General features: G+C 68.5%; 188 protein-coding genes, 2 tRNA genes and 1 riboswitch (2 of these 191 only partly in view). Of the genes, 72 read left to right on the forward strand and 118 right to left on the reverse strand.

Annotation, left to right across the window (positions count from 1 at the left end):
• The 4 genes from GDJ08_RS07865 to GDJ08_RS07880 all read right to left on the reverse strand — a co-directional run.
• Window positions 1-3313 carry the 5' portion of a hybrid sensor histidine kinase/response regulator gene (locus tag GDJ08_RS07865; RefSeq protein WP_017357381.1) on the reverse strand. The gene continues 227 nt to the left of window position 1, outside the view, so only the first 3313 of its 3540 coding nucleotides appear in the window; its start codon is at window positions 3311-3313; its stop codon lies off the left edge, out of view.
• A gap of 101 nt (window positions 3314-3414) precedes the next feature.
• Window positions 3415-6837, reverse strand: coding sequence for a two-component regulator propeller domain-containing protein (locus GDJ08_RS07870; RefSeq protein WP_165699776.1), 3423 nt, complete (start codon window positions 6835-6837; stop codon window positions 3415-3417).
• Window positions 6837-10202 (reverse strand): hybrid sensor histidine kinase/response regulator, encoded by a 3366-nt coding sequence (locus GDJ08_RS07875; RefSeq protein ID WP_165699777.1) that lies wholly within the window; start codon window positions 10200-10202, stop codon window positions 6837-6839. Before GDJ08_RS07875 ends, GDJ08_RS07870 begins: the two co-directional genes overlap by 1 nt.
• Before the next feature lie 266 nt (window positions 10203-10468).
• Window positions 10469-14014 carry a sensor histidine kinase gene (locus GDJ08_RS07880; RefSeq protein ID WP_206147330.1) on the reverse strand — a complete coding sequence of 1182 codons (3546 nt, stop codon included), beginning with the start codon at window positions 14012-14014 and terminating at the stop codon, window positions 10469-10471.
• A gap of 185 nt (window positions 14015-14199) precedes the next feature.
• Between GDJ08_RS07880 and GDJ08_RS07885 the strand changes: the two genes are divergently transcribed.
• From GDJ08_RS07885 to GDJ08_RS07895, 3 genes are read left to right on the forward strand one after another with little or no spacing between them, the layout of a single operon-like run.
• Window positions 14200-14883: a YceI family protein gene (locus tag GDJ08_RS07885; RefSeq protein WP_153164649.1), complete on the forward strand. Its 684-nt coding sequence runs from the start codon at window positions 14200-14202 to the stop codon at window positions 14881-14883.
• Window positions 14880-15452, forward strand: coding sequence for a cytochrome b (locus GDJ08_RS07890; RefSeq protein WP_136003081.1), 573 nt, complete (start codon window positions 14880-14882; stop codon window positions 15450-15452). Before GDJ08_RS07885 ends, GDJ08_RS07890 begins: the two co-directional genes overlap by 4 nt.
• A gap of 2 nt (window positions 15453-15454) precedes the next feature.
• On the forward strand, window positions 15455-16021 hold the full coding sequence (locus GDJ08_RS07895; protein ID WP_136003080.1) for a YceI family protein: 567 nt from the start codon (window positions 15455-15457) through the stop codon (window positions 16019-16021).
• A gap of 85 nt (window positions 16022-16106) precedes the next feature.
• On the opposite strand, the gene GDJ08_RS07900 is transcribed toward GDJ08_RS07895, so the two are convergent.
• Window positions 16107-16325: a glutaredoxin family protein gene (locus GDJ08_RS07900; protein ID WP_229296476.1), complete on the reverse strand. Its 219-nt coding sequence runs from the start codon at window positions 16323-16325 to the stop codon at window positions 16107-16109.
• A 97-nt stretch (window positions 16326-16422) separates the two neighbouring features.
• On the opposite strand from GDJ08_RS07900, the gene GDJ08_RS07905 reads away from it, so the two are divergent.
• Both GDJ08_RS07905 and GDJ08_RS07910 read left to right on the forward strand, forming a co-directional pair.
• Window positions 16423-17805: an L-serine ammonia-lyase gene (locus GDJ08_RS07905; RefSeq protein ID WP_136003078.1), complete on the forward strand. Its 1383-nt coding sequence runs from the start codon at window positions 16423-16425 to the stop codon at window positions 17803-17805.
• Window positions 17806-17904: 99 nt separating this feature from the next.
• Window positions 17905-18909: an alpha/beta fold hydrolase gene (locus GDJ08_RS07910; protein WP_136003077.1), complete on the forward strand. Its 1005-nt coding sequence runs from the start codon at window positions 17905-17907 to the stop codon at window positions 18907-18909.
• 43 nt (window positions 18910-18952) lie between these two features.
• On the opposite strand, the gene GDJ08_RS07915 is transcribed toward GDJ08_RS07910, so the two are convergent.
• The 3 genes from GDJ08_RS07915 to metX are packed head-to-tail and all read right to left on the reverse strand — an operon-like array spanning window position 18953 to window position 22289.
• Window positions 18953-20020 carry a homoserine dehydrogenase family protein gene (locus GDJ08_RS07915; protein WP_153164650.1) on the reverse strand — a complete coding sequence of 356 codons (1068 nt, stop codon included), beginning with the start codon at window positions 20018-20020 and terminating at the stop codon, window positions 18953-18955.
• On the reverse strand, window positions 20017-21261 hold the full coding sequence (locus GDJ08_RS07920) for an O-succinylhomoserine (thiol)-lyase (RefSeq protein ID WP_136003075.1): 1245 nt from the start codon (window positions 21259-21261) through the stop codon (window positions 20017-20019). The genes GDJ08_RS07915 and GDJ08_RS07920 overlap by 4 nt, the downstream gene beginning before the upstream one ends.
• The gene (metX, locus tag GDJ08_RS07925; RefSeq protein ID WP_136003074.1) at window positions 21258-22289 is read right to left on the reverse strand and encodes a homoserine O-succinyltransferase MetX; all 1032 of its coding nucleotides are present in this window, start codon (window positions 22287-22289) and stop codon (window positions 21258-21260) included. The genes GDJ08_RS07920 and metX overlap by 4 nt, the downstream gene beginning before the upstream one ends.
• Window positions 22290-22367: 78 nt before the next feature.
• A riboswitch (SAM riboswitch) is annotated at window positions 22368-22487 on the reverse strand.
• 145 nt (window positions 22488-22632) lie between these two features.
• Between metX and GDJ08_RS07930 the strand changes: the two genes are divergently transcribed.
• The 4 genes from GDJ08_RS07930 to GDJ08_RS07945 all read left to right on the forward strand — a co-directional run bounded on the left by GDJ08_RS07930 (window position 22633) and on the right by GDJ08_RS07945 (window position 28085).
• Entirely contained in the window at window positions 22633-23508 is an 876-nt protein-coding gene (locus GDJ08_RS07930; RefSeq protein ID WP_153164651.1) for a M23 family metallopeptidase, read from the forward strand.
• Between the two features lie 75 nt (window positions 23509-23583).
• Complete coding sequence (locus GDJ08_RS07935) at window positions 23584-25188, forward strand: peptide chain release factor 3 (protein ID WP_136003072.1); 1605 nt, start codon at window positions 23584-23586, stop codon at window positions 25186-25188.
• A 94-nt stretch (window positions 25189-25282) separates the two neighbouring features.
• On the forward strand, window positions 25283-25915 hold the full coding sequence (gene trhA, locus GDJ08_RS07940; RefSeq protein WP_051008554.1) for a PAQR family membrane homeostasis protein TrhA: 633 nt from the start codon (window positions 25283-25285) through the stop codon (window positions 25913-25915).
• A gap of 190 nt (window positions 25916-26105) precedes the next feature.
• Window positions 26106-28085: an AsmA family protein gene (locus GDJ08_RS07945; RefSeq protein WP_153164652.1), complete on the forward strand. Its 1980-nt coding sequence runs from the start codon at window positions 26106-26108 to the stop codon at window positions 28083-28085.
• Window positions 28086-28141: 56 nt separating this feature from the next.
• On the opposite strand, the gene GDJ08_RS07950 is transcribed toward GDJ08_RS07945, so the two are convergent.
• From GDJ08_RS07950 to mtgA, 3 genes are read right to left on the reverse strand one after another with little or no spacing between them, the layout of a single operon-like run.
• Window positions 28142-28573, reverse strand: coding sequence for a CBS domain-containing protein (locus GDJ08_RS07950; protein WP_153164653.1), 432 nt, complete (start codon window positions 28571-28573; stop codon window positions 28142-28144).
• On the reverse strand, window positions 28533-29552 hold the full coding sequence (locus tag GDJ08_RS07955; protein WP_017354616.1) for a glycosyltransferase family 2 protein: 1020 nt from the start codon (window positions 29550-29552) through the stop codon (window positions 28533-28535). Before GDJ08_RS07955 ends, GDJ08_RS07950 begins: the two co-directional genes overlap by 41 nt.
• Window positions 29553-29590: 38 nt before the next feature.
• A complete protein-coding gene (gene mtgA / locus GDJ08_RS07960; RefSeq protein WP_153164654.1) occupies window positions 29591-30343 on the reverse strand; it encodes a monofunctional biosynthetic peptidoglycan transglycosylase in 753 nt (250 codons plus the stop codon).
• A gap of 79 nt (window positions 30344-30422) precedes the next feature.
• Between mtgA and hslO the strand changes: the two genes are divergently transcribed.
• From hslO to GDJ08_RS07975, 3 genes are all read left to right on the forward strand, one after another.
• Window positions 30423-31319 carry an Hsp33 family molecular chaperone HslO gene (gene hslO, locus GDJ08_RS07965; protein ID WP_153164655.1) on the forward strand — a complete coding sequence of 299 codons (897 nt, stop codon included), beginning with the start codon at window positions 30423-30425 and terminating at the stop codon, window positions 31317-31319.
• A 152-nt stretch (window positions 31320-31471) separates the two neighbouring features.
• Window positions 31472-32296 carry an XOO1806 family protein gene (locus GDJ08_RS07970; protein WP_206147332.1) on the forward strand — a complete coding sequence of 275 codons (825 nt, stop codon included), beginning with the start codon at window positions 31472-31474 and terminating at the stop codon, window positions 32294-32296.
• Between the two features lie 439 nt (window positions 32297-32735).
• Entirely contained in the window at window positions 32736-35495 is a 2760-nt protein-coding gene (locus tag GDJ08_RS07975; protein WP_017354612.1) for a TonB-dependent receptor, read from the forward strand.
• A gap of 134 nt (window positions 35496-35629) precedes the next feature.
• Here GDJ08_RS07975 and GDJ08_RS07980 read toward each other — a convergent pair whose 3' ends face one another.
• Complete coding sequence (locus GDJ08_RS07980; protein ID WP_017354611.1) at window positions 35630-36229, reverse strand: TetR/AcrR family transcriptional regulator; 600 nt, start codon at window positions 36227-36229, stop codon at window positions 35630-35632.
• Window positions 36230-36368: 139 nt separating this feature from the next.
• On the opposite strand from GDJ08_RS07980, the gene GDJ08_RS07985 reads away from it, so the two are divergent.
• The 3 genes from GDJ08_RS07985 to GDJ08_RS07995 all read left to right on the forward strand — a co-directional run bounded on the left by GDJ08_RS07985 (window position 36369) and on the right by GDJ08_RS07995 (window position 40360).
• Window positions 36369-37289 carry an alpha/beta fold hydrolase gene (locus GDJ08_RS07985; RefSeq protein ID WP_017354610.1) on the forward strand — a complete coding sequence of 307 codons (921 nt, stop codon included), beginning with the start codon at window positions 36369-36371 and terminating at the stop codon, window positions 37287-37289.
• Entirely contained in the window at window positions 37286-39763 is a 2478-nt protein-coding gene (locus GDJ08_RS07990; RefSeq protein WP_017354609.1) for an acyl-CoA dehydrogenase, read from the forward strand. The genes GDJ08_RS07985 and GDJ08_RS07990 overlap by 4 nt, the downstream gene beginning before the upstream one ends.
• A gap of 87 nt (window positions 39764-39850) precedes the next feature.
• A complete protein-coding gene (locus tag GDJ08_RS07995) occupies window positions 39851-40360 on the forward strand; it encodes a hotdog fold domain-containing protein (protein WP_136003068.1) in 510 nt (169 codons plus the stop codon).
• Between the two features lie 209 nt (window positions 40361-40569).
• Here GDJ08_RS07995 and GDJ08_RS08000 read toward each other — a convergent pair whose 3' ends face one another.
• Complete coding sequence (locus tag GDJ08_RS08000) at window positions 40570-40926, reverse strand: DUF1304 domain-containing protein (protein WP_017354607.1); 357 nt, start codon at window positions 40924-40926, stop codon at window positions 40570-40572.
• Between the two features lie 29 nt (window positions 40927-40955).
• Window positions 40956-42290 carry an NTP/NDP exchange transporter gene (locus tag GDJ08_RS08005; RefSeq protein WP_136003066.1) on the reverse strand — a complete coding sequence of 445 codons (1335 nt, stop codon included), beginning with the start codon at window positions 42288-42290 and terminating at the stop codon, window positions 40956-40958.
• Window positions 42291-42369: 79 nt separating this feature from the next.
• Between GDJ08_RS08005 and GDJ08_RS08010 the strand changes: the two genes are divergently transcribed.
• A complete protein-coding gene (locus GDJ08_RS08010) occupies window positions 42370-44100 on the forward strand; it encodes a GMC family oxidoreductase (protein ID WP_229296477.1) in 1731 nt (576 codons plus the stop codon).
• Window positions 44101-44253: 153 nt separating this feature from the next.
• On the forward strand, window positions 44254-45648 hold the full coding sequence (locus tag GDJ08_RS08015; RefSeq protein WP_153164657.1) for a serine hydrolase domain-containing protein: 1395 nt from the start codon (window positions 44254-44256) through the stop codon (window positions 45646-45648).
• A 143-nt stretch (window positions 45649-45791) separates the two neighbouring features.
• Here the strand turns inward: GDJ08_RS08015 and GDJ08_RS08020 are convergent, their stop codons facing one another.
• Entirely contained in the window at window positions 45792-46316 is a 525-nt protein-coding gene (locus GDJ08_RS08020) for a histone (protein WP_153164658.1), read from the reverse strand.
• A gap of 90 nt (window positions 46317-46406) precedes the next feature.
• Between GDJ08_RS08020 and GDJ08_RS20010 the strand changes: the two genes are divergently transcribed.
• On the forward strand, window positions 46407-46778 hold the full coding sequence (locus GDJ08_RS20010; protein ID WP_154081099.1) for a hypothetical protein: 372 nt from the start codon (window positions 46407-46409) through the stop codon (window positions 46776-46778).
• Between the two features lie 464 nt (window positions 46779-47242).
• Here the strand turns inward: GDJ08_RS20010 and gcvH are convergent, their stop codons facing one another.
• The 8 genes from gcvH to nudE form a co-directional block, all read right to left on the reverse strand.
• The gene (gcvH, locus tag GDJ08_RS08025; RefSeq protein ID WP_017354602.1) at window positions 47243-47638 is read right to left on the reverse strand and encodes a glycine cleavage system protein GcvH; all 396 of its coding nucleotides are present in this window, start codon (window positions 47636-47638) and stop codon (window positions 47243-47245) included.
• 96 nt (window positions 47639-47734) lie between these two features.
• Window positions 47735-48847: a glycine cleavage system aminomethyltransferase GcvT gene (gcvT, locus tag GDJ08_RS08030; protein ID WP_153164659.1), complete on the reverse strand. Its 1113-nt coding sequence runs from the start codon at window positions 48845-48847 to the stop codon at window positions 47735-47737.
• Between the two features lie 94 nt (window positions 48848-48941).
• Window positions 48942-49373, reverse strand: coding sequence for an NfeD family protein (locus GDJ08_RS08035; RefSeq protein ID WP_017354600.1), 432 nt, complete (start codon window positions 49371-49373; stop codon window positions 48942-48944).
• 1 nt (window position 49374) lies between these two features.
• Complete coding sequence (locus tag GDJ08_RS08040) at window positions 49375-50337, reverse strand: SPFH domain-containing protein (protein WP_017354599.1); 963 nt, start codon at window positions 50335-50337, stop codon at window positions 49375-49377.
• Between the two features lie 60 nt (window positions 50338-50397).
• Entirely contained in the window at window positions 50398-50721 is a 324-nt protein-coding gene (locus GDJ08_RS08045) for a YnfA family protein (RefSeq protein WP_017354598.1), read from the reverse strand.
• Window positions 50718-51530: a nucleoside triphosphate pyrophosphohydrolase gene (gene mazG / locus GDJ08_RS08050; protein WP_017354597.1), complete on the reverse strand. Its 813-nt coding sequence runs from the start codon at window positions 51528-51530 to the stop codon at window positions 50718-50720. Before mazG ends, GDJ08_RS08045 begins: the two co-directional genes overlap by 4 nt.
• A gap of 19 nt (window positions 51531-51549) precedes the next feature.
• Window positions 51550-52353: a 3'(2'),5'-bisphosphate nucleotidase CysQ gene (gene cysQ / locus GDJ08_RS08055; RefSeq protein WP_017354596.1), complete on the reverse strand. Its 804-nt coding sequence runs from the start codon at window positions 52351-52353 to the stop codon at window positions 51550-51552.
• Window positions 52350-52898 carry an ADP compounds hydrolase NudE gene (gene nudE / locus GDJ08_RS08060; RefSeq protein WP_017354595.1) on the reverse strand — a complete coding sequence of 183 codons (549 nt, stop codon included), beginning with the start codon at window positions 52896-52898 and terminating at the stop codon, window positions 52350-52352. Before nudE ends, cysQ begins: the two co-directional genes overlap by 4 nt.
• A 56-nt stretch (window positions 52899-52954) precedes the next feature.
• Between nudE and bioA the strand changes: the two genes are divergently transcribed.
• On the forward strand, window positions 52955-54346 hold the full coding sequence (gene bioA / locus GDJ08_RS08065) for an adenosylmethionine--8-amino-7-oxononanoate transaminase (protein ID WP_017354594.1): 1392 nt from the start codon (window positions 52955-52957) through the stop codon (window positions 54344-54346).
• Window positions 54337-55071, forward strand: a complete 735-nt coding sequence (locus tag GDJ08_RS08070; RefSeq protein WP_153164660.1) for a 16S rRNA (uracil(1498)-N(3))-methyltransferase — start codon at window positions 54337-54339, stop codon at window positions 55069-55071. Before bioA ends, GDJ08_RS08070 begins: the two co-directional genes overlap by 10 nt.
• 33 nt (window positions 55072-55104) lie before the next feature.
• Here the strand turns inward: GDJ08_RS08070 and GDJ08_RS08075 are convergent, their stop codons facing one another.
• The 7 genes from GDJ08_RS08075 to pilG form a co-directional block, all read right to left on the reverse strand.
• The gene (locus GDJ08_RS08075) at window positions 55105-55575 is read right to left on the reverse strand and encodes a chemotaxis protein CheW (protein ID WP_017354592.1); all 471 of its coding nucleotides are present in this window, start codon (window positions 55573-55575) and stop codon (window positions 55105-55107) included.
• A 34-nt stretch (window positions 55576-55609) separates the two neighbouring features.
• The gene (locus GDJ08_RS08080; protein ID WP_153164661.1) at window positions 55610-56920 is read right to left on the reverse strand and encodes a chemotaxis protein CheB; all 1311 of its coding nucleotides are present in this window, start codon (window positions 56918-56920) and stop codon (window positions 55610-55612) included.
• Window positions 56907-63653, reverse strand: a complete 6747-nt coding sequence (locus GDJ08_RS08085; protein ID WP_153164662.1) for an Hpt domain-containing protein — start codon at window positions 63651-63653, stop codon at window positions 56907-56909. The genes GDJ08_RS08080 and GDJ08_RS08085 overlap by 14 nt, the downstream gene beginning before the upstream one ends.
• Before the next feature lie 94 nt (window positions 63654-63747).
• On the reverse strand, window positions 63748-65784 hold the full coding sequence (locus tag GDJ08_RS08090; RefSeq protein WP_017356961.1) for a methyl-accepting chemotaxis protein: 2037 nt from the start codon (window positions 65782-65784) through the stop codon (window positions 63748-63750).
• A gap of 43 nt (window positions 65785-65827) precedes the next feature.
• Window positions 65828-66358, reverse strand: coding sequence for a chemotaxis protein CheW (locus GDJ08_RS08095; RefSeq protein WP_017356960.1), 531 nt, complete (start codon window positions 66356-66358; stop codon window positions 65828-65830).
• A complete protein-coding gene (locus GDJ08_RS08100) occupies window positions 66358-66720 on the reverse strand; it encodes a response regulator (protein ID WP_017356959.1) in 363 nt (120 codons plus the stop codon). Before GDJ08_RS08100 ends, GDJ08_RS08095 begins: the two co-directional genes overlap by 1 nt.
• A gap of 18 nt (window positions 66721-66738) precedes the next feature.
• A complete protein-coding gene (pilG, locus tag GDJ08_RS08105) occupies window positions 66739-67140 on the reverse strand; it encodes a twitching motility response regulator PilG (RefSeq protein ID WP_017356958.1) in 402 nt (133 codons plus the stop codon).
• Between the two features lie 258 nt (window positions 67141-67398).
• Here pilG and gshB point away from each other — a divergent pair, with 258 nt between their 5' ends.
• Both gshB and GDJ08_RS08115 read left to right on the forward strand, forming a co-directional pair.
• On the forward strand, window positions 67399-68349 hold the full coding sequence (gene gshB / locus GDJ08_RS08110) for a glutathione synthase (RefSeq protein ID WP_017356957.1): 951 nt from the start codon (window positions 67399-67401) through the stop codon (window positions 68347-68349).
• Window positions 68346-69233 carry an energy transducer TonB family protein gene (locus tag GDJ08_RS08115; protein WP_153164663.1) on the forward strand — a complete coding sequence of 296 codons (888 nt, stop codon included), beginning with the start codon at window positions 68346-68348 and terminating at the stop codon, window positions 69231-69233. The genes gshB and GDJ08_RS08115 overlap by 4 nt, the downstream gene beginning before the upstream one ends.
• A 35-nt stretch (window positions 69234-69268) precedes the next feature.
• On the opposite strand, the gene tsaB is transcribed toward GDJ08_RS08115, so the two are convergent.
• The 8 genes from tsaB to GDJ08_RS08155 all read right to left on the reverse strand — a co-directional run bounded on the left by tsaB (window position 69269) and on the right by GDJ08_RS08155 (window position 81159).
• Window positions 69269-69973, reverse strand: a complete 705-nt coding sequence (gene tsaB, locus GDJ08_RS08120) for a tRNA (adenosine(37)-N6)-threonylcarbamoyltransferase complex dimerization subunit type 1 TsaB (RefSeq protein WP_136003058.1) — start codon at window positions 69971-69973, stop codon at window positions 69269-69271.
• Window positions 69974-69978: 5 nt separating this feature from the next.
• Window positions 69979-72036 carry a DNA repair helicase YoaA gene (gene yoaA, locus GDJ08_RS08125; protein WP_229296478.1) on the reverse strand — a complete coding sequence of 686 codons (2058 nt, stop codon included), beginning with the start codon at window positions 72034-72036 and terminating at the stop codon, window positions 69979-69981.
• A gap of 208 nt (window positions 72037-72244) precedes the next feature.
• Complete coding sequence (locus GDJ08_RS08130) at window positions 72245-72766, reverse strand: hypothetical protein (RefSeq protein WP_017356294.1); 522 nt, start codon at window positions 72764-72766, stop codon at window positions 72245-72247.
• A 17-nt stretch (window positions 72767-72783) separates the two neighbouring features.
• Window positions 72784-75234, reverse strand: coding sequence for a penicillin-binding protein 1B (gene mrcB / locus GDJ08_RS08135; protein WP_153164664.1), 2451 nt, complete (start codon window positions 75232-75234; stop codon window positions 72784-72786).
• A gap of 84 nt (window positions 75235-75318) precedes the next feature.
• Window positions 75319-76266 (reverse strand): glycosyltransferase family 2 protein, encoded by a 948-nt coding sequence (locus GDJ08_RS08140; RefSeq protein ID WP_165699778.1) that lies wholly within the window; start codon window positions 76264-76266, stop codon window positions 75319-75321.
• 5 nt (window positions 76267-76271) lie between these two features.
• Complete coding sequence (locus GDJ08_RS08145) at window positions 76272-77261, reverse strand: glycosyltransferase family 2 protein (RefSeq protein WP_153164666.1); 990 nt, start codon at window positions 77259-77261, stop codon at window positions 76272-76274.
• A gap of 161 nt (window positions 77262-77422) precedes the next feature.
• Window positions 77423-78976, reverse strand: coding sequence for a hypothetical protein (locus GDJ08_RS08150; RefSeq protein ID WP_153164667.1), 1554 nt, complete (start codon window positions 78974-78976; stop codon window positions 77423-77425).
• Window positions 78977-79005: 29 nt separating this feature from the next.
• Window positions 79006-81159, reverse strand: a complete 2154-nt coding sequence (locus GDJ08_RS08155; RefSeq protein WP_017357209.1) for a RelA/SpoT family protein — start codon at window positions 81157-81159, stop codon at window positions 79006-79008.
• Between the two features lie 117 nt (window positions 81160-81276).
• On the opposite strand from GDJ08_RS08155, the gene GDJ08_RS08160 reads away from it, so the two are divergent.
• Window positions 81277-81813: a hypothetical protein gene (locus tag GDJ08_RS08160; protein ID WP_017357210.1), complete on the forward strand. Its 537-nt coding sequence runs from the start codon at window positions 81277-81279 to the stop codon at window positions 81811-81813.
• A 39-nt stretch (window positions 81814-81852) separates the two neighbouring features.
• Here the strand turns inward: GDJ08_RS08160 and hrpA are convergent, their stop codons facing one another.
• Entirely contained in the window at window positions 81853-85959 is a 4107-nt protein-coding gene (hrpA, locus tag GDJ08_RS08165) for an ATP-dependent RNA helicase HrpA (RefSeq protein WP_153164668.1), read from the reverse strand.
• A 90-nt stretch (window positions 85960-86049) separates the two neighbouring features.
• On the opposite strand from hrpA, the gene GDJ08_RS08170 reads away from it, so the two are divergent.
• The 6 genes from GDJ08_RS08170 to GDJ08_RS08195 all read left to right on the forward strand — a co-directional run bounded on the left by GDJ08_RS08170 (window position 86050) and on the right by GDJ08_RS08195 (window position 92439).
• Window positions 86050-86601: a Dps family protein gene (locus GDJ08_RS08170; RefSeq protein ID WP_017356669.1), complete on the forward strand. Its 552-nt coding sequence runs from the start codon at window positions 86050-86052 to the stop codon at window positions 86599-86601.
• Window positions 86602-86735: 134 nt separating this feature from the next.
• On the forward strand, window positions 86736-88541 hold the full coding sequence (gene recQ, locus GDJ08_RS08175) for a DNA helicase RecQ (protein ID WP_136003051.1): 1806 nt from the start codon (window positions 86736-86738) through the stop codon (window positions 88539-88541).
• 94 nt (window positions 88542-88635) lie between these two features.
• Window positions 88636-89025, forward strand: coding sequence for a CopL family metal-binding regulatory protein (locus tag GDJ08_RS08180; RefSeq protein ID WP_165699779.1), 390 nt, complete (start codon window positions 88636-88638; stop codon window positions 89023-89025).
• Between the two features lie 104 nt (window positions 89026-89129).
• Window positions 89130-90908 carry a copper resistance system multicopper oxidase gene (locus tag GDJ08_RS08185; protein WP_136003049.1) on the forward strand — a complete coding sequence of 593 codons (1779 nt, stop codon included), beginning with the start codon at window positions 89130-89132 and terminating at the stop codon, window positions 90906-90908.
• Entirely contained in the window at window positions 90905-91840 is a 936-nt protein-coding gene (locus tag GDJ08_RS08190; protein WP_153164670.1) for a copper resistance protein B, read from the forward strand. Before GDJ08_RS08185 ends, GDJ08_RS08190 begins: the two co-directional genes overlap by 4 nt.
• A gap of 86 nt (window positions 91841-91926) precedes the next feature.
• Entirely contained in the window at window positions 91927-92439 is a 513-nt protein-coding gene (locus GDJ08_RS08195) for a GNAT family N-acetyltransferase (RefSeq protein ID WP_153164671.1), read from the forward strand.
• Between the two features lie 21 nt (window positions 92440-92460).
• Here the strand turns inward: GDJ08_RS08195 and GDJ08_RS08200 are convergent, their stop codons facing one another.
• Entirely contained in the window at window positions 92461-92754 is a 294-nt protein-coding gene (locus GDJ08_RS08200; RefSeq protein WP_153164672.1) for a TFIIB-type zinc ribbon-containing protein, read from the reverse strand.
• A 152-nt stretch (window positions 92755-92906) separates the two neighbouring features.
• Between GDJ08_RS08200 and GDJ08_RS08205 the strand changes: the two genes are divergently transcribed.
• The 3 genes from GDJ08_RS08205 to GDJ08_RS08215 all read left to right on the forward strand — a co-directional run bounded on the left by GDJ08_RS08205 (window position 92907) and on the right by GDJ08_RS08215 (window position 94894).
• Window positions 92907-93677: a CPBP family intramembrane glutamic endopeptidase gene (locus GDJ08_RS08205; protein WP_017356997.1), complete on the forward strand. Its 771-nt coding sequence runs from the start codon at window positions 92907-92909 to the stop codon at window positions 93675-93677.
• A 56-nt stretch (window positions 93678-93733) separates the two neighbouring features.
• Entirely contained in the window at window positions 93734-94135 is a 402-nt protein-coding gene (locus GDJ08_RS08210) for a response regulator (RefSeq protein ID WP_017356998.1), read from the forward strand.
• A 90-nt stretch (window positions 94136-94225) separates the two neighbouring features.
• Window positions 94226-94894: a DUF3011 domain-containing protein gene (locus tag GDJ08_RS08215; protein WP_017356999.1), complete on the forward strand. Its 669-nt coding sequence runs from the start codon at window positions 94226-94228 to the stop codon at window positions 94892-94894.
• Between the two features lie 12 nt (window positions 94895-94906).
• On the opposite strand, the gene GDJ08_RS08220 is transcribed toward GDJ08_RS08215, so the two are convergent.
• Window positions 94907-95572 carry an MliC family protein gene (locus GDJ08_RS08220; protein WP_153164673.1) on the reverse strand — a complete coding sequence of 222 codons (666 nt, stop codon included), beginning with the start codon at window positions 95570-95572 and terminating at the stop codon, window positions 94907-94909.
• 256 nt (window positions 95573-95828) lie between these two features.
• On the opposite strand from GDJ08_RS08220, the gene GDJ08_RS08225 reads away from it, so the two are divergent.
• Window positions 95829-96152 (forward strand): hypothetical protein, encoded by a 324-nt coding sequence (locus GDJ08_RS08225; RefSeq protein ID WP_136003043.1) that lies wholly within the window; start codon window positions 95829-95831, stop codon window positions 96150-96152.
• Window positions 96153-96268: 116 nt separating this feature from the next.
• The gene (locus GDJ08_RS08230; RefSeq protein ID WP_153164674.1) at window positions 96269-96424 is read left to right on the forward strand and encodes a hypothetical protein; all 156 of its coding nucleotides are present in this window, start codon (window positions 96269-96271) and stop codon (window positions 96422-96424) included.
• Between the two features lie 82 nt (window positions 96425-96506).
• On the opposite strand, the gene GDJ08_RS08235 is transcribed toward GDJ08_RS08230, so the two are convergent.
• On the reverse strand, window positions 96507-96755 hold the full coding sequence (locus GDJ08_RS08235; protein ID WP_017357003.1) for a hypothetical protein: 249 nt from the start codon (window positions 96753-96755) through the stop codon (window positions 96507-96509).
• 68 nt (window positions 96756-96823) lie between these two features.
• Entirely contained in the window at window positions 96824-97294 is a 471-nt protein-coding gene (locus tag GDJ08_RS08240; RefSeq protein WP_165699780.1) for a PA2169 family four-helix-bundle protein, read from the reverse strand.
• A gap of 160 nt (window positions 97295-97454) precedes the next feature.
• Between GDJ08_RS08240 and GDJ08_RS08245 the strand changes: the two genes are divergently transcribed.
• A complete protein-coding gene (locus tag GDJ08_RS08245) occupies window positions 97455-98933 on the forward strand; it encodes a S41 family peptidase (RefSeq protein WP_153164676.1) in 1479 nt (492 codons plus the stop codon).
• Window positions 98934-99006: 73 nt separating this feature from the next.
• Here the strand turns inward: GDJ08_RS08245 and GDJ08_RS08250 are convergent, their stop codons facing one another.
• From GDJ08_RS08250 to aspS, 20 genes are all read right to left on the reverse strand, one after another.
• Window positions 99007-99651, reverse strand: coding sequence for a DUF922 domain-containing Zn-dependent protease (locus GDJ08_RS08250; RefSeq protein WP_153164677.1), 645 nt, complete (start codon window positions 99649-99651; stop codon window positions 99007-99009).
• Window positions 99652-99762: 111 nt separating this feature from the next.
• A tRNA-Lys gene (locus tag GDJ08_RS08255) sits at window positions 99763-99838 on the reverse strand.
• A gap of 75 nt (window positions 99839-99913) precedes the next feature.
• Window positions 99914-100579 carry a 7-cyano-7-deazaguanine synthase QueC gene (gene queC / locus GDJ08_RS08260; protein WP_017357007.1) on the reverse strand — a complete coding sequence of 222 codons (666 nt, stop codon included), beginning with the start codon at window positions 100577-100579 and terminating at the stop codon, window positions 99914-99916.
• A 91-nt stretch (window positions 100580-100670) separates the two neighbouring features.
• Window positions 100671-101369, reverse strand: coding sequence for a 7-carboxy-7-deazaguanine synthase QueE (queE, locus tag GDJ08_RS08265; protein ID WP_136003038.1), 699 nt, complete (start codon window positions 101367-101369; stop codon window positions 100671-100673).
• 121 nt (window positions 101370-101490) lie between these two features.
• On the reverse strand, window positions 101491-102294 hold the full coding sequence (gene ybgF / locus GDJ08_RS08270; protein WP_136003037.1) for a tol-pal system protein YbgF: 804 nt from the start codon (window positions 102292-102294) through the stop codon (window positions 101491-101493).
• 3 nt (window positions 102295-102297) lie between these two features.
• Window positions 102298-102816, reverse strand: coding sequence for a peptidoglycan-associated lipoprotein Pal (gene pal, locus GDJ08_RS08275; protein ID WP_017357010.1), 519 nt, complete (start codon window positions 102814-102816; stop codon window positions 102298-102300).
• Window positions 102817-102879: 63 nt separating this feature from the next.
• On the reverse strand, window positions 102880-104199 hold the full coding sequence (tolB, locus tag GDJ08_RS08280; RefSeq protein WP_017357011.1) for a Tol-Pal system beta propeller repeat protein TolB: 1320 nt from the start codon (window positions 104197-104199) through the stop codon (window positions 102880-102882).
• 143 nt (window positions 104200-104342) lie between these two features.
• Entirely contained in the window at window positions 104343-105401 is a 1059-nt protein-coding gene (gene tolA / locus GDJ08_RS08285) for a cell envelope integrity protein TolA (RefSeq protein WP_136003036.1), read from the reverse strand.
• On the reverse strand, window positions 105391-105819 hold the full coding sequence (gene tolR, locus GDJ08_RS08290) for a protein TolR (RefSeq protein WP_153164678.1): 429 nt from the start codon (window positions 105817-105819) through the stop codon (window positions 105391-105393). Before tolR ends, tolA begins: the two co-directional genes overlap by 11 nt.
• Window positions 105820-105843: 24 nt before the next feature.
• On the reverse strand, window positions 105844-106623 hold the full coding sequence (tolQ, locus tag GDJ08_RS08295; protein WP_017354678.1) for a protein TolQ: 780 nt from the start codon (window positions 106621-106623) through the stop codon (window positions 105844-105846).
• A gap of 10 nt (window positions 106624-106633) precedes the next feature.
• The gene (ybgC, locus tag GDJ08_RS08300) at window positions 106634-107065 is read right to left on the reverse strand and encodes a tol-pal system-associated acyl-CoA thioesterase (protein WP_017354677.1); all 432 of its coding nucleotides are present in this window, start codon (window positions 107063-107065) and stop codon (window positions 106634-106636) included.
• On the reverse strand, window positions 107055-108095 hold the full coding sequence (gene ruvB, locus GDJ08_RS08305; protein WP_136003035.1) for a Holliday junction branch migration DNA helicase RuvB: 1041 nt from the start codon (window positions 108093-108095) through the stop codon (window positions 107055-107057). Before ruvB ends, ybgC begins: the two co-directional genes overlap by 11 nt.
• 111 nt (window positions 108096-108206) lie before the next feature.
• Complete coding sequence (locus GDJ08_RS08310) at window positions 108207-110126, reverse strand: potassium transporter Kup (protein ID WP_153164679.1); 1920 nt, start codon at window positions 110124-110126, stop codon at window positions 108207-108209.
• Between the two features lie 52 nt (window positions 110127-110178).
• Window positions 110179-110769 carry a Holliday junction branch migration protein RuvA gene (gene ruvA, locus GDJ08_RS08315; protein WP_017354674.1) on the reverse strand — a complete coding sequence of 197 codons (591 nt, stop codon included), beginning with the start codon at window positions 110767-110769 and terminating at the stop codon, window positions 110179-110181.
• Window positions 110770-110779: 10 nt separating this feature from the next.
• Entirely contained in the window at window positions 110780-111301 is a 522-nt protein-coding gene (ruvC, locus tag GDJ08_RS08320; RefSeq protein ID WP_017354673.1) for a crossover junction endodeoxyribonuclease RuvC, read from the reverse strand.
• Window positions 111302-111430: 129 nt separating this feature from the next.
• Entirely contained in the window at window positions 111431-112162 is a 732-nt protein-coding gene (locus tag GDJ08_RS08325) for a YebC/PmpR family DNA-binding transcriptional regulator (protein ID WP_017354672.1), read from the reverse strand.
• Between the two features lie 94 nt (window positions 112163-112256).
• Window positions 112257-112889, reverse strand: coding sequence for an esterase/lipase family protein (locus GDJ08_RS08330; protein WP_153164680.1), 633 nt, complete (start codon window positions 112887-112889; stop codon window positions 112257-112259).
• Between the two features lie 122 nt (window positions 112890-113011).
• Window positions 113012-113536: a GNAT family N-acetyltransferase gene (locus GDJ08_RS08335; protein WP_153164681.1), complete on the reverse strand. Its 525-nt coding sequence runs from the start codon at window positions 113534-113536 to the stop codon at window positions 113012-113014.
• Window positions 113537-113558: 22 nt separating this feature from the next.
• A complete protein-coding gene (locus tag GDJ08_RS20115) occupies window positions 113559-113903 on the reverse strand; it encodes a DNA primase (protein ID WP_153164682.1) in 345 nt (114 codons plus the stop codon).
• Window positions 113904-114191: 288 nt separating this feature from the next.
• Entirely contained in the window at window positions 114192-115943 is a 1752-nt protein-coding gene (aspS, locus tag GDJ08_RS08345) for an aspartate--tRNA ligase (RefSeq protein WP_136003032.1), read from the reverse strand.
• Window positions 115944-116366: 423 nt separating this feature from the next.
• On the opposite strand from aspS, the gene GDJ08_RS08350 reads away from it, so the two are divergent.
• Window positions 116367-117050, forward strand: a complete 684-nt coding sequence (locus tag GDJ08_RS08350; RefSeq protein ID WP_423669314.1) for a DUF3011 domain-containing protein — start codon at window positions 116367-116369, stop codon at window positions 117048-117050.
• A gap of 25 nt (window positions 117051-117075) precedes the next feature.
• Here the strand turns inward: GDJ08_RS08350 and GDJ08_RS08355 are convergent, their stop codons facing one another.
• Window positions 117076-117702: a hypothetical protein gene (locus GDJ08_RS08355; protein ID WP_017354666.1), complete on the reverse strand. Its 627-nt coding sequence runs from the start codon at window positions 117700-117702 to the stop codon at window positions 117076-117078.
• 124 nt (window positions 117703-117826) lie between these two features.
• Here GDJ08_RS08355 and GDJ08_RS08360 point away from each other — a divergent pair, with 124 nt between their 5' ends.
• Together GDJ08_RS08360 and ggpS are read left to right on the forward strand one after the other, a co-directional pair.
• On the forward strand, window positions 117827-119092 hold the full coding sequence (locus GDJ08_RS08360) for an MFS transporter (protein ID WP_136003030.1): 1266 nt from the start codon (window positions 117827-117829) through the stop codon (window positions 119090-119092).
• Window positions 119093-119154: 62 nt separating this feature from the next.
• Window positions 119155-121386 carry a glucosylglycerol-phosphate synthase gene (gene ggpS / locus GDJ08_RS08365; protein WP_153164861.1) on the forward strand — a complete coding sequence of 744 codons (2232 nt, stop codon included), beginning with the start codon at window positions 119155-119157 and terminating at the stop codon, window positions 121384-121386.
• Between the two features lie 38 nt (window positions 121387-121424).
• On the opposite strand, the gene blaL2 is transcribed toward ggpS, so the two are convergent.
• A complete protein-coding gene (gene blaL2 / locus GDJ08_RS08370) occupies window positions 121425-122327 on the reverse strand; it encodes a L2 family extended-spectrum class A beta-lactamase (RefSeq protein ID WP_153164684.1) in 903 nt (300 codons plus the stop codon).
• 196 nt (window positions 122328-122523) lie between these two features.
• On the opposite strand from blaL2, the gene GDJ08_RS08375 reads away from it, so the two are divergent.
• Entirely contained in the window at window positions 122524-123399 is an 876-nt protein-coding gene (locus GDJ08_RS08375; RefSeq protein WP_136003028.1) for a LysR family transcriptional regulator, read from the forward strand.
• 37 nt (window positions 123400-123436) lie between these two features.
• On the opposite strand, the gene GDJ08_RS08380 is transcribed toward GDJ08_RS08375, so the two are convergent.
• The gene (locus GDJ08_RS08380) at window positions 123437-125293 is read right to left on the reverse strand and encodes an ABC-F family ATP-binding cassette domain-containing protein (RefSeq protein ID WP_136003027.1); all 1857 of its coding nucleotides are present in this window, start codon (window positions 125291-125293) and stop codon (window positions 123437-123439) included.
• Between the two features lie 344 nt (window positions 125294-125637).
• Between GDJ08_RS08380 and GDJ08_RS08385 the strand changes: the two genes are divergently transcribed.
• Together GDJ08_RS08385 and ybaL are read left to right on the forward strand one after the other, a co-directional pair.
• A complete protein-coding gene (locus GDJ08_RS08385; RefSeq protein ID WP_153164685.1) occupies window positions 125638-128028 on the forward strand; it encodes a TonB-dependent receptor plug domain-containing protein in 2391 nt (796 codons plus the stop codon).
• A gap of 243 nt (window positions 128029-128271) precedes the next feature.
• Window positions 128272-129972, forward strand: a complete 1701-nt coding sequence (gene ybaL / locus GDJ08_RS08390; protein WP_136003026.1) for a YbaL family putative K(+) efflux transporter — start codon at window positions 128272-128274, stop codon at window positions 129970-129972.
• 12 nt (window positions 129973-129984) lie between these two features.
• Here ybaL and GDJ08_RS08395 read toward each other — a convergent pair whose 3' ends face one another.
• The 3 genes from GDJ08_RS08395 to clpB form a co-directional block, all read right to left on the reverse strand.
• Window positions 129985-130866, reverse strand: coding sequence for an AraC family transcriptional regulator (locus GDJ08_RS08395; RefSeq protein ID WP_153164686.1), 882 nt, complete (start codon window positions 130864-130866; stop codon window positions 129985-129987).
• Between the two features lie 186 nt (window positions 130867-131052).
• On the reverse strand, window positions 131053-132354 hold the full coding sequence (locus GDJ08_RS08400) for an O-acetylhomoserine aminocarboxypropyltransferase/cysteine synthase family protein (protein WP_153164687.1): 1302 nt from the start codon (window positions 132352-132354) through the stop codon (window positions 131053-131055).
• Between the two features lie 183 nt (window positions 132355-132537).
• Window positions 132538-135123, reverse strand: coding sequence for an ATP-dependent chaperone ClpB (gene clpB / locus GDJ08_RS08405; protein WP_017357573.1), 2586 nt, complete (start codon window positions 135121-135123; stop codon window positions 132538-132540).
• A gap of 184 nt (window positions 135124-135307) precedes the next feature.
• Between clpB and GDJ08_RS08410 the strand changes: the two genes are divergently transcribed.
• The 5 genes from GDJ08_RS08410 to GDJ08_RS08430 all read left to right on the forward strand — a co-directional run bounded on the left by GDJ08_RS08410 (window position 135308) and on the right by GDJ08_RS08430 (window position 141539).
• Window positions 135308-135802 carry a sigma-70 family RNA polymerase sigma factor gene (locus GDJ08_RS08410; RefSeq protein WP_153164688.1) on the forward strand — a complete coding sequence of 165 codons (495 nt, stop codon included), beginning with the start codon at window positions 135308-135310 and terminating at the stop codon, window positions 135800-135802.
• Window positions 135792-136763 (forward strand): FecR domain-containing protein, encoded by a 972-nt coding sequence (locus GDJ08_RS08415; protein ID WP_153164689.1) that lies wholly within the window; start codon window positions 135792-135794, stop codon window positions 136761-136763. Before GDJ08_RS08410 ends, GDJ08_RS08415 begins: the two co-directional genes overlap by 11 nt.
• Before the next feature lie 82 nt (window positions 136764-136845).
• Window positions 136846-139608 (forward strand): TonB-dependent receptor, encoded by a 2763-nt coding sequence (locus tag GDJ08_RS08420; RefSeq protein WP_153164690.1) that lies wholly within the window; start codon window positions 136846-136848, stop codon window positions 139606-139608.
• Window positions 139609-139625: 17 nt separating this feature from the next.
• Window positions 139626-140762: a cytochrome-c peroxidase gene (locus GDJ08_RS08425; RefSeq protein ID WP_229296479.1), complete on the forward strand. Its 1137-nt coding sequence runs from the start codon at window positions 139626-139628 to the stop codon at window positions 140760-140762.
• A 66-nt stretch (window positions 140763-140828) separates the two neighbouring features.
• Window positions 140829-141539: a glutathione S-transferase gene (locus tag GDJ08_RS08430; RefSeq protein ID WP_017356842.1), complete on the forward strand. Its 711-nt coding sequence runs from the start codon at window positions 140829-140831 to the stop codon at window positions 141537-141539.
• Window positions 141540-141553: 14 nt separating this feature from the next.
• Here the strand turns inward: GDJ08_RS08430 and GDJ08_RS08435 are convergent, their stop codons facing one another.
• The 4 genes from GDJ08_RS08435 to GDJ08_RS08450 all read right to left on the reverse strand — a co-directional run bounded on the left by GDJ08_RS08435 (window position 141554) and on the right by GDJ08_RS08450 (window position 146457).
• Entirely contained in the window at window positions 141554-143161 is a 1608-nt protein-coding gene (locus tag GDJ08_RS08435) for a SulP family inorganic anion transporter (RefSeq protein ID WP_153164691.1), read from the reverse strand.
• A gap of 120 nt (window positions 143162-143281) precedes the next feature.
• On the reverse strand, window positions 143282-145003 hold the full coding sequence (locus GDJ08_RS08440) for a thiamine pyrophosphate-dependent enzyme (protein ID WP_153164692.1): 1722 nt from the start codon (window positions 145001-145003) through the stop codon (window positions 143282-143284).
• A 75-nt stretch (window positions 145004-145078) separates the two neighbouring features.
• Complete coding sequence (locus GDJ08_RS08445; RefSeq protein ID WP_153164693.1) at window positions 145079-145939, reverse strand: XAC2610-related protein; 861 nt, start codon at window positions 145937-145939, stop codon at window positions 145079-145081.
• 35 nt (window positions 145940-145974) lie between these two features.
• Window positions 145975-146457: a DUF3574 domain-containing protein gene (locus tag GDJ08_RS08450; protein ID WP_017356846.1), complete on the reverse strand. Its 483-nt coding sequence runs from the start codon at window positions 146455-146457 to the stop codon at window positions 145975-145977.
• Window positions 146458-146697: 240 nt separating this feature from the next.
• On the opposite strand from GDJ08_RS08450, the gene GDJ08_RS08455 reads away from it, so the two are divergent.
• From GDJ08_RS08455 to GDJ08_RS08475, 5 genes are all read left to right on the forward strand, one after another.
• Window positions 146698-149148 carry a TonB-dependent receptor plug domain-containing protein gene (locus GDJ08_RS08455; RefSeq protein ID WP_153164694.1) on the forward strand — a complete coding sequence of 817 codons (2451 nt, stop codon included), beginning with the start codon at window positions 146698-146700 and terminating at the stop codon, window positions 149146-149148.
• Between the two features lie 80 nt (window positions 149149-149228).
• On the forward strand, window positions 149229-149987 hold the full coding sequence (otsB, locus tag GDJ08_RS08460) for a trehalose-phosphatase (protein ID WP_136003017.1): 759 nt from the start codon (window positions 149229-149231) through the stop codon (window positions 149985-149987).
• Between the two features lie 54 nt (window positions 149988-150041).
• Window positions 150042-151832 (forward strand): glycoside hydrolase family 15 protein, encoded by a 1791-nt coding sequence (locus GDJ08_RS08465; RefSeq protein ID WP_153164695.1) that lies wholly within the window; start codon window positions 150042-150044, stop codon window positions 151830-151832.
• Window positions 151829-153196, forward strand: a complete 1368-nt coding sequence (otsA, locus tag GDJ08_RS08470; protein WP_136003015.1) for an alpha,alpha-trehalose-phosphate synthase (UDP-forming) — start codon at window positions 151829-151831, stop codon at window positions 153194-153196. Before GDJ08_RS08465 ends, otsA begins: the two co-directional genes overlap by 4 nt.
• Window positions 153197-153526: 330 nt before the next feature.
• Complete coding sequence (locus tag GDJ08_RS08475) at window positions 153527-154807, forward strand: OmpA family protein (protein ID WP_136003014.1); 1281 nt, start codon at window positions 153527-153529, stop codon at window positions 154805-154807.
• A gap of 16 nt (window positions 154808-154823) precedes the next feature.
• On the opposite strand, the gene GDJ08_RS08480 is transcribed toward GDJ08_RS08475, so the two are convergent.
• Genes GDJ08_RS08480 through rluD form a run of 3 tightly spaced genes read right to left on the reverse strand, consistent with a single transcriptional unit; the run spans window position 154824 to window position 156972 of the window.
• Entirely contained in the window at window positions 154824-155219 is a 396-nt protein-coding gene (locus GDJ08_RS08480; protein WP_153164696.1) for a thiol-disulfide oxidoreductase DCC family protein, read from the reverse strand.
• Window positions 155207-155983: a peptidoglycan editing factor PgeF gene (gene pgeF / locus GDJ08_RS08485; protein ID WP_136003012.1), complete on the reverse strand. Its 777-nt coding sequence runs from the start codon at window positions 155981-155983 to the stop codon at window positions 155207-155209. The genes GDJ08_RS08480 and pgeF overlap by 13 nt, the downstream gene beginning before the upstream one ends.
• Window positions 155983-156972, reverse strand: a complete 990-nt coding sequence (gene rluD / locus GDJ08_RS08490; RefSeq protein ID WP_017356166.1) for a 23S rRNA pseudouridine(1911/1915/1917) synthase RluD — start codon at window positions 156970-156972, stop codon at window positions 155983-155985. The genes pgeF and rluD overlap by 1 nt, the downstream gene beginning before the upstream one ends.
• 113 nt (window positions 156973-157085) lie before the next feature.
• Between rluD and GDJ08_RS08495 the strand changes: the two genes are divergently transcribed.
• Window positions 157086-157970, forward strand: coding sequence for an outer membrane protein assembly factor BamD (locus tag GDJ08_RS08495; protein WP_017356167.1), 885 nt, complete (start codon window positions 157086-157088; stop codon window positions 157968-157970).
• A 186-nt stretch (window positions 157971-158156) separates the two neighbouring features.
• On the opposite strand, the gene GDJ08_RS08500 is transcribed toward GDJ08_RS08495, so the two are convergent.
• From GDJ08_RS08500 to sucC, 3 genes are all read right to left on the reverse strand, one after another.
• Window positions 158157-159791 carry an NAD+ synthase gene (locus tag GDJ08_RS08500; RefSeq protein ID WP_136003011.1) on the reverse strand — a complete coding sequence of 545 codons (1635 nt, stop codon included), beginning with the start codon at window positions 159789-159791 and terminating at the stop codon, window positions 158157-158159.
• A 177-nt stretch (window positions 159792-159968) separates the two neighbouring features.
• Complete coding sequence (gene sucD, locus GDJ08_RS08505) at window positions 159969-160844, reverse strand: succinate--CoA ligase subunit alpha (protein ID WP_017356169.1); 876 nt, start codon at window positions 160842-160844, stop codon at window positions 159969-159971.
• 21 nt (window positions 160845-160865) lie between these two features.
• On the reverse strand, window positions 160866-162035 hold the full coding sequence (gene sucC / locus GDJ08_RS08510) for an ADP-forming succinate--CoA ligase subunit beta (RefSeq protein WP_017356170.1): 1170 nt from the start codon (window positions 162033-162035) through the stop codon (window positions 160866-160868).
• 317 nt (window positions 162036-162352) lie between these two features.
• On the opposite strand from sucC, the gene GDJ08_RS08515 reads away from it, so the two are divergent.
• Both GDJ08_RS08515 and GDJ08_RS08520 read left to right on the forward strand, forming a co-directional pair.
• Window positions 162353-163966 carry a sensor histidine kinase gene (locus GDJ08_RS08515; RefSeq protein ID WP_153164697.1) on the forward strand — a complete coding sequence of 538 codons (1614 nt, stop codon included), beginning with the start codon at window positions 162353-162355 and terminating at the stop codon, window positions 163964-163966.
• Window positions 163967-164044: 78 nt separating this feature from the next.
• Window positions 164045-165433, forward strand: a complete 1389-nt coding sequence (locus GDJ08_RS08520) for a sigma-54-dependent transcriptional regulator (RefSeq protein ID WP_017356172.1) — start codon at window positions 164045-164047, stop codon at window positions 165431-165433.
• A 24-nt stretch (window positions 165434-165457) separates the two neighbouring features.
• On the opposite strand, the gene pilB is transcribed toward GDJ08_RS08520, so the two are convergent.
• Together pilB and GDJ08_RS08530 are read right to left on the reverse strand one after the other, a co-directional pair.
• Window positions 165458-167185 (reverse strand): type IV-A pilus assembly ATPase PilB, encoded by a 1728-nt coding sequence (gene pilB / locus GDJ08_RS08525; protein ID WP_017356173.1) that lies wholly within the window; start codon window positions 167183-167185, stop codon window positions 165458-165460.
• Between the two features lie 176 nt (window positions 167186-167361).
• Entirely contained in the window at window positions 167362-167775 is a 414-nt protein-coding gene (locus GDJ08_RS08530) for a pilin (RefSeq protein ID WP_017356174.1), read from the reverse strand.
• 361 nt (window positions 167776-168136) lie between these two features.
• Here GDJ08_RS08530 and GDJ08_RS08535 point away from each other — a divergent pair, with 361 nt between their 5' ends.
• Genes GDJ08_RS08535 through coaE form a run of 3 tightly spaced genes read left to right on the forward strand, consistent with a single transcriptional unit; the run spans window position 168137 to window position 170895 of the window.
• Window positions 168137-169396, forward strand: a complete 1260-nt coding sequence (locus GDJ08_RS08535; protein ID WP_136003187.1) for a type II secretion system F family protein — start codon at window positions 168137-168139, stop codon at window positions 169394-169396.
• 7 nt (window positions 169397-169403) lie between these two features.
• Window positions 169404-170267 (forward strand): prepilin peptidase, encoded by an 864-nt coding sequence (locus GDJ08_RS08540; RefSeq protein ID WP_017356176.1) that lies wholly within the window; start codon window positions 169404-169406, stop codon window positions 170265-170267.
• A 10-nt stretch (window positions 170268-170277) separates the two neighbouring features.
• Window positions 170278-170895, forward strand: a complete 618-nt coding sequence (gene coaE / locus GDJ08_RS08545) for a dephospho-CoA kinase (protein ID WP_153164698.1) — start codon at window positions 170278-170280, stop codon at window positions 170893-170895.
• Between the two features lie 27 nt (window positions 170896-170922).
• On the opposite strand, the gene GDJ08_RS08550 is transcribed toward coaE, so the two are convergent.
• The 7 genes from GDJ08_RS08550 to GDJ08_RS08580 form a co-directional block, all read right to left on the reverse strand.
• Window positions 170923-172254 (reverse strand): sensor histidine kinase, encoded by a 1332-nt coding sequence (locus GDJ08_RS08550; protein ID WP_017356178.1) that lies wholly within the window; start codon window positions 172252-172254, stop codon window positions 170923-170925.
• Between the two features lie 4 nt (window positions 172255-172258).
• Complete coding sequence (locus tag GDJ08_RS08555; protein WP_017356179.1) at window positions 172259-172936, reverse strand: response regulator transcription factor; 678 nt, start codon at window positions 172934-172936, stop codon at window positions 172259-172261.
• 8 nt (window positions 172937-172944) lie between these two features.
• Window positions 172945-173418 (reverse strand): hypothetical protein, encoded by a 474-nt coding sequence (locus GDJ08_RS08560; RefSeq protein ID WP_229296480.1) that lies wholly within the window; start codon window positions 173416-173418, stop codon window positions 172945-172947.
• A 229-nt stretch (window positions 173419-173647) separates the two neighbouring features.
• Window positions 173648-174541, reverse strand: a complete 894-nt coding sequence (gene rimK, locus GDJ08_RS08565) for a 30S ribosomal protein S6--L-glutamate ligase (RefSeq protein ID WP_017356181.1) — start codon at window positions 174539-174541, stop codon at window positions 173648-173650.
• Between the two features lie 70 nt (window positions 174542-174611).
• A complete protein-coding gene (locus GDJ08_RS08570; RefSeq protein WP_017356182.1) occupies window positions 174612-175064 on the reverse strand; it encodes a hypothetical protein in 453 nt (150 codons plus the stop codon).
• Window positions 175065-175271: 207 nt separating this feature from the next.
• A tRNA-Gly gene (locus GDJ08_RS08575) sits at window positions 175272-175345 on the reverse strand.
• Between the two features lie 116 nt (window positions 175346-175461).
• Window positions 175462-177291, reverse strand: coding sequence for an autotransporter domain-containing esterase (locus GDJ08_RS08580; protein WP_017356183.1), 1830 nt, complete (start codon window positions 177289-177291; stop codon window positions 175462-175464).
• 204 nt (window positions 177292-177495) lie between these two features.
• Here GDJ08_RS08580 and thiS point away from each other — a divergent pair, with 204 nt between their 5' ends.
• The 4 genes from thiS to GDJ08_RS08600 all read left to right on the forward strand — a co-directional run bounded on the left by thiS (window position 177496) and on the right by GDJ08_RS08600 (window position 181164).
• Window positions 177496-177696, forward strand: a complete 201-nt coding sequence (thiS, locus tag GDJ08_RS08585; RefSeq protein WP_017356184.1) for a sulfur carrier protein ThiS — start codon at window positions 177496-177498, stop codon at window positions 177694-177696.
• Between the two features lie 64 nt (window positions 177697-177760).
• On the forward strand, window positions 177761-178555 hold the full coding sequence (locus tag GDJ08_RS08590) for a thiazole synthase (RefSeq protein ID WP_153164699.1): 795 nt from the start codon (window positions 177761-177763) through the stop codon (window positions 178553-178555).
• Complete coding sequence (gene trmB / locus GDJ08_RS08595; RefSeq protein ID WP_153164700.1) at window positions 178555-179289, forward strand: tRNA (guanosine(46)-N7)-methyltransferase TrmB; 735 nt, start codon at window positions 178555-178557, stop codon at window positions 179287-179289. The genes GDJ08_RS08590 and trmB overlap by 1 nt, the downstream gene beginning before the upstream one ends.
• A gap of 27 nt (window positions 179290-179316) precedes the next feature.
• On the forward strand, window positions 179317-181164 hold the full coding sequence (locus tag GDJ08_RS08600) for an SLC13 family permease (protein ID WP_017356187.1): 1848 nt from the start codon (window positions 179317-179319) through the stop codon (window positions 181162-181164).
• On the opposite strand, the gene GDJ08_RS08605 is transcribed toward GDJ08_RS08600, so the two are convergent.
• The gene (locus GDJ08_RS08605) at window positions 181165-181512 is read right to left on the reverse strand and encodes a Rieske (2Fe-2S) protein (RefSeq protein WP_017356188.1); all 348 of its coding nucleotides are present in this window, start codon (window positions 181510-181512) and stop codon (window positions 181165-181167) included. It abuts the gene before it with no gap.
• 177 nt (window positions 181513-181689) lie between these two features.
• On the opposite strand from GDJ08_RS08605, the gene GDJ08_RS08610 reads away from it, so the two are divergent.
• The 4 genes from GDJ08_RS08610 (at window position 181690) to GDJ08_RS08625 (ending at window position 184841) form a co-directional block, all read left to right on the forward strand.
• A complete protein-coding gene (locus GDJ08_RS08610; RefSeq protein ID WP_017356189.1) occupies window positions 181690-181965 on the forward strand; it encodes a hypothetical protein in 276 nt (91 codons plus the stop codon).
• A gap of 125 nt (window positions 181966-182090) precedes the next feature.
• Window positions 182091-182798: a fumarylacetoacetate hydrolase family protein gene (locus GDJ08_RS08615; RefSeq protein WP_153164701.1), complete on the forward strand. Its 708-nt coding sequence runs from the start codon at window positions 182091-182093 to the stop codon at window positions 182796-182798.
• Between the two features lie 55 nt (window positions 182799-182853).
• Window positions 182854-183258 carry a large-conductance mechanosensitive channel protein MscL gene (mscL, locus tag GDJ08_RS08620; protein ID WP_017356191.1) on the forward strand — a complete coding sequence of 135 codons (405 nt, stop codon included), beginning with the start codon at window positions 182854-182856 and terminating at the stop codon, window positions 183256-183258.
• Window positions 183259-183425: 167 nt separating this feature from the next.
• Window positions 183426-184841, forward strand: coding sequence for a M28 family peptidase (locus GDJ08_RS08625; RefSeq protein WP_136003006.1), 1416 nt, complete (start codon window positions 183426-183428; stop codon window positions 184839-184841).
• A 319-nt stretch (window positions 184842-185160) separates the two neighbouring features.
• Here the strand turns inward: GDJ08_RS08625 and GDJ08_RS08630 are convergent, their stop codons facing one another.
• From GDJ08_RS08630 to GDJ08_RS08660, 7 genes are all read right to left on the reverse strand, one after another.
• Window positions 185161-186000: a TrmH family RNA methyltransferase gene (locus tag GDJ08_RS08630; protein WP_136003005.1), complete on the reverse strand. Its 840-nt coding sequence runs from the start codon at window positions 185998-186000 to the stop codon at window positions 185161-185163.
• A complete protein-coding gene (locus GDJ08_RS08635; protein WP_153164702.1) occupies window positions 185993-187510 on the reverse strand; it encodes an alanine/glycine:cation symporter family protein in 1518 nt (505 codons plus the stop codon). Before GDJ08_RS08635 ends, GDJ08_RS08630 begins: the two co-directional genes overlap by 8 nt.
• A gap of 142 nt (window positions 187511-187652) precedes the next feature.
• Window positions 187653-190778, reverse strand: coding sequence for an efflux RND transporter permease subunit (locus tag GDJ08_RS08640; RefSeq protein ID WP_026071006.1), 3126 nt, complete (start codon window positions 190776-190778; stop codon window positions 187653-187655).
• Window positions 190775-191878, reverse strand: a complete 1104-nt coding sequence (locus tag GDJ08_RS08645; RefSeq protein WP_153164703.1) for an efflux RND transporter periplasmic adaptor subunit — start codon at window positions 191876-191878, stop codon at window positions 190775-190777. The genes GDJ08_RS08640 and GDJ08_RS08645 overlap by 4 nt, the downstream gene beginning before the upstream one ends.
• A gap of 220 nt (window positions 191879-192098) precedes the next feature.
• Window positions 192099-194159, reverse strand: a complete 2061-nt coding sequence (locus GDJ08_RS08650) for a TonB-dependent copper receptor (protein WP_153164704.1) — start codon at window positions 194157-194159, stop codon at window positions 192099-192101.
• A 76-nt stretch (window positions 194160-194235) separates the two neighbouring features.
• Window positions 194236-194703: a DUF2946 domain-containing protein gene (locus tag GDJ08_RS08655; protein ID WP_153164705.1), complete on the reverse strand. Its 468-nt coding sequence runs from the start codon at window positions 194701-194703 to the stop codon at window positions 194236-194238.
• 87 nt (window positions 194704-194790) lie between these two features.
• Entirely contained in the window at window positions 194791-195774 is a 984-nt protein-coding gene (locus tag GDJ08_RS08660) for a LysR family transcriptional regulator (protein ID WP_017356573.1), read from the reverse strand.
• 248 nt (window positions 195775-196022) lie between these two features.
• Here GDJ08_RS08660 and cysK point away from each other — a divergent pair, with 248 nt between their 5' ends.
• Together cysK and GDJ08_RS08670 are read left to right on the forward strand one after the other, a co-directional pair.
• Window positions 196023-196982 carry a cysteine synthase A gene (cysK, locus tag GDJ08_RS08665; RefSeq protein WP_136002998.1) on the forward strand — a complete coding sequence of 320 codons (960 nt, stop codon included), beginning with the start codon at window positions 196023-196025 and terminating at the stop codon, window positions 196980-196982.
• A gap of 245 nt (window positions 196983-197227) precedes the next feature.
• Window positions 197228-197851 carry an O-acetyl-ADP-ribose deacetylase gene (locus tag GDJ08_RS08670; protein ID WP_017356575.1) on the forward strand — a complete coding sequence of 208 codons (624 nt, stop codon included), beginning with the start codon at window positions 197228-197230 and terminating at the stop codon, window positions 197849-197851.
• Here GDJ08_RS08670 and GDJ08_RS20320 read toward each other — a convergent pair.
• The 8 genes from GDJ08_RS20320 to gap all read right to left on the reverse strand — a co-directional run bounded on the left by GDJ08_RS20320 (window position 197848) and on the right by gap (window position 209461).
• Complete coding sequence (locus GDJ08_RS20320; protein ID WP_267873505.1) at window positions 197848-199194, reverse strand: M1 family metallopeptidase; 1347 nt, start codon at window positions 199192-199194, stop codon at window positions 197848-197850. The two genes, GDJ08_RS08670 and GDJ08_RS20320, sit on opposite strands and share 4 nt — an antisense overlap.
• 200 nt (window positions 199195-199394) lie before the next feature.
• Window positions 199395-200399 (reverse strand): class I fructose-bisphosphate aldolase, encoded by a 1005-nt coding sequence (locus GDJ08_RS08680; RefSeq protein ID WP_017356577.1) that lies wholly within the window; start codon window positions 200397-200399, stop codon window positions 199395-199397.
• 231 nt (window positions 200400-200630) lie between these two features.
• Entirely contained in the window at window positions 200631-202097 is a 1467-nt protein-coding gene (gene pyk / locus GDJ08_RS08685; RefSeq protein WP_017356578.1) for a pyruvate kinase, read from the reverse strand.
• Window positions 202098-202310: 213 nt separating this feature from the next.
• Window positions 202311-202979 (reverse strand): HAD hydrolase-like protein, encoded by a 669-nt coding sequence (locus GDJ08_RS08690; RefSeq protein ID WP_229296481.1) that lies wholly within the window; start codon window positions 202977-202979, stop codon window positions 202311-202313.
• A gap of 17 nt (window positions 202980-202996) precedes the next feature.
• Window positions 202997-204172 (reverse strand): phosphoglycerate kinase, encoded by a 1176-nt coding sequence (locus GDJ08_RS08695; RefSeq protein WP_017356580.1) that lies wholly within the window; start codon window positions 204170-204172, stop codon window positions 202997-202999.
• Between the two features lie 108 nt (window positions 204173-204280).
• Window positions 204281-205633: a DUF3999 domain-containing protein gene (locus tag GDJ08_RS08700; protein ID WP_153164706.1), complete on the reverse strand. Its 1353-nt coding sequence runs from the start codon at window positions 205631-205633 to the stop codon at window positions 204281-204283.
• Complete coding sequence (locus tag GDJ08_RS08705) at window positions 205630-208290, reverse strand: DUF2339 domain-containing protein (protein ID WP_153164707.1); 2661 nt, start codon at window positions 208288-208290, stop codon at window positions 205630-205632. The genes GDJ08_RS08700 and GDJ08_RS08705 overlap by 4 nt, the downstream gene beginning before the upstream one ends.
• Window positions 208291-208456: 166 nt before the next feature.
• On the reverse strand, window positions 208457-209461 hold the full coding sequence (gene gap / locus GDJ08_RS08710) for a type I glyceraldehyde-3-phosphate dehydrogenase (RefSeq protein WP_017356070.1): 1005 nt from the start codon (window positions 209459-209461) through the stop codon (window positions 208457-208459).
• Between the two features lie 205 nt (window positions 209462-209666).
• Here gap and GDJ08_RS08715 point away from each other — a divergent pair, with 205 nt between their 5' ends.
• Window positions 209667-210296: an OmpW/AlkL family protein gene (locus GDJ08_RS08715; protein WP_017356071.1), complete on the forward strand. Its 630-nt coding sequence runs from the start codon at window positions 209667-209669 to the stop codon at window positions 210294-210296.
• 161 nt (window positions 210297-210457) lie between these two features.
• On the opposite strand, the gene GDJ08_RS08720 is transcribed toward GDJ08_RS08715, so the two are convergent.
• On the reverse strand, window positions 210458-211153 hold the full coding sequence (locus GDJ08_RS08720; RefSeq protein WP_136002996.1) for an aspartate/glutamate racemase family protein: 696 nt from the start codon (window positions 211151-211153) through the stop codon (window positions 210458-210460).
• 97 nt (window positions 211154-211250) lie between these two features.
• On the opposite strand from GDJ08_RS08720, the gene GDJ08_RS08725 reads away from it, so the two are divergent.
• Together GDJ08_RS08725 and GDJ08_RS08730 are read left to right on the forward strand one after the other, a co-directional pair.
• The gene (locus GDJ08_RS08725) at window positions 211251-212075 is read left to right on the forward strand and encodes a S1/P1 nuclease (protein ID WP_017356073.1); all 825 of its coding nucleotides are present in this window, start codon (window positions 211251-211253) and stop codon (window positions 212073-212075) included.
• A 9-nt stretch (window positions 212076-212084) separates the two neighbouring features.
• Complete coding sequence (locus GDJ08_RS08730; protein WP_153164708.1) at window positions 212085-212897, forward strand: MBL fold metallo-hydrolase; 813 nt, start codon at window positions 212085-212087, stop codon at window positions 212895-212897.
• 19 nt (window positions 212898-212916) lie between these two features.
• Here the strand turns inward: GDJ08_RS08730 and GDJ08_RS08735 are convergent, their stop codons facing one another.
• Genes GDJ08_RS08735 through GDJ08_RS08745 form a run of 3 tightly spaced genes read right to left on the reverse strand, consistent with a single transcriptional unit; the run spans window position 212917 to window position 215025 of the window.
• Window positions 212917-213489, reverse strand: a complete 573-nt coding sequence (locus tag GDJ08_RS08735; protein WP_153164709.1) for a hypothetical protein — start codon at window positions 213487-213489, stop codon at window positions 212917-212919.
• Complete coding sequence (locus tag GDJ08_RS08740; protein ID WP_153164710.1) at window positions 213486-214667, reverse strand: TonB family protein; 1182 nt, start codon at window positions 214665-214667, stop codon at window positions 213486-213488. The genes GDJ08_RS08735 and GDJ08_RS08740 overlap by 4 nt, the downstream gene beginning before the upstream one ends.
• Entirely contained in the window at window positions 214660-215025 is a 366-nt protein-coding gene (locus tag GDJ08_RS08745) for a BlaI/MecI/CopY family transcriptional regulator (RefSeq protein WP_136002991.1), read from the reverse strand. Before GDJ08_RS08745 ends, GDJ08_RS08740 begins: the two co-directional genes overlap by 8 nt.
• A 118-nt stretch (window positions 215026-215143) precedes the next feature.
• On the opposite strand from GDJ08_RS08745, the gene GDJ08_RS08750 reads away from it, so the two are divergent.
• Both GDJ08_RS08750 and GDJ08_RS08755 read left to right on the forward strand, forming a co-directional pair.
• Window positions 215144-215701: a flavin reductase family protein gene (locus GDJ08_RS08750; RefSeq protein ID WP_017356321.1), complete on the forward strand. Its 558-nt coding sequence runs from the start codon at window positions 215144-215146 to the stop codon at window positions 215699-215701.
• A 31-nt stretch (window positions 215702-215732) separates the two neighbouring features.
• The gene (locus GDJ08_RS08755) at window positions 215733-217679 is read left to right on the forward strand and encodes an acetyl-CoA hydrolase/transferase C-terminal domain-containing protein (protein ID WP_017356320.1); all 1947 of its coding nucleotides are present in this window, start codon (window positions 215733-215735) and stop codon (window positions 217677-217679) included.
• 114 nt (window positions 217680-217793) lie between these two features.
• Here the strand turns inward: GDJ08_RS08755 and tkt are convergent, their stop codons facing one another.
• The 10 genes from tkt to GDJ08_RS08805 form a co-directional block, all read right to left on the reverse strand.
• A complete protein-coding gene (gene tkt, locus GDJ08_RS08760) occupies window positions 217794-219803 on the reverse strand; it encodes a transketolase (RefSeq protein ID WP_017356319.1) in 2010 nt (669 codons plus the stop codon).
• A gap of 98 nt (window positions 219804-219901) precedes the next feature.
• A complete protein-coding gene (locus GDJ08_RS08765; protein ID WP_037591313.1) occupies window positions 219902-220324 on the reverse strand; it encodes a hypothetical protein in 423 nt (140 codons plus the stop codon).
• A gap of 78 nt (window positions 220325-220402) precedes the next feature.
• Window positions 220403-221731: a dicarboxylate/amino acid:cation symporter gene (locus tag GDJ08_RS08770; protein ID WP_017356317.1), complete on the reverse strand. Its 1329-nt coding sequence runs from the start codon at window positions 221729-221731 to the stop codon at window positions 220403-220405.
• Window positions 221732-221798: 67 nt separating this feature from the next.
• Entirely contained in the window at window positions 221799-223514 is a 1716-nt protein-coding gene (locus GDJ08_RS08775; protein WP_153164711.1) for a BatD family protein, read from the reverse strand.
• On the reverse strand, window positions 223511-225229 hold the full coding sequence (locus GDJ08_RS08780; RefSeq protein ID WP_153164712.1) for a VWA domain-containing protein: 1719 nt from the start codon (window positions 225227-225229) through the stop codon (window positions 223511-223513). The genes GDJ08_RS08775 and GDJ08_RS08780 overlap by 4 nt, the downstream gene beginning before the upstream one ends.
• Window positions 225226-226245, reverse strand: a complete 1020-nt coding sequence (locus GDJ08_RS08785) for a vWA domain-containing protein (RefSeq protein WP_153164713.1) — start codon at window positions 226243-226245, stop codon at window positions 225226-225228. The genes GDJ08_RS08780 and GDJ08_RS08785 overlap by 4 nt, the downstream gene beginning before the upstream one ends.
• Window positions 226242-226700, reverse strand: coding sequence for a DUF4381 family protein (locus GDJ08_RS08790; protein WP_153164714.1), 459 nt, complete (start codon window positions 226698-226700; stop codon window positions 226242-226244). Before GDJ08_RS08790 ends, GDJ08_RS08785 begins: the two co-directional genes overlap by 4 nt.
• Window positions 226697-227680 carry a DUF58 domain-containing protein gene (locus tag GDJ08_RS08795; RefSeq protein ID WP_423668805.1) on the reverse strand — a complete coding sequence of 328 codons (984 nt, stop codon included), beginning with the start codon at window positions 227678-227680 and terminating at the stop codon, window positions 226697-226699. Before GDJ08_RS08795 ends, GDJ08_RS08790 begins: the two co-directional genes overlap by 4 nt.
• Entirely contained in the window at window positions 227631-228662 is a 1032-nt protein-coding gene (locus GDJ08_RS08800) for an AAA family ATPase (RefSeq protein WP_017357631.1), read from the reverse strand. The genes GDJ08_RS08795 and GDJ08_RS08800 overlap by 50 nt, the downstream gene beginning before the upstream one ends.
• Window positions 228663-228800: 138 nt before the next feature.
• Window positions 228801-230686: the 3' portion of a type IV pilus secretin PilQ gene (locus GDJ08_RS08805; RefSeq protein WP_017357630.1), read on the reverse strand. It continues 97 nt past the right edge of the window; only the last 1886 of its 1983 coding nucleotides appear in the window; its start codon lies beyond the right edge, outside the window — the gene reads right to left on this strand; its stop codon occupies window positions 228801-228803.

The raw sequence follows: 230686 nt of genomic DNA on the forward strand, positions 1-230686 counted from the left end.
GCGCCACGTCGAAGGGGGTATCCATCACCTCGCGCAGGGCGGCCAGCGCGTGCGCGGCATGGATCACCTCGTGGCCGCGCGCACCGAGCAAGCCGGTCACCACGTCGGCCACGGTGGTGTCATCCTCCACCAGCAGGATGCGCAACGGCGGCAGCGTGGCCACCGCCGCCGCGCCCGGTGAAGCATCGACGGCGGCGCCGTGCTGCAACGGCAGCGGCAGGGTCACGCTGAAACGGGTACCACTGCCGAGCTGGCTCTCCACGTCCACCTGGCCCTGCATGGCCAGTGCGAGTTCCCGGCAAATCGCCAGCCCCAACCCGCTGCCGCCGTACTGTGCGGCCGTGCGCGCGCCATCGGCCTGCTCGAATCGTTTGAACAGACGCTGCTGCTGTTCGACACTGATGCCCGGCCCGGTGTCGGCCACTTCGATGTACACACCGCGGTCGGGCGCGATCGCGCGCAGATGCAGGCTGACATGGCCGTGGCTGGTGAACTTGACCGCGTTGCCGAGCAGGTTGAGCAGGATCTGGCGCACGCGCATTTCATCGCCCACCGCCCAGGTGCCCGGCGGCAACGCATTGTCCACCATGAAACGCAGTTGCTTCTGTTCGGCCAGTGCGCTCATCAGCGTGCAGACGTCGTGCACCAGCTGGTCCAGCGGGAACGGCTGCGTCTGCAGTTCCAGCCGGCCGGACTCGATCCGCGCCAGATCCAGCGCGTCGTTGACCAGGTGCAGCAGGTGCTCGCCGGCGTGGCGGATCGATTCGGTGTAGCTGCGCTGTTTCGGGTCCAGCGGCGAGGCAAGCAGCAGCTCGCTCATGCCCAGCACACCGGTCATCGGCGTGCGCACCTCGTGCCCGAGGTTGGCCAGGAAGCGGGTCTTTGCCATCGACGCCTGTTCGGCCAGTTCCTGCTTGTGCAGCGCCAGCTGATAGGCATGCCGACGTTGCAGCCGCCGCCGGTACAACCAGGCGAACAGGCTCAACGACAGCAGCACCAGCGAGGTCAACAGCAACAGGCCTGACAGGCTCCGCCACCACGGTGGCAGCACCCGGAACTCGAGCACCTGCACCCGCGACCAGATGTGGTCGGCCGACCGGGCCTGCACTTCCAGCCGGTAACGCCCCGGCGACAGCCGCGAGAACAGACGCTCGCCGGCCGGCCCCACTTCGACCCAGTCCGGGTCGTAGCCGGCCAGGCGGTAACGGTAGGTATTGGAGGACGAATCGGCGAAGGACAGCAGCCGCGCCACGATGCGCAGGTCACGGTCGCCATCGGCGATCTCCAGGGGGTTCAGATGGGTCAGGTCGATCACGCGTTCGCCGCGGCGTACCTCCACCCGTTCGATCACCAGCGGCGCGCGCCGGGTGGAGGGCTTCACCTGCGCCGGGTCGAACACCACCACACCGGCCGGGGTGCCGCCGGCAATCCGGCCGCTGGCCGTCATGGTCAGTGTGCGGCGACGGAATTCCTGGCTGGGCAGACCGTCATGCACGCCATACAGGCGCACGTTCTCGCTGTGCGGATCGGCGCGCACCAGGCCGCGCGCGCTGGCCGCCCACACCACGCCCTGCGCATCGACCACCAGGCCCGAGGCGGACACTTCCGGATAGCCGCGCTCGGCGCCGATCTGCGCGACGGGCACCAGCCGTTCGTCCTGCCAGCGGTACTGGCTCAGGCGGCCCTCTTCGGACAGCCACACCGAGCCATCGGCGGCCCAGGCCATCGCGTACACACCGCCGGTGGGGCCGCCCGGTACCGGTTCGAAACGACGGCGCATCGGGACCCACCGCATCAGCCCCTGGTTGGTGGCCTGCCACAGGTGATCGCCGGGGCCGCAGCGGATATCCTGGGTCATCTGCCCGGGCGCCATGCCCGCATGGCCCAGCGGGATCTGGTTGAGCACGTGGCCATCCAGATCACGCTGCTGCAGGCCGTTGGAGGCCATGACCCAGAGCCGGTTGCCATCGCACAGGATCAGCGCTTCGATCGCGCCCTCCATCGAGGCGTCAACGGCGGCATCGCGCCCCCAGCGGCGCATGCGTCCGTCCTTGGGGTCGTAGCGCGTCAACGCATCCCACGAACCGATCCAGACCTGCCCGCGCGGGTCCTCGACCACCGACTGCAGCCACTGGGTCCCATCCACCCAGGTTTTGTGCTGTTCGATCTGACCGCTCACCGGATCGAATTTATCCAGCGCCCCGTGCGTGCCCACCGTCCACACCCCGCCATCGGCGGCAGCGGCCATGCCAAGAGCATAGGCATTGCGCAACGATGCCGGATCATCCTCCAGGCGCGACAACACCGAGAACTGCCACCAGCGCGGCAACAGATGCCACAGGCCGCCATTGGTGCTGGCCATCCAGATGCCGCCTTCGCGGTCTTCATAGGCGCCCGTCCAGTTCGGCCGCACCTGCCCGCGCGCCACCGCGCTGTACAGCGGCACCTGCTGGAACTGATTGTCAAAGGCGCGACCAAGGCCCGAGCGGGTGTCCAGCCAATACCCGCCCTGTTCGTCGCGCAGCATCATGCCCAGGATCTGGTCACCCGCGGAGACCTTCCAGGGCGCCGGTTCGAACCGGCCGTCCGGACGTCGCACCACGACCCCGGCGTTGGTATTGATCCACAGGCTGCCGTCGGACTCGGGGGTGAGCCCATTGATCATCGCCAGCGGTAACAGAGCGTCGGGCACGCGCTCGAAATCGTGGCCGGTCCAGCGCGCCAGCCCCGCCTTGGTGCCGACCCACAGGGTGCCGTCCGGCGTGGTGGCCAGATTGCCCACCGACGCGGAGGGCAGGCTGCGCGGATTGTGCCGCTCGGGCATGTAGCGGGTGATCGTGCCATCGCGGTCCATGCGATGCAGGCCGCCTTCGAACGTCCCGAACCAGATCGCGCCATCCGGCGTGGACGCCACGCTCCAGATCGTGTTGCTGCCGATCTCGGGATGGTTCTGGCGGTCGTGGAAACGCAGCTCGCGGCGATCGGCCGACATCATCACCAGGCCGGCGTGCTCGGTACCGATCCAGAGCCGGTTGCGCGGATCCACATGCACCGTCCAGATATGGTTGTCGCGCAGCCCATCCTCGGCACGCCAGATGCGGTAGTTGCGCCCGTCGAAGCGGGCCAGGCCGTCGTTGGTGGCGATCCACAGGTAGCCGTAGCGATCCTCGGCCATGCGGTTGACGGTGTTCGACGGCAGGCCGTCGAACACCGTCACCTGGCGGGGCGTCGGCGGTACCGGTTGCGCGGCGGCCACGCCGGCGCAGCCCAGGCCCACGGTGATGAGGAGCAACCACAACAGACGCAACACCAATGGATCTCCCGAGTCTGTCCGTCGATTCGCAGCGCCCGCCACGGGTGGGCATGCATCCGTCCCGGTCCCCGGGCAGCGGCCCACATACTAAACCGCCCGGCTCATGGCGTCGCCTCCGGCCCGGCCTGCAGCACCGTCTCGATCGCCGCAGCGCCGAGTGGCAGCGGTACCACGCCGGCGGCACCGGCCTGCCGCGCCTGCCACGACAGCGCCGCAGTCGGCGCCGGGTCCAGCAGCCAGGCCGGCCCGTCGCCGGGTCGATCGCGCACCAGACCGAGCAGCGCCAGGCCGTCGACCCCCGGCAGTGTGCGCTCCACCAGCAGTGCCTCCACCGGCCCCCGCGACAGTACCGGCAGGGCGGCCAGCGCGTGCGCCGCATGCAGCACGTGCCGGCCGTGCGCGCGCAGACCGGCCATCAACCTGCGGGCAGCGGCGGTGTCCTGCATCACCAGCAGCACCGGCGACCGCCCACCACCATCATCGGCGAGGTCCAGGTTCCGGTGCCGCAGGCCACCGGCCATCGGCAGATGCACCAGCACCCGCCAACCATCGACGGCAGGGGCCACGGTGATATGCCCGCCCATCGCCTCCACCCGCAGGCGTGCCGGCGACAGGGCGGTCTGCAGCGCCCCGCACGTGGGCGACGGCAGGGGCAACGTCGCCGTTGTCGTCCTGCGCCCACCGCGCAGATGCGCGGCCAGTTCCACGCGGACGCCGGCGTGCCCGGGCAACGGGTCGGCGTGCAGCAGCAGTTGCCGCGCATCGGTACCGCTGGACAAGGCCTGCAGGGCCAGCACGACGGCCTCGGCCATGCGCTCCGGATCACCACACCCGACCTGGGTGGGGCCCACCCGCAGGCATGCCGCCAATGCCTGCCCACGCTGGCACAGCGGGAGCACCTGGGTAGTGACCACCCGCTGCAACACCGCCAGTGGCGCAAACACGCGGGGATGCAGGTTCGGCCTTCCCGCCTCCAGCCGGGCGGTATCCAGTGTGCGGTTCACGATTTCCAGCAGTTGCCGTCCTGCCCGGTGGATACGCCGCACCCGGTCCTGCTCGGCAGGGCCAAGCCGGCCATCGAGCAGCAGCTCGCTCATGCCCAGCACGCCGGTCAACGGGGTCCGCAGTTCGTGGCCCAGCGTTGCCAGATAGTCTGCCTTGGCCCGCCCCGCCCGTTCGTCGGCCGCCTGGCGACGCGTCGCAGCCGCCTCGCGGCGCCGCTGCCGACACCGGCGCACGCCGCCGCCGGCCAGTGCCACAACCAGCACGGTGCCGCCGGCAGCCAGGCCGGCGCGGACGTCGGTGCGTTCCAGCGTGGAGGGAGCCATGTCCACCTCCAGTACCTGCACGGCCGACCACGGCCCGCCGTCGCTGCGCGCCTGGTAGAGCACACGATGACGTCCCGATGCCAACGTCGGAAACTCGCGGATGCCGGGCCGTCCGACGCTGATCCACCCGGCGCGCTGCCCTGCCATGCGGATGCGGTACTCGCGGCGGCGCCCGTCGCTGGCCAGCACGCGCACCTGCACCCGCAGATCGCGGTCGCCCGGCTGCAGCCGCACGGGCGAGACCGCCGGCAGCTCTGCCAGCACGCCGTGGCGACGCACCTGTACGCGATCCAGCACCGGTATCGGATCGGCGCGGGGTGCCTGCAGCGCCGCCACCTCCACCAGCACTGCCCCGCCGGCCGTGTCCAGTGGCAGCAGCAGATGGTGGCCGGCGCGCAGTATCCGGCCGCTGCGCATTGCCGCAGCTGGCAGGCCATCGGCCGGCGTGAGCACGCGCGGCGCCGCCCCGTCGTGGCCCAGCCGCAGCAGTCCGCGTGCCGTGGTTGCCCACAGTCCGCCACCGGCATCACGGGCCAATCCACGCACGGGACCTGCATCGGGGTCGAGCGGCCGTCGTGTCTCGGCGATGAGACGGCCGCCCTGCCAGCGGTAGCCGGTCACGGCCGAGCGCCCGGCCACCCACACCCGGCCCTGCGCATCCACATGCAAGGCCGTCACCGCCTCTCCGCCCACGCCCGGCACCGGCTCCAACCGCTGGCGTTCCGCCGCCCAGCGGTACACCCGCGTCGCCGACGCCACCCAGAGTGCGCCGTCGGCCCCGCATTGCATCGCTGCCGCATCCACTGCTGCCGGCAAGCCTGCCGCGCTGCGCGACCAGCGACCGCGCAGGCGTCCCCGTCGATCGCGCTGCTGCAGCCAATCGCCGTCCAGGTGCCAGAGCTCCCCGGTTCCGCAACTGCGAAGCACCCGCTCGGCGCCCTGCGGCTGGACCGGCACCGTCCAGCGACGCACTGCGCGGCTGCGCGGGTCCCAGCGGGTCAACCGGCCCGGCCCCGCCATCCACACCTGGCCGTGGCTGTCTTCAACAACGGCACGCCGGCCTGCCCCGCGTGGAGTCGCATCACGCACCACCCGGCGGGAGCGCGGCGCGGCCGTCGCGTCGATCCAGTGCAGCCCACCGTCGGTGCCTGCCCACCATGCGCCGCCGTCCCGTCCACTGGTCCATGCCGCCGGCAGTGCCGCGTCCTGGCCCGGCGCACCCGCGATGGTGCGGAACGCACGCCAGTCCGGCCGCAGCCGCCAGACCCCCAACTGGGCGGCAAGCAGCCACACGCCGCCATCGCGATCCTCGTGCATGCCCACGATACGGGGGCGTGTCCGTCCGTCCGACGCCGTCAGCGCCACCTCGCGCCGCACGCCGGTCTGCGGATCTTCGCGCCACACGTGCGGGCCCTGCGCAAGCCAGCGCGCGCCATCGCGCGTGACACCGAGCAGGCGCAGGCCCGGCACGGACGCAGACGCGGCGACTGCCTCCGTCGCGGTGCGTCGCTGCACACCGCCGGCGTCGCCGACCCACATGTGCGCACCCGCCGGGGCCAACGCATGGACTGCCCGGTCCGCTGCGCGGGTGGGCAGAAAGGCCTCCCCGCGCCAGCGTGCCAGGCCCCCTGCAGTGCCGATCCACACGGTGCCATCCGCACCGCGCGCAAGGGCACGCACGCGGGGAGACGGCAATCCTGCCCCTGCCGGACCCGGCAGGAAGCGCTGCAGCCGCCCGTCGGCAGTGCGTCGATACAGACCGGCATCGCGCGTGCCGAACCAGAGCGAACCGTCTGGCAGGGGCAGCAGCGTGGTGATCGCACTGGCGGCCAGCGCGCGCGCGCCCTCCACGCGACGCAGGTGGCGGCCGTCTGCGGAAAGATGCAGCAGATGGCCGCTGGCCGTGCCGGCCCACAGCTGGTCCTGCGCATCCAGCGCCACGCTGGTGATGTCGTTGTCGGGCAGCCCCTGTTCAATGCGCCACAGCCGGAAGCGCCGTCCATCGTGGCGCGCCAGTCCATCGGAGGTTGCAAACCAGCGGTAGCCCTGCCGATCCTCCACGATCTGGTAGACACGGTCCGATGGCAGTCCCTGACGCATGGAAACCTGTACCGCATCGGGCGTGTGAGCCCACGCGCCCGGCACGACCAGGTGCCCCCAGAGCAGGACAAGGCACAGCCGCACCAGGCCCTTCATCACCGGTCCACGCACTGCTGCAACGCCTTGGCCAGATGCCTTGCGGTCACAGGCAGCCGCAGGAAGGCGGCGTAGCCACCCGCCTCCGCCAGGCGCGCCGCCTGCGGGGCGCTGCAGGCGCTCAATGCCAGGCGGGGGACGCCGGGCCATTGCGTGGCCAGCCGCAGGCCGACGCTGCCGGCGGCGTCGCCGAGCGCCGGGTCGACCACGATGACGTCCCATGCCGGCGCGGCCCTCGGCCGCTCCGGCGCCCGGCCGTCGACGACCTGCACGTGATGGCCAAGGTGCCGCAGCAAGGCGGCAATCACGTCGGCGACGGCTGGCGCCACCACCAGCAGCCGCAGCGCGCGTGCGTGCCGCTGCGCGGGCTGCCCGACATCGCCGGCGTCGGCAGGCATGCGGACCGGCGGCATGGGCAGTTGCAGGGTGAAGCAGCTCCCCTCCCCGACCACGCTCGCCAGCGTGATGTCGCCCCCCATCGCCTGGGCCAGCTGCCGCGAGATCGCCAGACCCAGGCCGGTCCCCCCGTGGCGCGCCGCCGTGCGCTCCCCGTCGGCCTGCTCGAAGCGCTGGAAGATGCGTCGCTGCTGCACCGGGTCCAGACCCGGACCCGTATCGATCACGCGCAGGCACACACCGTCCGCAGTGCCGGTGTACGCCGCCTCCAGCACCACCTGCCCACGCGCCGTGAACTTCAACGCGTTGCCAAGCAGATTGAGCAGGATCTGACGCAGGCGTGCGGGATCGCCGAGGAAAGCGCGGCGGGCTGCCGGGTCCACCTGCCAGCGCAGCGACACGCCGCGCGCCTGCGCCACCGGTTGCAGCAGGGCCTGCAGATCGTCCAGCAGCGCGGGCAGATCGAACGCCACGCACTGCAGGTGCGGGGTTCCGGCCTCCACCTGCGCGACATCCAGCGCGTCGTCCATCAGCTGCATCAGGTGTTCACCGGCGCGATGCAGGCTGCGCACCTGGTCGCGCTGCGCATCGGTCAGCGGCGCGTGCTGCAGCGCGTCGCTCCAGCCGAGCACCGCACTCATCGGCACCCGCACATCCCGGCCCAACCGCAGCAGCATGTCGGTGCGCGCCCGCGATGCCTGCGCCGCCCGTTGCCGCTGTTCCTCGCCATGCCGCGCGCGCAGCCGCCGCCGAGCATGGCGGCGGTACGCACGTATGCCGAGCACGGTGGCCGCGCCAAGCACCGCGGCGATGGCCAGCCGCCCGCGCATTGCCTGCCCGGCGCCGGGGGCGACGTCCAGCACAAGGGAGGTGTGCGACGCGGCACGCCCGTCATCTGGCAGCGCCTGCACGTCGAGGACATGCCGGCCCGGCGGAAGCCGCGCGAACATGCGCTGGCCGAGGTGACCGGTATCCACGCTGTCGTTGCCCGCGCCACGCAGTGCGAAACGGTAGCGCACGCGCATGGGATCGGCATTGCCGGCCAGGCGCACGGCAACCCGTACGTTGCGGTCACTTGCGCGCAACCGCACGGTGCCGGCCACCGGCAACGGGACCATTGCGTGCCCCCGGTGCACGCTGACCGCGTCGATGTGCAGCCCGCGCCGTCGTGACGGATCGCGCAGACGGGCCGGATCGAACAGCAGCACGCCGCCTTCGCGCACGGCCGCCACCAGCGTGCCATCGGACAGCGTGCGCAGGCGCTGGGGCATGACCTGCTGCACCGGCACGCCGTCGCCCGTGTCGAACAGGCGGATCCGCCCGGTATCCGGATCGGCACGCACCAAGCCCCGCGCGCTGCCGCTCCACGCCCTTCCTGCCCCGTCCACGGCCAGCGCCTGCGCGTCCAGCTGCGGATACCCCTGAGCCGCATCGAAGCGCTGCGTCGGGTGCAGCCGCTGGCCATCCCAGCGGTAGCGCTGCAACGCGCCGGGACCGCTGGTCCACAGATGCCCGTGCGCATCCTCGGCCAACGCCGAGACACGGCCTGATAGACCGCCGGACACACGTGTGAAGCGCTCCTGCGCCGGCAGCCAGCGACGCAGCCCGCCGCGGTCGCCCGCCCACAGGGTGCCATCGCGCGCGCACAGCAGCGGGACCGCCGACGCCGGCGGCATCCAACCCAGCGCCGCCGGCGTGCCTCGCAGCCGCACCACACCGTCCGCATCGCGGCGCTGCACGTGGTCGTTGGCGACGATCCACACCGCGCCATCGCGGCACACCGTTACCGCCAGCGGCCCCGTCCCGGCGTCGACCGGCAATGACCAGCGCCGCCAGTGCCGGTGTGAAGGGGAGTAGCGCAACAGCCGCGAGCCTGTCGCGATCCAGACCCTGCCCTGCGCATCCTCGGCCATGCCCAGCGTGCGTGCCTCGTCCAGCTCACCGGTGAACGGCACCGGGCGCCCCGCCATACCGGTACGCGGGTCGAGGAGCTGCAGGTTGCCGTGGCTGCCGGCCACCCAGATCCGGCCATCCTTCGACGCCGCCAGCGCGCCCGCGTACGGGTCGCGCAGGCCCGCGCCCGACGCCAGCGCGGTGAACTGCTGCCAGCGCGGCGGCAGGCGCCACAGCCGATGGTCGTCGCTGCGCAGCCACACGCCGCCGTTGCGGTCTTCCTGCATCTGCCGAATCACTGGCGCAGGCAGCCCTGGAGGGGATGGCAATGCAACCTGTCGCACCTCGGCGGCCTGCGTCAGCACCAGCCCATCAGCCTGCTGCCACCAGGTCTCGCCGGCGTCCCCCCGCAGCAGCGCGCGGGCGGCGGTCGCGTGGGTGCGCGTGGGCACGGCATCGGGATGGGCAAGATGGAAGGCGGCCCGTGCGGTGGTCACCCAGACTCCGCCGCGCGGATCGGCGGTCAGACCCACCACCGGTGTGGACGGCCATGCCGCGACCGGTGTCAGCTGCGCCGAACGACCATAGGCCAACCCCTTCGCGGTCCCGACCCACATGCCCCCATCCCGATCACGCGCCAGTGCGGTGATCTGCGGCGACGGCAGGCCGCGCGCGCGTACCCAGCCGGCGGCATCGCGCCACACGTAGGCCCCGTCGGAGGCACTGCCCACCCACAGGCCGAGTACGTCACTGGACAGATGATCGATCCGCAGCGGGCGCGCGGCGCCCGGCGCGCGCGGCGCGGGATGGCGGTCAACCCGTTCACGGTCGTCCGACCAGGCCATCAGCTGTCGCGAAGCGGTCAGGCCCCACAGTCGGCCGCGCGGATCGACATGCAACCGTACCCACGCCGTCTCCGACATCCCGCGCGCTGTCGGCTGCAGCCGATAGCGGCGCCCGTCGAAGCGCAGTACTCCCAGCTCGGTGGCCAGCCACACGTCGCCGAGCGCGTCCTCCACCACGTCGCGCACCTCGCGGGCAGGCAAGCCGGTGGTCGCATCCTGCAGTTGCGGCACCGGGCGCATCCCCCCTTGTGCATCTCCCCGCAGGGGCCAGGCCAGCCAGGCCAGCATCAGCAGCAGGCGACATCCGTGGAGGAACGCGGTGGCCTCCGCAGCGCGGGCCGCCACGGCCTAACGGGGAAGAAGGAGTGTCATCGCGTGCACGCTACGGGACCGGGAGCATCGCTACGCGCCTGCAGCCGACGTCAGTTCACGTTCCGAGCAATCAAGGTTCAGATCACTTCCGCCGAATAGGCGCGCGCCATCAATCGATGCAGGACTCAGTGCACAGGTTGCCGCGCCATCCGCGCCTGCGCGATGGCCTCCACCAGCATGTCGCCCGTCACCGGCTTGCGCAGGAAGCCGTCGAATCCCGAGGCCAGTACCTGCTGCTCGGCGTAGGCATCCGATCGGGCGGTCACCGCGATCAGCGGCAGCTCGTAGCCCATCGCGCGCAGCTGCGAAGCGATCGCGATGCCGTCCAGCGCCGGCAGGTCCAGATCCAGCAGCCCGATGTCGAAGCGGCCCGAGGCCACTTCCGACAGCGCCGCCAGCCCATGCAGCACATGCACCACCTCATGCCCGCGCGTGCGCAGCAGGCCGGTGATGACATCGGCGACGGTCGCATCGTCTTCCACCAGCAGGATGCGCAGCGGCGGCAGCGCCGCGCGCGTGTCGTCCGTCGCGTCCCCCACATGGCGGCTGCGCTGCAGTGTCCACGGCAGCGGCAGGTGCACACTGAAACGCGCGCCCTGGCCCGGGCGGCTGTCGATGCCGATCCGCCCGCCCATCGCCACCGCCAGTTCCTGGCAGATCGCCAGCCCCAGCCCGCTGCCGCCGTAGCGCGATGCGGTGCGCGGCCCGTCGGCCTGTTCGAAACGGTGGAACAGGCGCTGCTGCTGTTCCTCGCTGATGCCTGGTCCGGTATCGGAGACCTCGAAGACCACGCCGTGGCCGTCGTCGACCAACTCGATGCCCAGCCCGACGTGGCCCTGCTCGGTGAACTTGATGGCGTTGCCGAGCAGGTTCATCAGGATCTGGCGGATCCGCATTTCATCGCCGCTGACCTGGACGGGCCCGGGCAGATTGAAACTGCGCTCGAAGGCCAGGCCACGGTGGTGGGCCATCGGCTCCATCAAGGCTTCCACCTGCTCAAGCAGCGTCATCAGATCGAACGGGCGGATGTCCAGTTCCAGCCGGCCTGCTTCGATGCGGGCCAGGTCAAGCGCATCATTGACCAGCCGCAGCAGGTGCGTGCCGGCATGCTGGATGGAGGCGGCGTAGCCGCGCTGGATCTCGTCCAGCGGCGTGGAGAGCAGCAGTTCGCTCATGCCCAGCACGCCGGTCATCGGCGTGCGCACTTCGTGCCCGAGCGTGGCCAGGAAGCGGCTCTTGGCCTGCGAGGCCTGTTCGGCCAGCTGCTGCTTGTGCAGCGTCAACTGCCATTGCTGGCGCCGGCGCAGGCGAACCCGGGCCACGTGGGCGATGGCGGCGATGGACAGCACCGTGCCAAGCACGTAACAGACGATGGCCCAGTTGCTGCGCCACCACGGCGGGTTGACCTGCACGGTGAGCGTGCGCGTGGGGGTCCAGTCGCCGTGCGGCGTCGCCGCCTGCACATCGATGGCGTACTGTCCGGCAGGCAGACGCGACAACAGGCGCTCGCCATCGGCGGCCTGCATCACCCAGTTCTGGTCATAACCCGCGACCCGGTAGCGATACCGGTTGCCCTGGGGATTGGCGAAGGACAACAACCGCGCGGAAATGATCAGGTCGCGATCCAGCGGGCCCAGCGTGATCGGCGCATTGATCGGCAGGGTCTGCTGGCCTTCGGCATCGTCGCGACGCACCTGCACGTTGTCGATCACCAGCTGCGACGGCGGCAGCACGATGTCCGGCGCATCCGGATCGAACCCCACCAGACCGGTGGCGGTCACCGCCAGCACCTGGCCCTTGCTATTGCGCACCGGCGGCCGGCCGCTGAACTCCGCATCGGGCAGACCATCACGCTCGCCGTACAGGCGCGCACGCCGCAGGCGCGGATGCCAGGACACCAGGCCGCGCGGGGTGGTCGCCCAGACCTGGCCATCGCGCCCCACCACCACGCCGCCCATCGATACCGGCGGCAGGCCCTGGGCCGCGCCGACCCGTTCGCGCAGGGTCATGCTCAAGCCATCCCACGCATAACGCTCCAGCGCGCCCTTGCGGGCCAGCCACAGGTGGTCCGGGCCGTCCCAGGCAATGTCGTAGATGCTGCCGCGGGAAATGCCCGGCACCTGCTCGAACCGATCATTGCGCCAGCGCAGCAGCCCCATGTCGCCCACCACCCACAGCTGCCCGCGCGGGTCGAATACCATCTGCTCGACCGGGTTCTCGGTGAGCCCGCGGCCCTGGTCGATGCGGATGGTATCGAGCACGCGGCCGTCGGCGGCGCGGCGCTGGATTCCGTAGTTCATGATCGACAGCCACAGCTCCCCATCGGGCGCCTGGCGGATCAGGTCGATACGCTGGCGGACATCCGATCCTCCGCCGATCTTCCACTCGCGCAACGCACCGGTGCGTGGCTGGTACAGGCTCAGGCGCCCGGCCCGGCCGATCCACAGCGCGCCATCGGCGCGCGGCAATACCGACCATGCCGCGCCTACCCCGATCCGGGCGTCGTCGGCGATCTGGCTCAATCGCCCCACCTCGTCCAACCGGTACAGGCCATGCGCGCCGGCGATGTAGAACGCTTCGCCGGCGGCGGCCACGCCGAGCAGGTAGGCGCTGTCCAGCGGCTTGCCGTCCAGCTGGTACCAGCTGGAAAAGCGCTTCCAGTCCGGCGGCAGGTACGCCAGGCCCTGGGTCAGCATGGCCACCCACAGCCCGCCCTCGTGATCCTGCAGCAGGTCCAGCACCCCACTGCGGGCCGTCAGGAAGCCGCTGCCCGCATCACCGGCCAGCAGGCGCAGGGCGCGGTCGTTGCCCCGGTACAGGCCATCGGCCGTGCCCAGCCAGTAGCCACCGTTGCGGTCGTGGATCACGCTGGCCGCGCGCACGTCGGCGCTCAACGTCCACGGCGCGGGGGTGACCACGTCATCGGCGCCGATCCGGAACAGCCCGCCCTCGGTGCCGGCCCAGACCGTGCCATCCGGTTCGCGGGTGAGGCGGAACACGCTCTTGCCGCCCAGCAACGCCGGCGCGATGCGGGTGAAATGATCGCCTTCCCAGCGCGCCACGCCACTGCCGGTGCCCACCCATACCCGTCCCTGCGGGTCGGTCAGCAGCGTATAGATGGTGTTGTCCGGCAGCGTGCGTGGGTCGCCCGGATCGGCCTGGTAGCGGATCAGCCGGCCATCTTCGCCGCGCCGGCAGATGCCGTGCTGGTTGGTGCCGATCCACAACGACCGCGCCGCATAGGCCAGCGACCAGAACTGTCCCTCGCAGCGTGCGTTCACATCGGCGAAGCGTTCGAAGCGGCGGCGCTCCGGCCCCAGCATGCTCAGGCCCACCCCGTTGGTCCCTACCCACACGCGGTCCAGCGGGTCGACCAGCAGGGTCTCCACTTCGTTGCCCGGAATCGAATCGGGATCGGCCGGATCGTGGCGCCAGACACGTAGCCCCACACCGTCCAGGCGTGCAAGTCCGTCATCGGTGGCCGCCCATACGTATCCCTGGCGGTCCTGGGCCAGCGCCAGCACCATGCGCGAGGGCATGCCTTCGGCGGCACCGAAGCGGCGCATGCGCGGTGTTTCTGCCGATGTCCCTGTGGCCCACGACGCGGCCGGCACTGCACACAGCCACAGCACCAACACCACGATGCCAGCCCGCCAGACGCGCGCGCTCATCGCCATTCCGATCTCCGTGTAGGCGCGGATTGTCGCATGGAACACGCTTTCTCCTGCGCCCGGCCCCCGCACGGAACCGGCGCCGGGCGCGTTCACACCGGCACCACGAACTGTTGCAGCCATGAGCCTGCATGGCTGCGCAGACCTGTGCGTATGATCGGCACAGATTCCGATGGAGCCCGGCCATGTCCCTGCGCCTGACCCTTGCCCTGCTGCTGTTCTCCGCCCCCGGCCTGGCGCTTGCCGCCGACAGCTACCGCCTGGACCCGGTCCACACACGGGTGCTGTTTGCGATCGAACACGCCGGCTTCTCGCATGCGCTGGGCACCATCTCCGGCAGCGAGGGCGTACTCGTGTTCGATCCGCGGGACTGGGCCGGGGCAACGCTCAACGTCAGCGTGCCGCTGCAGCGCCTGGACCTGGGCGACGACAAATGGAACAAGGCCACGCTGGCGCGCAGCCTGCTCGATGCCGAGCGCTTTCCCGAGGCCCGCTTCGTGTCCACGCGGGTCGAGCCGATCGACGCCACCCACGCCAACGTCATCGGCCAGCTGACTCTGCACGGGGTCAGCCGCGAAGTCACGCTGGCGGTCACGCTCAACGCACTCAAGCGCCACCCGCTGCCGCCGTTCCGGCGCACCGCCGGTTTCTCGGCCACCGCCACGCTCAGCCGCAGCGCATTCGGCGTGGATGGCTGGCCGTCGATGATCGGCGATGAGGTGCAGCTGCGCATCGAGGCCGAGGCGGTGCGCGACCGCACTGCCGCCGATCCGCAGGACACACCGTCCGTCCAGGATGCGGGAACTCCGCCGACCACACCGCACTCCGATTCCCCATCCCCTCAGCCGGTCCAGGAGACCACGCCATGACCGCCAAGAACACCGCTGCCCGCTGGGGCGGCGTCAGCATGACCCTGCACTGGTTGATCGCCGTGCTGATCCTCGCCCTGGGCATCGTCGGCCTGACGATGGGCGAGTTCCCGAAGACGCCGAAGTACTTCTGGATCTACACGATGCACAAGTCGATCGGCATTACCGTGCTGGCACTGGTGGTGGTCCGCCTGGGCTGGCGACTGTATGCCGGCGCGCCGGGGCCGGTGCCCGGCACACCGACCTGGCAGGAGCGCATCGCCTCGACCACCCATTGGCTGCTGTATGTGCTGATGTTCGCCATCCCGCTGTCGGGCTGGCTGTACGACTCGGCCAGTGGACTGCGCCCGTTCCGCTGGTTCGGCCTGGTCAACGTGCCCAAGCTCAGCGCGCCGGACGCGCAGGTCACCCAGATCTCCCATGCCATCCACGAGTGGGGCTTCTGGCTGCTGATCGCCGTGGTGTTGGCCCATGCCGGCGCCGCGCTTTACCACCATCTTTACCAACGCGATGCCACCCTTGCGCGCATGATGCCGCAGCGCTGGCTCGCCTCCCCCCAGAAGGATTGAGAATGAACATCAAACTCACCACCCCCGCAGCGGTCGCCGCCGCCCTGGCCGGCCTGATGGCCGCCGCCCCGGCCCTTGCCGCCGAGTACGTGCAGGCGCCTGGCTCGGTCCTGGTGTTTGCCACCAAATACGACGGCGAAGTCTTCACCGGCAGCTTCCCGGGCTTCGACACCAGGCTCAGCTTCGATCCGGCCAAGCTGGACGGCTCGCACCTGGAAGTGACCATTCCGCTGGCCGGCGCCAAGAGCGGCAACAGCGACCGCGACTCCACGCTGCAGGGCGCCGACTTCTTCAACGTCGGCAAGTTCGCCCAGGCCAAGTACAGCGCCAGCAGGTTCCGCGCGCTGGGCAACAACCAGTTCGCCGCCGACGGCACGCTGGAACTGCGCGGCGTCAGCAAGCCGGTCACGCTGACCTTCACCTGGACCCCGGGCGCCCAGCCGGTACTCACCGGCAAGGCCACGGTCAAGCGCCTGGACTTCGGCGTGGGCGGCGGCGACTGGGCCGACACCAAGACCATCCCCAACGAAACCGCGATCAGCACCAAGGTCGTCCTGAAAGCAAAGTAACGCGGGCGACCGCGCCGGCCGGTGCCGGCCCCCGCCCCATCGATCGCCTGCAGGGCGCCGGCCACCAGCCGGCGCCCTAGAGGCGTCAGCCCATCCAGGCCCGCAGCGCCGCCACATCGAACGGCCAGTCCAGCTCGCGGCCCTGCGCATCGCGCAGCACCGGCACGCGCAGCCCGTAACGGGCCTCCAGCGCCGCATCGTCGTCGATGAACACACTGTCCAGATCGCCCACCCGGGCCTGCGCCAGCACCGCCAGGGCCTGGTCGCACAAGTGGCAGTCATCACGCTGGTACAAAGTAAACACCGGCCCACCCGCCTTGGAAAATGTTGCGCCGCAATCATGGCTGGCGCCCGCGACAGCATAGAATGGCGCTCCATCCGATACCCGCAGTTTGGCAATCATGGCAGTCAGCACGTTCGATGTGTTCAAGATCGGCATTGGCCCGAGTTCCTCGCATACCGTAGGACCGATGAAGGCTGCCGAGCGTTTCGTGCACCGCTGGCTGCTCGACCCGGGGCATCTGCAGGACGTGGTGCGCATCCGGGCCGACGTCTACGGCTCGCTGGCCCTCACCGGTCGCGGCCACGGCACCGACAAAGCGGTGCTGCTCGGGCTGGAAGGCCAGCGCCCGAACCTGATCGATCCGGACATCATTCCGGAAACGCTGGAGCGCATCCGCACCACCAAGCGCCTGAAGCTGATGGGCCAGCATGAGATCGTGTTCGACGAAAAGCGCGACCTCGGCCTGAACAAGCGCCAGAAGCTGCCCTATCACACCAACGGCATGCGCTTCACCGCGTACGACGCCCAGGAACAGGTCATCGCCACCCGCGACTACTACTCGGTGGGCGGCGGCTTCGTGGTCAATCAGGACGACGCCGCCGACGATCGCATCGTGCCCGATGAAACGCCGCTGCCGTATCCGTTCAAGAGCGGCGACGAGCTGCTGGCGCAGACCGCGCGCAGCGGCCTGAGCATCGCCCAGATGATGTTCGAGAACGAGAAATGCTGGCGTACCGAGGACGAGATCCGCGATCAGCTGCGCGAAATCTGGAATGCCATGCAGAGCTGCGTGGCACGCGGCATCCGCCAGGAAGGCACCCTGCCCGGTGGCCTGCATGTCTCACGCCGTGCTCCGGCGCTGTATCGCGAACTGTCGTCCAAGCCTGAAGCGGCCATGCGCGATCCGCTGACCACGCTGGACTGGGTGAACCTGTACGCGCTGGCGGTCAACGAGGAAAACGCAGCCGGCGGCCGTGTGGTCACCGCCCCGACCAACGGCGCTGCCGGCGTGCTCCCGGCCGTGCTGCACTACTTCGATCGCTTCTGCCCCGGCGCCAATGAACAGCGCGTGTTCGACTTCCTGCTGACCTCCGCCGCGATCGGCATCCTGTACAAGGAAAACGCCTCGATCTCCGGCGCCGAAGTCGGTTGCCAGGGCGAGGTGGGCGTGGCCTGCTCGATGGCCGCCGGCGGCCTGGTTGCCGCACTCGGCGGCAACCCCAGCCAGATCGAGAATGCCGCCGAGATCGGCATGGAGCACAACCTCGGCCTGACCTGCGACCCGATCGGTGGCCTGGTGCAGATCCCCTGCATCGAGCGCAACGCGATGGGCGCGGTCAAGGCGATCAACGCCAGCCGCATGGCCATGCGTGGCGACGGCAAGCACAAGGTATCGCTGGACAAGGTCATCAAGACCATGCGCGACACCGGCCGCGACATGCAGGACAAGTACAAGGAAACCAGCCGCGGCGGCCTGGCGGTCAACGTCATCGAGTGCTGATCCGCGGCCGCCGACCCACGGTCGGCTGCACCGGTCATGGTGTCGCGGCACGTGCGCGGCACCTCCGGTAAAGTCCGGGTTCCCCTTCCGGAGACCGCCATGCGCATCCTGGCCGCCGCCCTGCTCGCCTGCCTCCCGCTGACCACCTTCGCCGCCGAGACCTATGGCCCGCGACTGGAAGGCTTCGACTACCCGTATCCGGTGAAGATCTTTCCGCTCGGATCGCAACGGCAGCCGCTGGAGATGGCGTATCTGGATGTTCCGCCGGCAGGAACCGCGTTCGCCGGTACAGTGGTGCTGCTGCACGGCAAGAACTTCTGCGCGGCAACCTGGAAAGACAGCATCGCCGCGCTCACCGCCGCCGGCTACCGGGTGATCGCACCGGACCAGATCGGCTTCTGCAAATCCAGCAAGCCCGAGCGCTACCAGTATTCGTTCGGACAGCTCGCCGCCAACACCCACGCGCTGCTGGCCCACCTCGGCCTCGACGCGGCCAAGGTGGACCTGGTGGGCCATTCGATGGGCGGCATGCTCGCCGCGCGCTATGCCCTGATGTATCCGCAGCAGTTGCGCCACCTCGCGCTGGTCAATCCAATCGGGTTGGAAGACTGGAAGGCCAAAGGCGTGCCGTGGCGCAGTGTGGATGCGTGGTATGCCAACGAACTCAAGACCAGCGCCGACAGCATCAGGGCGTACCAGCGGGAGGTGTACTACAACGGCCAGTGGAAACCGCAGTACGAACAGTGGGTGCGCATGCAATCGCGCATGTATGACGGTGCGGGGAAGGAAGCGGTGGCCTGGAGCCAGGCACTCACCTCGGACATGGTGTTCAATCAGCCGGTGGTATACGAGCTGCCGCGCATCGCCGTGCCCACCACGCTGTTCATCGGCCAGACCGACCGCACCGCCATCGGCCGGGACCTCGCACCGCCGGCGTTGAAGGCCACGCTGGGCGACTACCCGACGCTGGGCAGGGCCGCCGCCGCTGCGATCCCCGGCGCGACGCTGGTGACGTTCGACGACCTCGGCCATTCGCCACAGGTGCAGGACCCGGAACGGTTCAACGCCGCCCTGTTGAACGCCCTGCAACACCCAGGCAGGTAGGGGCCGGCCGTTGGTCGGCTGGCCACGCCTGGGGTGGCAATGATCAGCGCCGTACGATCGCCAGCACGTCGTCGAGCAGCGCCGCCGCGGTGACGCCAGCGCCCGCACCCGGACCCTGGATCAGCAGCGGCTGCTGCTGATAACGGTCGCTGTGGATCGCCACCCGGTTGTCGGTCTGCGCCCCGCCCGCCAACGGGTGGTCGAGCGGCAGGATGCGCAGCCCCACCGACGCGCCGTCGTGGTCGAAGCCGCCGACGAAGCGCAGGCAGCCACCCTGTGTCTGTGCCTGGTGCCAGTACTGCAGCAGCGGCGCATCAAGCTGCGACAACGCGCCCAGCGCCGCGTCGGCCGGCAACGCGGCCAGCGCGTCCGGCACCAGCGAGGCCACCCGCACCTGCCCGGCGCACAGCGCGATGCCACTGGCCCGGGCCAGGATCAGCAGCTTGCGGCGTACGTCCTCACCGGACAGGTCCACGCGCGGGTCCGGCTCGGTGTACCCGGCGCGGGCGGCCTCGCGCACCCAATCGGAGAACGCGCGTTGGCCATCGTAGTGATGGAACAGCCAGGCCAGCGATCCTGACAGCACGCCTTCCACGCGGTGGATGCGGTCCCCCCCGGCCACCAGCGCGCGCAGGCTGCTCAGCAGCGGCAGGCCCGCGCCTACCGTGGCGCTGTCGCCGTACTGCGCGTCGCTGCCCTGGCGGCTGTCGGCGATGGCCTGCGCCCGCGCGAGCTGCGCGCCCTGGCCGAGCTTGTTGGCGGTTACCACATGCACGCCGCGAGCCAGCCATTGCTCATGCCGGTTGGCCACCTCGTCGCTGGCGGTGGCATCCACCACCACATCGCCGCGCTGCAGGCCGTCGGTGTCCGCCCAGGGCTGCAACGCCGGCGCGGTACGGGCAGCCAGGTTGGCCAGCTGCAGCTCCTGCTCCGGCGCGTGCCCACAGGCGCGCGCCGTCCGCGAATTGGCCAGCCAGGAGAACTGCGGCAGTGCCACGCCGCGTGCCAGCAACGACTGGTAGCGCTGCACGAACGCAGTGCCGACGGTGCCGGTGCCGAGCAGCGCCAGACGTCGCGCCGTGGCCGGGGCCAACGTCAGGACCGCGCTCATGCATCCACCTGTTTGCGGTGTGCCGTCCGGGCCTGCAGGTTGATCACCGCCTGCGCGCGTTCCAGCCCGGCCTGCAGGTCGGCCACGAGGTCCTCGGGCGATTCGATGCCCACCGACAGGCGCAGCAGCCCTTCACTGATCCCTGCATGCGCACGCGCCTCCGGCGTCATCGCGGCGTGGGTCATGGTGGCCGGATGCGCGACCAGGCTTTCGACCCCGCCCAGCGATTCGGCCAGGGTGAAACAGCGCAGGCCGTCGACGAAGGCGCGCACGGCCGCGTGTGGATCATCGCCGGCGCAGGACGCCAGCTCGAAGGACAGCATCGCGCCGAAACCGCTCTGCTGGCGCGCGGCGATCGCGTGCCCCGGATGGTCCGCCAGCCCGGGGTAGTACACCTGGGCAACCGCATCGCTGGCGGCCAGCAGATCGACCACTGCGGCGGTGTTCTCCTGGTGCGCGCGCAGGCGCGCGCCGAGCGTACGCAGCCCGCGAAGGGTCAGGAAGGCATCGAACGGCGAGCCGGTCAGCCCGAGCGCATTGGCCCACCACACCAGTTGCTCATGCACCGCCGGATCGCGCGCAATCACCGCCCCCCCCACCACGTCGCTGTGCCCATTGATGTACTTGGTGGTCGAGTGCAGCACCAGATCGGCGCCGAATGCGATCGGCTGCTGCAGCGCCGGCGACAAAAAGGTGTTGTCCACCACCACCTTGGCGCCGGCCCTGTGCGCGGCGTCGATGACGAAGCGCAGGTCGGTGATGCGCAGCAGCGGGTTGGACGGGGTTTCGATCAGCACCAGCGTCGGCGACTGCGCCAGCGCATCGGCCAGCGAGCGCGGATCCGTGAGGTCGGCGGTGATCAGCCCGAAATGGCCCTTCTTCGCCAGGGCGTTGAACAACCGCCAGCTGCCGCCGTACGCATCATGCGGCACTACCAGCGTATCGCCCGGCTGCAGCAGCGCGTTGAGCACCAGGTTGATCGCTCCCATGCCGGTGGAGGTGATCACGCCCCCTGCGCCGCCTTCGAGTTCGGCCAGTGCCTCACCCAGCAGGTCGCGGGTCGGATTGCCGCTGCGCGTGTAATCGTACTGACGCTTGTTGCCGAAACCGTCGAAGCTGAAATTGGAGGACAACACGATCGGCGGGGTCACCGCGCCGTGGGCGGTATCACGGTCAATGCCGGCGCGTACCGCAGCGGTGACGCGGCTACAGGACGGTTCGGTACCAGCGGACAGACTCATGCGGTTTCTCCCGGGGAACGGATGGCGTTGGCGAGGATCGCGTCGATGCGATCGGTTTCTTTGAGGAAGGCGTCGTGGCCGTAGGGCGAGCGCAGCACGCGCAGGCTGCCGCGCGGGCCCAGCCCTTCGACCAGGCCGACGCAGTCGGCCAGTGGCACCAGCCGGTCCCCTTCGACGGCGACGACCACGGTCGGTACCTGGAGGGCGGTGGGGTCGACGCGGTGCAGGTCGATCGATTCGGACAGGCGCAGGTAGGCGTTTACCGGCGTGCGCGCCACGTACTGTGCGCCGGCCGCATCCAGGTAGTCCTCGGCGGCCACGCGCACGCGGCCATTGACCACCTCCGGTGCGGCATCGAAGCGCTCGCCGAATTCTTCCGGCGTGCGGTAGCTGAGCATGGCGAACTGCCGGGCCAGCGACAGCCCGTGGCTTTCAGCGCACTGCAGCTGCCCCAGGGCGACCGCACGGCGCTGCAGCGCGCGCCACGCCGCGGCGTACGGGTGCGGGCGATGCGCGCCGCTCACCGCGACCAGCCGCTGCAGTCGCTGCCGGTGCCGCACCGCGAACTGCTGTCCGACCAGGGCGCCGTAGGAATAGCCGACGAAACACTGCAGCTGCGCGATGCCGAGCTGGTCGAGCAGCAGCGCCAGCGCATCGGCCTGGTCGGCGGTGTCGATCGGCAGGTCCAGCGCGCCGTCGGCACCGATGAAGTCGAACGCCAGGATGCGCAGCGTGGCCGGGTCCAGGGTGCGGCCCGCCGCCACCAGGCCGTCGGCCCAGCCCTTCTCGGGGAACTCGGCATTGGCAGCCACGTGGCGATGGGCCGAGATGCCACCGGCCAGCACCACCACCGGCGCATCCTCGCGTCCGACCAGTTCGTAGCGCAGACGCACCGGGCGCACGCCCCCGTGGCGCATCGACAGCACCGCGGCGATATCGCCGCGCACGGCGTTGCGGCCGTCGATGACGGGCACGCTGACAGGGGCGAAGGTGTCGGTGGCGAGCGCTGAAGCGGTGGCGAAACGCATGGCGGTATCCCAGGAAGGAAATCGGCCATCGAGCTTTCGCGGAGCTCGCGTTCGAGATGCACGCACAGTGCATGGGTCGAACCATCTTTCGGTGGACGCCACGGTCCCCGCAGGATTTGGCACCTACGCAGGTCGCTTGCGCGCCTGCGGGCTGCCCCGGCTTCAAAGGGCCTGTCCCTCTGCCGGTCTCGATGGTGGAGCCACGATGCCAGCCCCCACAGCGCATGTCAATCCCTTCATCGGGATGAAGCGATATAGTTTTTTCTCATCAGGGCATTGGGCCCCGTCTTTCCTGAACGGACCACATTGCGTAGAGTGCGCGCACCTCAATAGGATCGACACCATGCGACGGATCGTGCTGCTGCTGTTGCTGCCATGCCCCCTGCTGGCCGGGGCCGCGCCGCCGGACTGGCGCTCGGGCTGGGGCATGGTCCAGCCCACCGGGGTGCCGCAGGGCGCAAGCGCCGGCGCGCTGGCCTCGGTGAAGCTGGAAGGCGGCGCCAGCCGCTGGCAGGCCCGGGTCGACAACCACCTCGCCGGCCCGGTGCAGGTGGCGCTGCGCCAGGATGCGGGCGCCGTGGCGCTGCCCGGGCTGCCGATGCAGACCGTCCTGCCCGGCTCGGCCAGCGTGGTGGTGACGCGTCTGCAGTTGCCGCCGGACACCCAGCGGCTGAACCTGCTGCTGGATGCGGTACCGGGCGATCCGGCGGCCCGGCCGATGGACGTGGCCTACCAGCTGCCGTTCGATGCCAAGCGCTTCCAGGTGACCCAGGCGCCCCAGGGGCGTTTCAGCCACACCGACGCGGAGAACCGCGATGCGGTCGATTTCGCCCTTCCCGAGGGCACGCCGGTGCTGGCCGCACGTGCCGGCAAGGTGATGCAGGTGCAGGGCAATTTCCACGACAACGGCCAGGACCCGGCGCGCGACCGGGACCGCGCCAACTTCATCCGGGTGCTGCATGAAGACGGCAGCATGGCGGTCTATGCCCACCTGCAGGCCAATGGGGTGCTGGTCCGAAGCGGCCAGCGGGTGGAGGCCGGCCAGCGCATCGGCGTATCGGGCAACACCGGCTACAGCACGGCCCCGCACCTGCACTTCGTGGTCCAGGCCAATACCGGCATGCAGCTGCGTTCGATTCCGGTGCGCATCGTGGCGCCCCAGGGCGAGCTGCAGTTCGCCCGTGAGGTGGCCCCGGGCGGCGACGGGGCCGCGCCCTGACCCGCCAACCCCGGCGGCCCGGTATAATCGGCGGCTTATCTCTTTGAAAAGCGCCCCGGGCGGGCGCGTCACGCCATGTCCGAAGTCGCTACCGAAGCTGCGCGCCGCCGCACCTTCGCCATCATTTCCCATCCTGACGCCGGCAAGACCACGCTGACCGAAAAGCTCCTGCTGTTCGGCGGTGCGATCCAGATGGCCGGCTCGGTCAAGGGGCGCAAGGCCGCGCGCCATGCCACGTCGGACTGGATGGCGCTGGAAAAGGAGCGCGGCATCTCGGTCACCTCGTCGGTGATGCAGTTCCCCTACGAAGGCAAGATCGTCAACCTGCTCGACACCCCCGGCCACGCCGACTTCGGCGAGGACACCTACCGCGTGCTGACCGCGGTGGACTCGGCGTTGATGGTCATCGACGTGGCCAAGGGCGTGGAAGAGCGCACCATCAAGCTGATGGAAGTGTGCCGCCTGCGCGACACGCCGATCATGACCTTCATCAACAAGCTCGACCGCGAAGGCAAGGAGCCGATCGACCTGCTGGATGAAGTGGAAAGCGTGCTGGGCATCCAGTGCGCGCCGGTCACCTGGCCGATCGGCATGGGCCAGCGCCTCAAGGGCGTGGTCCACCTGATCAGCGGCGAAGTGCACCTCTACGAGCAGGGCCGCAACTTCACCCGCCAGGATTCGACCATCTTCCCGTCGATCGACTCGCCGGGCCTGGCCGAGAAGATCGGCGAACGCATGCTGGCCGACCTGCGCGACGAACTGGAGCTGGTGCAGGGCGCCAGCCATCCGTTCGACGTGGAGGCCTACCTGGCCGGCAAGCAGACTCCGGTGTTCTTCGGCTCGGGCGTGAACAATTTCGGCGTGCAGCCACTGCTGGACTTCTTTGTCGAGCACGCCCCGTCGCCGCAGCCGCGCGCGACCACCGGCCGGGTGATCGCACCGCAGGAAAACAAGCTGACCGGGTTCGTGTTCAAGATCCAGGCCAACATGGACCCGCAGCACCGCGACCGCGTGGCCTTCATGCGGGTGTGTTCGGGCCGATTCGTGGCCGGCATGAAGACCTTCCACGTGCGCAGCGGCAAGGAAATGAAGCTGGCCAATGCGCTGACCTTCATGGCCAGCGATCGCGAGATCGCCGCCGAGGCCTGGCCTGGCGATGTGATCGGCATCCACAACCACGGCACCATTTCGATCGGCGATACGTTCACCGAAGGCGAAGCGGTGAGCTTCACCGGCATTCCGAACTTCGCGCCGGAGCTGTTCCGCCGCGCGCGCCTGCGCGACCCGCTGAAGCTCAAGCAGTTGCAGAAGGGTCTGGCGCAGTTGTCCGAAGAAGGCGCAACCCAGTTCTTCCGTCCGCTGATGAGCAACGACCTGATCCTGGGGGCGGTCGGCGTGCTGCAGTTCGATGTGGCGGCCTATCGTCTCAAGGACGAGTACGGTGTGGAGGCCACGTTCGAGCCGGTCAGCGTGACCACCGCGCGGTGGGTCACCTGCAGCGACGAAAAGAAGCTGGAAGAATTCCGCGAGAAGAACGCCAGCAACCTGGGCATAGATGCCGCCGGCCAGCTGGTATACCTGGCCCCGACCCGGGTCAATCTGCAGCTGGCGCAGGAGCGCGCGCCGGACGTTCGCTTCGCCGCCACGCGCGAAGCGGCGCACAGCGTCTCGGTCGCCTGATCGAACGGCTGAACAGGCGTGCGTGCAAGCGCGCGCCATCGCGGCGATGATAGGGGGGAGCGGGCTCCCCCTCCCCGCGCACCCGATCATCGCCATGACCTCAGTCGTTTCCGTACGTGAAGAAATCGCCAGCGCCCTGACTCACGGGCTCGGCGCGGTCGCCGCACTCGCCGCCAGCGCGGTGCTGATCACGCTGGCCGCCATCTATGGTGACGGCTGGCAACTGGCCAGCGCGATCGTGTTCGGCGTGGCCCTGCTGCTGCTGTACACCGCCTCCACGCTCTACCACGCCATTCAGCACCCGATCGCCAAGGGCCGGCTGAAAGTGTTCGACCACTGCGCGATCTACCTGCTGATCGCCGGCACCTACACCCCGTTCACCCTCATCGGCCTGCGCGGCCCGTGGGGCTGGGGCATGTTCACCGCGATCTGGGCGCTGGCGCTGTTCGGCGTGGTGTTCAAACTGTTCTACACCGGCCGCTTCAAGCTGCTGTCCACGCTGATCTACATCGCGATGGGCTGGATGGTGCTGGTGGCGATCAAGCCGATGTGGGCGTCGCTGGACGCCTGGACACTGGGCTGGCTGCTCGCTGGCGGCCTGTCCTACACGCTGGGCACCTACTTCTACCACCGCGAGTCGATCCCCTATTCGCACGCGATCTGGCACCTGTTCGTCATCGGCGGCAGCGTCTGCCACTTTGTGGCCGTGACTGCGCAGATTCTCTGATCCACGTCGACGGCAACGTCAAGATCAACGTCGGCGGGGCGGGTGGGTTTACGGGACACGCCGTGAATCCGTAAGCCCACTCGCACCACGCCGCTCATCCACACATCAGGTGAGCGCCGTTGCCGTTGCACGACGCCCTGACACCATCCTTACCAATGCTTCGCGTTGCCTGCACGATGAACAGGCAAGGATGGAACGCGTGGATACTGTCGACTCCCCTGCTCCGTCTCCTGCAGCGCGCCGCTGGCGCCGTCCCGGCAAACGCGGGCAGCGCTGGTTGGCGATCCTGCTGTTTCTGTTCGCCGCGCTGCTGATCCTCATCGCGCTGTGGGACTGGAACTGGTTCAAGGGACCGGTCGAGCGGGCGGTGCAGGCCAGGACCGGCCGTGCATTCCACATCAACGGCGACCTCGACGTCGACCTCGGCCGCACTACCGTCATCCGCGGCGACCGCCTCACTTTCGCCAATGCAGCGTGGGCGAAGACCCCTCGGATGGCCACCGCCGATCGTGCCGAGATCGCCATCCGCGTCTGGCCACTTCTGCGCGGCGAGGTGCGCATTCCCGAAGTGCGCCTCACCCGGCCCGACCTGCTGCTGGAAACCGGCCCCGGCAAGGACACGCCCGGCAACTGGGATTTTCTCGGCCCGTCCACCGGCAACCCGCCGCAACTTCAGCGCCTGCTGGTTGACGACGGGCGTCTGCAGTTCATTGATGCGGCCGGCAAAACCGATGTCCTGGTCGCGCTCAACAGCGGCAAACCCCGTCGCCAGGACAGCGCACCGCCCCTGCTGGTCAAGGGCAAGGGGCGCTGGAAGGGCAATCCCTTCTCCCTGGACGGCAACACCGAATCGCCGCTGGAACTGACCCACAGTGACCACCCGTTCCGCATCCACCTGGATGGCCGCGCCGGCGCCACCCATGCCATCGCCAGCGGCACGCTGACCAACCCGTTCGCGCTGCGCACCTTCGATCTGGAGTTGATGCTCAGCGGACAGGACATGGAAGACCTGTATCCGCTGATCGGCCTGGCCATTCCCTCCACACCGCCGTATCGGCTCAAGGGGCGGCTCAAGCGCAACAACGATACCTGGCGCTACGAGAACTTCACCGGCACCGCCGGCGACAGCGACCTCGGCGGTACCGCGCAGATCGATGTCGGCGGCGAGCGGCCGTTCCTGAAAGCCGATCTCGTGTCCAGACGACTGGACTTCGACGATCTGGCCGGCTTCATCGGCGCGCCGCCGAAGACCGGCGCAGGGGAGTCGGCCAACGCCGAACAGAAAGCCGAAGCCGCCGCGCTGGCAGCGCGCGCCAAGGTGCTGCCCGGCACGCCGTACAACCTGACCAAGCTGCGCGCGATGGACGCCGACGTGCGGTGGAAGGCACAGCGCATCAACTCCCCGGTGCTGCCCCTGGATGACATGGATGCGCATCTCAAACTGGATGCGGGCCTGCTCCGCCTGGAGCCGCTGAATTTCGGCGTCGCCGGCGGCGACATCCGCAGCACCATCCGCCTGGATGCGCGCAGGGACACCATCGCCACCCGCCTGCAGGCTACCATCCGCAAGGTCCAGCTCGGCCGCCTGTTCCCCGATGCCAAGCTGGTCGAACAGGCCTCCGGCGGCATCAGCGGCAACGTCGACCTGGCCGGCACCGGCAACTCGGTGGCCGCAATGCTCGGCAGTTCGGATGGCAACGTCGGCGTGGCCATCGGGCGGGGCCATGTCGGCAACCTGATCATGGAGCTGGCCGGGCTGGACGTGGCCGAGTCCTTGAAATTCCTGTTCACCGGAGACAAACAGATCCCCCTGCGCTGCGGGTTCGGCGACTTCAGCGTGGGCAATGGCGTGATGCGCTCGCGTGCGCTGGCGCTGGATACCACCGACACCCTGATGGTCGGCGAAGGCACGGTCGACCTGAAACAGGAGCAGCTGGACCTGCTGCTGCGCCCGCGTCCGAAGGACATCAGCATCCTGGCGCTGCGCTCGCCGCTGCGTATCGGCGGTACCTTCAAGGACCCGTCGTTCCGTCCCGATTTCAAGGCGCTGGGCCTGCGGGGCGCGATCGCCCTGACCCTGGGCAGCATTACCCCGCCCGCCGCCCTGCTGGCGACGATCGAAACCGGCCCGGGCAAGGACAGCGACTGCGGCGGGCACTACGCGAAGTGAGGCCTGCGGGGAGTACCGACCGGCGGTCGGCACCCTCCCTTCCCTACCGGGGGCGGTCAGCCGGCGACGATGTACTGCTGCAGCTGATCCAGCTTCTGCGCCTGCTCGTCGATCACCGACTTGACCAGGTCGCCGATCGAGATCACGCCGAGAACGCCGCTCCCGTCCACCACCGGCAGGTGCCGGATGCGGTAATCGGTGACCAGTTGCAGACAGTGTTCGACCTGCTCGGACGGCGCCACAGTGATCACCTTGGCGGTCATGATCTCGCTGACCGGGGTGGTGTGGGACGAGCGCTCGTGGAGCACGATCTTGCGCGCGTAATCGCGCTCGGACAGGATGCCGACCAGCCGCCGGCCCTCCATCACCAATACCGCACCGATGCCCTTCTCGGCCATCAGCCGGATCGCTTCGATCACCGCCGTGTCCGGGGCAACCGCGAAAACCTCAGGGGACTTGCCTTCCAACAGCTGTCGAACCGTGGTCATGGCCTTGCTCTCCACCGACGGGATGCGCTGCCGAGTCTGCCACGATCGGCGCCTGCCAGGTGTCAACCAGATACAGCGGCCGCTGTTTGGACTCCTCGTACAGCCGCCCCAGGTACTCGCCGATCAGCCCCAGCGCGATCAGCTGCACGCCGCCCAGGAACAGGATCACCGCCATCATCGTCGGCCAGCCGGCCACCCGGTCGCCGTACAGCGCCGCCTTGGTCACCACCACCAGCGCGAACAGGAAGGCGAAGCTCGCCGCCGCCAGCCCCAGGTAAGTGGTCACCCGCAGCGGCGCGGTGGAGAAGCCGGTAATCCCTTCCAGCGCGAAGTTCCACAACCGCCACAGGCCGAACTTGCTGTCGCCCACCAGCCGGGCATGGCGGTGGTAGGGCACCGCCTTGCGACGGAAACCGACCCAGCCGAACAGCCCCTTCATGAACCGGTGGCGCTCGCGCAACTGGCGCAGGGCCTGCAGCGCCCGCGGCGACAGCAGCCGGAAGTCACCGGTGTCGGCCGGGATCGGCGTCTTCGACAACCGTCCGATCACCCGGTAGAACGCCGCGGCGGTGGCGCGCTTGATCCAGCCTTCGCCATCACGCGCCAGCCGGGTGCCATAGATGTTGTCGTACCCCTCCCGCCACAGCGCCACGAAGGCGGGGATCAACTCCGGCGGGTCCTGGCCATCGGCGTCGAGGATCATCACCGCGCCGCTGTCGACAAAGTCCAGTCCCGCGGTCAGCGCCGCCTCCTTGCCGAAGTTGCGCGACAGCCGCAGCACGCCGACCCGGGGGTCCTGCGCGGCCAGCGCTTCCATCACCGCCCAGGTCGCGTCGTGGCTGCCGTCGTCCACATACAGGATGCGCCCATCGATGCCGTCCAGGGTGTCGAGCACGGCGCACAGGCGCGGGTGCAGCAACGGCAGCGCCTGCGCCTCGTCGTGCGCGGCAATGACAACGGTGAGGCGATCGGCAGGCATGGTGACGATTGTACGGGGCCGCCCGTCGGCACGGACCGTCACGGTTCCTCGGCCAGATAGCCCTGCCCGCCCAACTGGCGCGCCTGGCGCTGGATCCAGGCAGCGCGTCGCTGCACATAGGGGCCGGGGCGGGCCGCGTTGTAGCGCCGGGGGGCGGGCAGAACCGCCGCCAGCCGCGCGCTCTCCGCCGGGCTCAACCGGGCGGCGTCCTTGTTCCAGAACTGCCGCGACGCCGCCTGCGCACCGTAGATGCCGTCGCCGAATTCGGCGATGTTGGCGTACACCTCCAGGATCCGCGATTTCGGCCAGAGCGCTTCGATCAGCAGCGTGTACCAGACCTCCAGGCCCTTGCGCACCCAGCTGCGGCCCTGCCACAGGAACAGGTTCTTGGCGACCTGCTGGCTGATCGTGCTTGCCCCCCGCAGCCGCCCGCCGCGGGCGTTGTGATCGCGCGCCTTCTCGATCGCCTGCAGGTCGAAGCCGTTGTGAACGGGGAAGCGCTGGTCTTCGGCGGCCACCAGGGAAATCGGCAGGCTCGGCGCCATCTGGTCCAGGTCGCGCCACTGGTAGTGCAGGCGGTAGTCCCAGTCACGCTGGCTCAACGCCTCGCCATAGCGCCACATCATCACCGTGGACACCGGCGGGTCCAGGAAGCGCAGCAGCACCACCTGCAGGACCGTGATGGCCACGAACAGGACAGGCAGCCAGAGCAGGCGTTTCCAGCGCCAACGCCGCGCGCGCGGTGGATCCAGGCCCGGGTCGGCCTTGTGGTTGCTGCGCTCTGCCCCCATTAGTGGTGCATCCTCTGCTTGCACGGTTGTCGGCGCATTATCCGGCAACTGCCCCTCCTTTCGCGCAGCCTTCGAACCGATGACCCACACCACCGACACCCTGACCCGTTTCCTGCTTCCCGATGCCGGCGTGCGTGGCGTCCACGTCAAGCTCCAGGCGTCCTGGCGGGACATCCTCGCCCCGGCCAGCTATCCGGCCAACGCCACCGAACTGCTCGGCCAGGCCAGCGTCGCCTCGGCCCTGTTCACCGGCCACACCAAGGTCGACGGGCGCCTGTCGATCCAGCTGCGCAGCAGTACCGCAATGCGCACTCTGTTCGCCGAATGCACTGCGGCGGGCACCCTGCGCGGCATCGTGCAGCTGGCCGACGGCGGTGACGACGCCCCGCGCGACCTGACCGCCCTGGGCGATGACGCCCTGCTGGCCATCACCATCGAGAACCCGGGCCTGGACCCGCGCGAACCGCAGCGCTACCAGAGCCTGGTCGGTCTGACCGCGCCCAGCCTGGACGAAGCCTTCGAGGACTATTTCCACCAGTCCGAGCAGCTGCCCACGCGCCTGCTGCTGGCCGCCGATGGCGACCGCGCCGCCGGCCTGCTGCTGCAGAAGCTGCCCGGCGACCAGGGCGACGACGACGGCTGGTCGCGGGCCAGCGCGCTGTTCGAGACCCTGGGCAGACAGGAGCTGCTGGAGGTGGGCCCGGAAGACCTGGTGCATCGCCTGTTCCACGAAGAGGCACCGGAACTGCTGGCGCAGCGCCCCCTGCGCTTTGACTGTTCGTGCTCGCGCGAGCGGGTGCAGGGAATGCTGATCTCGCTGGGCGAGACCGAAGCCCGGGCGGCGGCCGAACCCACGGGCGCGGTGGAGATCCGATGCGAATTCTGTGGACGGGAATATCACTTTCCGTTGACGGAATTGGACATACTGTTCAGCGAGCCGACGGCCACGTCGCCGGCACCTGAACGTCTTCAGTAATCGACGCACGAGTTTTGTTCTGGGGAGAACCAAGACTTGTTAAGAAATCATAAACACCCTAGGATCGGTGTCCCGCCTCGGCGGGAACTTGTGCTCATTGCCGCTGTCTGAGAGTTCCCATGCGTGCCCTTCTGCGTCTACCGCTTGCCCTGATGATCGCCCTGACCGCGATCCCGGGCGCGTATGCGCAGTCCAAGGGCAAGCAGGACAGCACGGTGCTGCCGATCTGGAACAAGGGCAGTGGCAAGGTCGAGGCGCTGCTGTACCTGGAGCCCACCGGTGAGCAAAGTGTCGGCGCCCGCTGGCACTTCGGCCGCAGCTCGCTCGACGCCGCCTTCGGGTTGTCCTCGGGCGATTCGCTGGGCCTGCTGTGCAACAGCAGCCGCGGCACCAGCATCAGCGGCCTGGCCAGCCACTGCATGCTTGCCAGCCTCGGTGACGATGACGACACCTCCCTGTCGCGCCGGGTCACTGGCACGGCAGCCTTCAACCGTCCCGGTGGCCGCCTCGGCATCACCGCCGGCAGCGGCCGCGACACCTTGCCGGCATGGTTGGCAGGGCCGAACAAATCCCCGGCGATGCGCGCCGAACAGAACGACCTGACCGTGTTCGGCCAGAAGAACATCGGCCGCGAGGGGTTTGTGTCCATTGGCGGCACCTATGCCAAAGCGCGCCTGGTGCCGTTGTCCGACATGTCTCCCGCCCTGGTGGACCGCTGGGACAGCAAGAGCCTGACCATCGGTGCAGGCTATGGCAATTTCAGCGGGAACATCATCGGCCGGGTGGTCGATGTCCCCGGCCAGCCCGGCAAATGGGAAGGGCTGGGCGTCGGCCTGACCTGGCGCACGCCGTGGAGCGGCCAGCTGACCGTCGGCGCCGAAAACGTCATCACCCGGGGCAAGAACCCCTTCGCGCCGCGCAACGAGAGCACCGAAGAGGGCACCGTCCCGTACGTACGCTACGAGCAGGATCTCTGATCCCCCCGACAGCGGGCATCGCCCAACAAAAAACGCGCCCACCGGCGCGTTTTTTGTGCCTGCGCGTCCCGAGGGGGGCTGGGCTGCCTCCCTTGCCGACCGGCGATAGCGGCTCGATGGGAGACGTTCGCATTCATGCCATAGCGCGTCTGAACTGAATAGGAACCTTGATACATTCGGTGACAAATTTGTCGTCGAATTTTCATCACACAGCCTTAATGATTGAGGCCGGAATCGCGATCTGTCTCACCAAGCCATTGTTTTACATGTAACTTTTCAAACTTCACGCCGTCCACATCGTTTGTTAACGATGCTTTAATTCTTTGGAATCCGCAGTTACTATCGAGTCAGCCTCGTGGTCTTTGAAGCGCCCTTTCGCTTCGCCACAGGCAGACACCCCAGTGAAGTACCCAAGATTCCCCTTGGAGAGAGAGAGCAAATGAACGTTAAGTCCAACCCGCTGCGTGATGCAGTGGTGGTCGCGCTGATCGCGTCCGCCGCTGTTTCCACCGCGCAGGCGCAGGAAGCCGCCAACCCGACCAACCTGGACCGCATCTCGGTTACCGGTTCGCGCATCAAGAGCACCGACGTCGAGACCTCGCAGCCGGTCCTGAGCCTGAGCCGTGCCGACATCGAAAAGCAGGGCGTCACCTCCGTGGCCGACATCCTGCAGCGCATCTCCGCCAGCGGCGCTGCCCTGAACCGTACGTACAACAACGGCGGCGACGGCAGCTCGGGCATCAGCCTGCGCAACCTCGGCAGCGAGCGCACCCTGGTGCTGGTCAACGGCCGTCGCTGGACCACCGGCATCACCGGCAGCGTCGACCTGAACACCATCCCGACCGCGATGGTCGAGCGTATCGACATCCTGAAGGATGGCGCCTCGACGATCTACGGCTCGGACGCCATCGCCGGCGTGGTCAACATCATCTTGAAGAACAACTTCGATGGTGCCGAAGCCAACGTCTACAAGGGCCAGTACAGCCAGGGCGACGGCGAGCGCGACGCCTATGACTTCACCCTGGGCACCACCACCGACCGCGCATCGCTGATGCTGGGCGCTTCCTACGTCAAGGAAGGCAAGGTCATGGCCGGTGACCGTGCGATCTCCGCCGGTGGCCCGCCGTTCTTCAGCGGCCAGAGCACCACCGGCGTGCCGGGCTCGTACATCCGCAACGGCGACCGCTACGTGATCCTCAACGGCGTGGAAACCCTGTTCGATTCGGACATCCACGGCTACAACACCTCGCCGGACAACTACCTGCTGACCCCGCAGGAACGCACCTCGCTGTTCGCGACCGGCTCGTACAACCTCACCGACAACATCACCTTCAAGACCGAAGCGCTGTACAACGAGCGCAAGTCCGAGCAGCTGCTCGCGGCGATGCCGGTGACCGGCCAGCGCCTCAGCGCCAACAGCATGTACAACCCGTACGGCGTTGACCTGACCAGCGTTGCCCGCCGCTTCAACGAAACCGGCGGCCGTTCGTTCAACCAGAACGTCAAGAACTGGCACTTCTACGGTGGCTTCGAAGGCTTCTTCGAATTCGCCGGCCGCACCTTCGACTGGGATGCCGGTTACCGCTACGACAAGACCGACGAGAACGTGCTGACCTACGGCCTGTTCAACCGTGCCAACCTGGCGAACGCCTACGGCCCGTCGGAAATGCGCGACGGCAAGCCGGTCTGCGTCACCGCACCGGGCGGCGCCGTGATCGCCGACTGCGTGCCGGTCAACCCGCTGGGTCCGGAAGGCTCGATCTCGCAGGACGCGATCAACTACACCGCCTTCACTGCGCACGACTCGTCGGCCCTGGTCTCGAAGGGTTACTACGCCAACATCTCCGGCACCATCGTGCCGCTGCCGGCCGGTGACCTGGCCTTCGCTGCCGGTTACGAATACCGCAAGGAAAGCGGCCAGTTCGATCCGGATGCGTTCATCGCTTCGGGCCTCAGCACCGGCAACGGCGCCAAGCCGACCAAGGGTGGCTACGACCTGGACGAGGTCTACCTGGAACTGTCGATCCCGGTGCTGGCTGACCTGCCGGGCGCCAAGCTGCTCGACTTCAGCGCCGCAACGCGCTACTCGAAGTTCAGCAACTTCGGCAACACCACCAACAACAAGTTTGGCTTCCGCTGGAAGCCGATCGACGACCTGATGCTGCGCGGCAACTACTCCGAAGGCTTCCGCGCACCGAGCATCAACGACCTGTACGCAGGCGATGCCGATTCGTTCGAAACCTTCGTTGATCCCTGCTCCCTGCACAGCGGCCGCCGTTCCGGCGCGATCGCCCAGCGTTGCGCCGACGAAGGCGTGCCGGGCAACTTCGTGCAGCCGGGTGGCGGCAGCGGTGGTCGTCAGGGTCCGGAAGCCTTCACCTGGACCTCCAACGACAACCTGCAGCCGGAAACCTCGACCAGCAAGACGCTGGGCCTGGTGTGGAGCCCGAGCTTCGTGTCCGGCCTGAACGTGACGCTGGACTGGTGGCAGATCGAAGTTGAGAACGCGATCACCCGTCCGGACATCCAGGACATCGTGAACTACTGCTACACCGGTTCGGCACAGCAGCAGGCCGTTTACTGCCCGCTGATCACCCGCGATCCGACCTACGGCACCGCCGTGCAGAACTACGCCATCACCAACGTGCGCATGCCGCTGCTGAACCTGGCCTCGTACAACGTGGAAGGCTGGGACCTGGGCATCGCCTACCGTCTGCCGGAAACCAGCTTCGGCCAGTTCAGCATCAACCTGGATGCGACCTACCTGAGCAAGTGGGAGACCAAGGCGACCGCCGATGCAGTGGCTGATGGCCGTCAGGGCAACTACCTGAACCAGGATCCGTACTGGCGCATCCGTGGCAACCTGTACGTCGACTGGAGCTTCAAGGACTTCGGCGTCAACTACGGCCTGCGTTACAAGTCGGGCATGAAGGAAGAATGCCCCTTCGATCCGGATGAAGATCCCGTTGCGTTCGCCTACTGCTCCGACGGAGCGGCTGGCAACTACATCGGCGCCACCACGTACCACGACATCCAGTTCCGCTACAACACCCCGTGGAACGGCACCATCAACGTGGGCGTGAACAACCTGTGGGACAAGCAGCCGCCGACCTCGTACGTCGTGGCCTACAACATGTTCGACCCGCAGTACGACCTGCCGGGCCGCTACATGTACATGCAGTACAAGCAGAAGTTCTGATCGATCCACTGATCGGTACCTGATGCAGCAACGGCCCCGAAAGGGGCCGTTGTCGTTTGCGCTGCCGGAGACCGTGCGCGCATGAAAAAGGCCGCGTTTCCGCGGCCTTCTGGTGTTCTCGCCCGCAGCGCCGATCAGCCCGGAATCAGCGTCTCGATCACGTGCTCGACGTAGGCCTCGAAATCCTCGCGGGCCTGCTTGGGCTGCTGCAGCTGCAGCGACAGCTGCAGGAAGCCGACGTACGCGGCATAGGCCAGCCGTGCGCGGTGCTGTGCATCGGTGCGGCTGAGGCCGGCCTGCCGGAACGACGCGACCAGGTACTCCAGGCGCCGATGCGACACGCGATCGATCACCGGGCGCACCATCGGGTGATCCAGCGCCTTGAGCAGCTCGCTGTAGATGATGTGCGGCTGCACTTCATGGGCCACCACCTGGAACAGCTGGCGCAGGCGCACACGCGGGTCGGTCACGTCGGCCAGGCTGCCGAACACCTGCTCCTGCTCGAACAGCTCCCAGCGCTCCAGCGCGGCCTGCAGCAGGGCATCGCGCGACGGGAAGTGCCAGTAGAAACTGCCCTTGGTCACCCCCAGCCGACGGGCCAGTGGTTCGACTGCAACGGCGCCGACGCCCTGCTCGGCAATCAGATCCAGTGCGGCCTGGGCCCAGTCTTCGGCACTCAGGCGGCTGTTGCGGCCGGCACGTGGCTCGCCGGCGGAAGCTTCGGGTTCATTCATGAGGTAATTTAACCATACGCTGGGGTTGGTTGCAGTACGTGGTTGCATCGGCAACCGCCCTATCCCAGTCAGGGCAAGGGATCCGCTCACCATACCCCCAAGTATTGACATCGACCAGCACCGGTCCATACTAGCGAGTATGGTCACTCCTTCTTCTACCCTGCCCCGTTTTGACGATGAGCGACTGACCGGCGCGCACGATGCCGTGCTGGCTGCCACCCGCTCATCCCCCGGGCGTCGTGGCACGGTGCTGTTCGCACACGGCTTCGGCCAGACCCGGCATGCCTGGACCGCCGCCGCGCAGACCCTCGCCGGCGCCGGCTACCAGACCCTGGCCTACGATGCCCGCGGCCACGGCGACTCCGACTGGAACCCCGCCGCCCTGGCCTATCACGGCGAACAGTTCGCCGACGACCTGATCGTGCTCGCCGGTGAACAGCCGCAGCCGCCGATCCTCGTCGCCGCGTCGATGGGCGGGCTGTTCGGCCTGCTCGCCGAGTCGCGCTGGCCCGGCTTGTTCTCGGCGATGGTGCTGGTGGACATCACCCCGCGCTGGGATACCGCCGGAGTCGAACGCATCCTGATGTTCATGACCGCGCATCCGGACGGCTTCGCCTCGCTGTCGCAGGCGGCGGACGTGATCTCGGCGTACATGCCGCACCGCCCGCGCAAGTCCGAGGACGCGCTGCGCGCCCTGCTGCGCGAGGATGGCCACGGCCGCTGGCGCTGGCATTGGGATCCGCGCCTGGTCGCCGAACTGGCGCGCGACAGCGAACAGCACCAGGACGCGCTCGCCGAGGCGGCGCGCCAGGTGAAATGCCCGTTGCTGCTGGTCAGCGGCGGGCGCAGCACCCTGGTCACCCCGCAGACGGTGGCCGAATTCCTCGCGCTGGTGCCGCACGCTCGCCACGTGCAGTTGCCGGAGGCCACCCATATGGTCGCCGGCGATGACAACAGCGCCTTTACCGCTACTGTGTTGGACTATCTGGACGTGTTGCCCTCGGCCTCCGCCGTGGCACAGTCCGCCACTACCGAGCACGTCACCGGAGCACGCTCATGAGCATTGTCGTTCCCTTCTTGGCCCTCCTGCTGGCGGGGGCCATCGTCGCCTACCACCGCATGCGGCTGATCACCTGGACGCTCGTCAGCGTCGCGCTGCTGGTCGCCTGCTGGTTCATTCCCTACGTCAACCAGACCGCCACGATCGTGGCTGCCGCCATCGTCGCGGTGATCGCCGTGCCGTTGCTGCTGCCGTTCATCCGCAAGCCGCTGCTGACCGCGCCGATGATGAAGGTGTTCCGCAAGGTGCTGCCGCCGCTGTCGCAGACCGAGCGCATCGCCCTGGAAACCGGCTCGGTCGGTTTTGAAGGCCAGCTGTTCACCGGCGACCCGGACTGGAACATCCTGCTGAACTACCCCAAGCCGCAGCTTACCGCCGAAGAACAGGCCTTCCTGGATGGCCCGGTCGAAGAGCTGTGCAGGATGGTCAACGACTGGGAAATCACCCACGTCTACGCCGACCTGCCGCCGGAACTGTGGAGCTTCATCAAGAAGAACAAGTTCTTCGGCATGATCATTCCAAAGGAATACGGCGGTCTGGGCTTCAGCGCGCTGGCGCACCACAAGGTGATCCAGAAGCTGGCATCGGTGTCGAGCGTGGTGAGTTCCACCGTCGGCGTGCCCAACTCGCTGGGCCCGGGCGAACTGCTCAACCATTACGGCACCCAGGCGCAGAAGGACCAGTACCTGCCGCGCCTGGCCGACGGCCGTGAAGTGCCCTGCTTCGGCCTGACCGGCCCGTTCGCCGGCTCGGACGCCACCTCCATTCCCGATTACGGCATCGTCTGCAAGGGCGAGTGGAACGGCGAGCAGGTGCTCGGCGTCAAGCTCACCTTCGACAAGCGCTACATCACCCTGGCCCCGGTGGCCACGCTGATCGGCCTGGCCTTCCGCATGTACGATCCGGATGGGCTGATCGGCACCACCCGCGACATCGGCATCACGCTGGCACTGCTGCCGCGCGACACCGCCGGTGTCGAAATCGGCCGCCGTCACTTCCCGCTCAACTCGACCTTCCAGAACGGCCCGATCCGCGGCAAGGGCGTGTTCATCCCGCTGACCCAGCTGATCGGCGGTGCCGAGATGGCCGGCAAGGGCTGGAACATGCTCAATGAGTGCCTGGCCGTGGGCCGCTCGATCACCCTGCCGTCCACCGCCAGTGGCGGTGCCAAGGCCGGCGCGGTCGTGACCGGCGCATATGCACGCATCCGCAAGCAGTTCGGCCTGTCGGTCGGCCGCTTCGAAGGCGTGGAAGAAGCCCTGGCACGCATCGGCGGCAAGGCCTACGCGATCAGCGCGCTGTGCCAGGCCACCGCCGCCGCCGTGGACCGCGGCGACGTGCCGTCGGTACCGTCTGCGATCGCCAAGTACCACTGCACCACCATGAGCCGTGAAGTGATCTCGGACATGATGGATGTGATCGGCGGCAAGGGCATCATCCTGGGGCCGCGCAACTTCGCCGGCCGCAGCTGGCAGGCCGCACCGATCGCGATCACGGTCGAAGGCGCCAACATCATGACCCGCAGCCTGCTGATCTTCGGCCAGGGTGCGATCCTCTGCCACCCGTGGGTGCTGAAGGAAATGAAGGCCGCGCAGGATCCGGACACCCGTGCAGGCCTGCAGGAATTCGACCGCAGCCTGTTCGGCCATATCCGCTTCGGCATCTCCAACGCCGTCCGCTCGTTCTGGTTCGGCCTGACCGGCGCCCGGTTCGGTGCCGCCCCGGGCGATGCCTATACCCGCCGCTACTTCCGCAAGCTGGACCGTTACTCGGCCAACCTGGCGCTGATGGCCGACATCTCGATGATGACCCTCGGCGGCAAGCTGAAGTTCAAGGAGTCGCTGTCCGGTCGCCTGGGCGATGTGCTGAGCCACATCTACATGACCAGCGCCATGCTCAAGCGTTACCACGACGAAGGTGCGCCGGCCACCGACCAGCCGCTGCTGGCCTGGGCCTTCCACGACAGCGTGCACAAGATCGAGGAGTCGCTGTCGGCCGCGCTGCGCAACTTCCCGATCCGTCCGATCGGCTGGCTGATGTGGGCGCTGATCTTCCCGTTCGGCCGCCGCGCCGAGGCTCCGGGCGACCGCCTGGGTCACCGCGTCGCCGCGCTGCTCATGGCGCCCAACGAAGCCCGCGACCGCCTGGCCAACGGCGTGTTCCTGACGCCGTGCGACAACAACCCGGGTGGCCGCATCAACAGCTACCTGTCCAAGGCGATCATGGCCGAGCCGGTCGAGCGCAAGTTCATCAAGGCGGTCAAGACCAAGGGCATCGAAGCCCTGGACTTCACCACCCAGCTGGACGAAGCCGTGGCCGAGGGCGTCATCACCCAGGACGAGCGCACCCTGCTGGAAGAACTCCGCGCGCTGACGCTGGAAACCATCACCGTGGACGACTTCGATCCGCACGAGCTGCGCGCGGCCAGCTACTACGACCGCGAGCGCAAGGACGCACGCTCGGAAGCGGCGTGATGCCTGCATCGACGTGAACGGAAACGGCGGACTTCGGTCCGCCGTTTTTCATTGCAGCGGCACCCGGCCGCTTTCCAGGAGACCCCGATGTCCGCTCCACTGCTCACCCTGTACCGTCGCATGCAGCGCTGGCCCGCAGGCCAATGGCTGTTCGCGCGCGCGGTATGTTTCAAGGCGCCCTACTTCGCCAGCATCGCCCCGCGCATCACCGTGCTCGAACCCGGTCGCTGCGAGGGCCACATCGCGCACCGGCGCAGGGTCACCAACCACATCGGCACGGTCCACGCCATCGCACTGTGCAACCTGGCCGAACTCACCGCCGGGCTGATGGTCGACGCCTCGCTGCCACGCGGCATGCGCTGGATTCCGAAGGGCATGGAGGTGCAGTACCTCGCCAAGGCCACGGGCACCCAGCACGCCGTCGCCACACCCGCCCAGCCGATCATCGCGGCCGACAGCGGCTACACCCTGCCCGTCGACGTCCATATCCGCGACACCGCCGGCACACCGGTCTTCAGCGCCCGCATCCAGATGTGGCTCTCACCGCAGGACCGTTCGCGGAACGCTCCAACCACCGGTCACCTCACCGATCGGTAGGTGCCGACCGCTGGTCGGCACGCTCTGTGCCTTTCAACGCCAGAGCCAGAGCCAGAGCTACAGCCACAGCCCTCATCCGCATTCTCCCGGGCGTGGCCGGCGGGAATGGGGGTACGGGACACGCCCGCCAGCCAAGCCGGGGAGAATCCAGATGCGGGCTTTGGCTCTGGCTGTGCCGACCAACGGTCGGCACCTACCGGCGACCTCGCTTACGCCGGCACGAAATGCCAGGCGATCGCGGCCAGGATCGCCGGGACGGCCTGGATGAAGAAGATCCGCTTGTTGACGCTGTAGGCGCCGTAGCAGCCGGCCACGATCACGCAGCCCAGCATGAAGTTGACCAGCATCGGCAGGTGATCGAACAGGCCCCAGAACAGGCCGGCGGCCAGGAAGCCGTTGTACAGCCCCTGGTTGGCCGCCAGCACGCGCGTGGTCTCGGCCTTCTCCGGCGTATTGCGGAACGTCTTCAGGCCCAGCGGACGCGTCCACAGGAACATTTCCAGCACGAGGAAGTACACGTGCAGCAGGGCGACCACCAGGGTCAGGATCAGTGCGGTCCAGTACATGGGCAGGCCTCGAAAAAGATGACCAGAGCTTACTCCGGGCGCTCGGCCGGCAGCTTCTTTTCTTCGCGCAGCAGGCCGAACGCGGCAAAGGTCATCAGCCCGGCCACCACCAGCCCCCCCGCAAACAGCACGTGCGAGCCGAACAGCGACAGCCCCTTGTGCACCCACGCAAAGCCCAGGTCCGCGCCGCGGTACACCACCGTATCGATCGCCGCACCGGCCTTGTAGCGCCACTGGCGGTCCACCCGCGTGTACAGCGTCTCGCGTGCCGGCTTGGCCAGCGAAAACTCGCTCGCCCGCGTCATCACCTGCACCATCGCCACCAGCAGCGGCAGCGGCGAAGCCGCCAGCACCGAGAAGCCCACGATGATCGCAAAGCCCGGGATCAACAATGCCGGCGCGATCCCGTAACGCGACAACAGCCACCGGGTCAGCCCCAACTGCATCAGCAGCGTCAGCGCATTCACCGCCAGGTCCACCCGCGAGAAGAATGCCGTACTGGCCGCAGGGTCGGTGTACAGCCGGCGCACGATCGCGGCCTGCTCGTTGTACAACAGCGTCCCGATGCCCACGCCGAACAGCACCATCAGCGCCAGCCAGCGCAGCAGCGGCTCGCGCGCGATCAGCTTCAGGCCGTCCAGCACGCTTCCGCCCATCGGCGTCTCGCCCGACACCAGCTGCTGATCCCGCTCACGCGCCACCGCCCACAGGCGCAGCCGCCAGATGCAGAACAGACATACACCGAGGAAGCCGGCCGAGACCAGCATCAGGTTGGCGATGCCCACCCGCTGCACCAGCGCCGACGTGATGATCGGGCCAAGAAAGGCCCCGATGGTGCCGGCCGCGCCGATGTAGCCGTAGAACGCACGTGCCTGCGTGTTGGAGAACACATCGGCCATGAAGCTCCAGAACACCGCCACCGCGAACAGGTTGAACACCGTGATCCAGAAGAAGAACGCCATCCCGCGACCGGGCACCCCGCTGTCGAACAGCACATAGAAGCCCAGCAGCGTGGCAATGAAGAACCCGTACACCACCGGCAGGAACACCCGCCGCGGATAGCGGCTCACCAGCGCACCGTACAGCGGCTGCATCACCAGCATGATCAGGAACACGCAGGTGAACAGAAACTGCAGCACGAAGTCCTGCAGCGCAATCCCGTGGCCGGCGAACCATGCGATCAGCCCGGACGGGAACAATGTCTGCAGGTCCGCCGAGGCCGCCATCGCCTCGCGTACCGGGCGCAGCACGTAATAGCCGCTCAGCAGGCAGAAGAAGTACACCGATGCCCAGATCAGCGGCGGCGACTGGCGCAGCGCATCGCGCAGCCCCGATCCCCGCACCGGCGTGGCCACGGCGGTCATCGCACCCGCTCCGCGCTCAGGCGACGTCGAAACGGCAGCATCGTGGGAACTCCGGGCGGCAAAGCGCGCAAGGTAAACGATGCACCGCAACATCGCCAGTAGCCGACCGCCGCACCCGCGCAGCGCTGCCCGGCCCACACCGCCCGACCCGTTCACCGTCCGTCTGCCCTATGCTCCGGGGTACACCATCGGGGAGCTGCTGGCATTGGCACGGGACAGGTACGACTACATCATCGTCGGCGCCGGCTCGGCCGGCTGTGTACTGGCCAACCGGCTCAGTGCCGACCCGCAGTGCCAGGTGCTGCTGCTCGAAGCCGGCCCGGCCGACCGCAACCCCTTCATCCACATGCCGGCCGGCCTGGCGCGGCTGGTCAACAACCGGCGCATCAACTGGAACCTGGACACCGAGCCGGAGCCCGCCCTGGACGGGAGGCGCCTGTGGTGGCCGCGTGGCAAGGTGCTGGGCGGATCCAGCGCGATCAATGCGATGTGCTACATCCGCGGCGTGCCGGCCGACTACGACGGCTGGGCGGCTGCCGGCGCCACCGGCTGGGAATGGGCGCAGGTGCTGCCGTGGTTCCTGCATGGCGAGGCCAACAGCCGCGGCGCCAGCGCACTGCACGGCGATGCCGGACCGCTGTCGGTGTCCGACCTGCGCCACCACAATCCGCTCTCGGCCGTGTTCCTGGCCGCCGCCGTGCAGGCGGGCCATGCGCCCAACGATGACTTCAATGGCGTCCACCAGCTCGGCGTCGGCCTGTATCAGGTCACGCAGCGCGATGGCGCCCGCTGCTCCAGTGCCACCGCCTACCTGCGCCCGGCGCGTGCACGGCGCAACCTCACCGTGCTCACCGGCGCCCAGGCGGTGGCGCTGAGCTTCGTCGGCACCACCGCGACCGGCGTGCACTACCGGCGTGGCCGGGAGCATCGACATGCCACCGCATCGGCCGAAGTGATCCTCAGCGCCGGCGCCATCCATTCGCCCCAACTGCTGATGCTCTCCGGGATCGGTCCCGCCCACGCACTGCGCGGCCACGGCATCACCCCGCGCGTGGACCTGCCCGGGGTGGGTGGCAATCTGCAGGACCACCTGGATATCTGCACGGTCGTGCACACCCATCCCGGGGTGAGTTACGACCGCAGCAACGAGCTGCGCATCGCCATCGACTACTTCCTGCGCGGCCATCGCGGTGCCGGCACCAGCAACCTGGCCGAGGCCGGCGGCTTCGCCCGCTCGGCACTGGCGCCGGACGCACGCGCCGACGTGCAGTTCCATTTCGTGCCGGCCATGCTCGACAACCACGGCCGCCATCGCCTGCCCGGTGATGGCTACACGCTGCATGCGTGCCCGCTGCATCCGCGCAGCCGCGGCAGGCTGTACCTGCGCGATGCCGACGCGCGGTCGCCGCCACGACTGCAGCCCAACTACCTTGGCGATGCGGACGGCCACGACCTGCGGATGATGATCGAGTGCGCCCGGCTGTCCCGGCAGATCCTGGCCCAGCCCGCGTTCGATCCGTGGCGCGGCGCCCCGGTCTTTCCTGCCCGCGACGATCTGGATGATGCGGCCCTGGCCGCGTTCATCCGTGCCAAGGCCGAGACCATCTACCACCCGGTCGGCACCTGTGCGATGGGCCAGCATGCCGATGCCGTGGTCGACCCGATGCTGCGGGTGTACGGCACCCAGCGGCTGCGGGTGGTCGATGCTGCGGTGATGCCCAGCCTGATCAGCGGCAACACCAACGCCCCCACCCTGATGATCGCCGAACGGGCCGCGCAGTGGCTGCGCCAGGACGCGGGATCACGCTGAACAGGGCCCCGCCGCGTCGGCGGCACGGACCGTCGGAGCAGCGCAAAAACCCACGCATTTTCAATGTGATACGTATTCATCTTCGCTTCGTTTGTGCAATGAGGAAAAGCGGCGCTAGAATCCCTTACAGCAGTCGCGCACGGGCCCTACACGATGAATCAGAACAGCAGGCGCCGACCGATCCGTTCGGCGGCAACCGGGTTGCTGGGCATGTTGATGCCCATCGCAGTGTCTTCCACTGCACAGACCCCCAGTGCCTCGCCGTCCGCGTTCCCCGTCAACATCGAGAACAGCGTCCCGGCCAACGTGCCGCACACCCAGCCGGCCGCGTATCGCGCCGCGCCGGCCGCGCGGCAGGTACTGCCGCCCGCACCGGGCTTCAATGTCGCGGCAATCGAATCGATGGCGCAGCAGCTCACCTATGGCGAGCGCGTCCCCGGCATGGCCGTGGCGATCGTCCAGGGCGGCCGCGTGCTCAGCGCGCGGGGCTACGGCGTTACCGACGTCAACAATCCGCAGCAGGTCGACGCGCATACCGTGTTCCGCCTCGCGTCGCTGTCCAAGGCCTTCGCCGGTACGATGGCCGGCCTGCTGGTCAACGACGGCACCCTGCGCTGGGACAGCAAGGTCACCGACTACGTCCCCGGCTTCCGGCTGAACTCGCCGGAAGCAACCGAGCGGCTGACCGTGGCCGACCTGCTCAGCCATCGGGTCGGCCTGCCCTACAACGCATACGACCGCGACGTGGAAGCCAACGCGGAGTACTACACGCTGACCCACAAGTTGGCCTCGACCTCGCTCAAGTGCCAGCCGGGCGAGTGCTACGCCTATCAGAACGTTGCCTTCAGTCTGATCGGCGACGTGGTCTACGCCGCCTCCGGCAGTTTCTACGAACAGTCGGTCGAGCGTCGGTTGTTCAAGCCGCTGGGCATGGATGACGCCAGCCTCGGCCTGGCCGGCATCCAGGCCAGCTCGCGCTGGGCGCGTCCGCATGTGCGCAGCCGCAACGGCTGGGTTGCCCTGACCCCCAAGCCCACCTATTACCGGTTGGCACCGGCGGCCGGCGTCAATGCCAGCGCCAGCGACATGGCGCAGTGGCTGCTGGCCCACACCGGACACCGGCCCGACGTGCTGCCTGCGCCGCTGCTGGCCACCCTGCACTCCACCCTGATCAGCACCCCGGGCGAAATGCGCTCCGGCTGGCGCCGCGAACGCCTGCATTCGGCCGGCTACGCACTGGGCTGGCGCAACTTCGATTACGCCGGCCATGAAGTGGTGTTCCATGCCGGCGCGGTGCAGGGCTACCGTGGGCTGGTTGCGCTGGTGCCGGAACGCGACCTCGGCATTGCCATCATGTGGAACGGTGAAAGCAGCCTGCCCAGCGGCCTGCTGCCGACCGTGCTCGACGCAGCGATGGGCCTGCCCAGCCAGCGTTGGCTGGACGTGGATACCGACTTCGGCAGCGACAACCTGATGGCCGAAGATGCCGCCCCGCAGAACAAGCGCAAGGGCGTTTCGTCCAACCGTGCGGTGGCCTCGCCGCACTGATCGCAGCGACCTCTCATTGGAAAAAGGCGGCCACTTGGCCGCCTTTTTTTCTGTGGGCACCGGCCGGAAACGCACCCATAAAAAAACTCCCTCCCCGCTGGGCTGCCGGGGAAGGAGTTTCAGGTGCGGCTATCGGGAAACGCTTAGATCAGCGGTGCCGGGGTTGCCGGCAGGGCGACCGGGGCAGCCTTCTTCTTGCGGGCTGCCGGCTTGCGCTTTGCAACCTTCTTGACCGCCTTCTTGGCGGTGGCCGTCTTCGCCGTCGCCTTCTTGGCTACCTTCTTGACGGCCTTCTTCGCCGTCTTGCGGGTGGCCTTCTTGGCCGCCGCCTTCTTGGCTACCTTGCGGACAGCCTTCTTCGCGGTCTTCTTGGCAGCCGCCTTCTTGGCGACCTTCCGGACGGCCTTCTTCGCCGTCTTCTTCACTGCTTTCTTCGCGGTCTTCTTGGCAGCCGCCTTCTTCGCTACCTTCTTGACCGCCTTCTTGGCGGCTGTCTTCTTCACTGCCTTGCGGGCGGTCGCCTTCTTGGCGGCCTTCTTCACCGTCTTCTTGGCCGCCGCCTTCTTGGCGACCTTCTTCACGGCTTTACGGGCAGTCGCCTTCTTAGCGACCTTCTTGGCTGCCTTTTTGGCGGCCGGCTTTTTCTTCGCAGCTTTCTTGGTTGCCATGGGATGGCTCCTCGTCAGTGATCTATGGAGTTGAAACGCCCAGGTAAAGCAAACCCGCCGTTGCTGCGTTGCGGGGACCGCCGTCGCGTCATGCGCGTCGTGACGGATACGGGGACACCTACCGGGATCGGCCAGGCAGGTGTCGGATCAGGGGTGCCCTTGCATTTCACCGAAGGAAGCGAAGCCGACTCCACCGTCATCGGATGCAAGGTGGATGTCCTGGTTGTGCTTCGCGACTGGATGTCGATTCTGCTCACTCTCTTGGCAGGCAAGGTCTGCTTGGCGAAACCTAATCACGCTTTTTTTCACTGTCAACAACCCCGGCGAAAAATTTTCACACCGGACACGTCCGACGCGCTGCGCCGAGCACCCGTTGGACACCCCGTACCGACACGTCATGCCCACACCAACGGACACGCCGATGCCCTGTCGGCGGCAAGCCCTGAAACAAAAACAACTTAAAAGAAGCACTTTCGCGAAACACACCCCGGGTGGCGGCATGCGCACAGGCAGGTGTGCGAGCAGCGGCGCGCCTGTCTGACCGGCTGCCAACAAAGGGGCAAAATCCGTCGGAAAAGTTTTCACATCCGGCTGCGCTTTTTACTACCCGATTGACGCAAATGCGCAAACTTTCTACCGCGCAGTGTCGGCGCGATCGCACCTTCGGCAGGTCGCCAGCGGTCGTCCTGCGACCGCATGTCGATGTGCGGCGACGCGCATCGGCATGCTCATGACCCGTCGCGATGGGTTCCCAACCCGACGGCATGAGCCGACGCGGAACGCGCCGGCAGCGCGCGCACACCGCAACATCATCACGCCTCGCTAACGCCGCCGCGCCGGTGCATGCCGTTCGTTTTCCCGTCCACGGGAGAACAGCCAAAAAAAAACGGCCGCACAAGGCGGCCGTTCCTGGGAGCGACGCAGGATCAGTGATCCTCGTTCTCCAGCAGCTCGGCGTAGTCGTCCGGCGCCAGCAGCTCGTTCAACTCGTCGGTGCCGGTCACTTCCACCACGAAGATCCAGCCTTCGCCGTACGCATCTTCGTTGATGGTTTCCGGCTTGTCCGACAGCGCGCTGTTGACCTCGACCACGGTACCGGTGATCGGGCTGTACACGTCCGAGGCGGCCTTCACCGACTCGACGACGGCGGCCTGCTCGCCCGCCTTGACCGTGTCGCCGACGTTGGGCAGCTCGACGTAGACCAGGTCGCCCAGCAGGCCTTGGGCATGGTCGGAAATACCGACGGTGACGCGGCCATTGCCTTCGACGCGCGCCCACTCGTGGGACTTGAGGAATTTGAGGTCGCCGGGGATCTCGCTCATGGAACTGCTCCGAGAAAATTCAGGGGTTCGGGAAACGGGGGTAGTGTAACCAACCGGCGCGGGCCGCTGGGCAACCGCGCGCCGGAAACTGCTGGATCAGGCCTCGACCAGCACGCCGGGCTGGGCCTGACCTTCGCGCACGAACGGGAACTTCACCACGCGCACCGGGACCTGCTTGCCGCGGATGTCCACGTGCACCTGGCCCAGCTCACCGGCCGGCACGCGGGCGAACGCGATGCCCTTGCCCAGCGTCGGGGAGAAGGTGCCGGACAGGATCTCGCCCTGGCCGCTGGCGGTGAGTACCGCCTGGCCGTGGCGCAGCACGCCCTTCTCGTCCATCACCAGGCCGATCAGCTGGCGTGCGTCGCCCGCCGCCTTCTGCGCTTCCAGCACCTCGCGGCCGATGAAGTCGCGGCCTTCGTCCAGCGCCACGGTCCAGGCCAGGGCGGCTTCGTACGGGGTGATCTGCTCGTCCATGTCCTGGCCATACAGGTTCATGCCGGCTTCCAGGCGCAGCGTGTCGCGCGCGCCCAACCCAGCCGGACGTACGCCGGCCTGCGCCAGGGCGTTCCAGAAGGCGACCACGTCGTTCTGCGGAATCAGGATTTCAAACCCGTCCTCACCGGTGTAGCCGGTGCGCGCCACGAACAGCGGCGCACCGCTGGCGGCGGTCGCCTCGATCGCGGCGAAACGGCCGAGCGTGTTCAATGCGGCGCGGTCGCCCTCCGCGGCCAGGCCGATCACGCGCGCGCGTGCGGTGGGGCCCTGCACGGCGATGATCGCCAGGTCGTCGCGCTCGGTCACCTGCACGTCGAAGGCGGCCGCCTGTTCACGGATCCAGGCCAGGTCCTTCTCGCGGGTGGAGGCGTTCACCACCATGCGGAAGAAGTCGTCGGCCAGGTAGTAGACGATCAGGTCGTCGATCACCCCGCCCTGCGGGTTGAGCATGCACGAGTACAGCGCCTTGCCGGTGGCCTTGAGCTTGTCCACCGAGTTGGCCAGCAGGCGGCGCAGGAACGGCTTGACCTGCGCGCCGCGCAGATCGACCACGGTCATGTGGCTGACGTCGAACATGCCCGCGTCGGCACGCACCAGGTGGTGTTCGTCCAGCTGCGAGCCATAGTGGATGGGCATGTCCCAGCCACCGAAATCGACCATCTTGGCGCCGAGTGCGCGGTGGGTGTCGTTGAGAAGCGTCTTCTGGGTCATGACCGGTTCCGGGGGAATGAAGGCAAGAGCGCCATTATCCCAGAACCGTCTTCACAACGCCTGCGGCGGTGCGGAATGCGCCGCCGCAGCCTGCTCAGACCGGTTGCACTTTCAGCGTCATGCCCGCCACCGCCACCACCCGTACCGCGCTCCCGGCCGGCAGGTCCGGGCCATCCACCACCCAGAACGCGTCGTCGACCTTGGCGCGGCCCTTGCCGGCGACGATCGGCTGGTCCAGCAGCACCACCCGCCCCACCAGCTGCTCGGCACGCCGGTTCAACAACGGCGCGTCGCTCTGCCGATCGTGGGAGCGCCCCCAGCGCCGGTAGCACTGGATCGACACCACGCTGAGCAGCACGAACGCGACCACCTGCCACAGCAGCGGAATGTCGGCGAACACGGCCACCAGCACGAACACCGCCGCCGCCCCGATGCCGATCCACAGCATGAACGCCCCCGGGGCCAGCGCTTCGGCCGCAAACAGCACCAATGCCAGCGCGCCCCAGCCTACGACCTCCCAGCGCATGTCAGCCTCCGATCCGCGGCGGCACCGCGCGCGCGGCCTTCTTCTCTTCCTGCTTGGCGAACGCTTCCTTGGCCAGTTCGGCCACACCGGCGATCGATCCGATCACGCCACTGGCCTCCATCGGCATCAGCACCAGCTTCTGGTTCGGCGAGGTCGCCAGTTCCTTGAACGCCTCCACATACTTCTGCGCGATGAAGTAGTTGATCGCCTGCACGTCGCCCTTGGCGATCGCGTCGGACACCATTTCGGTCGCCTTGGCTTCGGCCTCGGCCAGGCGCTCACGCGCCTCCGCATCGCGGAACGCGGCTTCCTTGCGGCCTTCGGCTTCGAGCACGGCCGCCTGCTTCTCGCCTTCGGCACGCAGGATCTCGGACTGGCGCGAGCCTTCGGCTTCCAGAATCTGCGCGCGCTTTTCGCGCTCGGCCTTCATCTGCCGAGCCATCGCGTCGAGCAGGTCGCGCGGGGGCTGGATGTCGCGGATTTCGATGCGGTTGACCTTCACGCCCCACGGGTTGGTGGCATGATCGACCACGCTCAGCAGCTGGGCATTGATCACCTCGCGCTGGCTGAGCGATTCGTCCAGGTCCATCGACCCGATCACGGTGCGGATGTTGGTCTGCACCAGCGCGATCATCGCCACTTCCAGGTTGGCCACTTCATAGGCCGCCTTGGACGCGTCGAGCACCTGGAAGAACACCACGCCGTCCACGCGCACCGCGGCGTTGTCCTTGGTGATCACTTCCTGGCTGGGCACGTCCAGCACCTGCTCCATCATGTTCACCTTGCGACCGACGCCGTAGACGATCGGAATCAGGAAATGCAGGCCGGGGGACATGGTGTGGGTGTAGCGGCCGAAGCGCTCGACCGTCCACTCGTAGCCCTGCGGCACCATGCGCACGGCCTTGAACAGGATGACGACGGCCACGAAGGCAAGCACCAGCGAGAACAGCATGGTCGGAAACATCGGAAACTCCTTTCCCTGTGATGTCCCGATTGTACGGTCAGTTGCGCTGCGACACCCGGTTCAGCTGCCGCGGGGGGCAAACATGATCACCGTCATCCCGGCCAGGCACAGGGCGACGCCAAGCAGATCCCAGCGGCTGGGACGAATGCCGTCCACCAGCCACAGCCACATCAGCGCAGTGCCGATGTAGACGCCTCCGTAGGCGGCGTAGACGCGGCCGCTGGCGACCGGATGCAGGGTCAGCAGCCAGGCGAACAGGGCCAGGCTGGCCGCTGCCGGCAGCAGCAGCCACGCACTGCCGTCCTTGCGCAGCCACAGCCACGGCAGGTAGCAGCCGACGATTTCGGCCACGGCGGTCAGTACGAACAGCAGCAGCGTGTTCACGATGTCGCTTCGTCGCGCTTGGCCTGCTGCCAGAGGCGCTCCTGCGCCTCCAGGTCCAGCGCGTCCATGCGCTGCCCGGCGGCGGCGGCCTGCGCCTCCATCGCGCGGAAGCGGCGCTCGAACTTGTGGTTGGCCTGGCGCAGCGCCGCGCCGACATCGACCTTGGCGTGCCGGGCCAGGTTGGCACAGACGAACAGGAGGTCCCCGAGTTCTTCCTGCAGGCGCGCGTGGTTGGCCTGGACATCACCGCGGGCGAATTCCGCCGCCACCTCGTCCAGTTCCTCGCGCACCTTGTCCAGCACCGGCTGCGGGTCGGGCCAGTCGAAGCCGACCCGGGCCGCGCGGGCCTGCAGCTTCACCGCCCGCTGCCACTCGGGCAGGCCACGCGAAATGCCGGCCAGCGCGGAGGTATCGGTGTGGCCCTTGGCCGCGCGTTCGGCACGCTTGATCGCCTCCCAGTTCAGGTTGACCTGGTCGGCGTCGTCGACCTCCACGTCGGCGAAGATGTGCGGATGACGCCGCTGCATCTTGTCACTGATCGCACGGGCGACGTCGGCGAAGGCGAACGCACCCTGCTCGCTGGCCATCTGTGCGTGGAAGACCACCTGCAGCAGCAGATCGCCCAGTTCGTCCTTGAGGTCGTCCAGGTCACCGCGGTCGATCGCGTCGGCCACTTCGTAGGCCTCCTCGACGGTATACGGGGCAATGCTGGCGAAGTCCTGCTGCAGGTCCCACGGGCACCCCTGCGTGGGATCGCGCAGGCGCGCCATGATCTGCAGCAGGCGGTCCAGTTCGGCACTGGGGGTCATGCGGGGTTCTCCGATGGGGTCAGGCAGGCAACCAGTCGCGCCACGGCAGGCGGGTATCGCCCAGCGCGATGAAGTCGCCGTTCAACAGGGTGTCGCGGCGGTTGTAGCGGAACGGCTTGCCGGTGGCCGCCGACAGCACCGCACCACCGGCGGCGTGCAGCACGCACTGACCTGCGGCGGTGTCCCATTCGGCGGTCGGTCCCAACCGGGGGTAGACGTCGAGCGTGCCCTCGGCGAGCCGGCAGAATTTCAGCGACGAGCCCTGTGCGACCAGCTCGATCCCGCCCATCCGGTCCAGCAGCGCCTGCGTCTGCGGGCTGCGGTGCGAACGGCTGGCGGCGACCTTCAGCGGGGGCACGGCCGGCGTGCGGGTGCGCAGCACCGAGTCGCGCATGCCGTCGCGGCGATACGCCAGCTCACCACGCATCGCATGCCAGACCGTGCCACTGACCGGCGCCAGCACCACGCCGAAGGCCGGCGCCCCCTGGTAGATCAGCGCGATGTTGACGCTGAACTCGTCGTTGCGCTTGACGAACTCGCGGGTGCCGTCGAGCGGATCGACCAGCCAATAGGCACCCCAGTGCTGGCGCACCTCCCACGGCACCTGCGCCGATTCCTCGGACAGGATCGGCAGGTCCGGAGTGAGCTGGCCAAGGCCGCGCTCGATCACCTGGTTGGCGGCCAGGTCGGCCGCGGTGAGCGGGCTGCGATCGGATTTGATCTCCACATCGAACGCAGTGGCATACACCCCCATGATGGCGGCGGCGGCGTCCTGGGCGATGGCGATGACGGTTTCGCGCAGATCCGTCGTGAGTTTGATCATTCCCGACGTCCCAGCCACTCGCGGGCGATGAACAACGCCGCCAGCGAACGGCCTTCGGAGACGTCCTCGCGCAGCATCAGCTGGTCCAGATCGGCCAGCTTCCAGGGCACCACTTCCAGCTCCTCGGGTTCGTCGCCGACCAGGCGTTCGGGATAGAGGTCGCGGGCCACCACCAGCCAGGACTGGTGGCTCATGTAGGTCGGCGCCAGCGTCATCGCGCGCAGCACATCAATGCGGCGGGCACCGTACCCCGCCTCTTCCTTCAGTTCGCGGTCGGCGGCCTGCTCGGGGCTTTCCCCGGCATCGATGCGCCCTTTGACCAGGCCGAGCTCGTAACGGTGCACGCCGGCCGCGTATTCACGCACCAGCAGCACGGTCTCCTCGTCGAGCATCGGCACCACGACCACCGCGCCGTGGCCCCGGCTGACCAGACGCTCGAAACGGCGGCGTTCGCCGTTGGAGAATTCCAGGTCCAGGTGCTGGCGCTGGAAGGGCCCGCTTTCCTCGTCCGTGATCTGGTGGATGATGGGCAGGCGACGGCTCATGCGAACAGGCTCTTGGATAGAATGTGTGCAGGTGAAAACGTGTTCATGAGCCCGAAATGCTAGCAGACCCAGCCCCCCTCACGCTGGCCGACCGGTGGCGGCAACGCGACCTGGCTGTGCTGTGGCACCCGTGCACCCAGATGCGCGAGCACCCCGACACCCTGCCCCTGGTACCGATCGCGCGTGGCGAAGGCCCGTGGCTGATCGACCATGATGGCCGCCGCTACCTGGATGCGGTGAGCAGCTGGTGGACCAATCTGTTCGGTCACGCCGAGCCCCGCATCGGCGCGGCCATCGCGCACCAGGCCACCCAGCTGGAGCAGGTGATGCTGGCCGGCTTCAGCCACGAACCGGCGGTGGCCCTGGCCGAGCGCCTGCTGGCGATCGCACCGCGTCAGCCCGGGCGCGACCCGCTGGCCAAGGTGTTCTACGCCGACAACGGGTCGGCCGGCGTGGAGGTGGCGCTGAAGATGGCGTTCCATTACTTCCGCAACCGCGGCGAGATGCACCGGACCCGCTTCGTGGCGCTGGAGAACGGCTACCACGGCGAGACGCTGGGCGCCCTGTCGGTCGGGGACATTCCGCTGTACCGCCGGGTGTACGCGCCCCTCCTCACCGAAGCGCTGTTCGCACCGTCCCCCGACGCCTATCTGGCCGAGCCCGGTCAAAGTGCCGCCCAGCGCGCCCATGAGGCCGCCGACCGCCTGGCCGACCTGTTCGACCGGCATCCCGGCGAGATCTGCGCGGTGATTCTGGAGCCGCGGCTGCAGTGCGCCGGCGGCATGCGCATGCACGACCCGGTGTATCTGCAGCGGGCGCGGGCGCTGTGCGATGCCAACGGCGCATTCCTGATCGCCGATGAAATCGCTACCGGCTTCGGCCGCACCGGCACGCTGTTCGCCTGCGAACAGGCCGGGGTGATGCCGGACCTGCTGTGCCTGTCCAAGGGCCTTACCGGTGGCTTCCTGCCGCTGGCCGCGGTATTGACCACCCAGGCACTGTACGACGCCTTCCTGGATGACTCGCGCGAGCGTGCCTTCCTGCATTCGCACAGCTATACGGGCAATCCGCTGGCCTGCGCGGCCGCGCTGGCCACGCTGGACATCTTCGCCACTGACGATGTGATCGCGCGCAACCGCAGCACCGCCGAGGTGATGCGGCGACTGGCCGCGCCGTTCGCCGACCATCCCCACATGGCCGACGTGCGCCAGGCCGGCATGGTGGTGGCCTTCGAGCTTGCCCGCAACGGCGACAGACACACCCCCTTCCCTGCCGAGGCGCGGATCGGGCTGCGCGCCTACACCGCCGCGCTGAAGCGCGGGGTGGTGCTGCGCCCACTCGGCAACGTGCTGTATTGGATGCCTCCCTATTGCGTGGAGGACGAACACCTGGACCTGCTGGCCCAGACCACCCTGGCCGCCATCGAGGACGCCACCGCATGCGCGTGACCCGCAGCTTCATCCCGACCGCCCTCGCGATCGGCCAGACCGTGTCGCTGCCCGAGGACGCGGCCAACCACCTGGTGCGCGTGATGCGCCTGCGGGAGGGCGATACCTGCGTGCTGTTCAACGGCGATGGCCACGACTACACCGCACGCCTGGTCGAAGCAGGCAAGCGCGATGCGCAGGTGCGCATCGATGACGCCCACGAGGTGGCCAACGAGTCGCCGTTGCACATCACCCTGCTGCAGGGCATCGCGCGCGGAGAGAAAATGGACCTGATCCTGCAGAAGGCCACCGAGCTGGGCGTGAATGCCATCGTGCCGGTGAACGCCGAACGCACCGAAGTAAAGCTGGATGCGGCGCGCGCGGAAAAGCGCCTGGCCCACTGGGTCAGCGTGGTGGTCTCGGCCTGCGGCCAGTCTGGCCGGGCACGCGTGCCGTCCGTGGCCGCACCGCGATCGCTGCTCGATGCAGCACGCGGCCTGCCCGCCGGGGCGCTCAAGCTGACCCTGGATCCCCTCGGCGAGCATCGCCTGTCCACCCTGCAGGCGGCGGCCGGCGGTGTGGTGATCGCGATCGGGCCCGAGGGCGGCTGGTCGCCGCGCGACCGCCAGGCACTGCAGCAGGCCGGCTTCCAGGGCCTGCAGCTGGGTCCGCGCATCCTGCGCACCGAGACCGCCGGGCTGGCCGCGATTGCGGCCGTGCAGGCGCGTTTGGGCGATCTGGGGTAAGCAGTGCCACGACCCCCGGTCGTGGCCTGCCGGTCACGCCACCGGGTGGGCCTGGTCCAACGCTGCTTCCAGCGCGTCCAGGTCCGGCAGCAGTGCGCTCTGCTCGCCCAGCAGCACACGCATGTGCACGCCCTGCGGCAGGGTCTCCTCGGAGGCGTCGGCCAGCAGGCCGTCGCGCGGGACGGAGATCAACTGCGGGAAACTCTGGGTCAGCAGGGCGAAATAGGGGCGTTGCGCATTGCCTCCCAGGGCCTTCAGCACCACCACCTTGTTGTTGCCATGTACCGGCTCGTCGCCGAGCCCGGACAGGCGCGCGAACGAAAGCAGCGGCACTTCCCAGCCATGCCACGCGATCTGCCCCACCAGCCAGGCGGGCGCATCGGCGATCGTCTCGACCGGCACTTTGGACATCATTTCGGCGACGGTGGCGTTGGGCAGCAGCACGCGCTCATGCCCGGCCTGGATCAGGACGCCGCGGATTTCGTCGTTGTTGGCGTAGCTCATGCGCTCTGGTTCCTGTAATGGGCGGCGGCGTGGTTCACGTGTCCCCGCCCCAACGATCGGCGATGACCTGGGCCAGCTGCTGCGGCTCACCGGCCTCCATGCCCGCAGCGACCACCGCATTGGCGGCGGTCGGGTCGTAGCAGCCCTCACCCACCTGGCCGGCCACCCAGGCACCGGCCACGGCCAGCGCGAGTACGTCATCGACCTGACTGGCATCGGCGCCACTGAGCAGCACCACCGCACTGTGCGCCGGCGGCAGCGCGCCGATCTGGACGCCGTGGGCATCGGCGACGAAGTGCAGGCCGCGGTTGTGGACGGTCACGCCGATGTCGTCGGACAGGATGTACACCTGCCCGGCTTCCACCGGCTGCGCGGCTTCGGCCAGCACCACCGGCAGCGCGGAGACGCGGGCCATCTGTTTGACCAGGTTGCCGTAGCGGCCGCCGTCCAGGCGCATGTGCACCAGTACCGGCGCAGCCAGCGTGGCAGGCAGGCCAGCCAGCAGCCGGCGCAGTGCGTCCGGACCGCCGATGCCTGCCAGCACGAGGACCGCGCCGGGGGCGGCACTGCCCGGGTCCACGTCGGCTTCCAGCGCCACCAGCGACAGGCGTTCGCTGTCGAACGCAGGCGGCGGCACAGCGGCGGCGACGGACGCTGCAGCAGGCGTGCCGTGGTCATCGACCAGCGACCAGCTGCTGTGATCGCCAAAGGAGGCCACCGGCAACGGGGGCGGCGCCACCGGCGGCGCCGCGTTGACGGGCGCCGGCACCGTTTCCGGCGGTGCCTGCAGCCCGGCCAGCGCTTCTTCCAGCGACATCGGCTCGCGGATGCCGGACGGCGCCTGGTAGAGACCGTCGGCCGGCACCTCGGTCGCCGCGTCGAACGCCTCGCGCACGTGGAACGACAGCGGCGCATCGGCATGCAGCTGCGCCGGGGTGGTCGGCAGGCCAGGTTCGGGCTGCAGCAGGTGGTCCTGCTCCGAGCCCGGCGGCAGCACGTCCTGGTGCCCATGCAGCTTGGCCGCCAGGTGACGCGCCCAGCGCTGGGCTTCCCAGCCGTCGCGACGGGCGGCCAGGTCGGCCTCGTCGAAGATCAGGGTCAGCGAGGGCGACGCCAGCACCGGGTCCAGGCGTTCCAGCGCATCCTCGATGGCCGGTTCCAGTGCGATCAGCACCGCGCCCGGATCGGCATCACGCAGCGCCTGTGGCTCCAGGGTATTGGGATCGCCCTCGAACACCAGGCGCGCACCGGCGTGGCCGAGCGCATCGCGCAGGCGGTCGCGCGCCGCACCGTCACGGGCCAGCAGCGCCACCGACAACAGGGGATGGGAGTCACTCGCGGACACGGGCGATCCCCAGCAGGTCGTAAACGTTTCGCATCAGATCCAGTTCCTGGTACGGCTTGCCCAGGTAGCGCTGGACACCGATTTCGAACGCACGCTGGCGGTGCTTGTCGCCGCTGCGCGAGGTGATCATCACGATCGGCACCTGCTGGTAACGCGGATCGGCGCGCATCGCGGTGGCCAGTTCATAGCCATCCATGCGCGGCATCTCGATGTCCAGCAGCATCAGATCGGGCACGCGCTCCTCCAGCCGCTCCAGTGCTTCGACACCGTCGCGGGCGACGGTCACTTCGAAGTTGTGGCGCTCCAGAATGCGGCCGGTGACCTTGCGCATCGTCAGCGAGTCGTCCACCACCATGACCAGCGGCACGTCGCGGTCGCTGACCTGGGTGGTCACCGCGATCGGCTTGTGCGGGTTGGCGAGGAAACGACGCACCAGCGGCGCGACGTCGAGGATGACCACGACGCGGCCATCGCCGGTGATCGTGGCGCCGTAGATACCCGGCACCGATGCGATCTGCAGACCCACCGGTTTGACCACGATTTCGCGGTTGCCGAGCACCTGGTCGATGGCCACGGCGGCCCGCAGGTCGCCGGCGCGCACCAGCAGCAGCGGCACCTGGGCCTGGCCTTCGGCGCGTGCCTGGGCCTGGCCGACCAGCGTGCCCAGGTCGTGCAGGGCGAACTCTTCGCCGCCGTAGTGGTACACACCGGCGCTGGTGGACTCGAAACGCTCGCGGGAGATGCGGCCGATGCCGCTGACCGACGCCACCGGTACCGCGTAGGTGGTGTCACCGATCTGCACGAACACGGCCTGGGTGACCGCCAGCGTCTGCGGCAGGCGCAGCGTGAAGGTGACGCCCTGCCCCCGCACGGAGTGGATGTCCACCGAGCCGCCGAGCTGGCGTACTTCGTTGTGCACCACATCCATGCCCACGCCACGGCCGGCCAGCTGGCTGACCTGGTCGGCGGTGCTGAAGCCGGAGGCGAAGATCATCGCGTCCAATTCGGTGTCGTTGAGGACCGCATCGGCCTCGATCAGGCCGCGCTGTTCGGCACGGCGACGGATCGCGTCACGGTCCAGGCCGGCGCCATCGTCGGCCACTTCCAGCACGATTTCCGAGCCCTCGCGACGCAGGCGGATAGCGATCTCGCCCTCTTCCGGCTTGCCGGCGGCACGGCGCTGCTCCGGCGTTTCAAGACCGTGGGCGACCGAGTTGCGCAGCATGTGTTCCAGCGGCGCGACCATGCGGTCCAGCACGTTGCGGTCCAGTTCGCCGTGGGTGCCTTCCAGCGTGACATGCACCTGCTTGCCGGTGTCCTGGCCGGCCTGGCGCACCACGCGGCGCAGGCGCGGCACCAGCCCGTCGAACGGCACCATGCGCGCGCGCATCAGGCCATCCTGCAGTTCCGAGCTGACGCGCGACTGCTGCTGCAGCAGGACGTCGTACTGGCGCGACAGATCATCCAGCACACCCTGCAGGCCTCCCAGGTCGGCCGCCGATTCGTTCAGCGCGCGGCTGAGCTGCTGCAGGGTGGAGAAGCGGTCCAGTTCCAGCGGATCGAACTTGTGGTCGGCCTGGTCCTGCTCGCGCTGGTAGCGCGCGACAATCTGCGCTTCGGTTTCCAGGTCGAGTCGGCGCAGCTGGTCGCGCAGACGGGCGTTGGTGCGGTCCAGTTCGGACATGGCCCCCCGGAACGCGCCCAGCTGCTGCTCAAGCCGCGAACGGTAGATCGCCACCTCACCGGCATGGTTGACCAGGCGGTCAAGCAGATCGGCGCGCACACGCACCTGTTCCTGCTGCGGACGTGCCAGCGCGTCGTCGTCGCCGACCACTTCCAGCGGCACCGGCGCGGACAGCGGTGCGGCCACCCGTGTGGCGATCGCATCGGCCACGGCCTGGTTGCGGTCCTCCACCACCGGCGCTTCGGCCGGCAGCGCGTCCTCGACCACGACCGCACGGCCCTGGGTCCGCTGCTCGAAGGCGGCGATCAGGTCGTCGGGCATCGCCACCGTGCGGTGGTCACCGGTGCGGGTGAGCATCTGGTGCAGGCGGTCGAAGCCACGCTCCAGCAGATGGACGTCGCTGCGGTCAATGTCGGTGCGGTTGGCCGCCACGGCTTCCAGCAACGATTCGATGCCGTGGCCAAGGTCACCGATCGGATTGATCCCGGCCATACGCGCGCCACCCTTGAGGGTGTGCAGATCGCGCTGCAGCCCGGCCAGCACGTCGCGGTCCTGCGGCGCGGCGCGCAGTTCGCTGATCAGGCCATCGCAGTGGTCGAGCAGATCCTTGCCCTCCTCCACGAAGATGTCGACCAGCTCCTGGTCGAGCACGCTGAAGTCCAGCGCGTCGGCGGCATCCTCGGCACCCTGCCCATCGACCCGCGTGGGCGCTTGCCCGGGGTCGGCGTCGGCGTCGGCGTCGGCGTCGGCGTCGGCGTCAAGGGTCGCGGAGGATGCCGGCGCATCGACCGATGCATCGATCGCGACGGTGGACTGTTCCAGTTCGAAGAACGGCGTGGGCGCGACGCGCGTTGCGGCGCTCTCCTGCGTTCCGGTGTCGTCCAGCGTATCGGCGAACGCATCCGCTTCGGCGCCGTCATCGTTGCTGGCGTCGAGTCCGATCACCCCCACCACGGGCGCCTCATTGCCCTCCGGCGCATCGACCACGGTCAGGCCGTCATCCAGCGCCTGTTGCGTATCCACCGGCTCGCCGAACGACGGCACCGGCGGCAACACGTCGTCCAGGGCATGGGCGTCGGCAATGAGGGCGTCCTCTTCCTCGTCGCTGAACGCCTCACCGTCGAACGCCGGCGGCGCGGCATCGGTGGCGTCGTGGTCTGCCGGCGCGGCGCCGGCGTTGTCGTGGACCACACCAAAGTAGCGCGACAGGTCATCGGCGGCGGTCAGCTCGACCGCGTCCAGACCGTCCGCTGCGGTGTCGTTCGCGGCGGTCTCCAGCACGGCATCCACCGCAACAACCACGTCGGCATCGGCGTCGTCGCCGCTGGCGGTCGCGACGCCGGCCGTACCGGTGGCAAGGGCCGCCGGGAGCGATGTTTCATCGAGGAAGCGGGACAGGTCGTCGCTGCCCGTCAGGTCGTCGCTGCCCGTCAGGTCGCCGATGGACAGCACCGACGCCTCGTCGGCGGCCAGGTCTGCCGCATCCAGGACCACCAGGCCGTCGGCCTCGAGCTCCGCGTCCTGCACATCCACGTCGTCGGACGCATCGGCACGGGCGAAGCCGGCCGCGTCGACGTCCTGTACGGATGCGTCGGCGTCGGGCAGTACGTCCGCGCCCAGTGGATCGGCGGCCGCCCTCTGTCCGGCGTCACTCACCGCGACAGCGTCGATGTCCTCGATGCGCTCGTCAGCATGGGCATCAGCCTCAGACGGTGCATCGATTGCTGTCGCATCGGCATCCGCGCTCTTCACTGCCTCGACCACCGGCTCGGCGTCGATGGCGTCGATGGCGTCGATGACGTCGGCGTCGGCGTCGAGCGCATCGAGCTCCGCCGTCTCCACGTCGATCGCGTCGTCGTCGACCAGCGCCGGCCAGCGCGCTTCGGGCAGCCGATCGGCCAGCGCCTGCAGGCGTGCGGCCAGGTCGTGCTGCACCGGAATGCGCGGGAACTCGGTCTGCAACGCGTTCATGGTCAGCGTGATCGCGGCGGCGGCATCGCGCAGCGCCGCCACACCGTCGGTCTCCGGCGTTTCACCGGCCGCCAGCGAGCGCTTGATGAACGATTCGGCAGCCCCGGTGACGGCCGTGATCTCCGGCACCTCGGTCATCGCGAACGCACCGTTCATGGTGTGCATGGCACGCAGCAGCAGATCGGTCACCGGCGCCGGGGTCACCGCTGCCGAATCCAGCCACGCGTGCAGCGTGGCCAGGTGGGTGTCGACCTCGGCCTCGAGGATTTCGCGCAGCACGCTGTCGATATTGGCCGGCGTACCGGCCTCGACCGGGGCGTCCGCCGGCACCTCGAGCGCGGGCTCGACAGGCGTCTCGGCGGTCGTGTTCTCCGCCACGGGCGCGGCAACGGGGGCCGGGCGCTGCAGCGGCACGTGGAAGGTCTCTTCACCGGCCGCCACGCGGTCGGCAATGGCCTGCATGGCCTGCAGGTCGGCGGTCACGCGGCTGTCGCCGCGCAGCGCGGCATTGAGCTGCGGCAGCACTTCATAGGCCTGGGTGACCATCGCGACGACCGCCGGGGTGGCCGCGCGGCTGCCGTCGAGCACGCGGTTGAGCATGCCTTCGACCTTCCAGCTGAACTCGCCCAGGGTGCGTGCGCCCACCAGACGGCCGCTGCCCTTGAGGGTATGGAAGACGCGACGGATCGGGCGCAGGCGGTCCAGATTGTCGGGCGCGGCACGCCATGCCGGCAGCAGGTTGCCCAGATTCTCCAGTTCTTCGTCGAATTCCTCGATGAAGACGTCGCGGATGTCCTGGTCGATGTTTTCGCCATCGTCCTCGAAACCGGCATCGATGCTGGTATCAAGGGTGTCCGGCGCCAGCGTGGCCGCGACCGGTGTCTCGACGGGCTGGGTGGTGAACTGGGCCGCCGCCGCGTCCAGCTCGGCCAGGAACCGCGCCGATTCGTCATCGAGGTCGATCTTGCCGATCACCGCTTCATGCACGCCGCCGCTGACCGGGGTCAGCGGCACATCGACCGCCAGGGTGTCGTCAGGCAGCGCATCGGCGGGGACAGCGTCCTCGACCGGCGCAGGTGCATCCGCGTCCATGTCGCCGGACGCGGCAACGCCATCGCTGCCGCCGCCGGCGGCGGTGTCCTGCAGGAAGGTCGGCAATGCGTCCACATCGAACGCGTCCGGTTCGGCCAGGTGCGCCGCCTCCTGGACACGCTGGGCATCCTGGACATCCAGCGACAGCACGTCGTCGGCGTTGCGCAGGTCGTCGTCGAAGGTGAACTCGATCGGCTCGTCGCTGATGTCCAGCACGTCATGCTCAGCGGCCACCGGGTCGAAGCCGGCGGCGCTGTGGGCGATCACGATCTCGTCGGCCACGGCATCGACATCATCGGCCCCCGACAGCGCATCGGCGGTGTCGGTATCGGCGGCCTCGGCGGCAACGCTGTCCAGCGTCGGCACGAGGTTCCATGCGGTCGGCGCGGTCGGCGTTTCGGCCTGCACCGGATCGAACGCGGCAGATGCCGGTGAGACCTCATCATGCGGCCGCGCGGTGGACAGCTCCCACTGCGGCGCGTCCGGTGCCACCGGCGCGGTGGAGGCGTTGAACACCAGCGCGACCGGCGCGACCGGCGGGGGTTGCGCGGGTGCCGCGGGCAGCGGATCGAAGGTGAAGTCCGGCAACGGGGGCGGCACGCTGACCGGTTCCTGCGCAGCGAGCGGGGTCGGTTCGATCGCGATCGGCTCGATCGACGGCGCGTCCCACGCGGCCACATCGATGCGCTCGGCGGCGACCGGCAGCGCTTCGGCGCTGGTATCCGCCGGCGCGCTGCCGGCCTCCGGCAACGGCCAGTAACGCAGGGTTTCCAGGCTGCTGCGGGTGATGTCCAGGATCTCGTCGCGACCGGGACGGCGTTCGCGCAGCGCTTCCAGGTAGTACTCCAGGCTGGCCATCGCATCGGCCAGCGTGTCGAGCTGGCGACCGCTGGGAACGCGCTGTTTGCCGATCAGCTCAACGGCAATGTACTGGCGCACGCCCTGCAGGTAGTCGGCCGGCACGGCCAGATCCAGCATGCGCAGCGCGCCGGACACCTCGCCCAGCAGGCGCGGCACTTCCTGCAGCTGCGCGTGGCTCCAGTTGGTTTCGATGAAGGCGACGAAGTGCTCGCGCGCCGCGGCGAAGTTGGCGATCGCCTCATGGGCCAGCACTTCCACCGTGCGGCGGTTTTCCACCGCGCTCGGGTCGTCCTCGCCACTGCCGCCGGCCCCGAGGTGGGCCACCTGGTCGTCCAGCGATGCATCCACGTACAGCAGCGCGCCGGCGATATCCAGCAGCAGCCCTTCGTCGATCTGCTGTTCGCCGTCGACCACGCTGCGCAGCGCATCGCGCTGCTGCACGACCACGCCGCGGGCAACGCCCAGGCCCATCATGCCGAGGGTATCGGCCACCGCACCCAGCTCGTTGACCTGGGTCTGCAGCTGCACCGGCTCGCCGTTGGTGCGCAGGTGCAGATCGAGCGCATCCTTGATGCGCAGCAGTTCTTCCTTGACCGCGTTGCCCACGGTATCGAGCAGCTCGCGGTTGCGGCCGCTCAGGCTGCCGCGCGCGTGGTCCAGTTCGGCTTCGGTGGCGCTGGCGCTGTCCGGCGCGAAGGCGAACAGCACGCTTTCGTTGATGCCCGGCGCAGCGCGCGCAGCCCGGATGTCATTGAGCAGCGGCAGCAGCACGATCGGGATATCCCGGTGGCCGTTCTGCAGGCGCTCCAGATAATCGGGCAGCAGCACGCTGCCGCGCATCAGCGTGGCACAGGCTTCATCGCGGTCGGGCACCTGTCCGGCACCGATGGCGTTGGCCAGCTGTTCCAGCTCCTCGGCCACCATCGCCGGAGCATACAGCTCGACCATCCGCAGGGTGCCCTGCACCTGATGCAGGTAGCCGGCGCAGAAGCGCATGCGGCCGCCGTCAGCGGGGTCTTCCACGAAGTACTCGACCTCGTGCCGGACCTGGCGCAGGGTTTCGTCCAGCTCCGGCTTGACCCAGCCCAGGGCAGCGTGGCTCATCGCATCGCGCAGCGTGCTCATGCCAGGGCTCCGGGCAGGTTCGCGCACAGGATGTGCTGGTGATTGTGGCGATGCATCATCTGCTGATTCCTTCCCTCTCCGCCCTGCCGGTCGTTCACGCCGGCAGCTTGAAGTCGGCAACCGAGCGGCGCAGGTCGGCCGCCAGCTGTGCCAAATGACCGATCGACTCGGCGGTCTGTCCCGCACCCTGCGAGGTCTGGCCGGTAATCTGACGGATCACGCCCATCGTGCGGGTGATGTCCGATGCAGCGGCCGACTGCTGCTGGGCAGCGATCGAGATGTTCTTGATGAGGTTGTTGAGCGCGTTGGACACGCGTTCGATTTCGGTCAGGGCGGTACCGGCGTCTTCGGCCAGGCGCGCACCGGACACCACTTCGGCGGTGGTCTGCTCCATCGAGCTGACCGCTTCGTTGGTATCGGCCTGAATGGCCTGGACGAGGTTTTCGATGCGTCGCGTCGCGCCGGAGGTACGTTCTGCCAGGCGCTGCACTTCGTCGGCCACGACCGCGAAACCACGCCCGGCTTCACCGGCCGAGGCCGCCTGCACGGCCGCGTTCAAGGCCAGGATGTTGGTCTGCTCGGAAATGTCGTTGATCAGTTCCACGATCGAGCCGATTTCCTGCGAGGACTCACCCAGGCGCTTGATGCGCTTGGAGGTTTCCTGGATCTGGTCGCGGATCTGGTCCATGCCCTGGATCGTTTCGCGCACCACGCCGGCACCTTCGGCGGCGATGACCACCGAGCGCTGGGCCACGTCGGCCGATTCGGCCGAGTTGCGCGACACCTGCTCGATGCTCGACGCGATTTCGCCGATGCGGTCCGACGCCGAGGTGATCTGGTTGGCCTGGTGACCGGCCGCTTCGGCCAGCTGCATGGCCGTGGCCTGCGTTTCCTGGGTGGACACGGCGACCTTGGCCGAGGTGTCGTTGATGGTGGTCACCAGGTGGCGCAGTTCGTCCACGGCGTAGTTGATCGCGTCGGCGATCGCGCCGGTCATGTCCTCGGTCACCGAGGCCTTGACCGTCAGGTCGCCTTCACCCAGCGAGCTGATTTCGTCCAGCAGCCGCATGATCGCCTGCTGGTTGCGGCTGTTGAACTCCACCTGGGTCTGGTAGCGCAGTTCCTGTTCACGCGATCGGCTGCGCACGGTGCTGCTGACGAAGCCGACGATGGCGATAAGCGACAGCGCGCCGGAAATCACGCCCAGCCAGAAGTTCGGGAACAACCGCGTATCGCGCACCGAACCGAACGAGGAGAAGGCTTCGAACAGCTTCTTGCTGTCGTCCAGCATCCTGCCGGCGCCGGCGGTCAGGGCGGCGGCCGACGACTGCGCGGCGAACAGCTGGCGCGAGCTGGCCAGGATCGCGTCGGCGTCCTGCTTCATCGTGTCCCACTGCTTCTGCGACTGCTCAAGCGCGGTCAGTGCGGCGGCGTTGCGGACCGGGGTGATGCCCAGTTCCTCGTTGCCGTTGCGCAGCGCGTCGAGCACCTGGGTGAACACCACCGAGTCGCGCGCCAGCGCATCGCCGGCGGCAGCGGCATTGGCGCCACCGGCGCGCATTTCGGTCACACGGCGGGCCATCGAGCCCACCACCACGACCTGCTGCAGGGCGTTGTAGACCTGCGAGGCGGGCGCGCCGCCGGCCGACATCGCGCGGACCACTTCGTTCAGCTGCGCCTGCAGGGCCGGCACGCCGTTGACGAAGTTGTTGGCATTGCCGGCCAGCGCCAGCACCGCCGGTTCACTGGCCACCAGCTGGCCGGCGCTCTTGCCGAGCGGCTCCCAGGTCTGGCTGAGCTGCTCCAGCGGGCCGGCCACGTTGGCCTCGTTGCCGTAGCGCCCCTTGAGGTTGCTCACCGTGCCTTCGATGCGGGTCTTGGTGTCCTTGAACGCAGTGAACGCCTGCGCGTTGCCCGACACCGCCTCACGGCCCTGGTTGGCCAGCTGCTGGGACAACACCTGCAGGTCGGCCGCGCCGGTGCTGGCGCCGGCCAGGCGGCTGCCCTGCCAGGTGGCTACGCCGGTGTTGACGCCGAACACGATCATCGACAGGGCCAGCAGGCCCAGCCAGAAATTGGTTCCCACCGAGCCCAGCTTGCCGGCCTTGGCGGATTCCGAAGCAGTACTCATGGTTCAACCTCGATCTTCAATGCGGTGAGACAGACGGCGACGGTCAGGCCGCAGCCTGCCTGAATTCGGGGGTGCGCGACAGCAGCGACAGCGAGAACACGCCCCAGTCATGACCGTCGCCGTGGAAGGCGCGGTCGACGAAGTGGCCGTACCGGCCTTCGGCGAGATCGCCGGCCGCCACGTCCTGGTCCTGCTCGAAGCTGCGCTGGCCGAACAGCTCATCGATGGTCAGCGCGACGTCGCCACCGGCCTGGCGCATGATCAGCACGCGCTGGCCTTCCTGCTGCACGGTGCGCTCGCCTTCCAGGAAGTACTTCAGGTCGACCACCGGGAACAGATTGCCGCGCAGGTTGCCCACGCCCAGCAGCCACGGCTGCGCGCCGGGCACCGGGGTCACCGGCGGCATCGGCACGATTTCAACCACTTCACGGAAGTCGGACACCAGCCGGCGCCTGCCGACCCGGTAGCCGACACCACGCCACAGATCCTGCGAAAACTGTCGTTCCGGCAGCTGCACGGCATGGGCCAGGCTGCGCCGTTCGTAGGCTTCCAGGATGTCGAAGGGAGAGCGCATCAGACCACCAGTTCGTTGATCCGCGCGATCAGTTCCTCCTCGCGCGGCGGCTTGACGATGTAATCGGCCGCCCCCTGTCGCAGCCCCCATGCCTTGTCGGTTTCCATCGCCTTGGTACTGACGATGACCACCGGGATGTGCCTGGTCGCTGCGTCCCGCGCCATCGCGCGGGTCGCCTGGAAACCACTCATGCCCGGCAGCACGACGTCCATCAGCACCAGCTGCGGCAACTGCTCGCGCACGAGCTGGAGCCCGTCCTCGGCGTTGTCCGCTTCCAGTACTTCATGGCCGGCCTTGCGCAACCACTGCGTGAACACCGCACGGTCGGTCGGTGAATCCTCGATCAGAACGATTCGAGCCATTGTGCCTTTCCCCCCTGGTCAGGCGTTTACGTATGTGCGGATGGCACCCAGCAGTTCTTCACGCGTGAATGGCTTGGTCAGGTACTGCTCCGAGCCGACGATGCGCCCGCGCGCCTTGTCGAACAGGCCGTCCTTGGAGGACAGCATGATCACCGGCGTGGACTTGAACAGCTGGTTGCCCTTGATCAACGCGCAGGTCTGATACCCGTCAAGACGCGGCATCATGATGTCCACGAAGATGATCTGCGGTTGCTGGTCGGCGATCTTGGCCAGCGCCTCGAAACCATCGGTCGCGGTCACCACCTCGCAGCCTTCGCGCTTGAGCAGTGTTTCCGCGGTCCTGCGAATGGTCTTCGAATCATCGATGACCATGACCCTGAGCCCTGCGAGTTCCCCACCCGCAGCCATGTTTTCAGTCATTACCTTTCCCCGAGCGCGCGACGCTTCTGCTGGTCTGGCGCCGCTGCGAAAGCGTATCTATATCCCAATTCCGGCGCAGGCTTCAAGCACCGCGGCTGCCGCCAAGCAGGCCGCGGGTCTCCGCCCCCCGCCGGACCCGGAACTGCGCAAACCCGCGGCCGCCACCGGCGCCGGCGGACACTGCGTTGCAGCCGTACCGGGCAGGCAACCGGGGGCCATTGCCGCTACCATCATCGGCCTGCCCGCCAGGTTGCGACCATGCCGTTGAACGTCATCGTGGTGATGGACCCCATCGCCGACATCAAGATTGCCAAAGACACCACCTTCGCCATGCTGCTGGAAGCCCAGCGACGCGGCCATGCCCTGCACTACGTCGCCCCGGGCGGCCTGGCACTGCGGGACGGCCAGGCGGTCGCCCGGACCGCACCGCTGCAGGTGCGCGACGACGCGCGGGACTGGTTCACCCTGGGCGAATTCAGCCAGACCCCGTTCGGCCCCGGCCAGGTCGTGCTGATGCGCAAGGACCCGCCGGTGGATGCCGAATTCATCTACGACACCCACGTGCTCAGCGTGGCCGGGCAGGCCGGCGCGATGGTCGTGAACGACCCGCAGGGCCTGCGCGACTTCAATGAGAAGCTGGCTGCGCTGCTGTTCCCGCAGTGCTGTCCGCCGACCCTGGTCAGCCGTCGCAGTGCCGACCTGAAAGCCTTCGTGCTCGAACACGGCCAGGCCGTGCTCAAGCCGCTGGATGGCATGGGCGGGCGCTCGATCTTCCGCAGCGGCACCGGCGACCCGAACCTGAACGTGATTCTGGAAACCCTGACCGACGGCGGGCGTACGCTGGCGCTGGCGCAGAAGTTCATTCCCGACATCACCGCCGGCGACAAGCGCATCCTGCTGGTGGACGGCGAACCGGTCGACTACTGCCTGGCGCGCATCCCGCAGGGCGACGAGTTCCGTGGCAATCTCGCCGCCGGCGGCCGCGGCGAAGGCCGCCCGCTGAGCGAGCGCGACCGCTGGATCGCCGCGCAGGTGGGCCCGGAAATGAAGCGCCGTGGCATGCGCTTCGTCGGCCTGGACGTGATCGGCGACTATCTCACCGAGGTCAACGTCACCAGCCCCACCTGCGTACGCGAACTGGATGCGCAGTTCGGCCTCAACATCGCCGGGCTGCTGTTCGATGCGATCGAGGCCGGTCTGCCGCAATGAGTGCCCGCGTCGCTCCGGCCCTCAGCCCGCAGGCGCGCGAGTCGCAGCGGCTGGGCGCGACCCTGACCCTGTCGGTGATCGTGCACGGGCTGCTCATCCTCGGCGTGGGCTTCGCGGTCAGCGACCAGGCCCCGTTGGTGCCGACCCTGGATGTGATCTTCAGCCAGACCCGGACCGCGCTGACGCCCAAACAGGCCGACTTCCTTGCCCAGGCCAGCCAGGTCGGCGGCGGCGACCACGACAAGGCCGAGCGCCCGCGCGACAACCAGGCCGGGATCGTGCCGCAGCCGCAGACCGGCCTGTCGCCGGTGCCGCAGCAGCGCCAGGATGCGGCCAGCCCGCCGCCCCCGCAGGCACGCGTGATCAGCAGCCGCAACAGCCCCGACAGCGTCGCCGACGCGCAGCCGCAACCGCTGCCCGACCGCCCCACGCCGGACGCGCCGGTCACCGCACGCGAACAGCGCGACGCGGAGATGGCGCGGCTGGCGGCCGAAGTGCACCTGCGCTCGGCGCAGTACGCCAAGCGCCCCAACCGGAAGTTCGTGTCGGCGAGCACGCGCGAATACGCCTACGCCAACTACCTGCGGGCCTGGGTCGACCGTGCCGAGCGGGTGGGCAATCTGAACTACCCCGATGAGGCGCGCCAACGCCGGCTCGGCGGCCAGGTGGTGATCACCGTGGGCGTCCGCCGCGACGGCAGCGTGGAAAGCAGCCGCATCCTGCGCAGCAGCAACAGCCCCCTGCTGGATGCCACCGCGCTGCGCGTCATCGCCCTGGCCCAGCCGTTCCCGCCGCTGCCCAGAACCGACGATGGCGTGGACATCCTGCAGGTCACGCGCACCTGGGTGTTCCTGCCCGGCGGCGAGCTGCGCGACGACCGCTGACCCGGCCACTGACGAGGCCGGGCGCCGGTACGCCACTACCCCTGCTTTGCCGCCCGCGCCGCCTGCTGCTCGACCAGGGTCAACGCCACGTTGTCGCGCAGATAGGCCGGCTCCACCCGCTCCGGCGCCACGGCCTCACCGCGCTCGAACGCCGGCACTGCCAGCGCCAGCACGTCCGAGGCGCGCGGCAGGGCCAGCGGATCCACGCCCGCCAGCTGCGGCGCCAGGCGCGTGGCCAGCACGCCATCGGCAGCACCGAACCCGGTGCCCACGCCGAACCAGCGCGTGCCGTCGGGCAGGACCACGGCGTCGGGCGCGCACACCACTTCCTCGCCCTGCAGCCGCCATTGGCCGTCCACGCGCACCTGGCGGGCCACGTACACCTCGCCCATGCGCGCGTCGATGCTGGACAGCACCTGGTCGGCATCGGCCGGCGCACGCAGCGCCAGCGTCTGCAGCGTTGAAATCGGTACCAGCGGGCGGTCCAGCGCCAGGGCGATCCCCTGCGCGATCGCGATCGCCAGGCGTACGCCGGTGAAGGCGCCGGGGCCGCGGCTGAGCGCGATCGCATCCAGCTGCGACCGGGCCACGCCCGCCTCGGCCAGCAGCGCCTCGGCCCACGGCAGGCTCAGCTCGGCATGGCGGCGCGGGGCGATCTCGAAGCGCTCCAGCACCTGCCCATCCACATGCAGGGCGACGGAGCAGGCTTCGGTGGCGGTTTCAAAGGCAAGCAGTTTCATGGCGGTCAGAACAGGGAAGTGGGGAAATCGTCGGCGGCCGGCGCCGCTGCAGCGGCGGGAGCGGCAGCGGCAACGGCAGGCCCGCTGGCTGCGTCGGCGGGCCATTGTGGCGCAAAGAACGCGCGGACATCGTCCAGCGCCCGGGTGCGGCGGAACGGCGGCAGCGAATCCAGGAATATCCGGCCGTAGCCGCGGCTGAGCAGGCGCGGATCGCACAGCACCAGCACGCCGCGGTCGGTCTCGCTGCGGATCAACCGGCCCACGCCCTGCTTGAGCGCGATCACCGCCTGGGGCAGCTGCTCGTCGCGGAACGGGTTGCCGCCGTCGCGGCGGATCGCGTCCAGGCGCGCTTCGAACACCGGATCGTCCGGGGCGGCAAAGGGCAGTTTGTCGATCACCACCACGCTCAGCGCATCGCCGACCACGTCCACGCCTTCGCGGAAACTGGCCGAGCCGAGCAGCACGCCATTGCCCGACTCGCGGAAGCGCTGCAGCAGCGTGGCACGCGGCGCCTCGCCCTGTACGAACAAGGGCCAGGGCGCATCGCGCAGCGCTTCGGCTGCTTCGCGCAGGGCGCGGTGCGAGGCGAACAGCAGGAAAGCACGTCCGTCGGACGCCGCCAGCACCGGGGTCAAGGCGCGGATCAGCGCGGTGCCGAAACCGCGCGCGCCCGGATCGGGCAGATCGGTGGGCAGGTAACACAGCGCCTGGCGCGCCCAGTCGAACGGGCTGGCCTGCAGCAGCGTCACCGGGTCGTCCAGGCCGAGCCGCTGCGCGATGTGATCGAAATGGCCGTCCACGGTCAGCGTGGCCGAGGTGAATACCCAGGCCGCCATCGAGCGCTGCCGATGCTCGCGCAGCGGTCCGGAGACATCCATCGGGGTGCGCTGGCAACGGAAGCCGCGTGGCGTCAGTTCGTACCAGAGCACCTCGGCCGGTGCCGGCACCTGCTCGGGGTCCACGTCGAAATCCGGCAGCGGCGCATCGTCGCCCAGCCACCGCGACAGCCGCGACACCGCCTCCTGCGCACGCGCATGGCAGGCGTCCAGGCCGGCCGACGCCTCGCGCACGCCGGCCAGGCCATCGCGCAGCGTCACCAGCGCGGCCATCGCCGCGTCGAATCCGTCGCGCACCTGCGGCACCGCCAGCGCGCGCCATTGGGTGCCGCGCGGCGGCAGGCCATCCATCGCGATGCGCAGATCGCGCAGCCCCTGCTCCAGTGCGGCGGCAGGCGCCTGCAGCGCGGCCTGCGCGCCGGCCACGCTGCGGCTCTCTGCCAGACAGTCGCGCGCCAGCTCCTGCCAGGGGCGCATGCCGAAACCTTCGCCGAAGAAGTTGGCTGCCAGCTCCGGCAGCTGGTGCGCTTCGTCGATCACGAAGGCCTGCGCGCCCGGCAGAATTTCGCCGAAGCCCTCCTGCTTCAGCGCCAGGTCGGCCAACAGCAGATGGTGGTTGACCACCACCACGTCGGCCGCCTGGGCGCGCTGGCGGGCCTGCACCACGAAGCAGTCGTCCCAGAACGGGCACTCGGTACCGAGACAGTTGTCGACCGTGGAGGTCACCATCGGGTACAGCGGCGAATCTTCCGGCAGCGCGTCCAGTTCGGCCATATCGCCAAAGCGCGTACGCCCCGACCACGCCAGGATGCGCTGGAACTGGGCCACCTGTTCCGGCGAGGAGAAGCGCGGCTCGCCACGCGCCTGCTGCAGGCGGTAGCGGCACAGATAGTTGGCGCGGCCCTTGAGCAGCGCACTGCTGTGACCTACCCCCAGTGCGGCGCGCACACGCGGCAGATCGCGGTGGTAAAGCTGGTCCTGCAGCGCGCGGGTACCGGTGGAGATGATGGTCTTCAGCCCGGACAGCAGGGCCGGCACCAGGTAGGCGTAGGTCTTGCCGGTGCCGGTACCGGCCTCGGCCAGCAGCACGTCGCGCTGGTCGAAGGCTTCGGCGATGGCCGCGGTCAGGCGCAGCTGCGCCGGGCGCGGCACGAAGGCATCAAGTTGGCTGGCAAGCGCACCGCCCTCGCTGAGGGCGTCGCCGCTGGCAGTGGCAAGGCGGGACATCGCCCCATGATAATCCCCGGCCGCCACCGCGCGCCGGATTGCCGTCGTGGAGCGGGGCTCTGCCCTGCTGTTCCCGGTCAGATGCTGCCGGGCAGAACCCGGCACTGCCGGGCAGAGCCCGGCACTACGTGACGTGGGCCGGCACTACGTCACGTGGACCGGCACTACGTCACGTGGGCGGGCACTACGTGACGTGGGCCGGCACTGCTCAATACCGTTTGATGCCCGGGACGGTGCAGCCGTCCAGCTGCGCGTGCGCCGACACCGCGTTTTCCTTTTCGCCGCGGGCCAGGCGGGCCTGTTCGATGGTGGCCCAGTGGCGACGGCACAGCGGCCCGGTCTTCGAGCCGAGGTCCACGGCCTTGCGCGACAGCGCTTCGGCGCGCGCCCAGTCGCCCTGCAGCAGAGCGATTTCGGCCCGCTCCTGCAGCACGGCCGGATCGCCCTCGACAATCAGCAGGGCCTGGTTGAGCGCCTCTGCCGCGCCAGCCAGATCGTTGGCCTGGCGGCGGGCCTGGGCATGCGCGCGCAGGTCGTCGACCTGGGCATCGCGCAGCGGCTGCACCGCCAGTTCAGTGTCGTCATTGCCGGCAGCAGCGTCGACGGCGGCCAGGCGCTGGGCCGGGCTGACCGTGGCAACCACCGGCGGTTTTACCGGCGGCGTGCTGCTGACGCACGCGGCAAGGGACAGGCTGACCGCGACCAGCGCGATCGGACGAAGCGGGAACATCGAAGACATGGCAGGACTCAACGCGCAGGAGGGGTGGCCGCCGGCGCGCTTTGCGCCGGTTCAGGGGCAGCATCCTGCTTGCGTTCCATTCCGAACCAGCTGCGCCAGCCGCCGCCCTGGGTTTCACCGTCCCCCTGCCCGTCACCCTCACCCTCCGGCAGCACGGCCGGGGGCGCACAGGGCGCATAGGCGGGGGCGTAGCCCACGACGAACGGGAAGCGACGGGCTCCCGGACAGGTTTCATCGGTACTGGCGGTGCCGCTGGCTTCCACGTACTGCCAATCCAGTCCCTTGTTGCTGACCCGCAACGGCGAACTCGGCAGGCGGGTGAAGATGCCCGACCAGACCCGCATGGCGCCGCTGGCACCAAACAGGCCGGTCTGCGCGTTCTGATCGTTGCCGATCCACACCACGGCCAGGTGGTCGCCGGTATAGCCGGCATACCAGCTGTCGCGTCCGTCGTTGGACGTGCCGGTCTTGCCGGCGGGCTGCAGGCGGGCCAGGCCGTCGGCGTTCAGGCGCTGGGCGGTGCCGCTGGACACCACCTGCTGCAGACCGATGCTGATCAGGTTGGCGGCGATCGAGTCGCCCTCCTGTGCCGGCGCGGGGGATTTGTCATAGCGTTTGAGCAGCTTGCCCTGCGGATCGAGCACGCCACGCACGGCGTGCAGCGGCTGGATCTCACCGCCGGAGGCCAGGAACTGGTACAGCTGCGCCATCGCATACGGGCTCTGGTCGGTCGCGCCCAGGATCACCGCCGGATTCGCTTCGGCCTTGATACCGGCCAGCACATGGATCAGCTGGGTGAGCCGCTGCGGCTCGACCGCCATGCCGATCCGCACCGTGGCCTGGTTGTAGGAGTGCGCCAGCGCATCGATCATCCGCACCGTGCCGTGGCTGCGGTTGTCGGCGTTGCCAGGCGTCCAGCGCTTGCCGCGGCTGAGCTGCACGGTCACCGGCGAATCATCGACCCAGCTGGCCAGCGAGTAGCGGTCCGGTTGCGCCAGCGCCAGCAGATACACGAACGGCTTGAGCAGCGAACCGACCTGGCGCTGCGCTTCGATCGCACGGTTGAAGCCGGGCTCGGACACGTCGCGGCTGCCGACCACGGCCAGCACGTCGCCGTTGTGCACGTCGGTCAGCACCAGCCCGGCCTGCAGCTCGGGGCGACGCTTGGTTTCCAGCGACTTCAGCGTGCGCGTCACCGCGCCTTCCGCGTACGCCTGCGCGGAGGGCGACATGCCGGTCATCACGCTCAGGCCTGCGCCCTGCAGCGCGGCCTCCGGGTAGTCGTGGCCCAGCTGGCGGCGCACCAGGTCCACGTAGGCCGGGAACCGGTTCGCCGCGATCAGGCCGGGATTCTTCGGCACGCCCAGCGGCGCCTTCAGCGCACGCTGGTACTCGGCATCGTCGATCAGCTGGCTCTCATGCAGCTTGCCCAGCACGAAGTTGCGCCGGTCCAGCGCGCGCTCCGGGTTGCGCCGGGGGTCGTAGTAGGACGGGCCCTTGACCAGACCGATCAGCAGCGCGACGTGCTCGGTGCCGAGCGAGGACAGATCGCGCCCAAACCAGAATTCCGCACCCGAGGACATGCCGTGGATGGCCTGGCTGCCGCGCTGCCCGAGGTACACCTGATTGAGGTACGCCTCCAGGATGGTGCGCTTGTCGTAGCGCGCCTCCATGATCAGCGCGTACAGCACTTCATTGAACTTGCGGGTGACGGTCTGTTCCTTGCCGATCCCGAGCAGACCGCTGCGGGCCAGCTGCTGGGTCAGCGTGGACGCGCCCTGGCGGCTCTGTCCGCCGGAGCGCACCGTCACCCAGATCGCCCGCGCGATGCCGCTCAGGTCGATGCCGTGATGGCGGTTGAAGTCCTTGTCTTCGACCGCCTGCAGGCCGGTCACCAGCAGTTCGGGGGTCTCTTCGATCCGGACCAGGCGCCGTTCTTCCTGCTTCTGCCCGTACAGCGTGGCAATCCGCGCCGGGTCCAGGCGCGCGGCCTTGAGCGCCTTGCGGCTGTCGGCATCGCGCAGCGAGGCAACCTGGCCGCCAGACAGGCTCAGTTCGACGCGGCGGGGCGCCACCGGGCCGTCCACATCGCTGTAGCCGCGGCTGGAAATGATGAAGCGGCCGCCCTCCTGGGCATAGGTGGCCACCGGTTTGCCGGTGCCGTCTTCCCGGTAGGCCGACGCCGCCAGTTCGGTCTTCAGTGTCTGCGCATCCATCGCCACGCCGGGGGCCAGCACCAGCGGGCGCGCGTAGACACGGGTCGGAATCTGCCAGCGCAGTTCACCGAAACGCTGGGTGACCTGTTGGTTCAGGTACACCGTATAGGGGATCAGGAATCCCAGCGCGAGCGCGAACGCGGCCATGCCCCAGGTGATCAGGCGGCGGCGCCACTGCGGCCAGCGGCTTTCGGTGTCGTCGTCGAACTCGTCGAACTCGTCGGAATCGTGGCGTCGGGGCACGGTACATTGCGCAACAGGAGGATCGCGGCAGTCTAACGCAGCGCAGCAGCCGTTGCGGCGCCTGCCTGTGCGGCGTTCAGGCGGCTACGCAGGCGGCATGGGACCGCTGCGCCCGCGCACGCCATCCCAGAGGCCGCGCAACATGAACCGCAGGCGAACCAGGCGGGGCGCGATGACCACCCCGTTGCTGATCAGCTTGAGGACAAGCCGCGGGAGATCCTGGCCCACCCAGACCCGGGAGGTGTGCGGACGCCCGTACAGCAATACCCGGTTGCGCATGATGTAGTACAGGCGGAACGGCTTGTGCACGATGACGCCATCGCGCTTGATCCGGGACGGTCTCAACTGCTCGCCGATGCTGTGCTGCATCTGCGCATCACAGACGCCATACAGCCCCAGGCCCGCCGCCGTCGCCCGGAAACACCAGTCCATGTCGATGTTGTCGATGAACAGCGACTCGTCCATCGGGCCCACGCGATCCAGCGACGCCAGCGGAATCAGCGAACCGGAGGTGATCAGGAAATCGCAGGGCACGTACTGGCCCGGGCCGCCATACAGCTTGTGGTTGATCGGAAAACCAAGACGGATGAACGGCGCAAGATCGCCACTGCGCGAATCGCGGAACTGGGGGCCCACCGCCGCCACCGGTCCCTGCTGCTGCAGCGCCGCCAGCGCCGTGGCGAGGGTCTGGACCATGCCGGCTTCCAGCACGCTGTCCTGGTCCATCAGCATCACGTGCCCCACGCCGATCCGGCGCGCCTGCTCACACGCACGGTTGAGCGCTGCACCGAGACCGACATTGACCGGCGAGGCGATCACACTCACGCCCTCCCCGGCGAGTGTGTGCAGCCGGGCAGCCACATCCGCCGCCGGACTGCCGTTGTCGAACACCACCACGTGCCCGACCTGGTCACGCACGGCTGCGACCACGCGCGCCAGCAGATCCAGATCGGGCGCGTAGGTCACGATCACCGCGCAGATGTCGGCGGCAGCCACGGCCTGCCGGGGGGGCGTGGCCTGGGAAATCGTCATGTCGGTCACTTCACATCCAGAAGATCGATGGCCAGCGAACGCAGGCCATTGGAAAAGCGCGTGTAGCGCCCGCTACGGTACTCGCCCCATACCTGCCGCGCGCGCGCCCAGAACGACCCGGGCAGCGCGGCACGTGCGCGCGCATGCAGCAGCCGCTGCTGCACCATTGTCCGGCGTTCGGCCGACAGCACCAGGCCGTCTTCGATCCGCGCCGACAGGGCTTCCAGCTGTGCAACCCGCTTGGTCAGGTACGCCCGGCGCGCCGCGCCGTCATGCATCACGCGGTCGCGCACGCCACGCCGCCGTGCGCCGACCTGGTTGCCGCCGTGCTGGCGGTAATCGACCAGGGGCGGCTCCAGGCAGTCCAGGCCATCGCCGGCAGCCGCGACCAGCGCCAGCCACTCGTCATGGATCCAGCCCGGCGCGACCGGCAGGGCGACATCGACCAGGCCACGGCGCAGCGCGGCCGTGGCACCGGTCACCACGTTGCGCCCGAGCAGCACCTCGAATGCCTCGCCGCGGTGCTCGCGCGCGATGTCATCGGCACCCACCTCAAGCACCTCGAACAGACGCGCACCGAGCGGCTCGCCCTGCCCGTCGACGAGCCGGGCGTCGCCGTGCAGCATCGTCAGGGCCGGGCGGCGCTCGAACGCCGCCGCAAACTCTGCCACCTTGTCCGGATGCCACACATCGTCCTGATCGCACAGGAACACGATGTCGCCCCGGCAGTGGCGCAGGGCGTACTCGAAGTTGCGCACGTAGCCCTGGTTCGCCGCATGCCGATGCAGGTCGACCTGGATGCCGAGCCCGCGCAGCGTCTCCGCTTCCTGTTGCAGGCACGACCAGGTCGAATCGCTGGAACAGTCGTCGCAAATGACCACCTGGTCAGGACGCCGGCGCTGGGCAGCGATACTGCGCAGCTGCCCGGCCAGGAACGCTTCTCCATTCCAGGTGCAGAGTGCAACGGAGACCTGCAGGCCGCCGGCCGTGGTCACGCCACATCCCGGGCGGCAGTCGCACAGCGCGCCGGCACGCTGCCGCGCGGAGCGCGGCAGGGAGAGCGGAAGAAGACACGGGCATGCGTGGGCATTGCGGGGCTGGGCGGAAATGACAACGGCGGCACTATAGCCGACCCGGGTCGGCGGTGCGCCGCGGCTCAGCCGCCCTGCGCGCTGCGCAGGCGTTCGGCGAAGGCCGGCAGCTCGGGCAGGTCCGGCTGCCAGTGGCGCGCCTGGTCCAGCGCCTGCGCGGCAAAGTCGATATCACCGGCGCCGAGCCGCTCGCTGCCGATCGCCAGCCAGCGCTGGGCGAGGCGTTGCCGGGCCTGCGACAGGCTCGCATCGCTGCGCGCCAGGGTCTGCCAGGCCTCCAGGCATGCGCCTGCGGCGACCACCCGGTTTTCACGCAGACGGTCTTCGAAGCAGGTGCGGCTGGCCGGCAGCAGCCGCCCGGCGGCGGCGCGCACGCGCACATCCTGCGGCGCCAGGGCCTGTGCTTCGCGCAGCGCGTCGTAGGCGCTGCGGCCCGGTGGCGCGAGAAAGTCGCCACGCGCTTCGGCCTCCTCGATGCGCCGCAGCAGCGCCATCAGGCTGCGCTCGCGCTGCGCCCGCGGCGCGGTCGGCGCCTGCAGCGCCCGTTGTGCCTGCCGGGCCTGCTCGATACCCCGGCGCGCGTCGGCCAGTGTGCGCGCCGACGCCCCCAGCGCCTGGGCCGAGGCGAGCGCCTGCCCGGCCGCCTCGAAGCGGAAGTCACCGGCCAGGCGCGCGGCGCGCTGCAGGTGGGCCTCGGCCACGCGCTGCAGTCCCTGGCGCGCGGCGGCGTCGTCCGGCGCCGCCGCCAGCACCGCCTGGAAAGCGGTAACCGCCGTCTCCAGGCGCTCCCGGCGCAGTGCCGCCTGGCCGTCGCGCAGGCGCCGCTCCAGCGCAATGTTCAGCGCTTCCTCGGTAGCGGGCAGGTCCACATGGCCGGCATCGAAGCCACGCGCACGGCGCACGGCCGCCGCCGCGGCAGCCACATCCCCCCGCACGGCGTTCGCCCGCGCCTGCTGCAGCAGATCTGACAGGGCATCTTCGCGTCCTTCCAGGGCCTGCACCTGGGTGGGGACCAGCACCAGCACCTGCTGGTAGAGCGGCAACGCGCTGTCCGGGCCGTCGTCCAGGCGCTGCGCCTGCAACGCGGCGGCCGCGCGCGCCAGCAGGTCCTCCACGCCGGCGCGCGCCACGCGCTGCTGGCGCAGCTGCTGGGCCACCCCATCGACATCGCGCCGCGGCACCTGCAGCGTGCGCGCCAGTGCCAGCGCCGTCTCGGCAGCCTCGATGTCGCCTTGCGCCAGCGCACCGCGGGCCTGCTGCACCGCCGCCTGACCGGTGCGCACCAGTCCGGCACGCGCCTCGGCGCGGTCGCTGTCCATTGCCTGCGCGGCCTCATACCACTCGCGTGCGCCGGTCCCATCGGTGGCGGTCAGCCGGCCGGCGGCCAGCGCGCGGTCGCCCTGCTGCAGGAGATGCTCGATCGGCGGTGCGTCCCAGAACCAGTTGGCCAACGGCCGGCGCAGCAGCACCAGGGCAATGAACAGGACCGCCGCTGCCAGCACCGCCCAGCGCCAGATGCGCCGCGCATGACGTGCCTGCAGCCACCACCAGCGCCCTTCGCGACGGACGCGGCTCAGCACCTCGTGCGCGCGGTTCTGCCTGTCAGCGTCACGGCTCATGCCGCGAGCCTAGCCGGCGTCACGTGAGGTCAGCCTAGACGCCGGGCTTCGCTGACACCCGGCAGGGCATCCAGCTTGCCCAGCAGCGTGGACAACTGACCGTAATCGCTGACCTTCAGCCGCAGCCGCAGGTGCGCACGACCACTGTTGCGCACGTTGTCGCTGTGGATGTCCAGCACATACGCGTCTTCCTGCGCGATCAGATTGGTGATGTCCTTGAGCAGCCAGCGCCGGTCCACGGCCTCGACCACCACGTCCACTTCGTAGCCACCGCCGGCCTGGCCCCACTCCACCGGCAGGATGCGCTGCGGGCTGGCCGCCGACAGGCGCGCCAGTGCGGCGCAGTCGGTGCGGTGGACAGTGACGCCACGGCTGCGGGTGAGGTAGCCGACGATCGGCTCGCCGGCCACCGGCTGGCAGCACCGCGCGAGCTGCACCAGCAGGTTGCCCACGCCCTGCACGGTGAATTTGGACTTGCCCAGGCTGTCGCGGCGCGCGGTCGGGCGCGGCAGTGCCGGTGCCGTCGGCTGGCTGGCGGCACGTTCGGCCTCCAGCAGCGCACGGCTGACCTGGCTGGGGCCGGTATCGCCCAGTGCGACCTGGATATACAGATCGTCCACGCTGTCGGCATGGAATTTTCTGGCCGCCACGCCGAGGTCGGCGTGCTGCAGACCGAGGCGCTTGAGTTCACGGTCGAGCAGATCGCGACCGGCCTGCACATTGCGCGCCCGGTCCAGCTTGTGGAACCAGCCACGGACCTTCTCCCGCGAGCGGTTGCTGGCCAGAAAGCCGTTGGAGGCCAGCAGCCAGTCGCGCCGCGGATCGGCCTCCTTGGAGGTGAGGATCTCGACCCGGTCGCCGCTGCGCAGGCGATAGGTCAGCGGCACGATGCGGCCGTTGACCTTGGCGCCCCGGCAGCGGTGCCCGACCATCGTGTGCACGTGGTAAGCGAAATCCAGCGGCGTGGCGCCCTGCGGCAGGTCCATCACCTCGCCTTTGGGGCTCAGCGCGTACACCCGGTCCTCGGTCAGCTCGGCATCCAGCGCGCCGGCCAGTTCGCCGGCCTGCCCGTCCTGGGAATGCTCCAGCAACTGCCGCATCCAGGTGATCTTGCGATCAAACGCCTTCTCCGCGCCCTTGCTGCCTTCCTTGTAACGCCAGTGCGCGGCCACGCCGAGTTCGGCCTGGGCGTGCATGTCATGGGTGCGGATCTGCACTTCGATGGTGCGCCCTTCCGGGCCGACCACCGCCGTATGCAGCGAGCGGTAATCGTTTGCCTTGGGCCGCGCGATGTAATCGTCGAATTCACTGGGTACCGGTGCCCACAGCGCATGCACCACGCCCAGCGCCGCGTAGCAGGCGGCCACGTCATCGACCATCAACCGCAGCGCACGGATGTCGTACAGCTGCTCGAAGGCCAGCCGCTTTTTCTGCATCTTCCGCCAGATGCTGTAGATGTGCTTCGGGCGGCCACTGACCTCGGCGTGGATGCCCTGAGCGGCCAGTTCGCGCGCGAGCGCCTTCTTGACACTTTCCACATAGCGCTCGCGCGCCACGCGGGTTTCATCCACCTCGCGGGCGATGCGGCGGTAGGTTTCCGGCTCCAGATGGCGGAACGCGAGGTCTTCCAGTTCCCACTTCAACTGCCAGATGCCCAGGCGGTTGGCCAGCGGCGCATGGATGTCGCGGGTGAGCTGGGCCAGCGCACGGCGCTGTTCGTCCGGCAGGCGGTCGGCCGCGCGCATGCGCGCCAGCTGCCGCGACAGCAGGATCGGCACCACGCGCAGGTCCTGGATGATCGACAGCAGCAGCCGGCGCAGGCCCTCGCTGTTGCGACCGGCCTCGCGGCCGGCGTGCAGCGCCCACACCTGGTCGGCCGCGTCCTGGCCCTCCAGCAGGCCCACCACCGCCGGCTTCAGCGTGCCCAAGGGCAGGCCGTCCAGTCCGGCGCGCAGTCCCGGCAGGTCGAACAGCAGCGCGGCCAGCAACGCGCTTTCATCGGCCGACAGCAGCGCCAGCGCGTCCAGCGTGTCAGCCAGCACCGTCCAGCTGCTGCGCATCTGCTGATCGGTATCGGGCGCCTGCCAGCGCGCGCGCAGCGCCTCGCACAGGGCAGGCGGCAGCGACGACGCCGAGGGTCGGTTCAACAAGGCATCCAGGCCGGGGACAGAAGCGCGGTTCACAGCATCGTGCAGACAAGACAGAGGTAGCTACACTAGCGCCGCCCGTGCGAGGGAACAATCAAAACCGCTGCACCGGCCCATTGGCCCTACACTGCGTTCATCCCAAGGAGACCTGCCATGCGCTTTTCCCGTCTGCGGTTGTTGGCCGCTGTGGCCGTCCTGCTCAGCCTGTCGGCACCTGCCTGGGCACAGCGCGTGGTCGAAGGCGACCTGCAGCAGCAGATGACGCCGGAGGAATTCAAGGCGGCCGGCCTGGACAAGCTCAAACCCGCCGAACTGGCCGCACTCAACAACTGGCTGCAGGGCAAGGTCGCCGCCGTTGCCGCCGATGTGCGCGAGCAGGTCCGCGAGCAGGTCAAGGAGCAGGCGCGCGAGGAAGGCCGCCAGGAAGTGATCGTCAAGAACCGCGGCTTCTTCGACTTCGGCAGCAGCGAGCCGATCATCAGCACGCTGGAAGGCGAGTTCCGCGGTTTCGGCAAGGGCCGCCGCTATGTGCTGGCCAATGCACAGGAGTGGGAGCAGACCGACAGTGCCAGCCTGTCCGGCATCCGCGCGCAGTCGCCGCAGGTCACCATCACCCCCGGCGTGATGGGCGCCTGGTACCTGCAGGTGAAGGGCGCCAACACCCGCGCCAAGGTCCGTCGCGTCAAGTAACCGCGACCGCCCCGCGCAACCCGCGGGGCGGTCATTGGCTCAAGGCCTGCGCAGCGCCGCCACGCGCTGGGCCAGCTTCTTGGCTGAAATCCCGCTTTTTGCCCCAAGCTCCTGCGCGAACAGCGACACCCGCAGCTCTTCCAGATCCCAGCGCAGTTCCTGCCACTGCGGACGGTCGCGTTGGCCACGCTGTTCGGCCTCGTGCAGCGCGTCCAGGAACGGGCGCAGTTCCAGCATCCGCGCCTGGTCGCGTGGCGGATCGCGCTTGGCACGTTCGGCACGCAGGATCATCGCGCGCAGGTAGCGCGGCAGCTGTGCGAGCGCATCGGCCGGCGTATCGCGCAGGAAGCCGGGATGGATCAGCGCGGCCAGCTGCTGCTCCATGTCGTCCAGATTGCCGCGTGCCCAGCCCATCAACGGTGCTTCCAGCTGCGGCTTGAGCTCGGCGACGTGGGCCAGGATGTTTTCGGCCAGTTTCAGCCGCGCCATCGCCTCGCCGAACAGGCCTTTGCCCGCCGCATCGCGCCGCTGCGCGAACGCGGCCGGGTCGCGGATGTCACCCAGGCCATCGGCCAGCACCGCGTTCATCGCCGCCTCGACCAGATCCCCGCGCAACCGCTCCTGCGATTCGATCGCGGCATACAACAACCCGGTCTTGGGCGGAACGGGCAACTGCTTGCGCGCCTGCTTGGCCTTGTCGGCCAGCGCGATCTCCAGCAGGCGGCGCACCCCGCGCGGATGCTGCTCCAGTGCTTCGTTGCGATCGGCGAAGATGCGCAGCGCGGCGCTCTCGCCGTCATCCACCAACGCCGGATAGGCCGGCACTCCGGCTTCGCCGGGCACCTGCAGCGGAATCGCCGTGGCCGGGAAATCACGCAGCCCGTCGGCCGCCAGCGCCCGCCCGGCCCGCGCGGCGAAGGCCGCCCCGGCCTTCTCGCCGAAGCGTGCCCGCAGCGCATCCAGATCACGGGAGGTGGCCAGCAGCGTGCCATTGGCGTCGTGCAGGCGCAGGTTCATGCGCAGATGCGATTCCAGCGCGGCATCATCGAAGTCGGTGGCCGCCACCTGCGCCCCGGTGGCCCGCGACAGGAACCGCGCCAGTTCGCCGCGGATATCGTCAGCGGTGGGGTCCGGGTACGCCTCGGCGAACGCACGGCCGAAATCCGGCGCCGGAACGTAGTTGCGACGCATCGCCTTGGGCAGGCTGCGGATCAGCGCCGAGGCCTTGTCGGCGACGAAGCCCGGCGCAAGCCACGACAGCCGCGCCGGATCCAGCGCATTGAGCAGGTGCAGCGGAACATCCAGGCTGACCCCGTCGTCCTCGCTGCCGGGTTCGAAGCGGTAATGCAGCGCCAGCCGCGCGTCGCCCAGCGGCAGGTACGCCGGATAGCGGTCGGCATCGCTGCCCTCGCCGGGCAACAGATCGGCCAGCGTCCACGCCAGCGCGCGCCGCTTGTCCGGCGCCAGTCCCTTCCACCACGTATCCAGGCCGGTAGCCGAATGGATCTCGGCCGGGATCCGGTCCAGGTACCAGCGGGCCTGCCAGCCTTCGTCGGCGACGATGCCGGCACGACGCAGCTTGGCCTCTTCCTCGCGCGCCTGCTCCAGCACCTTGAGGTTGTCGGCGATGACGCTGGCGCGCGTGTTGATCTCGCCGGTCACCAGTCCCTGGCGCACGAAAATGTCGTGCGCCTCGCCCGGCGCGATGCGGCCGTAGTGCACCGGCTTCTTCGGTGCCAGCACCAGCCCGAACAGACTGATCTGCTCGGAGGCCAGCACCTGGCCCTGCGCGCGCGACCAGTGCGGGTCGAAGTGCTTGCGCAGCAGCAGGTGCGGCAGCTCGGCGATCACCCAGTCCGGTTCGATCGCCGCGTTGGTCAGGCCCCAGATTTTCTGGGTATCCAGCAGCGTCGCGGTGAGCAGCCACGGCGGCGGCCGCTTGGCCAGCACCGAGCCGGGGAACGGCAGGAACCGGCGCTGACGCGGGGCAAGGAAGTCGCCCTTGTCGCTGCGGTGGCCGATCTGCGTGGGCAGGCCGGCGATCAGCGCGCGGTGCAGCGTCTGGTAGGCCGCAGCGCGCACCTTCTCACTGAAGCCACCGCGCGCCTCGCGGGCGTCGGCAGGCGCGGCCGATGCCGGTGCCGCCGTGGCTGGGAGCGGCTCGGCCTTGCCCTCGCGGGCCAGGCGTGCGGCACGGTGCTGCTGGCCACGGGTGGCTTTGATCCTGGCATCATCGTCGCGCGTCGGCGCCGGCGCGGACGATCCGGCCAGCAAAGGTTCCAGCGCCGTTGCGGCCGGCTCTTCGGTCCAGCCAAGTTCTTCGCACAGGACGCGCAGCTGGCGATGCAGCTCGCGCCACTCGCGCATGCGCAGGAAGCCAAGGAAATGGCGTTCGCACCAGCCCCGCAGCTTGGATTGGGTCAGGTCCTCATGGGCCTGGCGGTAGCCGTCCCACAGGCGCAGCACGCCGACGAACTCGGAGCGGCCGTCGGCAAACAGCGCGTGCGCGTTGTCGGCGGCGGCGCGCGCTTCGGGCGGGCGCTCGCGCGGTTCCTGGATACCCAGGAACGCGGCGATCACCAGCATCGGCCGCAGGCATCCCTGCGCCTGCGCCGCCACCAGCATGCGCGCCAGCTTGACGTCCACCGGCAGGCGCGCCATCTGTCGCCCGACCGGAGTCAGCCGACGCTCGGCGTCCACCGCGCCCAGTTCACCCAGCTGCTGCCAGCCATCGGCGATCGCGCGCTCGTCCGGCGCTTCGAGGAACGGGAAGTCCTCGATCCGTCCCAGGCCGAGCTGCAGCATCCGCAGGATCACGCCGGCCAGGCTGGAGCGGCGGATTTCAGGGTCGGTGAACTCGGCCCGCGACAGGAACTCCGCTTCCGAGTACAGGCGGTAGCAGATGCCCTCCGACACGCGTCCGCAACGGCCCTTGCGCTGGTTGGCGCTGGCCTGCGACACCGCTTCGATATGCAGGCGGTCCAGCTTCTGCCGCGGGCTGTAACGCTTGACCCGGGCCAGGCCAGGATCGACCACATAGCGGATGCGCGGCACGGTCAGCGAGGTTTCGGCCACGTTGGTGGCCAGCACGATGCGCCGTTTGCTGCCCGGGTTGAACACCTGGTCCTGGTCCTTCACCGACAGCCGCGCGTACAGCGGCAGCACCTCGGTTTCGCGGTACTTGCGCCGTTCCAGGGACTGGTGCGCGTCGCGGATCTCGCGTTCGCCGGGGAAGAACAGCAGGATGTCGCCGCGCGGATCGAGCCGGGTGATCTCATCCACCGCCGCCACCACCGCCTCGTTCAGGGTGCGCTCGCCGTCGCGGCCGCCCTCCTCGTCGCCGCCGCCCTCGCCTTCCAGCGGGCGGTAGCGTACTTCCACCGGGAAGGTGCGTCCCTCGACACTGATCACCGGCGCATCGTCGAAATGCTCGGCGAACCGCGATGTGTCGATCGTCGCCGACGTCACGATCAACTTCAGGTCCGGCCGCTTTTTCAACAGCTGCTTGAGGTAGCCCAGCAGGAAGTCGATGTTGAGGCTGCGCTCGTGGGCTTCGTCGACGATGATCGTGTCGTACTGCGAGAGCCAGCGGTCGCTGCTGATTTCCGCCAGCAGGATGCCGTCGGTCATGAACTTGATGCGGGTGTCGTCGCCAACCCGGTCGGTGAAGCGCACCTGGTACCCCACCGTGGTGCCCAGCTCGGACTGGAGTTCCTGGGCCACACGGGTGGCCACCGCACGTGCGGCGATCCGTCGCGGCTGGGTGCAGCCGATCATCCCCGCCACGCCCCGTCCGGCGGCCAGACACAGCTTCGGCAGCTGGGTGGTCTTGCCCGACCCGGTCTCACCGGCAATCACCACGACCTGGTGGTCGCGGATCAGGGCGGTGATCCGTTCAGCTTCACGCGCAATCGGCAGGGTGTCGTCCAGACTGATCGTCGGCCGGTTCCGCGCGCGTGCCTCACGCCGCTGTACCGACGCCTGCAAGGCCTGCTCGAACGCGGCCGCCACCGCCGCATCGGCCGGTTTGGCGCGACAGCGCGAGAGCATCCCCAGCAAGCGACCGCGGTCGCGGCTCATCGCCCCGTCGATCGCGCGCTGTTGCAGGTGCAGAGAGGAAACGGAGGGTTTGTTGATAGCGGTCATCAATCGGATCGTTTTAAAACTTTGATTACATCTGAAAGGTTAGTCTGATCTATTGTGAAGGCCATCCCATCCACAAGGAGGATATCCCCCATGGCGAAAACCAAGACGCCGGCAAAGAAGACCCAGACCGGTAAGCAGAAGCTGGCAACGGCGGCCCCCTCGGCCCCGAACATCGATATCGGGATCAAGGAAGGCGATCGCAAGAAGATTGCCGATGGGCTGGCGGCCTTCCAGGCGGATGCGTTCACGCTCTACCTGAAGACCCACAATTTCCATTGGAATGTCACCGGGTCGATGTTCAACTCGCTGCACACCATGTTCGAGACCCAGTACACCGAGCAGTGGGCAGCCCTGGACGACGTTGCTGAACGTATCCGTGCACTGGGCTTCAACGCCCCCGGCTCCTACCGCGAGTTCGCGGCCCTGACCTCGATCGCCGAGGAACCGGGCCTGACCGACAGCGCGGACTGGCGTGAAATGGTACGCCAGTTGGTCGCCGCCAACGAGGCCGTGTGCCGCACCGCCCGCAAGGTGCTTGATGTGGCCGCCGACGCCGACGACGCCCCGACCGAGGATCTGATGACCCAGCGCCTGCAGACCCACGAGAAGTACGCCTGGATGCTGCGTTCCTTGCTGCAGTAATCCCGCCGGGGCGTTGCCCCTCCTGTCCCCCCTTGGTCTCAAGGGGGGCTTCGTCCCCGGATGGCGCATCGCCGACGTTCAGATCCAGAGTCGACTGAGCCTCCTCAGGTCGCTCGGCCCTGTAAACTACGTCGATGTCTTCCCGCCCCGCGCACGACCTGCTCAGCCGCATCTTTGGTTACGACGATTTCCGCGGTCCGCAGCAGGCGATCGTCGAACATGTCGCCGCCGGCAATGACGCGCTCGTATTGATGCCCACGGGCGGCGGCAAGTCGCTGTGCTACCAGGTGCCTTCCCTGCTGCGCGACGGCACCGGCATCGTCATCTCACCGCTGATCGCCCTCATGCAGGACCAGGTCGACGCCCTGCGCCAGCTGGGCGTGCGCGCCGAGTACCTCAATTCCACGCTTGACGCGGAAACCGCTGCGCGGGTGGAACGGGAGCTGGTGGCTGGTGAACTGGAGCTGCTGTACGTCGCACCGGAGCGGTTGCTCACCGGCCGCTTCCTGTCCCTGCTGGCGCGCAGCCGGATCGCCCTGTTCGCCATCGACGAGGCCCATTGCGTCTCGCAATGGGGCCATGACTTCCGTCCCGAATACCGCCAGCTGACCGTGCTGCACGAGCGCTGGCCGGACGTGCCGCGCATCGCGCTCACCGCCACCGCCGACCCGCCGACCCAGCGTGAAATCGCCGAGCGGCTGGACCTCACCAACGCCCAGCACTTCGTCAGCTCCTTCGACCGCCCCAACATCCGCTACACGGTCGTCCAGAAGGACAACGCCAAGCGCCAGCTGCTGGACTTCCTCAAGGCGCATCGCGACGCGGCCGGCATCGTCTACTGCATGTCGCGGCGAAAGGTCGAGGAGACCGCCGAGTTCCTGTGCCGCGAGGGTATGAACGCACTGCCTTACCACGCCGGCCTGCCCGCCGAAGTGCGCGCCGCCAACCAGCGCCGCTTCCTGCGCGAGGACGGCATCGTGATGTGCGCCACCATCGCCTTCGGCATGGGCATCGACAAACCCGATGTCCGCTTCGTCGCGCATACCGACCTGCCCAAGTCGATGGAAGGCTACTACCAGGAAACCGGGCGCGCCGGGCGCGACGGTGAACCGGCCGAGGCCTGGCTCTGCTACGGCCTGGGCGATGTGGTGCTGCTCAAGCAGATGATCGAGCAGTCCGAGGCCGGCGAAGAGCGGAAAACACTCGAGCGCGCCAAGCTCGACCACCTGCTCGGCTACTGCGAATCCATGCAGTGCCGCCGCCAGGTTCTGCTGGCCGGCTTCGGCGAAACCTACCCGCAGCCCTGCGGCAACTGCGACAACTGCCTGGTCCCCCCCGATGCCTGGGATGCCAGCGTGGCCGCCCAGAAGGCGCTGAGCTGCGTGTACCGCAGCGGCCAGCGCTTCGGCGTCGGCCACCTGATCGACATCCTGCGCGGTGGTGAGAACGAGAAGATCCGCCAGTTCGGGCATACCGAACTGAGCACCTATGGCATCGGCAAGGATCTGGACGCCCGCACCTGGCGCAGCGTGTTCCGCCAGCTGGTGGCCGCCAGCCTGCTCGAAGTGGACAGCGATGCCTACGGCGGCCTGCGCCTCACCGATGCCAGCCGCGACGTGCTCAAGGGGCGGCGCAAGGTGATGATGCGCCGCGAAAGCCCCGCCGCCGGCCGCGAGCGCGACCGCAGCGGCCAGCGCACCGGCCTGTCCGTGCTGCCGCAGGACCTGGCGCTGTTCAACGCCCTGCGCGGCCTGCGCGCCGAGCTGGCGCGGGAACAGAACGTGCCGGCCTTTGTGATCTTCCACGACAGCACCCTGCGCAACATCGCCGAACAGCGGCCCACCAGCGTCGATGCGCTCGCCCGGGTCGGTGGCATCGGCGGCACCAAGCTGTCGCGTTACGGCGCGCGGCTGGTCGAGATCGTGCGTGAGGAAGGCTGATGGGACCGTACGCGCTGACGGAGTGGGCTCCAGAGTTGAATCCCGCGTTCAGCCACGGATGCGCCGTCGCCGCGTTGGCGGTAAGGTGACGCCCATGACCGCCGGTGGCCTGCTCCTGCGCCTGATCCTGATGCTCAGCCTGTTGCTCAACGGGTTGAACGCCGCCTTGGCCGGGCCGATGGCGCTGGCAATGGCGCACCCGGTGGATGCTGCCGTCACCGCTCCCGCGCCGCCCTGCCACGGCCACGACGCCATGACCGCGCCGCCGCCGTCGGCGGTGCTCGACCACGCCCAGGCACCGCAGCAGGGCGATCCCTGCAAGATCAAGGATTGCCTGCGCACCTGCGCACAGCAACCCAGCCTGGCCGTACAGATCGCCTGGATCGCCACACCGCCCCCGCCCGCGCAGGCACCGCTGCCGCCGATCCGCGCCGGGCTGCCCAGCCTGCCGCTGGACCGCATCACCCGCCCTCCGATCGCCTGATCCCGCGCTCCCCGCGAGCGCCCGACTGACGCGATGCCCCGCGCTGCGTGCGCGGTTGGCGTATCGGCACCTGCGCGTGCCATTGGATCCGATTCGGAGCTGCAATGTCTTTCCCAACCCAACCCGGCCCGGGCACGCTGCCCATGCCGTCGCGCCGCCTGTTCGTCCAGGGGCTGGCCGCCGGAGGCGTCGCCGCCGGCCTGGCCGCCACCGGCCTCAGCCCGCGCGCGTTCGCCGCCGCCGGTCCCGCGCTCGCTGCCGCCCCGCAGGTACTCAGCGGCCAGGCGTTCCAGTTGAGCATCGGCGAGTCGCTCGCCAACTTCACCGGCCGTACCCGCCCGGCAATCACCGTCAACGGCAGCCTGCCGGCGCCCATCCTGCGCTGGCGCGAAGGCGATACCGTCACGGTCCGCGTGGCCAATGCGCTGCAGGGCCACCCCACGTCCATCCATTGGCACGGCATCCTGCTGCCAGCCAACATGGACGGTGTGCCAGGCCTGAGCTTCAACGGCATCGCGCCGGGCGAGGCCTACCAGTACCGGTTCACCCTCAAGCAGTCCGGCACGTACTGGTACCACAGCCATTCGATGTTCCAGGAACAGGCCGGCCTGTACGGCGCACTGATCATCGACCCGCTGCAGCCGGCGCCGTACCGCTACGACCGCGAACACGTGATCATGCTCTCGGACTGGACCGACATGGACCCGGGTGCGCTGTTCCGGCGCATGAAGAAGCTCGCCGAGTACGACAACTACTACAAGCGCACCCTGCCCGACTTCCTGCGCGACGTGCGCCGCGACGGCTGGGCCGCGGCCACCGCCGACCGCGGCATGTGGGGCCGGATGCGGATGACCCCCACCGACATCTCCGACATCAACGCGCATACCTATACCTACCTGCTCAACGGCACCACGCCGGCCGGCAACTGGACCGGGCTGTTCCGCAGTGGCGAGAAGGTGCTGCTGCGTTTCATCAACGGCGGCTCGATGACCTACTTCGATGTGCGCATTCCCGGCCTGAAGATGACCGTGGTCGCCGCCGACGGGCAATACATCCATCCGGTCACCATCGATGAATTCCGCATCGCACCAGCGGAAACCTTCGATGTCATCGTCGAACCCGGCGGCCAGGATGCCTACACCCTGTTCTGCCAGGACATGGGCCGCACCGGTTATGCCGCCGGCACGCTGGCAGTACGCCACGGCCTGCAGGCCCCCATTCCCGCGCGCGACCCACGCCCGCTGCTGACCATGTCCGACATGGGCCACGACATGGGCGGCATGGGCCACGACATGAAGGGCATGGAAGGCGGCTGCGGCGCCAGCATGGGCCACGCCGCGCACGGCGGCAACGACAAGGCGCCGCGCCACGCGCCGAGCGAGACGGGCAATCCGCTGATCGACATGCAGAGCATGGCCACCGAGCCCAAGCTCGACGATCCCGGCATCGGATTGCGCGACAACGGCCGCCAGGTGCTTACCTACGGCGCGATGCGCAGCCTGTTCGACGATCCGGATGGGCGCGATCCCGGCCGCGAGGTCGAGCTGCACCTCACCGGGCACATGGAAAAGTTCAGCTGGTCCTTCGACGGCATTCCCTTCGCCAGCGCGGAACCGCTGCGCCTGAACTACGGCGAGCGCATGCGCATCGTGCTGGTCAACGACACGATGATGCAGCACCCCATCCACCTGCACGGCGTGTGGAGCGACCTGGAAAACGCCGACGGCGACTTCCACCTGCGCAAGCACACCATCGACATGCCTCCCGGCACGCGCCGCACCTACCGCGTGCGCGCGGACGCACTGGGCCGCTGGGCGTACCACTGCCATCTGCTCTACCACATGGAAGCGGGCATGATGCGCGAAGTGAGGATTGAAGAATGAGCACGCTCACCGCTCACGCGCCCCGCCTGCTGACGGCGGCGCTGCTGGCCACCCTGTCAGCGCCCGCCTGGGCGCAGTCGCATGCGCATGCCACCGTGGCGGCGGACACGTCGCCACCCGCCACCGCCGGGACGACCTCCAACCCCGACCATGACGGCATGGACCACACCCGGATGGACCATGCGGCGATGGGTCACGCAGCACCCGCGCCGCGGGAACCGCTGGAGCCGATTCCCGCCGTCACCGAGGCCGATCGCATCGCCGCGTTTCCGCCGATCGACCACGACGCGATGGAACACGCGCCGGAGATCCACAGCATGGTGCTGATCAACCGCCTGGAGCAGTGGGACGGCAAACACGGCAATGGCCAGGCCTGGGAGGCCAGCGGCTGGATCGGCGGCAACATCAACCGCCTCTGGCTGCGCAGTGAAGGCGAACGCAGCGATGGCCGCACCGGATCGTCGGACCTGGAGCTGCTGTACGGCCGCAGCGTGTCGCCGTGGTGGGACGTCCTGGTCGGGGTGAAGCAGGACATCCGTCCTGCCGATTCGCGCACCTGGGCGGCCATCGGCATCCAGGGCCTGGCGCCGTACAAGTTCGAAACCTCCGCCACCGCCTACGTCGGCGAAGGCGGCCAGGTCGCAGCCACGGTCGAAGTGGAATACGAGCTGCTGCTGACCAACCGGTTGATCCTGCAGCCGCTGGTGGAGGCCACGTTCTCGGCCAAGGATGAACCCGAATACGGCACCGGTGCCGGCCTGAACAAGGTCGAGGCCGGCCTGCGCCTGCGCTACGAGTTCAGCCGCCGCTTCGCCCCGTACATCGGCATCAGTCACGAGCGCCTGTTCGGCGACACCGCCGACTATCACGCGGCCGCCGGCGAAGACGCGCGCGACACCCGCTGGGTCGCCGGCGTGCGGGTCTGGTTCTAGGCCAGCATGCATCCCGGGCGCCGCGTGCGCCCGGGGCATGCCCGGGATGCCGTAAGCTGCCGCACCGTTTCCCCATCCGCGCTCCCATGTCCCTGCATATCCGCCGCGCCACCGTGGCCGATGCCGACGCCCTCTCGGCCATCGCCATCGCGACCTACAACGAAACCTTCGGCGATTCGTATCCGCCGGACGATCTTCACGCGTTCCTGCAGGCGCACTACAGCCCGGCACCGCAGCGCCGCGAGCTGGAGGATCCGCACAGCGCGGTGTGGCTGCTGGAAGAGGACGGGCGCGCGGTGGGCTATCTGGCAGCCGGCCCGAACGGATTGCCCCATGCCGATGCGCGCCCGGGCGATATCGAGCTGAAGCGCCTGTATGTGCTGGCACGCCACCAGAGCGGTGGTCATGGCGCGCGCCTGATGGACGCGTTCCTCACCTGGCTGGACCAGCCCGCACGCCGCACCCTGTGGGTGGGCGTGTGGTCGGAAAACCACGGTGCGCAGCGCTTCTATGCGCGCTACGGCTGCGTGCCGGTCGGCCAGTACGACTTCGTGGTCGGCGACAGCCGCGACCTGGAGTTCATACTGCGCCGGCCCTGAGACCGGCGCAGCCGGTCCGGCTCAGAAGTCGAACAGGTCCGACAGGAAGCTCTCCTTCTTCTTCTTGCGATAGCCCTGCTGGTCGCCGTACTGCTGGCCCAGATGACGCGTATCGCGATGCTGCACCGCCGGAGGCGGCGGAGGCGCGGCCGAACGTACCGGTGCCGGCGCGGCGCCGCCCACCGAGCGTTCGATGATCTTGTCCAGTTCGCCACGGTCCAACCAGACGCCACGGCACTGCGGGCAGTAGTCGATCTCGATGCCCTGGCGCTCGGACATCACCAGCGCCTGGGTCTTGCATACGGGGCATTGCATCGTCGCCACTCCATCGATCAAACCCCGACTCTACCCTGCCGTGGCTGAGTCCGGCGCAACGCCGCATGACCAACGGCCCCCCGACCTCTGCCCCATGATTGCGCGTTGCCAGCGCCGCACACTGCGCGCACCACACGCCAAGGAATCCGGCCATGTCCGCCCCCCACCCCGGTCCCCGCTGGCTCAGCGCCAGCCTGATCGTCATCACCCTGCTGGTGTCGATCAACCTGCGTGATCTTGCCGGCTGGGCCGGCGTGCCGATTCCCGGCCTGCCCATTCCCTTCGGCGGCGCCATCGTCGACAACGGACTGGGCGTGCTGCTGGTCCTTGCCGTTGCGGCCTGGCTGCGTCCCGGCCTGCCCCTCCGGCATGCCCTGGGGCTGGGCGGCAGCGGCTGGCAGGGTCCGGCCATCGTGCTGCTGGCCACCTTGCCGTGCTGGCTTGGCCTGTGGTGGCTGGGCGGCATCAGCGCAGAGGCGAGCCTGCTGCCGCTGGTGATGCTCGCACTGCTGTTTCCACTGGCCGAGGAGATCATCTTCCGCGGCTTCGGCTTCCTGTTCGCCCACCGCCATCAGGGCTGGCCCTGGTGGCCAGCGGCTCTGGTACAGGCGGTCATCTTCGGCGCCATCCACTGGTGGTCCTTTGGTGGTGGCGGCGGCATGGCACTACGCGTGTTTGCAATGACGGGCATCGGCGGCGTCGTGTTCGCCGTGCTGTGCCGCCTGGACCGCAACACGCTGTGGAGCGCCGTGGTGCTGCACGTGTCGCTGAACATGGCCTGGAACGTCATGCAGGTAAACGATGCCACCGCCATCGGCTGGCAGGGCAACAGCCTGCGGCTGTCGGCCGCGCTGCTGGCCGTCGCCGGCGTGTATCTGCTGCATCGGCATCGCACCCGCCGGGCCGCCTGCACGACCCGCTAACCTTCGCCGCCCCATACTTGCGCGCCGTTTCCGGCCGACCCCAGGAATTCCGCGTCATGTTGCTGTCCAAGCGCCACGTCATCCCGCGCGTACTGCTGATCGAAGACACCGAAGATACCCGCGAGCTCAGCCGGCTCGCGCTGGAGAGCCAGGCCTGCGAGGTGACGGCGGTGAGCACGGCCGAGGCAGCGCTGGGATTGCTGCGCGCGGGTGAGCGGTTCGACCTGGTGTTTACCGACGTGTGCCTGGGCGAGCTCAACGGAATCGACGCCGCCCACTGCATCCGCACCCATCACCCGGGTCTGCCGGTGCTGGTCACCTCCGGACTCGACCCGGCCGAGGTGACCGGGCGCCTGCGCGAGGGCATCCATTTCCTGCCCAAGCCGTACTCGATGAGCGAGCTGCTCGATGCCATCCGCACCTGTTTCGGTGTCATGGAAACCGGCCGCGCGGCCTGAGCGGCGCAGGCACGCGCCTTCATCCATTTTTCATCCGCGACTGGCATCGTTCGATCCACAGGGCCCGCCCGTGGGCCACGGACACGTGCCATGCAGACCCGTCTTCTCTGGAGTGCCCCCCTGCTGCTGCTCGCCGGCCTCGCCGATGCGCGGGCCGATGATGTCGTCACCTGCGAAAGCCGCGACAACCGGTATCACGCCTGCTCCCTGCCGTACGCCGGCCATGTCAGCCTGGACCGGCAGCTGTCCGGCGCGGACTGCCGCCAAGGCCGCAGCTGGGACTACGACCGCCGCGAGGTGTGGGTGGACGACGGCTGCCGGGCCACCTTCCGCGTGCAGGGAAGCGGCTCGCGCCACGACCGGGACAACGATGACAACCACGACGCCAAGGTGGCCGCCGGCGTGCTGATCGGCGCGGCCATCCTGGGCGCGATGGTCCACAACGCCAACAAGACATCCGACGACCGCTACGACGACACCCGCTACCAGGGCGCCCGGCACACATCGTATGTGCCGTCCTGGATGATCGGGGAGTTCGAGGGCTACAACGCCATGTACGGTACCGATATCCGCATGCGCATCGACGGCGACGGCCGCATGTCCGCGCAGGCGCGCGGCCAGACCCTGTCCGGCTGGGTCAACGGCGGCCGGCTGAATGTCGGCGACAGCGTGTTCGACATCAGCCAGAGCCGCGACGGCTTTGTCACTACGGAGGTGGGCGATCGCCAGAACGAGGTGCGCTACCGACGCGTACGCTGATCCTCGACGCCGTCAGCGGTCCGCCGTGCAGCGCAACGCGGTGCCGTAGAAGTCCAGCGTCGCCTCGCCCTGGTGTTCCCAGAACGCCACGCCTTCGCGGCCGTAGCGGCTGCCGCTGGCGCTTTCGATCGGGAACACGATGGCCTGGTCGGTGCCCAGGGTCACGATCGCCGCTGCCGGGTCGATGTCGTTGTAGAACACGACCTTCAGCGGTTTGTCGGCATCGTCGCAGCGATAGGTGCCGGTTGCGCTCGCGGGGACGCCGCCGCCGCTGACGGTCAACTCCACAAGACGCGTCTGGTAGGCCTCGCGCAGACATTGGCGCGGGTCCACGGCGCGGGTGCACGCATCGCGCCCCTTGATCCAGCCCCGCTGCTCGGCCGCGATATCCACTTCGTCCGGCGCGGTCTGCGCGCGCTTGTACCGTGCAGCCAACTGACGGTCCAGTGCGGCCAGTCCCTCATCGGTACACACCCACTTCTCCGCGTCGGAGGTGGCCCTGGTGCAATCGAACGACGGGGAGGACGTGGCCGTATCCGACGGTGCTGCCGGCAGTGGGACCGGAGCAGTGCGCGCGGCAGGCGCGGGCGTGGCGGACGCAGGGTCGGCCGGTTCGGGACTGCGCGAGCAGCCCGCCACAACCAGCGCCACGGCAACGGAAAGGACGATACGGTTCATGCAACCTCCAGCGGTACGACAACGGACAGGCACGTATTCTGCGCGCACCGGCGCGCAACGGGTATCGCCCGCAGTATCGCCACCTCCGCGTTGAGGGCAGGTGCACGCCGCTGCGCGTACGGCGCGCGGACGGTAGGATGTAGCCCTCTTGCAAGAAGGACCCTGCATGTCGACCGCCAGCACTTCCCCCGCGCCTTCCTCTGCGTCCGCCTCCGCGTCTTCTGCCAGGACACCGCCGCCAAGCCGGCGCGCGCGCGTGGCATGGCTGGTCCTGCTGTTGTCATGGCTGAGTTTCCTGCTGCCGTGGGGCTGGGCCGGGTTGTTGCTGGGGATCGCGCTCGGCCTTTGCGGCGGCGTGCTCGCCATCGCGACGATGTTCAAGGGCGGCGTGCTGCTCGGGCTGTTCCAGCTGCTGCTGTCGCTGCTGGCATCGCCGGTGGTACTGCTTGTCGGCATGGTGTACTTCAGCGGCCTGATCGACGATGAGCAGCTCGACGCGCGCGACCAGCACCACTACGAGCGCCAGCACGAACACGACAGCACTGACACGCTGATTGACGTGATCGACCTGTTCATCTGAATGGTTCCACGCACGGGAACGGGCACTAACCCTACCCTCATGTGCGTGCGACCGCTGCGTAACGGCACCCGGTCCAGTATGGCTCCTGCGACATCACGTCGTATTGGAGTAACACCATGTCCACCATGCAGAACAACGAAAACAACGTCCAGAAGAATGCCGCTGCCCAGACCGACCAGCAGAAGGAGCAGGAGCGCAAGGACGCGTTGGCCAAGCAGCAGAAGCAGCAGCAGGACAACAAAGACAGCACACGTTCGCCGCAGCAGAAGTAACAGCGGCGGCGTTGCATAGATTCGGTGGGGCTGCGCGTCCGCGCAGCCTCACGGGTGTAAGGGGTTGCAACGGCGCGGGGACTCAGCTCGATACATGCAGCGTTTCCCAGCGCAATGGCCGGGCGGCCAGGTTGCCTTCCTGTTCCATCGACAACCACGCGCTGCCGGCGACCGACGCGTTGATCACGTCAAGCACGCCGGGTGCCAGGCGGAGGCCATCGCCAACCGCCACCAGCATCGTGCGACGGTGGAACAGTACGCCGTCTTCCAGCAGACACCCCTCGCCCAGACGCAGGCGCCTGCCCGTCGAATCCTTCAGTACGATCATCATTGACCCACTCCGTGGCGGGCACGCCTTGCGTGCCGCTGGTACTGTTGCATGAGAGGTCCGACGCTTCCTCAGGGATCGCGCGCGCGCATGGTGTCCAGCCGCCCGCGCATGTCGTCGTGGCACAGGCGTGTGTCGCGCAGCATCGCGTCCAGCGTCCCGCACGTGTCCTCACCAAGGTCACCGTGGCGTACCGCCGCTTCCATGACCCGGATCAGCCGGGCCTCGCTGGCTTGGCCTTCGCTCAGATACTGGATGCCGGCATCGCCCAGCACCGTACCCAGCCACCCGAAATACCCGCGCACATGGCCGATGATCGTGCCGTGTCGGACTGGCCGGCCGCCTTCCCTGCGTACCAGTCCACTCACGCGGTCCACTACCCTGGCGCTCGACTCCGCCATGCGCATCAGCAGCGCGCTCAGGTCCGGGTCACTGTCCTGCATGTCCGCTACGCCGCGCGCATACAGGTCGTGCCCGTCACGGGCCACGCCGATGATCTGGTTGAGCGCGCGGACGCGCGGGCCGGTGTTGATGGTCTTCATGGCACCGCTCCGTGGGATCGTCGATCCCGACTTCAGGGGTACGGCCTGATCATGCGCGCGGTTGCGGAACGGGGGTGTGAGGGCGCTGTTGTTTGCTAGCATCGTGCAGGTTCCATGCAGACACCGGCGCAACGGCGCGCCGCACCCGCGGAGATCACGGATGACACCACGCACGCTACGGATGGCGCTCACCGGCGCACTGCTCGGGGTGCTGGCAACGGCACCTGTCCACGCCGCCACCGAGGTGGACCGCGCCGCCTGGCGCGCCGATCTGGCCGCGCTGACGCAGACGCTGCAGGACGACTACGCCCACCTGGCCTGGATGGCGTCGCCGCAGAGCGGTGTGGACCTGCCGGCCCTGGCACGTGCCGCCACCCGCGCACTGGACGAGGCGCACGACGATGCCGAAGCGGAACAGGCACTGCGCACGTTCCTGGCCGGTTTCCATGATGGGCATCTGGCCCTGCTCGACCGCCAATCAACCGATGCACCCGGGCCGATGCCCACCGCGGTGGACCCGCGCGCCCTCGACGCGGCCACCGGCTGCGCGGTGCTGGGCGTGATCGAAGAAGGCCGCCAGGACTACAGCCTGCCGCTGCAGACGCTGCCGGCGTACCACGCCGACGGCGGCAGCGCCGACCCGGCCCTGCGCAGCGGCGTGATCACCCTTGCCCACGGAGGCAGCGTCGGCCTGCTGCGCCTGCACGAGTTCGATGCGCTGCGCTATCCCGGCCTGTGCCATCGGCTGTGGCCGCAGCTGCGCCACGCCGATGGGGTGCGCACGATGCGGGCCACGCTGCAGGAGGCCTGGGTCGCGGAGATCGCCGCCACGCTGCGTCGTTTCCGGCAGCAGGCGGTGGACGCGGTGCTGGTGGACGTCGGCACCAACCCCGGTGGCGACGACAGCGGCGATACCCTCGCCCGCCTGTTCACCGATCAGCCGGTGCGCTCGGCCACGTTGCAGATGAGCGCGTCCGGCACCGGCGTCGACTATCTGCAGGAACAGTTCGAGCGACTCGACGACGCGCTGACCCGCCACCACCCCGATGCCCGCGCCCGCCCGATGCTGACGCAGCAGCGCACGGCGTTTGCGGCCGCGCTGCGTGCCGCACAGTCCCCTGCCTGCGACCTGTCGTGGGTCTGGCAGACCCAACAGGACTGGTCGGCGCAGCGCTGCCGGCGCCTCGTCGCGGCAGGGACGTCTGGCGGCCCGCTGGCCGACCCGGCCGTGGATCGGCTCGACGACTTCCTCATCGCCCACCGCCTGGACTGGGCGCAGGACGTGCGTGCGCACCGCGGTGCCTGGCACGGCCCGGTCTATCTGCTGATCGACGGCAAAACCTCGTCCTCGGCGGAGATGTTCGCGGCCCGCTTGCAGGACAACGGCATCGCGCGTGTTGTCGGCACCCGCAGCGGCGGCTACGGCTGCGGGTTCATGAGCGCGGAGTCACCCGCCGAACTGCCCAACAGCCATCTGCGCGTGCGCATTCCCAACTGTGTGCGGCTGCGTGCCGATGGCAGCGACGAGGTCGCCGGCATCGTGCCGGATCTTGCGGTGGGCGCGCGTGCCGGGGAGTCGGCACGCGCCCGTGCGCAACGGGTGCTCGACGTGATCGATCTCGATCTGGCGCGATACTGACGGGATCGCGTTCACGCCGGCTGATCGCGGTGTGACCGGCGGTCGCGTTGAGCGGGAGCTCATCGCGTGTTCTTCAGATCTGCGCGTCCTGCGTGGCGCCATGCCCGGTCGTCGCGTCGTACTCGACATCGCGCGCCTTGAATTCCTGGATCACGGCCTTGCCGATCTCATCCAGCGTGGCGGTCAGTGCCGCGCAGGTGGGACTGCGCTTGACCGCCGCCGTACGACGTTCGATCTCGGCCGCCGCCAGCGCACCGGTCTCCACGTGGCCATCCTCATGCAGGCGCAGCGCGCGGCTGTACCGCTCCCAATCACTGCGCAGCGCCGGTGACACGCGATCCACATCCACCCAGCGCGGCAACTGCATGGTGGTGCTGCGCTGGACGGTGAATCCGGTCAGCCGGCAGCCACCGCGATCGGTGCTGTAGTTGTAGCGCCACTGCAGGTTCCAGCGCACCTGGCCGTGGTGGCGTTCGCCATCGTCATCCACCGGTCCGAGGGTGCGCAGCGACTCGCGCAGTTGCTCGAGCGTGGTTCCCTGCACGTCGTAGTACTCGATCGTCAGCCCGGCGTCCGGCTCTGCCTGCACGGTTGCGATGCCCAGCGCGGCAAGCAGCAGAGCGCCCCCGGCTGCGCGGCGCCACCCGGCCGCGATCCCGCTGCGTGCAGCAGCTGCTCCGTTGGTTGCCGCCGCCGTGGTGTGCGTTCCCTGCATCATGCGCTGTCCCTGCCTTCAATGAAGCAGAAAGAGTGCGTGAAATGCTGGCGGGCCGCAACGTGGCGCAACGAAAAAAGGCGCCCTCGCAGGCGCCTTCGTTCATCGATGCAGTGGTGGGCCGTGATGGATTCGAACCATCGACCAAAAGATTAAAAGTCTTCTGCTCTACCGACTGAGCTAACGGCCCATTGCATGCCCCGACATCGCTGCCGGGGGTGCGCATTCTAACCTATCTTGGCGCGCAGGCGTACCCGTGTGGCGATCAGGCGTAACGGGTGGGATCGGCCACGCCCGCATCGGCGAAGCCCTGCGCGCGCAGGCGGCAGGCATCGCAGTGGCCACAGGCCGCGCCGCTGTCGTCGGCGTTGTAGCAGGACACGGTCAGGCCGAAGTCCACGCCCAGGCGCACGCCTTCACGCACGATGTCGGCCTTGCTCAGGAACTGCAGCGGGGCGTGGACCTGGATGCCCGCCCCTTCCACGCCGGCCTTGGTGGCCAGGTTGGCCAGAGTCTGGAAGGCCGCGATGAATTCGGGGCGGCAGTCCGGGTAGCCGGAGTAGTCCACGGCGTTGACGCCGCAGAAGATGTCGTTGGCGCCCAGCACTTCGGCCCAGCCCAGGGCGACGGACAGCATGATGGTGTTGCGCGCCGGCACGTAGGTGACGGGGATGCCCTCGCCGCCCGCCTCGGGCACGTCGATATCGTCGGTCAGCGCCGAACCGCCGATGCTGCGCAGGTCGACGTTGACGGTCTTGTGGGCGACGGCGCCGAGCGCCGTGGCCACCGCGGCGGCGGCATCGAGTTCGGAGGTGTGGCGCTGGCCGTAGCGCACGCTCAGCGCATGGACGGCGAAACCCTGCTCACGGGCGATGGCGACGACGGCGGCCGAATCCATGCCGCCGGACAGGAGGACAACTGCATTCTTCATGGGGGTGTTTCCGGTAGGTTGCGGGAAAGCCAGCACGCTGTCCCGCGCCGGAATGAATCAGTAAGAGCGGCCGGGCCCGCCCGGCAGCCGGTCATCGCCCGGGCGCGTCGTCCCAGAGGAGCTTGTGAAGCTGCATCTGGAAGCGCACCGGCAGGCGGTCCTCGACGATCCAGTCGGCCAGTTCGCGCGGGCTCAGCTGGCTCTTGCTCGGCGAGAACAGCACCATGCTGCGCTCGTTGAGCCGGTGCCCGGCGACCATGTCGCGTGCCCACTCGTAGTCCTCGCGGCTGCACAGCACGAACTTGATCTGGTCGCGGCGGGTCAGCAGCGGCAGGTTCTCCAGCCGGTTGCGGGCCATTTCACCCGAGCCGGGGGTCTTGAGGTCAACCACGCGCGAGACGCGCGGGTCCACCGCGCTGACGTCCAGCGCACCGGAGGTTTCCAGCGAGACATCCAGGCCGGCATCGCAGAGCTTTTCAAGCAGCACCAGGCAGCGCTTCTGCGCCAGCGGCTCGCCGCCGGTCACGCAGACGTGGTGGACGCCCTGCGCCACCACCTCGGCCACGATCGCATCGATGTCCCACCAGGTGCCGCCGTGGAATGCGTACGCGGTGTCGCAGTAGGTGCACCTGAGCGGGCAACCGGTCAGCCGGACGAACACGGTCGGCCAGCCGGCGGTATCGGCTTCGCCCTGCAACGAGGTGAAGATCTCGGTGATCTTCAGGCGCGGCAGGGGCGATTGCACGATCTCGCTGGGGAGCGCGGCGGCGGCGGACAGGGATGCGGTCATGAGGTGTTCTGGGACTACGGCTGCGGAAACGACGACGGCCGGGCATGGCCCGGCCCTACAGGTGACGACCGCGCTGGTGGTCGCCCAACAGCCAAGTATACCGGCCTGGGCCGGCGGGGTCTCAGCGGATCTGCTGGCCCAGCCGGATCGACTGGAGGCGGTCCTGCGCGGTGCGCGCGGCATCCGAGCCCGGGTAGGTGCTGACGACCTGCTCCAGGGTGGCCTGGGCGGCGTCGGTTTTGCCTTCGCCATACTGCGACAGGCCGATCTTGAGCATGCCACCGGACGCCTTGTCGTGGGTCGGGTAGCGCGAGACGAGGTCGCGGAACTGCGCCTCGGCCAGCGGGAAATTACGGGTGGCGTAGTAGCTCTCGCCCAGCCAGTACAAGGCATTGGGGGTATACACGCCGTTGGGGTACAGCTCCAGGAAGCTCAGGAAGAGCTGCGCGGAATCGTCGTACTTGCCAGCCTTGAGGGCGTCGAAGGCGACGTTGTAGGCGGTGCGTTCGTCGCCGCTGGCCGACAGGCTGCCAGGATCGCCGTGCACGGAAGGCGGCCGCTCGGAAGCGGCCGTTGCCGGTTTCGGGGGGGCCACGGGGGCCTTGGCAGCAGGCGCGGCAGGCAGGGCCGGCGGAGTGCCGCCTTCCAGCCGGTTCAGCCGCCCGTCCAGATCCAGATACTGGTCCTGGCTGGTCTGCTTGAGCTGGGCGTTCTCGTGCTGCAACTGCTCCACCTGCGACTGCAGCGCCTGCACCTGCGTGCGGAGCTGATTGAGCTGGTTGAGCATGTCCGTGTTGGACTGGTTGTTGAGCACCTGCTGCTCAAGCGACCCCACGCGGTCGGCCAGACTCTGACGTTGCGCGTAGGCCGGTGCGGCAGCCACGAGGGCTGCCGCAACGATCATCGATATGAATCGAAGGCGCATCTATTACTGAGCGGTGTAGACGATTTCGACGCGACGGTTCTGCGACCAGCAGGACTCGTTGGTCTCGGTGCAGACCGGACGCTCTTCACCGTAGGACACGACGGTCAGCTGCGACGCCGAGCCACCGTTGGCCTGCAGCGCCGAGGAGACGCCATTGCCACGACGCTCGCCCAGGGCCTGGTTGTAGGCACGCGAACCGCGCTCGTCGGCGTGGCCCTGCAGGGTGATGCGCGAGGACGGACGGTCACGCAGGTACTTGGCGTGGCAGGCCATGATGGCCTGGAACTCCGGCTTCAGGCTGTCCTGGTCCAGATCGAAGTACACCACGCGCTGGCGCAGGCAGGAATCGGTATCCAGATCGCCCGGACCGTACAGGCCCGAGGTCGACGGACCGGTCGGCTGGGTGGTCGAGGTGCCGGTATCGACCGGAGCTTCCGGCGCTTCCTTCACCTTCTTGGAGCAACCGGCCAGGACGGCCACGGACAACAGGGAGACAAGCAGAACACGGGTGGACTTGTTCATGGCGATACCTTTGAGGCTCCTAAAGCCGGATGAGGGATGAATACGGCGAATCTTAACACTCTGTTAGCGCTTTGTACGGTATGGCGACCACGACGGCTCGCGGACGTCACCGTCGGCCAGAACCAGCCGCTGGCGCACGCGCGCATCGGCCGACACGGCATACAACACACCTCGGCCACCCTCACGGGCGGCATACAACACCATGCTTGCGTTGGGCGCAAAGCTCGGCGATTCGTCCAGCGACCCCGGCGACAGCGTGCTCCAGCGCGCCGAGCCCAGGCTGCTGTCCATCAGCGCGATCTTGTAGGTATTGCCGCTGCCCTGGGCCACCACCAGCTTCTTGCCGTCGTAGGACAGGCTCGGGGTGGCGTTGTAGTTGCCCTGGAAGGTCACGCGCGAGGCGCTGCCGCCGCTGGCCGGGACCTGGTAGATCTGCGGGCGGCCGCCACGGTCGGAGGTGAAGTAGACGCTGCTGCCATCCGGGCTCCAGGTCGGCTCGGTGTCGATGGCGAAGTGGTTGGTCAACTGGGTCAGCTGCTTGCTGCCCAGGTCCATCACGTAGATTTCCGGGTTGCCGCTGCGCGACAGCGACAGGGCCAGGCGACGCCCGTCCGGGGAGAACGAGGGGGCGCTGTTGATGCCGCGGAAGCTGGTGACCAGTTCACGGGCGCCGGTGGCGATGTTCTGGATGTAGATGGCCGAATTGCCGCGCTCGAAGCTGACATAGGCCAGCCGGCTGCCGTCCGGGCTCCAGGTCGGCGAGAGCAGCGGCTCGGCCGAACGCACGATGGTCTGCGGGTTGAAGCCGTCCGAGTCGGCCACCATCAGGGCGTAACGCATGGCATCGCCCTTGCCGCTGGCGGTGACATAGGCGATGCGGGTCCAGAAGGCGCCGCGGACACCGGTGATCTTCTCGTAGATGGCATCGGCCATCTGGTGGGCGACATCGCGCATGGCGGTGCCGCGGGCGGTCATCGCCAGGCCGAGCAGGCGCTCGCCCTTGGGCACGTCATACAGCTCGTACTCGACGCGGTAGGCGCCGGCGCCGGCGTCCATGACGCGGCCGACCACGATGTAGTTCTGCTTCAGCGCGCGCCAGGTGGGGAACTGGATCTCGCTGCCGCGGGTCGGCTTCTCGACGATCTGCGCGTCAGGCAGGGTGCTGAACTGGCCGGAACGGTCCAGGTCGGCGCGGACCACGGCAGCGACATCGGTGGCCGGTGCGGCGGCGGAGCCCTGGTAGGGCATCGGCACCACCGTGATCGGCGTGGCCGAGACACGGCCGCCGATGATGTCGATTTCAAGGCCCTTCTGCTGCGCCAGGGCAGCAAACGGGAGCAACAGGGCCGCGCACGCGACCAGTAAACGAGACATCATCTTCATGGAATGCTCAGTCGGGAAACCACAACGAGGGATAACAGAACCGGGTTGAACGGTTTCGCAATCATGAACCAACCACACGTGAAATCCGAGTGTCGAACCGGGGCGCTCTCACATCGCGTTAACGATACGGGCGCCCCAGGCACTCATTCCGGCCGGAAGTTCAGGGTGAGTTCGCGCGCGAAAACGGTTTCGAAGCCGCGGTAGGGCAACGGCTGGGCGTTCAGCACGGCCGCCTCCAGCGAGCGTTTGGCGCCGTCATCGTACGGGCATGGCGGCACCACGGTCGCCGACATCACCCGGCCACCCGGCAACTGCACGATCGCGATACGGCAGCCCTGCCCCGGCGACACGCTCGGCGGACGGATCCAGGTCTCGGTGACCTTGGCCTGGATGGCGGCGGCGTATTTGGCCCGCAGGTCGTCACTGGTACCACCCGCACCGGCTGCCGGCTGGGCAGCCCCGGTAGCGCCGGCGGTCGAGGCGGCCGCGCTGGCCGCGCGCGCGGCGGTGACCTGGCGCAGCTTCTGCTCGGCCAGCTTGGCTTCCTTCTCGGCCTGCGCACGCTTGGCGCGGATCTCGGCCAGCTTCCTGTCGCGCTCGGCGTCGGCCTTGGCGTCATTGGCCTTCTGCTCCTGCTCGGCCAGCTTCTTCTTCCGGTCGGCCTCTTCCTGCTGCTTTGCCAGCCGCAGCTTCTGCTCGGCCTGCTCCTGCCGCTTGCGCTCGGTCAGGTCGATCTGTTCCTGGCGGCGCTTGGCCTCCTGCTCCTGCCTGGCCTTCTCGGCCGACACCGCCAGGGCGTTGACCGCTTCCTGGTCGATCTTGTCCGGCTGGGCCACGCGCTCCTGGGCCTGTTGCTGCTGCGGGGTCGGCGCGTCCTGCGGACGCGGCTCGGGCAGCGGCTGCGGCGGCGGCACGGTGTCTTCGGGAATGGGCTCGGGCTGGGCAACCGGCTCGGGCAGCGCAGGCAGCGATTCGGAGGCGCGCAGCGCCTGCCGTGCAGCGGAGGCCTCGGCGGCCGACAACTGCAGGCTGGCCTCGATCGCCGGGTCGCCGGCGGCAGCCTCGGTGCTGCGCTGGGGCGACCACAGCCAGGCGGCGATGAACACCAGCGCCAGCAGCAGGTGCACGGCCAACGCCAGCGCGATCGGCAGACCCCACTTTTCCTCGGGCTGGCGCTGCGGTGGCAGGGCTTCAGCGTGCATCGGTCGCCAGACCCACCTTTTCGACATTGGCGCGCCTGATCACGTCCATCGCCGCAACGACCTTTTCATAGGCCACGGCGCGGTCGGCGGCGACGATCACGCGCAGGTTTTTGTCCTGCGCCGACAGGGCGCCGAGGCGCGCCTGCAGTTCGGCCGCCTCCATCACGGCCGGCTCCTTGGCGTCAGGCAGCTTCAGCGTGAGCTGGCCGTCCAGGCGCACCGAGACCACGACCGGGTCCTGCTTGCTCTCCAGGGCCTTGGCCTGGGAGTTGGGCAGGTCCACATCGAAGCTCAGGGTGAGCAGCGGCGCGGTGACCATGAAGATGATGAGCAGCACCAGCATCACGTCGATGTAGGGCACGACGTTGATTTCGGATTTGAGCTTTCGGCGCTTGCGGCGGCCAATGGCAGCGGTCATGGCAGGGTCCTTGGTGCTGGGCGCTTACTCGTCGCCCGCGGTCTGGCGCTGCAGGATCGAGCTGAACTCTTCTGCGAAGGTTTCGAAGCGGACCGACAGGCGCTCCACGCGGGTGGTGAAGCGGTTGTAGGCCCACACTGCCGGGATCGCCACGAACAGGCCGATGGCCGTGGCGAACAGGGCTTCGGAGATGCCCGGCGCGACCGAGGCGATACCGGCCTGCTCGCCACTGTTGATCATGTCGTGCATGGTCACCATGATGCCGAACACCGTACCGACCAGGCCCACGTACGGGGCGGTGGACCCGATGTTGGCGAGCAGCTCCAGGCTGCGCTCCATCTGGTCCACTTCACGGGTGTAGGTGGTCCGCATGGCGCGCTGGGCGCCTTCGAGCTGGGCGCGGCCGTCCAGCCGGCGCTTGTCGCGCAGGCGGGTGAACTCGCGGAAGCCGGCTTCGAAGATGGCCTCCAGACCCCCCACCTTGCGGTTGCGGTCGGTGGCAGCGCTGTACAGCTTGCCCAGGTCAGCACCGGACCAGAAACGGCTTTCGAACTCATCGGCTTCGCGGTTGGCGGCGTTGAACACGCGCGCCTTGCGGAAGATGATCACCCAGCTGATGAACGAGCCGGCCAGCAGCAGCAGCACGATGATCTTCACCGGGATGCTGGCCTTGACCATCAGGTCCAGGTAATTGATGCCACCGCCATGCGCGGCTTGCGCGACGGTCTGCGACGCGGCGCTGGTGACTTCCTGCGGCAGCGCCTCGACCACCGTGGCCTGCAGGGCCAGGAGCATTGCGATCATCCGTTGTTCCTCAGTGTGCGGATTCTGGAAATTCGTGGTGTTTCAGCACCGCATGGAATGCATCGTCCATGCCGCGCGGTTTGAATGTGGTGGCGTCCAGTGCCGCGATCTTCACCTGCGCGGTCAGCAGCGTTTCATCGCCGCGACACACCGCCTGGTGGAACACCAGGCTGGCGCGCTTGCACTGCACCAGCGTGGCGGTCACGGCCAGCGCATCGTCCAGTCGCGCCGGCCTCAGGAAATCCATGCTCATCGAGCGGACCGCGAACACCAGGCCGTGGTCGGTGCGCGTACGCTCCTGCCCAAAGCCCAGTGCCCGCATCCATTCAGTGCGCGCCCTCTCCATGAAGGCGACATAGCGGGCGTGGTAGACCACACCGCCAGCATCGGTATCTTCCCAGTAAATGCGTGTCGGCCAACTGAACCCGGGGCTAACCGACATCAGGCACCTCCGCGAACAGGTCGGCGGGGGGGTTCTTCGGCTTCAGGCCCATGTGCCGGTAAGCCTTGTGCGTGCACATGCGGCCGCGCGCGGTACGGATCAGGAAGCCCTGCTGGATCAGGTAGGGCTCGACCACGTCTTCCAGGGTGCCACGCTCTTCGGACAGGGCCGCTGCCAGCGACTCGATGCCCACCGGACCACCGTCGAAGTAGTCGACCATCGTCCTGAGCAGGCGCCGGTCGAGGTCGTCGAACCCTTCCGGGTCCACTTTCAGCATCTGCATGGCGGCCTGGGCCACGGCCTGGTCGATATGGCCGGCGGCCTTGACCTGGGCGTAGTCGCGCACCCGCCGCAACAGCCGGTTGGCGATGCGCGGGGTGCCGCGCGAACGCCGCGCGATCTCGGCTGCGCCTTCGGCGGTGCAGTCGATGTTGAGGATGGCGGCCGAGCGGCGCACGATCCGGGTCAGTTCCTCAGGCGTGTAGAACTCCAGCCGGTGGACGATGCCGAAGCGGTCGCGCAGCGGCGCGGTCAGCAGGCCGGCCCGCGTGGTGGCCCCGATCAGGGTGAACGGTGGCAGGTCGATCTTGATCGAGCGGGCCGCAGGGCCTTCACCGATCATGATGTCGATCTGGAAATCCTCCATCGCCGGGTACAGCACTTCCTCGACCACGGGCGACAGGCGGTGGATCTCGTCGATGAACAGCACATCGTGCGGCTGCAGGTTGGTCAGCAGCGCCGCCAGATCACCGGCCTTTTCGATCACCGGCCCCGACGTCACCCGCAGCGCCACGCCCAGTTCGTTGGCGATCACGTGGCTCAGGGTGGTCTTGCCCAGCCCGGGCGGGCCGAAGATCAGCACGTGGTCGAGCGCATCGCCACGCCCCTTGGCCGCGTCGATGTAGATCGACAGCTGCTCGCGCACAGGCGCCTGGCCGAGGTAGTCGGCCATGCGCTTGGGGCGGATGCTGGCGTCGGTGGTGTCATCCTCGCGGGTGGCACCGGCACCGATGATGCGGTCGTCAGTCATGGTGCAATTATGCGGCAAAAGGAGCGCGATCCGCGCCCGGGCAATGCCGGCCGCGGGCCGGCTCCTGACCGGGCCGGCACTCCCCGGGGCAGCGGGTTGCGCGCTGCCGCGTCAGATCTCCACCTGGGCGCCCAGTTCGACCAGCCGGTTGCCCGGAATCCGGAAGAACCCGGTCGCGGGCGCGGCGTTGCGATGCATCAGCGCGAACAGCTTGTCGCGCCAGATCGGCATGCCGCGGTTGGCCGTGGCCACGATGGTTTCGCGGCTGGCAAAGAAGGTGGTGTCCATCGGATCGAAGTAGATCCCGCCGTGGTCGCACGAGCGCATCAGCGCCAGCGGCACGTCCGGGGTCTCCATGAAACCGAAGCGCACGTAGATGCGGTAGAACTCGTCACCCACCGACTCGATCTTCAGACGCTGGCCTTCCGGCGCGTACGGCACCGGCAGGGTGACCACGTGCAGGAACACGTTGCGCTCGTGCAGCACCTTGTTGTGCTTGAGGTTGTGCATCAGCGCATGCGGCGCCACCGACGGGTCGGCGGTCAGGAACACGGCCGTGCCCGGCACGCGTACCGGCGGGGCCAGCATCAGCCCGGGCAGGAAGGTGTCGATGCGGATGCCGTCCTTGCGGATCTCATCGCGCAGCAGCTCGCGGCCACGCCGCCAGGTGCGCATCATCGTGAACAGCACGATGCCGAGCACCACCGGGAACCAGGCGCCCTGCAGCAGCTTGGCGCCGTTGGCGATCACAAAGCCGAGGTCGATGACGAAGAACACCGCGCACAGCGGGATGATCCAGTAGCGCGAGGTCGGCCACAGCGCGCGGGCGACCAGCGCCAGCAGCAGCGTATCGATGAGCATCGTGGCCGACACCGAGATGCCGTAGGCCACGGCCAGGTTGGAGGAGCTGCGGAACGCCAGCACCAGGCCGATCACCATCACCGCGATGCCCCAGTTGATGCCCGGGATGTAGATCTGGCCGATGGTGTCGTGCGAGGTATGGGTAATGCGCATGCGCGGGATGTACCCCAGCTGCATGGCCTGGCGCGAGACCGAGAACGCACCGGTGATCACCGACTGCGAGGCGATCACCGCCGCCATCGTGGCCAGGATGATCATCGGGTACAGCGCCCACTCCGGCACGGCCTCGAAGAAGGGGTTTTTCACCGCTTCGGGGTTGTTGAGCACCAGCGCGCCCTGTCCCAGGTAGTTCAGCACCAGGCACGGCAGCACGAAGAAGTACCACGCATGGCGGATCGGCTTGGCGCCGAAGTGCCCCATGTCGGCGTACAGCGCCTCGCCACCGGTCACCGCCAGCACCACCGCGCCGAGGATGAACACCCCATGCCAGCCGTGCTCCATGAAGAAGCGCAGCGCCCACATCGGGTTGAAGGCCTTGAGCACTTCCGGGGAATCGATGATGTTCCAGATGCCGATCGCGGCCAGCGAGATGAACCAGATCGAGGTGATCGGCCCGAACAGTTTGCCGATCCGCGCGGTACCGAAACGCTGCACCCCGAACACGGCAAGCAGCACCACCACGGTGATCGGGACGATGAAGGCATGCAGGCCGGGCGCGGCCACCTCCAGGCCTTCGACCGCACCGAGCACGGAAATGGCCGGGGTGATCACGCCATCGCCGAAGAACAGCGAAGCGCCGAAGATGCCGAGGATGCCCACCACGTAGGCCGAGCGTGAACCGTGGCGCAGGGTGCGCTGGGTCAACGCCATCAGGGCCATGATGCCGCCCTCGCCGTCGTTGTCGGCCCGCATGATGATGGTCACGTACTTGAGCGTGACCACGATATTGAGCGCCCAGAACGCCAGCGACAGCACACCCAGCACGGTGTCATGGTCGCTGTTGAGCCCGTAGTGCGGCGAGAACGCTTCTTTCAGCGTGTACAGCGGGCTGGTGCCGATGTCGCCGAACACCACGCCGATGGCGCCGATCATCAGGGCCAGGCCGCCGGCCGCCGGCGCGTGGCCCTGCGGGGCCTGGCCGTTGCTGTGCTGGGGGGTGGTCGTGGACATGGGGCTCCGGTGCGGACGTCAGGCGTTCAGGATCGGGGAAGCAGGCGGCTGCTCAGCGCAGCGCGGCCTGCAGGGCCTTGCGGATGACCGTGGCGACGTCATCGCCGTCGGCATTGGCGTCGCGCGCCATGCGCGCCGCCTCGGTGGGTTTGTACCCCAGTTGCTGCAGGGCCACGGTGGCTTCGGAGACCGGATCGGTGGCCGGTGCGGCCCCGGCGATCGGCGCCCCGCCCCCGCCGAAGGTGGCGGCGCGGTCGCGCAGCTCGAGCACCATGCGCTCGGCGGTCTTCTTGCCGATGCCCGGGATGCGGGTCAGCGCGGTGATGTCACCGGCCTGCACCATGCGTGCGAACTCGTCCACGCTGACGCCGGAAAGGACCGCCAGCGCGATCCTGGCGCCGATGCCGCTGACCTTCTGCACGTCGCGGAACAGGCGGCGCTCGCCCTCGCGCAGGAATCCGTACAGCGAAACGCTGTCTTCCTTCTGCGCGTAATGGGTGAACAGGGTGACCTCGCGGCCCAGCTCGGGCAGGTCGTAGAAGGTGCTCATCGGGGCTTCCAGCTCATAGCCGACGCCGTTGACATCCACCAGCAGCCACGGCGGCGCCTTGTAGGCCACGATCCCGCGCAGACGACCAATCATGCAGTGTTCCTCATTTCCGGCTCCAGGCCATGCGTGCATTGACGCCCAGCCGCTGCGCCGTCGCCCGTACATGGGCATGGGTGATGGCCACCGCCAACGCATCGGCGGCGTCGGCCTGCAGCTTGGTTTTCAGGTTGAGCATAAGCCCGACCATGTGTTGGACCTGTTGCTTTTCCGCGCCACCGCGGCCGACCACGGCCAGCTTGATCTCGGTGGCGGCGTATTCGCTGACCGGCAGGTCGCGCATGACCACGGCCGAGATCGCCGCGCCGCGTGCCTGGCCGAGCTTCAGCGCCGAGTCCGGGTTGCGGGCCATGAACACCTTCTCGATGGCGACCTCGTCCGGGCGGTATTCCTCCACCAGGGCGGTCAGCCCGACCACCAGCAGCTTCATCCGCTGCGGGAAGTCGTCGGCGCCCAGCAGCACCAGCGGCAGGTGGTGCACATGCACGACCTTGCCGGTGGCGTCCACATCAATGATGCCCACCCCGGTGCGCTGCGAACCGGGGTCGATGCCGAGAATGCGGGTCATGCGACACGCACACGGCCGCCTGCGGCCCGGAACGGACGGCTGCGGCGGCGATAACAGGGAACGGCAGGAGTCATCATGGTCCGCATTGTCCGCTCACCGGTCGCGCAAAGCGACCGGTGAGGCGCACGGTCAGGCGTAGGCGTCCGCGCCGAGATCGGCGTTGGAGAACACGTCCTGCACGTCGTCCAGGTCTTCGAGCATGTCCAGCAGCTTCTTGACCTGCAGGGCGGTGTCGCCCTCGACCTTGATGTCGTTGTCGGCGCGGAAGGTGAGCTCGGCATGGTCCGGGGTGTGCCCGGCCGCCGTCATTGCGTCCTTGACCGCGTGGTAGCTGTCGGCGGCGGTGAGCACGTCGATCGCACCATCTTCGGGATAGACCACGATGTCGTCCGCGCCGGCCTCGATGGCCGCCTCGGTGACGGCCTCTTCATTGGCGCCGGCAGCGAAGTGGAGCACGCCCACGCGCTTGAACATGAAGGACACCGAGCCTTCGGTGCCCATGTTGCCGCCACACTTGCTGAACGCATGGCGGACATCGGCCACGGTACGCACGCGGTTGTCGGTCAGGCAGTCCACGATCACGGCCACGCCACCGGGGGCATAGCCCTCGTAGCGGATCTCCTCGTACTCCACGCCTTCCAGTTCACCGGTGGCCTTCTTGATGGCGCGTTCGATCACGTCCTTGGACATGTTCGAGGCCAGGCCCTTGTCCATCGCCACGCGCAGCCGCGGGTTGTTGTTGGGGTCGCCTCCACCGCCGCGCGCGGCAACGCCGATCTCACGGATGATCTTGGTGAAAATCTTGCCGCGCTTCGCGTCGGACGCGTTTTTGCGGTTCTCGATGGAGGGGCCTCTACCCATGAGTATTTCCGTGCTTGCGTGAGGAACAGGGCGCGGATTCTACCTGATCGCCCGGCGCGACCGTGTTAGTCGCCCCCCGGGGGCCCGCCGGGACTCAGGCCGCGTGGGCGGCGTGGTCGTGGCGGAAGCGGCCATCGCGCAGGAACGCGGCGGTCTGGCGCGCGGCGTCCGGGGAGAACACCAGCCCGCTGTGGCTGGCCGGCACCACGCAATGGTCGGTCAGGCCGGGCAACTGGGTCTCATCCAGTGCCACGGTGCCGTCGGAGGCCTCGCCCATCGCGCCGAGCAGGCTGCCCAGGCCGTGCGGGACCGAGCCGGCGATCAGGCCGACCTGCGCCCTGCCCTCCCAGGCCGGCAGGCCGTCCAGCAGCAGGTCGCTGCTGCGCCCCAGCGCCAGCGACCAGCCGTGATCGGCCAGCGACCGGGCGGTACCGCTGCCGCGCAGCGGCGAGCCCAGGCAGACCACCCGCGAAACCGGCAGATCGGGTTGCCAGCGCAGCGCCTCCAGCGCGACCAGCCCACCCAGGCTGTGCCCGACCAGGGACACCGGACCACTGTCGCGGAGCCGCTCCAGCAGTTGCGGCACGGCCACATCCGGGCCGCCGAACACGCTGGCGTAGCCGAAGGTGTCCACGGTGAACCCCCGGGCGCGCAGGCGCCAGGCCAAGGGGCCAACCCAGGCGCGGGCGTTCCAGATGCCGTGCAGCAGTAAAACGGGGGGAGTCATGCACTCAGCCTGGCCATGCGGCCTTGGAACCTGCGGGAGGAAACGCCCCCATTAGACGAAGGGCGGCCGCAACGGCGGGTGAAGCCGGTGCAGCCGGGGCGTCAGCAGGGAATGGGGAGGGATCAGCGCGCCGGCGTCGGCGGACGCCGCAGGATGAACTCCAGATCACGCACCGTGCCAACCGGGAATTCGTAGGTGCCCACCTTGCTGAAGCCATAGCGGGCGTAGAAGCGCTGGGCGCCGAAGTTCTCCGACCAGACCCCCAGCCACAGCGTGCGCGGTCCGTCGCGTTCGAGCCAGTCCAGCGCCGTTTCCAGCAGCCGGCTGCCCCAGCCGCAGCTCTGCTCGTCCTTGATCAGGTACAGCCGCTTGAGCTCGCCGTCGCCCGGCGCGACCTCCGGGTGCGGCAACCCGCACGGGCCGGCGGCGGCATGCCCCACCGCGACGCCGTCGCGCTCCAGCAGCCACACCGCGTAGTCCGGGTGGGCCAGGATCACGCGCTGGCGTGCAGCCGGATAGGCCTCATCGAGGAAGGCCTGCAGATCCTCGGCCGGGTACAGGGGGCCGAAGGTTTCAACGAAGGTGCGCGTGGCCAGCGCCGACAGGATGTCGGCGTCGGCCTCGGTGGCGCGTCGGATGGCGTACATGACGGGTGCCGGGAGGCAGGCGTTACGCCCGCGCTCCGCCGGTGGCGTCGGCGTCGTCACCTTCCGCGTCGTCCTCTTCCTCTTCCTCTTCGTCTTCGTACTCCTCGTCCTCGTCGCCCTCTTCCTCTTCCTCGTCCTCGAATTCTTCTTCGTCGTCTTCGTCTTCTTCGTAGTCCTCCACGCCGAAGTCCTCGCCATCCCAACGGCCTTCACCGTCGGCGACGAAGGTCAGGGCCATCGCGGCGGGATTGGTCCCCACGCGCACCAGCCAGCCGCCGAAGACGCGGGCGCGTTCGGTGACCAGGGCGGCGTCGGCGCCCTCATTGCCCAGTTTTTCCCACTCCAGCGAAAATGCGAATTCGGTCATTGCCTGGCTCTCCTGGACGATGATGGATGTGGTGCAGCCGGGCAGAGCCCGGCTCTACGGAACGATGATGGATCTGGTGCAGCCGGGCAGAGCCCGGCTCTACGGAACGATGATGGATCTGGTGCAGCCGGGCAGAGCCCGGCTCTACGGAACGATGATGGATCTGGTGCGGCCGGGCAGAGCCCGGCTCTACGGAACGATGATGGATCTGGTGCAGCCGGGCAGAGCCCGGCTCTACGGAACGACGATGGATCTGGTGCAGCCGGGCGCGGCAGCGCCCGGCGCAGGTTACTGCTTTGCCGGGCGGACCTGGACGTGCACTTCGGCCAGCTGCTCGTCCGGGATCGGCGACGGGGCGCCGGTCATCAGGCACTGCGCGCCGGTGGTCTTGGGGAACGGAATCACGTCGCGGATCGATTCGGTACCGGCCATGAGGGCAGCGATACGGTCGATGCCGAAGGCGATGCCACCGTGCGGCGGCGCGCCGAAACGCAGCGCGTCGAGCAGGAAGCCGAACTTGCCCTCGGCCTCTTCGGCACCGATGCCGAGCAGTTCGAACACCGCGCTCTGCATGTCCGAGCGGTGGATACGGATCGAACCGCCGCCGATCTCGTTGCCGTTGAGCACCATGTCGTAGCCGCGCGACACGGCCGTCTTCGCATTGGCACGCAGGTCGGCGATATCGTCCACTGCCGGGGCGGTGAAGGGGTGATGCAGGGCGACGTAGCGCTGGGCTTCGTCGTCGTATTCGAACATCGGGAAGTCGGTGACCCACAGCGGCGCCCAACCGGCCGCGACCAGATCGAAGTCCTTGCCGGCCTTCAGGCGCAGCGCGCCCATGAAGTCGGACACCTTGTTGTAGCCACCTGCACCGAAGAACACGATGTCGCCGTTGCCGGCCCCGACGTGCGCAACCAGGGCGGCGAAGGCCTCCTCGCTGAAGAACTTGGCGATCGGCGAGCTGACCTCGCCGTTCTCGGCGATCTTGATGTAGGCCAGGCCCTTGGCGCCGTACTTGGCGGCATGCGCGGCGTACTCGTCGATCTGCTTGCGCGACAGGCTGGCACCGCCCGGGATGCGCAGCGCGGCGACACGGCCGTCGGCATCGTTGGCCGCGGCGGTGAACACCGGGAACTCACTGGTCTTGACCAGCTCGGCGACGTCCACCAGCTCCAGCGCGATGCGCAGGTCCGGCTTGTCCGAGCCATACCGGCGCATCGCCTCGGCCCAGGTCATGCGCGGGAAGCTGGCATCCAGCTCCACGTCGACCACTTCCTTGAAGATGGCGCGGATCATGGTTTCCACGAAATCCTGCACGTCGCGCTCGCGCACGAAGGCGAATTCCATGTCCAGCTGGGTGAACTCCAGCTGGCGGTCGGCACGCAGGGCCTCATCGCGGAAGCAGCGGGCGATCTGGTAGTAGCGGTCGAAGCCGGCCACCATCAGGATCTGCTTGAACAGCTGCGGGCTCTGCGGCAACGCGTAGAACTCGCCCGGATGCATGCGCGCCGGCACCAGGAAGTCGCGCGCGCCCTCGGGGGTGGCCTTGGTCAGGATCGGGGTTTCGATGTCCTGGAAGCCGGTCGCGTCCAGGTGGCGGCGCAGCGCCTGCACCAGCTTGATGCGGGTGCGCTGCATACGCTGCATTTCCGGGCGGCGCAGGTCCAGGTAGCGGTACTTCAGGCGGGTTTCCTCGCCCGGGTTCTCGTGGGCGTGGAACGGCAGCGGCTCGGCCTTGTTGAGGATGGTGATGGCCGTGGCGATCACCTCCACGTTGCCGGTGCGGAGCTTGTCGTTGACCGCATGGCGGGCACGCACCACACCCTCCACCTGCAGCACGTCCTCATAGCCCAGGCTGGCGGCCACGGCGAACACGGCCGCGTTGTCGACTTCCACCGTCACCTGCACGATGCCCTCATGATCGCGCAGATCGATGAAGCACACGCCGCCCTGATTGCGGGCAACGTCGGTCCAGCCGGCAAGGGTAACGGTTTGGCCAATCAGGGTCTCGTCGACCAGGCCACAGAAGTGGGTACGCATGGGGGTAAAGCTCCGCAGGAGAGTGCCGGCACCAAGCTGCGCCGGAAAGCCCGTTATTCTGCGGCCGTCGGCGCGGCGGGGCAAATCGGGCCTCGCCGGCCCGGCATCACGCGTTGTGAACCGGGGGCCTTCCTATAGTCCGCCCACCAACGACCGCAAGGGGATGTCGCCATGAACCGCCGCCTGACCGTCGCCTGCCTGACCGCCGTGCTCGCCCTGGCCGCCCCCGCGGCGCAGGCCCAGATCAGTTCACGTGCCTACGCCCCGGAGAATCTGTCGCAGCTGTCCTCCTCGGACCGCAGCCGGGTCATCAGCCAGGAGTACGCCGACCAGTCCAATGGCCGGCGCATCCCCGATGACCAGCTGCGGTTCTACCTGGCCCAGGTCAATTCGGGCTGGGGTTTCTCGCGGATCAAACAGGATATCGCCACCTCGCTGCGCGGCAGCGGCAATGGTGGGGGCTGGAACGGTGGCGGCGGCAACAACGGGACCGTGCGCTGCGAAAGCCAGGACAACCGCGAGCGGGTCTGCAATACCGGCTGGCGCAGCGCGCGCCTGTCCCGGCAGATCTCCGGCACGACCTGCGTGGAAGGCCGCAACTGGGGCTCGCGCAACGGCACGGTGTGGGTCAGCGGTGGCTGCCGTGCCGAGTTCGTTGAAGGGCGGGGCAACGGCGGCTGGGGCGGCGGCAATGGCAGCGGCGGCACCATCCGCTGCGAAAGCCAGGACAACCGCGAGCGCACCTGCAACACCGGTTGGCGCAATGCGACCCTTGTCCGGCAGATCTCCGGCTCGGCCTGTGTGGAGGGCCAGACCTGGGGCGCGCGCAACGGCAGCGTATGGGTCAACCGCGGCTGCCGGGGGGAGTTTGCCGAGGCCCGTGGCAACAGCGGCGGCGGCTGGGGCGGCGGCGACAGCAACTACAGCGTGACCTGCAGCAGCAACAACAACCGCCAGCAGACCTGCGCCTGGGATGCCCGCCAGGGACGCCCGGCATTGATCCAGCAATTGTCGGGCACCGCCTGTGTGGAAGGCCGCAGCTGGGGCTACAGCAACGGCAGCCTGTGGGTGAACGGCGGGTGCCGGGCGCGCTTCGGCGTCCGCTGACCGACCCCAGGGGCAGCGGCCTGCGTCAGGGGGCGCTGCCCCACGGTGGGGGCGGCAGCGCCACCGGCCTGGCAAGGTCGAAGGCGACCTGGAAGCGGCGGCCGCCGGGCCGGGTCAGCTCATAGATGAAGCGCTGGTCCGGATCGACCTCCATCGCCCAGGTGTTGTGCACGGAGGGCAGCATGTCGGCCTTTCGGAACATCGCCACCGAGTCGGCATCCACCGGGAATTCCTGACGCTGCGCGGTGCCCGGTGGCTTGCTGTCGCCGCCGTAGAGGCTGATCGCATCGGGGCTGCCGTCTGCATGGCGATGATCGTGCTTGAGACGCAGGCCGTGGGAGGTGCGGGTCAGCACCCACGTCCGCGAATGGTCGTCGCCGACATGGAAGGGAATGCGCAGCTCGTGGGCCGGGTCGTCGCACCCGCGCACATGCATGACCAGCCGCTTGCCTTCGAACGGATCGGGTGCATCGGTACGCGGCTCGTTGGCCACGATGCGGCCTTCAAACGCCTTGCCGCAATGGGCGGCCACCGCTGCCATGAAGGCGTCCGACGGCGCCAGCGAGATGTCGTGGGCGAGTGGATCGCGTTCGCCACTACAGGCGGCAAGCCCCAGTGCGGCGGCCAGGGGCACGAGCTTCAGTACGTTCATGGACCCACCCTAACGGCCACGGCCGGGCAGCGCAAACGCCTCCCGCATCGCGAAGGGCTTCATCCCCGCTGTGTTAAGGTCGTGGCGTGACCGGTTCGCCTTCTTCCCCACGAAGGTCGCACGCGTGTTGCGGCTGACCGCCCTGCTCACGGGAGTAGCGCTGCTCCTGACGGGCAGCGGGCTTCTGGGTACCTTGCTGGCGGTGCGCGGCGGGCAGGCCGGCTTTGGTGCCGGCACCCTGGGTCTGGTGATGTCCGGCTATTTCGCCGGGTTCTTCATCGGCACCTTCTTCGCCCCCTCGCTGATCGGCCGCATCGGACATATCCGTGCGTTCGCCTTCTTCGCCGCGCTCGCCGCAATCGCGGTGCTGCTGCATCCCCTGTGGCTCAACCCCTGGGGCTGGGGCGTGCTGCGCATCGCCACCGGCATCGCCCTGGTCGGCCTGTACACCGTGATCGAAAGCTGGCTCAACGCCGAGCCGGATCCGGCCCAGCGCAGCCGCGCATTCTCGCTGTACATGGTGGTCAATCTGTCCGCGCTTGCGCTGGGCCAACTGCTGCTGATGCTCGGCGACGCCAGCGCAACGGCCATGTTCATGCTCACCGCGATCCTGGTCTGTGCCGCCGTGCTGCCGGTGACCGCGACCCGCCTGCGCCAGCCGGACGTGCCGGTGATGAGCCGGTTGAGCCTGCGGCGTCTGTACGCGATGGCGCCGGTGGCGACCGTGGCGGCAGGCCTGTCGGGTCTGGCGATGGGTGCGTTCTGGGGGCTGTTGCCGGTGTATGCCGGCGAGGTCGGCCTGGAGGACACTGGCGTGGCTCTGTTCATGCTCGTGGCGATCATCGGCGGCGCGGTGCTGCAGTGGCCGCTGGGCCAGCTCAGCAACGGCCACGACCGGCGCAGCGCGCTGGTGGTGCTGAGCCTGATCGCCGCGGGCATCGCGCTGGTGGCGTCGCTGCCGATGATCCAGCTCCAGACCCACCTGCTGTTCGGCCTGTTCTTCTTCTACGGCGGCCTGGCCTTCGCGCTGTATCCGTCCGCCGTGGCGCACATGCTCGACTACCTGCCACGCGAGCACCTGCTTGCGGGCTGCTCCAGCCTGCTGCTGGTCCACGGCGTGGGTGCCGCGTTCGGCCCGGCCCTGGCCGGTGCCGGCATGCAGCGCTTCGGCCCGGCCGCGCTGCCGCTGTATTTCGCGGTGGTGCTGCTGGCACTGGCACTGTTCACCACCGCCCGTCTGCTGCGTTTCCAGCGCCTGCGCACCCATCCGGTCGGCTTCCGCCTGATGCTGCGGACCACACCCGGCGCGCTGGAACTGATGCCCGAAACCGACCAGCAGGCCCCCCAGGACACCCCTTACCCCGCCGACTCCGAAAAGGAAGTGCATTGACTGTATCGACACCCACCGTCCCCACCTCACCCCGTACCCTGCCGGCCACGCCGGCCGCGCAACTGATCCTCGCCACCGATCTGGATGGCACCTTCCTCGCCGGCGATGCCGCCGCGCGCCACCGCCTGTACCGGCTGGTCGACCAGCACCCCGGTATCCGCCTGATCTTCATCACCGGCCGCGGGCTCGAAGCGGTGATGCCCCTGCTCTCCGATCCGGCCATCCCGCGCCCGGATGTCGTGGTCTGCGATGTCGGCGCGACCGTGGTCGACGGGCATACGCTGCAGCCGCTGCAGCCCCTGCAATCGATGATCGACGCGCACTGGCCCGGCGAGCAGGTGGTGGCGGCGGCGATGCGCCCGTTCGCCGCGCTGCAGCGCCAGGATGTACCGCAGGAGCGCCGCTGCTCCTACTTCTGCGATCCAGACACGCTGGCGCCGCTGCGCGGACAGATCCAGGCCGCCGCGCAGGCGCTGGGCTGCGATGTGCTCTATTCGGCCGACCGCTATCTGGACATCCTGCCGCCGGACACGGACAAGGGCCGCACGCTGTCCGCGTTGGCGCGCCTGCTCGAACTGCCGCGCGAGCGCATCCTGGTCGCCGGCGACACGCTCAACGATCTTTCCATGTACACCGCCGGTTTCCGCGGCGTGTGCGTCGGCGATTCGGAGTCGGCCCTGACCGCAGCCACGGCTACGCTCGGCCACACCTTCCACGCCGAGGCGCCCGGCTGCGGCGGCATCCTGGAGGCGATCGAACACTTCGGCCTGCTCGCCAGCGATGACCCGTTCCTGCATCCGCCGGCGCAGGCGCGCGCCGATGGCGCCGAACTGGTGATGGTCTACCACCGCCTGCCGTTCGATGAGGTCATGCAGGACGGCGTGCTCGTCCAGCGCCCGCCTCGCTCGCCCAACGGCATCATTCCGTCGCTGCTGAGCTTCTTCGACGGCGGGCAGAAGGGTTCGTGGGTGGCGTGGGGAATCGACGATCCCAAGCGCGGTCCGTTCCAGACCCACCTGGCGGTGGATGCCGAACGCTATCCGACCCTGACCGCCGCGCGCGTGCCGCTGAGCAAGCAGGAAGTGGACATCTTCTACAAGCGCTTCTCCAAGGAAGCGTTCTGGCCGATGCTGCACGTGTTCTGGGAGCGCGCGCGCTTCCGCGAGGACGACTGGCAGGTATTCCTGCAGGTGAACCGCAAGTTCGCCGAATCCACCGCCGCCGAAGCCGCGCACGGCGCCACGGTCTGGATCCACGACTACAACCTGTGGATGGTGCCGGGCACGCTGCGCGAGCTGCGTCCGGACCTGAAGATCGCCTTCTTCCACCACACCTACTTCCCCTCCGCCGACGTCTTCAACGTGGTGCCCTGGCGGCGCGAAATCATCGGCAGCCTGCTCAGCTGCGACTACATCGGCTTCCACATTCCGCGCCAGGTGGAGAATTTCGTGGACGTGGTGCGCGGGGCGATGCCGGCCGAGCGGCTGGCGTGGGAGAGCTGCGCACCGCGCTTTCTGACCTATGGCTGCGCGGTGGGCCTGGACACCATGACCACGCGGTTGCGCGTGGGTGATCGGGAGATCGCGCTGGGCGCGCATCCGGTCGGCACCGATCTGCGCCGCATCCACGCCGTGCTGGCGCGCGGCGACGTGCGCAACGACATCTTCAAGCTGCGCCGCGAGATCGGCGCGCGCAAGCTGGTGCTGTCGGTGGAACGGCTGGACTACACCAAGGGCACGCTGGCCAAACTGGAGGCATTCGAGCGGCTGCTCGAGCAGCATCCGGACCGCTTGGGCAAGGTCACCCTGCTGATGATCTGCGTGCCGGCCGCGCGCGAGATGACGGTGTACCGGACCCTGCAGAACCAGATCGAGCAGGCAGTGGGGCGCATCAACGGGCGCTTCTCGCGGCTGGACTGGACGCCGGTGCGCTTCTTCGCCCAGGCACTGCCGTTCGAGGAGGTGGTGGCGCACTACGCCGCCGCGCAGGTGATGTGGATCACCCCGCTGCGCGACGGACTCAACCTGGTGGCCAAGGAATTCGTCGCCACCCAGGGCATCGAAGGCAGCAGCGGCGTGCTGGTGCTCAGCGAATTCGCTGGCGCCGCCGCCGAGCTGAAGGGCGCGGTGCTGACCAACCCGCATGATCCGGCCGACCTCACCGCCGGGCTGCTGCAGGCATTGTCGATGCCCGATGATGAAGCCACCGGGCGCATGCGACAGCTGTTCGACAGTGTGGAGTACTACGACGTGGACCGCTGGGGACGCGAGTTCCTGGAGGCGGTGCGCGGCTGATACGGCGATGCAGCCGGGCAAGCGCCCGGCTGCTGACCTCAGGCGCCGCGCATCATGCCTTCGGCCAGCACGGCGACCTGGCGCAGCACGTCATTGCGTCCGGCATCGTCCACCGTGGCGCCCTGCAGATAGCTGGTGAGCACCCACGGGGCGCCACCGGCCATCGGCCACAGCATCGCGATGTCGTTGGTGGTGTCCTTGCCGTTGCTGCCGGTCTTGTCGCCCACCCGCCACGTGCTGCCCAGCCCCGCGCGCAGGCGCTCGTCGCCGGTTTCGTTGTCGATCAGCCAGTCGGCCAGCTGCTGGCGCGACGCGGGCGCCAGCACCTGGCCGAGCAGGAAGCGCTGCAGGCTGGCGGCCATCGCCGCCGGGCTGGTGGTATCGCGCGGGTCGCCCGGCGCAAACCGGTTCATCTCCGGCTCGAGACGGTCGTTGCGGGTCACCGCATCGCCGTGCTCACGCAGGAAGCGCGTGACGGCAGGCGGGCCGCCCACCACCCCCAGCAGCAGGTTCGCGGCAGGGTTGTCGCTGGTGATCATCGTGGCCCGGCACAGATCGCGCACGGTCAGGTCCTTGCCGATGTGCCGCCGGGTGACCGGCGCGTGGTCGATCAGATCCTCCGCGCGCATCGGCACGCGCTTGTCCAGGTCGAGCCGGCCGGCATCGACCTGGCGAAGCACCGCCGCACACAGGACGAACTTGAAGGTACTGCACATCGGGAAGCGCTCGTCCTGGCGGTGGCCGATGCGCCGGCCGGACGCGGTGTCCAGCAGGGTGACCCCGAGCCGGCCACCGCTGGCCGCTTCCAGCGCGGCGAAGTCGGGGGCGGCGGCCAGCGCCGGGGCCGTGGTGCGCGGCGGCGTTTTCGCCAGTGCGGTGGCGGTCAGCGCGGAGGCGGCGGCCACCCCGGTCCAGTGCAGGAACTGTCGTCGAGCAAGCATGCGGATTCTCCTGGTGAGGCGGAGAGTATTGAAGCCGTGGCGGCGCGGCACCAGCGAGCATTTTCAGCGGAAGCCATTCGCCTTTCTTATGCCTCGGCGGATTTCCGGGGCGGATTTCAGGATCTGCCGGCGCACGATCGGCACTTTCGAGGGTAACGGTGCGATGATCCATCGATCTTCCTCACGGCTCGCGCCCATGCTCCGCCCCCAGTTGCCGCTCAATGCGCTGCGCGCTTTCGAGGCCGCCGCCCGGCATCAGAACTTCACCCGCGCCGCCTTGGAACTGTGTGTCAGCCAGGCCGCGCTGAGCCACCAGATCCGCGCACTGGAGAATCGGCTCGGGGTGTCGCTGTTCCATCGGCTGCCGCGTGGCGTGGCGCTCACCGACGAAGGCGCGCGGCTGTACCCGGTGCTCAACGAGGCCTTCGACCGGATCGCGGTGAGCCTGGACCGTTTCGTGGGCGGGCACTTCCGCGAGGTGCTGCGTGTGGGCGTGGTCGGCACCTTCGCCACGGGCTGGCTGCTGCCGCGCCTGGCGGACTTCCATGCCCGCCATCCGCAGATCGACCTGCGTCTGCAGACCCACAACAACCGCATCGACCTGGCCGGCGAAGGGCTGGATCTGGCGATCCGCTTCGGCGAGGGCGACTGGCAGGGGCAGGTCAGTGATGCGGTGCTGGACGCGCCGTTCGCCCCGCTGTGCGCGCCCGCCCTGGCCCGCCTGCTGCACCAGCCGCGCGACCTGGCGAACGTGGCATTGCTGCGGTCCTACCGCACCGACGAATGGCCGCGCTGGCTGCAGGCGGCCGGGGTGGCGGAGCTGGAAGCGCGTGGACCGGTGTTCGATTCGTCGCTGACCCTGGCCAGCGCGGCGGCGGCAGGCAATGGCGTGGCCCTGCTGCCGCTGAAGATGTTCGGGCAGGACCTGGCGCAGGGGCGCCTGATCCAGCCGTTCGCGCCGGTGCTGGACCTGGGCCGCTACTGGCTGACGCGCCTGCGTTCACGCCCCGAGAGCGACGCGGCGCGGCTGTTCCGCCAGTGGCTGCAGGCGCAGGGAGAGGTCACGGGCTGACGGGTGCCGACCGCGGTCGGCACATCGCCCCCGACGATCAACCTTCCAGCAGTTCCATCCAGCTCTGCTCCGCCTTGGCCAGCAGCGCCGCCGTCGCTTCGCGGTCGCGGCCGAGCACGGCCATGCGGGTTGCGTCGGCGTAGTTGGACGGATCGGCCAGCTGGCGGTCCAGCTCGGCCAGCGTGCCCTCCAGCTCGCCCACTTTGGCTTCGGCGGCTGCCAGCTTGTGCGGATTGACCGGCTTGCGCGGCGGCAGCGGCGGGGTCGGCGGCACCGGCTCCGGTGCGGCGGCGGCCATCTTCTGCTTGGTGCCCTGCGCCGCCGGACGCGACCGCAGCCACGCCGCGTAGGCGTCCAGATCGCCGTCGAACGGCTCCACCACCCCATCGGCCACACGCCAGAAGGTGTCGCAGACCAGACCAATCAGGTGGCGGTCGTGCGAGACCATCACGATGGCACCCTCGAAATCGGCCAACGCTTCCGCCAGCGCTTCGCGCATTTCCAGGTCGAGATGGTTGGTCGGTTCGTCGAGCAGCAGCACGTTCGGCTGCTGCCAGGCGATCAGCGCCAGCGCCAGGCGCGCGCGCTCGCCACCGGAGAACCCGTCCACCGGTTCAAAGGCACGGTCGCCGGCGAAGTTCCACTTGCCGAGGAAATCGCGGAAAGCCTGGTTGGGCGCATCCGGGGCCAGATCGCGGAAATGCTCCATCGGCGACTGGCCTTCGTGCAGCGATTCCACTGTGTGCTGGGCGAAGTAGCCGATGCGCAGGTCCGGGTGGGCCGCGCGCTCGCCGGTCAACGGCGCCAGCTCGCCGACCAGGGTCTTGACCAGCGTGGTCTTGCCGGCGCCGTTGGGGCCGAGCAGACCGATGCGCTGGCCCGCCTCCAGGCCGAAACCGACCTCGTGCAGGATCACGGCGTCCGGGCCATAGCCGGCATCGACGTGGTTCAGGCGGATCAGCGAGAACGGCAGCTTGGCCGGCGGGGCGAATTCGATACGGAATTCACGCTCGGCACGCACCGCCTCGGTGCCGGCCAGCTTGGCCAGGCGCTTCATGCGGCTCTGCGCCTGTGCGGCCTTGCTCGCCTGCGCCTTGAAGCGATCGATGAAGCTCTGCAGGTGGGCGCGCTCGGCCTGTTCCTTCTCGTGCGCGATCTGCTGCTGACGCAGCTGTTCGGCGCGCTGGCGCTCGAAATCGGTGTAGCCGCCCGGATACAGCTTGGCGCCACCGCCATGCAGGTGCAGGGTATGGGTGGCGACGTTGTCGAGGAACTCGCGGTCATGCGAGATCAGCAGCAGCGTGCCGGGGTACTTGAGCAGCCACTGTTCCAGCCAGAACACCGCGTCCAGGTCGAGGTGGTTGGTCGGTTCGTCGAGCAGCAGCAGATCGCTGGGCATCATCAGCGCGCGGGCCAGGTTGAGGCGCACGCGCCAGCCACCGGAGAACGACGACACCGCCCGGGAATGCGTCTCGGCCGGGAAGCCCAGGCCATGCAGCAGCTTGCCGGCCCGCGCTTCGGCGTCGTAGGCGCCGATTTCAGCCATCTTCTGGTGCGCGGTGGCCACCGCCTCCCAGTCTTCCCGGGCCGCCGCGTCGGCCTCGGCGCGCAGCACCGCGGCCACCTCGGTGTCGCCTTCGAGCACGAACTGCAGCGCCGGGTCCGGCAGCGAGGGGGTTTCCTGGGCCACCGATGCGATGCGGACCTTGCCAGGCAGATCGACGTCGCCCTTGTCGGCTTCCAGCTCGCCCTTCACGGCAGCAAACAGGCTGGACTTGCCGGCGCCATTGCGGCCGACCACGCCAACGCGGTACCCCGCGTGCAGAGTCAGGTCGACGTTGGACAACAGCAGCCGCTCGCCACGGCGCAAGGCGAAGTTACGAAGGGAAATCATCTTGGGGGTCCATATAACGGAATGGAATGTGCTCGTGAGCACCTTTCCTGCGACGTAATTCTAGCGTTAACGAATACTTGACGCGCCCCGGGATGCGCGGCAGGGCTCGTCTCTCTCTCCCACGACCCTGCCCGCGCGTCCTCGGGACCCCTCCGTCGAAACCCGGGCATCACGTAAATGGTTGCTGCTGCAACGTTTTTTGCGGATTCACCCGGGAATTGACAGGCGATGAATATCCCGTTAATTCCTTTGTTGCGCACCGCAACAACCGCCTTCGCAGACCCGCTCCCCGCAGTCGTGATGTCGCCACGGTGCCGCACCGTCCCTACCGGAGCCACATCCTGATGAACCGCAAGACCAGTACGCTCGCCGCCGCCGTAGCTGTCGCGCTCGGTGTCTCCAGTTTCGCCGTCTCCGCCCAGCAGGCCCCGCCTGCCGCCGCGAACACCCTGGACACCATCATCGTCACCGGTACCCGGGTCGCCGACCGCACCGTGGCCGAGTCGCAGTCGCCGATCGACATCATCACCCCCGAGGCGCTGCAGTCCACCGGTACCACCGAGCTGGCCACCGCGCTCGCGCGCGCCCTGCCCTCGCTGAACTTTCCGCGCCCGGCGCTGACCGACGGCACCAGCGGCATCCGCCCGGCGCAGCTGCGGGGCCTGTCGCCCGACCAGGTGCTGGTGCTGGTCAACGGCAAGCGCCGCCACACCTCGGCGCAGATCAACGTCAACGGCAGCATCGGCCGCGGCTCCTCGGCGGTGGACATCAACGCCATTCCGATCGCCGCGATCGAGCGGGTCGAAGTGCTGCGCGACGGCGCGTCGGCCCAGTACGGCTCCGATGCGATCGCCGGGGTGGTCAACATCGTGCTCAAGGGATCCTCCGCCGGCGGCAGCCTGGTCCTGGATGCCGGCCAGTACTCGGCCGGCGACGGCAACAAGTACCAGCTCTCCGGCGATACCGGCGTTGGCTTCGCCGACGGCCGCGGCAGCGTGCACGTGGCCGGGCAGATCACCCAGCAGGACGAGAGCAACCGTGCCGGCCCGTACCAGGGCACCACGCCCAACACCGGCAACTTCCCCAACATCGGCCAGACCACCTTTGTGGTGGGCGACCCGCAGGTGGATGCCACCGCCGCCTCGGCCAATGCCAGCTTCCAGTTCACCGACCACGTCTCGGCCTATGCCACGGCGATGGCCAGCAACCGCGACATCACCTCGTTCGCGTTCTACCGCTCGCGCAACAACAGCAACCAGGGCCCGCTGCTGGCACAGGTGTACCCGGACGGCTTCGTGCCGCAGATCAATCAGTACTCCAAGGACCGCTCGATCGTGGCCGGCGTCAAGGGCGGCACCGACAGCGGCTGGAACTGGGACGTCAGCTACAACCACGGCTACAACAAGATCGACTTCCACACCCGCAACAGCATCAACTACAGCCTCGGCGTGAACAGCCCGCGTTCGTTCTACGACGGCGCGCTGGAGTACACCCAGGACATCGTCAACGCCGATGTGACCAAGACCCTGGACTGGGGCCTGGCGTATCCGGTGACGCTGTCCTTCGGTGGCGAGTACCGCCGCGAAACGTGGGAGCAGTCGCCGGGCGAACCCAACTCGTACACCGGCAGCGGCGCCCAGGGCTTCGGCGGTTTCACCCCGATCAATGCGGTGGATGCCGACCGCAACAACTACGCGGTGTATGCCGGCCTGGAAGCGGACTTCACCGACAAGTTCTCCGCCGGCGCGACCGGCCGCTATGAGGACTACTCGGACTTCGGCGACAAGTTCTCCGGCAAGCTGTCCGCGCGCTATGCCTTCACCGACAAGGTCGCCCTGCGCGCCACCGCCTCCAGCGGGTTCCGCGCGCCGTCGCTGGCCCAGCAGAGCTACCAGGCGGTGACCAGCACGATCGTCAACGGCGTGTTCGTCGAACGCGGCACCTTCCCCACCACCAGCGCTGCCGCGCAGGCGCTGGGTGCCAGCCCGCTGAAGGCCGAAAGCTCCACCTCCTACAGCCTGGGCCTGGTGCTGCAGCCGGTGGACCGCCTGTACCTGACCGTGGATGCCTACCAGATCGACATCGACGACCGCATCGTGCTGTCCACCAACATCACCACCAACGCCGCCACCAACGCGCTGCTCGGTGGGCTGGGGCTGCCGCAGGTCACCGCGTTCTCGTACTTCACCAACGGCGTGGACACCCGCACCCGTGGTGTGGATGCGGTGTCCAGCTACACCCTTCCCTTCGCCGCCAGCTCGCTGGAGCTGACCGCCGCGTACAGCTACAACGAAACCGAGGTGAAGAAGTTCATCGCCTCGCCGGCGGTGTTCCAGAGCCTGGGCCTGACCCAGTCGCTGATCGGGCGTGACGAGATCGGCCGCATCGAAGACAGCTACCCGCGCGACAAGGCCATCCTCAGCGGCACCTGGCGTTCGGACCACTGGGACCTCAATCTGGCGGCCACCCGCTATGGCAGCTTTACCGTGCGCAACTCGGCCACCGCGCTGCGCGACCAGACCTACGGTGCGTCATGGGTGCTCGATGCCTCGGTGAGCTACAAGCCCAGCGCGAACTGGGCGCTCACCCTGGGCGCGGACAACCTGCTGGACGAGTACCCGGACCGTACCGTGGACCTGCAGAACTCGACCTGGGGCATGCTGCCGTACAGCAACTACTCGCCCTACGGCTTCAACGGCGCGTACGTCTACGGCCGCGTAACGTACAAGTGGTAATCCCCGGCAGTGCCGGCCACTGGCCGGCCACCAGGCGATGACTGCCGCTGCCCCGGTCCGCCGGGGCAGCGTCGTTGTGGATGGGCAACAACAGCGTTCCGCGCATTCATCGCCCACACCGGCCGATGTCCCGGACAACACACGCCCTGACCACGGGAACAGGCACGCGCCGCATGCGTCAGTGTTTGCCGGATCTGGCCGCATCGGTGAAAATCGGGGCATCCCCCCTTTCTGCGAGCCCCGATGCACCATGACACCGACCTGATCAACATCGTCGCCGTTGGCCTCGGGCTCGCCTTCATCTTCGGCGCGCTGGCCAACAAGCTGCGCTTGTCTCCGCTGGTCGGTTATCTGGTTGCTGGCATCTGCGTAGGACCGTTCACCCCCGGCTTCGTCGCCGACCAGGCACTGGCCAACCAGCTCGCCGAGATCGGCGTGATGCTGCTGATGTTCGGCGTGGGCCTGCACTTTTCGCTCAAAGACCTCATGGCGGTCAAAGCGATCGCCATTCCGGGCGCCATCGGCCAGATTCTGGTGGCCACGCTGCTGGGCTGGGGACTGGCGTCGTTGATGGGCTGGCCGGTGATCCACGGCGTGGTGTTCGGCTTCTCGCTGGCCACCGCCAGCACGGTGGTGCTGCTGCGTGCGATGGAAGAGCGCCGCCTGCTGGAAACCCAGCGCGGCAAGATCGCGGTGGGCTGGCTGATCGTGGAGGACCTCGCGTGCGTGCTGGCACTGGTGATGATGCCGGTGTTGGCCGGCGTGTTCGGGCCGGATGCCGCCAACGAAACGCACACCCTCGGCAGCGTGCTGGCCAGCATCGGCTGGACCTTCGTGCAGCTGGGCCTGTTCGTGGCGGTGATGCTCGTGGTCGGCCGCCGGTTGATTCCGTGGATTCTCGAACGCATCGCCGGCACCGGCTCGCGCGAGCTGTTCACGCTGTCGGTGCTGGCCATCGCGCTCGGCGTGGCGTTCGGCTCGGCGATGCTGTTCGGCGTTTCGTTCGCGCTCGGCGCGTTCTTCGCCGGCATGCTGCTCAACGAGTCCGAACTCAGCCACAAGGCCGCCAATGACTCCCTGCCGCTGCGCGACGCCTTTGCGGTGCTGTTCTTCGTCTCGGTCGGCATGCTGTTCAACCCGGCCATCCTGATCGAGCACCCGTGGCAGGTGCTGGCCACCGCGGCCATCATCATGTTCGGCAAGTCCGCAGCTGCCTTCGTGATCGTGCGTGCGTTCGGCCATCCCACCGGCACCGCGTTGACCATCTCGGCCAGCCTGGCGCAGATCGGCGAGTTCGCCTTCATCATCGCCGGCCTCGGCGTCGCCCTGAAGATCCTGCCGCCCACCGGGCAGGCGCTGGTGCTGGCCGGCGCGCTGATCTCGATCATGCTCAACCCGCTGGTATTCGGCCTGCTCGACCGCTGGCTGCTCAAGCACCAGGAGGCGACCCCGACCGCCGTGGAAACCGAACTGCCGCCGGGGCCGTCGCTGGACCTGCACGACCATGCCATCGTGATCGGCTACGGACGGGTGGGCAGCGCGCTGGCGCAGGTGCTGCGCGATCGCGGCGTGCCGGTGATGATCATCGACGACAACAAGGAACACGTGGCCGAGGCGCATGCCGCCGGGCTGCCCGGCATCCGCGGCAGCGCGGCCTCGGACCGGGTGCTGGCCGAAGCCCATCCGGAACGCGCCAAGATCGCGGTGCTGGCCATTCCGCAGCCCCTGGAAGCGGGCGAAACGCTGGCCAAACTGCGGGCGCTCAATCCGGACCTGACCCTGCTGGCGCGGGCGCACAGCGATGCCGAGGTCAAGCATCTGCTGGATCACGGCGCCGACGGCACCGTGATGGCCGAACGCGAGCTGGCCTACTCGCTGGCCGAGATGGTGATGTCCACCCCGCCATACCGCAGCCTGGGCAAGCACAGCATCCCGGTGGTGTAACCGCCCGCAGGGCTAGCGCAGCGGCACGCAGATGTCCGCGCGCAGGATCGCCTCGGGCACGTCTTCCGGGTCGTCCAGGTAGTGGTAGTAGAGGGGCGCGTCGCGCAGCGCGCGCCCGCTGTCGGGCAGCCACTGGCGCAGCAGCGCGTCGGTGGCCGCCTCCAGCCCCGCATAGCTGCCCACGTGGCGCAGCACTGCATGGTCGCCGCCGCCCAGCGTCAGCGCACGCAGCGGCGCGGGCAGCCCTTCCGGCGCGTGCCCGAAGCCCATGCCGCAGTCGAACAGGCAGGCGCGGGCAGGAACGTCGCGATGGTCGTTGAGCGCGACCCCCACCAGCTGTTGCAGCTGCGTGGCCAGCTCCTGCTCCGCCGCCCAGGCGTAGATCGCGCCGAAGGCCTGGTCCAGATCATCGAACGCACCCTGCGTGCGCAGTGCCACCACGTCGAATGGCTCCAGCGTGGTCACCGTGACCTGCAGCGGCACGGCCTCCGCCGCATGGTCGCCGGCGGGCAGCAGCAGCGCGTTCTGCCAACGCTCGCGCAGGGCGGTGTCATCACGCAGCGCGCTCGGCGTGGCGTTCAACGCCTGGCGGCAGGCCCGGGCCAGTGCCTGCGGGCTTTCAAAGCCGACGGCGAGGGCGACGGCCGTCACCCGGCTGTCGGCCTGGCCCAGCAGCTGCAGCGCACGCAGCAACCGCAATCGGGCCACGGTGCGCCCGGGCGTTTCCCCGGTCAGCGCACGGTACAGACGGTGGAAGTGGAACGGAGACTGGCGCGCGATCGCGGCGAGCGCGTCCAGATCGGGAAGTGGCTCACCGGCGCGCAGACACGCCTGCAGATGGGCGATGACGCGGTCGATACCGTGGTGCTGGCGTACCTGGGCGATGCGGCTCATGGCGGGCTCCATGTCGGGGTGGCGCTCAGCATGCGTCGTGTCCTGCCCCTGCGCGTGGCCGATCTTGCGCAATGGGTGGAGGACCGCCAGAGCGTAGCGCCCGCGTGCGGTCGAGACCAGCCACGCAGACGGGCCGGGCAGAACCCCACGGCGACCGGCCCGCACCGGTCGCCGTGGGTACCACCTCTACGCGGTTGCCAACGCCTGCCGCAGGTCGGCCAGCAGGTCGTCGATGTGTTCGATGCCGATGGACAGGCGCACGGTGTCCTCGCTGACCCCGGCCTGGCGCAGTTCGGCCGCGTCCAGCTGGCGGTGCGTGGTCGATGCCGGGTGGGTTGCCAGCGACTTTGCATCGCCCAGGTTCACCAGCCGGGTGAACAGCTGCAGGGCGTCCAGGAAGCGCGCGCCCGCCACGCGGCCGCCGGGCAGGCCAAAGGTCAGCACGCCGGACCCGTGGCCACGCAGGTACTTCCGTACCCGGGCGTGGTCGGGATGATCGGGCAGCGCGGCGTAGTTCACCCAGTCGACCTTGGGGTGGTCGCGCAGGAACTCCGCGACGGCCAGCGCATTGGCATTGATGCGATCCATGCGCAGCGCCAGCGTCTCGATGCCCTGCAGGATCAGGAAGGCGTTGAACGGCGAGAGCGACGCACCGGTGTTGCGCAGTGGCACGACGCGGGCGCGGCCGATGTAGGCGGCCGGACCGAGGGCCTCGGTATAGACCACGCCGTGGTAACTGACATCCGGTTCATTCAGCCGCCGGAAGCGCTGCGCGTGCTCGGCCCACGGGAACCGGCCCGAATCGACGATCGCGCCGCCCAGGCTGGTGCCGTGGCCGCCGAGGTACTTGGTCAGCGAATGCACCACAATGTCCGCGCCGAAATCGAACGAACGCTGCAGGTACGGCGTGGCCACCGTGTTGTCCACGATCAGTGGCACGCCGTGCGCATGGGCCACCGCCGCAATCGCTTCGATGTCGGTGATGTTGCCGCGGGGATTGCCGATGGACTCCACGAACACCGCTTTGGTGCGCTCGTCGATCAGCGCGCCGAACGAGGCCGGATCTTCCGGATCGGCGAAGCGCGTCTGGATGCCGTACTGCGGCAGCGTATGCGCGAACAGGTTGTAGGTGCCGCCATACAGCGTGCTGGACGAGACGATGTTGTCACCGGCCTCGGCAATGGTCTGGATCGCATAAGTGATCGCCGCCTGGCCCGAGGCCAGCGCCAGCGCGCCCACGCCGCCTTCCAGCGCCGCGATGCGCTGTTCCAGCACATCGGTGGTGGGGTTCATGATGCGGGTGTAGATGTTGCCCGGCACCTTCAGGTCGAACAGGTCGGCCCCGTGCTGGGTGTCGTCGAAGGCATACGCCACGGTCTGATAGATCGGCACCGCCACCGCACGGGTGGTCGGGTCGGGCCGGTAGCCGCCGTGCACGGCGATGGTTTCCGCTTTCCATTGCGGGTCGGGACTGCCGTGCTCGCTCATCGTGCCTCCTCCGGTTGAACCCGGACGATACCCGAGCGCCGGCACGCCCAGGCACACGTGCTCATGCCGATCACGCATGCGCTTAGGCGCTGCGGTGATATGCGACACGTGGGCCGCGCACCGCCACACGCGGCACCGGCCCGGTAGCAGACGCCACCGGGCCGGTGCGCGGGGTGTGCCGGCTCAGCCCTTGGTGAAGACCAGCTTGCCCTCGGCGGCATCGACCCGGATCGTGTCGCCCCCCAGGAACTCGCCGGACAGGATCTTCTGCGCCAGCGGATTTTCCAGCTGCGCCTGGATCGCACGCTTGAGCGGACGGGCGCCATACACCGGATCGAAGCCGACGTTGCCCAGCAACTGGAACGCCGCGTCGCTGACCTCGATGCGTAGCCCACGCTCGGCCAGGCGCTTCTCCAGACCGACCATCTGGATCTTGGCGATCTGCTTGATCTGCGCCTTGTCCAGCGGGTGGAACACCACGATGTCATCCAGCCGGTTGATGAACTCCGGACGGAAGTGCGCCTGCACCACGCCCATCACCGCCGCCTTCATCTGCGTGTACGCCTCCGGGCTGTCGTCGCCGCTCATGTCCTGGATCTGGTGCGAGCCGAGGTTGGAGGTCATCACAATGACGGTGTTGCGGAAGTCCACGGTGCGGCCCTGTCCATCGGTCAGGCGACCATCGTCGAGGACCTGCAGCAGGATGTTGAACACATCGGTATGCGCCTTCTCCACCTCATCGAGCAGGATCAGCGAGTACGGACGGCGGCGCACCGCCTCGGTCAGGTAACCGCCCTCCTCATAGCCCACATAGCCCGGGGGCGCACCGATCAGGCGTGCCACGCTGTGCTTCTCCATGAACTCGCTCATGTCGATGCGGATCATCGCGTCGCTGCTGTCGAACAGGAACTCGGCCAGCGCCTTGCACAACTCGGTCTTGCCCACGCCGGTCGGCCCCAGGAACAGGAACGAGCCGCTGGGCCGGTCCGGATCGGACAGGCCCGCGCGCGAACGGCGCACGGCATCGGAGACGACCTTGATCGCCTCTTCCTGGCCCACCACGCGCTCATGCAGCACATCTTCCATGCGCAGCAGCTTGTCGCGCTCGCCTTCGAGCATGCGGTTGACCGGGATGCCGGTCCAGCGCGAGACCACCTCGGCAATCTCTTCGGCGGTGACCCGGTCCTGCACCAGCTTGAACTCGGTGTTCTCCGCTTCCTGCGCGGCCGCCAGCTGCTTCTCCAGCTGCGGCAATTGGCCGTACTGGATCTCGCTCATGCGGCCGAAATCCTGGCGGCGCTGCGCCGATTCCAGCTCCAGCTTGGCCTGCTCGATCTGCTCCTTGATCTTCGTCGCGCCCTGCAACGCAGCCTTCTCCGACTTCCAGATCTCGTTGAGATCGGAGAACTCGCGCTCCAGCGTATCTATGTCGCTCTCCAGATCAGCCAGACGCTGGCGCGATGCCTCGTCCTTTTCCTTCTTGAGCATTTCGCGCTGGATCTTCAGCTGGATCAGCCGACGCTCCAGACGGTCCAGCTCCTCCGGCTTGGAGTCGATCTCCATGCGGATGCGCGAGGCGGCCTCGTCCATCAGGTCGATGGCCTTGTCGGGCAACTGGCGGTCGGCGATGTAGCGGTGCGACAGCGTCGCGGCCGCCACGATCGCCGGGTCGGTGATTTCCACGCCGTGATGCACCGCGTACTTTTCCTTCAGCCCGCGCAGGATCGCAATGGTGTCCTCGACACTGGGTTCGCCAACGAACACCTTCTGGAAACGGCGCTCCAGCGCGGCGTCCTTCTCGATGTACTTGCGGTACTCGTCCAGCGTGGTCGCGCCGACGCAGTGCAGTTCGCCACGTGCCAGCGCCGGCTTGAGCATGTTGCCGGCGTCCATCGCGCCATCGGCCTTGCCCGCGCCGACCATCGTGTGCAGCTCGTCGATGAACAGGATCACCTGCCCTTCGCTCTTGGCCAGGTCGTTGAGCACGCCCTTCAGGCGTTCCTCGAATTCGCCACGGAACTTGGCGCCGGCGATCAGCGCACCCATGTCGAGCGACAGCACGCGCTTGCCGCGCAGGCCCTCGGGCACTTCGTCGTTGATGATGCGCTGGGCCAGTCCTTCGACGATGGCGGTCTTGCCGACACCGGGTTCGCCGATCAGCACCGGGTTGTTCTTGGTGCGGCGCTGCAGGACCTGGATGGTGCGCCGGATCTCTTCATCGCGGCCGATCACCGGGTCCAGCTTGCCGCTCTCGGCACGCGCGGTCAGGTCGATGGTGTACTTCTCCAGCGCCTGGCGCTGGTCTTCGGCGTTCTCCGACTGCACGCTCTCGCCGCCACGGATCTTGTCGATGGCCGCGTCGATGCGGGCCTTGTCGGCGCCGGCTGCGCGCAGCGCCATGCCCAGCGTGCCACCATCATCCACGGCAGCCAGCACGAACCATTCGCTGGCAATGAACGCATCGCCATGCTGCTGGGCCAGCTTGTCGGTGTTGTTGAGCAGCCGGTTGAGGTCATTGCCGATCGACAGGTTGCCTTCCTGCCCGGATACCTTGGGCAGCGCATCCATCGCCTCGTTGAGGCGTTCGCGCAGCACCGGCACGTTGACGCCGGCCTGCGACAGCAACGGGCGCGTGCTGCCGCCCTGCTGGTCCAGCAGTGCCGAGAACACGTGCACCGGTTCGATGATGTTGTGGTCGCGGCCCACGGCCAGCGACTGCGCGTCGGCCAGCGCCTGCTGGAAACGCGAGGTGAGCTTGTCCATCCGCATGGGGAGATCCTCTCTGGTGAAATGGCCAGCGTGGCTGGCAGATGTACCGGATATGCGGTTGTCGCGCAGTGATTCAAGACAATCCGGGGCTGGCAATACAGCCACCATACTGCGATACTTGCGAATCGTTCTCATTCCCATTGGTTCCCGAGCCCTGTCCGGGCCACACCACCGGCGCCCTTCGATGCAGGCACAACGTGAGTTCCTAGGCGTCCTCTACCGGGACCATCGCTGCTGGCTGCAGGGCTGGCTGAGCGGCCGCGTGGGATGCCGCGAGACCGCCGCCGACCTGACCCAGGACACCTTTGCGCGGCTGCTGCAGGATCGCGACCTCGCCGCGCTGCGCGAGCCGCGCGCGTTCCTCACCACGGTAGCGCGCGGCCTGGCCGCCAACTGGTTCCGTCGCCAGTCGCTGGAGCGCGCGTGGCTGGAGCATCTCGCCGCGCTGCCCGAAGCGGTGGTGCCGTCGCTGGAGGACCAGGGGGTGGTCCGCGAGGCCCTGCAGCAGATCGATGCCATGCTCGACGGTCTGCCCGCCGCAGTACGCCAGGTGTTCCTGCTGGCGCAGTTCGACGGGCTGCGCTACGACGCCATCGCGGTACGCACGGGGTTGTCGCTGAGCACAGTGAAGCGGCACATGAAACGCGCCCTCGTCGGCTGCCTCGCGCATGCCCTCTGAGCCTGCCGGCGGCGACGCAGCGATCGCCCCGGAAATCCTCGGCCAGGCGGCGGAGTGGCTGCTGCGCCTGCATGACAACGACAGTGCCGGCGTGCGCCGCGCCTGCGACCAGTGGTGCGCGCAGCATCCCGAGCACGCCCGTGCGTGGCAGCGCGCGCAGCGCCTGCAGGCCCTGCTCGGGCAGGTGCCGGCTGCCGCGGCGCTGCCCGTGCTCGGGCGGCCGCACGGCGCGCGGCGGCGCACCGCGATCAAACACCTCGGCGCGTGGCTCGCGCTGGCGCCGGGCGCGTGGCTGGCCTGGCACCTGCTGCACCCTGCCGCGGACAGCCCCACGCTGCGTACCGCCATCGGCGAACGCCGCCAGGCACGCCTGCCCGATGGCAGCAGGATCGTGCTCGATGCCGGCACCCGTCTCTCGCTGCACCTCGATGCACGCCAGCGCACGCTGGACCTCCACCAGGGCCAGGTCCTGGTGGAGACCACCACGGACACCCACATGCCGCCCCGCCCCTTCGCGGTGCAGACGTCGCAGGGCCGGATCACCGCGCTCGGCACCCGCTTCAACGTGCGCGTGGACACCGGATACACCCATGCTGCCCTCCTGGAAGGCGCACTGGCGATCCAGGCGGGCACCGGCCCCGCCTGGCGGATGGTGGCCGGTGAACAGGCACGGTTCGATGGGCACGGCAACCACCTCCTCGAGGCGCTGGACGACACCGTCACCAGCTGGACGACCGGCATGCGGGTCGCCGATGCGATGCCGCTGGCCGCGCTGCTGGCGCACCTGGGCCGCTACCGCCACGGACGCCTGCGCTGCGACCCGGCGATCGCCACGCTGCCGGTGTCCGGCGCCTTTCCGCTGGACGACACCGAGCGCAGTCTGGCGATGCTGGAGGCGACCTACCCCGTGCGGGTGCGACGCGCACCCGGCGGTTGGTGGGTGCTGATCGAGCCGCGCTGACCGATGGGCCCGACAGGCCGGTGACACTTTTCGCGCGTTCGCGGGGCAAGGACAGGAACCCCGCATTCCAACCGAATCCACCATGACCCGATCCCCGCGTTTTCTCACCACCAGCGCGCTGACCCTCGCCCTGCTCGCCACCCCGTTGTTCGTGGCCGCCGCCCCGGAAGAAACGCAGCTGCAGCCAGCCGCGGTGCCGCTCGGGCGGGCGCTGTCCAGCTTCGCCGGCCAGCACGGCGTGGCGCTGTCCTTCGATCCCGCGCTCGCCGCCGGGCGCAGCGCGCCGCCGGTGGCCGACGGGCTGTCGGTGGAGGCCGGCTTCAGTCAGTTGCTGAGCGGCAGCGGCCTGCGTGCGCGCCGCCGGGCCGATGGCAGCTATACGGTGGAACGCGCCTCCGGCAGAGCGCCCATGCCGGCGTTGCGGGTGGAGGCCAGCGCCGGCTCGACCTACCTGCCCTCGCAGCTTCCCTACGGCCAGGGCACGCGCCTGGACGAACACGCGCTGCAGGCCCAGGTGAAAGGCAACGGTGACATCGCCACCGCGCTGCGCGGCAACCCCGCCGTGCAGTTCAGCGACCGCTCGCGCACCACCCGCAACATGGGCGAGATCCGCCCGGACGATTTCTCCATCAACGGGGCGCCGTACTACCAGAACCTGTTCCTGCTCGACGGTGCCAGCTTCAACAACGATCTCGACCCGGTGGCCACCGCGGTGGGCACGACCGAGAACACCAATCACAACTCCGATGTTCCCAGCGCCGCGCAGGGCATCGCCGTGGACGTGGACCTGCTGGAATCGCTCACGGTCTACGACGCCAACGTGCCGGCGGCCTACGGCGGCTTCACCGGCGGCGTGGTCGATGCGCGCACACGCGTCGCCAGCGACGCGTTCGCCGGCAAAGTGTGGATGCGGATGGCGCGCTCGGCGTGGGACCAGATCATCACCAACCCGGCCCAGGACACCACCTACGAAGAATCGGCAACGCTGGCCTACCAGCCCGCCTACGACAAGTACCGCGTGGGCGCGCGGCTGGAGGGCCGCACGCAGGGCGGGTTGGGCATCATCGGCACCGTGGTGCGCAGCCGCTCGGAGATTCCGCTGCGGGCCTACACGGCCGGCCGCTCAACCACCGGCAACGACGTCAACCAGCGCACCCAGACCCGTGAAAACACCGCCGCCACGATCGCCCTGGACTGGAGCAGCGACACCCTGGACCTGCGCCTGGGGCTGGGCTACGCGCCCACCGATGACCGCTACTTCATCGCCAACACCAAAAACTCCTGGTTCGACCTGAAATCCGGCGGTCCCACTGCCAACCTGAGTGCGGTCTGGCGGCACGGTGCCTGGACACTGTCGCAGCGGCTGAGCTACAGCGACCTGGAGTCGTCGCGGCGCAGCGAGGAGACCACCATGCGCCATTGGCGTCCTTCCCAGGCCTTCGACTGGGGCGTGGCCGCAGTGAGCAGCGAAGGCAGCTGGGGCAGCGTGGACCAGCACGACCGCAAGCTCGGCTACACCCTTTCCGTCGCCCATGACACCGTGACCGTGGGCCGCACCGCGCACGACGTCCAGGGCGGGCTGAGCGTGCAGCGCCGCGACGCCAACTACAAGCGCCTCAACGACCAGTACGTGTACCAGAGCGCGGTGGCCACACGCAGCTGCACGCTCAGCGACGGGCGCGTGGACAGCGTGAGCTGCTCGCTGTCGCCGCTGCTTGATGGCAGCGGCAACGGGCAGTACCTGAGCATGCTGCAGCTCTTCCACGCCGGCGAATTTTCGGTGAGTGGCGAGGAATACGCGGCCTGGCTGCAGGACGATATCCGCATCGGCACCTGGAGCGTGCGGCCGGGCCTGCGCCTGGACCGCGACAACGTGTTCAACCAGACCAACCTGTCGCCGCGTCTGGCGGTGAGCTGGGATGTGTTCGGTGATGAGGACACCCGCATCAACGCCGGCGTGAACCGCTATTACGGCCGCAGCTTCTTCGCCTACCTGCTGCGCGATGGGCGCGAGCGCCTGCGCGAGAGCAAGACCCGGCGCAGCGCCAGCACCGCCTGGGAGGATGTGGTGGGGACCTGGAACGTGGCCACCAACCGCCTGCGCGATCTCGATTCGCCCTATGCCGACGAATGGTCGCTGGGCCTGGACCAGCGCGTGGCCGGGCTGCGCATCAGCGCGAAATATGTCGACCGCCGCAGCCGGCGCGACGTGCTCCGCCGCCGGATCGGTGAGCCGCTGGATGCCACGCTCTACAACCGCAACACCTTCGAATACACCAACGACGGCCGCAGCGATGCCGGCATCGCCACCCTCACCGTCGCCTCGCGGGAACCGTGGACGTTCCTCGGCACGCGCAACAGCTGGCAGCTGGCGGCCGACCACACCGACGTCAAGCGCAACTACAACAGTTACGAAGACACGCTGCTGATGGATGAGCTGGTGCGCTACGAAGGCAAGCTGATGTACCGCCACCAGCTGCCGGCCACCGACTACCTGCGCCCGTGGAGCGCACGGCTGGGCACGCGCACCGAGCTGCCCGCGCTCGGGCTGACCTGGAACAACAGTTTCAGCTACCGCGCCGGCTACCAGGGCATTGCCACCGGACGCCCCGAGACCATCGACGGTGTGTCGGTGCCCAACCTGACGCGGCAGCAGTTCTCCGGCACCTGGACCTGGGACGCGTCAGTCGAGTACCGGCGTGCGCTGCTGCGTGACCAGGAGGCGTATGTGCGGGTGGAGGCGCAGAACGTGCTCAACCGCAGCAACCTGACCAGCGGCGTTGCCGGCACGGCGTACTACGAGCCGGGCCGCAGCTTCTGGCTGGAACTGGGCTGCTCGTTCTGAGCCCGGGCCGGCACCTGTTGCTCGCCACGCTGCTGGGCGCCGCGCTGCTGGGCGCAGTGCTGCTGGGCGGCAGCCGCGCCGCGTCGATCGCGTTGCCGGCGGTGGACCCCGACTGCCGTCGGCAGCTCGCCACCGCCGGCACGCTGCCGGCACCGGCGTGCCTGCGCCAGGCGTATGCCCAGCCGAGCACGCGCTGGCCGGCGCCCCAGGTGGACGCCGGCGTGGCCTGGCAGGAGCTGGGACCGCTGCCCGGCCTGGTGGCGCCGCCGGACAATCCCACCACCCCGGCCAAGGTGGCGCTGGGCCAGCGCCTGTTCAACGACCCGCAGTTGTCGCGCTCGGGGCAGATCGCCTGCGCCAGTTGCCACGAACGCGATCTTGCGTTTGCCGATGGCCGCCGCGTGTCGTTCGGGCACGACCGCCAGGCCGGTCGTCGCAACGCGCCCAGCGTGGCCATGAGCGGCCATCTGCAGCGGCTGTTCTGGGATGGCCGTGCCGCCACGCTTGAAGATCAGGCGCTGCTGCCGATCGCCGATCCGAAGGAAATGGCCTTCAGCGCCGACGCGGCCGCCGCCCGCCTGCGCGGCGATGCCACCTACCGCCGTGCGTTCGCCGCCGTGTTCGGCAATGACCGCATCGAGACCCGCCAGCTCGCCCAGGCCATTGCCGCGTTCGAGCGCAGTCTGGCACCGCCGCCCTCGCGCCTGGACCGGTTCATTTCCGGTCGCCACGACCAGCTCGACGATCTGCAGCTGCAGGGCCTGCACCTGTTCCGCACGCGGGCCCGCTGCATGAACTGCCACAGCGGACCCGCACTGACCGACCACGGGTTCCACAATCTGGGCCTGCACTTCCACGGCGGCAGGCGCCAGGACCTGGGCCGCTACGAGGTCACCGGCGATCCAGCCGACAGCGGCCGCTTCCGCACCCCCTCGCTGCGCGGCGTGGCGCGCACCGCGCCGTACATGCACAACGGGGCGATCGCCCGGCTGGACGCGGTGCTGCTGTTCTACAACGTCGGTGGCGGCAAACCGCGACCGCGCACCGGCAGCGGCGCCCACGGCCCCTTCCCTGCACCCGACCCGCAGCTGCAGCCGCTGCAGCTCACGCGCGATGAACTGCAGGCCATCCAGGCGTTTCTGCAGACGCTGTGACGCGACGATCACACCCGCTTTCGGCCCAGGCGTCGAAGCTGCAGGCGGGTACTGCGGAGTTTCTGCATGCATTACGAACTGTACTACTGGACCGGCATCCAGGGCCGTGGCGAGTTCATCCGGCTGGCGCTGGAAGACGCAGGCGCGGCCTACACCGACATGGCGCGCGTGCATGGGGATGCGGTGATGCAGCCGTTCCTGGATGGCAGGATGGACGGCCTGCAGCCGTTCGCGCCGCCGTTCGTGCGGACCGGCAGACAGGTCGTGGCGCAGGTGAGCGCGATTCTCGACCTGCTTGCGCCCGAACTCGGCCTGGTCCCCGATGCGGCCTCGCGCCGCCAGCAGGCCCTGCAACTGCAGGCGACCATCGCCGACCTGGTGGCTGAAGTACACGACACCCATCACCCGATCGCCGCGTCGCAGTATTACGAAGACCAGATGCGCGAAGCCAAGGCCCGCGCTGCCACGATGCGGGCCGAACGCCTGCCCAGGTTCCTGGGCTACTTCGAGAACGTGCTCAAGCACAACGGCGGGCGGCATCCGCTGCGTGAGCATTCCTACGTGGATCTATCCCTGTTCCAGTTGATGTCCGGCCTGGACTACATGTTCCCGCGCCGCATGCAGGCGCTATGGCCGTCGCTGCCGCTGCTGCGCGCCCTGCAGGAACGGGTGGAGCGGCGCCCGACCATTGCCGCCTACCTCGCCTCCGGGCGCCGCCTGGCGTTCAACACCAATGGCATCTTCCGCCACTACCCCGAACTGGATGGGGAAGACTGACGCGGAACGGCAGGTCACGACCGCGGGTCGTGACGCCCTTGATCCTTCTGCAGCGACAGCAGCGCCAGCAGCCCCGCCAACGCCACATACGCCCCGGCGAACTGCCAGCTGATGATCTTCGGCAGCCCGGCAAGCTGCCACGGCAGGTAAATGCCGCCGCGCGGGTCCACCGAGTGGATCAGGCCGAACAGGGTCAGCGCTGCGGCCACCAGCAGGAACGCCGAGGCGCGCAGCAGTCTGCCGTCGATCATCGCCACCACGGCAGCGATCCACAGCATCGAGGTGATGATGAAACCGTTGCCCAGGGTGAAGATCACCGCCAGTTCGGGCAGGCCATGCCCGTCCAGCGTGGTGGTCATCGCCGCCAGCTGTTCCGGCGCGATCCAGCCCGGGGCCTTGATCGCCAGCAGGTAGGCCACCGACGGCAGGAAACCCAGCACCATCGCCCCGGCGTGTTCGCGCGGCGTGGCCTGGAAGGCCTGGGTGGTGATGTCGATGGCCACGTAGACGATGATCGGCGCCAGCACCGCCAGTGGCAGCCACTGCACCAGCCCGGAGATCACCCCGAGCATGCCGCCGACACCCACGAACAGACCGGTCAGCAGCGTGTAGCCGCTGCGCGCGCCCATGTGCTTGTAGGCCGGCTGGCCGATGTACGGCGTGGTCTGCGCCACACCGCCGCAGAAACCGGCGACCAGCGTGGCCACCGCCTCGACCAGCAGGATGTCGCGGGTACGGTAGTCGTCACCAGCCGCACGCGCGCTCTCGGACACGTTGATGCCGCCCACCACCATCAGCAGGCCAAAGGGCAGCAGCAGCGGCAGGTAGGTCAGCGCGGTGGGCAGGCCATCGATGAAGCCGAGCGTGGGCCACGGCGTTACGATCTGCGGCGCTGTCCACTCGGGCACATGGAAGCCCGGCGCGCCCAGCCCGGCCAGACCCAGGCCGTAGTAGAGAATCGTGCCGAACACGAAGGCAACCAGCACGCCCGGCGCGCGGATCGGCAGGCGGCGCTTGGCGATCAGCACGTACAGCAGCAGGCCGAGGGTGACAAAACCGACGATCGGCGAGCGCAGCGTTTCCAGCAACGGCAGGAAGCCCATCAGCACGATCGCGATGCCGGCGATGGACCCCAGCAGTGACGCGCGCGGCAGCGCGCGGGTGACCGCCTCGCCGAAGAACGACAGGATGACCTTGAGCACGCCCATGATTACCAGCGAGGCCATGCCCAGCTGCCACGTGGCGATCGCCGCGTCGTGCGGCGCCAGGCCCTGCGCCTTGAACGCCAGGAATGCCGGACCGAGCACCAGCAGCGCCATGCCGATGCTGGTCGGCGCATCCAGCCCCAGCGGCATGGCGGTGACGTCATCGCGGCCGGTACGCCTCGCCAGACGCCGCGCCATCCAGGTATACAGCACGTTGCCCACCAGCACGCCGAAGGCGGTCCCCGGGAACATGCGGCCGAACACCACGTCGGCCGGGAACTGGAAGATGCCGACCAGCGCCATCGCGATGAAACCCAGGATCGACAGATTGTCGACCACCAGGCCGAAGAAGCCATTGAGGTCGCCGGCGACGAACCAGCGGGGCGGTCCGGAGCGGACCGGAGCGGAAGCGGGCATGTGGGGGCCTGCAGGTGGGGGGTAGCCGATGGTAGGGCTACACGCCCCCCGTTAACAGGTGCATGGGTGGAACGCCGGTACGCAGTGGTGGGGACGGGCGGCGCCTGCCGCCTGCCGGGATCAGGGTCTGTTGAGGAAGTTGTTTGCCAGCAGGTCACGCACATCGCCCACCCGCCCGCTCAACAGGGCCTTGGCGGCATACAGCGCGGTGCCGGCCACCTGTCCGGCTTCCACCTGCGGCGGCATCACCAGCTCGGTCGGGCTGGTGTGCACGTCCAGCAGTGCTGGGCCCGGGTGTGCCAGCACGTCCTGGACCGCCTGCTCCAGGTCCTCCGAGCGCGTCACGGTGCGGCCGTAGAACCCGATCACCTCGGCCAGCCGGCCGAAATCGGGGTTCTTCAGGTCGGTGTAGTTGTCCAGCAGGCCTTCGACCTTCTGCTCGAGCTCGACGAAATTCAGCGAGCTGTTGTTGTAGACCACGACCTTGATCGGCAGGTTCTCCTGCACCGCGGTGAGCAGGTCACCGAGCAGCATGGCGATGCCGCCATCGCCGGACAGCGAGATCACCTGCCGGCCCGGATAGGCCTTCTGCAGGCCCAGCGCCTGCGGCATCGCGTTGGCCATCGTGCCGTGCAGCAGGCTGGTAAGGGTGCGGCGGCGGCCGTTGACGCGGATGTGGCGCAGGATCCATACCATCGGCGAGCCGCCGTCAGCGGTGAACAACGCATCATCACTGGCGTGCCGGTCGATCAGCGCAGTGAGGTGCTGCGGATGGATCAGCGTGCCCTCGCCGGGTTCCTCTTCCTTGGCCCGCGTGGCCAGCGCCTTGTCGCGATGGCCGATGCACTCGTCCAGGAAGCTGCGGTCACTGCGCTCGGGCAGCAGCGGCAGCAGGGCCTGCAGCGTCGGGCCGATGTCGCCGACCACGCCCACATCGACCGGATGGCGACGCCCCAGATGGCTGCCGTCGCGGTCCACCTGGATCAACGTGGCCTTGTCCGGGTAGTACTGGCCCCAGGCGAAGTCCGCGCCGAGCAGCAGCAGCGTGTCGCAGGCCATCAGCGTGTGGTAGCCCGACTCGATGCCGAAGATACCGGTCATGCCCATGTTGTACGGATTGTCGTACTCCACGAAGTCCTTGGCGCGCGAGGTGTGCGCGATCGGCGCCTTGAGCCGCTCGCCCAGCGCCACCAGCAGGTCGTGCGCGTGCTCGCAGCCGGCCCCCGCATAGATGCCGATCCGCTTGCCCTCGCCGATCAGCGCGGCGATGCGCTGCAGTTCATCGTCCGAGGGGCGCAGCACCGGCTGTGTGTAATGCACCGAGAACGGCGGATCGTGCTTGACCTCGGCTTCGCTGATGTCGGCCGGCAGGATCACCACCGCCACGCCGCGCCGGCTGATCGCCGCCTGGCAGGCCAGCGTGACCACGCGGCGCGCCTGCTGCGGGCTGTACACCTGCTCGCAGAACACGCTGCAACTGGCGTACACGGATTTGAAATCCACTTCCTGCGGAAACTCCATGCCCAGCTCAGGGGTGACCACCTGGCTGGCGATCAGCACCATCGGCGCACGGTTGCGGTTGCTCTCGAAGATGCCGTTGATGAAATGCAGCCCGCCCGGCCCGCAGGACCCGGCGCAGGCAGTGAGCCTGCCGCTGATCAGCGACTCGGCACCGGCCGCGAACGCGGCGACCTCTTCATGGCGCATGTGCACCCAGTCGATGTCGCTGCGATGGATGGCATCGGTGACGTGGTTGAGGGTATCGCCGACGATGCCGTAGCAGTGACGGACACCGGCGGCCTGCAGGGTTTCAACCACGATCTCGGCAACGCGCTTGCTCATGACGGACATCCACTACCGGGGGGAAACCATCAGCCTAGACCCCGGCAGGTGACACTCGTGTGGGCGTGCGCGCACTCACGGCATCGCGTTCACCCATCCCAGCACATCGCCCCGGGTCGGGTTGTGGTAACGCACCTTTACCCAGCCATCGCGTTCGTCCAGCAGTTCCACCCGATCGTCGCGGAGCAGATAGCGCGAGGTGCGTCCCTCGCCCGGCCGGGCATGCAGCGGCAGCCGCGCCGGCACCACCGTGCCGCTGAACGGCGACAGGCGACCGGTGGATGCCGGCGTCACCAGGCCGTCGGCAATCGCCGTCTCCACGACAGCGCCCTGCGCATCGTAGGTGCTCCACACCGCGAACGGGCCGGTGTCTGCGGTCTGCCTGACGAACAGCACCTGCTCGAACGCATCGCTGCCGTGGATGAAGCGCAGCGCACGGTACAGATGCAGACGCGGGCCGTCGTAGCGGTACAGATCCACGTACCACACCGCGCCGCTGCGGCAACTGCTGCTCAACGTACGGTTGGGCGCGTCCACGGTCAGCCCCATCAGGCCGCCGCACTGCGCATCGTCGTGGGGCGTTGGCGCCAGCGCCTGCATCGCCTTCTGCCGCGGATCGTAGCGATACACCGCCACCGCTTCGTTGACCATGCCCACCGAGGCCCGCGCGACCAGCTCCGGCCATCCGTCGAAATCGACGTCCTCGGCCGACAGGCGCGACTGCCCATCCACGTCGGGCGCACCCGGCAGCCGTTGCCGCGTACCCGACGGCGCGAGCGCGACCGTGATATCGCCGCCCTCCTGTACCTCCGCCTGCAGCCACACGCCAGCGGCGACCTCGGCGCGCAGCGTGTCCTGGCCCGCCGCCTGCGCGTGCGCACCCGGTGCTGCCAACGCCAGCAGCAGTGCCAGCGGCCATCCGTCCCAGTGATTCATCGTCGTTCCCCGCAGCGCCACGATGGCGCCCTGGATCAGAACGATACGTCAACCGCCTGCTGCGCCCACAGCACCGACTGGTGACCGGTGGCCTGCTTCCATGCCAGACGGATCGCCTCGATGTCGGCACGGCGCTGCGGGGTGTTCTCGTGCAGGACCACCAGCACTTTGGTGCGCAGGCGGTTGGGCTCGGCTGCGCCACGGAACAGCCACTGGCCGTAGGCATCGAACACGGTCAGGCCATCCGGGAAGCGGGGGGTGACCTGGGTGTCCAGGAAGTCGCGCCACTGCGCCTCGCTGATCGCATCGGTCTGTCTGCGCTCGGAGGCGCCGCTTTCCTCGCCCACGCCGAAGTACAGCTCGCTGCGCACCCACCCGGCTGCGGCATCGGGACGCGCGGCGTCGCCCTGCAGGGTGGCGGTGGCCGGCGGAGGCGCAGCCGGCTGGGCCGCAGGAGCGGCGGTGGCACAGCCGGTGGCCGCCAGGACCAGAGCGAGCAGAAAGGCATGGGACGTCATTGCGAAAACTCCAGAAAACAGGGCGTGCAGGGGAAGAAGCGTGCAGGACATCCGTCTCCCGCGCAGATCACCGTCGGCAATCAGCTGATGCCCGCATGTGATGGGACTTGCATCACACGGGGTCATCACGCCAAGATAATATATCGCTTCATCCGGATGGATTGGTAGTGCCGCCCATCAACCGGCAGCACCCGCGTCCTTCCCGCTTCTCCTCCCCCTCGTCGTCCTGCCGGAGTCCGCATGTCCCGTCCGTCCGCGTCGCGCCTTGGCCTTGCCATCGCGCTCGTCCTCTCCTCCCCCCTGCTTGCCCAGGACGCAACCGCGCAGGACGCGCCCGGCTCCGCCACCACCCTGGACACGGTGATCGTCACCGGCACGCGTGCCGTGGACCGTACCGTGCTGGAGTCCACCTCGCCGGTGGACGTGCTCACCGCCGAGGACATCCGCAAGGCCGGTGTGGTCAACGGTGAACTGGGCAGCGCCCTGCAGGCGCTGCTGCCCTCGTTCAACTTCCCGCGCCAGTCCAACTCCGGGGGCGCCGACCATATCCGCGCCGCCCAGCTGCGCGGCCTGTCCCCGGATCAGGTGCTGGTACTGGTCAACGGCAAGCGCCGCCACAGCAGCGCGCTGGTCAACACCGACAGCAAGATCGGCAAGGGCACCACGCCGGTGGACTTCAATGCCATCCCGGTCAGCGCGATCAAACGCATCGAAGTGCTGCGCGACGGTGCCGGCGCCCTGTATGGCTCGGACGCGGTGGCGGGCGTGATCAATGTGATCCTCGACGACGGGGCCGACGGCGGCGCGATCGAAGCCAGCTTCGGTGCCAATCACACCGACCTCAAGCCGGTCGACCGCACCCTCACCGATGGCCAGACCAGCTACCTCAGCGCCAAGGTCGGCACCGCGCTGGGCGACGACGGCGGTTTCCTGCGCGTGGGCCTGGAGCTGAAGAACCACGAGGGCACCAACCGCGCCGGCTTCGACCAGATCCCGCCGTGGGACCAGAACGCCACCAACCTGGCGCTGCAGGGCAAGCGCAACTACGTGCTGGGCGACGGCCACACCAAGGACCTCAACGCCTGGATCAACACTGAACTGCCGTTCGGGCAGACGTCCAAGCTCTACTTCTTCAGCACGTTCAACCAGCGCGACAGCGAAGGCGCCAACTACTTCCGCTATCCGGACAGCGACGCCAACTGGGCGCAGGTGTATCCCAATGGCTACCGCCCGGTTTCCGAAGGCGAGAACCGCGACGTGCAGGCCGTGGCCGGCGCACGCGGCCAGTGGGGCGAGTGGAACTACGATGCCAGCCTGGACTACGGCAGCAACAGCTTCACCTACCGCCTGCGCAACTCGCTCAACGCCTCGCTCGGCCCGACCAGCCCCACCCGCTTCAAGACCGGCGACTACCGCAACGAACTGACCGTGGCCAATCTCGACCTGGGGCGGGTGTTCGAGCAGGGTGACAGCATCACCCACAGCCTGGGCCTTGGCCTGGAAGCACGCCGCGACCACTACCAGACCCGGCCTGGCGACCCGAGCAGTTATGCGGCCGGCCCCTACACCGATCGCCCGACCGGCTCGCAGGCCGGCGGTGGCCTGACCCCGCAGGATGCCACCACGTTGTCGCGCGATGTGGCCAGCGCCTACGCCAGCCTGTCCAGCCAGGTCGGCGAGCATTTCTCCAGCGATCTGGCCGCACGCTACGAACACAGCGATGATTACGGCGGCGAGCTCACCGGCAAGCTCGGCCTGCGCTACGAATTCACCCCGGCGTTCGCGCTGCGTGGCGCAGTCTCCAACAACTTCCGCGCGCCTTCGTTGGCGCAGATCGGCTATGAATCCACCTCTACCGGCTACAACGCCGCCGGCCAGCTGGTGCAGGGCCGGGTGCTCTCGGTGAACAACCCCATCGCGCGCGGACTGGGCGCCCGCGACCTGAAGCCGGAGAAGTCGCTCAACACCAGCCTGGGCTTCACCAGCCGCATCGGCGATCACTTCGACGTCTCGCTGGATTTCTTCCAGATCGATATCGACGACCGCATCGCGCTGTCCGAGAGCATCACCGGCGATGCGCTGACCGACTACGTGCAGCAGCAGTTCGGCGTGGCCGGCCTGCAGAGCGCCAGCTTCTTCGTCAATGCTGCCGACACCCGTACCCGCGGCGCGGAACTGGTGAGCAACTGGCGACAGTCGCTCGGCACGGGCGAGCTGGTGCTGACCGGGACCTACGCCTATACCAGGACCACGCTGAAGAACGTCCTGGCCACCCCCGCCAGCCTGCGCGCGCTGGATCCGGACTACGTGCTGTTCGGCGTGGAAGAGACCAACACGCTGACCGACGCCACCCCGCGCACCCGCGCGTCACTGGCCGCGAGCTGGTCGAACGACCGCTGGTCGCTGAGCAGCCGGGTCAACCGTTATGGCAGCGTCACCCGCGTGTTCAACTTCGGTGATGGCTACCTTCCACGCCAGACCTACGGTGCCGAGTGGCAGCTGGATGCCGAAGTGGAGTTCAGGATCACGCCGCAGTGGAGCGTGGCGGTGGGCGGGCAGAACCTGACCGACAACTACTCCGATCCCTCCAATGACGACATCCATTACTTCGGCAACCTGCCGTATGACGTGCTGTCGCCGATCGGCAGCAACGGCGCGTACTTCTACGGGCGCGTGCGATATACGTTCTGACGGCGCTGCCGGCCGGCACCACCGTGTGGATGTGATTGCCATTACCTGGCGATCACATCCACGCTGGCATGTTGGCCCGCATGGCCAACGACTTCCCCCACCGTCCGCCGCCGCCACTGCTGGACGATGCCTGTGCGCTGTTCCTGGACGTGGATGGCACCCTCATCGAGTTCGCCGATGACCCCGACGCGGTGCAACTGCTGCCGGACATCCGCGAGGCCATCGGGCGCATCAGCGACCGCCTTGAAGGTGCGGTCGCGCTGATCAGCGGCCGGCCGCTGGATCAACTCGACCGGCTGTTCGCCCCGCTGCACCTGCCGGCGGCAGGCCTGCACGGTCACGAACTGCGCCACGGCGATGGCCGGGTGGACAGCACCGTGCCCGGCACCGATGCCGGCGAATGGCTGCACGCACTCCACCAGCAGGCGATGCGCTTTGCCCACGGCAAGCCCGGTGTTCTGGTCGAGGACAAGGGCCAGAGCCTCGCACTGCACTGGCGCGGTGCACCGCATGCCGCACCCGAGGTGCGTGCCTTTGCCGAGCGGCACATCCGCGGCCACACCGGCTACCGGCTGCAGCCGGGCGACCACGTCGTCGAATTCGTTCCCGAAGGCAGCGACAAGGGCCGCGCCCTGCGCCGGCTGATGCTCGCCCCGCCCTTCCGCGACCGGTTGCCGGTGTTCCTCGGCGACGATCTCACCGACGAGTACGGGTTCGGCGCCGCCAACGATCTGCACGGCTGGAGCGTGCTCGTGGGGGCACGCGAGCCCAGCGCGGCGGTGTTCGCGTTGCCGCATATCCGTGCCGTGCATGCCTGGTTGCGCGAGAACGCGTACTGAGCATCGCCACTGCCCCCGGCCCCCTGCGCCGGCTTGACCCGAGAGTTTCATGACATGAGTAGTGACACCGTCCCCACCCTGGACCTGGGCGTTGTTGGCAATGGCAGCTTCGGCGCGTTGATCGACAAACACGCCCGCGTGGTCTGGAGCTGCCTGCCCACCTTCGATGGCGACCCGACCTTCTGCGCCCTGCTCGAACCGAACCAGCAGACCGGCGGCGACTTCGGCATCGAGCTGGAAGACCTGGTCGGCAGCGAACAGACCTATCTGACCAACACCGCCATCCTGCGCACCGTGCTTCACGACAAGCACGGCGGCGCCCTGGAGATCATCGACTTCGCGCCGCGCTGGCGCCAGAACGACCGCTTCTACCGGCCCGTCAGCCTGATCCGCCAGGTGCGGCCGCTGGCCGGCAATCCCCGCATTGTCGTGCGCGCGCGCCCGCTGGCCGACTGGGGTGCACGCGTACCCGACGCCACCTGGGGCAGCAACCACATCCGCTGGGTCCTGCCCGACCACATCCTGCGGCTCACCACTGATGTACCGGTACGCTTCGTGCGCGACGGCCTGACGTTCACGCTCAACCACCCGGTGCACCTGGTGCTGGGCGTGGACGAGTCGCTGGACCGCTCCCTCAGCGGTTATGTGCAGGAAGCCTTCCAGCGTACCCGCGACTACTGGCGCGAATGGGTGCGCTACCTGTCCATTCCGCTGGAGTGGCAGGACGCGGTGATCCGCAGCGCGATCACACTCAAGCTGTGCCAGTACGAGGACAGTGGCGCGATCATCGCGGCAATGACCACGTCCATTCCGGAGGCGCCGGGCAGCATCCGCAACTGGGACTACCGCTACTGCTGGCTGCGCGACGCCGCGTTCGTGGTGCGCGCGCTCAACCGCCTCGGCGCGACCCGGACGATGGAACAGTTCCTGGGCTACATCTTCAATCTGGCCACGGCTGATGGCAGCCTGCAGCCGCTTTACGGCATCGGCTTCGAGGCAAAGCTGGACGAGGACGAAGTGCCCTCGCTCTCCGGCTACCGCGGCATGGGCCCGGTCCGGCGCGGCAATCTGGCCTGGGTGCAGCGCCAGCACGATGTGTACGGCAGCGTGGTACTGGCCTCCACCCAGCTGTTCTTCGACCGCCGCCTGCAGGACCCGGGCGATGCACACACCTTCGCGCGCCTGGAACCGCTCGGCGAACAGGCCTTCGCGCTGCATGATGTGCCCGATGCCGGGTTGTGGGAGTTCCGCGGGCGCACCGAGGTGCACACCTATACCAGCGCGATGTGCTGGGCCGCGTGCGACCGGCTGTGCAAGATCGCGGTGCGGCTCAAGCTCGATGACCGCGCGGCCTACTGGCGCGACCGCGCCGATACGATCCACGCGCGCATCATGGCCGAGGCGTGGAGCGAGGAACTGGGCCACTTCACCGACACCTACGGCGGCCACCGCCTGGACGCCTCGCTGCTGCTGCTGGCCGACATCGGGTTCATCGAGGCGCACGACGCACGCTTCGTGGCCACCGTCGAAGCGATCGGCCGCGACCTCAAGCACGGTGATGCACTGTACCGCTACGTGGCGCCGGACGACTTCGGCGAGCCGGAAACCAGCTTCACCATCTGCACCTTCTGGTACATCGATGCGCTGGCCGCGATTGGCCGCATGGACGAAGCGCGTGACATGTTCGAGATGCTGCTGTCCCGGCGCAACCACCTCGGCCTGCTGTCCGAGGATCTGGCCTTCGACAGCGGCGAAGCGTGGGGCAACTTCCCGCAGACGTACTCGCATGTCGGCCTGGTGACCGCCGCGATGCGTCTGTCGCGCAGCTGGCAGGAGGCGTCATGAGCAGGCTGGTCGTGGTGTCCAACCGGGTGGCGGTCCCGGGCGAAAACCGCGCTGGCGGCCTGGCCGTGGGCCTGCTGGCCGCACTCAAGGAACGCGGGGGCGTCTGGTTCGGCTGGAGCGGCAAGGCGGTGCGCGATCCCAGCGGCGCGCTGCACGAGCAGGTGGACGGCGACATCCGCTACGTCACGATGGACCTCAACAAGCGCGATGTGGACGGTTACTACAACGGCTTCGCCAACCGCACGCTGTGGCCGCTGCTGCACTTCCGCCTGGACCTGGTCGACTACGACCGCGCCACCCGCGAAACGTACCGCCGGGTCAATGCGCTGTTCGCCGAGAAGCTCGCGCCGCTGCTGCGCGACGACGACATCGTGTGGATCCATGACTACCATCTGATCCCGCTGGCCTCGCTGCTGCGCGAGCGCGGCATCGGGTGCCGCATCGGGTTCTTCCTGCACGTGCCGATGCCCTCGGCCGACCTGCTGCAGGCCATGCCGGACCACCTGCGCCTGTTCTCCAGCCTGTATGCGTACGATCTGGTCGGCTTCCAGACCCAGCGCGACGCCGACCGTTTCCAGTCCTATGTACGTCTGTTCGGCGGCGGGCGCGTGGTGGGCGATGGCGAACTGGAGGCACCGGGGGGGCGGCGCTTCCGCGCGGCGGCGTTCCCGATCGGTATCGATACCGGCCACATCGCGCGCCAGGCCGGGGCCGGCGCCAGCAAGCCGGCCGTGCGCGCCCTGCGCAACAGCCTGGGCGACCGCCAGCTGGCCATTGGCGTGGACCGCCTGGACTACTCCAAGGGCCTGCCCGAACGCTTCCTCGGCTTCGAGCGCTACCTCGAACGCCACCCCGACCAGCGCGGCAGCCTGACCTACCTGCAGATCGCGCCGGTGTCGCGTGGCGACGTCAACGAGTACCGTCAGCTGCGCGGCCAGCTGGAGCAGATCGCCGGACACATCAACGGCGGCCATGCCGCGCCGGACTGGACGCCGCTGCGCTACGTCAACCAGAACTTCACCCATGCCACCCTGACCGGCTTCTACCGGGCGGCCGCCGTGGGCCTGGTCACCCCGCTGCGCGACGGCATGAACCTGGTGGCCAAGGAGTACGTGGCCTCGCAGGACCCGGAGAATCCCGGCGTGCTGGTGCTGTCACTGCTGGCCGGCGCGGCCGATGAGCTGAAGCACGCGCTGCTGGTCAATCCGCACGACCTGGACGGCGTGGCCGATGCCATCGCCACGGCCGCCACCATGCCGCTGCGCAAACGCGTGGAACGGTGGCAGGCCATGATGGACCACCTGCGCACCTACGACATCAATCACTGGCGGCAGACCTACCTGGAGGCGCTGGAAAGCGCCTGACGCGCGGCGACGGCGCTGCGCATCGCCGTCGCTTTCGGCCCGGCTTCTGCCCTGCAGATGTCTCTTTTCGCGCGCGTGAGGTGACGGCGCGTGCGGGTGTCGTCTTTGACACGTGCCGCCGGACAGACCGTGCTGTCCCAAGCCGCCAAAAGCGATAGGCGGCGCGAATGGATCTGCGCAAACGCAACTTTCTGCGGCAGTGGCTTGCGAATTTTCATTCGCCATTGACAGGGACTAACGACATTCAGGCCCCCAGAGCCCCCCGACAAGGCGTGGGCCAGGCACGTGCGACGTGATGCGCACGGTCTTTTCAACTGGGGATTTGAAGACATGTCATCGCTTGACCGCTTGATCGAAGATGCCGCCTCCCGGCTTAATCTGGGCTACCGCGCGCGCAGCGTGGTAACGGTGTTGACCGCGTACATCGCCACCCGCGAAGACGGGTTGGCTGGACTGGGCGACCAGTTCGAGCGCGCCGGGGTGGGCGCGCTGTTCCACAGCTGGTGCCGCGGCGACGAGCAGCCGATCGTCGCCAGCCAGCTCGAGCGCGCCATCGGCCGCGAGGACCTGGCGCGCCTGGCCCGCCGCGCCGGCTTTCCACCCGGCATCTTCGCCGTCATCGTCGCCGAGTTGCTGCCGCCACTGGTGGATCTGCTGACCACCACCAACGGCGCGCCGGTGGCGCTGCGTGCCCGCCGCCTGGACGCGCATGCCGCCGGCGCGGCGGGCCAGGCCGTGCGGGGCGTGGCCGTGCGCAGCATCCTGGCCTGCCTGATCGGCGTGTCACTGATCCTGGCCACCAGCTGGCTGTACCTGGTCACCCGGGCGCCGCCGCAGGACACGTCCGCCACGCGGGTGGCGCCGGTGGCGGACGCGCGGTTGTCACTGGTGGTCGACGGCGACCACGTGCGGGTGGACGGACGGCTGCCGCGTGCCGCCGACCAGCGCCGGGTATGGAACGCGCTGGTACAGCGCTACGGGGAGGACAACGTACGCGGCCAACTGCAGGTGGATGGCGGAACGCGCCCACCGCGCTGGCAGGACCGGCTGATCGCCCACCTGCCCGCCCTGCTCGCCCCCGGCCTGCGGCTCGATCTGGAGGGCGAGCACATCCGCGTGGACAGCCGTGCGCTGACCGTGCAGGACCGGCTGGGTGTCACCCGGGTACTGCGTGATCACTTCGGTGCCTTCGACGTGCGCGGACTATGGACGCCGGGCATCGCCGCCCTGCACGCGCTGCCGCCCGACGCCACGCCCGATGCGGTGGTGGTCGCGCTCAACCAGACCGTGGTGAAGTTCCAGCCCGAGGCGACGGCGCTCACCGGCGACTCCCTGGATACCCTGCACGCCACCGCGGCGGCGCTCCGCCAGCTGCCGGCCGGCACCCGGGTGGAGGTCGGCGTGCATACCGACAGTCACGGCGATGCCGCCGCCAGGCGCGCTCTGAGCCAGCAGCGGGCCGAGTCGCTGGTGCTGGCACTGCACCTGCTGGATGTGCCGATGGGGATGCTGGACGCAATGGGGCACGGTGCCGACGATCCGATCGCCGACAACCGCAGCGAGGCCGGCCGCGCACAGAACCGGCGCGTGGTCTACCGGCTGCTGCGCTGAGCGGCCGGCGCAGCGCTCACGCCAGGAAGCGCCGTGCCTGTTCCGCACTCGGCAGGAAACAGCTGTCGTGGCGGCCGAACCAGCGGTAGCGATTGCGTGCCAGCGCCCGGTAGGCGCGATCACGCAGCCGGCGCGGGACCGCGCGCAGCACCACAGCCAGCCGCCACGGCCCGCCCAGCCCGACCAGCACCCGCACGATGGCATCGGTATCGGTCCAGGCGCGGCCGTCCTCCAGCAGCAGGAACGACAGCGGATCGTCCGGGTCCAGCCCATGCTGCCGCAGCAGGACGCGCCCGTGCGTGCCCTGCATCGCGGCGAAGCGGTAGCGCTCCTGCCGGTCGACTCGCAGCAGGAAGCGCACCCAGCGGCTGCACAGTGCGCAGACGCCGTCGAAGACGATTACCCCCGCCATACCAGCGTGGCCATGCGGCCAGTGCGACGATCGCGGCGATGCGAGAAGTAGTGCTCCGGCGCCGCGATGGTGCACCGGGTACCGCCGCTGATGGCGGCCGCATCCAACCCGGCTGCCTGCAGACGCTGACGGGCCAGCGCGTACAGATCCACCCGCCAATGACCCGGGCGGGTGGCCTGGAAGGCCGTGGCCGCGTCGGCCGTGTGCGCAAGGAAGGCAACCCTGACCTCCTCACCCACCTCGTAGTGCGCCGGACCGGCGGCCGGCCCCAGCCACGCCTGCAGCTGCGACGGCACCGTGCGCATGGCGGCCACCGTGGCTTCAAGCATGCCGTCGGCCAGGCCGCGCCAGCCGGCATGCGCCGCGCCGATCTCGCTGCCGTCGCGCGCGGCGAACACCACCGGCAGGCAATCGGCGGTCAGGATGGCCAGGACCACGCCTGTGGCCGACGTCACCGCCGCATCGGCAGTGGGTTCGGCGTCGATCCCGGCCGCCCTCGGCGGCGCATCGAAACGCAGCACCGTGGTGCCATGCACCTGGCGCAGCCAATGCGGGGCCGAGGGCAGTACCAGGCCGGCCTGGAGCAGGTCGCGGTTGCGCTGCACCTGCGCCGGGTCGTCACCGTCGGCGGCGTACCGGTTGCCCATGTTGAACTGGTCGAACGGCGCCACCGATCCGCCTGCGCCGTAGCGCAGGGTGGTCAGCGCCTGCACGCCCGGCGGCGCGCGCCACTCGGCCGGCAGTACCGGAAGCGAGGCGTCCATCAACGGCGCCCGCGCTCCAGTTCGGCGAAGTGCCTGCTGTCTTCGCGCAGCGCGTGCAGCAGCGCCAGCATGTCCGCCGGCGGCGGCGCGCTGTTGCGGATCGGCTCGCCGGTGACCGGGTGGGTGAACTCCAGCGTTTCGGCGTGGAGTGCCTGGCGCTTGAAGCCGCGCAGCGCGGCGACCAGCTCATCGCTGGCGCCCTTGGGCAGCTTCAGCGCGCCGCCATACAGCTGATCGCCGATGATCGGATGGCGCAGGTGCGCCATGTGCACGCGGATCTGATGGGTGCGGCCGGTTTCCAGGCGGCATTCCAGCGCGGTGTGCGCGCGGAAGCGCTCACGCAGGCGGTAATGGGTGATCGCGTCCTTGCCGTCCTCACGCACGGCCATGCGCACGCGGTCGCGCGGATGGCGGTCGATGGCGGCGGTAGCGGTGCCCCCGGAGACCAGCGCGCCCACCACCACCGCCAGGTACTGGCGATGCACTTCGCGCGCGGACAACTGCGCCACCAGCGCGGTCTGCGCCTCCAGCGTGCGCGCGATGACCATGACGCCACTGGTGTCCTTGTCCAGCCGGTGCACGATGCCTGCGCGCGGCAGGACCGCCAGCGACGGGTCACGGAACAGCAGGGCGTTGACCAGCGTGCCGGTGGGGTTGCCCGCACCGGGGTGGACCACCAGGCCGACCGGCTTGTTGATGACGAACACGTGCTCGTCCTCGTACAGGACCTCCAGCGGGATGTCCTCCGGCTCGGCATGGGTCTGGGTGTCGAGCACGACAAGCAGGCTGGCGACCTCGCCGCCGCGCACCGGGTCGCGCGGGCGGGCCGGCTCGCCGTCCAGCAGCAGATCGCCGGATTTGATCCACTCGGTCAGGCGCGAGCGGGAGTATTCAGGGAAAAGTTCGGCAACCACCGCATCGAAGCGGCGGCCGGCGGCGGTATCGGGCACGATGGCCTGACGGGGGTTTTCAGCTGGGGTATCGGACATGGGAACCACGCGGGGAGACAATTTTGGGGTCCGGGCGACCACTTTCAGTCGCAGGACAGGCCACTAGGCTATCATCGACCCTTCGTATTCCAGCCGCGTCCCGCCCTGACCCCATGATCCGACGCTCCGTTCTGCTGTCCGCGCCCGTCCGCCTCGCCGCCCTGATGCTGGTGCTGCTCTTCGTCGCCACCGGCTGCCATCGCGGTACCAAGGGCAAGAACCCGGATGAAGGGCTGCCGGTCGAGCAGCTCTATGACAAGAGCCACAAACTGATGGAGGGGGGCAACTGGAGCGGTGCCGAGGCCAGTTTCCGCCGTCTGGTGGCCCAGTACCCCTACGGCCCGTACACCGAGCAGGCGATGATCGAATCGGCCTACGCCCAGTACAAGGCCGGCAAGCACGATGACGCGGTGTCCAGCATCGACCGCTTCATCCGTACCTACCCGACCCACCGCAACATCGCCTACCTGTACTACCTCCGCGGCCTGGCCAACGGCAACCGCGACACGGTGTTCCTGCGCCGGGTGTGGTCCCTGGACCCGAGCCGCCGCGACCTGTCCGCCCCGCGCCAGGCCTACGCCGACTTCACCATCGTGACTGAGCGCTACCCCAACAGCCGCTATGCCGCCGACGCCCGCCAGCGCATGATCGTGCTGCGCGACGTGTTCGCCCAGCACGAGCTGGACAACGCCCTGTACTACCTGCGCCGCCAGGCTTGGGTGTCGGCCGCCGGCCGCGCCAACTACCTGCTGGAAACCTACCCGCAGAGCGCCTTCCAGTACGACGCCGTGGCCACCCTGGCCGAGGCGTACACGCACCTGGACAACAAGCCGCTGGCCGACGACGCCCGCCGGGTGCTCGAGCTGAACCAGCCCGACCACCCGTGGCTGCAGGGCAAGTGGCCGAAGTACCCGTGGATGGTGCGCAAGCTGAACCCGTTTGCCGGCGAGAAATCGGCCAGCACCGGTCAGCGCAACGCCACGATCAACCGCAAGTAATCCCTGCGGTGACGAAGAAAAGGGCCCGGTTCGGGCCCTTTTTTTTGGCTCCTCTCCAAGGGAGGGGACACGCCTCTGAGCCTGGGGCCGCAAGGCGTGTGTTTCCTGCCGAGGACCCTCGCCAGCGCCTGGCGTTCGTGTCCTCGCGGTTGGCCGCGGGGCCTGTGCCAGGCGCCGTCGCGGGTGTCAGCCCTTGTAGCCGTTGCTGATCGGGTAGCGGCGTTCGCGGCCGAAGGCGCGCCGCGACACCTTGGGACCGGGCGCGGCCTGGTGGCGCTTCCACTCGCTTGTGCGCACCAGGCGCAGCACGCGGTCCACCACCTCCGGCGCGTAGCCGGCCCCCACGATCTCCTCGCGCGACTGTTCCTGGTCGACGTAGCGGTACAGGATGCCATCGAGCACATCGTAGGCGGGCAGCGAGTCCTGGTCGGTCTGGTTGGCCCGCAGTTCGGCGGATGGCGGCCGGGCAATCACCGCCGGCGGAATCACCGGCGCGCCCCCGACCGTGTTGCGCCACTTGGACAGGCCGAACACCTCGGTCTTGTACAGGTCCTTCAGCGGCGCGTAGCCACCGCACATGTCGCCGTAGATGGTGGCGTAGCCCACCGCGTATTCGCTCTTGTTGCCGGTGGTGAGCAGCAGCCCGCCGAACTTGTTGGACAGCGCCATCAGGATCACGCCGCGGCTGCGCGACTGCAGGTTCTCCTCGGTGACATCGGCCGGCTGGCCCTCGAACATCGGGCCGAGCGCGCGCATCAGGCCCTCGAACACCGGTTCGATCGACACCGCTTCAAGCCTCACCCCCAGCGCGCGGCACTGCTCGGCCGCCAGATCGTTGGACATGTCGGCGGTGTAGCGCGACGGCAGCCGCACTGCGGTGACGTTGGCCGCGCCCAGCGCATCCACGGCCATCGCCAGCACCAGCGCCGAATCGATACCGCCGGACAGGCCCAGCCACACCTTCTTGAAGCCGTTCTTGCGGCAGTAGTCCTGGATGCCCCGGGTGACCGCACGCCAGGCCAGCGCGTCCATGCTCTCGTCGCCATCGTCGATCCACTCGCGCGGCAGGAAGCGACGCGTCTGCGCGTCGTAGTCCACGACCAGCCACTGGTCGGTGAACGCCGCCGCTGCCGGGTGCACCGTGCCATCGCCATCGGCGACCACCGAGGCGCCGTCGAACACCAGCGCATCCTGCCCCCCCACCACATTGAGGTAGGCGATCGCCGCACCGCTTTCACGGGTACGTGCGGCCAGCACGGCATCGCGCTCGGCATGCTTGCCGCGCTCGTACGGCGAGGCGTTGGGCACCACCACCAGTTGCGCGCCCTGGCGCACGGTATCGGCCAGCGGCTCGGCGAACCACAGGTCCTCGCAGATCAGCAGGCCCACCGGCACGCCCTTGATCTCGAACACGCAGCTGCCGCCGTCCGGGTCGACATCGAAGTAGCGGCGCTCGTCGAACACCGCGTAGTTGGGCAGTTCGCGCTTGCGATAGGTGTGCAGGACCTGGCCATCGCGCAGCACGCTGGCCGCGTTGTAGACCACCGCACCGGCGGCCTGCGGCCAGCCAACCACGGCGGTGATGCCCTGGGTGGCCGCAGCGATGCGCTCCAGCGCCTGCTGGCAGTCGTACAGGAAACGCGGCCGCAGCAGCAGGTCCTCCGGCGGATAGCCGCTGATGGCCAGTTCCGGGAACACCACCAGTTCGGCGCCGTACTCGTCGCGCGCCTCGCCGATCATCGTGATGATGGTATCGGTGTTCTGCGCGACGGCACCTACCGGGAAGTCGAACTGGGCCAGGGCAATGCGAAGCGACGTCATGAGATACAGCCTGGTGGTTGCAATGCCCCATTGTAGTGCCGGCCGCTGGCCGGCAGCCATGTGGACACGTGCCACGCCCCAACGCAGAAAGGCCGCCCGGAGGCGGCCTTTCTGTTTGACGCCGCCGACCAGCGGTCGGCGCTTCAGGCATGTCCACCGCGTACGCGGCGGGCGGCCTTACTTCACCAGCTTGGCGATCGCGGCACCCAGGTCGCCCGGCGAACGCACGGTGACGACGCCGGCAGCTTCCATCGCGGCGAACTTGCCTTCCGCAGTGCCCTTGCCGCCCGAGGCGATCGCACCGGCGTGGCCCATGCGCTTGCCGGCCGGAGCCGACGCACCGGCGATGAAACCGACGACCGGCTTCTTCACGTGGTTCTTGATGTACTCGGCACCGGCTTCCTCGGCGTCGCCGCCGATTTCGCCGACCATGATGATGCCTTCGGTCTGCGGGTCTTCGTTGAACAGCTTGAGGCAGTCGACGAAGTTCAGGCCATTGATCGGGTCACCACCGATGCCGATGCAGGTGGACTGGCCCAGGCCGACTTCGGTGGTCTGCTTGACCGCTTCATAGGTCAGGGTGCCCGAACGCGACACGATGCCGATCTTGCCCGGCTTGTGGATGTGGCCCGGCATGATGCCGATCTTGCACTCGCCCGGGGTGATCACGCCGGGGCAGTTCGGCCCGATCAGCACGGTGTCCGGATGCGAACGGGTCAGCACGTTCTTGACGCGCAGCATGTCCAGCACCGGAATGCCTTCGGTGATGCACACGATGACCTTGATGCCGGCAGCGGCCGCTTCCAGGATCGCATCGGCCGCGTACGGCGGCGGCACGTAGATGACCGAAGCATTGGCGCCGGTGCTCTGCACGGCGTCGGCAACGGTGTTGAAGACCGGCAGATCGATGTGGGTGGTGCCGCCCTTGCCGGGGGTCACGCCGCCAACAACCTGGGTGCCGTACTCGATCATCTGAGTGGCGTGGAAGGTGCCCTGCTGGCCGGTGAAGCCCTGCACGATCACCTTGGTGTTCTTATTGATCAAAACAGACATTGTTATTCCTTCGGTGTCGGATCAGGCGGCGTTCTTGACAGCTTCAACGACCTTCTTGGCACCGTCGTTGATGTTGTCGGCCGGGATGATGGCCATGCCGCTGTCACGCAGCAGCTGCTTGCCTTCTTCCACGTTGGTGCCTTCCAGGCGCACCACGACCGGAACCTTGACGCCCACTTCCTTCACAGCGGCGATGATGCCTTCGGCAATCATGTCGCAGCGGACGATGCCGCCGAAGATGTTGACGAAGATGCCTTCGACCTTGTCCGAGGACAGGATCAGCTTGAACGCTTCGATGACGCGCTGCTTGTTCGCACCGCCGCCCACGTCCAGGAAGTTCGCCGGCTCGCCGCCGTTGAGCTTGATGACGTCCATCGTGGCCATGGCCAGACCGGCGCCGTTGACCATGCAGCCGATGTTGCCGTCCATCGTGACGTAGTTGATGTCCAGCTCCGAGGCGATCACTTCGGTCGGATCTTCCTGGGTCTTGTCGCGCATGGCGACCAGCGCCTTCTGACGGAACGCGGCGTTGTCGTCGCTGTCGAACTTGCCGTCCAGCGCGTACAGGTTGCCGTCGTCCAGGATGGCCAGCGGGTTGATTTCAACCAGCGCCAGATCCTTTTCGTTGAACAGGCGGTACAGGTTCACCATGATGTTGGCGAACTGGCCGGCCTGCTTGGCGGTCAGGCCCAGCTTGAAGCCGAAATCACGGCCGTGGTAGCCCTGCACGCCTTCAACAAAGTCGACGTTGAGCGAGTGGATCAGCTCCGGGGTTTCGGCGGCGACCTGCTCGATCTCCACGCCGCCTTCCGACGAGGCGATGTAGGTGATGGTCTTGGTGCCACGGTCAACCAGCACCGACAGGTACAGTTCCTTGACGATCTCGCCGGCGGTGGTCACCAGCACCAGGTTGACCGGCAGCTCGACGCCGGCGGTCTGGTAGGTGGCCATCTTGGTGCCGAGCATCTTGGCCGCAGCGGCCTTCACATCGTCGGTGGTCTTGCAGAACTTGACGCCGCCAGCCTTGCCGCGACCGCCCGCATGGATCTGCGCCTTGACCATCCAGGGGCCCTGGCCCAGGGAATTGGCAGCGTCAACGGCTTCGTCCGGGGTCGCCGCGACCTTGCCGGCCGGAACGGGGATGCCGTACTCGGCAAGCAGTTGTTTTGACTGGTATTCGTGGAAATTCATGCGTCACCGTGGGAATAGGAACGACCGCACGCATCTCCAAGGCCCCCTCACAGGGCGCCGGTCCGGACCGCGGCGGGCCCTCTATTGTGGACGAGCCGGCGCGCAGGCGCAAAGACAGCGCCCTCCGCTCGCTGGCCCGACGGGTTTTTCGACCGATTTTCAGGCAGTTGCGCCACTCCCCAGGCGCCCGGCCGCCGGAACGGGCCGGTGCGGCGCGCAAACCGGGGAGCGCCCTGTCCCGGCGCCGTCCCGGGACACGCCCCCATGCGCGGCCACACCCTCTACACTCCCCGCAATGCCTGAAGGGGAGTTCCGGCGTGTCACCCAGCGCTTCACTGATCGACCGCATCGAATCCATTCCGAGGCGGGAACTGTATTTTTTCGCGTTGTACCGGCTGCTGATCGCCTCGGTGATCATCGCCCTGCTGTTCAGCCCGCTCAGCTCGATGGTGGGCGAAGCCGACCACCCGTACCTGGCGCGGATCGTCGGCACCGCCTATCTGCTGCTGTCCGCCCTGCTGCTGTTCATCGGCCGCAACGAGCGCTGGCTGCGCCCGATCGTGGTCGGCGGCGTGGCGGTGGACATCATCGCCGCGGTCCTGCTCGCGCACGCCCTGCCCGGCGCCAGCGCCGGCATCTCGATGTCGCTGCTGTTCAACATCGCCGCCGCGGCGACCCTGCTGCCGCTGTCGTGGGGGCTGGGCATCGCCGTCACCGCCAGTGCCGCCACCGCCGGGGAATACGTGTGGAAGCTGCTGGAAGGCGGCGATCCGACCCGTACCCTGGCCGAGCTGGCGATGTTCATCACCAGCTATCTCGCCCTGGCCTTCGTCAGCTACCAGGTGGGCAACCGCGCGCGCCGCAACCAGCAGCTGGCCAACCAGCGTGGCGCCGAAGTGGCCAACCTGTTCGAGATCAACGAACTGATCATCCGCCGCATGCGTACCGGCGTGCTGGTGGTGGACGGCGCCAACCGCATCACCCTCGCCAACGAAGCGGCCTCCACGCTGATCGGCGACGCCGACGGCAACAGCGGCAGTGGACGCCTGGAGCTGGCCAGCGCCGCGCCGGAACTGGCGCGGCGCCTGCAGCGCTGGCGCAACGGCTGGACCAACGATGAGCTGCCCATCCAGCTCTCGCCCGACCAGCCGGAAGTGCAGCCCCGCTTCGCCCGGCTGCTCGCGGGCAGCGAGCTGACCCTGGTGTTCCTGGACGACTCCAGCGTGGTCTCGCGCCGTGCCGAATCGCTCACCCTCTCGGCGATGGGCCGCTTCTCGGCCAGCCTGGCCCATGAAATCCGCAATCCGCTGGCGGCCATCAACTACGCCGCCCAGCTTCTGGAGGAATCCACCGCGATCGGCGAGACCGACCGCCGCCTGCTGCAGATCATCCACCAGCAGTGCCAGCGCACCAACGGCATCGTCGAAAGCGTGCTCGGCCTGGCCCGCCGCGAACGCGCCAATCCGGAGAACCTGGATCTGGCTGCGTTCGTGCGGCGCTTCGTGATCGAGTACAAACAGGGCATCACCCTGGAGACGGACAGCGTCGAGCCGATCATCAGCGAGACCTCCGTGCACGCGCTGATGGACCCGCGCCACCTGCACCAGATCCTCACCGTGCTGGTGCACAACGCGCTCAAGTACGGTCGCATCGGCCAGGACCCGGCGCGCGTGCGGCTGCGCGTGGCGCGCCAGGAGCGCGCCGCGGTGATCGATGTGATGGACCGCGGCCCGGGCATTCCCGAGAGCGTGGCCAGCCAACTGTTCCGCCCGTTCTATACGACCTCCGAGCACGGCACCGGCCTGGGCCTGTACATTGCCCGGGAGCTCTGCCGCGCCAACCAGGCCCGGCTCGAGTACGTGTCCGTCCCGGCGGGCGGCGCCTGTTTCCGGTTGATCCTGCCCGGCCCGCACACGATGCTGCACGAATGACCGCGGACCGCCGCACATCCGCCCACCCCGCGTCAAACATTTGTCGCCAATGACCCCCCTCGGCTATCTTCCCTCCTCATGAACGACAACCGCAGCGCCCTCGTCGTCGACGACGAGCGCGACATCCGCGAACTGCTGGTACTGACGCTGGGCCGCATGGGCCTGCGCATCAGCACGGCGGCCAATCTCGCCGAGGCACGGGAGCTGCTGGCCAGCAATCCCTACGATCTGTGCATCACCGATATGCGCCTGCCCGACGGCAACGGCATCGAGCTGGTCACCGAAATCGCCCAGCACTACCCACGCACGCCGGTGGCGATGATCACCGCCTTCGGCAGCATGGACCTGGCCGTGGAGGCGCTCAAGGCCGGCGCCTTCGACTTCGTCAGCAAGCCGGTGGACATCGCCGTGCTGCGCGGGCTGGTCAAGCATGCGCTGGAACTCAACAACAGCGAGCGCGCAGCGCCCGCCACGCTGGCCCCGGAACAGGCTGCGCGCCTGCTCGGCGAGTCGCCTGCGATGGACGGCCTGCGTGCCACCATCGCCAAGGTCGCGCGCAGCCAGGCGCCTGTCTACATCCTCGGCGAATCCGGCGTGGGCAAGGAACTGGTCGCGCGCACCATCCATGACCAGAGCGCGCGCGCGGCCGGCCCGTTCGTGCCGGTCAACTGCGGCGCGATTCCCTCCGAGCTGATGGAGAGCGAGTTCTTCGGCCACAAGAAGGGCAGCTTCAGCGGCGCCCATGCCGACAAGCCCGGCCTGTTCCAGGCCGCACACGGCGGCACCCTGTTCCTGGACGAAGTGGCCGAGCTGCCGCTGCAGATGCAGGTCAAGCTGCTGCGCGCCATCCAGGAAAAGTCGATCCGCCCGGTCGGTGCGGCCACCGAGGTCGCCGTCGACGTGCGCATCCTCTCGGCCACCCACAAGGACCTCGGCGAGCTGGTCGAGGACGGCCGCTTCCGCCACGACCTGTACTACCGCATCAACGTGATCGAACTGCGCGTGCCGCCGCTGCGCGAACGCCGCAGCGACCTGCCGCAGCTGGCTGCCTCGATTCTGGCGCGGCTGGCGCGCACCCATGAACGCCCCACCCCGCTGCTGGCGCCGTCGGCGCTGGACGCGCTGGCGCAGTACCACTTCCCCGGCAACGTGCGCGAACTGGAGAACATCCTCGAGCGTGCCCTGGCGCTGGCCGAAGGTGACAGCATCGGGGCCAGCGACCTGCGCCTGCCCGCCCCGGGCGGCCACCGCGTGGCCGGGGGGTCCGCCGCGACGCACCAGGAAGAAGCGGTGGTTGATCTGCCGGCCGGCAATGGCGCCCTGCCCTCGTACATCGAGCAGATGGAGCGCACCGCGATCCAGCGCGCGCTGGAAGAGAACCGCTGGAACAAGACCCGCACTGCCGCGCAACTGGGCATCACCTTCCGTGCGCTGCGCTACAAGCTCAAGAAGCTGGGCATGGATTGAGGGCCGGGCGCCGCCCGGCGCCCGTCAGTCCTTGGTGACGCGGTTGATCTCGGCCAGGCTGGTCACGCCGGCCGCAGCCTTGACCAGCGCCGACTGGCGCAGGTCGTTGACCCCGGCGCGCTGCGCCGCTTCGGCAATCTGGATGGCGTTGCCACCGGCCAGCACGATCACCGAAATTTCCTCGCTCATCGGCATCACCTGGTAGATGCCGGTACGCCCCTTGTAGCCTTCGGTGCATTCCTCGCAGCCGACCGGCTCGTACAGCCGGATTCCGGCATCGATCTGCTCCTGGGTGAAGCCTTCGGCCAGCAGCGCGTGCGCGGGCAGCTCGATCGGCCGCTTGCAGTTGCCGCACAAACGCCGCGCCAGGCGCTGGGCGATCACCAGGGTCACCGAACTGGTGATGTTGAACGGGGCGATGCCCATGTTCATCAGGCGCGCGATGGTCTGCGGCGCATCGTTGGTATGCAGGGTGGACAGCACCATGTGGCCGGTCTGCGCCGCCTTGATCGCGATCTCGGCCGTTTCCAGGTCGCGGATTTCGCCGACCATGATGATGTCCGGGTCCTGGCGCAGGAACGAGCGCAGCGCGGCAGCAAAGGTCATGCCGCGCTTGTTGTTCTGCTGCACCTGGTTCACGCCCGGCAGGCGGATTTCCACCGGATCTTCAGCGGTGGAGATATTGCGCGTCTCGTCGTTGAGAATGCCCAGCGCCGTGTACAGCGACACCGTCTTGCCCGAGCCGGTCGGACCGGTCACCAGCACCATGCCGTAGGGCTTGTGGATGGCTTCCAGGAACAGCTTCTGCTGGTTCGGCTCGTAGCCGAGCTTGTCGATGCCCAGCTTGGCGGCACTGCCGTCCAGGATACGCAGCACGATCTTCTCGCCGAACAGCGTCGGCAGCGTGCTGACGCGGAAGTCGATCTGCTTGGTCTTGGACAGGTTGAGCTTGATGCGCCCATCCTGCGGCACGCGCTTCTCGGCGATGTCCAGCTGCGACATCACCTTCAGGCGTGCGGCGATGCGCTGGTTGAGCTTGACCGGCGCCTTGGCCACATTCTTGAGCAGGCCGTCGATGCGGAAGCGCACCCGGTAATCGTCTTCGTACGGCTCGAAGTGGATGTCCGAGGCACCCTTGCGGATCGCATCGACCAGCACCTTGTTGACGAACTTCACCACCGGGGTGTCGTCGCCCTTGGCGTCCACGCCGGCATCCGGGCTGCCCCCCTCCTCGTCGCCGCTGGAAACGTCCAGGTCGCTCATGTCGTCGTCGCCGCCGCCGAGCGCCGAGCCCAGGGTGTCATGCTTGGACTGCCACTGCTCCAGAGTGCGCTTGATCTGCTCCTCGTCGACCAGGATCGGCTCCACCACCAGATTGGTGTGGAACTTGATCTCGTCCAGCGAATGGGTCGGGTCGCTGGTCCCCACAAACAGCTTGCCGCCGCGCTTGAACAGCGGCAGCACGCGATGCTTGCGCAGCAGCTCCTCGCTGACCAGGCTGATCGCGTTCTGGCTGCTGTCGAACACCGACACGTCCAGCAGCGGCATGCCGAACTCCAGCGCATTGGCCGCAGCCAGCTGCCCGGCCGAAACCAGCTTGTGCTCGGCGAACCACTGCGGCAGCGGCTGCTTGGCGGCCGCGGCCTTGGCCATCGCGTCGCGCGCGGCCACCTCGTCCAGCGCGCCGTCCTGGACCAGGCGACGTGCGATGCCGGTGATGCCGACGAGATTGGCGGTGATTGCTACCGACATGGCCTGTGCCCTTCATTCAACATGAGCAGAAGATACTGCAAAAACGCGGATATCGAACGACGCATCGCTGAGGTCGGACGGGACATCCGGACGCCTCAGGCCGCGATGTACCGCAGGCCCGGAAACGCAATCGGGAGGCTTTCGCCTCCCGATCTTGGACCAGCATCAGCCAATGATTACTGGCAGGTAGCCGGACGATATTTGGCGGCGATGGTGCCCGAGCAGGTCCAGTCAACCTGGCCATTTGCGGACTTCTGGCCAGTCAGAGTGATGGTGCCGGTCGGGGTGCTGCCACCCAGATCCTGGCCCGTCGCGGTGATCACGCCCTCGGAGTAGGTGACGCCGGAAACGTACTTGGACGCCTGGGATTCGATGGCAACCGTAGCCGGCATGTCGGTCGGGTTCGCGGTGTCAGCAGCAGCAGCTTCCGACACGGTGGTACGGGCCGAAGAAGCAGCCAGCATCACTTCGGACACGCGCGACTTGACCAGGTAATCCTGGTAGGCCGGCAGCGCGATGGCGGCCAGGATGGCAATGATCGCGACGACGATCATCAGTTCGATCAGGGTGAAGCCCTTCTGATTCTTCATGTGTACATCCCCAAGAGGTAGATAGTTGGTAGGGCACTGGGCCGTCGCCGGGCCGGCAAGCCGGTTGAGCGGGGCGGGCGCCCTGTGCGGGTGGATCGAAGCAGGTTGCGTGCCAACGGTGCCAGCAATGCTCCCCAGCATTCCCCGGCGCAATGATGGCAGCAATCTTCAGGATTGGAACCCCCCTCACAGAAATCTGCGACGGACCCGGCAATGTGACGTGCTGCGTCACCTTCTGACAGAAGTGACCGGCCCAACCGGCCCGCCGCCGTCGGCTGTCAAGGGATGCCAACGGCATTCGGAAACGGCTACCATGCGGCGAGATAGCCCGCCTGGGGAAGGTGTGGCTGGGGAGCCCAAAATGTCTGTGAGCCGTAGCGCGATCAAGAAAGAGCCCGTGGCGCGAAGCACCATGGAGCTGCAACCGTTTGTCTGGGAGGGGACCGACAAGCGGGGCATCAAGATGAAGGGCGAGCAGATCGCCAAGAACGCAAACATGCTGCGTGCCGAGCTGCGCCGCCAAGGCATCACGCCCGGGGTGGTGAAGGTCAAGCCAAAGCCACTGTTCGGTGCGGCGGGCAGCCCCGTCACGCCCAAGGACATCGCCTTCTTCAGCCGCCAAATGGCGACGATGATGAAGTCGGGCGTGCCGATCGTGAGCGCGTTGGAGATCATCGCCAGCGGGCACAAGAACCCGCGGATGAAGAAGCTGGTTGACACGATACGCGCTGATATCGAGGGCGGCTCCTCGCTGCACGAGGCGATCAGCAAGCACCCGGTCCAGTTCGACGAGCTGTACCGCAACCTGGTACGCGCCGGTGAAGGCGCCGGTGTGCTGGAAACCGTGCTGGATACGGTTGCTACCTATAAAGAGAACATCGAGACCCTCAAGGGCAAGATCAAGAAGGCCATGTTCTACCCGGCCATGGTTGTTGCCGTGGCGATCATCGTTAGCTCGATCCTGCTGATCTGGGTCGTGCCGATGTTCGAGGACGTGTTCAAGAGCTTTGGCGCGGACCTGCCGGCCTTTACCCAGATGATCGTGATGTGTTCGCGATTCATGGTCTCGTGGTGGTGGCTGCTGGCGTTGATTGCCGGCGGTAGCGCCTTCGGCTTCCTGTTTGCCTACCGGCGCTCCCCGTCCATGCAGCACACAATGGATCGACTGATCCTGAAAGTGCCTGTGATCGGCGAAATCATGAACAACAGCGCGATCGCTCGCTTCTCGCGGACCACGGCGGTCACCTTCAAGGCCGGCGTGCCGCTGGTCGAGGCACTGGGCATCGTGGCCGGCGCCACCGGCAACAAGGTCTACGAAGAGGCCGTGCTGCGCATGCGCGACGACGTCTCGGTGGGCTACCCGGTCAACATGGCGATGAAGCAGGTCAATGTCTTCCCCCACATGGTCATCCAGATGACCGCCATCGGCGAGGAGGCCGGCGCGCTGGATACCATGCTGTTCAAGGTCGCCGAGTACTATGAGCAGGAGGTCAACAACGCCGTGGATGCCCTGAGCAGCCTGCTGGAGCCGATGATCATGGTATTCATTGGTACCATCGTCGGTGGCATGGTGATCGGTATGTACCTGCCCATCTTCAAACTCGGCGCGGTTGTCGGATAAGTGATACATGGCATTTCTTGACCAGCATCCCGGTCTCGGCTTTCCCGCCGCGGCCGGTCTGGGGCTGCTTCTGGGCAGCTTCCTCAATGTAGTGATCCTGCGCCTGCCCAAGCGGCTGGACTGGCAGTGGAAGCGCGACGCCCGCGAAGTGCTGGAAGAGCCGGACATCTACGAACCGCCACCGCCAGGAATCGTGGTGGAGCCGTCGCACTGCCCGCACTGCAAGCACAAGCTGGCCTGGTACGAAAACATTCCGCTGTTCAGCTGGCTGGTCCAGCGCGGCAAGTGCCGCCATTGCCACGCGCCGATCTCGATCCAGTACCCGCTGGTGGAGGCGCTGACCGCGCTGCTGGTGGTTGCCAGCGTCTGGCAGTTCGGCTTCGGCTGGCAGGGCTTCGGCGCGATCGTGCTGACCTGCTTCCTGATCACCCTGTCGGGCATCGACCTGCGCACCCAGCTGCTGCCGGACCAGTTGACCCTGCCGCTGATGTGGCTGGGCCTGATCGCGGCCAGCGACAACCTGTACATGCCGGCCAAGCCGGCCCTGCTCGGCGCGCTGGCCGGCTACCTGTCGCTGTGGTCGGTGTGGTGGCTGTTCAAACAGCTCACCGGCAAGGAAGGCATGGGACACGGCGATTTCAAACTGCTGGCTGCGCTGGGCGCGTGGTGCGGACTCAAGGGCATCCTGCCGATCATCCTGCTGTCGTCGGTGGTCGGGGCGATCATCGGGTCGATCTGGCTGTATTCGCGTGGCCGCGACCGCGCCAGCCCCATTCCGTTCGGGCCGTACCTGGCCATCGCCGGCTGGATCGTGTTCTTCTGGGGCGAGCCGTTGATCAACGGCTACCTGAGCTACGCCGGCCTGCGTTGAGGGCCGGCCGATGAGTCGCTTCGTGGTGGGCCTGACCGGCGGCATTGCCGCCGGCAAGAGCGAGGTCAGCCGCCGCTTCGAGGCGCTGGGTGTGACCGTGGCCGATGCCGACCTGGCCGCCCGCGAGGTGGTCGCCCCCGGCAGCGAATGCCTGGCCCGCATTGCGGCTCATTTCGGTGCGGACATCCTGTTGGCGGACGGTCAGCTCGACCGCGCCGCCCTGCGCGAGCGCATCTTCGCCTCCCCCCCGGCGCGCCAGGCGCTGGAGGCGATCACCCACCCGGCCATCCGCCAGCGGCTGCGCGACATCTGCGCACAGGCGCCCGGTCCCTACGCGATCGCGGCCATCCCGCTGCTGGCCGAAGCCGGCGGCCGCCAGCACTATCCGTGGCTGGACCGCATCCTGGTCGTGGATGTGCCGGCGGCGGTGCAGCACGCGCGGCTGGTGCAGCGCGACGGCATCACCGCCGACCTGGCCGACCGCATGATCGCCGCCCAGGCCAGCCGTGACGCGCGCCTGGCGCTGGCCGACGACGTGGTGACCAATGATGGCCATCCGGACCACCTGCAGTCGCATGTGGAACGGCTGGACCGCCAGTACCGGACATTGGCCGAACGCCACGACTGATGCGGCCGCCCGGCAGCCGCGGTCCCCTCAGGCGTGGGTGGCCGGCGAGAAGGTCAGGGTCGCGATCACGCCACGCTCTTCGCCCGGGCGCACGCTGACCTGCCACCCGTAGAGGTCGCACAGGCGGCTGACGATCGACAGGCCGATGCCCCCGCCCTGCGAATGCCCCGCATGGGTGCCCCGGTAGCCTCGCTGGAACAGGCGCTCGGCATCTTCCCGGCTCAGCCCCGGGCCACTGTCGATGACCTCCACGCTGTTGGCCAGGATGCGCACGCGCACGGCCCCTTCCTGCGAGTACTTCACCGCGTTCCCGATCAGGTTGCCCAGCGCAACCGACAGGGCCGCTTCAGGCGCGTCCACCACCAGCTCGTGGCCGCCTTCGAGGATCAGCTCCAGCGGCTTGCCGCCGAGCTGGGCACGGTGCGCGTCGAGCAGCTGCTCGGCGACACGCGCCACATTGCTGGTGCCCTGCCCGCGCTCGTTGCGCGACAGCAGCAGCAGCGAGCCGATCAGGTCGGTGCACTGCTGTTCGGCACGCTGGATGCGCTGCAGGCGCTGCAGCACCTTGTCGTCCAGCCCGGGACGGGCCAGCAGCAGCTCGGTGGCGCCACGGATCACCGCCAGTGGCGTACGCAGCTCGTGGCTGACGTCGGCGTTGAACTCCCGGTCGCGCTGCACCACTTCGGTCAGACGCGAGGAATAGTCATCCAGGGCCTGCGCCAACTGGCCCACCTCGTCGTCGGGGAAGCGCGGTGCCAATGGCTCCGGCTCGATCGTGCCGCCACGGTAGGACCGCAGCCGGGCGGCCAGGTCCGACACGGGTTTCATGACCTTCGACGCCGACCACCAGCCCAGCACCACCGACAACAGGCTGAACACCAGCACGGAAATCAGCAGCGCCCGTTTGAGCTGCATCTCGCCGCGCTGGGCCTGGGTCATGTCGTAGAGCAGGAAGAACCACTCGCTGTCGGTCTTGCGCACGGCCAGTTTGTAGGCAAACGGCTTGCCCTGGTCGTCGATGCCGGTGATGTTGTGGTTGCCATTGGGCAGCCGCGTCCACTCCGGGCGCTCCTGGCGCACGCGATCGAACTTGTCCTTGGGAAACACGTAGGCCAGCATCTGCTCGACCGGCAGGTCCGGACTGCGGCTGGGATCGGAGTAGAACCGCCGCGCGTACTCGTCGACGTTGCGGTTCATCACGTCCTCGACCAGCTGGTTTTCCACGCGGCTGCGGGCCCAGTTGGTGGCAAACGCGAACAGCGTCGTCAGGCAGAAGCCCAACAACGCGAACGAAACGATGATGCGACTGCGCAGCCGCCGCCGGTACGGTGCGCGGCGGCGGCCCCCCTTGGCGCTCACCCGATCAGGCTTCCGGGGCGGCGATGCGGTAACCGATGCCGTGACGGGTCTGGATCAGCGGCACCTCGAACGGCTTGTCCACCACGGCACGCAGGCCGTGGATGTGCACGCGCAGCGAGTCCGAATCCGGCAGTTCCTCGCCCCACACCCGGGTTTCCAGTTCCTGGCGGGTGACCACGGCCGGCGCCGCTTCCATCAGCGCCTGCAGGATCTTCAGCGCCGTCGGGTTGAGCTGCAGCAGCTTGCCCTGTCGGCGGACTTCCAGCGTATCCAGGTTGTACTCCAGATCACCGGTTTCCAGCACGCGCGTCTGCACGCCCTTGCCGCGACGCGACAGGGCGTTCAGACGGACTTCGACTTCCTGCAGCGCGAACGGCTTGATCAGGTAGTCGTCTGCGCCGGAATCAAACCCGGCCAGCTTGTTGTCCAGCGAATCCCGTGCGGTGAGCATCAGTACCGGGGTCTGCTTGCGCGCTTCATTTCGCAGCTTGCGGCAGACCTCGATGCCGTCCATCCCCGGCAGATTGAGATCCAGCACGATCGCGTCGAACTCATGGACCACCGCCAGGTGCAGGCCGGTCACGCCATCGGCGGCGAAGTCCACGGTATGCCCGCGGTCTTCGAGGTAGTCGCCCAGGTTGGCGGCGATGTCGCTGTTGTCTTCAATTACAAGAATTCGCACTGTGACCTCTAATAAGAATAGTTGCCGACCCGTTGCGTCTTATCCATGCGACCTTGGGCCTGGGCCTTGATGCGCTCGCGCTGGGCAACGGTCATGCATTGGGTGACCGGCATGTTGGAGCCGATCGCCTTTTCACGCTTACATATTAGACGGCTATCTTCGCGCGCTTGTGTCAAAACGGTGTTTACTACCTGCTGATCGTTGAACAGCGCCATCCGCGCGCTCTCCGGCAGCGCCTTCTGCTCGGGGTACTGTTCGACCACGGCGCGCATACGCGTCAAGGCTTCGCGGACCCGGCTGCGCTCGGGCAGGGCCAGTTCGGCGTAGGTCTCGCCGTCGTTCAAGTCGATCTCGATCTTGGTGATCTGTTCAGACAACGGCTTGCCCGGCTCGAACACCTCTTTCTTCGGCGCCGCATGGGCGGTGGCGCCCATGCACATCAGCAGTACGGCCGTTGCCGCGACCCTCGTCATACCTTTCATGCCCAGCCATTCCTTGCTTGGAGTGAGCGCCGACTGTAGCCCCCTCGCCTTCACGCCAGCAAGTGCGCAACGACAGGGCATAAAAAGGCCCAGGCGGAAGCCGCCTGGGCCTGAAGGTGTTTCCCGATTACCGAATCCTGCTGAGGAGGGCAGAGCTGCGGTTCGACAGAGCCTACGCCGGGGTCGATTAAACCCGTGTTAAAAGCGTCACCGAGGCCCGCATTAATGTTCAAGCCTTTGAAGCGGAAGGCTTTTTCATCGACGCAACGTGGTCGATGATGCGTCCGGCCAGGTCGGTCTGGCAGATGGCTTCGATCCCTTCCAGCCCCGGGGTGGAGTTGACCTCCAGCACCAGCGGGCCGCGGCTGGAGCGGATCAGATCCACGCCGGCCACGCTCAGGCCGAGCGCCTTGGCCGAGCGTACGGCCACCTGCTGTTCGGCCCGTGTCGCCTTGGCCGCACGGGCACTGCCGCCCGCATGCAGGTTGGAGCGGAAGTCACCGTCCGGCGCCTGGCGCTGCATCGCGCCCACCACCTGGTCGCCTACCACCAGGCAGCGCAGGTCGGCGCCCTGGGCCTCGCCGATGAACTCCTGCATCAGGAAGTTGGCATACAAGCCGCGCAGCGCCTCGACGATGCCGCGCGACGCGCTGGCCTTCTCGGTCAGGATCACGCCTCGCCCCTGGGTGCCCTCGTTGAGCTTCACCACGTGCGGCGGCGGGCCGAGCATGGACAGCAGGTCCACGGTGTCGTCGGGGTTGTCGCCGAACACCGTCACTGGCATGTCGATGCCCTTGGACGCCAGTATCTGGTGCGCACGCAGTTTGTCACGCGCGCGCAGGATGGCATCGGACGGGTTGGGCGTACGCGCGCCCATCATCTCGAACTGGCGCAGCACGGCGGTGCCATAGCGGGTTACCGACGCACCGATGCGCGGAATCACCGCATCCACGCCGGTGATCGCCCGCCCCTTGTAATGCATGCTGAAACCGTCCGCCGCGATGCGCATGTAGCAGCGCAGCGGATCGAGCACCCGCACGGTATGACCACGGGCACGCGCCGCTTCGACCAGACGGCGGGTCGAGTACAGCTTGCTGTTGCGGGAAAGGATGGCCAGCTTCATGGTGGTGCGCAGGGAGGAAAGCGCGAAGCATAGCGCGCAGGCGATACGGCGCGATGACGGGCGGCCGGCGTCAGCCCTGTACGTCACGCGGCGCGGCCAGACCGGTGTTCGGCCTGCAGACTGCGTCATGCTGCGCGCTGGCCAGCCAGTCGAGGTTGGACCCTGCGGGAATGCGCGCCGCCGGTCCCTCGATCGTGGTGCGCTCCCAGCCGTCCGCACGTCGCCGTGCGGCATAACGCTGGTCCCACTGTCCGTTTTCCTCCCTCCGGTACATCGCGACGGTACCGCGCCCGCAATCGGCCTCGACGCGGTAGGTGTTGTACCGCGGCACGCTTCCTTCCACGCGTCGCGTGCCATCGGGCAACGTGGTCCGCACCGTCACCGTCGCGAGCATGCCGGGTTCGGCCGGGAACTGATCCGCCGCCGGCACCACCGCCCATGCCGGTGCAAGCATGACGGTGAACAACAGCGCCGGCAGATACACCAGGCGGGACGAGACGCGGACGACGCTCCGACGGATCATGAACAGTCCTTTTCAGATCGGGCAGACAGTATGACGGCGGCGGTCGGGGCGACCAACCGCAATGGCCGGCATCGACGCATGTATCGCTGCGCTGCAGTGACGCCTGGACGGGCTGGACGGACAGGACAGAGCAGCTTGGCGGCACGGCGCACGTTCAACGCCGCTGCGGCCTGCACCGTCGGCCCATTGCGGGCCGAGGCGGACATCTGGAGCGGGTGAAGGGAATCGAACCCTCGTCAGTAGCTTGGGAAGCTACAGCTCTACCATTGAGCTACACCCGCAGGATGTCCGGCAAGTTTATGCGCCGGACCGGTAAAAAGGCAACGGGCGGCACTGGGCCGCCCGTTGCGCTGCCGTTGTCCACGCGACTCGGCGGCGCGTGGACAACGGAGGTGGATCAGAAGCTGCCGCTGAAGCTGGCGAACACGGTCGCGTCGCGGGCGCGCTTCTGCAGCGTGGTGGTGCTGATGCCGACATTGCTGTTCAGGCCGAACAGGGTCATGCGGGCGCCCATCACTGCGGTGGCGTAGTCCTTGTCGAACTCCAGACCCGGCACCTTGTACATGCCCACGTCCGGCATCGTCTGCAGCCAGGCGCTGGCCTGCTTGCCGTCCTCGAACTCGTGGTCGTAGGTGACCTGCAGGTACGGTTTGACGTTGCCGCCGTCGAAGCGTGCCTGCCAGCCAACGCGGCCGACGGTGGAATCCAGGTCCTGGTCGCCGTAGCCCAGCGCCGAGGCGCTGACGTTGCTTTCGGTGTAGCCGTCCAGCTTGACCTTCTGCCAGATCACCGCGGCCACCGGGCCGTGGCGGAAGCCACCTTCGTTGCCGAACTCGTAACCGGCATTCAGCGCGGCGGTCAGGTTGCTGCCTTCCGGCGACCCCTTGTGCTCGCGGGTGGCCGGGCCGAGGTGCAGCTTGCGGGTGACGTCGTAGTCCAGCCAGCTGTAGCTGACCTGGCCGTTGACCCAGGCGCGCTCGCCGTACCAGCCGGCGAACAGACCCACGGTGGTGTCGGACTGGGTGAAGTCGCCCTGGCTGTTGCCGAAGTCGGCATCCATGCGGCCGTAACCGGCGAAGCCGCCGGCAACCATGCCATCACGCGCCCAATCCACACCGAACAGGCCGGCCGGGGCCATGCCGTCGTACAGGTCGGCATGGGCGTAGCGCTGCATGTCACCGCGCAGGTTGCCCCACCAGCTCAGGCCGTCGGCCGGGCGGCCACCGAGGTGCATGCTGACCTGGTCGGCGCGCGAACGGCCCACGGTCTGTGCCGAGTGGGTCAGGATCTGCTGCAGGCGCGGCGCTTCCAGGATGGACAGCGTGTAGGCGCCCAGCATGGCGTGGGTGGCCGAGGTCGGATGCACGCCGTCGGCGAACACGTAGTTGTTGGCTGCGTCCGGGTTGGCGTACGAGGTCGGGTTGCAGGTCAGCGACGAGGCCGTGGTGCACGCCGGGCTGGTCACGTTGATGAAACCGTAGGCGGCCGGGCTGGCGACGATTTCCTGCAGGATGTGGAAGGTGTCGACCGGGATCACCTGCAGGCCGGCGGCCTTCAGGCCACCGAACAGCGCATCGTTGTAGGCCTTGGCCAGAGCGGTGCCCTGCGCCATGCCGACGGCGCCGCCGGCACGGGCGGCCGGGGTCAGGCCGATGTCCGGCAGGGTCGGGACCACAATGTACTGCGCGCCGGCGCCCTTCAGGGTGGCGACGATGCCGACCTGGTCGGTGACTGCCGCACCCAGGGTGGCCTGCAGCGGTGCACCGCCCTGGATCGCGAAGATGTCGTTGGCGCCGCCCCACACGGTGTACAGGGCATTGGCGTCGGCCTTGCCGCCGTTGGCGGCCAGGTACTGCGCGGTCTGGGTCTTCAGCGAGTAGACCGGAATGGCCGGGGTCCCCGGTGCCAGGCTCTGGCTGACATCCACACCGACGCGCGCGCCGCCGATGGCGTAGTTGTCGCCGCCCTGGCCGTTGCCGTGTGCCGCGCCATTGGTGCCGTAGTAGTTGGACACGTACTGGGCGTAGGTCCAGCCCGGGTTGGTGGTGAACTGGCCGGTGACCGGCTGCACGCTGGCGGGCAGCAGCGGACGGAAGTAGCCGGCATCGGTCAGGCTGTCGCCGATGAACACGGTGCGGGAGTACGGGGACTGCGCCATTGCAGGCACGGCGGCCAGCGCGATGGCGACTGCCATCAGGGAACGCAGGGGGCGCTTGCTGATCAGCATGTAAAGCTCCTTGAGAGGTGGGAGGCCGGCGGCATACGCCAGCGCACGGTGACAATGGTTTCACTGCGCTTCGGCGACTTCACGCTGCGCCGCCGCATGAAGTCCCGCGCGCCGGCCGCATACCCTTGAGGGGCCTGCATCCCGGCACCGCGCACAGGGCCGGCAAGGGTACGCACTTGCCCCTCATTGGGGGACAATAACGACATGAACATCCAGCTCAACGGCGAATCCCGCCAGCTTCCGCACACTGCCACCGTCCTGGACCTGCTTCAGACCGAACACCTGGCCGAGCGCCGCGTGGCGGTAGAGGTCAATGGCCAGATCATCACCCGCAGCCGCCATGCCGGGCACGTGCTGCAGGACGGCGACGTGGTCGAGATCGTGCACGCGCTGGGCGGCGGCTGAGCACGCTGTCCAGCGGCCGCACGCCGGGCCAGCAGGGTCACGCGCGATAGGCGATAATTCGGCGATGAACGTACATGCCCCCTTCGACTCGCTGGTCATCGCCGGCAAGACCTATGCCTCCCGCCTGCTGACCGGCACCGGAAAGTTCAGGGATCTGGACCAGACCCGTGCAGCCACCGAGGCCGCGGGCGCGCAGATCGTGACCGTGGCGATCCGCCGCACCAACATCGGGCAGAACCCGGGCGAGCCGAACCTGCTCGACGTGCTGCCGCCGGACCGCTTCACCCTCCTGCCCAACACCGCCGGCTGCTACACCGCCGACGACGCGGTGCGCACCTGCCGTCTGGCGCGCGAGCTGCTGGACGGCCACAACCTGACCAAGCTGGAAGTGCTGGGCGACCAGAAGACCCTGTACCCGGACGTGGTACAGACCCTCAAGGCCGCCGAACAACTGGTCAAGGACGGCTTCGAGGTGATGGTCTACACCTCCGACGACCCGCTCCTGGCCAAGCGCCTGGAAGAGATCGGCTGCGCTGCGGTGATGCCGCTGGCCGCGCCGATCGGCTCGGGGCTGGGCATCCAGAACAAGTACAACCTGCTGGAAATCATCGAGAACGCCAAGGTGCCGATCATTGTCGATGCCGGCGTGGGCACCGCCTCCGACGCGGCGATCGCGATGGAACTGGGCTGCGACGGCGTGCTGATGAACACCGCCATTGCCGGCGCACGCAACCCGGTGCTGATGGCCAGCGCGATGCGCAAGGCGGTCGAGGCCGGCCGCGAGGCGTTCCTGGCCGGGCGCATCCCGCGCAGGCGTTACGCGAGTGCGTCCTCGCCGGTGGATGGGTTGATCGCCTGATGACCAATCCCTTTGACAGCGCCGGCGCCAAGGCGCCGCCCAAGCCCTTCACCGTCACCGAAGGCCGCCGCGAGGTGCGCAGCTTCGTGCTTCGCCAGGGCCGGTTCACGCCGGCCCAGCAGCGCGCGTTCGACGACCGCTGGCCGCGCTTCGGGCTGGACTTCACCGGTGAGCCCCGCGATCTGGACGCCACCTTCGGGCGCGATGCACCCAAGGTGCTGGAGATCGGCTTCGGCAACGGCGCCGCGCTGCGCTTTGCCGCCCAGCAGGACCCGAGCCGCGACTACATCGGGCTGGAAGTGCACGCGCCGGGTGTGGGCCGCCTGCTCAATGCGCTGGCCGACGACAACGCCGACCACGTGCGCCTGTACCACCACGATGCGGTGGAAGTGCTGGAGAAGGAAATCGCCGATGGCGCGCTGGATGAAGTGCGCATCTATTTCCCCGACCCGTGGCACAAGAAGCGCCACAACAAGCGCCGGCTGATCCAGCCGGCGTTCGCCGACCTGCTGGTGCGCAAGCTGCGCGTCGGCGGCCGCCTGCACTGCGCCACCGACTGGGAAGACTACGCCGAGCAGATGTGGAACGTGCTCGACGCCACGGCCGGGCTGAGCAACCGGGCCGGTCCGCGCGGCCAGGTCGACCGTCCCGAATGGCGCCCGCAGACCCACTTCGAGACCCGCGGCCAGAAGCTCGGCCACGGGGTGTGGGACCTGCTGTACGACCGTACCTGACCCGAGCCCAAGGAACCGCGCCACCTCATGGATACCGCGCTGACGCTGACCACGGACATGAAGCTCGTACTCGGGCTGGTCGGCTTCACGATGGCGATGTTCCTGTTCGAGCGCATCCGCGCCGACGTGGTGGCACTGGTGGTGCTGGTGGTGCTGGGCGTGACCGGCCTGATCGCGCCGGAGGAGATCTTCGGCGGCTTCTCCGGCAACGCGGTGATGAGCATCATCGCCACCACCATCCTGGGCGCGGGCCTGGACCGGACCGGCGCACTGAACCGGCTGGCCGCCTGGCTGCTGCGCCGCGGCCACGGCGTCGAGCAGCGTCTGCTGATGATGACCACCGCGATCGCCGGGTTGAACTCCTCGTTCATGCAGAACCCCTCGGTGATGGCGCTGTACCTGCCGGTGGCCTCGCGCCTGGCCGCACGCACCGGGCTGACCCTGCAGCGGCTGCTGCTGCCGATCTCGGCGGCAATCGTGATGGGCGGCGCGCTGACGATGGTCGGCAACTCGCCGCTGATCCTGCTCAACGATCTGCTGGCTTCGGCCAACAACAACCTGCCCTCCGGCCTGGCCACCATCGAACCGCTGCGCATGTTCGCGCCGCTGCCGATCGGCGTGGCGTTGCTGATCGCCTCGCTGCTGTACTTCCGCTATTACGGCGACCGCAAGCTGGTCGAAGAGGAATCGCTGGCCAACGACGGCGTGACCCCGGCGCGCACGGACAGCTACTTCGCCAAGACCTACGGCATCGAAGGCGACGTGTTCGAGCTGGTGGTCACCGCCGAAAGCCCGCTGGTCGGCATGACTCTGGGCGAAGCGGAGAACGTGCACGACGCCCCGCTGCTGCTGGCTCTGAAGACGGGCAACGACACCCGCCTGGCCCCGCCGGCGGAGATGCGCATCTGGGTGGGAAGCGTCCTCGGGGTGATGGGCGCCCGCCAGCAGGTCAGCGATTTCGCGCAGAACCAGTTCCTGCGCATGTCCTCGCGCCTCAAGCACCTGGGCGATCTGTTCAATCCCAGCCGCGCCGGCATCTCCGAAGCGGTGGTGCCGCCCACCTCGGATGTGATCGGCAAGAGCGCCTCGGACCTGCGCCTGCGCAAGCAGCGCGGCATCAGCCTGCTGGCGATCAACCGCGACAAGCAGGTGATCCGCGAGGACGTCCGCAACGTCGCATTGCGGGCCGGCGACATGCTGGTGTTCCACAGCATCTGGACCGACCTGGCGCAGGCCGCCAAGAGCCGCGACTTCGTGGTGGTCACCGACTATCCCAAGGGCGAGCAGCGCCCGCACAAGTTCAAGATGGCGATGGCGATCTTCGCCCTCACCATCCTCATCGCGCTGACTTCCAAGCTGCCGGTGGCGCTGACCCTGATGACCGGCGTGGCCGGCATGCTGCTCACCGGCGTGCTGCGCATGGACGAGGCCTACGCTGCGATCAACTGGAAAACCGTGTTCATGATGGCCGGGCTGATTCCGCTCGGCTGGGCGATGGACAGCAGTGGTGCGGCCGCGTGGGTCGCCGGACATACCATCGACCGCCTGCCCACCGGCATCCCGGTGTGGGTGCTGGAGATCGCGCTGGCGCTGCTGACCACGGTGTTCTCGCTGGTGATCAGCCATGTCGGGGCGACCATCGTGATGGTGCCGATCGCGGTCAACCTCGCGTTGGCCGCCGGCGGCAACCCCACCGCATTCGCACTGATCGTGGCATTGTCGGCGTCCAACAACCTGATGACCGCCTCCAATCCGGTGATTTCGATGATCACCGGCCCGGCCAACTACACACCGCGCGAGCTGTGGCGGGTGGGCGCGCCGCTGTCGTTGATCTATACCATCGTGGTGGTGGTGATGATCAACCTGATGTTCTGATCAGGCCAGCCACACCTGGCCGTCGCGCACCTGCAGCGGCACCGCGCGCAGGTGATCGCCACGACAGGGGCCGGCCACGCAGTCGCCGGTGTCCAGCGAGAACGAAGCCCCGTGCGCGGCGCACACCAGATGCCCCTCGCGGCTCCTGAGGAACTGTCCCGGCGCCCAGTCGAGCCGACGACCCGCGTGCGGGCAGATGTTCAGCCAGCCGCGCACCTGCGCGCCGTCGCGGTACAGCACCACCGATTCGGCGTCGCCGTCGATGCAGGCCTCCACTTCGGCGAAGCCGGCGTCGGCAATCGCGTCCAGGGCAATCAGGGCGGTGTCGGGGGAATGCAGTTCAGGCATGTCGGATCGTGACCACGAAAGGCGGCCAGTGTCTCACGTCGTCATGTCGCTGGCTCCTGCATGAACCCAAGTCATTGATCTGAAACAGTTGAACGCTACGCTTAACGACTTTTTCACTCAATGACAGTGGCCACCGCAGATACTCAGCACTCGCTGACTTCAGCCAAGAAAACCGCCATGTACAGCCGCTTCTTCCAGTTCAACCAGTTCCGCTCCCTGTTTGCCCCGCGCAAGCCGCGTCACCCGTTGGTGCGCGTTGCGGTCGGCCTGCTGGGCCTGGCGATCCTGGCCGCATTGGTGTTCGTGGGCGTGTTCGTCGGTGCGGCGATGATCATCGCCGGCGTGGCGTGGAAGCTGCTTGCCCAGCGCAAGAGCGCTCGCCCGGCCCCGTCGCAGGTGATGGACGGTGAGTATCGCGTGGTGCGCAAGCCGGCCCTGCCGCTGTCGCGCTGATCCGCTGCACGGCCCGCACCTGCGGGCCTGCCCTGCCCTGACGCTGTCGACGTGCCACGCTTGGCATGACACGTCGTGCACGCACGATCTAGACTGCCGCGACCCTTCCATGACAGGACGCGAGCATGACCGATGTAATCCCCACGCCCGTGCCGCCGCGCATTCCGGTTGCCGGCGGCGGAACGTTCCCGGTGCGTCGCATCTACTGTGTGGGCCGCAATTTCGCCGACCATGCGCGTGAGATGGGGGCAGCCGTGCCGGCCGCCGACGACCGCGGCCGCCCAATGTTCTTCAGCAAGCCGGCCGACGCGATCGTGGTCGGCCACGACGATGTGATCCCCTACCCGCCGGCCACCAGCGACCTGCACCACGAGGTGGAACTGGTGGTGGCCATCGGCCGCGATGCGCCGGCAGGCCTGCTGCCGGTGGAACAGGCCGAGGCGCTGGTGTTCGGCTATGGCGTCGGCCTGGACCTGACCCGTCGCGACCTGCAGGCGGCCGCCAAGGCCAAGGGCCACCCCTGGGACAGCGCCAAGGGCTTCGATCACTCCGCCCCGGTGAGCGAACTGGTGCCGGCCGGTGAAGTGGGCGATCTTGCCGCGCTCAATCTGTCGCTGGAAATCAACGGTGAGGTGCGCCAGCAGTCGCTGCTGGACCAGATGATCTGGAACGTGCCGGAAATCCTGCACGAGCTGTCCAAACTGTGGGCGCTGCGTGCGGGCGATCTGGTGTTCATGGGCACGCCTGCGGGTGTGGCCGCGCTGCACCCGGGCGATCGTTTCAGCGCGCGCCTGGAGAATGTCGCCGAACGCCACGGCGTCATCGCCGGATGACAACCGCTGCGTTACGCTGCGGCGTCCTTTGATCCCCCCGCGACAGGAGAACCCGATGGGAATGATTACCGAGTTCAAGGAATTCGCCATGCGTGGCAACGTCATCGACCTGGCGGTCGGTGTCGTCATCGGTGCCGCGTTCGGCAAGATCGTCACCGCACTGGTGGACAAGATCATCATGCCGCCGCTGGGCTGGCTGATCGGGCGGGTGGATTTCTCGCAGTTGGCCTGGACCTTGGCCCCGGCACGACCGGGAGCGGACGGCAAGGAAATTCCCGCAGTGGTGATCGGCTACGGCGATTTCCTCAACACGCTGGTGCAGTTCGTGATCGTGGCCTTCGCGATCTTCCTGGTGGTGAAGGTGATCAATCGCCTGGCCCGCAAGAAGGAAGCCGCCCCGGCCGCGCCGGCCGAAGAAGTGCTGCTGCTGCGCGAGATCCGCGACACCCTGAAAAAGTAAGCCGCACGCCGGCCAACGGCTGGTACCGACCGGCATCCGAAAGCCCCGCTCCGGCGGGGCTTTCGCGTAGGGCAAGCAGCGTCCGCCGGACCATGACCTCCCGCCCATGTGCCGGGCCGGCAGGCTGCTAAGCTCGGATGCTTCCGCCCCGTTTCCGGAGTTCGTCCATGCGTCGCCGCGTTCTTGCCATCGCATCCACCCTTGCCCTGCTGGCAGGGCCCGCCTTCGCCGCGCCGACGACTTTGCCGCCCGCGTCGCTGGCCACCGCCGCCGAGCTGCGCGAGCAGGCGCTGAAGGACGACACCGGCTGGAAGGTCGTGGAGTCGCTCACTACCGAGATCGGGCCGCGCATCGCCGGCAGCGAGGCCGACGCGCGCGCGGTGGCCTGGGCGGTGGCCAAATTCAAGGCGTTGGGCTTTGACAAGGTGTGGACCGAGCCGGTCACCTTCCCCAAGTGGGAGCGCCGCAGCGAGCACGCCGAAGTGACCGGTACGCACGCCCAGCCGCTGACCATCACCGCACTGGGCGGCAGCCCGGGCGGCACGGTCGAGGCCGAGGTGGTGCGCTTCGCCGACCTGGCCGCCCTTCAGGCGGCACCGGCCGGCTCGCTCACCGGCAAGATCGCCTTCGTTGATTACCAGATGACCGCGTACCGCGATGGCCGCGACTACGGCAATGGCGGCGCAGTGCGCAGCAAGGGGCCCTCCGAGGCGATCCGCAAGGGAGCGATCGGCTTTGTGATGCGCTCGGCGGGCACTGATTCACACCGCGTGCCGCATACCGGCATCACCCGCTTCGACGACGGCCTGACGCCGGTACCGGCGGCCGCCTTGTCGGTGCCCGACGCCAACCAGCTGGCGCGCCTGCTCGCGCTTGGCCCGACCACGCTCAAGATCAGCTTGGACTGCGGCTGGGATGGCAAGGCCACCTCATACAACGTGATCGGCGAGATCACCGGTCGCAGCCTGCCCAAGGAAGTGGTGGTGATCGGTGGCCACCTCGATTCCTGGGACCTGGGCACCGGCGCGGTCGATGATGGCGCCGGCGTGGGCATCACGATGGCCGCCGGCCACCTGATCGGCCAGCTCAAGCAGGCACCGAAGCGCACCATCCGCGTGGTGGCCTTCGCCAACGAGGAACAGGGTCTGTACGGCGGCAAGGCCTATGCGGAGGCGCACGCCAAGGACGTGGTCCGGCACCAGCTCGCCGCCGAAAGCGATTTCGGCGCCGGCCGCATCTACGCGTTCAACACCGGCTCACCGAACCCGGCCGAGTCGCGTGAGGCGACCCGGCAGATCGCCGAGGTGCTCAAGCCGCTGGGCATCGAGTATGCGCCGGACAAGGGCGGCCCGGGCCCGGACGTCGGTCCGCTGGCCGCCAAGGGCGGTGCATGGGCCTGGCTGGCGCAGGACGGCAGCGACTACTTCCACCTGCATCACACCGCCGACGACACGCTGGACAAGATCGACCCGGCCGCGCTGGCGCAGAACGTAGCCGCCTATACCGTCTTTGCCTACCTCGCGGCCGAGGCCGACGGCAGTTTCGGCAGCGAAGCCAAGCCGACCACGCCGCCGAACGAGTGACGGCCCGGTGCGGCGGCCCATGCTCGCCGCACCTCAAAAAAAAAGCCCGACCGCGAACGGTCGGGCTACCGGGATTGCATCACACCCCACGCGGTGAATGCCGCAGTCTTACGTACGTCCGGACAAGCGGATCGCCGCGCTGGGTGGGTGTCTCTCCTCACCTACGCAACGCAGCACCGCCGTCACACTGTGCGTGGAATGGAATCCACTTCACCATGCGAAAAGTCCGAATCGAATGTAGTCACAGCCAGTTCGGTGGAACCGATCACAACATGGAGCGGCGCGCTCGTGTGCGCTACCCGTAAAACAGGTGCCGCGATCACCCCTTGCGGCCGTACCAATGCGACAGCAGCACCGCCGTGGCCGAGGCCACGTTGAGGCTTTCCACGGCGCCACTGCCGGGAATGGAGACCTGCAGATCGCAGTCCTGCGCGAGGTCGCGGTCCATGCCCTCGCCTTCGGCCCCCATGACATACACCAGGCGCTCGGGCAGCGCGGCCGCGAACAGGTTGTCGCCACCGTCCACCAGCGTCGCCGCCAGCCCGAAGCCGGCAGCACGCAGCTGCGACATCGCCTGCGGCAGCTCCGGCAGGCGTACCAGCGGCACCGCTTCGGCGCCGCCTTCGGCCACGCGTGCGGCGGCACCGGACAGCGCCAGCGTCGCACCCGGCGGCAACAGCAGGCCGGCCACGCCAAAGTGCGCGGCCGAGCGCAGAATCGCGCCGAAGTTGTGTGGGTTGCCCACCCCGTCCAGCCACAGTGCCAGCACCGGGCCGCTCGTCGGCAGCGTGTCCAGCCACTCGGCCAGGGACAGCATCGGCGCACGCACCACATCGGCGACGACGCCTTCGTGGTGGGTGGTCGCGGCGAGCTTGTTGAGATCGCCCTCCTCCACCACGCGGTAGCCGACGCGGTTGGCCACGCACCACTTCAGCATCGGCTGCAGGCGCGGAATCAGCGACTCGGCCAGGTACAGCTTGCGCAGCGCCTGTGGGCGGCGCTCGAACAGCGCCTGCACGGCGTTCCAGCCGTACAGACGCAGTTCGTCATTGCCACGGCCCGGCGGCGGCGGGCTGCCGCCCTGCTCGCGCGGCGGCAACGGGGTGGCCCGCGGCGGTCGCGCCGACGGGCGGCGGGCATTTTTCCAGGGATCATTCACTACAGGACTGCTCCAGCTTGCGTTGACGCCAGAAGTCGGCGTTCTTGATGCCCAGGGCATCGGGGTCGAAGATCGGGTCGAGGCCGAGCTTCTTCTGTCGTTCGTAATCGCGCAGGGCCAGCATGGCCGGCTTCTGCACGATCAGGATGGCGATGATGTTCAACCAGGCCATCAGGCCCACGCCGATGTCGCCCAGCGCCCACGCCAGCGTGGCGTTGTGGAACGCACCGAACACCACCATGCCGATGATGCCCAGACGCAGCAGCAGCACGGTGGCCGGGCGCTTGCGGTTGTGGTTGATGTAGCTGAGGTTGGTCTCGGCCATGTAGTAATAGGCCATGATCGTGGTGAAGGCGAAGAAGAAGATCGCCACCGACACGAACGACGCCCCCCATCCCGGCAGCACCGCTTCCACGCCCGCCTGCGCATACCCGGCACCTTCCGGGATACCGGCCAGGCCCTGGAAGATCGGCTCGGCACCGGCCACCGGGGAGTACACGTTGTAGGTGCCGCTGGCCAGGATCAGGAACGCAGTGGCCGTGCACACCATCATGGTGTCGAAGTAGATCGCGAAGGCCTGCACGTACCCCTGCTTGGCGGGGTGCGAGACCTCCGAGGCCGCGGCGGCATGCGGCCCGGAACCCTGGCCCGCCTCGTTGGCATAGATGCCGCGCTTGATGCCCCACTCCACCGCCAGGCCCATCATCGCGCCGAACGCGGCATGGGTACCGAAGGCGCTGTTGAAGATGATGCCGAACATGTCCGGCACGCGGTCGTAGTTGATGATCATGATGGCGATGGCCATCAGGATGAACCCGGCGGCCATGAACGGCACCACCACTTCGGCGAAGTTGGCGATGCGCTTGACGCCGCCGAAGATCACCACGCCCAGCAGCAGCGACACCACGATACCGATGCCAAGCTTCAGCGCCTGCGCCGATTCCATGCCCATCACCTGGCCGTCCAGCGGCCCGCACAGCGCACCGCCGCGGCAGGCATTGATGATGCTGTCGGCGATCGCATTGGCCTGCACGCCCGGCATCAGGAAGCCGGCAGCGATGATCGTGGCGCCGGCGAAGGCCAGCGCGTACCACTTCAGGCCCATCGCTTTTTCGATGTAATAGGCCGGACCGCCGCGGTAGCGGCCTTCGGCATCCTTGGTCTTGTAGATCTGCGCCAGGGTGCACTCGACGTAGGAGGTCGATGCACCAAGGAAGCCCATCACCCACATCCAGAAGATCGCGCCGGGGCCACCGAAGGCGATCGCGGTGGCCACGCCGGCGATGTTGCCGATGCCCATGCGCCCGGCCATCGACATGGCCAGCGCCTGGAACGACGACACGCCTGCGTCGGACTTCTCGCCCCGGACGGTCAGGCGACACATCTCGAAGAACCCGCGGATCTGCATGAACCGGGTGCGGACACTGAAGAACAGGCCAGCGGCCAGGCACACGAAGATCAGTGCCTTGCTCCAGATGATGCCATTGATGAAATGTACAGCTGCTTCCACGCGCTCTCTCCAGTCGGCGGAAAAAAGGAACGTCCCCGTCGGCTGGGAGGACCGGGTTGATTCTCCACGATCCGCGCCGGCCTGCGTAGTGGCAATTTCGATGAATGGGCGGTGGGCGCGGCCCGCAGGCCGCGCCGATGCCTCAGGCGTGCCCGCCCACCGACGGGGTGTCCGCCTCCTGCCTGGCCAGCTCGCGCGCCACCGCTTCGGGTGAACGCGTGTAGGGGGCCAGCAGCGAGTAGAACGCGGGCACCACGAACAGAGACAGGAAGGTGGAGACGGTGACGCCGAAGATCACCACGATGCCGATGGTGCCGCGGCTGGCCGAACCGGGCCCGCCGGCGACCACCAGCGGGATCGCGCCGACCACGGTGGCGATGGAGGTCATCAGGATCGGGCGCAGGCGCACCATCGCCGATTCGACGATGGCCTGGTGCACGTCGCGGCCCTCGTCACGGAGCTGGTTGGCGAACTCCACGATCAGGATGCCGTTCTTGGCGGCCAGGCCGACCAGCATCACGATGCCGATCTGACTGAACAGATTGATCGTGCCGCCGCTGACGTACAGCCCCAGCAGCGCGCCGAGCACGCCCAGCGGCACAGTCAGCATGATCACCAGCGGGTGGATGAAGCTCTCGAACTGGGCGGCCAGCACCAGGTACACCACCAGCAGCGCCATCGCGAAGGTCAGCAGCACCGCGCTGCCGGCGTTCTGGTACTCGCGCGACTCGCCCTTCCAGTCGATCTGCGCATGCTGCGGCAGTTCCTCGCGGGCGGTCTGCTGGGCCCAGGCGATGGCCTCGCCCAGCGGATAGCCCGGCGCCAGGCCGGCGCTGATGGTGATCGAGCGCAGCCGGTTGAACCGGTTGAGGTTGCCGGCCTCGGCCACTTCGCTGAGCGTGACCAGGTTGGACAGCGGGATCAGCGCACCGTTGGCGGCCCGCACCCGGATCGCGGCCAGGTCGTCCGGCGAAGCACGACCGTCGCGGCCGGCCTGGACCAGCACGTCGTACTCTTCGCCGTTGTCGACGAAGGTGGTGACGCGACGCGACCCCATCATCGTCTCCAGCGCGCTGCCGATCGCGGTGACCGACACGCCCAGGTCGGCCGCACGCTGGCGGTTGATGTTGACCCGCATCTGCGGGCGGGTTTCCTTGTAGTCCGAATCGGCGCCGACCAGACCGGGGTTGTCGGCCATGCGCAGCAGCATGCGGTCCCGCCACTGGGCGATCTCGGCATACTCGGGGCCGCCGAGGACGATCTGGAACGGCTGGCCCTGGCTGCGCACCAGACCGCCGCCGACCTGGGTGCGCACGCGCACGCCGCGCAGGTCGTTGAGGTGGGTCTGCAGATCGGCCGCCACATCCGGGGTGGACACATCGCGCTGGCGCCACGGCTGCAGGAACACGCTGATGCGGCCGGTATGCATTTCCTCGCTGGCACCGAAGCCACCGGGGACGCGCGGATTGGCGCGCACGATCGGCTTGTCCTCGCCGACGAAGCCGGACACGATCTTCTCCACCTGCTGGACCTGGCCGACCGTGTAGTCGAAGCCGGCACCTTCGGGGCCATCGATCATGATCTGGAACGAGCCGCGGTCTTCGGCCGGCGCCAGCTCGGATGGCAGCAGCTTCAGCAGCGCCGCGCTGGCCAGCAGCGACAGCACCATCACCACGATGTAGATCCAGGTGCGCCCGACATGGGCGTCAAGCACCCGACCGTACGCGGCCGACAGGCGGTCCAGGTTGCGGTTGATCACCCCATGCAGGCCGCGCGGCGGCTGGCCGGCATGCGGCTTGAGCAGCTTGGAGGCCATCATCGGGGTCAGCGTCAGCGACACGAACGCGGACAACGCCACGGCCGCCGCGAGCGCCACGGCCAGTTCGCGGAACAGGCGGCCGGTGTTGCCTTCAAGGAAGCCGACCGGCAGGAACACGGCCACCAGCACCGCCGTGGTGGCGATCACCGCGAAAGCGACCTGCGCGGTACCGCGTTTGGAGGCGACCAGGGGCGGTTCGCCGAGATCGATGCGGCGCTGGACGTTCTCCACCACCACGATGGCGTCATCCACCACCAGGCCGATACACAGCACCAGCGCCAGCAGGGTGAGCAGGTTGATCGAGAAGCCGAAGGCGTACAGCGCGATGAAGGCGGCCACCAGGCACACCGGCACCGTCACGGCGGGAATCAGTGCGGCGCGGAAGCTGCCGAGGAACAGCCAGATCACCGCCAGCACCAGCAGCATCGCCTCGACCAGCGTGGCGTACACGCGGTCCACCGCCGCTTCGATGAAGGTGGTGTTGTCGAAGGCGACGAAGATCCGCGTACCCTGCGGCAGCGTGCTGCCGATGCGTTCGGCTTCCTCGCGGGCCTCGCGCGCCACGTCCAGCGCATTGGCGGTGGAGGTCTTGACGATGCCCAGGCCGATGTTGGGCTCGCCATTGCTGCGGTAATAGGCGCGGCGTTCGGACGAGGCCAGCTCGATCCTGGCCACATCGCCCATGCGTACCACGTAACCGTCGGCGCCCTTGCCCAGCGGAATGCCGGCAAAGTCCTCGGGTTTGACGTAGTTGCGTTCCACGCGCAGGGTGAAATCGCGGTCAGCCGATTCAATCCGCCCCGCCGGCAGCTCCACGTTCTCGTTGCGCAGCGCGGTTTCGACATCGCCCACGGTCAGGCCGCGCGCGGCGAGCTGGTCGCGGTCCAGCCAGATCCGCATCGCATAGCGCTGGCGGCCGCCGATACGCACCTGCGCCACGCCGTCCAGGCTGGAGAAGCGGTCAACCACGTAGCGGTCGGCATAGTCGCTCAGTTCCAGCGTGTCCATCGTGGTCGAGCTCATGTTGAGCCAGATGATGGGGTCGGCGTCGCTTTCGACCTTCGCGATCTCCGGTGGCCGCGCCTCTTCGGGCATGCGGTCGGCGACCCGGCTGACCGCGTCGCGGACGTCATTGGCGGCCGCTTCGATGTCGCGGTTGGAGGTGAACTCGATGCTGACCTGCGCGCGGCCGTTGGAACTGCGCGCGTTGATGGTGTCGATGCCCTCGATGCCGGCGAGTGCGTCTTCCAGCACCTGGGTGATGCGGCTTTCGATCACCGCCGCGGAGGCGCCGGTGTAGTCCACCGACACCGACACGATCGGCGGATCGATGGCCGGCAGCTCGCGCAGCGTCAGGCGGGTGAACGACATGATGCCCAGCACGACGAGCAGCAGGCTCATCACCACGGCAAATACCGGGCGCTGGATGGAGACGTCGGAGAGTTTCATCCGCCGGCGCCCGTCCGTGCGGCCGGTACCGGTGCCGCCACCGGGGCGGGAGCGGTGGCCGGCGCGGCGTCGTGCGCCTGCACCTTAAGGCCGGGGCGAAGCTTGCCGGTGCCGTCCACCACGATGCGGTCGCCGGCCTGGATGCCGCTGCGGATCTCGACCACGCCGGCGCGGCGGGCGCCGGTGGTCACATCGGTACGCTCCACGCTCTGGTCGGCCTTGACCCGGTACACGAAGGCGTCGCGGCCGACCTGGACCACGGCGATTTCCGGAATCACCAGGGCCTGGCGTTCCGGTCTGAACATGCGCACGTCCAGCAGCATGCCGGGACGCAGCGCATGATCGGCATTGATGAAGTCCGCGCGCACGGTGACCGCACGGGTGCCCGGATCGACACGGGTGTCGATGGTGGCCACCTCGCCGTCGAACGTGCGGCCGGGATAGGCCACGCTGGTGGCGCTGACCTTGTCGCCGGTGGTCAGCGAGGCCAGTTCGGCCTCCGGCACCTGGAAGTCCACGTGCATCCGCTCGATGTCATCCAGCGTGGCGATGGTGGTGGACGGCATCACCAGTGAGCCGGCGCTGACCTGGCGGATGCCGAGCACGCCGGCGAAGGGCGCACGCACCCGGCGGTCGCCGATGTCCGACTGCATTTCACGCACACGTGCCTCGGCGGCATCGCGGATGGCGCGCTGGGTATCCAGCGTCGCGCTGGCCACCAGTTGCTGGGCAGCCAGTTCGCGCTGGCGCCTGTACAGCTGGTCGGCTTCGGCGAAGGTCGCCTGCGCCTGCAGCAGGGCCGCTTCCTGGGCCTGGCCGCGCAGGGTCACCAGCGGTGCGCCGGCGTTGACCTGCTGCCCGCTCTCGAAGTGCACCGTTTCGATGATCTCGCTGACTTTGGCGGTGATCGTCACCGACTCGCGCGCCTTGGCGGTGCCCAGCGCCTGCAGCGTGTCGCTCCATGCCGAGGGCTGCACCACCTGGGCCGTCACCGGCACGGCGTCGGCCTGCCGGCGTGCGGCCTCGTCTTTGCTGCCACAGCCGGCCAGGAAGGCCAGCCCGAGGCCAACGGCGATGCGCGCGGTGATGCGTCCCAACATGAAGAAAAACCCCGGATGTTCCACGACCGGCAAGTGTAGCCACGGGCTGTGTCAAGACATATGTGCCAAGCGTTTACCACGGGCTTCACATCGGTCGATGACAGGCGCAACGCCTTTCGTGCTGGGGCTTGCCACGCATGTAACGGCGTGTGTCAGCGCGTGTCGATTTGCGTCGCTGGACCCTCCGGAAGGGGGGCGCTCAGCGCCCCCCTTCACGTACTCAGTAGCGGTAGTTCACCTTCATCCAGGCGGTGCGGCCCGGCTCATTGATGCGGACCGGATCGGCCGGGAAGCCGAAGTCGGCACTGCCGGCCAGATTCAGGTGCTCGCTGTAGGCACGGTCGAACAGGTTGTCGATGCCCGCGCTGAGCCGCAGTGCATCGCTGAGCCGGTAGCCGGCGTTGAGCGCCAGCGTGGCGAAGCCCGCGCTGGGGCCGAGGTCGCGGGCGACCACATTGCCCTGCCCCACCGCCACACGGTGCTGGCGGGTCACCGCCCGGCCCAGCGCGCCAACGCTCCAGCGCTCGCCTTCCCAGTTGGCGCTGAGCCGGGCTTCCAGCGGCGGCATCTGCGGCAGTGCGCCGCCGTTGGTGCGGTTCTCGCCCCAGGCGTAGGCCAGCGTGCCGCCGAGCTTCCAGCGTTCACCCAGCCGCACGTCCGCACCGGCTTCGGCACCGGCGATGCGCGCATCGATGTTGCCGGCCTGGGCCATGCTGCCCATCATGCCGCCCTCGTGGTAGGTGAACAGGATGTAGTCCTGCACCCGGCCCGCATATGCCGACACCCACGCCTCCAGGCGCTCGCTGCGGTACTGCAGGCCGAGGTCGAGCTGGGTGGTCTTCTCCGGCTGGATGCCGGCGAACGCATTCGGCGCGTGCATCGGCCCCATGTCCGGCGAGAACAGTTCCCAGTAGTCCGGCATGCGCTCGCTGTGGCCGATGCCGGCGTACCAGGTCAGCGCCGGCGCGATGTCGCGCTCGATGCGCAGGAAGCCGCTGCCCAGGTCCTCGCGGCGGGTCTGCCCGGCGGTGGGATTGGGCATGCCCATCATGCCGGTGGTGGCGCGTTTGTCGGTGACCTCCGCCCGGTCGATGCGCAGGCCGCCAAGCCAGCGCTGCGTGGTGCCTTCGCCGAGGGTGATCTCGGTGAACGCGCCGCGCGTATCCAGGCGTGCATCGGTGCGCCAGGGCTGCAGCCGGTAGGTGTTGCGGCCCATCGCGTTGCGGCTGCGATGGCGGCTGTCCTGCGCATCGATGCCGGCAACGATGGCGATGTCCTGCCAGCGCCATTCCGAGGCGATGCGGCCACCGGTAGTGCGCCGGTCGACGTTGGAGCCCATCGGCATCGGCATGCTGCTGTCCGGGTTCGGCGTGCGCAGCGTGTAGTTGTCCATCACGTGGTCGGCGTCGTTGTAGTAGACGTTGGCCTGCAGCCTGTCCCACGCGCCGGGCAGGTTGTCCTTCTCGAAGCGGGCCGCGTAGCTGGTGCGCTTGAACGCCGCCCCGTCCATGCCGCGCCCGGCGTACCGCGCGATCGCGTCGCCGGTGCCGGCCGACAGTTCGAGCACGGTGTCGGCATCGGGCGTCCAGCCGATGGCGACGTCGCTGTTCCATTTGCGCCACTTCGACGGCACCACGTTGCCGTCGCCATCGGTGTAGTCGTCCGCTTCGGAGCGGTTGCCGTTGACCCGCACATAGCCCGCGCTGGCGCCGGCGGTGAGATCAAGCACCTGGTCATTGCGATTGCGCGAGCCGACCAGCGCGCTGGCATCCACATCGATGCCCGGCGTATCGAAGCGCGGCGTGTCGCGCTCGAAGCGCACCGTGCCGGCCGATGCCCCCGCGCCCCAACGCACACTCTGCGGGCCCTTGATGATGGTCAGCCGGTCGAAGGTTTCCGGCGCGATGTAGGACAGCGGATTGTCCATCCGCGACGGGCACGCACCGATCAGGTTGCCCTCGTTGCTGACGATGTTCAGGCGCGAACCGAACATGCCGCGCAGCACCGGGTCGCCGTTGGTACCGCCGTTGCGGATGGCCGAGAAGCCGGGAACGGTCTTGAGGTAGTCGGCACCGTCGCTGGCCGGCACAGGCTGGCGTGGCAGGCGGGGGTCGGTGACCCAGTGCAGCGGCGAGGACGGCGCACTGGCGGTGACCACCAGGGTGTCCAGGGTACGGGCGGTATCGCGCTCGGCGGCGTGCAGTGGCAGTGCGGCCAGCGCAAGGGACAGGGAAACAGACAGGCGCGTCGATGCGCCCGCGCTGCGGGAAGAAGCGATCATGGTGGAACTCCGGAAAACGCACAGGCGCGCGGCGCCATCACGGCGTCGCGCAGCAGGAAGAGAGAGAGGATGGATCTCAGGCGTTCAACGGCGGGCCGCGGGCCGCATGCGCGGGCCAGCGCAGGCTCCGCGGGGCGGCGACCGCACGCAGGACACGCGGCGCGATGACCGGCAGTGCCGGCAGCAACAGCACCAGCACCGCCAGCCACGGCATCAGCCGTGAGGCCATCATGCAGTACTCGCACGCCTCGCCATGCCCGGCGTGTTCGCCCAGCGGTGGCACAACCGGCGTGGCCGGGGTGGCATGGGCGTCGCCGTGCGGGGCGTGGGTGGCCATGTCGTGGCCGGCCATTGCGTGGCCGGCATGGGGATCGACGGCGGCAGCGATCGGCGGCGGATGGGCCATGCCCATCGGCATCGCCATCACCGGCGCATCGGCATGGGCCTGCTGCCAGCGGCTCACCAGCGGCGCCAGCGCCATCAGCAGGGTCGCCACGAAAGCGAGCTGCAGAAAGAAGGCGTACGGGCGGCGACGACGGTTCACCGCATCAGTGTAGACCGCGCTCCAGGGTTGGCCGTGCGACGAACCGTCGCAGGCACTCGTGCCGACGCCCGGGTCGGCCCTCACCGATCACACGGTGATGGTCTGGGTCAGCGACTCCCAGGTGGGCGGCAGCGGCCAGTTGGCCTCCTGGTTGCCGTCGATCACACGGCGCAGGTCGCGGGTATCGATCTGCGGAGCGAGCACGTGCACCAGCTCCAGCGCGTAGTCGCGCAGCACACGGTCGCGCGGCAGGACGGCCCAGGCGATGCACTCGTCGATCGGCGCCGGGGCGGGCCAGGCGCGCAGGTCCTCATCACTGGCATTGACCGCCATCTCCGCCAGCAGGCCCACGCCCAGACCGGTGCGGACGTAGGTCTTGATCAGATCCGCGTCGAGCGCGGTCAAGGCGATGTCCGGGGTCAGCCCGGCGCTGGCGAAGGCCCGCTGCAGGGACGAGCTGCCCCGGGTGGACGATTCGTAGCTGATCAGCGGATGGGTGGCGAGCGCCTGCAGGTCCGGCGCGGCGCCGGGACGGTCAAGCGCGTGCCCGCGCGGCACCAGCACCAGCCGACGCCAGCGGTACAGCGGAATGGCGATGCCGGCACTGGGCTCGGCCCCGGCCGTGGAAATGATCGCGATGTCCGCATCGCCCTGGCTCAGCAGGTCCAGCGCATCGCTTTCGGCGGCCTGCTGCAGATGCACGCTGACCTGCGGGTAGGCCTGTTTGATCCGCGCCACCGCCGGCGGCAGCACGAAACGCGCCTGGGTGTGGGTGGTGGTGAGGATCAGCTGGCCCTGGCTCTCGCGGCGCTGGTTGGCCGCATAGGTGCGGATGTTGTTGGCCTCGGACAGCACCGCCCGGGCGCGGCCGATCACCTCGACGCCGGCCGGCGTCACCGCTTCCAGGCTGCGGCCCTTGCGCACGAAGAGCAGGAAGCCAAGCTCGTCCTCCAGCTGTTTGAGCTGCTTGGACAGGCCGGGCTGGGTGGCGTGCACGCGCGAGGCCGCCAGCGTGATGTTCAGCTCGGCGTCGGCGATGGCCACCAGGTAACGGAGTTGGGTGAGCGTCATGGGCGTGCGGTGCCGCTGGCGGAAAGGAGGCAATCCGACTGTAGGGCAATTGCCATCACCAGCTTATAACCAAACGTTGTTTAAGAAGGGTATCAGGTCATTTCCCGGCGTCATATGCCGGCGCTACGGTCTGCCGGTACACCCGGAGACGCCCCTGCGGCCGCGCCGGGCCGGCGCCACCGCGATCCGGCGCCCGACTCCCCCGCCGCACGGCCACCGGGCGGCACCGAACCGCTCTGGAGCTTCCCATGACGCTGTACAACTCCATTCTGGACACCATCGGCAACACCCCGGTGGTGCGTCTGCATCGCCTGGCCCCCGACCACGTGACCCTGTACGCCAAGGTCGAGGCATTCAACCCCGGTGGCTCGGTCAAGGACCGGCTGGCGCTGGCGATCGTGCTGGATGCCGAGGCGCGGGGCCTGCTCAAGCCCGGGGACACCATCGTCGAGGCCACGTCGGGCAACACGGGCGTGGCCCTGGCGATGGTGGCCGCCGCGCGCGGCTACAAGTTCGTGGCGACGATGGTGGAAACCTTCTCGATCGAACGCCGCAAGCTGATGCGTGCCTACGGCGCCAAGGTGATCCTGACCCCGGCCGCCGAACGCGGCTCGGGCATGGTCCGCCGCGCGAAGGAACTGGCCGAGGAACACGGCTGGTTCCTGGCCAGCCAGTTCGCCAATCCGGCCAACCCGGCCTACCACCGCAACACCACCGCGCCGGAGATCCTGCGTGACTTCGCCGGCAGGCGGCTGGACTACTTCGTCACCGGCTGGGGCACGGGCGGCACCCTGACCGGCGTGGGTGAAGTGCTCAAAGTGGCCCGCCCGGACACCCGCATCATCGCCACCGAGCCGCAGGGTGCGGCCCTGCTCAAGGGCGACGAGTGGAAGCCGCACAAGATCCAGGGCTGGACCCCGGATTTCGTGCCGGAGGTGCTCAACCGCAGCGTCTACGACGAGCTGCTGACCGTCGACGATGCCCGCGCCATCGAGACCGCGCGCCGCCTGGCGGCCGAGGAGGGCCTCTTCGTCGGCATCTCCGCCGGCGCCACGGTGGCCAGCGCGCTGGACATCGCCGCACGCGCCGAACCGGGCAGCGTGATCCTGGCGATGCTGCCCGATACCGGCGAACGCTACTTCTCCACCCCGCTGTTCGCCGACATCAACGAAGGCTCCGACGACGACTGGCTGGCCGGTCTGCCTTGATCCCCACGTTGTCCCGGTAGCCACCCGACGCCCACCCCACGGTGGGCGTCGTCGTATTCATCGCAGCTGCGGCGCCTTCATCTGCCGTGAAGCCGGCGCACCGCATGGTGTCGGCATCGGGCAGCGCAACACCGGGTCGCACTGCCTGAGACGACGATGACGCAGCCTAGATGCCCTGCCCGTTACTGTGCAGGAAAGGATGTCATCCCGTTGGTTGGACCCGGACTCAGTAAGGAGCGGTACGCATGAAGATCGAAGTGTGGCAGGGCGACATCACGACCCTGGCGGTGGATGCGATCGTCAATGCGGCCAACGAATCCCTGCTCGGCGGCGGCGGCGTGGACGGCGCGATCCATCGCGCGGCCGGTCCAGCCCTGCTCGAGGCCTGCCGGGCACTACCGGAGATCCGCCCGGGCATGCGCTGCCCGACCGGCGAGGTTCGCGCCACCGATGCCTACGACCTGCCGGCGCGCTATGTGTTCCACACCGTGGGCCCGGTCTGGCAGGACGGACAGCGCGATGAACCGGCGCTGCTCGCCAACTGCTACTGGAAATCGCTGCAGCTGGCGGAAAAGCTGGACCTGCAGTCAATCGCCTTCCCGGCCATCAGCTGCGGCGTGTTCGGTTACCCGCTGCACCAGGCCGCACAGATCGCCGCCACCGAGACCCTGACCTGGCAGCGCTCACACCGCCAGCCGCGCCGCATCATCCTGGTGGCCTACAACGCCGCCACCTTCAAGGTCTACCAGCAGGCATTGGCCGCGCAGGGCCAGCCAGTGGAAAGCCCGGTACTCGCAGGCACCCCCGCATCGCCGGGGCGCACCGGCCTGGACCTGGATCTCGGTCTGCCGCCGGCCGCGGCACTCTAACCGCCGGCCGAGACCGGCACGGTCGGCAATACGCCGGCCGTGCCGTACACCCAGGCCTGGAAGAAGTCGTCGAGCGGACGCCCTGCGGCCTGCTCCATCGCGCGCTGGAAGTCGGCTGTCACCACCGCCCGCCCGTCGTGATCCCGGGTGTAGCTGCGCAGCCCCTGCCAGAACACCGCCTCGCCCAGTTCCTCGCGCAGCAGGTGCAGCACGTAGGCGCCCTTCTGGTAGACCACTGCACGGTCGTCGGCGCTGGGCGCATCCCACGCGGCGTAGACCAGTGCGTGATCGGTGCCCTTGGCGCGCAGACGGTCCAGCCGCGCCCGCCAGCCCGCCACCTGCCGTTGGTAGGCGGCCTCGCCCTGCGCATGCTGCAGCCAGGCCGCAGTCATGAAATTGGCCATTCCTTCGTTGAGCCAGAAGTGTTCCCAGCTCGCGCAGGTGACCCGGTTGCCCCACCACTGGTGCGCGGCCTCATGCGCCATCAGCGCGGTCTTCTCCGGTGCCTCCAGCACCTCGGCGCCGTACGCCTCGGACAGCAGCGACACCCCGGCCAGTTCCTGCCCGATCGTGCGCGCCACCAGCGCCTGCTGGTAGTCGCCCCGATACGGCAGGCCGGCACGCTCGGCAAAGAAGGCCAGCATGTCCGCCGTGGGCGCGAACACCCGGCGCAGCTCGTCCGGCGAGCGCTCCGCCGACAGATAGCGCAGCGCCACCCTGCCCGGCTGCACCACCTCGCGGTACCGCCCGGCTGCGAAGCCGTACACGTAGCCGGGCATCGGCGTTTCCAACGCCCAGCGGTGCTGCACGCGGCCATCGGCCAGCGTGCGCGGCGCGAGCGCGCGTCCGGTGCCGGTCGCCAGCAGTCCTGCCGGCAGGGTCAGCGACAACGACAGCGTCGCGCGCTCGTCCGGCGCGTCCACCGACGGCATCCACTGGCTGGTGGAGAAGATCGTGTACACCTCCTCGCGTGCCGGCGCGAACTCCAGCCCGAAGGCTGGCGCGCCGTGATAGGCGATCTCCAGGTCCACCTTGCGCCCGGCCCGCAGCGGCCGCGCCAGGGCGATCCGCACCTGCCCCTGCTCCCGCACGAACGTCAATGGCGTGCCGCCCTGCCGTACCGACGTGATGGTCAACGCACCGGCATCCAGGGTGATCTCCGCGAGCCCGGCATGCAGCGCGCGCAGCCGCACCACCTCGTTGCCCTGGATGCGCCCACCGGCGATGTCCGGGTCCAACGCCACCGCGTAATGCAGCACATCGAATCCCCGTACCGGTGATGCCCATGCTGCCGGAACGGACAACAGCCACCACAGTCCCAGCAGACCAGCGCAACGTTGCATCACCGGCAGACATCCCTGTGCGGAAAAAGAAGCGACATCCTGCCAGAACATGCGCTCCGTCGGCCGACCCGCAGTCGGCCCTGCGATGTGCGTCGCACTGCGGAACGCACGGACGGTCGCGGGCCGCGCGGAGGGCGGCAGGAAAAAAAACGCCGGCCCAGAGGCCGGCGTTGTTCAGCGCACGCAGGGCGTCGAACGGATCAGCCGTTCCACTTGCCCAGCGCGGCCTGGCCGTTTTCCTTGGCGCGGTCGTAGACCGTCTGCTGCGCCTTGGCGACGTTGGCCTTGGTGTCCTTGGCCCACAGCTTCAGCGCGGCCTGCTGCATGGCACGACCGTAGGAGAAGCTCAGCGGCCACGGCAGGTTGCCCATCTGGTTCATCGCATTCAGATGCGCGGTCGACTGCTCGTCGCTCTGGCCACCGGACAGGAACACCACGCCCGGCAGGATCGCCGGCACGGTGCTCTTGAGGCACATCACGGTCGACTCGGCCACTTCCTCGACGTCGGCCTGCTCATCGCAGCCCTTGCCCGAGATGACCATCGACGCCTTCAGAATGGTGCCTTCCAGCAGCACGTTCTGCTGGTACAGCGCGTCGAACAGCGAACGCAGCGTGGCTTCGGTGACTTCGTAGCAGGTTTCGATGTCGTGGTCGCCGTCCATGATCACTTCCGGCTCCACCATCGGCACCAGGCCGCATTCCTGGCACAGGGCTGCATAACGGGCCAGCGCGTGCGCATTGGACTCGATGCAGGTGCCCGACGGAATGCTCTCGCCGATGTTGATCACTGCACGCCACTTGGCGAAGCGCGCGCCCAGCTTGTAGTACTCCTGCAGACGCTCACGCAGGCCGTCCAGGCCTTCGGTGACCATCTCACCCGGGCAGCCGGCCAGCGGGTGGGCACCCTTGTCGACCTTGATGCCCGGAATCATGCCGTGGTCGGCCATGTACTTGGCGAACGGCACGCCGTCCTTGGTGGACTGGCGGATGGTTTCGTCGTACAGGATCGCGCCGGAAATATGCTCGTTGAGCTTCGGCGTGGTGAGCAGCAGCTCGCGGTAGGCGCGACGGTTCTCCTCGGTGTTCTCGATGCCCACGCTGGCGAAGCGCTTGGCGATGGTACCGGTGGATTCGTCGATCGCGATGATGCCCTTGCCCGGGGCGACCATGGCCTGGGCGGTTTCGGCCAGCTGTTCGATGCTCATGTATTTCCTGTGGCGGGTGCGGGAAAACCGCAATTATAGCCCCCGCCTTCCGTGAACTGGCCGTCCACGGAATCTGGAAACGCTTTCAGACGCGCAGGCCCCGATGCGGCGTGATGTGGCCGGGACGCGTCCGGGCGTCGGGGGTGGCCGCGTGGCGGCGGACGCGTGCGGCCGCCGGGCCCCCGGTCTGCCGTGCAGACCGGGGTGCACCAGCGCGCAGGCGCGGACCCGTTACAGGTCGCCGAGGCCGCTCGCGCGGCCGTCTTCGCCCACTTCCAGCAGGCGCAGGGTGTTGGTCGCACCGTGGGTTTCCATGTGCTCACCACTGGTGAACACCACGCGGTCGCCGGCCTGCAGCAGGTTGGCTTCCACCAGCAGGCGGATGCTGCCGCGCGCCGCTTCGCGCGGGGTGAAGCCGCGGCTGTCGAAGTTGATCGGGAACACATCGCGCATCAGCGCCATCTGGCGACGGGCGCCATCATGACGGGTCACCGCGAACACCGGTGCCGAGGCACGGAAGCGCGACAGGTAGCGGGCAGTGCCGCCGGATTCGGTCATCGCCACGATCGCGCGCACGCCGACGTGCTGGGACAGGAACATCGTCGCCATTGCGATGGCCTGATCGGCACGTTCCAGGTTGCGCGGCGAGGCGCCGAAGTCGGTCTCGGTCTGGAACTGGCGTTCGGCACCGAGGCAGATGCGCGCCATCGCCTCCACGGCCTTCACCGGGTACGCACCGGCGGCGGTTTCAGCCGACAGCATCACCGCATCGGTACCGTCGATGACCGAGTTGGCCACGTCCAGCACTTCGGCGCGGGTGGGGATCGGGCTTTCCACCATCGACTGCAGCATCTGGGTGGCGGTGATCACCACCTTGTTCTGCGCCAGCGAGGCCTTGATGATCTTCTTCTGCAGGCCCGGCAGTTCGGCGTCGCCGATTTCCACGCCAAGATCGCCACGCGCCACCATCACCACGTCGCTGGCGTCGACAATCTCTTCCAGGTTCTCGATGGCTTCGGTGCGCTCGATCTTGGACACCAGTGCGGCGTAGCAGCCGTGCGATTCGGCGATCGCGCGCGCATCGTTCATGTCCTGCGCATTGCGGCAGAACGACACCGCGATGAAGTCCACGCCGATCTTGGCCACGATGCCGATCAGTTCCTTGTCGCGCTCGGTCAGCGCGCCCAGCGACAGGCCACCGCCCTGCTTGTTCAGGCCCTTGCGGTCGGAGAGCACGCCGTCATTGAGGACCGTGTTGATGATGCGCTCGCCCTGCACTTCCAGCACCTGCAGCTGCATCAGACCATCGTCGAGCAGCAGCACGTCACCGGCCACCACGTCCTGCGGCAGGCCGAGGTAGCTCACGCCCACCTGGGTGCTGTCGCCGGCCGGTGCGTTCGGCGAGGCGACCAGGTCGAAGCGGTCGCCCGCTTTGAGATGGATCTTGCCTTCAGCGAAACGCTCGATGCGGATCTTCGGGCCCGGCAGGTCGGCCAGAATGCCCACTTCCACGCCCACCCGCTGCGCGGCGGCGCGCACGTCGGCGGCGCGCTTGGCCTGGCCGGACGGGTCGCCGTGACTGAAGTTGAGGCGGACCACGTTCACGCCGGCGCGGAAGAGATCCTCCAGCACGCCCGGCGGGTCGGTCGCCGGTCCGAGGGTGGCAAGGATCTTGGTGCGGCGCTGACGCTCAATCATGGTAAATGGGCTCCCGGTAAAGGGTCGAAATTAGCACACCCTTCACGTCCCATGAATACGTTTACAGCCTTGTCGTAGCTGGCTTTGTCCGATGTCCTGCAGACAGCGCAGGATGACAGGGCGGACATCCCGCCGCGTCAGCAGGACGCCAACGCCTGACCCTGTTGACTCTTCGCTCGACATGCGGCGGCGTACGGAACGCCGCCGCCGCCCTCAATCGATCAACGACAACAGGGCCTCCGGCGAGGCCGCGATGTGCTGCGCGCCTGCATCGCGCAGCTCATCGGCACCGCCGAATCCCCACAACACGCCGATATTGCGCATCGCGTGATGACGCGCGCCGGCGATATCCATGCGCCGGTCGCCGATCATCCAGCACTGCTCCGGCACCCGTGACAGACGCCGGAGCGCCTCGGCCACCAGCTGCGGCTTCTCGCTGCGGCTGCCGTCCAGGGTCGCGCCGATCACATCCTCGAAGCAGCCCCCAAATGGCAGGTGCTCGATGATGCGGCGTGCATGCGGCTCATTCTTGGCGGTGACGATCGCCAGCCGGTGGCCCCGCTCGTGCAGTGCCTGCACGACCTGGCCGATCTGCGGGTAGACCACGTGTTCTTCCCAGCCGAGCACCTCGAAGCGCTCGCGATAGAACGCCACCGCCTGCTCCACCTGTGCCGGATCATCGAACAGCGGCGCGAAGCTGGTGCGCAGCGACGGTCCGATCCAGCGCCGGAGTTCCTCCTCCGGCGGCACCGGCCGGTCCAACGCGGTGAGCGCATGCGCCACGCAACGGGTGATGCCCACGGCCGAGTCGATCAACGTACCGTCGAGGTCGAAGAAGAGCGTTGCACGTGCTTCAACGGCGGGACGGCCCACGGTGGTCACGCCCCGATCGTGGTCGATCACTGGCCGCGGGCCTCGAGCGCGGCCACCGCCGGCAGGGTCTTGCCTTCCAGGAACTCCAGGAACGCGCCGCCACCGGTGGAGATGTAGCTCACCTGGTCAGCGATGTCGTACTTGTCGACCGCGGCCAGCGTATCGCCACCACCGGCAATGGAGAACGCCGACGATGCGGCGATCGCCTGCGCCAGCGCCTGCGTACCGTGGCTGAACGCCTCGAACTCGAACACGCCGACCGGGCCGTTCCAGACCACGGTGCCCGCCTTGGCGATCAGCCCGGCGTAGTGCTGGGCGGTGTCAGGGCCGATGTCCAGGATCAGATCGTCCTCGGCCACGTCGGTGACCGCCTTGACCGTCGCTTCGGCGTCCGGCAGGAACTGCTTGGCCACCACCACGTCGGTGGGCAGCGGGATCTCGGCACCGCGCGCCTTGGCATCGGCCACGATCCTGCGGGCGGTGTCGAGCAGGTCCGGCTCGTACAGCGACTTGCCCACGGCATGGCCGGCGGCGGCGATGAAGGTGTTGGCGATGCCGCCGCCCACGATCAGCTGGTCGACCTTGCCGACCAGGTTGGCCAGCAGTTCCAGCTTGGTGCTGACCTTGCTGCCGGCCACGATCGCCAGCAGCGGCTGGGCCGGCGCGAGCAGCGCTTTGGCCAGCGCGTCCAGTTCGGCCATCAGCAGCGGGCCACCGGCGGCCACCGGGGCAAAGCGGATCACGCCGTGGGTGGAGGCCTGCGCACGGTGCGCGGTGCCGAACGCATCCATCACGAACACGTCGCACAGCGCTGCGTACTTGCGCGACAGCGCTTCATCGTCCTTGCCTTCGCCGACATTCATGCGGCAGTTTTCCAGCAGCACGATCGAGCCTGGCGCAACGTCGACACCGTCGACCCAGTCGCGCACCAGCGGCACCTCGCGGCCCAGCAGCTGCGACAGACGCAGCGCCACCGGTGCCAGCGAATCGGCGTCGCTCCACACGCCTTCGGTGGGGCGCCCCAGATGCGAGGTCACCATCACCGCCGCGCCCTTCTCCAGGGCCAGCTTCAACGTCGGCAGCGATGCGCTGATGCGCTGCTCGGACGTGATGCGGCCGTTTTCGATCGGTACGTTGAGGTCCTGGCGGATCAGCACGCGCTTGCCGGAAAGGTCGAGGTCGGTCATGCGAACGATGGACATGGGCAACTCTTTGGCGGAAAGGGAAAGGGCGCCGCGTACGACGCAGACGCCCATTGTAGATGACCCGCTTCGGCACATGGCCGGCAGGTGACGACGAGGGGTCGTCACCTACCGCGGCGTCTGCCGCAACAGGCTCACCGCAAACCCACCCACCACCAGCACACCGAGCACCAGCAGGCCCCACAGCAGCCAGCGCTTCCAGTCACGCACCGGCTGCACCGCCGCATCACCGCCAAGCGGCTGCGCCGGCCCCTGCACCGTCGCCAGCGCGGGCTGCCACTGGGCGCCCTGCTGCTCGCGCAGCTGCGCGATCACCGTGCCGACAGGTGCATCGATGCGCGCGGCACGCACGCTGCCGGCGGCAACGCTGAACGGCGGCTCGCCCTGGCTGAGGAAGACCAGCGCCTCGGGCTGGTAGCCCAGCTTCAGCGTCGGGGCGACGCCCCCCTGGCCCTGCGATGCCGCCAGCTTCCAGTAACGGTCGCGCGTGGCAACCGCCAGCGACTGGGCCTGCGATTGCCGGCGCGCGGCGGTGTCCTGCAACTGGTAGGCCACCCACGGGCCGGCACGCACCTGCCACGGCTGACCCGGATCATCGCGGCTGAGCAGCGTCCACTGCACCACGCTGTTGTCGGCGGTGGCGATGTCGGCCTGGGCAACCGGGAAGCGGCCGTCCAGCGTGTACTCGAACTCGCCCCGCGTGCCGGCAGTGCCGGTCAGCGAACGCCACTGCCACTGGATCGCCTGTGCGGGCGGCACGCGCTCGGCCTGCACTGCCGACAGCGCGGGAAGCGCGTCGCCGGCTACCGGCAGAATGCGGAAATACTTCGCCTGGCGGCCGATTTCGATCCGGCGTTGCTGCAGGCGACGGCCATCATGCTGCAGGTCGACCAGCGGCACCTCATCGGCCACCCGCTGCCAGTCACGCAGATCGTCACTGGCGTCCACGCGCACGCGCACCTGCAGCGCCGCCGATGCCTGCCAGTCCAGCCGCAGCGCCTGCACGCTGCTGCGCAGCGCGCTGGCGTCGACCAGCCAGCCGCCGGGATCGGCGGTGCCGACACTGCGGCCCAGCCGTGCCTCGACCCGGCGCACACTGCCGTCGGTGTTGCGCTCGGTGAGCAGTTGCAGGTCGTCGCCCGCACCGCCGGCACGGGCCGGCAGCGGGAACCACGGCAGGGACTGCCATTGCGCGGCCTGCGCCAGCGGCTGGTCGGCCGACAGCAGCGCCGAGGGCAGCGCCTGTCCCTGCGCGTTGAACACCTGCACGTCGGCCAGCCGCGGCGAGACCGCGCTGCGGTACTGCGCCTCGCCCAGCATCAGCCGGTAGGCACCGGCCTGCGGCGAGGACAGCTGCAGCGGCCACTGCTCGCGGTAGTCCTGGCGGGCATCGGCCGCCGAAACGGGCGGCGCGGCCAGGGCAACGGAGAATGCGGCAATCAGACGGGCGACGAGGTTCACGGCTGCGGCTCCACGGTGGATTCCGGCGCACGCGGCGGCGCCGGTGCCAGGTAACCCACGACCGTGCACAGCAGGCCGTAGGCGATGAACGAGGCGATGCCAAGCAGGTTGCCCAGGTGCTGGCGATCGATCAGGACCAGCTTGGCCAACACCACGCCCATCAGCACCGCGCCCACCAGCCACAGCAGGCGCTGGCCGCGCCGCGACCCCCAGACCCAGCTGATCACACCGAGCACGCTCCAGACCACGGTCAGGCTGGTCTGGGCCAGGGTCGACGACCACAGCGCCCGGTTCCACGGCACCGCGCCCCAGTGATGGACGGTGTGCAGCGTCGTGCTGGTCAGCAGGATGAAGCCGGCGATCGCCAGAAGCGGCACGCGCCAGCCGGCAGCGCCCGCCGGGGCGGCCGGTGACCACACCCAGCGCGCCAGCAGCACCAGCACGGCCATCTGAGCCAGCTCCATCGGATTGAGCAGCGGCAGCCACGGCAGCGGACGCGGGTCGCCAGCCAGCCACACGCTCACCCCCCATCCCAGCGCCAACACACCGAACCAGGTGCCCTGCAACGCCGGACGCGCAACGTCGAAGCGCTCGCCCAGTGGCAGCGACAGCCAGCGCCAGCGCTGCAACGACATGGCCACCACCACCAGCCAGGGCAGCATCGCCAGTGCGGCGGTCCAGCCCGGCGCCAGGGCGAAGCGGTCGGCCAGCCAGCCGGCCAGCAGGGTCAGCACGCTGGGCCACAGCATCCACCACACGAACTGGGCGGCCAGCGCAGTGCGGTCCTGCGCGCCACGCAGGCACCACAGCCCGCGTACGCCGAGCAGCGCGAACGCCGCCCAGGCCCAGGCACCGTGGCCGGCGAACGGCTGGTCGTGCACCGCCGCCTGCCACAGCGCCAGCGGGAAGGCGGCCAGCAGCATCGCCAGCGTGGTCAGCACCAGCGCACGTGCCGGCCCGCGCCGGTGCGCCTCGGCGGCCCCCCATGCGGTCACCGCAACGGCAACCAGCAGCGCGTCCGGACGGCTGTCATGGGCAACGAAGCGGACGATCTCGTGGCTCGCACTGCCGAGCCACCACAGCAGGCCCCACAGGTAATAGACGATGGCCGGCGCATCGTGGCCGGCGCGCCGGTAGCTGAAGGCAGAGGCGAACCCGGCCAGCGCCAGCAGCAGGCCGCTCATGAAGGTGGGATTGGCGATCGCGGTGGCGTCGAGGTGCCAGTAATCGGCGCCGACCACGAAGCCGAACGCGGCGCCGAGCTGCAGCAGTGCCCCGGCAATCTGCGGCAACCAGCGCTGCTGGCGCAGGCCCAGCCACGCCAGCGCGGCGCCCTCCAGCGCGAAGACGCTGGCCGTGGCGCGTGCGGACAGGGCCAGCGGCACCGCCAGGGTGGCAAAGCCCACCGCCAGCACCGCATGCGACTGGCCCAGCGCGGCGTAGCGCGGGCGCCGGATCAACGCCCACGCCAGGCCCGCATAGACGGCCGCCAGCCCGAGCGCGCACAGCGCCAAGGCCAGACGGTTGTCGTGCAGCATGCCGGCCTGCAGCGAGAAGGCGATCAGCGGCGTGCCGAACACCAGGCTGCCATCGACCAGATCACGCTTCTCCGCCGGTTGCCGGCGGGCATACAGGATCGGGATGGCCAGGTAGAACGCGAAGAACAGCAGCAGGAACGGCTCGGTGCTGACGAACTTGTCCGGCGCGTACTGCAGCACGCCCCAGGCGGTCCCGATGCCGAAGGTGAACGCGAAGCCAAGCAGGTTCAGCGCGCGCCACGGCCGCCACCAGGCGATCGCCAGGATGGCCGTGTTGAGCACGGCATAGTAGGAGAACAGCGCAACGTGGTTGCCGCTGCCGGTGGACAGCCAGATCGGCGCCATGAACCCGGCCAGGATGCCCAGGACCGCCAATGTGCGCGAGTTCTGCACCACCGCCAGCACACCCATGCCGGCGATCAGCAGCACGCTCATGACGAACGCCGGCAGCGGATCGATCAGGTCGTAGCGTTTGAACGCGGCGAAGATCGTCAGCAGCAGGATGCCGATCGCCCCGCCCTGCAGGGCCAGCGCGAACAGCCGCCGACGGTCGCGCTGCAGCCAGCCGAACACCAGGCCGGCGAGTGCGCCGACGGCGATGCCGGCCAGGCGCATCTCGATCGGCGGATTCAGCCAGCCCTGGTCGCTGACGTACTTGAGCAGCGCGGCCACGCCGGCCAGCAGCACCAGCATGCCGATCTTGACCGGCACGTTGCCTTCGGTGAACCAGCGTTTGACCGCCGCCAGCGCACGTTCGGCCAGGTCCGGCCGATGCTCGTGGGGCTCCGGCTCGACCGGGCGGACGGGGGATGGCGTGGACACCCGGGCCGCCGCCTGCGGCAACGGCGGCGGCGCGGCGACCTGCGGCGGTGGCGGGGCTGCGACGGCCGACGGCCGCTCGACCCGCACCGGTTCGACCGCACGCGGCGGGGCAACGGGCGCCGCAACGGGCGCCGGCACGGCAATCTCCGGCGCTGCGGGCCGTCCCTGGGCATCGACCTGAGCGGCTTCCAGCGCGGCCACGCGCCGGCGCAGCCCGGCGATCATCACCAGCGCGACCACCAGCAGCACGGGCACCAGCAGCACCGCCAGTCCCAGCAGGACAATCAGAGCTTCCATTCCATCAGATCCTTATCGGCAAAGCCGCGGCCGCGCGCCTGGACGCGCATCCACGGTACGCGGCCATGCTAATGGATCGCGGCGGCGGGCAGCGCGATGCGGTTCCCAAACGCACGAACCCCGGCAGTGCCGGGGTTCGTGGGTACAGCGGGAAGGCGCGGCGCGATTACTTCGCGGCCACGACCTTGGCCATTTCCAGGCACTTGTTGGAGTAGCCCCACTCGTTGTCGTACCAGGACACCAGCTTGACGAAGGTGCCGTCCAGCGCGATGCCGGCGTCGGCGTCGAACACCGAGGTGTGGGTCTCGCCGCGGAAGTCGGTCGCCACGACCTTGTCTTCGGTGTAGCCCAGCACGCCCTTCAGCGCGCCTTCGCTCTGTGCCTTCACTTCGGCGCAGATCTCGGCGTAGGTGGCTTCCTTTTCCAGCTCGACGGTCAGGTCAACCACCGACACGTCCGAGGTCGGCACGCGGAAGCTCATGCCGGTGAGCTTCTTGTTCAGCTCCGGAATCACCACGCCCACGGCCTTGGCTGCACCGGTGGAGGACGGAATGATGTTCTCCAGGATGCCGCGGCCGCCGCGCCAGTCCTTGTTGGACGGGCCGTCGACGGTCTTCTGGGTGGCGGTGGCCGCATGCACGGTGGTCATCAGGCCGCGCTTGATGCCCCACTTGTCGTTGATCACCTTGGCCAGCGGGGCCAGGCAGTTGGTGGTGCACGAAGCATTGGAGACGATGGCCTGGCCGGCGTAGGTCTTGTCGTTGACGCCGAACACGAACATCGGGGTGTCGTCCTTCGACGGCGCCGACATGATCACCTTCTTCGCGCCGGCATCGATGTGCTTCTGCGCGGTGTCCTTGGTCAGGAACAGGCCGGTCGATTCGATGACCACGTCCACGCCCACCTCGTCCCACTTCAGGTTGGACGGGTCGCGTTCCTGGGTCAGGCGGATCTTCTTGCCGTTGACCAGCAGGTCGCCGCCGGACACGGCCACGTCGGCCTTGAAGCGGCCATGCACGGAGTCGTATTTCAGCATGTAAGCCAGGTAGTCCGGCTCGAGCAGATCGTTGATGGCGACGATTTCGATGTCATTGCCGAAGTTCAGCACGGCCGAGCGCAGCACGTTGCGCCCGATGCGACCGAAACCATTGATGCCAACCTTGATTGCCATGTTCACAAGCTCCTGCAGCCGCGACGGTGCGGCGCCGATGGTAAGGGGCCGTCATTCTAGCAGGGCCGGACCGGCCCGTTTCCGGCCCCGGCCGGAGGTAAACGGTTACACACCGCGAACCGGGGATTGATCAGAATCAAGGCGCCGGCGGGCACGGAGGGGAACACTGGCCCCACTCCATTCCACCCCGCAACGAGACACCCTCATGCGCAAGACCGCCCCCCTCCTGCTGTCCAGCCTGGCCGCCGCCCTGGCGCTGGCCGCCGCCCCCGCAATGGCCCAGTCCAAGGGCGACTGGACGATCGGTGCCGGCGTGCACCAGGTCGCCCCGAAGTCGAACAACGGCGCACTGGCCGGCGGAACGCTGAAGGTCGACGTCGACAACGACATCAAGCCGACCATCACCGGCGAATACTTCATCGCCGACAACCTGGGCATCGAGGTGCTGGCCGCGCTGCCGTTCAAGCACGACATCAACATCGCCGGCCTGGGCCGCGTGGGCAGCACCAAGCACCTGCCGCCGGTGGTCTCGCTGCAGTACCACTTCAACAGCAAGGGCAAGGTCTCGCCGTTCGTCGGCGCCGGCCTGAACTACACCACCTTCTTCAGCGAGGAAACCGGCGGCGCGCTGGCCGGCAGCTCGCTGAAGCTGGACGACTCCTGGGGCCTGGCCGCGCACGCCGGCGTGGACTTCGCGGTCAGCGACAAGGGCTCGCTGCGTGTGGATGTGCGCTGGATCGACATCGACACCGGGGTCAAGCTCGATGGCGAGAAGATCGGCACCGTCAACATCGACCCGCTGGCCTACGGCGTGTCCTACGTATTCAAGTTCTGATCGGCGGATCGGAACCCCACCGCGCAACACCCCTCGCAGCAAAGCGCTTTCCCCGGCTCCGGCCGGGGATTTTTTTATCTGCCGGGTTCCCCCGTCGCCGCAGCCCCGTAGAGCCGGGTTCTACCCGGCTGCCGTCCAGCGCGGCAGCCCCGCAGCCCCCGTCAGTCCAGCAGGTGACGCCCTGCCGCCTGCGCGTGCAGCGCGGCGGTGTCGAACAGTGGCACCGTGGCGTCCTCGTCGGTGACCAGCAGCATGATTTCGGTACAGCCCAGGATGATGGCCTGCGCGCCCCGCTCCACCAGCCGCTGCATCACCCCACGATAGGCGTCGCGCGATGCCGGCAGGACCCGGCCCTGTACCAGCTCGTCGTAAATGATCCGGTGGACCACGGCGCGGTCGTCCGCCTCGGGCACAAGCACCTCCAGACCGAAGCGTTCGGCCAGCCGTACGCGATAGAAGTCCTGCTCCATCGTGAACGCGGTGCCGAGCAGCCCAACCCGCTGCAGGCCCGCCGCCTGGATCAGCGCGCCCACCGGATCGGCGATATGCAGCAGCGGCACGCCGATGGCCGCCTGTACCGCATCGGCCATGAGGTGCATGGTGTTGGTGCAGATCACGATGGCGGTCGCACCTGCCGCTTCCAGACGACGCGCCACGTCGACCATCGCGCGGGTGGCCGCTGCCCAGTCACCGGCCCGCTGCAGCGCCTCGATGTCGGCGAAATCGAACGACCACATCAGCAGGCGCGCCGAATGCATTCCGCCCTGGGCGTCGCGCACCTGCTCGTTGATCATCCGGTAGTAGTGCGCCGAGCTTTCCCAGCTCATGCCACCGATCAAGCCCAGGACCTTCTGCACCGCTGCCGCTCCCGTGGTTGGCCAGCGCCCAGCCTACCCGCCCTGACGGCCGGCCGGCCAGATCCGGGCAAACCCGGCGGTGGACGCGCCCGCTAGAATGCAGCCGATGAACATCGCCTCCCTGCTTCCGGCCGCCGCCCTCGCGCTGGCCCTCACCGCCGTTTCCACCGATGCCCTCGCCTGGGGCGCACAAGGCCATCGCCTTGTCGCCCGCGTCGCCGAAGTCCGCCTCACCCCGCAGGCCAAGGCGCAGGTCGACCGTCTGCTGGCCGGCGAGCCCGACCCGACCCTGCACGCCATCGCCCCCTGGGCCGATGAACTGCGCGCCAAAGACCCCGGCCTGGGCCGCCGTTCGGCGCGCTGGCACTACGTCAACATCGGTGAAGACGATTGCCGCTACGCCGTGCAGAAGCACTGCAAGGGCGGCAACTGCGTGGTCGAGGCACTGAAGGCGCAGACCGCCATCCTTGCCGACCGCACCCGTCCCGATGCCGAGCGCGCGCAGGCGCTGAAATTCGTTGTGCATTTCGCCGGCGACATCCATCAGCCGATGCATGCCGGCTACGGGCACGACAAGGGCGGCAACGACTTCCAGGTGCAGTTCAACAACCGTGGTACCAACCTGCACTCGCTGTGGGACAGCGGCATGCTCAATGCGCTGAAGCTGGACGATGACCAGTATCTGGCGCGCCTGATGGCACTGCCCGCGCCGAAGGTGGACAAGCGCTCGAAGATCGACCGCGACGCCGTGCAATGGGCCCAAGCCAGCTGCCGCATCGCCATTGCACCCGGCGTTTACCCGGACAGGCGTACGCTTCCCACGTCGTATGCCGCGACCTACCGCCCGGTCGCCGAGCGTGAGCTGCGCCTGGCCGGCGAGCGCCTGGCCGTGCTGCTCAATGACACGTTGGGCAAACGCTGAGGCACCCCCATGACACCGCACGTCGCCAGCTTCTTCCATCCGGACAGCCACACCTTCAGCTACGTGGTGCACGACCCGGCGACGCGGCAGGCCGCCGTGATCGATCCGGTGCTGGATTACGATCCGGACACCGACGCGCTCGGTGCCGGGCCGCTGCAGCCGCTGCTTGCACATGTGCGCGAGCACGGCCTGCAGGTGCGCTGGCTGTTGGAAACCCACGCCCATGCCGACCACATCAGCGCCGGCCGCTGGCTCAAACCGCATTGGCCACAGGCCACGCTGGCGATGGGCCAGGGCATCGTGCAGGTGCAGCGAACGTTCGCCCCACGCTATGCGCTGGACGTGCCGACCGACGGCTCGCAGTTCGACCATCTGTTCGCCGATGGCGAGCGCTTCGCGCTCGGTGACATCGCCGCCGAGGTCATCGCGGTGCCGGGCCATACCAGCGACAGCGTGGCCTACCGCATCGGCGATGCGCTGTTCACCGGCGATTCGCTGTTCATGCCCGATGGCGGCACGGCACGCTGTGATTTCCCGGGCGGCGACGCCGCCCAGTTGTACCGTTCCATCCAGCGGCTGCTCGCCCTGCCCGATGCCACCCGCGTGTTCATCTGCCACGACTACGGCCCGGGTGGGCGCGAGGTCGCCAATGAAACCACCATCGGCGACCAGCGCGCGTGCAACATCCACCTGCGCGACAGTGTCAGCCTGGCCGAGTTCGTCGCCACCCGACAGGCCCGCGATGCGACGCTGGCCGAGCCGAAGCTGATGCATCCGTCAGTGAAGGCGAACCTGCAGGGCGGCCCGCAACGCGCCACCTGAGCCCTGCCGCTGCCGGCGCTCAACGACGCTGGCGGCGAACCGTGTGCTGTCCGTTCACGATCTCGAAGGTGAACGCGTAGAGCAGGCTGACCGGCACCGGCTCGATGCGCTCGGCCCCTGTGCAATCGCCCCGATCACTCGGCACCTGGCCGGCGGGATAGTGGCACACCGCTGCGGGCGAGTAGCGCCACTGCGCCACCGCCGCCTGCGCGGCGTCCAGCAGGGGCGTGTTCTCTGCCGCGGTGGCGGCATTGCACGACTCGCGATCGGTCAGCGGCAGGCTGCGTTCCACCCGGCCCTCGGCATCCACCACCACCTGCAGGCAGATCGTGGTCGGCGCGAGTGCTCGGCGCGGATCGCGGTCGCCGACCACCGGATCGGGCGCGGCATAGAGCTGCGGCATGCGGTAGCCTTCGCTTGCCTTCAGCGTGTACGGCTGCACCTGCCCGGCCCCCCCGTCGGCGCCGTCCACGTTCAGCCGCTGATGATCCACGTTTTCCCTGCGGGTATCGACGGTGGTGAGCTGGTCGTGACCGGCGCAGCCGCCGGTCACCAGCACCGACACCAGCAGCGGTGCCAGGGCATGCCTCATTGGCCAGGGCCGGTGTCGTCGAGCTTGAACGACATCGGTATCTTCAGCGCCGTGGCAACCGCCTTGCCGTCCCGGAGCGCCGGTTCGAAGGTCCACTGCTTCGCCGCGGCGATGGAGGCCGCATCGAACACGCCGGCCGGCGTCGACGTCAACACCCGGATGTCGCCGGTCCTGCCCTGCGCATCCACTTCCACACGCAGCAGCACCTCGCCCGACACGCCCTGTTCGAACGCGCTGCGCGGATACTGCGGCGCTGCCATCTCCTTCGGCTTGGCATTCACCTGCACTGGTGCGGCACCGGTACCCTGCCCGGCCCATGCGATCCCGCCAAGTCCCACGCACAACCCCACCACCAGTACCTGCCCGGACAACCACGGCAACGCCTTCCGTTTGTGCTGCTTCAGCATGGCAATACGCTCCTTCAACATGGGTTGGCTGCGCCAGTGGCATGCCATCGGCGCAACCGGGTGGGCCAACTGCGCCTTCAACAGCGCGTTGGCATAAAGACGGCGCAGGGCCGGATGCGGATCGACCGTGCGCGCGTCGCAGGCCAGTTCCTGGTCGCGCAGCAGGCGGCGCACGGTCCACGGCAGCAGCGGATGGAACCAGAACACGCAGCGCAGTACCGCCAGCGCCGCATTGGCCCACGGATCGCCATGCCGCCGGTGGCTGTGTTCGTGGCGCAGGATCAGGTCCTGTTCGGCCGGGCTGAAGCGCTGTTCGAAATCCGGGCCGACCACCACGCGCGGCCGCCACAGGCCCACCAGCGCCGGCAGACCGGGATCGCCCTGCGCCTGCCAGCTGCCATCGACACGCGGCTGCAGGCGGCCGAGCGCCCGTTCGAAGCGGCGCTGCGCACGCCAGCTGGCCGTGGCCATCGCCAGCGCACCGGCCAGCCACGCGGCAAACAGCAGCAATGGCCACACCGGCGTATCGGCGGACATATCCGGTGCGCGCAGCGCGGCCGCCACCCCCTTCACCGGCGCGGACCCGGTGATCGGGAGGTTCGGCAACGGCAGGTACGGCACCACCAGCAGCATCGGCAGCAGCCACCAGCCGCGGTACGCCAGCGCCGCGCCGCCCAGCCTCAGCAGCACCGGCCGTATCGCGGCCAGCACCAGCACGGCCACCGACAGCCACACGCTGGCCTGCAACAGTGCGTTGAGCAGCTCAGTCATGGTCCAGCTCCTGGATCAGCTTCCTGAGGTCGGCGATGTCCTGCGCGCTCAGCTCGCCACGCTGGCTGAAGTGCGCCACCAGCGGCGCCACGCGCCCGTCGAACACACGCCCGAGAAAGCCCTCGCTCTGCTCGGCCACCCACGCCTGCCGCTGCAGCACGGGCGAGTAGCGATAGCGGCGGCCGTCGCGGCTGGCACTGATGGCCCCCTTGGTCAGCAGGCGATTGAGCAGCGTCTTGATGGTGGGCTCGGCCCAGTCGCGATCGGCCAGGGCGGCCACCACCTCGTCGGCGCCCAGCGGATGGTTGCGCCACAACACGTCCATTACCACGGCTTCGGCTTCGCTGATCTGGCTCATCATTTACATCCGTAATCGACAAACCGATTACGCCCGTAATCGAATCCGGTGTCAAGCCCTTCGACAACCGGTTCATGCGCACGCTGCCAGCATCCAGCGATTCCCCGTGGAGCCGCCGATGAGACGCTATCGGAAAGTGGACTTCCCCGTCGCCGAGGTGCGGCGCTTCCTCGAACCCGGGCCGGTGGTGCTGGTCAGTTCGGCGTGGAAAGGCCAGCGCGACATCATGACGATGGGCTGGCACATGGTTCTGGAATTCACCCCGTCACGGCTGGCGACCATGATCTCCAGCGGCAACCACAGCTTCGGGCTGATCCGCCGCAGCGGCGAATGCGTCATCAATGTGCCCACTGCCGCACTGCTCGATACGGTCGTGGGAATCGGCAACAGCAGCGGCGCGGACATCGACAAGTTCGCGCACTTCGGCCTGGATGCCGTGCCCGGCAGCGTGGTGGCCGCCCCGCTGATCGCGCAATGCCACGCCAGCTTCGAGTGCCGGCTGGTCGACCGCAGCCAGATCAGCCGGCATGGCCTCTTCATCTGGGAGGTGGTCAAGGCGCACGTCGCGCGCTCGCCGAAACTGCCGCGCACCGTGCACTACCGCGGCGATGGGCAGTTCATGGTCTCCGGCGCCGAGGTCTCCCGTCGCCGTCTGTTCAACCCCGAAATGCTGTAATGGCCCGCATGATTTCGCAGGAACGCGCCGCATGACCGACCACCTGACCGACCTGGACGCCGCCGTCGACTGGCTGCTGCAGCGGGTCGACGGCCCCCTTCGCGTGGGTGCCCCGCTGGCGCTGGGCAAGCCGCACCGCCTGCTCAATGCCCTGTATGCGCGCGTGGAGAACGATGCCTCGCGGCCGCTGCAGTTGTACACCGCACTGTCGTTGAACCCGCCACGCGGCGGTGCCGGGCTGGAAGCGCGCTTCATGGGACCGTTTGCCGAGCGCCACTTCGGCGCCGGTTTCCCGCGCCTGGCCTATGCCGATGCGATGGCGCGCGACCGCCTGCCCGACCATGTGCAGGTGGAGGAGTTCTACATGCAGTCAGGCGCGATGCTGGGCTCGTCGCAGGCGCAGCGCAGCTACACCAGCCTCAACTACACCCACGCCGCCGATGCGGTGGCGCAGCGCGCGCCGCATGCGATCGTGCAGAAGGTGGCGATGCGTGCGAACGACCGGCGCCTGTCGCTGTCGTGCAACAACGACATCACCCAGGACACCCTGGATGCAATGGTCGCGCGCGGGCTGCCGCGCCCGCTGATGATCGCCGAGATCGATCCGCAACTGCCCTACCTGGCCGGCTCGGCCACGGTGGATGTGTCGTTCTTCGATCTGGTGATCACGCCGCCCGGGCCATATCCGGATCTGTTCGGCCTGCCGCGTCAACCGGTCGGCGATGCCGACTACGCCATCGGCCTGTATGCCAGTGCACTGGTACGCGACGGTGGCACCCTGCAGATCGGCATCGGGACCCTGGCCGATGCGCTGAGCCACGCGCTGGTACTGCGGCACACCGACAACGCGCGCTATCGGCAGATCCTGCAGGCGCTCGATCCCGACCTGGCCACGCACCCGAGCGTGCTCGCCTCCGGCGGGCTGGAGCCGTTCGAGATCGGCCTGTACGGCTGCAGTGAGATGCTCAACGAAGGCTTCCGCCGGCTGGTCCAGACCGGGGTGATCCGGCGCAAGGTGCACGACGATCTGGCCCTGCTGCAGCGGATCGAGAATGGCACCGCCTGGACCACCGATTACGCCACTCTCGACGCCGAAGGCGAGTACCTGCACGGCGCCTTCTACCTGGGCTCGCCGGAGTTTTACGAGTGGCTGCGCGACCTGCCCGATGACGAACGCCGTGCGATCGGCATGCGTCGGATCAGCGAGATCAACCAGCTCTACGGCGGCGATGAGACGCTGGAGCGGATGCAACGCCGCGATGCGCGCTTCTTCAACTCCTGCATGATGGCCACCGCATTGGGCGCGGCCGTCTCCGATGCGCTGGAAGACGGACGCGTGGTCTCCGGCGTGGGCGGGCAGTACAACTTCGTGGCGATGGCCCATGCCCTGCCCGGCGCGCGCAGTGCGCTGATCTTCCGGGCCACGCGCGAGGACAAGGGCGTGCTGCAGTCGAACGTGCGCTGGAACTACGGCCACACCACTATCCCGCGCCATCTGCGCGACCTCTACATCAATGAGTACGGCATTGCCGACCTGCGCAACATGACCGACGAGGACTGCGTGATCGCGATGGCGGGCATCACCGATGCACGCTTCCAGGCGGCACTGCTGGACCAGGCCAAAGCCGCGAAGAAGCTGGCTGCGGGATTTGCCGCACCGCCGGCCTGGCAGCGCAATTCCGCCACGGCCGTCAGCGCGGCACTGGCGCCGTTCCGCCAGTCCGGACTGCTGCCGGACTACCCGCTGGGCAGCGACTTCACCGAGGTCGAGCAGCACCTGGTCAAGGCGCTGGGCTGGCTGAAACAGAACACGCAGACGCGCGCGGCCAAGCTTCGCACGGTCCTGGCGGCGATCATGCAGCCGGCCGGTGACGGCGACGCGGTGTATCTGCAACGCATGGGGCTGGAGGCGCCGAAGGACATCGGCGAACGGATCGAAGCACGGTTGGTGCGGTTGGGACTGGCGCGTACCGCGTAGGCGCTGCTCACCTGCCCGGTACGCCGGGAGAAACGCAGAAGGCCGGGCAATGCCCGGCCTTCCGTTTGCAGCCGCCGAGCAGAGCTCGGCGTCCACGGGATCACCCGACGGCGATCAGTTGGCCAGCTGCGCCTTGGCCGCGGCCACCACCGCCTCGGTGGTGATGCCGAAGTGCTTGTACAGCGCATCGGCCGGGGCCGAGGCACCAAAGGTGTCGATACCGATCACCGCACCGTCCAGGCCCACGTACTGGCGCCAGAAACCGGTGACGCCGGCTTCCACCGCCACGCGCTTGCGCACGGCGTTGGGCAGCACGGATTCGCGGTAGGCGGCATCCTGGCGCTCGAACACGTCGGTGGACGGCATCGACACCACGCGGGTCTTGATGCCGGCGGCATCCAGTTCCGCCTTGGCCGCCACGGCCAGGCCCACTTCCGAACCGGTACCGATCAGGATCACGTCCGGCACGCCGCCTTCGGCGTCGGCCAGCACGTAACCACCGCGCGCGATCTGCGCAACCTGCGCGTCGCTGCGCGGCTGGTGCGGCAGGTTCTGGCGGCTGAACACCAGGCAGCTCGGACCGTCGGTACGGGTGATCGCCGACTTCCAGCTGACCGCCGACTCGACCGCATCGCACGGACGCCACACATCGTTGTTCGGGATGTAGCGCAGCGAGGCCAGGTGCTCCACCGGCTGGTGGGTCGGGCCGTCTTCGCCGAGGCCGATCGAATCATGCGTGTACACGTGGATCGCGTGCGCCGGGATCAGCGCGCTCATGCGCACGCCGTTGCGGGCGTAGTCGCTGAACACCAGGAAGGTGGCATCGAACGGAATGAACCCGCCATGCAGGGCCAGACCATTGGCGATGGCAGTCATGCCGAACTCGCGCACGCCGTAATACACATAGTTGGCGTTCGGGTCGTCGGTGGCGACCGACTTGCTCGCCTTCCACAGGGTCAGGTTGGAGTGGGCCAGATCGGCCGAACCGCCGACCAGTTCCGGCAGCAGCGGCGCGAACGCTTCGATCGCCAGCTGCGAAGCCTTGCGCGAAGCGATGGTCTGACCGTCGGCCTGGACCTGGGCGATGTAGGCGTCGGCCTTGGCGATGAAATCGGCCGGCAGTTCACCGTGCGAGCGACGGATCAGCTCCTCGGCTTCGGCCGGGAACTGCGCGGCGTACTTGTCGAACTGCAGTTCCCACTCGGCCTGGCGCAGGGTGCCGGTACCGCCGGCACGCCAGCCGGCGTAGATCTCTTCCGGAATCTCGAACGGACCGTAGTTCCAGCCCAGCTGCTTGCGGGTGGCTTCCAGCTCGTCCTTGCCCAGCGGCGCGCCGTGGCTGGATTCCTTGCCCGCCTTGCCCGGCGAGCCAAACCCGATGGTGGTGCGGCAGCAGATCAGGGTCGGCTTGTCGAACTGCGACAGGGCCTCGTCAATGGCCGACTTGATGCTGTCCGGATCGTGGCCATCGACGCCGCGCACCACGTTCCAGCCATAGGCCTCGAAACGCTCGGGGGTGTTGTCGGTGAACCAGCCTTCGGTGTTGCCATCGATGGAGATGTGGTTGTCATCCCAGAAGCAGACCAGCTTGCCCAGGCCCCAGGTACCGGCCAGCGAGGCGGCTTCGTGGGACACACCTTCCATCAGGCAGCCATCGCCCAGGAACACCCAGGTGCGGTGGTCGACGATCTCGTGTTCGGGACGGTTGTAGCGCTGTGCCAGCAGCTTCTCTGCGAGCGCGAAGCCCACCGCGTTGGCCAGACCCTGGCCGAGCGGACCGGTGGTGGTCTCCACGCCGGGGGTTTCGTGGCGTTCCGGGTGGCCGGCGGTCTTGCTGCCGAGCTGGCGGAACTGCTTGAGCTGCTCGATCGGCAGGTCGTAGCCGCTCAGGTGCAGCAGCGCGTACTGCAGCATCGAGCCGTGGCCGTTGGACAACACGAAGCGGTCGCGGTTGAACCACTTGGGGTTGTTCGGGTTGTGACGGAGATAATCGTTCCAGAGCACTTCGGCGATATCGGCCATGCCCATCGGCATGCCGGGATGGCCGGACTTGGCGGTTTCGACCGCATCAGCGGCAAGGAAGCGGATGGCGTTGGCCAACTGGCGGCGGGTAGGCTGCGTCATGGTTCTGTGGGATCAGGAGGCTCCCGCGGAGCTGCGGGCTGCCCATTGTCCCACAGACGACCGGTGGGGTCAGTCCGGGTCACGCCCGGACTGCGCCCTCAGCCACGCGCGGCGTCAATGAACGCGCACATGGCCCTGCGCTGCAGGTCCTCGCGCGTGGCATAACCGGCGGGCAGGGTCTTGCTGACGGTGATGCGGGCGCCGTCCCCCTCGCCTTCCACCAGCACGTTCACCGGCAGGGTCACCTGGCGGTCGGCCAGCGGGGCGGTCTGTTCCAGGGTCACCGAGCCCAGCTCGGGGTCCAGCCGGCCCACCTTCAGGCCGGACTTGAGGCCCTCGGCCTGGATCCGCCGCAGGGCTTCGGCCGGCGCAACGTCGGGCACCACGTCCCAGGTGAAGAACTGGCGACCGGCAGCAAAACTGCCGGTGGTACTGGCGTGGGTCTCACAGGTCCGGGTGTCAGCCCTGGCGTCGAAAGCCAGCAGGGCCAGGCCAGTGGCCAGCAGATGCGAAATCCTCATTTCGGCTCCTTTCCGCACGGCGCCGATCCCGGCGCCTTCCATGCGCCGGTGGAGTATCCCATCGTGACTGGCGGCGGTTCAATCGCCGGTGACGCGTCCCGCCGTCGCCGGCGACGGTTCCTCGGTCTCGCCCTTGGCCACCAGCGTGGTCAAGGCCAGATCGCCGGTGACGTTCAGCGCGGTGCGGCACATGTCCAGGAAGTGGTTCACGCCGAGGATCAGGCCGATGCCCAGCGGATTGACCCCCACCATCGCGCAGATCATCGCCACCACCGGCAGCGAGCCCGACGGCACGCCGGCGGTCCCGATACCGCCCAGGATGCACACCGCCATGACCATGATCTGCTGGCCGATGGTCAGGTCCACGCCGAAGAACTGGGCCAGGAAGATCACCGTCACGCCTTCGAACAGCGCGGTGCCGTTCTGGTTGGCCGTGGCGCCAACGGTCAGCACGAAGCGCGATACCCGCTGCGGCAGGCCCATCTGGTCGGCCACGCGCAGCGCGGTCGGCAGAGTGGCATTGCTGGAGGCCGTGGAGAAGGCCATCACCGTCGCTTCCTGCGTATCGCGGAAGAACGACAGCGGCGAGCGGCCCGACAGCCACACCGCCGTCCCGTAGGTCACGACCATGTGCAGACCCAGCGCCAGCACCACCACGCCCACGTAGGCACCGAGGCGCACGATCAGCTCCAGCCCGAACAACGTGGCCAGGTTGAACATGAAACAGGCCACTGCGTAGGGCGCCAGGCGGATGACCAGGTTGATCAGCGTCATCGAGACTTCAAACACGCCTTCGATGGCGCGGCGCAGCGGGGCAACCTTGTCGTCGTCGCTGAGGACCATGCCGATGCCGAACATCAGCGCGAAGAACATCAGCGACAGGATGGCGCCGTTGTCGGAGGCGGCCTGGAGCACATTGCTCGGCACGATCGACAGCAGCATGTCCATGCCCTTGGGCGTTTCATGGATGCCGGCGACGATCTCCCTGCTGCGCTCGGCGTTCTCCGACAGCATCTGCGCGGCGACCTGCGGGTCCACGCCGGCGCCGGGCTTGAGCACGTTGACCAGCACCAGGCCGATGCCCACCGCGATGCCCGACAGCACCACCGTATAGGCCAGCGTTTTCCAGCCGATCCGGCCCAGCGCGCGGATATCGCCCATCTCCGACACGCCCATGATCAGCGCCGAGAAGATCAGCGGCACGATCAGCATGAAGATCAGGTTGAGGAACAGGCTGGACAGGGGCGTGGTGACCCAGGCCATCACCACCCTCGCCACGTCACCCATGCCCGGAACGACCGGCGCCAGGGCGTGCACGATCAGGCCCAGCACCAGGCCGATGCCGAAGCCAATGCCCATTTTCCAGTGCAATGGCAGCGTCTGCCTGGTCTTTGCGGCCTCAGTCATCGAACTGCTTTCCTCTGAAAATAGTGAATCAGCTTAGCAAAGCCGGCCCGGCCGGCATCGGGATGCCTCACCGCGCCGACGGGTAGAGCGGTGCCAGGCCATTGTTTTCCGGCGCATCCACCGGTCGCCAGTGCGGTCCGTCATGGAACACGCGGCGCAGGGCCTGGCGGGCTGCGGCCACATCGCCGCCCTGCCCACCCCAGCGCGCACGCTGCATCTGGACGAGGGCGGCGCGTTGATCGGGGCTTTCCAGCTGCTCCAGCACCTGCTCCAGGGTCTGCACGCCGGCCATGCCGGCCAGCACCGCCACGACCTCGTCCAGGCCCTGCACATCCATTGCCTGGCGCAGCGCGGCCAACGACGGCCTGGCGACCTCGGGCGACCCGGCCAGGTGGCGGGGAGCCACCGGTGCACCCCGGCGCCGGCGCCAGCCCAGGCCGAGCGCGATGGCCAGCGTGACCAGCCACAGTGCGGCAAAGCCGGCGGCCGCGGCGATCCAGCCCCACGGCCTGCCCGCCGCCTGCACCGGCTGGATCGGCACGGCGGTGGACGCGCCGGCGGGGGTGCCGGGCAGCGGCGACAGGGTGTCCAGCGCGATCGGGGCCGGTGCGGCGGCCGCGCCGCTCCCTGCGCCGACCTGCAGGGTCAGGTCGGGCACGGTTGCGGTACGCGCCTGCCCGGCCTTCACATCCCACCAGGCCATTTTCAGGCCAGGCACCGTCAGCGCGCCCGGCTGGCGGGGCACGATCGCGTAGCGCCGCGTCAGCTTCAGCTGCGGCGTGGTGCCGCTGAACGTTTCGTCGTACTGCGGCGGCTCGGCGAAGACCTGGGCGGTGGGGCCCACATCGGGGACCGGCAGCTCGGGGAACTGTGCGCGGGTAGCACCCAGCGCGGTCGCCTCGACCACCACCGTGGCCGCTTCACCGGCCCGCCCGGCTTCCGGGGCGGCGGTGTAGCGCAGGCGCAGGTCGTGCAGCGGCAGCCACGGCTGCGGCGCCGCGTCAGGCTGTGCCTGCACCTGGAGGATGCGGTCCGGCGCCCGCGCCCGCAGACGCCCGTCGCCGCCGAACATGTCGTCGAAGAAGCCCCCTGCACTGCGCCCGTCGAAACGCGCACCGGCCAGCGCCAGCGGCCCGCTGCGCTCGGGGATCAGCAGAAAGCGGCGCTCGACCAGGTTGTAGCGACGGCCGTTGACGTCGCGCACCAGGCTGCGGTCCTCGCCAACGCGCTGCAGCGAGGCGCCTTCGGGGGTATCGAGGACCAGCTCGCCGGACACCAGCTGCGAGGCGTAGTACAGGCGCACCACCACCCCGACACTCTGCTGGACGTAGGGCGTGGTGTCATCGACCTCGGTTTCCAGGAACACCGCCGCGTTGCCGCGCGCCGCGCCTGGATCGGTGGCACCGGCAACCGCGGCGACCTGCAGGGTCAGCGGCGGTGTGAGCCCGCTGCCGACCCGCAGCGGCGGAAGGGTCAGAGTGCCGGCACGGCGGGGCGTCAGCGCGATGCCATGCAGCATCCGCGAGGTCATGTCGCCGTTGCTCCACTGCACCTGGCGGCTGCTGGTCTGGCTGCCAAGGTCGAAGTCGGCACGCAACGGCGCGTAGTCGGGCACCGCACCGGCCTGGTCGGACTGGATGTTGAGCGTGACCGTGCCGCCCTCGTCGATGCGGTCGCGGTCCAGCCAGGCCCGGGGCTGCTGCGCCTGCGCGCCGAAACCGATGCACAGCAGCAGGGCCAGGACCGTGCGCAGCGCGCGGTGCGTGGGGGAATCGGCTCTCATCGTCCTTCCTGTTTCCTGCGTTCGTTTTCCAGCTGGAACTTGGCACGCAGCAATGCGCCCGGGTCGTCCGGCACGCGCCGCATCCACGCCTCCACGGCCTGCCGCTGCTCGCGCTGTTCAGCCGTCGGGGCACCTGCGCGGGCATCGCCCTGTGGGCCGTCGCCGGGCGGCGGCTGGCGCTGCAGCGCCTGGCGCATGCGCTCGCGCTGAGCCGCATCGGCCTCCTGCTGCGCCGCCGGATCGGCATTGCGAGGATCGGCCGGTGTGTCCGCCTTGCCCGCCTGGGAGCGCGCGCCGGGATCAGGCTTGCCGGGTTTCCCGTCCGCCTCCTGCGGCTGCCCCTGGCCGGGCGACGGCTTGCCTTGTCCGGGCTGCGGTTTGCCCGGGTCCGACGACGAGGACGGCGGTGGCCTGAGCTTGCGCGCGGCATCCACCGCGGCACGGTTGGCCACCGCATCGGGCATGCCGGGATGCTTGGCCAGTGCGCGGTCGTAAGCGTCGATCGCTGCGTCGTACTGCCCCTGGCGGGCGAGCGCATTGCCGAGGTTGTACCAGCCTGCGTCGGTGTCCACGCCCTCGAACTGCGCCTGGGCGGCACTGAAGTCGCCCCGCCGGTAGGCGTCCACGCCGGCGGCGATCCGTGCCTGCTGCACCTGGTCGGGGCGCTTCCACAGCGTGCCCCGCCCCTCGGCCGCGTGCGCGGTGGACGGCAGTGTCATCGGCAGGCTGGCGCAGACCAGCACCAGGCCCAGCAGGGCGCGGCGGCGGAACGCCAGCAGCGCGATCAGCAGCAGCGGCGGCAGCAGCCAGAAGCCTTCGTCGCGCCAGGCACGCCCCTGACCTTCGCGGCTGTCGCCGGCACCGGCGCGCGGAGTCAGCACGCGCAGCGATCGCAGGTCGCCATCGTCGCTGGCAACGGCCGCGTACGCACCGCCGCCCGCCCCGGCCACCGCGCGCAGCGAGGCGGCATCCAGGCGCGCTTGGGCGATCTGCCCGTTGTCGGCACGGTAGGCCGCCCCCGCGGCGGTTCCCAGGCCCAGCACCGACACATGGATGCCCTGTGCCGACGCCGAGGCCGCCGCACGCATCGCGTCCGCGTCGGCCTGGTCGGTGAGCAGCAGAATGTCACCGCCGCGCGCACCGGACTGCTGCAGCAGCTTGACCGCCGCCTCGATCGCGCGATCGGCGCGCTGCCCATCGCGAGGCATCACGTCCGGGCCCAGCGCATCGAGGTACAGCGCGATATTGGCCATGTCTGCGGTCAACGGCGCCACGGTGAAGGCATCATCGGCGTACGCCAGCAGCGCCACCTCGCCTCCCTGCCGCTCGCGCAGGAGCGTGGCCAGTTTGGCGCGCGCCTGCAGCAGCCGCGACGGCGGCAGATCGGTGGCGGTGATGCGCGAGGACAGGTCCAGCGCCAGCACCAGCGGTGACGGGCTCTGCCACAGTGGCTGCGACACCTGCCGCCATGAGGGCCCCGCCAGCGCCAGCACCGCCAGGACCACGCCACACAGCAGCAGTATCAGGCCGGCGCGCCCTCCCCGCCCCCCCGCCACCAGCAGGTGCGGCAGCAGGTGTGCGTCGACCGCCTGCTGCCAGCCGTTGCGCCGCCGCCGGCGCCACGCCCACAGTGCGGCGATCACCGGCAGCGCCAACAGCGCCCACAGCACAGCGGGGCGCAGAAAGTGCAGCGCGTTCCAGTCGATCATGGTCATGCCCACCGCCTTGGCAGCAACCAGGCCAGCCCGGCCAGCAGCAACGCCAGCGCCAGCGGCCAGGCATACCGTTCGATGCGCGGACGCACGGCCGGACCTGCGGAAGTGACCGGCTCCAGGCGCTCCAGCTCGGCGTAGATGCCGGCCAGTTCATCGGTGTTGCGCGCACGGAATGAACGGCCCCCGGTGAGCGCGGCGATCTTCTGCAGGGTCGCTTCGTCGACCGGATCGTCGCCGGTGGCGATCTGCATGCCAAACACCCTCAGCCCGCCATCGCCGCCGAAGGCCACGGTGTATACCCGCACCCCCTCGGCCTGGGCCAGTTCGGCTGCCCGCAGCGGCTGCAGCACACCGGCATTGCTCACGCCATCGGTCAGCAGGATCAGCACGCGCTGTCCCTGCGGCTGTTCGCGCAGGCGTTTGACCGACAGGGCGATGGCATCGCCGATCGCGGTTTCGCGCCCGGCCAGGCCGACCACACTGCCATCGAGCTGTTCGCGCACGCTGGTCAGGTCGGTGGTCAGCGGGGTGAGCGTAAAGGCACGATCGCCGAAGATCAGCAGCCCCACCCGGTCGCCGACACGACGGTCGAGGAAGTCGGCCAGCACCGCCTTCGCCGCGGTCAGGCGCGGCACGACCTGGTTGCCCAGTCGCATATCCGGCTCGCCCATGCTGCCGGAGACATCCACTGCGAGCATCATCTGCCGGCCCTGGTGCGGCGGTGTCACCGCCTCACCCAGTTGCTGCGGCCGCGCGGCGGCCACGCACAGGCACGCCCATGCCAGCCACAGCAGCACCCGCCCCACGCCGGGACGGTGTCCGCCGGCCGTGCCGGCAAGCGCCTGCAACGTATCGACGGCATACGGTACGCGCAGCGCGGCACCGTCCTGCGCGCGCATCGGCCACCACCGCATCAACAGTGGCAATGGCAGGGCGAGCAGCAGCCAGGGCCAGGCCAGCAGGTCGGTCCACGACAACCAGGACAGCCACGTGGGCAGAGCGGCGGTGGCGATCATCGCCCGCCCACCACCAGATCCAGGAAACGCTCGCGCGCCAGCGCGCGCAACGTCGCCACCTCGGTCGGGTCGACCTGCGCACGGTACATACCGTCCAGCAGCAGTGTTCCGGCTGCGCCGGAGAAGGCGCGGCTGCCGGGCGGGTCGAGAAACGCCAGCCACGCCGCACCGTCCAGCAGCTCGGCCCCGGGCTGGCGATGGCGGGCGGCACGGCGCAGCAGTTCGGCGATGGCGGCGACCTCGGCAGCCGGGCCATCGGCGTCGGCCAGCCGCGTGTCGAACAGGGTCAGCCACCGCTGGCGGCGCCGACGCCGCTGCGCGCGCCACGCCCAGCATCCGGCCAGGACCACGGCCACCGTCCCCAGTACCAGCCACCAGCCGAGCGGCAGCGGCCATAGCGGCGGGAACGGCGGCAGATGCACATCGCGCAGCGGCAGCGCACCGCCCGTGCTCATGCCACCACCGCCGACGGCACCACACCGAGCCAGCTGTCGCTGGGATCGTCGGTGGCCACCACATGCACCTGGATGCGCCGCGCCGACAAGGCCTCGCGCAGGGCATCCAGGGGCGCCACGAACTGCGCCAGCCAGCGTGCTCGCACCGCGTCACTGCCCAGGTCCAGCGCCACCCGCTGCCCGGCGGCAACGAAGGACAGCGGTGACGGCGGCGGGGCGAGCTCCAGCGGGTCGACGAGCAGAACCAGCACCACCTCGTGATGCAGCGACAGCGCCGTCCAGCGCGACACGCCGATCCGGGCGGCCCGGCCCGGATCGGCCAGCACCACCACCCGCGCACCGGGGCGCAGCAGGCGGCTCGCCTGTTCCAGCGCGCGGTCCAGGCCGGCATCGTCGGCGGGCGGCTGCGCGTACCAGCGGGTCAAGGCATCCAGCACACGCAGTACCCCGCGCGTACCGCCGGCCGGGGCGATGGGCGCTTCGCGCAGGCTGCCGCGCACGGCGGCCAGGCGGTCTCCCTGGCGCTGCGCGAACCACGCCGCCACCGCACCGACGCGTGCGGCCTGCACCGACTTGAAGCGGACCCGCGTCCCGAAATAAAGCACCGGGTCGGTATCGGCCACCAGCAGGGTCAAGCGCTCGCGCTCGGCCTGGAACAGCTTGGTGTGGGCCCGGCCACTGCGCGCGGTCACCCGCCAGTCGATGTGGCGGGCGTCATCGCCCGGCACATACTCGCGCGATTCGGCGTACTCCATACCACGCCCGCGTGCGGGCGACGGTGCCTGCCCGGCATGACCCAGGCGACCGCGTCGCGGCGGACGCAGACGATGGGCGCTGCGACGCAGGGCCACCAGTTCGGGCAAGGTCGGCTTCACGCCGTCCCCGTCCAGGACCGGGGCCAGGCTGTCCACGGCGGCGTCCTTCATCGGCTCACGGTGCCGGCACGCGGGCCAGCAGCTCGGCGACCAGACGATCGCCATCCCAGCCTTCGGCCGTTGCCTCGTAACTGGGCAGCACGCGGTGGCGCAGCACATCCGGGGCCACACTGCGCACGTCCTCGGGGGTGACGAAATCGCGGCCTGCCAGCCAGGCGCGCGCGCGCGCGCAGCGCTCCAGGGCGATCGAGCCGCGCGGACTGGCTCCCCAGGCGATGCGCCGGGCCAGCGCCGGGTCGTAGCGGGCCGCGTCGCGGGAGGCCAGCACCAGTTCGATCAGGTAGCGCTCCAGCGCCGGCGCCATGTGCAGCGACAGCACCGCCCGGCGTGCGGCGAATACATCCTCCAGCGGCATCCGCGAGGGAGCTGCCGCCGGGACGGTGAGCGCTTCGCGGGCGCGCTCGCGGGCCAGGCGCAGGATCTCGGCCTCCGCGTCGGAGTCCGGGTAGCCGATCCGCACGTGCATCAGGAAGCGGTCCAGCTGCGCTTCGGGCAACGGGAAGGTGCCCTCCTGTTCGATCGGATTCTGCGTGGCCATCACCAGGAACAGCGACGGCAGCGGGTACGTGTGGCGGCCCACCGTCACCTGGCGTTCGCCCATCGCCTCGAGCAGGGCGGACTGCACCTTCGCCGGCGCGCGGTTGATCTCGTCGGCCAGGAGGATCGGATGGAAGATCGGCCCCGGGACGAACTCGAAGCGCCCTTCCTGCGGGCGCCAGATCTCGGTGCCGGTCAGATCCGCCGGCAGCAGGTCCGGGGTGAACTGCACCCGCGAGAAACCGGCCTCCAGCCGCGATGCCAAGGCACGGATCGCGGTGGTCTTGGCCAGCCCCGGGGCGCCTTCGACCAGCAGGTGGCCATCGGCCAGCAGGGCGACCAGCAGCCGCTCGACCAGCGCACGCTGGCCGACGATCTCGGCCGACAGCGCATCGCGCAACGCGGTGAATGCCGCATGCAGGCGATCACCGTCTGCATCGGGCGGGGAAGGAAGGGTGTCGAACTCGGGCATGGGAGGGGGCAGATTCATGGCATCCGTATGACCCACGCAAGAGGCGTCAGGTTCCCTTGCCATGATGGCAGGCCAGGCGGTGCCAACGCATCAAGATTGGCTGAACGCAAAAAGGGCCGCGCGGGGCGGCCCTCTTCACCGGACGTGCGGCAGACCTCAGTTGGTCTTGGCCACGCGCAGGACCTTGGGGGTCACGAACACCAGCAGTTCGGCCTTGTCCTTGTTGCGGCTACGCTTCTTGAACAGGTTGCCCAGGAACGGCACATCGCCCAGGAACGGCACCTTGTTGATGCTGTTGCGGTCGGTGAACTCGTACACACCACCGATCACCACGGTCTGGCCGTCCTCCACCAGCACCGCGGTGTTGACCTCGCGACGGTTGATGGTCGGCACTTCGCCGTAGCCTTCCAGGCGGATGTAGCGCTCGACTTCGTCCTTCTTGACGGCCATGTTCAGGAACACGCGGTTGTCGTTGGTGATGGTCGGGGTGACCTTCAGCTCAAGCACCACTTCCTTGAACTGCACGTTGGCCTGGGCCGCACCACCGATGCCACCACCGCTGATGGTCACGTAGCCGATTTCCTTGCCCTGCTTGATCAGCGCCTCGCGCTGGTTGGTGGTGACCACGCGCGGGTTGGAGATCACTTCGCCGCGCTCTTCCTGCTGCATCGCCGACAGTTCGACGTCCAGCAGGTAGCCCGCATTGAGGATGGACAGCGCCAGCGAACCGGGGTTGCTGGCCGCGGCCACGGCCGAGTTCCAGTTCAGCAGCCCGGTGCTGATCTTGTCCGGGGCACGCACCGGCACGGCACCGGTCCGGCCGCCGGCGATCCACTCGTTGACCGCCTTGTTGTAGTCGTAGTTGTTGGTGGCCTGATTGGTGATGTTCTCGTGATTGGTCTCGGTCTGGCCGCCGAAGAACACGTTGTCGCGGTTGCCGGTGATGCCGAACTTGGCGCCCAGCTCGCGCGCGAAGGTGTCGGTGGCGATCACGATGCGGCTTTCGATCAACACCTGGTCCACCGGGCGATCGATGACATTGATGAGCTCGCGCATGCGCGCGACCTTCTTCGGAATGTCGCTGATCATCAGCGTATTGGTGCGCTCGTCGGCCACGATACGGCCGCGCGAGGACAGGAAACCGCTGTCTTCCTGACCGCTGGTGCCGCTGCCACTACCACTACCACTGCCACCACCGCCGCCGATGCCCTTGGCTTCGGTCAGTGCTTTGAAGATCTGGGCGGCGTTGTGGTAGTTGATCTGGATGTAATCGGTGATCAGGTCTTCGCGGTTCTCGATCGCGATCCGCGCGTCTTCCTTGTCCTGTTCGAACTTGGCCAGCTCCGGCTGCGGCGCGACCCAGATCACCCCGCCATCACGGCGCTTGTCCAGCCCCTTGGCACGCAGCACGATGTCCAGCGCCTGGTCCCACGGCACGTTGATCAGGCGCAGGGTGACGTTGCCTTCGACGCTGTCGGAGGCAACCACATTGAGGTTGGACTCCTCGGCGATCAACTGCAGCACGGTGCGTACCGGCACGTCCTGGAAGTTGAAGGTCACCGGCTTGCCACTGTACCCGCGCTGGCCCACGGCCGCGGCGGCCTGGGTCACCGTGGTGGCAGTGATCGCACCGGTGGCCGGCAGTGCCTGGCGCGGGCTGATCTCGACCACGTACTCGTTGCCGCTCTGGTACGCCAGCGACTCGAAGGCGGTGTTGGTGTTGAGCACCAGCTGGGTGCCGCCACCGTAGGGTTTGGCATCGATGCGCTGCACCGGCGTGGCGAAGTCGGTCACATTGATCGGCTTCTGCAGGTTCTCAGGCAGGCGTGCGTTGCCAACGTCGATCACGACGCTGTTGCCCTGGCTGCGCAGGTCCGGATTCGCTCCCTGCCCGTCGAACTGCAGGATCAGGCGGCCGGCGCCATCGTCGCCGCGCTTGAAATCGATCTTGGATACCGACAGCGACGCCGGTGCGGTGGCCGCTGCGGGTGTTGCCGCTGCGACCGGGGCCGTGGTGCCGGCTGGCGTGGCCGCCATCAGCG

This window comes from Stenotrophomonas nematodicola, assembly GCF_009467805.1.
In the GTDB taxonomy this organism is placed as follows: domain Bacteria; phylum Pseudomonadota; class Gammaproteobacteria; order Xanthomonadales; family Xanthomonadaceae; genus Stenotrophomonas; species Stenotrophomonas nematodicola.

Bases quoted from the DNA above. Each gene is read 5' to 3' on its own strand.
- GDJ08_RS08040 (WP_017354599.1), bottom strand. From the start codon at position 50,337: ATGTTTCCGACCATGCTGTTCTCGCTGGTGCTTGCCTTCGTGGCCGTC.
- sucD (WP_017356169.1), bottom strand. From the start codon at position 160,844: ATGTCTGTTTTGATCAATAAGAACACCAAGGTGATCGTGCAGGGCTTC.
- GDJ08_RS08480 (WP_153164696.1), bottom strand. From the start codon at position 155,219: ATGGCGGGGGTAATCGTCTTCGACGGCGTCTGCGCACTGTGCAGCCGC.
- gcvH (WP_017354602.1), bottom strand. From the start codon at position 47,638: ATGAGCGAGATCCCCGGCGACCTCAAATTCCTCAAGTCCCACGAGTGG.
- sucC (WP_017356170.1), bottom strand. From the start codon at position 162,035: ATGAATTTCCACGAATACCAGTCAAAACAACTGCTTGCCGAGTACGGC.
- GDJ08_RS08680 (WP_017356577.1), bottom strand. From the start codon at position 200,399: ATGAGCATCGAACAGCTGGCCGAAACCGCCCAGGCCATGGTCGCCCCG.
- tolR (WP_153164678.1), bottom strand. From the start codon at position 105,819: ATGACCGCTGCCATTGGCCGCCGCAAGCGCCGAAAGCTCAAATCCGAA.
- GDJ08_RS08205 (WP_017356997.1), top strand. From the start codon at position 92,907: ATGTCCGCCCCCCACCCCGGTCCCCGCTGGCTCAGCGCCAGCCTGATC.
- GDJ08_RS08795 (WP_423668805.1), bottom strand. From the start codon at position 227,680: ATGGCGATCGTCTGGTCGCCGAGCTGCTGGCCCGCGTGCCGGCACCGT.
- rluD (WP_017356166.1), bottom strand. From the start codon at position 156,972: ATGTCCGATACCCCAGCTGAAAACCCCCGTCAGGCCATCGTGCCCGAT.
- tolB (WP_017357011.1), bottom strand. From the start codon at position 104,199: ATGAAGATGATGTCTCGTTTACTGGTCGCGTGCGCGGCCCTGTTGCTC.
- GDJ08_RS08140 (WP_165699778.1), bottom strand. From the start codon at position 76,266: ATGACGATTTCCCAGGCCACGCCCCCCCGGCAGGCCGTGGCTGCCGCC.
- GDJ08_RS08160 (WP_017357210.1), top strand. From the start codon at position 81,277: ATGCGCTTTTCCCGTCTGCGGTTGTTGGCCGCTGTGGCCGTCCTGCTC.
- GDJ08_RS08250 (WP_153164677.1), bottom strand. From the start codon at position 99,651: ATGATGCAGGGAACGCACACCACGGCGGCGGCAACCAACGGAGCAGCT.
- bioA (WP_017354594.1), top strand. From the start codon at position 52,955: ATGCTAGCAGACCCAGCCCCCCTCACGCTGGCCGACCGGTGGCGGCAA.
- GDJ08_RS08695 (WP_017356580.1), bottom strand. From the start codon at position 204,172: ATGTCCATCGTTCGCATGACCGACCTCGACCTTTCCGGCAAGCGCGTG.
- GDJ08_RS08775 (WP_153164711.1), bottom strand. From the start codon at position 223,514: ATGAGAGCCGATTCCCCCACGCACCGCGCGCTGCGCACGGTCCTGGCC.
- coaE (WP_153164698.1), top strand. From the start codon at position 170,278: ATGAGTCGCTTCGTGGTGGGCCTGACCGGCGGCATTGCCGCCGGCAAG.
- pilB (WP_017356173.1), bottom strand. From the start codon at position 167,185: ATGTCGGTAGCAATCACCGCCAATCTCGTCGGCATCACCGGCATCGCA.
- GDJ08_RS08735 (WP_153164709.1), bottom strand. From the start codon at position 213,489: ATGAGGCATGCCCTGGCACCGCTGCTGGTGTCGGTGCTGGTGACCGGC.
- pilG (WP_017356958.1), bottom strand. From the start codon at position 67,140: ATGACTGAAAACATGGCTGCGGGTGGGGAACTCGCAGGGCTCAGGGTC.
- GDJ08_RS08035 (WP_017354600.1), bottom strand. From the start codon at position 49,373: ATGCGCTGGGAGGTCGTAGGCTGGGGCGCGCTGGCATTGGTGCTGTTT.
- GDJ08_RS08740 (WP_153164710.1), bottom strand. From the start codon at position 214,667: ATGACTGAGCTGCTCAACGCACTGTTGCAGGCCAGCGTGTGGCTGTCG.
- trhA (WP_051008554.1), top strand. From the start codon at position 25,283: ATGACCTCAGTCGTTTCCGTACGTGAAGAAATCGCCAGCGCCCTGACT.
- GDJ08_RS08150 (WP_153164667.1), bottom strand. From the start codon at position 78,976: ATGAGCCGTGACGCTGACAGGCAGAACCGCGCGCACGAGGTGCTGAGC.
- GDJ08_RS07985 (WP_017354610.1), top strand. From the start codon at position 36,369: ATGGTCACTCCTTCTTCTACCCTGCCCCGTTTTGACGATGAGCGACTG.
- GDJ08_RS07950 (WP_153164653.1), bottom strand. From the start codon at position 28,573: ATGACCACGGTTCGACAGCTGTTGGAAGGCAAGTCCCCTGAGGTTTTC.
- GDJ08_RS08130 (WP_017356294.1), bottom strand. From the start codon at position 72,766: ATGTTCCCGCTTCGTCCGATCGCGCTGGTCGCGGTCAGCCTGTCCCTT.
- GDJ08_RS08215 (WP_017356999.1), top strand. From the start codon at position 94,226: ATGCAGACCCGTCTTCTCTGGAGTGCCCCCCTGCTGCTGCTCGCCGGC.
- hslO (WP_153164655.1), top strand. From the start codon at position 30,423: ATGACCCACACCACCGACACCCTGACCCGTTTCCTGCTTCCCGATGCC.
- GDJ08_RS08330 (WP_153164680.1), bottom strand. From the start codon at position 112,889: ATGACTCCCCCCGTTTTACTGCTGCACGGCATCTGGAACGCCCGCGCC.
- ybaL (WP_136003026.1), top strand. From the start codon at position 128,272: ATGCACCATGACACCGACCTGATCAACATCGTCGCCGTTGGCCTCGGG.
- GDJ08_RS08015 (WP_153164657.1), top strand. From the start codon at position 44,254: ATGAATCAGAACAGCAGGCGCCGACCGATCCGTTCGGCGGCAACCGGG.
- GDJ08_RS08235 (WP_017357003.1), bottom strand. From the start codon at position 96,755: ATGATGATCGTACTGAAGGATTCGACGGGCAGGCGCCTGCGTCTGGGC.
- GDJ08_RS08180 (WP_165699779.1), top strand. From the start codon at position 88,636: ATGACCGCCGGTGGCCTGCTCCTGCGCCTGATCCTGATGCTCAGCCTG.
- GDJ08_RS08385 (WP_153164685.1), top strand. From the start codon at position 125,638: ATGAACCGCAAGACCAGTACGCTCGCCGCCGCCGTAGCTGTCGCGCTC.
- GDJ08_RS08115 (WP_153164663.1), top strand. From the start codon at position 68,346: ATGAGTGCCCGCGTCGCTCCGGCCCTCAGCCCGCAGGCGCGCGAGTCG.
- GDJ08_RS08190 (WP_153164670.1), top strand. From the start codon at position 90,905: ATGAGCACGCTCACCGCTCACGCGCCCCGCCTGCTGACGGCGGCGCTG.
- GDJ08_RS07905 (WP_136003078.1), top strand. From the start codon at position 16,423: ATGGCAGTCAGCACGTTCGATGTGTTCAAGATCGGCATTGGCCCGAGT.
- GDJ08_RS08380 (WP_136003027.1), bottom strand. From the start codon at position 125,293: ATGATTTCCCTTCGTAACTTCGCCTTGCGCCGTGGCGAGCGGCTGCTG.
- GDJ08_RS08765 (WP_037591313.1), bottom strand. From the start codon at position 220,324: ATGAGGATTTCGCATCTGCTGGCCACTGGCCTGGCCCTGCTGGCTTTC.
- GDJ08_RS08530 (WP_017356174.1), bottom strand. From the start codon at position 167,775: ATGAAGAATCAGAAGGGCTTCACCCTGATCGAACTGATGATCGTCGTC.
- GDJ08_RS08195 (WP_153164671.1), top strand. From the start codon at position 91,927: ATGTCCCTGCATATCCGCCGCGCCACCGTGGCCGATGCCGACGCCCTC.
- GDJ08_RS08465 (WP_153164695.1), top strand. From the start codon at position 150,042: ATGAGTAGTGACACCGTCCCCACCCTGGACCTGGGCGTTGTTGGCAAT.
- gcvT (WP_153164659.1), bottom strand. From the start codon at position 48,847: ATGACCCAGAAGACGCTTCTCAACGACACCCACCGCGCACTCGGCGCC.
- GDJ08_RS07930 (WP_153164651.1), top strand. From the start codon at position 22,633: ATGCGACGGATCGTGCTGCTGCTGTTGCTGCCATGCCCCCTGCTGGCC.
- GDJ08_RS08245 (WP_153164676.1), top strand. From the start codon at position 97,455: ATGACACCACGCACGCTACGGATGGCGCTCACCGGCGCACTGCTCGGG.
- GDJ08_RS08310 (WP_153164679.1), bottom strand. From the start codon at position 110,126: ATGTCCACGACCACCCCCCAGCACAGCAACGGCCAGGCCCCGCAGGGC.
- GDJ08_RS08410 (WP_153164688.1), top strand. From the start codon at position 135,308: ATGCAGGCACAACGTGAGTTCCTAGGCGTCCTCTACCGGGACCATCGC.
- ruvA (WP_017354674.1), bottom strand. From the start codon at position 110,769: ATGATTGGTCGTCTGCGCGGGATCGTGGCCTACAAGGCGCCGCCGTGG.
- tsaB (WP_136003058.1), bottom strand. From the start codon at position 69,973: ATGAAACTGCTTGCCTTTGAAACCGCCACCGAAGCCTGCTCCGTCGCC.
- GDJ08_RS08100 (WP_017356959.1), bottom strand. From the start codon at position 66,720: ATGGCTCGAATCGTTCTGATCGAGGATTCACCGACCGACCGTGCGGTG.
- GDJ08_RS07895 (WP_136003080.1), top strand. From the start codon at position 15,455: ATGAACATCAAACTCACCACCCCCGCAGCGGTCGCCGCCGCCCTGGCC.
- GDJ08_RS08725 (WP_017356073.1), top strand. From the start codon at position 211,251: ATGCAGCCGATGAACATCGCCTCCCTGCTTCCGGCCGCCGCCCTCGCG.
- GDJ08_RS08645 (WP_153164703.1), bottom strand. From the start codon at position 191,878: ATGTTGGGACGCATCACCGCGCGCATCGCCGTTGGCCTCGGGCTGGCC.
- otsB (WP_136003017.1), top strand. From the start codon at position 149,229: ATGGCCAACGACTTCCCCCACCGTCCGCCGCCGCCACTGCTGGACGAT.
- GDJ08_RS08625 (WP_136003006.1), top strand. From the start codon at position 183,426: ATGCGTCGCCGCGTTCTTGCCATCGCATCCACCCTTGCCCTGCTGGCA.
- GDJ08_RS07975 (WP_017354612.1), top strand. From the start codon at position 32,736: ATGAACGTTAAGTCCAACCCGCTGCGTGATGCAGTGGTGGTCGCGCTG.
- tolQ (WP_017354678.1), bottom strand. From the start codon at position 106,623: ATGATCGCAATGCTCCTGGCCCTGCAGGCCACGGTGGTCGAGGCGCTG.
- GDJ08_RS08800 (WP_017357631.1), bottom strand. From the start codon at position 228,662: ATGAATCTGCCCCCTCCCATGCCCGAGTTCGACACCCTTCCTTCCCCG.
- GDJ08_RS08520 (WP_017356172.1), top strand. From the start codon at position 164,045: ATGAACGACAACCGCAGCGCCCTCGTCGTCGACGACGAGCGCGACATC.
- GDJ08_RS08450 (WP_017356846.1), bottom strand. From the start codon at position 146,457: ATGACGTCCCATGCCTTTCTGCTCGCTCTGGTCCTGGCGGCCACCGGC.
- gshB (WP_017356957.1), top strand. From the start codon at position 67,399: ATGCCGTTGAACGTCATCGTGGTGATGGACCCCATCGCCGACATCAAG.
- blaL2 (WP_153164684.1), bottom strand. From the start codon at position 122,327: ATGCTTGCTCGACGACAGTTCCTGCACTGGACCGGGGTGGCCGCCGCC.
- GDJ08_RS08085 (WP_153164662.1), bottom strand. From the start codon at position 63,653: ATGAGCACGCTGCGCGATGCGATGAGCCACGCTGCCCTGGGCTGGGTC.
- GDJ08_RS08095 (WP_017356960.1), bottom strand. From the start codon at position 66,358: ATGCGCTCTCCCTTCGACATCCTGGAAGCCTACGAACGGCGCAGCCTG.
- GDJ08_RS08610 (WP_017356189.1), top strand. From the start codon at position 181,690: ATGTACAGCCGCTTCTTCCAGTTCAACCAGTTCCGCTCCCTGTTTGCC.
- ybgC (WP_017354677.1), bottom strand. From the start codon at position 107,065: ATGTCGGTTAGCCCCGGGTTCAGTTGGCCGACACGCATTTACTGGGAA.
- GDJ08_RS08790 (WP_153164714.1), bottom strand. From the start codon at position 226,700: ATGAGCACGGGCGGTGCGCTGCCGCTGCGCGATGTGCATCTGCCGCCG.
- GDJ08_RS08730 (WP_153164708.1), top strand. From the start codon at position 212,085: ATGACACCGCACGTCGCCAGCTTCTTCCATCCGGACAGCCACACCTTC.
- GDJ08_RS07945 (WP_153164652.1), top strand. From the start codon at position 26,106: ATGGAACGCGTGGATACTGTCGACTCCCCTGCTCCGTCTCCTGCAGCG.
- GDJ08_RS07990 (WP_017354609.1), top strand. From the start codon at position 37,286: ATGAGCATTGTCGTTCCCTTCTTGGCCCTCCTGCTGGCGGGGGCCATC.
- GDJ08_RS07935 (WP_136003072.1), top strand. From the start codon at position 23,584: ATGTCCGAAGTCGCTACCGAAGCTGCGCGCCGCCGCACCTTCGCCATC.
- tolA (WP_136003036.1), bottom strand. From the start codon at position 105,401: ATGCACGCTGAAGCCCTGCCACCGCAGCGCCAGCCCGAGGAAAAGTGG.
- GDJ08_RS08640 (WP_026071006.1), bottom strand. From the start codon at position 190,778: ATGAAACTCTCCGACGTCTCCATCCAGCGCCCGGTATTTGCCGTGGTG.
- GDJ08_RS08230 (WP_153164674.1), top strand. From the start codon at position 96,269: ATGTCCACCATGCAGAACAACGAAAACAACGTCCAGAAGAATGCCGCT.
- GDJ08_RS08440 (WP_153164692.1), bottom strand. From the start codon at position 145,003: ATGAGCAAGCGCGTTGCCGAGATCGTGGTTGAAACCCTGCAGGCCGCC.
- GDJ08_RS07880 (WP_206147330.1), bottom strand. From the start codon at position 14,014: ATGAGCGCGCGCGTCTGGCGGGCTGGCATCGTGGTGTTGGTGCTGTGG.
- GDJ08_RS08750 (WP_017356321.1), top strand. From the start codon at position 215,144: ATGAGACGCTATCGGAAAGTGGACTTCCCCGTCGCCGAGGTGCGGCGC.
- cysK (WP_136002998.1), top strand. From the start codon at position 196,023: ATGACGCTGTACAACTCCATTCTGGACACCATCGGCAACACCCCGGTG.
- mtgA (WP_153164654.1), bottom strand. From the start codon at position 30,343: ATGGGGGCAGAGCGCAGCAACCACAAGGCCGACCCGGGCCTGGATCCA.
- GDJ08_RS08355 (WP_017354666.1), bottom strand. From the start codon at position 117,702: ATGAACGTACTGAAGCTCGTGCCCCTGGCCGCCGCACTGGGGCTTGCC.
- ruvC (WP_017354673.1), bottom strand. From the start codon at position 111,301: ATGACCCGCATTCTCGGCATCGACCCCGGTTCGCAGCGCACCGGGGTG.
- GDJ08_RS08455 (WP_153164694.1), top strand. From the start codon at position 146,698: ATGTCCCGTCCGTCCGCGTCGCGCCTTGGCCTTGCCATCGCGCTCGTC.
- thiS (WP_017356184.1), top strand. From the start codon at position 177,496: ATGAACATCCAGCTCAACGGCGAATCCCGCCAGCTTCCGCACACTGCC.
- GDJ08_RS07980 (WP_017354611.1), bottom strand. From the start codon at position 36,229: ATGAATGAACCCGAAGCTTCCGCCGGCGAGCCACGTGCCGGCCGCAAC.
- hrpA (WP_153164668.1), bottom strand. From the start codon at position 85,959: ATGACCGCTATCAACAAACCCTCCGTTTCCTCTCTGCACCTGCAACAG.
- GDJ08_RS08580 (WP_017356183.1), bottom strand. From the start codon at position 177,291: ATGCTGATCAGCAAGCGCCCCCTGCGTTCCCTGATGGCAGTCGCCATC.
- pgeF (WP_136003012.1), bottom strand. From the start codon at position 155,983: ATGGACGCCTCGCTTCCGGTACTGCCGGCCGAGTGGCGCGCGCCGCCG.
- GDJ08_RS08660 (WP_017356573.1), bottom strand. From the start codon at position 195,774: ATGACGCTCACCCAACTCCGTTACCTGGTGGCCATCGCCGACGCCGAG.
- recQ (WP_136003051.1), top strand. From the start codon at position 86,736: ATGTCTTCCCGCCCCGCGCACGACCTGCTCAGCCGCATCTTTGGTTAC.
- metX (WP_136003074.1), bottom strand. From the start codon at position 22,289: ATGCGTTTCGCCACCGCTTCAGCGCTCGCCACCGACACCTTCGCCCCT.
- GDJ08_RS08615 (WP_153164701.1), top strand. From the start codon at position 182,091: ATGACCGATGTAATCCCCACGCCCGTGCCGCCGCGCATTCCGGTTGCC.
- GDJ08_RS08755 (WP_017356320.1), top strand. From the start codon at position 215,733: ATGACCGACCACCTGACCGACCTGGACGCCGCCGTCGACTGGCTGCTG.
- GDJ08_RS08600 (WP_017356187.1), top strand. From the start codon at position 179,317: ATGGATACCGCGCTGACGCTGACCACGGACATGAAGCTCGTACTCGGG.
- trmB (WP_153164700.1), top strand. From the start codon at position 178,555: ATGACCAATCCCTTTGACAGCGCCGGCGCCAAGGCGCCGCCCAAGCCC.
- GDJ08_RS08420 (WP_153164690.1), top strand. From the start codon at position 136,846: ATGACCCGATCCCCGCGTTTTCTCACCACCAGCGCGCTGACCCTCGCC.
- GDJ08_RS08770 (WP_017356317.1), bottom strand. From the start codon at position 221,731: ATGACTGAGGCCGCAAAGACCAGGCAGACGCTGCCATTGCACTGGAAA.
- yoaA (WP_229296478.1), bottom strand. From the start codon at position 72,036: ATGTCCCGCCTTGCCACTGCCAGCGGCGACGCCCTCAGCGAGGGCGGT.
- GDJ08_RS08185 (WP_136003049.1), top strand. From the start codon at position 89,130: ATGTCTTTCCCAACCCAACCCGGCCCGGGCACGCTGCCCATGCCGTCG.
- GDJ08_RS08020 (WP_153164658.1), bottom strand. From the start codon at position 46,316: ATGGCAACCAAGAAAGCTGCGAAGAAAAAGCCGGCCGCCAAAAAGGCA.
- GDJ08_RS08000 (WP_017354607.1), bottom strand. From the start codon at position 40,926: ATGTACTGGACCGCACTGATCCTGACCCTGGTGGTCGCCCTGCTGCAC.
- GDJ08_RS08010 (WP_229296477.1), top strand. From the start codon at position 42,370: ATGCACCGCAACATCGCCAGTAGCCGACCGCCGCACCCGCGCAGCGCT.
- ruvB (WP_136003035.1), bottom strand. From the start codon at position 108,095: ATGACTGACGACCGCATCATCGGTGCCGGTGCCACCCGCGAGGATGAC.
- GDJ08_RS07870 (WP_165699776.1), bottom strand. From the start codon at position 6,837: ATGAAGGGCCTGGTGCGGCTGTGCCTTGTCCTGCTCTGGGGGCACCTG.
- GDJ08_RS08395 (WP_153164686.1), bottom strand. From the start codon at position 130,866: ATGAGCCGCATCGCCCAGGTACGCCAGCACCACGGTATCGACCGCGTC.
- GDJ08_RS08005 (WP_136003066.1), bottom strand. From the start codon at position 42,290: ATGACCGCCGTGGCCACGCCGGTGCGGGGATCGGGGCTGCGCGATGCG.
- GDJ08_RS07970 (WP_206147332.1), top strand. From the start codon at position 31,472: ATGATCGCCCTGACCGCGATCCCGGGCGCGTATGCGCAGTCCAAGGGC.
- gap (WP_017356070.1), bottom strand. From the start codon at position 209,461: ATGGCAATCAAGGTTGGCATCAATGGTTTCGGTCGCATCGGGCGCAAC.
- GDJ08_RS07885 (WP_153164649.1), top strand. From the start codon at position 14,200: ATGTCCCTGCGCCTGACCCTTGCCCTGCTGCTGTTCTCCGCCCCCGGC.
- GDJ08_RS08200 (WP_153164672.1), bottom strand. From the start codon at position 92,754: ATGCAATGCCCCGTATGCAAGACCCAGGCGCTGGTGATGTCCGAGCGC.
- GDJ08_RS08570 (WP_017356182.1), bottom strand. From the start codon at position 175,064: ATGATCCGTCGGAGCGTCGTCCGCGTCTCGTCCCGCCTGGTGTATCTG.
- GDJ08_RS08075 (WP_017354592.1), bottom strand. From the start codon at position 55,575: ATGAGCTACGCCAACAACGACGAAATCCGCGGCGTCCTGATCCAGGCC.
- GDJ08_RS08650 (WP_153164704.1), bottom strand. From the start codon at position 194,159: ATGATCGCTTCTTCCCGCAGCGCGGGCGCATCGACGCGCCTGTCTGTT.
- queC (WP_017357007.1), bottom strand. From the start codon at position 100,579: ATGAAGAATGCAGTTGTCCTCCTGTCCGGCGGCATGGATTCGGCCGCC.
- GDJ08_RS07955 (WP_017354616.1), bottom strand. From the start codon at position 29,552: ATGCCTGCCGATCGCCTCACCGTTGTCATTGCCGCGCACGACGAGGCG.
- GDJ08_RS08415 (WP_153164689.1), top strand. From the start codon at position 135,792: ATGCCCTCTGAGCCTGCCGGCGGCGACGCAGCGATCGCCCCGGAAATC.
- GDJ08_RS08495 (WP_017356167.1), top strand. From the start codon at position 157,086: ATGATCCGACGCTCCGTTCTGCTGTCCGCGCCCGTCCGCCTCGCCGCC.
- queE (WP_136003038.1), bottom strand. From the start codon at position 101,369: ATGACCGCATCCCTGTCCGCCGCCGCCGCGCTCCCCAGCGAGATCGTG.
- GDJ08_RS07995 (WP_136003068.1), top strand. From the start codon at position 39,851: ATGTCCGCTCCACTGCTCACCCTGTACCGTCGCATGCAGCGCTGGCCC.
- GDJ08_RS08445 (WP_153164693.1), bottom strand. From the start codon at position 145,939: ATGAATCACTGGGACGGATGGCCGCTGGCACTGCTGCTGGCGTTGGCA.
- GDJ08_RS07920 (WP_136003075.1), bottom strand. From the start codon at position 21,261: ATGAGTCTGTCCGCTGGTACCGAACCGTCCTGTAGCCGCGTCACCGCT.
- GDJ08_RS08170 (WP_017356669.1), top strand. From the start codon at position 86,050: ATGGCGAAAACCAAGACGCCGGCAAAGAAGACCCAGACCGGTAAGCAG.
- GDJ08_RS08780 (WP_153164712.1), bottom strand. From the start codon at position 225,229: ATGACCATGATCGACTGGAACGCGCTGCACTTTCTGCGCCCCGCTGTG.
- GDJ08_RS08560 (WP_229296480.1), bottom strand. From the start codon at position 173,418: ATGAAAGGTATGACGAGGGTCGCGGCAACGGCCGTACTGCTGATGTGC.
- GDJ08_RS08325 (WP_017354672.1), bottom strand. From the start codon at position 112,162: ATGGGTAGAGGCCCCTCCATCGAGAACCGCAAAAACGCGTCCGACGCG.
- GDJ08_RS08540 (WP_017356176.1), top strand. From the start codon at position 169,404: ATGGCATTTCTTGACCAGCATCCCGGTCTCGGCTTTCCCGCCGCGGCC.
- GDJ08_RS08705 (WP_153164707.1), bottom strand. From the start codon at position 208,290: ATGGAAGCTCTGATTGTCCTGCTGGGACTGGCGGTGCTGCTGGTGCCC.
- ybgF (WP_136003037.1), bottom strand. From the start codon at position 102,294: ATGCGCCTTCGATTCATATCGATGATCGTTGCGGCAGCCCTCGTGGCT.
- GDJ08_RS07890 (WP_136003081.1), top strand. From the start codon at position 14,880: ATGACCGCCAAGAACACCGCTGCCCGCTGGGGCGGCGTCAGCATGACC.
- GDJ08_RS20320 (WP_267873505.1), bottom strand. From the start codon at position 199,194: ATGCAACGTTGCGCTGGTCTGCTGGGACTGTGGTGGCTGTTGTCCGTT.
- GDJ08_RS07910 (WP_136003077.1), top strand. From the start codon at position 17,905: ATGCGCATCCTGGCCGCCGCCCTGCTCGCCTGCCTCCCGCTGACCACC.
- mazG (WP_017354597.1), bottom strand. From the start codon at position 51,530: ATGACCCCCAGTGCCGAACTGGACCGCCTGCTGCAGATCATGGCGCGC.
- GDJ08_RS08535 (WP_136003187.1), top strand. From the start codon at position 168,137: ATGTCTGTGAGCCGTAGCGCGATCAAGAAAGAGCCCGTGGCGCGAAGC.
- GDJ08_RS08500 (WP_136003011.1), bottom strand. From the start codon at position 159,791: ATGACGTCGCTTCGCATTGCCCTGGCCCAGTTCGACTTCCCGGTAGGT.
- GDJ08_RS08745 (WP_136002991.1), bottom strand. From the start codon at position 215,025: ATGAGCCAGATCAGCGAAGCCGAAGCCGTGGTAATGGACGTGTTGTGG.
- GDJ08_RS08435 (WP_153164691.1), bottom strand. From the start codon at position 143,161: ATGCCCGCTTCCGCTCCGGTCCGCTCCGGACCGCCCCGCTGGTTCGTC.
- GDJ08_RS20115 (WP_153164682.1), bottom strand. From the start codon at position 113,903: ATGACCGAATTCGCATTTTCGCTGGAGTGGGAAAAACTGGGCAATGAG.
- GDJ08_RS08785 (WP_153164713.1), bottom strand. From the start codon at position 226,245: ATGATCGCCACCGCCGCTCTGCCCACGTGGCTGTCCTGGTTGTCGTGG.
- GDJ08_RS08210 (WP_017356998.1), top strand. From the start codon at position 93,734: ATGTTGCTGTCCAAGCGCCACGTCATCCCGCGCGTACTGCTGATCGAA.
- clpB (WP_017357573.1), bottom strand. From the start codon at position 135,123: ATGCGGATGGACAAGCTCACCTCGCGTTTCCAGCAGGCGCTGGCCGAC.
- GDJ08_RS08220 (WP_153164673.1), bottom strand. From the start codon at position 95,572: ATGAACCGTATCGTCCTTTCCGTTGCCGTGGCGCTGGTTGTGGCGGGC.
- otsA (WP_136003015.1), top strand. From the start codon at position 151,829: ATGAGCAGGCTGGTCGTGGTGTCCAACCGGGTGGCGGTCCCGGGCGAA.
- GDJ08_RS08375 (WP_136003028.1), top strand. From the start codon at position 122,524: ATGCTCCGCCCCCAGTTGCCGCTCAATGCGCTGCGCGCTTTCGAGGCC.
- GDJ08_RS08070 (WP_153164660.1), top strand. From the start codon at position 54,337: ATGCGCGTGACCCGCAGCTTCATCCCGACCGCCCTCGCGATCGGCCAG.
- aspS (WP_136003032.1), bottom strand. From the start codon at position 115,943: ATGCGTACCCACTTCTGTGGCCTGGTCGACGAGACCCTGATTGGCCAA.
- GDJ08_RS08605 (WP_017356188.1), bottom strand. From the start codon at position 181,512: ATGCCTGAACTGCATTCCCCCGACACCGCCCTGATTGCCCTGGACGCG.
- GDJ08_RS20010 (WP_154081099.1), top strand. From the start codon at position 46,407: ATGCGCGTCGTGACGGATACGGGGACACCTACCGGGATCGGCCAGGCA.
- GDJ08_RS08090 (WP_017356961.1), bottom strand. From the start codon at position 65,784: ATGAGTACTGCTTCGGAATCCGCCAAGGCCGGCAAGCTGGGCTCGGTG.
- GDJ08_RS08240 (WP_165699780.1), bottom strand. From the start codon at position 97,294: ATGAAGACCATCAACACCGGCCCGCGCGTCCGCGCGCTCAACCAGATC.
- GDJ08_RS08475 (WP_136003014.1), top strand. From the start codon at position 153,527: ATGTCATCGCTTGACCGCTTGATCGAAGATGCCGCCTCCCGGCTTAAT.
- mscL (WP_017356191.1), top strand. From the start codon at position 182,854: ATGGGAATGATTACCGAGTTCAAGGAATTCGCCATGCGTGGCAACGTC.
- rimK (WP_017356181.1), bottom strand. From the start codon at position 174,541: ATGAAGCTGGCCATCCTTTCCCGCAACAGCAAGCTGTACTCGACCCGC.
- pal (WP_017357010.1), bottom strand. From the start codon at position 102,816: ATGAACAAGTCCACCCGTGTTCTGCTTGTCTCCCTGTTGTCCGTGGCC.
- GDJ08_RS08715 (WP_017356071.1), top strand. From the start codon at position 209,667: ATGCGCAAGACCGCCCCCCTCCTGCTGTCCAGCCTGGCCGCCGCCCTG.
- GDJ08_RS08335 (WP_153164681.1), bottom strand. From the start codon at position 113,536: ATGTACGCCATCCGACGCGCCACCGAGGCCGACGCCGACATCCTGTCG.
- GDJ08_RS07915 (WP_153164650.1), bottom strand. From the start codon at position 20,020: ATGAGCGCGGTCCTGACGTTGGCCCCGGCCACGGCGCGACGTCTGGCG.
- cysQ (WP_017354596.1), bottom strand. From the start codon at position 52,353: ATGATCAAACTCACGACGGATCTGCGCGAAACCGTCATCGCCATCGCC.
- GDJ08_RS08430 (WP_017356842.1), top strand. From the start codon at position 140,829: ATGCATTACGAACTGTACTACTGGACCGGCATCCAGGGCCGTGGCGAG.
- nudE (WP_017354595.1), bottom strand. From the start codon at position 52,898: ATGAGCCGTCGCCTGCCCATCATCCACCAGATCACGGACGAGGAAAGC.
- GDJ08_RS08670 (WP_017356575.1), top strand. From the start codon at position 197,228: ATGAAGATCGAAGTGTGGCAGGGCGACATCACGACCCTGGCGGTGGAT.
- pyk (WP_017356578.1), bottom strand. From the start codon at position 202,097: ATGATTGAGCGTCAGCGCCGCACCAAGATCCTTGCCACCCTCGGACCG.
- GDJ08_RS08590 (WP_153164699.1), top strand. From the start codon at position 177,761: ATGAACGTACATGCCCCCTTCGACTCGCTGGTCATCGCCGGCAAGACC.
- GDJ08_RS08400 (WP_153164687.1), bottom strand. From the start codon at position 132,354: ATGAGCGAGCACGGCAGTCCCGACCCGCAATGGAAAGCGGAAACCATC.
- tkt (WP_017356319.1), bottom strand. From the start codon at position 219,803: ATGACGCAGCCTACCCGCCGCCAGTTGGCCAACGCCATCCGCTTCCTT.